Consider the following 230686-nt stretch of genomic DNA (forward strand, 5'->3'; position numbering starts at 1 on the left):
AGCAACGTCATGCCCACGAACAGAAAAAGATACTCATAGAGCATATTGAACGACAGACTCGACGAGCCCATATTCCAAAAATACAAGCGAAAACCTATCACCAAGAACATCGACATCAAGATCACCGGAAAAAACGACAGGCCCCCCAGACGAGGGATCGGCATCGTATGTACCTTACGGGAATCCGGGACATCGTATAACCGTTTCTTATGAGAAATCACCAATATCCTCGGGATAATAACCATGCCGAACAATATGGAAAAAATGAAACCCGACAGTAGTAATAATGTTATTTGCATGACTAGCGTATTAGTTATTTCTTTTTCTCCCTAGCCTCGAAACCATAGCCCTTCCCATAGCCGTATTTACGGCCGTAACCGTAGCCGTAGCTGTTCTTGCGCTTCGTCATGTCAAGGCCGTTGATCACCGTAGCGAGCTTCGGGAACTTACGCTCCCGCTGTAACACGTTGACGTAGCTGAAACCGGCCTTCGGCGTGACGTCAGCGCGGCAGACGCACACGCACATGTCCGCCACACGGCCGATGATAGCCGTGCCCGTCACCATCCCGATTGGGGCGGTGTCCAAGATGATATAGTCGTAACTCTCTTTCAATTGGGCGATAGCCTTCTCCAGCACGTCACGGGCAACCAGCTCCATCGGGTTCGGGGGGATGGGACCGCCCGGGAGGATGTCGAGGTTGGGGCTGATGTCGGACCGCTGGACCATGTCGGACAGGCTCACGTGGTCGGGGTCGCTCAGGTAGCTCGTGATGCCCTCCGCCTTGCGGGAGAGGTTGAACACCTTGTTCAGGCCGGGCTTGCGAATGTCCATACCCACCATCCTCTTGCCCAGATAGGTAAGGCAGATGGCCGGAGTGGTATATGTCAAAGCAGGGTCAGCCTATCGGCCAAAGCCAAGGGGTCTCCCAGCCGCTAGAGACGGCCATAGCCATCCGGAGGATACGGCCTTTATCCTAACAAGGGCAGGCCCTCCACCTCGCCGGCATGCCACGCCTGGTAGTCCGACAGGGGAAAAACGGGGACGGTCAGCGTCACGTGATCCCCCTCGTCCCGCCACGGGACATGCCTACGGGCGTACGAGCGCAGCGAGCGATCCGACACCGAGGCCATCACGATCGGGAACGGGTAGGCGTACAAACGCATCGGCGTGGTCTCGCTATCCGGGAAAACAAGGCGCAACTGGTAGGCGGAACGCTCGAACGCCACCCAGTAAGCCCCCGTACAATACAAATGGATGGAAGTGCGATTCGCACGCTCGCGATCCATGATCTCTTCCAAATGCCCGCGCAACAGGTTCATCAACCGGATGCCGGAAGGTACCTCGCATCTTTCTCCGTCCTTTCTCATACCCTTGATATTTCTCGCCGCACACAACAGTCAATCATCAATCGTCAGCCGGATCAATGCCCGAGCCAACGGTCGTAATCCCGTAAACGACGCAGCAACACGGACTTGCTCTTCTTGGGAGAAACCTCGTCCCGCCACGGGTCTACCACCTCGTGCGCCATGCGCTGGTAGAGGCTGCTGTCCGTGCAACCGTAAAGCGTGACCAGCAACAAGGCACGGGATTGTACCGCTTTTATCGCAGGGAGCATACCACGCAGCGTGGAGTGCAAACGCTCGAACTCGGCCTCCTCCCCCAACAGCCTATAGGCCGGAAGGAGCAACGAGTAAATCCTGCAACGGATCACGTCGGTCCCCCCATGGAGCGAGGCATAGCCGCGCAGGACCTCACGGGCCAGACGGGTATCCTCCTCGCTTACGCCGCCGGAGGCATGATAACGGCCCAGGGCCTCGTGCAAGCCCTCCGACAGGCGGTCGTTATCCAAATGGGTATAGACACGCTTCCCCTTGGTGTTCAGCTCGATCAACTCGTACTCCCCGGTCTTCACCTCGAGCAAGGGGACCCACATGCAATCGAGGATACGCACCATCACGTCCTTATGCCCACCGCCCGGCTGGATCACAACCTCGGCCTCCATGCCGGCAAACGGGCCGGAGGTGATACGCACACGGTCGCCTCTCAGCAGGCGACCGCTATCCGGCACGTACACCGGAAGCTCGTTGGAGTAGGACGCGGCGACCCAACGCAAGGTATCCATCTCACGATCCGACAGGTAGGGGAAATAAGACCGCCCACCCGAGGACACCCGGGGAAGGAAGTTGTATAGGGGAAGCGTACGTTTCAGGCAGAAGATCTCGTTCTCGGAGGCGTGGATAAACACGTAGTTGTAAAGCAGGGGCCGCCTCGTGTTGACCATCCTGCCGCCCACCTTCCTCGCCTCGACATACGAGGGGGCGAAATACTCGAACAAGGTCTCTCCACGACGCTCACGACGGGAGAGCTCAGCGTCCAGTCCCTTGGAGGGAGTGATCTTGTCACGCCCGCCACCGGCGGTAGGAAGCGTGAGCACGTACCAGCGGACGGCCTCCTGGGCACGCCTCTCGCGGACATGCGCCATGGCCCTATCCGGGCACTCGCCTGTCAATATATCCATTCTCATGACCATCTTTCCTATCGGTTGTCCCATGACCCGAAAACTGACTCAGAGGCAATTCAGAGCCCTACCAAGAATCATTTATATCTTCTTGATAAACAGAGTCTTATATTTTTGGATATGGTATTACTGAAAATTACCATCTCTCGAAATATTAGGCTACTTAGGGAGTAGCCTAAAAGTCGGGAGAACGGTTATCACCCGGTTGTAGAGACGGGGCGTGCCCCGTCTCATCCCCTCAAAATGGTAACTTAAAAATACTATCAGACGGTGGGAGACGAGGCACGCCCCGTCTCTACAAGGATATACGCGCAGGTTATGGGGCATGGTGGAATGATACCGGAAACAAGGGGTCGTCTCGCCCGCATCACCATGTCTGTACGTCTAGGATAAAACAGGAAAATCAAAGAATGGAGAGGATCAAACGCATACAATGAGTAAACAGGCCGATTGGTTTGCTTGTTTTTAATTATTTTTTACTACATTTGCGCCGTGAAAGAATACGCTACTCCCTAAGTAGCCTACTCCCTTACCCTACTTTTGGTACATGGTTGTACACGCTCTCAAAGCAAATTTTATTCACCGCGGACATCTTTTCCAACGAGAAGCTTTTCAGGTAGATTTGCGTGGTCTTGATCGATTTATGGCCCAACAGCTCGCTGATCATCTCGATCGGGACATCCTGCTCTTTCAGGATCGTCGCAAAAGAATGACGGATCGAGTATGAGGTGATCGGGATAGCCACACCGCAGGTTCTCGCCAACCTCTTCAGGTTCCGGTTAAAATGGGCCAACGCGGAAGTGTACTCTTTATAGGCCTCTTTCCCTACCTTCACCCCTTTCAAGAAAGGAAACAGATAAGGAGAGTCCTTCCCCACATCACTTGACAGTTCCCTCAGTAACTCCCATGCCGCGGATTGTACCTCTATAAGCATCGGAGTACCCGTTTTCTGGCGCTTATACTCCAAGACCCCATCCCGGACATTCCTCTTTTTCAGATGGGCGAAATCCACGAACGCCATACCGCAAAACTGGAACATCAGGCACAATGCCTGCCGTGTCTTTCTCAGTTCCGGATCGTCCAGCGGCGCCGTCATCAAGGAACGCAATAGATCCTGCGGTAACGCCTTTTTGCGTTTGTTCTCCACCCCCGTGAAAACCCCCTTAAACAAATAGGGAATATAGGGGGCCAGCCCTTCCTCCACCGCTATGTTGTACACGCAACGGACCCGACGCATATAGGTCGACACCGTGTTCCATGCGCATCCTCTGTTCAACAAAAAGGCCTGATAACGCCGGAGGTTCTCCTTATTGACATAGATATAAGGTATCACCTCCAACCCACAAAAACGCATGAATGAGTTCAACGCATCCTGATAGCTCTTCGCCGTGGAATAACGTCCGTCCATACGTAACTCATAGATATATAATCTCATTCCTTCTACTAAATCCTTTTTCTCCATACTATCGCTATTTTTACGTGATAAAACTTAGCAAATGTAATACGGACTTGGAAGAAGCATGTAGAATTTTCCAATGACTTTCGATTGGCCGGGGATACTTGTCTCAGTTTACAGCCAGATCGTCGGAGATCCACAGACACGGACTTGTCTACCGACATAGCCCCCGCTTCCTTGCCACGGAAACGGAGGTACCCCATGTAACGCTCTCCGGCGAAAGGTAGGTTGGCCTTGGCGAATAGCGGATCGTCGAGTTGTTTTGGGGGGGAGGTAAGGTCTCGGGGGAAGGTAAGGTTTCCAGGGGGGATAAGTCTTTGCAAAATTCGTGAATGGAGGCAAATAGCCCGGCGATAGCTCCGGTCCCGACGGCTCGCTCGCGAAACATATATTCCTCTCCGGCATTTGCCTCCAACTTCACGCAGGCCCCAAAAGCCCTTTTTTCATCAAAGAGAGCCTCTCAAAGATATCCATCCGGGAACCCGCACTATTTCCGCGACAGAAAGAAAAACACCAATATTCTTTCTGTCACAGAAACATTCTCGCATAAATTCTTTCTATCACAGAAATAATTCGGTAATTTTGTACGTGAATATAATTCCCATAGCATGAATACAAATATACTCCAAACACTGGTAGCGGCCATGCAACGCCGATTAGCGGCTCTCCCGCAGAGACTGCGACCATTCACCACGGAGTTCGACGAGCTCCCCAAAAACCTGATGCTAACCGGTGCCAGAGGATGTGGTAAATCCACATTTCTACTACATCATTCACAAGGCAAGCGCATATTATACTTTTCTGCCGATAATCCGAAGATTATTGGCGAACCACTCTACGACATAGTCAATAGCATATTCATGCTTGGCTATGAAGGTGTTATTATCGACGAGATTCACTACGCATCAAATTGGAGCATACATCTAAAGGCCTTGTATGATGACTATCCAGGGAAGATCATCTGGATCTCAGATTCCTCATCGTTAGTACTTCGTGATGGCAAGGCAGACTTGTCCAGACGTTATGTAGCGATACAGATGCCTTTAATGTCGTTCAGAGAATTTCTTTATCTCGAGACTGGCCGAGTATACCCCAAGTACAAACTAGGAGATACGATACTACCTACACAACCGGACGCAGAGCTACTGAATCATTTCCTCAATTATCGTAGTTACGGCACACGCCCTTTCTACCTAGAAAAAGATTTCGAGGCACGTTACATGGCTGTTATCGACAAGATTCTCAACAACGACATACCGTTCTTCCTGCCTAGCATCTCCGAGAACAACCTACGTGTGATGCGAGCCATTATCGGTACACTGGCAAACTCCTCAATACCTCGTGTACAAGTCACTTCCTTATGTTCCGATTGGGGAATAGGAGCGGAAAAACTCTATCAACTACTCTTTGTGATGGAAAGTGTGGATCTATTGAAAATAGTAAGGTACCCCAACGACACGAAAGCTCGTAGCATTGGCGCAAAAATGTTGTTCGCGGACCCATGCGCTTATAGGGTTTTGAACGCAGACCAAGGCACGGAACGCGAGGCCTACATTGTCCACTGCTTCTCCAGGGCCGGTTACGAGATAAACGCCATGAAAAACGAGAAGCAAGGCGATTACGTGATTACAAAAGACCATGTATCACAGACCTTAGAAGTCGGAGGGAAAAACAAAAATCCTAAAGAAGCGGACTACGTCTTGAGAGACAACACCGACTACCCCGTAGGCAACGCTATTCCATTCTGGCTCATGGGTATGATGTGGTAGTTTAGCTTCGTATGAATCGCTTATAAAGTAAAGAGCGAAAGTCATTGGGGAGAAGACGAGTTATCAAACGAATACAGATATTTCTTAGTAAGGAGAAAAGATTAATAAAGTTCATCCGGTAAAACAACATCTGTAATCTCACCTCCGTCAAGGCATATCTCCACCCTCCTCTCCGTTTAAACATATCCGGAGAGGAACGGAAGAAGAGCAAACTCTCTTGAATATTGTAGAATCGAGCACCATCCATCAACATCCGTACCCACAGATAATAATCCTCGAATAAAGGAAAATGTTTATATCCCCCTGCCTTTAGCACAGCCGATCTCCGGAACATCACCACCGGATGGTTCACCGGATTTCTTCTTTTGGCAAACAAGAAAATTTTTCCATGCCACTCGGGTACCTTCCGCACAGAAAGCACGTTCGACACCTCCCCCTCAAACTCGTCTATCCAAGCGCCTACCACATCTACCTCCGGATACTCCCGAAATATCGATAACTGTTTTTCAAAACGATCCGGCTTAGCGATATCATCCGTATCCATACGAGCCACTATATCATACGAACAATACTTTAGCCCTTCATTAAGAGCCTTACCGAGACCTTGGTTTGTCGGTAAAAGAATTACTTTTAGCTCAGGATGTAGGTCTTCAAAGTCTCTTACAACCGCATACAACTCATCCGTCAACGGGCCATCCTCTACTAAGATAACTTCTGCCGATGATAGTGTTTGCGTAAAGATACTCTCCAAACTTTGGCGCAAGAATAACGCGCTCTCCTTATGATACAAGGAAAGCAATACTGAAAATGATTGCATAAATATAATTGGGGTAGAGATTGATCAATCCATTAGTTCCGATTGGAACCAAAATTACCAGCTTGCCGGTAGCCTGTTAGTAGGTTAAAACCTATATTCCAACACAAGAGACAATAGTTCCGCTTTATATATACGTATTTCGATAGATACGAACTAAACAGTTTTAGACAAAACCGACTTATATATATCAAGGTATTTGCGATAGAACTTTTCCGGAGAAAAGAGTTCATTGTATCTTCGCATTAATCTATGTCCCATGGCTCTACTTTCTTTCGCCCTCTTTACAGCCTCAACAAAAGACCGGGTATTTCCAAGCTGGAAAAAAGCCGCCTCCCCATCAGTGTAAAGCTCACGAAAGACATCGATGTCAGATAAAACAACATTCTTCGCGTATTGAGCGGCTTCAAGGATAACCAGGGAAAAGCCTTCCGAGAGCGAGGATACTATAAAAACATCATAAAAAGGCAAATATCTATACGCCTCTTTATGATAACCCGCAAAATAAATCCTATCACTCACTTGCAAATCAATCGCCTGCCGACGAAGAGCACGCTCTTCTTTTCCAGATCCCACTATGAATAGCTTACAACCCTCCATAAAAGGCATAGCTTTAATAATCAAGTCTATACCCTTTATAGGAGTTAACAGGGCATTAACACCTAAAAGGGTATCATTCCCTTTAAAATCTAATAGTACCTCTCTCTCCTCATCGGAAAGAACATGGGTCTTGTCTACATCCGATGTATTATAAGCATAGTCTAATTTCTTCTTAGGAAACCACCTTGCGTAATACTCTACTCCGGTTTCACTCAGAGCCACTATCTTATCATGGCTTTTAGCCGCGTACAACCACAGCCTTCCCGCTATTATCGATATAAAACGATTATATTGGGAAGCCAAATCCGGAAATATAAAATTATGAAAAGTCGTAACCGCTTTTGCCTTATGCCGTTTACCTTGGAATATCGACATATATATATCCGGACGAATTCCATGAGAATGTATGATATCAAAACCATCAAAATCAATTGCTTTCGACATACTAATACGTTGATTACCGCACTTTAGCCAAGAAGCATCACTCTTGTCAAAATAGTAAACCACGCATTCATGACCATGTGCGGTCATGACATTCACAAGTTCTTTCACAACAATCACGGGACCTTTTAATACCAACGACGGTACGATATAAGCTATTCTCATCGTATATTATTTTATTATAGTATTATTCAAGAATATCATTGAAAGCAGAAGGTATAAGGAGTTACTCCAAGCCCCGATCCAAGAATACGCAAATTAGTGGCAATACCTTGTTCATAAATCAAAAGATATAATAAAACAAACATCAATTGAAATATCACACGATATCTTCTGGATAGCACTTGGAAGATATAGCATGGGAGCATGAATTGGACTATTAAAAAGCAAGCCACTAATCTGCTAAAAATAGCTACCTGCAATGCCAGAAGATAACTAAAGATATAAGCGACACAGATAAATCCCATCAAAGGCAACACTTCGAAACGCCTATAAATACGATTCAGAAGATAAAGAAAAAGGCATGGAAATATCAACCGAATAGCTACACCATATCCCGACCCTAACTCCGTCTCACTATTATATCTACTGATCGCATAATTCCCATAATCACTCTCCATGATCCACGGAATATTCCATATCATACCTACCACATCAAAAGTAAATACCACGAATATTAACAATCCGATAAGCACACCATAGAGCTTAGGAGAAGGCGTCAGTTTATAAATGCAAACAAGCGGAAGATATACAAACGCGGAAGTATGTATGGAAGAAGCCATTAATACAAGTATGCAATACTTCAACCTAGGATGCCTTTTTGATCGCAGTGAGGCCAAAGCCCAAATAATAAAACTCAATGACATTACCTGGCGGCTTCCGGAAAGCACGAGGAAATAGACAGTCACCACATAAAAGAACATAGAAACAGACAATTTCTTTTTCGGAAGAATCATACATACAGGAAGGAACGTAAGCAGGCCCATCATCCACAATACCGAACGTTCTCCTAATCCCCAATCCTTTAAAAGTTCACACAAAGCCAGGAAACCCCATTCAAAGTGCTCTAGAACATTTGAGCCAGACTGAAAAACAGATACATAAGTCAAGGTATCCGTTCCAACCCGGAAGTCTCTAAGCGCGACAGGCAAGATGAGAACGAGCGCCGATAAAATCCGAGCCAACATCTCCACCTTCACATCATACGAGCGTTCCGCTATATAAGCAAACAAAAAAGAAAACAAGAGAACCGAATTATAAACCAAATATGTTTCTACCATCAGAGTTCAAATGTAGATTTATCACCTAAAATTAAATCAAAAGCCTCAAGAGTTCTCTCTTTAACATCTTCGAAATCAGCTATATCATCATCATTTATACATATCATCCGCTTACTTTGCTTGCGTATGACATCCAAATAAGTGTTCAATGCCGTACCCGATATACCGGTGTTACAAAAAGAGGTCTTAAACGGATTAATGGGATCGAATGTCCCTTCCGCCAATTGAGTATACCGCATGATATACTGACTTACATTGGAGTCGTTTCTAAAACGGCATTTACAGGTATCTTCAAGCAACCGGCTGTTTTCCTCCCAAACCCGGACAAACGTAGACTTTAGATAAGCGTTAGGCATATGAGGATCCAAAATGCCCGTGAAATTCCTGTAAGGCAACAACCCCAATGTACGTAAAAGGCAAGTACCGTATCTAAGGTTAAACCACTTCAAGGGGTTCCGTTTCAGCACCTCCACCTTATCATAATGATCATTCACGAATTTCGTGTTGTTGCAATGTATATGCATAATCCCGCCTTGTGGCGATATAGCGTTAAGAATCGCCATATCCCTGGGAAGCCCGCCACGAAAGAATCTCGCAGGCTTCAAGGGAGCGATAATGAACGTATCGTCGTTAAAGTACACAAACTCCTCGCTCAATCCTTTTATACGATGCAAGTTTAACTCTATCGTATGAGAATTGAACGTGGGAAGGTATTCGGGAGGAATATAGTCTGAATGCCTCACAAAATTCAACTTCGGATGATCGAGATTCAACCACTCCGGATAATGCCCGCAAGTCACGAAATGCACCTTATCGACCCATGGCGCAAATTTCTCTACTCCCCTGAACCAATACTTTAAAGTACCCCAATCACGAAAACGGATGATCCGTTTATCCCCTTCCTCCTTTTCCGCGTACTTGAGGAAGTTCTTCTGCCATTCCGGATCGTTCCCATCGACCCATATCATTACAAAGTCCATATGTAAATATTTTTCAAGAATTGATGATATCCGGAAAGCCTCGCTTCCAGTTCATATCGGTTAAAACTATTTCCCAGATTCAGCCGGGGGCGAGTATACGGAGTCGGCGACTTCACGTCCTCATTCATGAACGCGTGGGTATACATCGACTTCTCGCACTCCGCTATCACTTCCGGGCTTACATCTCTAAAATGCCCAAAGGGGTAGGCATAAATCGCCGTGTTAACAACATCTCGCGTTACAAGGTCTGAGCTTCGGATAAAATCATCCCGCAGTTCGTCCCGGTCAAGCAACGATAATATATCATGATGAGATGAATGCCCGCCAAACTTATGGCCCCGTTCCTTCAATATCGAAATCTCACCCACGGACAGTCCCGTAAATCGTAAGGAATATAGCTCCATCGGTATATTGCCATATAAGAACCGGAAAGGATAAAACGCATCCAGCTCCTCTAGCCAAAGCAAAGGCGTATACAAACGATATTCCTCATACATCCGATTACAATAGTTCGTATATCCTATGGCCCTTTCTTCTCTCGAAGTCAACGAATAACGTGTTCCCCCTATCTCATATACATCATCAGGCACATACGAGAACCACAACATAATCTTATCGATCCAGAGAGGCCGCTCAGAGCCGATATTATCAACCGGCATAAAGAAAAGCCCTGTCGTAGAATATTCCTCCAAAACACCAGCCGCTATCCTCGCGCACCTATACCCATCGTCAAAAGTAAACATCACCGTACCCCGCTCGTCCAGCCGGCCGGAAAATCTAAAACGTTTAGAGATCAAAGCAAGATGTTTGCGGAAAGTGCTCTCGCGTATACTTGTCACTAGATGGAATGTATCATCCCACAACTGATCCGGAATCACATTATGATAAACCAGGACCCGTTGTTTCTTTCGGTTTATCCAATAAAAAAAAGCGATGATACCAAGATAATAAGATAAAGCGTAAAACATTGATAAGAGTCTCTTTCTCATACCTTTTTAAAGAATTTAGTTACTTTCCTTTTTATCATATAAAGCCAATAAGCGACAAAAGGCTTCATATCCGTAATATTCCAATACAACTTCGATTTACTTCCCAAATACTCTTGAATCGCTTGAATAAAGGAAACCGCCCCATCCTTTATATTGGCCCAATCATTTCCTTCAACATACAAGTGATATTCCCCGCGTATCCTCCGGGATTTGAAAGGTAATTGGTCCGACATAGCCTTATAATATAAATACGGGACGTTAACCCCTCCTGTCATGGGCGCGTATCCATTTCCATCATTACGCAAATTAATCTCCAAGAAATAGCACTCATTATCCTTTATGATAAATTCAATACTGAACAAACCCCGATAATCCAATACATCCAAGAATTCATTCACTTTATCAACATCGATATATTCTTCTATCCTAGGAGTCAAATAGGCATAACAAGTATTTCCCGTGTTCAATGGATATTGCCGGATCTTATCTAACACACAAGCTATTAAATTATGTCCTTTTCCAAAAGAGGCTCCTAATAACTGTATTTCCTTATCCTTTTCCACAAAACGCTGAATCTGTATTTGCGCGGAACACTTTGACATCTCCATTATCCCATTCAACAGAGTCTCACGATCCTGATATATCGTCAGATCTTTTCCTCCAATGACACTCTTCATATTTTTTATCATACAAGGAAACTCCAGGTCTTCCGGAAGATCAATTCCTCCGGAGCTATCTAGCTGATAAGTCCGAGGGGTCTTAAAACCTACGTCCTCCGCGGTCTTTCTCATAATCTCCTTATCAAGATAGAGAGAAAGCATCCCCCCTTTTCTTTGGCAAGAGGGCAAATGTAAATACCGGACCAGCTCGTCATAATACCGGTCTAAAATCTCGCATACACTATCATAAGTGGGGAAAACCACCCGGCGATAACCGCCAGAACCGGCGGTCAGGGCCCATTTCCTCAAGACACCCATCCCTTCTTGTTCGTCAGACACACACACCCAATTATCTATATAACGGCATCTTGCCACATAAGGATCGGAATCATCCGTTACAATCAATATCAGGTCACTTCTTATACCCGCCTCTCCCAAAGAGCGCAATATCCCCAATGTATTATGATGGTTCACACCGAACACGATAGCGTTAGGTGTTATCTTTCTATTGCTAAAACACATTACTCTTTTATTATTTACGTGATCTAAACAGCAGGAGATCCACCGCCAAGACTGCTTCTCAGAAAATCCAACCCCTCTTTCCTCAGTTTTTCCAGCGCTCCTTTTACCTCTATGAAAGAGATGTCCTCTAAAAGCCTATCGCAATCATTCGTGAACCGGCGTACTAAATCCGCGTGAGCTAACAACGTTCGCTGGCGGTCGTTCATTTTCCCCGCTTCCCCGGATAAAGGGACGGATATGAAATTACGCTCGAATATCAACGAAAAGACCGTCCCGTGAAAAGAATTCGTGACCACATACCTTGCGTTCGCCAAAAGCTCCAGCCATTGTGGTACCGTGGGATATGTTTTGGGGAAAGAATCCTGTTTTCCTTGAGAAACCACGTATACAACTTCCAGATTATGTCTTTTAGCGAAATCATACACCAGTCTCGTGTCAAAATCACATTTATGTCCCAAGAGATACAGAAAGAGATAAGGAGGCCGGTGGTTAGCGTTGCCCGTAAAGAAACTTTTATACCCCTTCTCTTCCAGCAACAAGGTAGGATCCGGCACAAGCCTAGGATTTAACACGCCTAACCGGTTACAAAGAATCAGCCCTTCTTTTTCACGAACCGAGATACTTGAGAAATCTTTTAGCCAGCTCTTAACGCATCCCGCATCTCGCCCCGTATAATTACGACCTCCGAAACTAGCGGCATAAGAGACCCGGGGGCTTCCGTTGTCAACAAAATCCAAGAAGTACGAGCCATCGAGCTTGTTCCAAACCTGGTCACTTCCTGTGATATAGAAATCTGCCTCTGGAGGAGATTTAAGGATCGAATAACGAGTATACAACTTATGGCTTACCGACAACCGGACGCGGATAAACTCTCGCATTCCCTTCTTTCTATCTTTATCGAACAACAATAGCGCCTGTTTTATCCAATACTTTACATAAGCCTTCAAACTATAAAAAGCGCACATTCCCCCGGAGCACTCCCGATGTCCGCCATCGGTAATGTACCTTATCAAGAAAGGATCATACCCAAGATCCCTTAACACGATTTGCAAGGCATACGCCTGCAACTTCTGTCCGTAATTATCCCCGGACCACCAATGAGTTATTACCCCTACTTTCTTACCCATCATAATTATATCCTATTAAACATTCCGTAACAACCAGATCCGCTTAATAAAGCGTCTCGCCCTTTTCCCTAGAATACCGCTTACCACTCTTTTCGATCGTTGCCCATAGCTCAAACGGCATAGCCTTTCGATCCTCTTACCCAGCGTTACCTCCGTATCCGAATAAAAGGATTCCCGTTTCCTCGTCGGCCGTACCGATCTCTCTATAGGCCCATTATACCGCAGCGCCTCCTCATAGCCCACGGAGCGGCTACTCAAGAGGATCTTCCGGTGGTAGGCCTCGCCTTTTATCGTATTTACCATCGCCAGGCTTACTCCTTTATCGTCGTCTATCTCCGGTATAATGTTCTGTATTCCCCAGAAATCGCCGATCGTGATGTCGCTTCCGCTCTTGAGGCTTTTGGCCGGGCAGGCGTAGCAACTGGGGCGCAGGTACAGGTTAGAGAGGAATCCGCGCATGAAAATATTCTTGTCCAGAGGCTCGGAAAGAGAGAGCGTATTCCTCGCTCCCCGCTTGCCGGGGACGGAAAGGGTGAGAGAGAAACTAAATCTCTTCCAGCCCAAGCGTTTGTCCCTAAACGAGATGCTTTCCACACGGGCATCCCTATCGTTTAAGTCCAGGAGAGACGAGAACGTGTTTTTCTCGCCGAGCAGACGTGCCGTCTCCTCCCTCAGATACTCCCGCCACACACCCGGGCTGGGTACGCCGTGGCAGATAATATCCACCGTCAGGAGATTGCCGTACTCTTTCCGCAAGAAACGCCCCAGGCCCGCTATCTGGCAAGGAGTACCGGAGAATAGCACCTTGCGCCCCGCCTTCAAGAAACGCTCCGTCTGCCGGAAGCTGCTTTCTATACGGCTCTGCACGTACTTGCTTCCCCGGAAAGCGGAGAGGCCCTCTACCGTCTCCGTATAATCATGCGTCACTTCCCAGCTCTCGTCGAAGCGGGCGCCGAACACGACACCTCCCTCCTTGATGACCTCCTCGGCCAAGGCCGTAAAGACACCGCCGGAGGAGCTTTGGAGACGGATCTCCTCGTTACCGCCCTTCGCCGCGTAAACGGCCATGGGCTTCCTCTCCGCCGATTGACGGACGACCGGGCATACCCTCTCGCACAACCCGCAATCCACGCAGGCGCTCTCGTCTACCTCCGGATACAGGAAACCCTCACCATCCTCGTACATCGTTATACACGACTCCGGACAACACTGCACGCAACCGTTACAACCGCAACAGTCGCTCTTATTCGTAATACGTATCATAATGATTAAAATCCTAAATATTGATTTAACGAACGGGGGAATACCCTCTTGAGCACCCAGACGCTCACGACAGAGGCCAGCAGCACCAACGCCCAGAGCAAGCCCCACGGCATCTCACGCAGCCCCACCGCCGACAGCGCATGGATAAAGAAACAATGTATCAGATAAACCCCAAACGAGATACGGCCAAGCCTCCGTATCCCGGTCACCAAACGGGAACCCTCCCTGTAACCGCCCGCTACCGACGGGTGGAAAAGTACCGACAACACCGCCGCCGAGAACACGAACGAGGAGAGCTTGATTCCGAGGCCCCCGCCATTGAGAGAATACAGGTAATAACTCTCCGCTACCTGCCACACCCAGGAGACAGCCACCAGGACAAGCGGCCAACGCAAGGAGTACCGCACATCAAAACGACGCATGGCTATACCGATCATGAAAAAAGCCAGCCACAGGTCGCAATGACCGGCGTAGACCACCAGCGGCAACGGCACGCCCCGGACTTGCATGATATAGGTTATTGACGTTATCGAAAGAATCGAGATGAATATACCTGCTTCTACCCCCCCCCCCGTTTAACATTTGTTAATAAAGGCGCCAGCAGGTAATATTGAACGATCACGGCTATGAAATAATAAACGCTATACCCGCATGCGAAATACAGCGCCAAGCCTTTCAGGGCGTCTTTCCCCGCGTGCATATGGAGGAACAGATAAGGGAGCGACCACACCAACACCGGGACATAGACCTTGGGGATCTGATGCCGCCAAAAGGCAAAGACCTCGCCTCTCGTATCCAACCGCTTCGCCGCCAGGAAATAGCCGGATATAGCGAAGAATATGGGAACCGCGCAATTCAAGAGCTGACGTACCGCCACGGACAATACCCCCTGCGCCGTATCGAAATGATGCGCCGGACCCGTATGGATCGCTACCACCATCAGGATAGCGATGCCTCGTAAAAAATCGTAATAACCCAACCTCATGTCTTTCTTTTCTTAATTTTCTTGAATGGAGATACAAACAGGTCACGCTCATATGCGTTCATGCTCACGAACCAGAACGACAGGGCGTAAAGGGCCGTAAAGACAAACGCCGAGCGGACGAACACCGCGGGGGCAGACAAGTCTATCCCCCAATGATCCATCCCCCACAGGCCGAGAGCCACCAGCAGCACCGGCATCGCCGACATACGGCCTATCTCACGCCAGAAACGGAAGATGTCCAGCCCCTGCCTGCTCCTGTAATAGAGATTCATCACCAGGCCCTGCCCCAGCAGCAACGCTCCCGCCGTGGCGTAGGCGCACCCCATCTCGCCCCATCTGCGGGCGCCATAGGCCGAGAAGGACAAGCTGCAAAGGGCGATGATCACGTAGCATACCGAGCGGAAACGCATCTGGTTACGGGCCTGGAGGATCGTGATCCCCAAGTTCTGTATCAAGGGGATCAGCAACGAGAAGAAGAACAGCAACGAGATGTAGTAGGTCCTCTCGTATCCATCGCCGGCCCACAGCCGGATGAACGGACGGCCGAACAACACGAAGGAGGAGAGGATAAACGACATCACGATATACTGTATCCGGCCCGTGCGGATAAACAGCTCCGATATCTCCCGGTCGCTTCCCCCGCGGGTCACCATGGCCGTGACCTTCGGGAGGAACACGCCGCTGATGGCCGTGGAGAAGAGCATGAACATCTGGGTCAACTGTACCGCCAGGGAGTAGACGGCCACCGCCGCCGTGCCCTTGTACATCCCCAGCACGAACTGGCCCGTGCTCCAGTAGATACGATCCATTATAGCGTTCAGGAATATCCAGAAGCTATAGGCCGAGACCTCCTTGAGAAACACCGGGTCGAAATGCCCGAAACGTATCTTGATACCTAGCTTGCGCCTGCAATAATAAGAGTTGACGAGCAGCGTCACTACGTTGAACAAGGTAGTGACCACCACCATCGCCACCGCCTTGTAGCCCACCACCAGCAGCAAGACCATCACCACGGGGTTCAACACCCCCCGGACGATGCTCACCAAGCGCTGGAACACGAAACGCTCATAGGCCGTCATGATGCTTCCCCAGATGCTCATCGGGAACGTGAAGGCCAGGTTGAACGTCATCAGCCACAACATGAGGCGGGTACGGTGTACCTCCAAGGCGGTCATGCTCACGGAGAAGATCCGGTCCGCGTTCAAGGCCAGCGAAGCCCCGGCGACCACGGCCACGAGCCCGATCGCCACGTAGAGCGAGAAGAACATCCCGAACATCTCCCGCTGCTCCCGCTCCTTCCCTTCCGCGCGGAACTTGGCCGTGTAGCGCACGATGGCGTTGCCAAAGCCCAGGTCCAGCACGGTCAGGTAGGCGATGACGGAAGCCGCCAGGGAATACAGCCCATACTCCGACCGCCCCAGCATCCGCAGCATGTAGGGGGTATACAAAAGCCCCACCATCATGTTCAAGCAGATGGAGACATAAGATAAGAAGGCTCCCGCCTTAAGTTGATTCATTGCCATAATCAGGTCGAACGTCTTGATCGTAAATCATTCCCCCAGCACGTATTTCCGTATCCCGTAGCGAAGGCTGGAGATATTCGCCCCCTCCGTGAAGGTGAGGTACGGCAATACCGAGCTGATGAAGGCCCGGCTCTTGACCAGCGTGCGGGGCGAGGAGTAATCGGCCAGAACATCGTTGAAGAGGTCTGTCAATACCGTCTGGCAGAGGATGGCCGTGCTTGGGCAAGCTTTCAGGCGGGCCTCGTAAACACGGAGCACCTTCTCATCGGGGATGAACAAGGCTAGCGAGGCCGGCCTCTCTTGGGCGGGGGCAGCCGGAGACTCGCGGAGCCCTGGCTCAGCGGGCGTGATACAGGGTTCCGTCCGCACGGCCGCCTCGTTGCCCTGCTGGACTATCTGGAACGCTATGGTGGCATTGGGCAATATCTGCACGCAACCTCCATTGATATTGTAGATGGAACATACCCGTTCCACCCGCTCTTGATTTTCTGTCATATCCATTTTCTTTTAAGTGTTAATATTGATCGCCCCTTTTACCGGGCGGTATGTATCTTTTTCTCGTTTTATCCATCATACGCGCGTTTTCGTACCTGTCTCATCGATCCCTGTTGCCCGTCCGGGCCGGAAAGCGTTCTTTTACCGGTAGCAACGTAATAATCAATTTATCTTCCGATCCATGAAAGAATCAGTCTTTTCCTTTTTCAACGCCCCTATCACCAACCAGGTTCCGAACGGGGTGGTCTGTGCCCATCAACTGCACGCCTATATCACCTCCAGCGAGTGGCTGCGCGAGCGTACCGGGCAGGTACGTGCGGCGGCGGGAGACGAGAAGCGGTTCAGGCGGATGAAGCAGGGCTTGTTGCCTTACGTCACCCCCGCCGGCGTCTTCTCCTACCGCAAGGAGGAACGTTTGTTATTGCCTTCGGGCGAGTTCGTCGTCGATATCGACCATCTCTCCTCGCCGGAGGAGGCTACTCGCTGGAGGGACACGCTCGCGGCCGATGGGCGGTTATGTCCGGATCTCTCGTTCGTAAGCCCTAGCGGTATGGGGGTAAAGCTTCTGATCCCTTATCGCTTGCCCGCGGGGAAAACCGTAAAAGGGGCTTTCGACGAGGCGGTACGATCTGCCTGGGAGTACCTGGAATGGCGTTACGGCCTGAAAGCGGATACCACGAATGCGGACCTTTCCAGGGCTTGCTTTCTTTGCTTTGACCCGGCGGCGAAGCTGGGGGGATGATGGGCGGTTATATGCCATTCATACGTCATTCAGACATCATTCATACGTCATTCAGACATCGCTAATTCATCGTTCATGCATCATTCATGCATCGCTCATTCACTATTTATTCATTTACTATTCACTATTTATTTATCATTCAATCATCATTCATCCATTATGAACTCATTATCTGATTTGGAGCGGCTTGTCACCGCCATCGAGAGGCAGGGGGCCAACATCGCTCCCACCTATCAAGAGTATATGCCGCTGGCCTTCGCTATCGCCAATGATTGCGGAGAGGCCGGACGGACGGCTTTTCATCGTATCTGCCGGTTGTCGGAGAAATATATATCGGCCGAGGCCGATAAGTTATACGACCATGCCCTTAAAGGGGGAAACGGACGGAACGGGCTGGGTTCCGTATTCCACCTGGCGGAAATGGCCGGCGTGAAGATGGACAAGCCTATGGCCGAGGCCGGGAAACTTGCGAACTTGCGAACTTCCGCTCCTTCCTCGCACACGCGCACGCATACGCATACGAGTACATATATGAACGAGGAAGAGGTGGTGAAGGACGCTCCACCGGCCTTCCCGGATTACCCTTGGCCCGTTTTCCTCAAGCGGATGACAGACCGGGGCGGTACTACCGCCCAGCGGGACATCCTCTTGCTGGGCGCTATCACCGTGCTGGGGGCTACGCTCAACAAGCTGGTCCGGATATCGTACGGGCGAAAATTCTACTATCCTTGCCTCCAGACTTTCATCGTGGCCCCGCCCGCCTCCGGAAAGGGGGCGCTCGCCTGGACACGCCGCCTGGCCGAGCCGATACACGAGGAGATGATGGCGGGCTACCGGGAGAGGCACAAGGCTTACCGGGAGGAGAAGAGCCGGTGGGACTCGCTGGGCAAGAAAAGGGCCGATACGCCGGAGCCTGAGATGCCGCCCCTGAAGATGTTTCTTATCGCTGGCAACAACTCGGGAACCGGCGTGCTGGAGAATCTTATCGAGGCCGATGGCATAGGCCTTATCTGCGAGACCGAGGCCGATACCGTGAGCGCCGCTATCGGGGCCGAGCATGGCCACTGGAGCGATACCTTGCGTAAATGCCACGACCACGAGCGGCTGGCCTTCAACCGGCGCACGAACCATGAGTACCGGGAGTGCCCGGCTTCTTTCCTCGGTGTCTTGTTGAGCGGTACTCCGGCGCAGGTACGGCCTCTTATTCCCTCGGCCGAGAACGGGTTGTTTTCCCGCCAGTTGTTCTACCAGATGCCGCCTATCGAAGAGTGGGCGGATCAGTTCGAGCAGGGCGACGAGGATATGGACCGCCTTTTCTCCGGCTGGGGCCGGCAGTGGAAGGCCTTGCTGGACCCGCTGCGGAAAGAGGTCAACTCTATCCAGTTTCATCTTTCCGACAGGCAGAAGGAACGTTTCAATACTTGTTTCGCCCGTATTTTCGGCCACGCCGGGCTTTCTCACGGCAATCCGATGCGAAGCTCTACGGCCCGGATCGCCATCAATATTTGCCGGATCGCCTCCGTGGTGGCTTTCTTGCGATCGACGGAGGGTCTCCTTGTCTCGGCTTCCGCTCCGGAGGCTCGCTTTTCCATCTTGGGTTGCCCGGGTATCTCGCCCGCTTCCGGGATACCGGAGGAGAACGTGCGGGATGGTATCGTGCCTTCGCTGGAGTTGCGCATCGACGACGATGATTTCTCGGCGGTTCTCTCGCTGGCCGAACCGCTTTACCGTCATTCGGCGGGTATCCTCGATTTGCTTCCGTCGGACGAGGCGCCTCGCTCTCGCCCGGCTACGCCGCGGGAGGCTCTCTTCGCCGCCTTGCCGCTCGCTTTCAGCCGGCAGAGGGCCTTGGAGGAGGCTGGGAGGAATAATATCTCTGCCGATACCTTGGATTCTTGCCTCAAGCGGATGCTGGAACGGGGCACGTTGGAGAGGAACGGACGGGGCGAGTATGCTTTCGCCGGGCGGGTTTCCGCTCATAGGTGATCTCTTTCTCTTTATAATGTACATGGCGCGTGTGTGTATGAGGGTGGCTCGAATGTCTGGAAGTTTGAAAGTTTCACGAATCATAATTTATAAATCATGGCTCAAATGTCTTTACCTTTACGAAAGTCGGACTTGGCGGTTCTTTATTTTCCGGAACTGGCTTCTCATCAGGCTTGTAATCGCCTACGTCGCTGGATCGTCCGGTGTACGGAGCTTCACGATCGCTTGCGGGAGGCGGGTTACCGGTCCGAGCAGCGTATATTCACGCCACGGCAGGTTGGCTTGATTGTCCGTTTCCTTGGGGAACCTTGAACGGGGGTTTTATCTTGAGTTGCTTCGGATAGGCGTTGCTGGGGGGGGGTTAGGGGGCTTGTTCAGGGATTTCAGGGATTTCCTAGAATCCCTGGATTCCTTGGATGCCTTTGATGCCCTGGATGCCCGTTCCTAGGCCTCTTGAATACCTGTCCTTAAGTTTCTTGAATGCTTGTGTTATAAGGCTCTCTGAACGCTTGTCATAAGGCTCCTTGAATACTTGTTATAAGGTTTCTTAAATGCCTGTTATAAGGTTTCTTGAATACCCGTTATAAGTTTTCTTAAATGCCTGTCATAAGGTTTCTTGAATGCCTGTTATAAGGTTTCTTAATACCTGTTATAAGGCTTCTTAATGCCTGTCATAAGGCTTTTTGAATGCCCGTTATAAGGCTTCTTGAATGCCCGTTCCTAGGGGTTTAGGATATGGGAAGCCAAGTATCGGTATCGCTTTTCTTGTTAATTATTCATTATTCCGGACTACGGGCATCGCCCGGCATCATTGCTCCTTGGCTTGGGGGCTATCTTTGTTTCGTTGGCCAACTGATTGTCTCTTTTCATTTTTTCGATTATCTGTTTTCTAGTATTAATTGTTCATTAAAAATTATCTTTATGCCACAAGCTTTTCATGTACGGAAGTATTTTATCCCTAAGACGAATCCTAGACAGGAGGTGTATAAACCGGCTCCTTTTTATTTCGGTACTCTCTCTACTCAGGATGCCGCCGATCAGATCGCCGAGGAGTCGTCGCTCACGAAGGGGGATGTGTTGAATGTCTTAGACCGCTATCAGAGGTATGTCATCAAGAACTTGCAGAAAGGTTACAAGGTGGAGATGATGGGGTTCGGTACTGTCTATAATCGCTTTGTCACGGAGAAGGGTATCTCTACGGCCGCAGACGTGAAGGCGACGCATATCAGGGCTATCGTGCCGGGATTCTCGCCTTCTTATACGATCTTGAATGGGGCAAGGCGCTACTCGCTGCTGGGCGAGAGGACTTTGTTCCAGAAGGTCACGGTTCACGGTACTCCTGTGGAGGAGGGAGGGGGATCGGAGTCGCCTGATGAGGTTTGATTATGTTACTTTTGGCTTGACCCAAAAGTAACCAAAAGGTCAAGGCTGACGCTGACGGGCTACTTCGAGACCTTCGCTCGCTGTCGCATCCCCAACTCGCTTCGCTCAGACAGGGATGCTCCTCACGCTCGCTACGGTCTCTCCGCTTTACGCCCGTCCGCTAAGGCCGATCCCTAGGAAAGCGTTGCTTTCCTCTTATATCATCCGTGGTATTCTTGGCTTGTATCATCCGTGATATCCTTGCTTTATATCATCCATGATATCCTGGCTTTATATCATCCATGATACTCTTGCCTTATATCATCCATGATATTCTTGCTTTATATCATCCATGATATCCTTGACCTATATCATCCATGATATCCTGGCTTATATCATCCATGATATTCTTGGCTTATATCATCCGTGATATCCTTGGCTTATATCATCCGTGATATCCTTGCTTTATATCATTTGGGGTATTTGTGTTGTTAATTGTTTGCTGGGTACTAATTGTTTGTTTAGTTATTAATGTAATTTATTCATCTTATTCATCATGAAGAAATCTGTTTGGAGTACTGTTCTTAAAGTGATTATCGCTGTTGCTACCGCTATTGCGGGGGCTTTTGGCATAACGGCTTGCGGATTATGAGCAAGGGTTATTGTTTTTATCAGAATTACAGGGAGGTTCGCCTCCTTGTGATTCATTGCTCGGCGACACGCTATGACAGGGATTTTCCTGTGGAGGCGCTCCGCTCATCGCATAGGGCACGGGGGTTCGCGGATATAGGGTATCATTTCTATATCACACGGGATGGTGAGCTGCATCGCTGCCGGCCGGTCAACCAGATCGGGGCGCATGCCGCCGGATGGAACGACCGGAGCGTAGGGATTTGCTACGAGGGTGGACTGGATGAGCTGGGCCGACCGGCTGATACCCGGACTTACGCGCAACGGTGTACTTTGATGGATCTCTTACGGCAACTCAGGAGGGATTACCCGGAGGCACGCATCCTTGGCCATTACCAGCTTAGCCCTTACGTTCGTAAGGCTTGCCCTTGTTTCGACGCTAAGGAGGAGTATGGGGAGATCTGATTCCGGAGTTTTCCTGTTCGTAGGGTTATTATCTAGAATTTCTTGCCGAACGTTATGCTCAGGAAGGTTTTCACCAGGATCTTGAAATCGAATAGCCAGGAGCGGTGTTCCAGGTAGAAGAGGTCGTAGCGGAGGCGACGGAGCATCTTCTCTACCGTGTCCGTATAGCCGTTGTAGAGCGTGGCGTAAGAGGTTACGCCCGGACGGATCTGGTAGAGGTAGCGGTAACGGGGGTCTCGCTCCATGATCTGGTCGATGTAGAACTTGCGCTCGGGACGGGGGCCGATGAAGGACATGTCGCCGATGAATACGTTCCATAGCTGGGGCAACTCGTCCAGGTGATGCTCGCGGAGGAATTTGCCGATATGGGTCATCCGGGGGTCTGCCCCGCCTTTGTAAAGGGCCGGACCGAGTTTCTCGGCGTCCAGGCGCATGCTACGGAACTTGTAGATGTTGAACGGACGGCCGAAACGACCGACACGCTCTTGCCTAAAGATAGCCGGGCCTCTGTCTTCTCGCTTTACGGCGATATAGCATAGCAGGAACAGGGGGGAGAAGGCGATCAAGGCCAAGAATGCCAACAGGCAGTCTCCTACCCTTTTTACATTGCGCTGGAACGTGTTCATCCCGTCCGGGATGAATCGTTCCGGCTCTTCTTTCTCTATTTTTCCTTTCTCTATATTTATCATGATCTACTTTTCTTTCCGGCTTTTCTTTCCGGCTTTTCTTTCCGGTATCAGGATCTTTCGTGTTTCCTGTCCTTAAAAAACATTCATATTCTTTCTCTCGATAAAGGCAACCCTTCTACCTCTCCGGCGTGCCACTCATGGTAGTCTGCCAAGGGAAGCCCGGGTACGGTGAGTAGCTTATAGTCGGTCTCGTCTTTCCTCAAGATGTGTTTACGGGCGTACGAGCGGAGCGAGCGATCTGTCACGGAGACCATCACGACCGGAAACGGGTAGGCGAACAGGCACATCGGCGTGGTCTCGCTATCCGGGAAGGCACGGTGCAATTGATAGGCCGAGTACTCGAACGCTACCCAGTAGGGGCCCGTGCAGTACAAATGGATGGAGGTATGGTTCGCGTGCTCTCGATCCATGATCTCTCGCAAATGCTCTCTCAGCAGCGTTATCAAACGGACGCCGGAGGGGATCGTATCTTCTTTCTCTTTATTGTTATCCATATTCAGCATGTTTATTATCCATTATTTCTTTTGTTGATATCTATCGTATTTATCCCTGATGCCCGAACCAGCGGTCGTAGTCGCATAGGCGTTGTATCAAGGCCGTCTTGCTTTTCTTGGGCGACGGATCGTCTTGCCAAGGGTCTACCAGCTCGTGCGCCAGGCGCTGGTAGAGGCTGCTGTCCGTACAGCCGTAGAGCGTGACCAGCAACAACGCCCGGGATTGCGTAGCGTTCACCAGCGGAAGCATGCCCCGTACCGTCGAGAGCAGACGCTCGAACTCGTCCTCCTCGCCCAGCAGCTTGTAGGCCGAGAGCAGCATGGAGTATACCTTGCAGCGCATCACGTCGGTCGTAGGGCACAGGGAGGCGTAGCCGGCCAATACCTCACGGGCCAGGAGGGTGTCTTCTTCGCGTATGTCGCCGGAGGTACGCTGGCGGCCCAGGGCCTCGTGAAGACCCGTGGAGATACGGTCGTTGTCGAGGTGGGTATAGACGTGCTTGCCCCTTGTGTTCAGCCCGATCAGCTCGTACTCGCCACGCCGGACCTCGAACAAGGGGACCCACATGCAATCCAGTATACGTACCATCACGTCTTTATGGCCGCCGCCCGGCTGGATCACCACCTCGGCTTCCATGCCTACCATCGGGCCGGAGGTGATACGGACACGGTCGCCTCTCAGCAGGCGACCGCTATCCGGCACGTATACCGGAAGCTCGTTGGAGTAAGAGGAGGCTACCCAGCGCAGGCTTTCCATCTCCTGATCGGAGAGGTAGGGGTAATGCGAGAACTCCCCGTCGGATATCCGGGGGAGGAAATTGTACAGGGGAAGCGTACGCTTCAAGCGGAAGATCTCGTCTTCCGAGGCGTGGACGAACACGTAGTTGTACAGCAGGGGACGTTTCGTGTTGACCATCTTGCCGCCTATCTTCCTGGCCTCGACGTAGGAGGGGGCGAAAAAGTCGAACAACGGTTCTCCCCGGCGCTCACGTCGCAGAATCTCCGCGCGCAACCCCTTGGAGGGGCTGATCTTGTCACGCCCGCCACCGGCGGTAGGAAGCGTGAGCACGTACCAGCGGACGGCCTCCTGGCCACGTCTCTTACGGACATGGGCCAGGACTTTCTCCGAGCATTTGCTTGTCAGTATATCTATCTCCATGATTCTTTTTTCTAAAGCTTATACCATCCTCCCAAATAACCTCCAGGTAATTCGGAGCCCTATCAAGACCTACCCATAATATCTTGATAAACAACACCTTATATTTCACGACATGGCATTACCGAAAATCACCATCCCCCGAAATCTTAGGCTACTTGGAGAGTAGCCCACATGATGCTACTTGGAGAGTAGCATAAAAGGTGGAAAAAAGGTTATCACCCAGTTGTAGAGACGGAGCGTGCTCCGTCTCCCACCGTCTGACAGTAATTTAAAATACCATTTTGAGGGGATGAGACGGGGCACGCCCCGTCTCTACAAAAATATACGCACGAGTTATGAGGCATGGTGAGATGGTCTCTGAAACAGGGAACGTTTCACCAATATCGTCATGTCTATACATTAGGGATAAAAAGAGGAAATTTAAGATAACAAAGAACCAAACACGAGAGAAATATAAACAAATCCTTTTATTTGTTAGTTTTTAGTGATTTTTTACTACATTTGCGCCATGAAAGATATGCTACTCTCCAAGTAGCCTATTTTATATCTACCCGACTTGTGGTATATAATTGTTATATACACTTTCAAAACAGATCTTATTCACTGCCGCCATTTTTTCCAATGAGAAACTCTTCAGGTAGATTTGCGTGGTCTTGATGGATTTATGACCCAATAGCTCGCTAATTACCTCGATTGGAATATCCAGATTTTTCAAGGTCGTGGCGAAAGAGTGACGGATCGTGTAAGATGTGACCGGGCTGGTCACGCCGCAAGCTTTTGCCAATTCCTTCAGATCCCGGTTGAAATGGGCCAAGGCGGAAATATATTCCTTATGGGCCTCTCTCCCGGTCTTCATCCCTCTCAGGTAGGGGAATAAATAAGGCGAGTCCTTACCTGTGCCACTCGACAGTTCCCTCAGCAGCTCCCATGCGGCGGATTGTATCTCGATCAGCATCGAAGTACCCGTCTTCTGGCGTTTATACCGCAAGACACCGTCTCGGATATTCTCCTTCCTCAGATGGGCGAAATCCACGAAGGCCATGCCGCAAAACTGAAACATCAGGCACAACGCCTGCCGTGTCTTCACCAGTCTCGGATCGCTGAGCGGAACGGTCATCAAAGAACGTAGCACATCCCTAGGCAACGCCTTTTTACGTTTGCTCTCTATCCCCGTGAAAATCCCCTTGAACAAATAAGGGACATAGGGGGCCAGGCCCTCCTCCACCGCTATGTTGTACACGCAACGGAGCCGACGCATATAGGTCGATACCGTGTTCCACGCACATCCCCTGTCCAACAAAAAACCTTGGTAACGCCGAAGGTTCTCCTTGTTAAGATAGATATAGGGAACCTCCTCCGATCCACAAAACCGCACGAACGAGTTCAACGCATCCTGGTAACTCTTCGCCGTAGAAAAACGTCCATCCGCACGTAGCTCGCGGATATATAACCTCATTCCTTCTACTAAATCCTTTTTCTCCATAACATCACTATTTTATAATCCATAAATCAACAAACACGACACGGACTTGGATGAAGGATACAATATTAAAAAATATGAAATCCTGATATAACGGCCGGCCTTTCACGGCTTGCCCGGTGGAGAACGACCATCCGGCGAACCGATATCCCCCGATAAAAAAAAAGTCTATGGCCACCGGAGCGACCATAGACTTTTCCTGTTCTTAAACCGAATCTTATTTCAATCCTCTATTCTTCAGCAACGGGTCCGTGCCCGGTTCCTTGCCTCGGAAGTTCTTGTACATATCCATAGCGTCGTCGATACCGCCCGGTGTCAAGACATATTTACGGAACTTATCGGCGCATTCCTGGTTGAAGATATCGCCGGTTTCCTTGAATGCCTCGAAAGCGTCGCAATCCAATACCTCGGCCCAGATGTAGCTATAGTAGCCGGCGGTGTAGCCGCCTCCCATCGTATGGTTGAAGTAAGTCGTGCGGTAACGGGAAGGGATTTGCCTGGGCAAGCCACGGCGGCCCAAGGTCTGTTGCTCGAAGTCCATCACGTTCAGGTTGGCCGGTACGTTATTCGCCTGGTCTACGAACTTGATCACCTTCTTGTCTGCCGCGTCACCGCCGATCGCATGGAAATCCATATCCAGGAAAGAAGCCGCCAGATACTCGGTCGTAGCGAAACCTTGCCCGTACTTGCCACTCTTGTCCAGCTTCTCGATCAACTCGGCGGGGATCACCTCTCCCGTCTGGTAATGCTTGGCGTATACCTTCAATACCTCCGGCTCGAATACCCAATGCTCCATGATCTGCGAAGGCAACTCCACGAAATCACGGGGAACGCCGGATACTCCGGAATAACGCACGTCGCGGAACAAACCATGCAGGCCATGACCGAACTCATGGAACAACGTAGTGGCCTCGTCCGCGCTCAACAACGCAGGTTGCCCCGGCGCCGGCTGGCTAAAGTTACAAACGATCGTCACGACCGGAGCCACACGCTTGCCATCCTTATAGGCTTGCGGGCGGTAAGAGCCGCACCACGCCCCTCCGCGCTTGCTGGCACGGGGGAAGAAGTCGAAGTAAATAACGCCCAAGTGGGAGCCGTCCTTGTCCTTGCACTCGAAGGCCTGCGCTTCCGGATAAGGCAACGGGATGTCGCGGATAGGGGTGAACGTGATGCCATACAGCTTATTAGCCACGTAGAAAGCGCCCTCTCGCACATTATCCAGCTTCAGGTAAGGACGAACCTCATTCTCGTCTAAGTTGAACTTCGCTTTCTTGGCCTTCTCGAAATAATAACGCCAGTCCCAGCCCTCGGCCTCGAAATCGCCGCCTTCCTTCTTGATCTCGGCGTTGATATCGGCCAACTCCTCTTTCGCTTTCGCCAAGGCAGGTTTCCATACCTCGTCTAGCAACTGATAGACCTTATCCGAGCTTTTCGCCATACGATCCTCCAGCACGAAAGAGGCGTAATCATCATAGCCCATCAATTTCGCTTTCGCCAAACGGGCGGCAACCAAATCGCGGACCACCTCCTTGTTATCGTTCTCGTTATTGTTATTACCCCGGTTGATATAAGCGTTGAACATCTTCTCGCGCAACTCCCGCTTATCGGAATATTGCAAGAACGGCATCACGCTAGGGTTCTGCAAGGTAAAGACCCATTTGCCTTCCATGCCGGCATCCTTGGCGGCCTGGGCAGCATTGGCGATCAAGGTCTGGGGCAGGCCGGAAAGGTCTTCCTCCTTATCGATCACCAGCTTGAAAGCGTTGGTCTCTTTCAGCATATTCTGCCCGAAGGTAAGCTGCAACATAGAGATCTTGCTATTCAACTCGCGCAACTTCGCCTGATCCTCCGCGGAAAGGTTGGCGCCTCCCCGGACGAAGTCCTTATAAGTCTCCTCCAACAGCTTCATTTGCTCCTTGTCGAGACCCAGCTCATCCTTCTTATCGTACACGGCCTTCACACGAGCGAATAACTTCGCGTTCAGGTTGATATCATCATTATACTTTGATAATAGCGGCGACATCTCACGGCTCAACGCCTGCATCTCATCGTTCGTATTGACACTGTTCTGCCCACCGAAAACGATCTGCACCTTCCGGAGCAACGCACCTTGCCCGTCCAAGGCGACAATCGTATTCTCGAATGTCGGGGCATCCGGGTTACTCACGATCGCCTCGATCTCCTTACGTCCCTCTTCCATGCCTCGCAATAGGGCCGGTTTGTAATGCTCGAACTTGATCTGATCAAAAGGTGGAACTCCAAACGGGGTCGTATATTCCGCGAAGAACGGATTCTCCCCCTCTACGGCCTTCTTCTCGGAAGTACCGCAGGCAGTAAGCATAACGGCTAATCCTGCTGCCATAATTAAATGTTTCATCTTGATGACTTATGATTATGATTTATAAATTGTCTTTCTCACTTCAAGCCCCGGTTCTCCAGCAACGGATCGATACCCGGTTGTTTGCCGCGGAAATTCACGTACATATCCATAGCGTCGTCGATGCCGCCCGGCGTCAGCACGTATTCGCGGAATCTGGAGGCGACCTCCGGGTTGAAGATATCCCCGGTCTCCTTATAAGCCTGGAAAGCATCGCAATCCAACACCTCGGCCCAGATATAGCTGTAATAACCGGCGGTGTACCCGCCTTCCATCGTATGCCCGAAATAAGTGGTGCGGTAGCGAGAGGGTATCTGACGGATCAAGCCGCGATCGCCCAATACCTTCGCCTCGAATTTCTCGATATCCAAACCGGCGGGGATTTCTTTCAGCACGTGATAGTCCATGTCCAGGTAAGAGGCCGCCAGATACTCGGTCGTAGCGAAACCTTGCCCGTACTTGCCGCTCTTGATCATCTTGTCTACAAGGGCTTGGGGGATGACCTCGCCGGTCTGGTAATGCTTGGCGTATACTTTCAGTACCTCCGGCTCCACGGCCCAATGCTCGTCCACTTGCGAGGGCAGCTCCACGAAGTCACGAGGCACGTCTGCCACTCCATAATAATGAACGTCGCAGAACAAGCCGTGCAAGGCATGTCCGAACTCGTGGAATACGGTCTCGGTCTCGTCTGCCGTCAGGAGCGCCGGTTGCCCATCCGCAGGTTTGCTGAAATTAAACACGGTGGTAACCACCGGGGCCACTCGCTTGCCGTCTTTATACGTTTGCGAGCGGTAGCCGCCGCACCACGCTCCTCCCCCTTTGCCCGGACGGGTAAAGAAGTCCATATACAAAACGCCCAGATGCGTGCCATCCTTATCCTTGCACTCGAAAGCGAGAGCGTCGGGGTCCGGCTTCGGGATGTCCTTGATCTCGGTAAAGGTGACACCGTATAGCTTATTGGCGACATAGAAGATACCCTCACGTACATGCCCCAGCTCGAAATACGGGCGCATCTCGTTCTCGTCCAGGTTATATTTCGCTTTCTTGGCTTTCTCGAAATAATAACGCCAGTCCCAGCCCTCGGCCTCGAAATCGCCGCCTTCCTTCTTGATCTCGGCGTTGATATCTGCCAATTCCTCTTTCGCTTTCGCCAAGGCCGACGGCCAGATCTTATCGAGCAGGTCGTACACGTTCTTCTCGTTCTTCGCCATATTCTCTTCCAATACGAAAGCGGCATAATCCTCATATCCCATCAACCGGGCCTTCTCCAGGCGGGCGGCGATCAGTTGCTTGACCACCTCTTTATTATCATTCTCGTTATTATTGTTGCCACGGCTCGTATACGCCTTGAAGATCTTCTCGCGCAAATCGCGCTTATCGGCGTATTGAAGGAAAGGCATCACACTCGGGTTATGAAGGGTAAAGACCCATTTACCGTCCAGGCCATTCTCCTTGGCCGTTTGCGCCGCCTTGACGATCACGTCTGCCGGCAGGCCGGACAAGTCTTCTTCCTTATCGATCACTAATTGGAAAGCGTTGGTCTCTTTCAAGGTATTCTGCCCGAAAGTAAGCTCGAGCATGGATATTTTCTCGTTCAGCTCACGCAGTGTCGCCTGCTTATCTTCCGGGAGGTTGGCCCCGCCTCGCACGAAACCTTTATAGGTCTCTTCCAGCAATTTCATCTGCTCCTTATCCAGGTTGAAGCCGGCCTTATTGTCGTAAACGGATTTTACCCGTGCGAAAAGCTTGGGGTTTAAGCTGATATCATCCGAGTGCTTGGATAAAAGGGGATAAAGCTCACGTTCGAGCTCTTGGATCTCGTCCGTGGTATTCACACTGGATTGACCGCCGAAAGCATACATTACCTTTGTAAGCAACTCGCCGCTTCGGTCCAAGGCCACGATCGTATTCTCGAATGTCGGGGCATCCGGGTTTGCCACGATCGCCTCGATCTCCTTCGATTGCTCTTCCATGCCTTTCAAAAGGGCGGGCTTGTAATGAGCCACCTCTATTTGGTCAAACGGAGGCACCCCGAACGGTGTCGTATACTCCGTGAAAAACGGATTGGGTGTAGCGCCTTCCGCTACATCGCTTTTCTTTGAGGAGGAACATGCTCCCAAAATAACCGCTAAACCTGCGGCCATAAGCGTTTTATTCATGCCATTGTTTTATTAGAATTACAATGGACAAAGATAACGAAGTTTTGCGTTACAATTCTATATTCAAATTGTTATTATTTAAAACCCGGAAAAAGATTTTCACAATTCATCCGTAAAGCGGTTCCCCGGAGGGGGATTTTCCCTTCGGGGAACCGGATATGTTCGCGCTCAATGCTCAATCGAGTCACTCTCTATACCGTCTTCTATGTTCTCGTTCTCTATGGTCTCTTGCAAATCTTGAATGTCATCGGATGTATAATCGTCCGACAGCACGGAATTGGTAGACATCGTCTCATCATGAAGCTCATCACTCTCGTCCCACAATGTTTTCATTATTTTCTCTGGCATATCTCTCTTACATTTTAAAGTTATATGCCTATTCAACAACGCTGGCAAGGAAATTGTTTACCAAAGCCGATATGCCGATACCAGCGCTTCCCCCACCATACACGTCATTTTCACCCCCATTCTTTGATTAGTCCGAATAAAAGAATAAATTTGCGCTATACGTCAATAATATACGACTTCCATGAAGGAGTCGCCACTTACAAGACGACTGCCGAGATGGATGAGAAGCCGGTAGAGAACCTATGCAACAGGAAAGAGGTTTTATTAGTAAAACAAAATAAACATGAATCGAATTTGTAGTCTTTTTGGTATTCAGTATCCCATTATACAAGGGGGGATGGTTTGGTGTAGCGGTTGGCGGCTGGCTTCCGCGGTTAGTAACGCGGGAGGGTTAGGGCTGATCGGGGCAGGTTCCATGCATCCGGAAGTGCTGCGGGAACATATCCGGAAATGCGAGGCGGCGACCGACAAGCCTTTCGGCGTGAACGTACCGCTGATGTATCCGGAAATCGATACCCTGATGCGGATATTGGTGGAGGAAAAGGTGAGGATCGTATTCACCTCCGCAGGCAACCCGAAAACATGGACAAAGTATTTGAAGGATCAAGGCATGACAGTGGCTCATGTGGTAAGCAGCTCCAAATTCGCCACCAAATGCGAGGAAGCCGGAGTGGATGCCATCGTTGCCGAAGGCTTCGAGGCCGGAGGACACAACGGACGGGAGGAGACAACCACGATGTGCCTGATCCCCGCCGTCCGGAAAGCGACCTCTCTCCCGCTTTTGGCAGCGGGAGGTATCGGAAACGGCCCCGCGATGCTGGCGGCATTCGCTCTAGGGGCCGACGGCGTGCAGATAGGCACTCGTTTCGCCTTGACCCAAGAAAGCTCGGCACACGAGAATTTCAAGAGATTATGCTTGAACCTGAAGGAAGGCGATACGAAGTTATTATTAAAGAAACTGTCTCCCACCCGTCTGGTGAAAGGCGATTTCGCTACGGCAGTGGAAGAAGCGGAAGCCCGGGGAGCGTCCGCGGAAGAACTACGCGAGCTATTAGGCAAGGGACGTGCCAAGAAAGGTATCTTTGAGGGCGACCTGAAGGAAGGCGAGCTGGAGATCGGACAAGTAGCGTCTTTATTCTGGGAGGAAACATCCGTAGAAGAGGTGATGAAAGAGTTGATCCGGGATTTCAACCTATCTCTCGAGAACATCAAATACAATCATTTCGAATAACCCGCGTATTATCCCTATATCGATAGAAAATCCGATAGGTCTCCGGCCGAGAGACCTATCGGATCTTATTTATAACCTATCGAACCTCATTTACAATTTGTACTTATACAATTGCGCCATCACCTTTTGGTATTGGTTTTGCAATTGCAGGTAGTTTTGCACGCTTTGGTAATACGTGGTCACATCCACGAAATACTCGATCATGGAGATTTGCCCGGCCTGTATAGCCTTGTTCAACAAAGCCAGGTTATTCTGTCTTTCCAGCACGTCCTTATACTCATCGATAGATCTTTTCAAGGAGACGGACTGGTCGTATAACTGCCGCAAACTATTCTCTACCGTGAAAGAGGCGCTCTCCAACTGCATCTCCGTGTAACGGGTCTGGGCTTTCGCCTGTTTCACGCTATTACGGTTCGAGAACAACGGGATGCTGATCCCTACCAAGAAACCATTGAAACGCTCTCCACCCGAGGAAGGATTCATACGATACCCCAACTCGAAACTAGGCAAGCCTTTCGCCTTGCTCACGCTCAATTGCCGGAGGGCTGTCGCCTGGTCGCCCCGCAAGGTCTGTAATTGCGGGTCGGCCTGCATCGCCTCCGTCCTCAGCTCGTCGAAGGAAAGCACCTCCTTCTCCGGTAAGGCATAGGCCGTATCGGTAAACTCGATAGCGATACCACCATTCAGTGTAGCCAGTTCCTTCAACTTAGCCAGACGAGCGGTCTCGTTCATCCGGGCCTCTGTCCGGGCGTTCAACAATTCCAGATCGATCTTGTTCGTCTCAAGGATGTTCGCGTTGCCCTTTTCCAGACGGGTCGCGTAAAAAGCGGAAAGCTGCTCGGCGTTCTTGAGACGGGTCTCCAAAAGGCCCTTTTGCTGGTTCAGCAGCACCAAATCCAAACAGATCTCTTTCACCTGCAACAAGATCTGCTGGCGAAAAGCCATTCCCTGACGGTCCAGACCCGCGAACTTCGCCTTTGTGAGCTTATGCTTCTGGACATATACGGACGGGAAGTCGAAGCTTTGGGAAGCGACAAACTCACCGGAGAAGCCCATCCCCTCTTTATTCCCCCAGAAATGTGAATAAGAGACCGACGGGTCCGGCAGGTTATTATCCAGCCTCGCCTCCAGTTTTTGCGATTGGATCAACTGGCTATTCGCCTGCAGATCCTTGTTGTTCGCCTCTACGCTTCGAAGCACGTCCTCTATGGAAGTCTGGGCGGAAAGGCCGCCTGCCAGTAAAGACAAGGCGGCGACTATAATATATGATTTCATAAAACTTACTCTTTATTCTTGTTCATTATCAGATAAACAATCGGGATGATGAACCCGTTTAAGAACGTAGACGTCAATAATCCCCCCAAGATCACCGTCGCCATCGGGCTTTGGATCTCGTTTCCGGGAAGATCGCCATTCAACGCCAAGGGGATCAACGCCAAGGCAGAACTCAACGCCGTCATCAAGATCGGGTTCAAACGGTCCAAGGAGCCTTGTATCACAGACTCGCGCAATCCCATCCCCTCCCCACGCAACTGCGTATAGTGGCTGATCAGCAACATACCGTTTCGGGTAGCGATACCGAACAAGGAGATAAAACCGATAATCGCCGGGATACTGATCTCGCCGGAAGTAAGCCACAGGATAAACACGCCGCCGATCAAGGCCAACGGCAGGTTCAACAAGATCACGCCGCTCTCCTTCACGTCCTTGAACTCATTATACAACAACATGAAGATCACCAGCAGCGACATAAGCGACGTAAGCAACAAGGTACGGCTTGCCGCCGCCTCGCTCTCGAACTGGCCACCGTACTCGATATGGTATCCCTCCGGCAAACGGATGCCGGCCTCTACCTTCTCCTGTATCTCATTGACCACGCCTCGCAAATCACGCTCCGACACATTGGCGCTGATCACGATCTTACGTTGCACGTTCTCGCGGTTGATCGTATTCGGGCCGGTTACCGAGCGGATATCGGCCACGTAGCTCAGCGGCACTTTCTGCCCGGCGGCATCGATCATCAGATTACTGATATCATCCATCGTGGCACGGCTGGAATCGGAGGTCTTCACGGTCAGGTCAAAGTTCTTGCCATCATCGTATACCTGGCTTACGGCCTCTCCTCCCAACATCACGTTGATATATTCCTCGAACTCAGGCAAGGAGATACCATATTTGGCCAACAGCTCACGTTTCGGGGTAATCGTCAATTGCGGACGCTCGATCTGCTGCTCCACCTTCAGGTCTACCAACCCCGGGATCGTCTGGATAGCGGCCTTGATCTGGTTTCCGATCGTAAACATCAAGTTCAAGTCCGTACCAAACAACTTGATAGCGATATTCGCCTCCGTTCCGGAAAGCATAGCGTCGATACGGTGGGAAATCGGTTGCCCGATCTCGATATTAGCGCCGCTAATCGTAGATAACTTCTCGCGGACATCATTCATCACCTCGTACCGGCTACGGTCTCGCAATTCGAAAGGAGCCTCGATCTCGGATACATTCACGCCCAAGGCATGCTCGTCCAATTCCGCACGGCCGGTCTTCCGGGCTACCGTCTTTATCTCGGGCACTTGCAACAGCAACGCCTCCGCACGGCGCCCGATCTGATCCGACTCGTCCAAGGAAATCCCCGGAAGCGAGCTTACGTTGATCGTGAAGGAGCCTTCGTTGAACGGAGGCAAGAAACTACGTCCTAAGTTGAAGAAAATCACCAAAGCTACCACGAACAAAGCGATCGTGGTTCCCACCACCCCTTTCCGGTACGTCAAGGCAAACTCCAAAGCACGCTTATACACCACCTTCAATTTCCTAGCGACCCAAGCCTCACGCAGCTCCTTCATTCCCGTAGCTTTCCGGTTCAGCAAATAACTGCAAAGTACCGGGGTCAGGGTAAGCGCTACCACCGTAGAGGCAAACAACGCCACGATAAAGGCGATACCCAGCGGAACCAACATACGGCCTTCCATGCCGCTCAGGAAGAACAAGGGCACGAAGCTCACCACGATAATCAAGGTAGAGTTCAGGATAGGCATACGCACCTCCCGGGAAGCGTCGTAGACCACCTCCAAGGTAGAGCGTTGCTGATCCGGAGGCAGGAGCCTGTTTTCCCGGATTCGTTTATACACGTTCTCCACGTCTACGATAGCGTCGTCTACCAAGGAACCGATAGCGATCGCCATACCGCCCAGGCTCATCGTGTTAATCGTCAATCCCATATAATGCAATACGATGATAGAGACCAGCAAAGACAATGGTAACGCCACGAGCGAGATCACCGTCGTACGGATATTCATCAAGAACAGGAACAAGACGATCACCACGAAGAAACTACCCTCGAACAAGCTCTTCTTTACATTATTGATAGAGTTGTCGATGAAATGGCTCTGACGGAATATATCGGTAGAGATCCGCACGTCTGCCGGCAGGTTCTTCCGCAAATCGACGACAATCTCGTCTAGCTTCTCCGTCAGTTTCTCCGTACTCGTATCCGGCTGTTTGGTCACGGTAATCAACACGGCAGGCTTCGTCCGCTCGGAAGCGGTTCCCAGCTTCGGGCTTTTACCGCCAATCTTGACCGTGGCGATATCGCCCAACGTAACCGGATACTCGTTCACGGTCTTCACCACGCCCTGGGCGATTTCCTCTACCTTCGGCGTAGATAAGATTCCCCGGATGATATACTCATTATCAAACTCGTACAATACACCGCCATTGGCATTCCGGTTCATATTCCGGCAGACGTTCAACACCTCGTTCAGCCCCACGCCATAATGCTTCATGCGGGCCGGGTCCAGCAATATCTGGTATTCCTTGATATCACCACCGATCACGGCAACCTGCGCCACGCCACCCGTAGATAACAAACGGGGACGGATCGTCCAGTCGGCGATCGTACGCAAATCCAGCAAAGAGGTAGAATCGGCGGTCAAACCGAGGATCATCATCTCCCCCAAGATAGACGATTGCGGGCCCAACGTCGGTTTACCCACGTTCTCGGGAAGACTCTCGCCCAAGACAGAGAGTTTCTCCGACACGATCTGGCGAGCCCGGTAGATATCCGTTCCCCAATCAAACTCCACCCAAACCACGGAGAATCCGGTGGTAGACGAGGAACGTACACGCCGTACATCCATCGCACCGTTCACGGCGGTCTCCACAGGGAATGTCACCAAGCGTTCCACCTCCTCGGGAGCCATACCATTCGCCTCGGTCATGATCACGACCGTAGGGGCGTTCAAGTCCGGAAACACATCCACGTCCGTGTTAAACGCCGTGTACGTACCCCAGATCATCAGCAATAGCGCACAAACCAAGATTACCAACCGGTTGTGCAACGAATAATAAATTATCTTATTCAGCATGAAACGTCCCTCCTATTAATGGTGGTGTGTATGAGCCGGTATCGCATTAGAGGCAGAAGACAGCTTGATCTGGTAAGCGCCACGGGTCACGACCTCATCGCCCGGTTTCAAGCCGGAAAGGATCTGCACCTCCGAGCCGTTATTCGCTCCCAACGTCACCCATTGCTTCTTATAGCCTTCCTCGTCCAAGCGGATAAACACCGAGTAAATACCCTGCTCCTCGATAAGAGCGGAGACAGGCACGCTCAGGACATTCTCCATCGGCTTCGTCAGTAAAAAGATCTCGACGAAAGAACCGGGGATGATGGCGCCCTTGTTATCGAACTCGAAAGTCACCGGCACATAGAAAGAATTCATGTCGGAAGCTTTGCCATAAGACAACAACCGCCCGCGCAAATCAGACAGTTTGTAAAGAGTGTTATCATACGGAGTCTTGAAATTAGCGGTCTGGATCATGGGGAGATCGTTGTAATACTTCTCGGACACGTCCGCACGCAACACCAACCGGTTATTCTGGGAGATCGTAGCCAAAGGCTGGCCTACAGAGACATAATCCCCTTCTTTCACTTGGATGTTCTTCAAATAACCGTTCAAGGGAGCGAGTACGGAGACACCTTTCGCCGTCTGTTTTCCCGCTACCGCCTCATAAGCGACCTTGGCGTTCTCGTAATTCAAGCGGGCCTGCTCGAAATCCTTGGCTGATACGATCTTATCGCCTACCAAGGCTTGCATACGCTCATATTCCTTTTTCGCTGTCTCATAAGCGAATCTCGCTCTTGCTGCCACGTCACCATCCGAGAGCGCGTTGGAGGCGATGCTCAACACGGCTTGCCCCTTACGTACCGCCGTACCATCCACGAACGGTAAGCTTCCGAACGAGATCACGCCGGGAATGGTAGCGACAATCACGGATTCCTCTCCTTGTGCCGCCACAATCCGTCCGCTCGTCTTAATCACGTCTGTAAAAGGAGCGGGATTGACCGTCATGGTCTGCAATCCTACCGCCTCGGCCATGGCCTTCTTGAAGACAATCTCGCCGGGATGGGTACCGCCGGCCTCATGTTCGTGATCGTGACCTTCGTGATCATGGCCTTCATGGTCGTGGCCTTCATGATCATGTCCTTCGTGGTCGTGATCGTGATCGTGCTCATGGTCGTGAGCCTCTAATTCATGATTATGCTCATCGTGTCCGGCATGCGACGCATTTCCCGCACAACCGGCAAACAAGTAAGCGCACATCGCACCTACTAAATATACTTTCTTCATTGTGTAAAAAATCTTGATATCGTTAATAATAAACAGATAGGGGGAGCAAACCTGTCCTCCACCCACTCTCACAAAATAAGATATCAAGACATAGGAGGCGCACGGAGTCCGGAGGCACTCACTATCCAAGTGTCGTGCAATGACTCTATGTATAGGGCGTTCTCACGCTCAAGAAGCTGTCCGCAAAACGCCGGTTCAGGAGGATAAATGTAATCGAAAAGAACAAGTAAGGGCATCAGGTGTATATCCGTATCCCCATCCGTGAAGTGAGAAACGGATGTGTTGAAATAGGCCAGGTTATGCCCGTCGCAGCCGCAATCATGCGTATCGGCACTTTTATCGCCGTTCGCTTGCTCCGCGGTCAAGGATTGATAGCAGGGCATCCCGTCCCGGTGGTGATGGTGAGGGATAACCACAGAAAGCAATGCCAAGATGCCGGCCATCAGCACCACGTACTGTATAATCCTCTGTTTCATTTTCTCACGCATGGGACAAAGATACGAAAGAAAATCCGGAAAATATCATACTGTCTCATATTTCAATACAAAACCTATGATTTTCCCGTATCGAGAAACGAGAGTCGAGGATCGAACCTAAAGGATACCGCTCCCTTATTCCCAATCCCCGACCCTTGATTTTTTACTTATTCAGTTTCTCGCAGATCAATTCCGCGGCTTTCTTTCCGCTCATCAGCATACCGCCAAAGATCGGTCCCATACGGAAACTACCGCTCACGCCATTGGCAGCCATACCGGAAACGAATAATCCGGGGTAGATCTCTTTCGTGTTCTCCACCGTTGTCTGCTCACCCAGCTCCACGTTCAAGGAACGCTCGCCGATCACGCCTCCTGTCGGCGTATTCAACCGGATATCATTCTTACGGGCTACCACACGGGCGATCTCGCAATCATGCCCCGTACCTTCCAAAACAGCTTTCGCCATGATCGTCAGCGGGTCTACGTGCATCCCCTCGCGGATCACCGGAGCCCAGTTCACTACCACACCGGCTACGGCATCGTTATGGAACACCACGTCTTCTACCGAATAGCAGTTGAAGATCGTAGCGCCTGCCTTCGTCGCCTGATAAATCAAAGCGGAAGTAGTATGTACCGAATCCATGATATACGTGCCATTAGCGCCTTCCTTATAGCTCACGCCCAATTCCTTGATGATCGGCATGGCCTCTTCCTGCACCACGATATCGTTGAACATCATGGCACCGCCCCACATACCTCCACCGGGAGCCAGCTTACGATCAAACAACGCCACTTTCTTACCGGCTTTCGCCAAGAAATAAGCGGCCACGATACCGGAAGGTCCTCCTCCCACGATCGCTACATCCACAGACAAATTACTCTTCAACTTCTCGAAGTAAGAGTCAATGATTCCACTTGAAACAATCTGTTCCATCTTGATAACTAATTAAAGTTTAAACATCAGGGAGCACATAGAGGTTACGCCCCCTTTATTTCCTAGTTCTACCTTATTTTCCCTTCGCCGGCATTATCCGGATCAGGTTCGATGGGTATAATCTCAGCCTGTACGATCCAGGCACCCCTATGTGAAAAGTCGGGGACAAATGTACAAAAAAAATCCAATCAGTCATCTTCCGACCAGTCATCAGACAAGCCAAACTCTTTATCCCGGAATAATTCCGCCAACCCCGAGATTTGCTTGAACCGGAGCAACTCATTCTTATCCATCCCGATATTACGCATGATCCACTGATCAGACATCCCGGATTTGACCAATTCCGCGACGATCTCCGTCATAAGCTCCAGGTTGTGCATCCCCCTAGCCCTGTTATGCCGGATGGTTGAAGCCATCCGGTTCGAGATGTCTTTCTCTATCACCGTCACCGGCAGCAACCCCTTCTCACGCTCATAAATCCTTTGAGATCGCTTCATGACCAGATAACGGTGGAATCCATCCACGATCTCATATAAATCATCTTCTTCCAGATAATAACAGACGCAAGGCATCGTATAGCCATCTTCCCAGATAGAAAGTTCCAATAATTGCATTTCCGGAGGAGCCATGATATTCGGGTTATAACTGTTGGCCACGATCTTTTCTATAGGTACGGCACGAACACCATATGCCGGACTAATAAAGTTCCCCATGCTTATAAAAATTATATTTGTCCATCACATCTTTTCTCATATCCCTCTCTCGTTTTGTCTGGGAAAAGCCCATGTACTTACACGTATGGTCGTTTTTCAGGATACAAACGCACATACGTTTGTAAGTGGGTATCTCCTTGAACTCCGGGATATCGATATCATCGATATATTCCATCCGTACAGGCTTCTTATCCGTACGGTAAGCGGAGCTCTCTTCCACGATGATAGGGATATTAGCCGCCCGCAACTTAGCGATCGTCTCCTCGCCCAGGCACCCCCCCTTCTCTCTCCAGAATTTACGGCTGACTTTTAGCTTATTCAAATAATTCTCACGAGTTTCCTTGGGCAATGTATCCAAGAGAAAATACATGTATTTCTCCCAAGAGAACCCGGACGGACACTTGACAGCCCTCCAGCCCATAGCGGAGGTATTCCCATATATACCGGCGAAACCGACACCGTTTACACGCCCAACCATCCGTCCCCACATATCGGGATCGATAACCTTGTAAATAGACAGGGTGGATATCGCCTGGGATATAAACGGGCTCGCCACACGTTGCTTCGACAAGGGAACCCCGGCTTGATAATACAAATCATATAAATGATTATATCGCCAGCCAAACTTTCCGTTAGCGACCCAGATATCCTGAGTTTTCCAATCGTAAATCGGATATGCGTTATATATAGAGTAATTGATCCGGCGAGTCCATTTATAACTAGCCAGTTTCCTGTAGTTCTTATCACTATGTATCGCCCGCCACCTATTAAAGCTCTCTTGGGTACGAATTCCCACGAGGCAACAGATACGCCGCCCTTTCTTGCGCCGGTACAACCAGAAAGGAAACATGTTCTGAAAATCATAATCCCACATGTCTTCCTTGAAAAATTCAAAGTCTTTCGCCCGGAGGCACGAATGAGGCATCTCCCGGACCCAGATATCCCGATACTCCTCGCTCCAAGGCCTCCAATACTGTTGAAACATAGATGTACACGTCGGAACCTTGAAAGGGATGCAGCAATGGTAAACATCAAGGATATCGGAGTTGGCGGCACAAATCTTTTCCACATACTCGGTCGTCTGACTGTATTGAACCTCATAATCCATATGAAACACCCCCAGCCTTCGTTCCGGGGCGTATCTCCGGATATAATCCATGCACAAATTCAGCAACACACCACTATCCTTACCGCCGGAAAAGGAGACGTATACATAATCGAAATAATCAAAAATAATCTTCAACCTCTTCACCGTCGCCTCGTACACATCCATTCTTCGTATCATGACTCTACCTCCGGCGAATAATGCATTTTATCATAGTTCTTCCACTCGACACATGTCTGGAACCTTTTTTGGGCAAATACCTTTACATGGCGTTTATGCACTACGGCCATAAGAGAAGACAGAGACGAAAAATCCTTAATGACTTCCTCCAGAAGCTCACCCAATACCAAAGGGTTGTCGCCGCTTACAAAATAATTATCTATAGAAGAATAAGAATATCCTTTTTTCACTGGCATAAAACCGACCACAGTCGTTTCATGAAGGGCTACATACCAAACGTGGCTACGGGATGTCTTAAAGGGATAATTGTTATTCTGTCGCAAAATGGCCGGATTCATGACCAAAGGCGCGACAAGCTCATACAACAATTTGTCCGTTCCCTGCAATGTCATAATTTTCATGGTCTGCACTCAATAATATTACCATGCAAATTTAGACATTAAATGTAGATACCGTAGCCACAAAAACACAAAAATATAATTTCCCTTGTTTATATTCCGCTATTCGCGGTATCCGTACCCCCACGGATACAGCCCGTAAATATCGAACAACAAAGCAGGAAGACAAGGGTTAGCGAGGCAAACGCTTGCTTAACCTACGCTCTATAAAGCCTTTCATAAATTCCACGGTCTCGTCGATCCCCAGCACAGATACATCAATCGAGAAATTATACGAGGAAGCCATCCCCCACGTCTTATTCGTATAATAATTATAATAGGCGGCACGAGATTTATCCGTTTTCTCCATCATGTTCCTCGCCTCTTCCACTGTCACGCCCTGCCTTTCCACGATCTTCTGTACCCGGCTCTCCACCGAGCTGTGGATAAAGAAACTCAAGCACGCCGGATCATCCCGGAGGATATAGTCGGCACAACGCCCTACCAACACGCACGACTCGGTCTCCGCCAGTTTGCGGATAGCGTCGCTCTGTATCTTGAAAAGACCGTCATTAGACAAGATATCGTGATAAGGCGTAAACATTCCTCCCATAAAAGAAGAGTATCCCATCGTAAAAGCATACGATAAACCACTGGAAGCACGCTCGTCCGCACGCTCGAAAACATCCTCGCATAACCCGCTTTCACGGGCCGCTACCGAAATCAGCTCCTTATCATAGTAACCGATACACAACTCCTTCGCCAGACGTTGGCCTATCTCGCGGCCGCCACTCCCGAACTGGCGGCCTATCGTCAATATAATTCTATTATCCATCGATCTCAAGTTTGATTCAACCATCCACAAACGTACAAAATTATTTTTAAAGCTACGGCAATAATATAATAAACACCCAAACAAAAAAATCAAAGTTTATACTTACATTTGTTTTCGAATAAAATCAGTACATTCAAATTATCATGAATAATACTCATTCCAATACAACATTGTTTGATGGAGCTATAAATAAAAAGAACGATACGGAAGACCCCAAGAACGACTTGATCTTGGCCAATATGATCGACCTGCGGAAAACAATGTCGGACGTATTGTCTCTTCTTCTAGGTTCCAGGGAGAACCCGGTTATCAATCAAGCCTTATTTCGCATCCTGCAATTTTTTGACGCAGACCGGGTATATATCGGAACATTCCACGAACAAACTCATACTGTTGATTTTACGAACGAAGTTACTTGCGACGGGATTATCTCTATGCGGGAGGATCTGCTACGTCAGCTTTCACAAGACGAGATCCCTTGGTGGTATGATAATATCAAGAAAGGCAAGGATATCGTCATTCATGATGTCTCTAAAATGCCGGAAGAGGCAAAAAGAGAACAGCATTTACTGGTTGTGCAAGAAGTCTTGTCGCTATTAGTCGTCCCGGTTATCAAACAGGGCAAGCCTTTCGGGTTTATTGGTTTCGACTCCGTGAAAAGAAAACGGGAATGGACCGGATTGGATATCGAGAACCTACGTATACTAAGCGATATTCTCTCCATAGCGATCGAAAGAAAGGAAGTACAGGGATTGGTAGAGCATTCGGCCATACAAATCATGAAAAGCGAGACGAAATTTAAGATCATCTTCGACAAGATGCCTTGGGGCGCCGAGCTTTATGACGAGAATGGAGTGCTGGTGGATATTAATCAAGCCGATCTTGATATATTCGGTGTTACCCGCGAACAAGCCGTAGGGCTCAACATGTTCGAGAACCCCAATATCCCGAAATATGTCAACCAAAAACTCAAAGAAGGAAAAGATATATTTTTCGCCCTCGATTACGATTTCAAGGTCGCTTCCAAAACGGGCTATTACGATAGCCGCCACAGCTTCAGAAAAAAGCATCTACTGGTAAAGGGAGTGACCTTAAAAGACGCTTCCGACCATATATTCGGTTACATTTATATCGTGTTCGACGATACCGAGAATTACATCAAACGGGAACAAATGGAAAATAACCTGGCCCGCCTTAAAGTATCGGTGGATACCGGAGATTCCATCCTCTGGGAATACGATGTAGAGAATGATGAACTGATCGTAGATTTCGGCCTTAATGAGGATATCGACAATAACGAAGGGTTGAAAGCGATCCACGATTACAATTTCAAAAACCAAGAAGACTACAAATCCTCGATCCACCCGGATGACTTCGACCGGGTATATAACAAACAGTTCAAGCCTCTCCTGCAGGGGAAGATCAATAATTTCGTGTCGGTCTACAGACGTATCCTCAACGGGAAAATATTCTGGTTCAACTCCAACGTACGTTCCTATAAATTCAACGATGACGGAACGCCCAACAGGATCGTAAGCTACACCTCCAACATAACCCAGCAACGAGAAAAAGAGATCGAGTTAATCAAGGTAAAGGAGGCCGATAAACTAAAATCCGCTTTCCTCGCGAATATGAGCCATGAGATACGTACACCGCTTAACGCCATTGTCGGGTTCTCGGACATAATCGCCGAGATAGACAATGAGGCCGAGCGTCAATCCTATCTAGATATCATCCATAAAAACAATGACTTGCTGCTGCAACTGATCGATGATATCCTTGATTTCTCCAAAATCGAGGCGGGAACGATGGATTACCATTTCGAGGAAGTAGACATCAAGGATATATGTGGAGAGATCGCGTTGGCAGACTCTATAAAGATGCCTCCGGGCGTAGATCTTATCTTTGATCTCAACTCCCCATCCGTAATCGTCAAGACCGACGAGCGAAGGGTTATGCAGGTAATAACCAATTTCGTGAATAATGCCATTAAATTCACTTCCGAAGGCAGTATCACGATTTACTATGAGATAGAAAAGGATTTCATCCGGGTCTGCGTAAAAGATACCGGCATCGGTATCTCCGAGGAAAACCAGAAACGCATATTCGAGCGTTTCTTCAAGGTAGATACTTTCCAGCAAGGCACAGGGTTGGGATTAACGATCTGCCGAACCATTATCGAGACATTAGGAGGCCGGATCGGTGTGGATTCCAAGGAAGGAATGGGCTCCACTTTCTGGTTCACCCTACCTTTGGATACAAAACAGACCGATAGCGAACTTTCATCGGATATCCCGGTCCAATCCGAAGAAATCCCCCACTCCGGCAAACTTCATTCTATCCTAATCGCAGAGGATGTCTATGAGAATTATTTCCTCTTGGAAACCTTGTTCGGTAAGCAATACCAACTTTACCATGCGTTAAACGGGCAAGAGGCCATTGAGATGTTCGAGGCATATCACCCGGATTTAATTTTGATGGATATAAAAATGCCGGTTATGGACGGATTCGAGGCAGCCCGCAGGATACGCTCTTTATCCAAGACCATTCCGATCATAGCACTCACGGCATTCGCGTTCGAAAGAGAAAAAGAGATAGCCAAACAATGCGAATTCACGGACTATGTGGTAAAACCCATCAATATTAAAGAGCTAAAGAAACTGATCGCAAAGATATTGGCATAAAAAAACGTGTCGCGGTTATCGCGACACGTTTCTTTATTCATTTAGGCATCGGAGCGGCAGAAGGAGGAGGTGTCTCCAGCCCCCATTCCTTATTCGCTTTCGGTCCCATCTCTAATTCCAGCAAACCGCCGGCGGCGATATCACTGTGATTAAACCAAGGCTGATTCAAGGTAACCCCGTTCAACTTGGCAGATTGTACGTACTTATTCTCATCGGACGCATTATTCGCACGAATCTCGAACGTATTGCCGTTACCCATATCCACCTTCACGTCGGTAAACATCGGGCTACCGATATTATATGTAGGAGAACCCGGAGTCACCGGATAGAATCCCATCTGGCTGAAGACAACGAAAGCAGACATACCGCCACCGTCCTCATCGCCCGGCACACCCATCAAATCATTGCGGAACCATTGATTCAACAAAGTCCGGATACGTTTCTGGGTCATCCAAGGTTTACCGGCGTAATTATACAGATACGGGATATGCAAGCTCGGCTCATTCGCCATAGAGAACATACCCACGTTGCCCGTATGATCCGGAAGCGTAGAATAGAACTGCCATTTAGACATACCCAGCGGCGTATTGAACATGGAATCCAAGGCAGAGGTAAATGCCTCATTGCCCCCGATCAAAGAGATCAAGTCGCCGATATTATGCTGCACGTCCCAACGATAGACATATCCGTTGTTCTCGTCATAATAATCACGAGCACCTAACCCGCCATCATAACGGTAATCCAGCGGATAGATAAACTTACCGTCTTTATCCTTCGGATGGAAGAAACCCGTCTCCGGATTAAACACGTTGCGGTAATTATAAGAGCGACGCAAATAGTAATCCGCCTCATCCTTCTTACCCAATTCCTGGGCGATCTGAGACAAGCACCACTCATCATAAGAAGTACCCAAGGTAACGGCGATAGGCTGGCGTTTCTCCCAAATAGATACGTTAGGAACCGTCTCTTTCTCTCCCGGCCTCAACGCAGGGATATAACCATGCTCCTTGTAGAAATCGTCTAACCAGCCGGCCGGGGCGGCAGACCAAGGGATCAAGGTCTTTTCCTCGATACCTTTCTTACAAGCGATATAAGCTTTTTCCAACTCAAAGCCACGCAAACCCTTGCGATAAGCATCGATCACGGTAGCGACAGCATGGTTCGAGTTCATACGACGCGTATCTCCCGTAACTTCCGGGAAAGTAGGCATCCAGTTGGTACCCATCTGCTCGGCCATCAAAAGATACGAGTTGATGATGTCATTCTCACGCTCATCATCGATCAAGACCCGCAAAGGATGCGTAGCGCGGTAAGTATCCCAAATCCAATCGTCCGTATAGAAAGGCCGTCCTCCATCCTCATGGATCTTTCCGTCGAAAGCGCTGTAATAGCGTCCGTCCTCGCTCAAGTTTATCGGACGCTCGTAGCAACGATATAAAGAGGTGTAGAAAACAGTCTTCTCATCATCAGTACCGCCTTGCACTTGTATCTTACCCAAAGCATCGTTCCAATCGTTGCGAGCGATCTTCGCCACCACATCCACGTCATAAGCGGCGATCTCACGCTCCAGGTTCTTCTTCGCCTGCTCTTCGCTGATAAAAGAGATACCGTAGCGAACGCCCAGTTTCTTCACGTCTTCCCCGAAAGAAAGAGCGATAGCGGCATCCGTACCTTCCACGGAAGTCTCATTATAATTAACACTTCCGCTTGACACGACACCCGCTTTCACAGGCTTTTGATTTGTCTCGGCATATAAAAAGACCTTCGTTTTCTTATCTATATATTGATAGCCGCTTACAGCGCTGCCATTTACTTGCAACCGCCCGTTACGGCTGTTAAATACTAAATAAGCCGGTCCTTGTTTCTCGAAAGAGAGCGAATACACGGCACTCTGGTGAGAAGGGGCAAAATCCACGTCGATCTCCTCGTTATCCAGATATACTTGATAACGATACGGCAAGATCTTCTCCCGGTCATAACTATAAGAGATCACAGGTCGCAAGCCGGACTCGTCGCCCTGATACGGACACAGGTTAAACGCGGAACGCTCGCGATGGTTCGTCACGATAATAGGCAATCCCCCCAGGCGGTCACCCGTGAAATCCGCACGCTCCGGGTATACACGCAGCATACTGTTCGGCAAATGCACGGTAGGGAATGTCGGCACCAGCAAATGGCTGATATTTCCCATATAAGGATTCACGTAATCCACCGGGTCCATCGCCGAAGGGGAAGAAGTTCCCCCTCCTCCACCGGCACACGACACCCATAAGAAGGCAGAAACCAGAAGGGCCATCGAAGTTTTAAGCTTTGTCTTCATTTAGTCGATTGTTTAGAATGATACATTTTTGTTTTCTCTCGCAAGATTCCATTATTCCGCTGTCTTCGGGCGGTTTTCCGGGGCAGCGCCAAACTCCTTATTCGGTGTGCTTCCCATCACAAAGGTAAGATTTCCTCCCTTCATGATATCATCATACAGGATATAAGAATTGTTGTAAGGTTTGCCATTCAACAACACGGATTGGATATAGATATTCTCCTTGCTGTTATTCTGGGCCACGACCTCAAAAGTCTTCCCTTCCGGTAAATTCACGGAAACCTTATCGAACAACGGGCTACCGAACACGAACACACCGTTGGAAGGATTCACCTGATAGAATCCTAAAGCCGACATAATATGCCAAGCCGACATCTGGCCACAATCCTCGTTTCCGATGATCCCTTCCGGTTGATCGGTATAGAATACGTCTTGAATATAACGAACTTTCTCGGCGGTCTTCCACTGTTCCCCGGCATACGGATAGAGATAAGCCACATGATGGCTCGGCTCATTTCCATGAGCGTACATACCGATCAAGCCGCTAATATCCGGAGAAGCGTTCTCTCCTAACTCACCTTCCACCAAGAACAAAGAATCCAGTTTCGAGATAAACGGAGCGTCGCCTCCCATCAACTCGATCAAGCCTTCCGGATGCTGAGGCACGAAAAATGTATAATGCCAACCATTTCCCTCGCAGAAATCGCCCACGCTATGTACGGACTGAATCGGATCGTACGGCGTGCGCCAGCTACCATCATCCATCTTCGGACGGATAAAATTAATATCCTTATCGAAATATTGCGTATAGTATTTACCTCGCTTCAGATAATTCCGGTAATCCTCCGTCTTTCCCATTTTTTTCGCCATCAAAGCGATACCCCAGTCATCAGCGGCATATTCCATAGCGATAGAAGTAGCCTCGCGTACCTTATCGCAAGGGATATACCCTTTTTCCAATACATACGGTACCCCGTTTTGTTTCTCATATACAGAGGAAGCGACCATATAGCGATACGCACGATCCGCATCGAAGCCGGTAAATCCTTTCAGATAAGCATCCGCGATAATAGGCACGGCGCTATATCCCGGCATCTGATTCGTCTCACCACCAATCAGCGGCCAGATCGGTAATTTCTCCTGCTGGTCGTAAATGCTCAACATAGAGTTTACCAAATCCGATACATATTGAGGTTTGATGATCGTGAACAACGGGTGCAGGGTACGATAGGTATCCCATAAAGAGAAAGTAGAATAGTTCTTCCACGTATTGTTCGTATATACCTTATCGTCGTGACCGCGGAAATCACCATTCACGTCACAATACAATGTCGGAGCGATAAACGCATGATACATGGCGGTATAGAAAATCTTCTTGGCACGCTCATCTTTCGTATCGATAGAGATACAAGATAATTGATCGTTCCATTTATCGGTAGCCTCGTTACGGACCTCATCGAAATCCCAGTGAGAAAGCTCCGCACGCAAGTTCGCCAAAGCGTTCTCGCAACTTACGGAAGAGATGGCTACCTTTACCAAAGCGGTCGGCGAATCTCCCTTAAAGGTAATCACACCCTTTACGGACTCACCCGTCAACTCGTCATTTCCCGCGGCCTCATCATCGTTGAATACAGCCAACGACTCGATCGGTTGATCGCATTTCAAGGTAAAGAACACCTTGTGGCGCGGGCTCCAGCCCTTGGAGAAACGATACCCCTCGACTGTATATTCATCAATCTTTTTCAAATAGGTATCATAAGCTTTATCACCGATACCCTCCTTCAAGTTGATCAAAAGACGATGCTCGCCTCCCGACGGATAGGTATAACGATGCAAGGCGACACGCTCGGTTGCCGTCAACTCCGCTTTCACGCCGTTATCCATCAGCAAGGAATAATATCCCGGGGCCACGGCCTCGTTCGCGTGTTTATAATAGGAAGACGCCGCCCCCTCTATATTATCTTGCTCACCACGGGCGGTACGTATCTCACCCGTATAAGGCATCAAAAGGATATCCCCAAGATCAGAGCATCCGGTCCCGCTCAAATGCGTATGGCTGAATCCGATAATGATACTATCCGAGTAATGGTAACCGGAACACCAGTCCCATCCCTTAAAAATATTCTGGGGACCTACCTGGACAGCTCCGAACGGAACGTTTGCCCCAACAAACACATGCCCATGCTCTCCCGATCCGATATAAGGATCTACATATGCGGTAAAGTCTGTCTTGTCTTCCGCTTTCTCCGGTGTGGCACAAGAGAATGCGAAAAATGTCAGGCATGGTATTATGCCTGACATTGATAGTTTATGGATGAAATTCATCTTTATTACTTTTTCTTCTTTTTACTCGGTTTTACAGAAATAGGAGAAAGTTTATTGATTCCTTCCTCGTTCACGGAGAATGAGTAAGGCATATCCTCCGGATTGACACCACGGTTCATATTCGGCTTGTCACCCATATTGAAATCGATCACGCCACCTTTAAACAAGTCGTTGTGATCTAAATAATTCTTGGTGTAATTCTTGCCGTTGAACGTCATGGATTCGATATAGATATTCTTATCGCTATTATTAGGAGCGTTGATCACCAAGTTGTTTCCATTCTCAAAATGAAGCGTAGCTTTCTTGAACAGCGGAGCTCCCAGCACATACTGGGTCGTACCCGGGGCAACCGGATAGAATCCTAACGCTGAGAATACATACCAAGCGGAAGTCTGGCCGTTATCCTCGTCACCACAATAACCGTCCGGTCCCGGGGTATACATCTTGTCCATTACCTGACGCAACCAATATTGAGCCTTCCACGGCTGACCCGCATAATCATATAAATAAATCATATGCTGGATCGGTTGGTTACCGTGAGCGTAGTTACCCATATTCATCACGGTCATCTCACGAATCTCGTGGATCACCTGTCCATAGTAGCTGTCATCGAACAATGGCGGAACAGCGAACACAGAGTCGAGCATCATCACGAATGAATCCTTACCTCCCATCAAATTTATCAATCCCTGAGGATCGTGGAATACAGACCATGAGTAATGCCAGCTATTACCTTCCGTAAACGCGTCACCCCATTTCAGCGGAGAGAACGGAGCCATAAACTCACCATTCTCATTCTTACCACGCATCAGTTTAGTTTCCTTGTCGTACAAGTTCTTATAGTTCAAGGCACGACGAGCATACAATTCAACCTCTTTCTTCGGACGGTTCAGTTCTTTCGCCATTTTCCAGATACACCAGTCGTTATAAGCGTATTCCAGCGTGCGGGCAGCGTTCTCGTTGACTTTCACATCGTAAGGCACGTATCCTAACTTATTATAATATTCGTGACCCAAACGTCCCGTAGAAGAAACCGTAGGATGTACGTTCTCCGTACCGTGGATCAAGCCTTTATAAAGAGTCTCCAAATCCTCAACCTTCACGCCCTTCATGTAAGCGTCTACCAAGACAGAAGCCGAGTTATTGCCGACCATACAACCCCGGTGACCCGGACTAGCCCATTCCGGGAAGAATCCGCTCTCCTTATATGTATTGATCAATCCCTCTTGCATTTCCTTGTTTACAGACGGGAACATCAAGTTCAAGAATGGGAACAGGCAACGGAACGTATCCCAAAAGCCGGTATCCGTAAACATATAACCCGGCAACACCTCTCCATTAAACGGGCTATAGTGAACAACCTCACCTTGTGCGTTGATCTCATAGAACTTGCGCGGGAACAGCAATGAGCGATAGAAGCAAGAATAGAACGTACGATATTGATCCAAGTTTCCACCTTCAACCTCGATCTTGCCCAGATGCTCATTCCAAACATCCTTGCCTTTCTGAACCAAGGTATCAAAGCTATCGTTACCTAATTCCTTCATATTGACAGCGGCCTGATCGAAGCTAATAAACGAGGAAGCCACCTTAGCGTGAACGATCTCACCTTTCTTCGTCTTAAAACCGATCACGGCTCCCACATGATCGCTTGTTTGTTCTTTCGCTCCTTCTTTCAAGGTAGCGTTGGCGAATGTAGCCTCATACGTGAAAGGTTTGTCAAACTCGATCACGAAATAATTCTTGAAATTATCGGGAACACCACCGCTATTCTTTGTCGAATATCCAATGATCTTATTCTCTTCCGGAATTACCTTGATATAAGATCCCTTATCCAAGGCATCTACCACGATATAAGAATGCTCGTTTTCCGGGAATGTGAAACGGAACATAGCGGCACGATCTGTCGGGGTTAACTCCGTCACCACATCATGCTCCGCTAAATACACCTTATAGTAATAAGCCTTCGCGATCTCTCCTTTGTGAGAGAACCAGCTGGCACGTTTATCTTGGTCAAACTCAGGTTTACCCACCACTGGCATGATAGCGAATTGTCCGTAATCATTGATCCAGGGACTTGGCTGGTGAGTTTGTTTGAAACCACGGATCTTGTTGGCCGTATATACATACTGCCATCCATCTCCCATCTTACCTGTTTGAGGAGTCCAGAAATTCATACCCCACGGACGAGCGATCGCCGGATAAGTATTTCCTGTAGACAACTCAAAAGAAGACTGCGTACCCATCAATGGATTCACATACTCTACTGGGTTGAAAACTTCATTAACAGATGCCGCCGCAGGTTTCCCCACCCACATCAGCGCTGCCGCTAAAGCTAAAGCCCAAATGCTTTTTTTCTTCATGATATAGCTATTTAATTAATAATATAATTTATCCGTTTTTGCGTTTTTATTCATAGTTTCCCCTTGAATATCCATTTAATTAACATGAATAGAAAGTGATTCTCGTGTTATTTATTTAGAAATATCCCTTTCTTTCTTATGAATTTCTGGCATTATACGAATATAGGTGCAAATCTAACAAAAAGAATTAGAAAAAAGAAATCCCAAGCGCCCGATGATGCCCAGTCCATCATTCTTTTAGCAATCTCAAAAAATATAAAATATCATATTCAAGTTCCGTACGAACTATGTCTATTCGAAAATATAAGTTACATATAAATGTAATCAATCTAAACTTAATTTAAAACAAGAGCAAAATGACAAAGAATGAATCTAAGCTATTATCCCTTCAAGGGATAGCTAAAGCCTCAGCGTTCTGTTTGCTGCTTTCCGCTTTTTCTGTAAACACCGCAATGGCCGTTCCCGCTTCCGCTAGCACGGTCGATGAAATCCAGGTAGTGCAGCAGGGCAAGAAGGTGACAGGTGTGGTGAAAGATGCCAATGGGGAGCCTATTATTGGAGCAAACGTGGTGGTAAAAGGTACTACAAATGGTACAGTTTCCGACTTTGACGGTAACTATACGATTGAGGGTGTATCTTCCAATGATGTGTTAGTTGTTTCTTATATTGGTTTTTTAACACAGGAGTTCCCTATCGGGAATCAATCATCCATCAATATCACATTAAGCGAGGATAGTCAAGCCTTGGATGAGGTAGTGGTAGTTGGTTATGGTACGATGCGTAAATCAGACGTGACAGGATCTATCGCAACCACTAAAGGAGCAGATATCTTGAAAGCTCAGTCATTTAGCGCATTGGATGGTTTAAAAGGTAAAGCTTCTGGTGTGAACATTTTCTCTAATTCAGGTCAGCCAGGTGCAGAGATTCGTGTGTTGATTCGTGGTGTAAGTACGATTAATGCTTCTACAAACCCATTGTACGTGGTCGATGGTGTCGTAATGGAAGACTTCCGTTTGTTAAATCCGAATGACATTGAGAGTATCGAGGTATTGAAGGATGCGTCTTCTGCAGCCATTTATGGTGCCCGAGGCGCTAACGGTGTCATCTTGGTAACCACAAAACGAGGCAAAAAAGATGGCGAGGGTACAACCGTTTCTTATCAAGGATCCGTGACATTGGGCACAATGGCTCGTAAAATGGATCTTTTGAGCGCTTCACAATGGCAAGAAGCGTTCATGCTCGGATTGGAAAACTCAAATACTTATCATGGTACTAATTATTCATTGAACCGTGCGGATCATTTCACTGATAGACGGTACTTTGATGAAAATGGTAATGCAATTTATGATACGGATTGGCAAGATGAGGCAACTCGTACGGCTGTTTCGCATAATCATCAGTTGAATATCCAGCAAGCAGGTAAGAATTCCACAATGGGTGCCTTTTTGAATTATACGGATCAACAAGGTATCATGTTGAATTCATACATGAAACGTTTGAACGCAAAAGTTGCATACGACGCAGATCCGACAAAATGGCTATCTACTTCCGTAAACTTATTAGTTAACCATTCTTGGGGAAATAACGTAGATCATGGTGATGGTTCTCAGAATGCGCTTCGTACAATGATTGAGATGCCGGCTTGGTATCCAGTTAGAAATACGGATGGAACATGGGCGGATGATAATACCGCAGTTTTCCAAGACGTGGTGAAATATGCGGCTACTGCCGATAGAGAGGCTCAGATGGTTCGTTTCTCGTCAGAGGATGGTGCGAATCCCGTACACTTCTTAAACAGTGTTAAGCGTATGCAATACCGTACACAAATCTTCGGAAATCTCGCCTTAACATTCCATTTAGCTGAAGGTTTAGATTTAAAAACTCAGTTCGGTATAGACCACCATAACAATACCAACCGTGAATATGGTCCACGTGATATACACGATTTCGGTAAAAGCGATCAAGGTAATGCTTACCAATCAAACTCTAGTACTCTTTATTGGCAAGAGGAAACTTATTTGAACTATAATAAAGTATTTGGCGAACATCGCATTAACGCAATGGCTGGTTTGTCTTGGCAGGAACGCAAATATGAATCATTTGACGCAACTGCGAAAACCTTTGCGGATGATTACTACGGTTATTATAATATGGCCGCTGGAACACAGCGTCCTTCCGTAAGCTCTGATCACGATCGTTGGGCAATGAACTCTTACTTCTTACGTTTCGCATATACTTGGAAAGATCGTTACTCTGCGACAGTAACTGGTCGTTACGATGGTTCTTCTAAGTTCGGTAAGAATAATAAGTACGCATTCTTCCCATCTGCGGGTTTAGCATGGAATATTTCTCAAGAAGATTTCATGAAAGACAATAATACGATCAGTAACTTAAAGTTACATACTAGTTATGGTTTAATGGGTAACTCTGAAATTGGAACGTACGCTTCTTTGGCAACGATTGGGCAGGGTACAACGGTTATTGGGGGCGAAACTGTAACTACTGCCTATCTCAGTAAAATGGCTAATAAAGATTTGAAATGGGAAAAGACCGCTCAATTTGATTTAGGCGTAAACTTGGGATTGTTTAGAGATCGTTTGTCATTTGATGTATCTTATTATCGTAAATATACAAGCGATTTGCTTTATAGCCGTCCATTACCTTACTCAACAGGTTTCTCTGATATCACTGCCAATATTGGTGAAGTATCTAACCAGGGTATGGATTTAATGATTAATGCTACTCCTGTATTAAATCCAGAGTTCACATGGTCTTCTACCTTGAATTTAAATTACAACAAAAACCGGGTAGAAAAATTAGGTGCTAACGATGAGACGATCTGGAGTGATTGGGGTACATTGAAAGTAGGTGAATCCTTATCTTCTTTTGGCGGTTATGAGTGGTTAGGTATTTATGACTCTGGAGATCAAATCGGACGTAGTAAGATCGCCACAGAGAAGACGATCTTAGGTAAAGGTTTGCCTGATTGGACTGGTAGTTTTATCAATAACTTCAGCTATAAGAATTTTGATTTAACGTTAGATATGCAGTTTGTATGGGGTGTAGAAGTACTACAAGATTTCTTGCATTCAACTCAGTCTCGTTTCTTGACATCTGGTTTGTCTACGATCTTGACTGACGCTTGGACTCCAACAAATACAGACACAAACGTTCAAATGATCTATAACCGTCCTTATGGTGATGGCTATAGTGATCAGAATTTCAATTCTTCTTGGTTAGCGAACGGTTCATTTTTACGCTTAAACTTAGTTCAATTAGGTTATACATTCGAACCATCTAGCTTGGAAAAAATAGGTCTGAAAGGTTTGCGTTTATACTTCAACGTAAATAATGCCTTTGTGATTTGTTCTAAGGACTTCAAGGGCTACGATCCTGAGGGTTCTTCTAAAGGTACCTCTACATGGGGACAAAATGTTATGTTCTTCGCCTATCCGAAGTCTCGTAACTTTACGTTTGGTGCAAATGTTACATTCTAATAGTCAATCAATCACATGAAAAAAGTAAAATATTTAGTATACGGTGCAGTGAGTCTTCTCACCTTAGTTACTCCGGCTTGTTCTGATTTCTTGGAGGAAGAGCCATTAGACTTGAAAACAGATGGTCAGTTTTGGACTTCTGACACTGATGCGGAGTCTGCGGTAAATATGGTTTATTATAGTGGTGTTCCTTATTTGTATGGGGGACGTAACACTGGTTGGCAACCTACTCGGTTAATGTATAATGGATTATTGTCTGGATTGTTCACAGACGATAAGAAGGATGGTGATTTTTCTGCAAATATGGAGACTATGAATGTCACTTTCCAGACCGTAGCAAATGAAGTAGGTGAGATTTGGCGTGAACCATATGTTAGCATTAACCGTTGTAACGTAATTGACAAGCGTTTACCAGAGATGGTAGCTTCAGGTATTATTTCTGAGGAACGTAAAAACGAGTTACTTTCTCAGGTTTATTTCTTCCGCGCTTGGTCTTATTTCTTCTTAGTGAAAGAGTTCGGTTGTAAAGATGGAGAGGCACAAGATGGTGGGAATGGAGGAGTACCCCTAGTGTTGGAACCTTATGAGACTACTGATCCGGATGTCATCAATCAACCTCGTGCTTCTATTACAGCTGTTTACCAACAAATTGAGAAAGACTTGCTTGCAGCTATTGATTATTTGCCTAACAAGACATTTGCTGATAATGGCTGTCGTGTGACAAAGCCTGCTGCACAAGCTTTGTTAGCTTCCGTCTATTTGCAATGGGCTGGTTATCCCCTGCAAAATACCGAGATGTATGAGAAAGCTGCAAAAATGGCAGAGGCCGTGATTAACGGTACAGCAGGTCATACATTGGAAACGAGTGATGATTCAGGAGAAAATCAAATGAGTGCATTCAATAAAGTCAAGAATGATAAGACCTCTAAAGAGATTATCTATGCGATTGAGTATGAGCAGTCTCTAAACCGTGACAATCCATATATCAATGCTTGCTTAACCAATCAGGCAACAGCATGGACAGAAGATGACGGATCGAAAGTTTTTGCAACCTCTGTATTAGCAAATATGTACCATGCCAGCGATTATATATTGGATAGTTATGTAGAGGGTGATGTTCGTATTAAGGAGAAGAACTTTTTCTTTACAACTTATACCTCTGCCACTGGTAAAGAATTCCATTGTAACCAATACGATAATTGGTTCTGGTATGAGGATTATGCTATGATTAATTCCAAAGGTAGTAGCTTAAATTTCCCTGTATTCCGTTTGTCTGAAATGTATCTGATCGCTGCAGAGGCTTTGTTGAAGCAATCTACTCCTAATGCGGCTAAGGCTAGATCTTATGTTGAGACAGTTCGTAAACGTGCCTTTACTGTGAATGGTGTGTTAAATGAAGGATATAGTCTACCTGCAACAATTACGATTGATGATGTATTGACGGAACGTTTGCATGAACTTCCATTGGAATTAAAGATTTGGGATGACATCCGTCGTAATCGCTTGTATCCGCAATTACAATCAGACAATAGTCTGAAATGGGTAGATATCACCACTGCTCAAACTTACAATAAGCGTGATAATAAGTCCTTCAAGGAAAATACGCACATGTTGCTTTGGCCGATACCACTAAGCGCTATGGAGCGTAATCCGAACTTGTCACAAAATCCAGGATATTAATAGAATCTTGATTAATGTTTAAGTAATTCAATACAAATAGAGAAGGTATGGCAATTGAGCTATACCTTCCCTTTTGTTATAAATCTTATAAATAATATAAATTAATAAAGACTTAATCGGACAGTTACCTATAAAAAGAATACATTTGTAACAATGTACAGATTAAGTTATGGCAACATCTGAAAATGTCATCAAGAATAAGTCTTATTATTACAAATAATCTATATATAATGAAACACATTCTTTTATCTTTATGCCTCATGTCAGGAATAGGGTTTGGGGTATCGGCCCAGAAAGCTGATCTTACCCAATACGTGAACACCTTACAAGGTACCAACTCTAAGTTTGAGTTGACTCGTGGAAACACCTATCCAACCACGGCTTTGCCTTGGGGAATGAACTTTTGGACACCACAAACCGGTCTTAATCGTGACGGATGGATTTATCAACATTTCAAGGATTCTATTCGAGGATTCCGCCAAACCCACCAATGTAGTTCTTGGACGAATGATTATGCGGCTTTTTCATTAATGCCTGTGACAGGAGAATTAGTAGTAGATCAATATAAGAGAGCTGCACGGTTCAATCATAAGAATGAAATAGCTCGTCCGGATTATTATAAAGTCACCTTGGACAACAAGATAACAACCGAAATGTCACCAACAGAGCGTGGAGTTCATTTCCGTTTCTCGTTCCCTGGTCGTGGCGATTCATACGTAGTAATCGATGCAAATAACGGAGGAAGTTACGTGAAGATACTTCCAGAAGAACGCAAGATCATCGGTTATGACCGTAATGCAAACCATAGTGTTCCAAAAAACTTTACAAATTATTTCGTGATAGAATTTGACAAACCATTTGTCTCTTATGGAACATGGACTGGACATGAAGGTACGTTAGCGACCGGAAACAAAGAAGTGACACATGACTATGCGGGAGCGTATATCCAATTCAAGAAAGGAACAAAAGTACAAGCCAAAGTAGCCTCTTCTTACATCAGTTTTGAACAAGCAGAATTTAATTTGCGCAAGGAACTTGGCGATTACTCAAAGATAGAACAGACACGTGCCGCCGCAAAAAAAGCATGGAACGAGGTCTTGGGTAAAGTTCAAGTAGAAGGAGGTTCCGAGGAATTGAAGGCTACGTTCTACTCTTGCTTCTTCCGCTCTATGTTATTCCCCCGTAAGTTCTATGAACATGATGAAGCCGGAAACCCAATCTATTATAGCCCTTACGATGGTAAGATACATGAAGGGGTAATGTATACAGATAATGGCTTCTGGGATACATTCCGTGCACAGTTCCCATTGAATGCTATCTTACATCCTGATTTTCACGGTAAATATATCAAAAGTTTATTTGATGCTTACGATCAAAGCGGTTGGTTGCCGTCTTGGTCTTTTCCCGGTCAATCTGGAGGTATGATTGGTAATCATGCTTTATCATTGATCGCAGATGCATGGGCAAAGGGATTTCGAGACTATGATCCTAAACATGCGATGAAAGCTATGGTACATGAAGTAACAGGTAAAGGTCCTGCAGGACCTGCTAATGGTAGAGACGGATGGAAAGATTATTTCTTCTATGGTTATGTTCCTTATCCAGATGTTCGTGAAGCTACTGCCAAGACATTGGAATATTGTTACGATGACTGGTGTGCAATGCAATTTGCGAAAATGACAGATCAACCTTTTTACGAGAAACTTTTCAAGAAACAAATCTACAATTATAAGAATGTATATGATTCTTCTTCTGGTTTCATGCGTGGTCGTCAGAATGATGGTAACTGGTGTCCTAACTTCGATCCGGCAGAGTGGGGTGGTCCTTTCACAGAAGGATGTGCATGGCATTACCAATGGTCAGTATTTCACGATATCCAAGGATTAATAAACTTAATGGGAGGAGATAAGCCTTTTATCGCCAAATTGGATTCTGTATTTACCGTATCCAATGATTTCAAAGTAGGTACTTATGGACGAGTAATCCATGAGATGGCAGAGATGAAAATGATTAATATGGGGCAATATGCGCATGGCAATCAACCTATCCAACATATGGTTTATTTATATAATTATGCAGGTGAACCTTGGAAAGCACAAAAATGGGCCCGTAAGATTATGAATGACCTATATGATGCAAGTCCAAATGGTTATCCAGGAGATGAGGATCAAGGACAAACATCTTCTTGGTACGTAATTAGTGCAATGGGATTATATTCAGTTTGCCCAGGTACAACTGAGTATGTAATCGGTAGCCCGATATTTCCGAAGATGACGATCCAATTAGAGAATGGTAAGAAATTGGTGATTGAAGCAGAAAACAATAGTCCAGAGAATGTTTATATCCAATCTGCCTCATTAAACGGTAAGCCTTTTAGTCGTAACTATCTAGAGTACGATGAATTGATGAATGGCGGCGTGATTCGCTATCAGATGGGAAATAAACCCGCGAAGAACAGAGGAACGGCACCTGCTGATCGTCCATTCTCTGTAAGCAAATAAGCTATTATTCTTTTTAGACGGGTAATAACTGATGGAATGAAAGGGAAGGATGAGCGATCATTCTTCCCTTTCTTTCTAACATATCATCACAAGAACAGTATTACTATAAAACCATTCCCAAACTCGAATTATGCTTGTTCCCAAAGCCAAATAATCTTTGCATTAAAAGGGATGAATATTAAATTGCTTTCTGCTATAAACAAAAAAACGCCAAAATTGCTTTCTGCTATAAACAATTCGTTATATTTGCGAATATAAAAAATATGGTTATGGAGCGTTTAATAGAAATGTACAGAAAGAAACTGCGTTTTTCCTCTACCGCATTTATCAGGAGCATAATGTACGAAATTAACTGGGATGCCCGGTTAATCGGTATAAAAGGTGCTCGAGGAGTAGGTAAAACCACCTTGTTGCTACAACATATCAAACTGAACTTTCCGCAAGATGATCGGGTATTATATGTCAGCTTAGATAATATCTATTTCTCGGACAATCGGTTATATGATTTTGCGGATCGCTTCGTTAAACGTGGAGGTACACGATTGTATTTAGATGAGGTACATAAATATCCTCATTGGAGCCAAGAGCTAAAAAATATATATGATGATATGCCGGAGTTACAAATCATTTTCACCGGTTCTTCTTTATTGGAGATCTTGAATTCGAGAGCTGATTTGAGCCGAAGAGCAATCGTATATGAAATGCAAGGTCTGTCGTTCAGGGAATACTTGAACTATAACCTTCAAACCTCATTCCCTGTCATGCGTTGGACCGATCTTCTCCAAGAGCATACATCGCTAGCGGAGAATGTGGTGGCTTCCATAAAAGTGCTCGAACACTTTCCTCGTTATTTACGGCATGGTTATTATCCTTATTACAATGAGTTGCCGGATTTATATCCGCAGCGTGTGGAAGAAGTTGTCAATATGACATTAGAGGTAGAATTACCACAATTAAGGGGGGTAGATATCTCTTATTTGCCTAAAATAAAACAGTTATTATTAATTATCTCTGAGTCGGCACCTTTTATACCAAATATCAGTAAGCTCAGCGAAAGAATCGGTATTACGAGAAATGCCTTATTGACTTATTTAAGTGTATTGGCAGAAAGTAAGTTGACTTATAATCTACTAAAATCATCTTTTGGCATCTCCCGCTTACAAAAACCAGACAAGATCTATTTGGAAAATACGAATCTGATGTATGTTCTTTCTCCCATGGAAGCGAATATTGGTAATGTAAGGGAAACCTTTTTCGCAAATCAATTAAAAAAATCACATCAGGTAACCATGAGTAAAGTCAGTGATTTCTTGGTAGACGGAACTTATACGTTCGAAATTGGTGGTAAACGAAAGGATGGCTCTCAGATAGAAGGAATACCCAATAGTTTCATCGTGGCAGACGACATAGAGATTGGATTTGGCAATAAGATCCCATTGTGGATGATGGGATTTTTATATTAGGGAAACTAAAAAGAAAGGGAAGAATGACCACTCATCCTTCCCTTTCACGTCATCAGCTATTAAAATAAAAAATATTATTTAGCGGAATATCCCTCATTTTGAGTTAAATTCGGGTTACGTTGTATTTCATTTACAGGGATCGGCCAGTGCAAGTCGGTTTCCTTAAATGTTGCACCGCTACCATTCGTCGCGCCAATTAAATCAACAAATTGAACCTCACCCTTATTTGTCTCAGAGATTTGAGGGAATTTGCCTGTACGAACACAATCGTCCCAAATCTTCATTTCCAATGGGAACTCACGCAAACGCTCTTTCCAGCACTCCTCGATAAAGGCTTGCTTGCCTAGTCTTTGAAGTTCAGAAGCGATAGTAGAAACATCTTTACCTTCCATGTTAGCACGAGCTTTAACCTGAGCTAAATAATTAGCGGCTTCCGCGTTTACACCGCTAGATTGAGCGATAGCTTCAGCGGCAGATAACAATGTTTCCGCATAACGATAGAAGTTCCAGTCTTTCGTACCCTTACCTGTCTCAAGAATAGCAGTCTCATCGTACCAATACCAGTTACAAAGCATCTTCATATCCAAAGTTGTTCCATCAATCGGATGCGTATATGTACGATGGAAGAACTGATTCATCTCTGCACGTAAGTCATTTTCTCCATATACATTTAAATAGCGCTCGCTAACACCGTACACATTTACCCACAAAGAATAGTTATTTCCTGTAGAAGAGTTTGCGAAAAATGTCGGTGAAATCAAGTTAAACGCATGAACGGGAGTATTTCCATTGGAAGAAATAGAAGCGTCATATTCACGAGCATAAATCACCTCTGGCAGATCATCAGTTGTACGCAACTTATTGTATGCGCTACCTTCCCCTAAATCATCGTTAGTCGCTAACTCAAATTTACCGCTATTGATCACATCTTTTAAGGGAGTAACAGCACTAGCATAATCACCTTGTCTCATATAAACATCAGCCAACAACATATCAGCTGCATATTTTGTTACTCGGTGGCTATTACCTGCGAAAGTCGCATCTGGCAAATTCTCTACGGCAAATTGTAAATCAGGAATAATAATATTGCTATAGACCTCAGCCTCAGCTGCACGAGTCGGATACTCAACCAAAGTCGCATCTTCTGTCGGTTCTGTCATCATAGGCACGTCACCGAACATCTTCACCAAATAGAAATAGTTCAATGCACGGAAGAATCGAGCTTCAGCTTCATATTGAGCTTTACTATCCATCTCTACACCACCAATGTACTTAATGACAGCGTTCGCAATATTAATAGACTTATAACAATCTTTCCATGCGTCGTTAGTCAAATAATTACAACATGACTGTGTAAAGTTTTGACGGGTCAACTGGCGGGCATACGAGCAATCCACTTCTTGGCCTTCATACTCATTCGTAAAATAACCAGTGACCATGTTCACTACAGATAGACTAGAACCTCTATAAGCACCTGTCATGTCGCCCATCTTGGAAGGAGCACCATCACGATACAAATAGTTGACGTTGTCAATAATATCTGCGCTTGTCTTATAATATGTATCCAAAGTCAACGCAGACTTAGGCTCTTCATCCAAAAAACTGTCACATGCGGTAAACCCTGTTAATCCCGCACATAATATAGCTGTTGTTAATATTTTTTTCATCGCAATTTTCTGAATAATTTAAATTAATTAAAATGTTACGTTTACACCCAAAGTGAATGTTCTCGCTCTCGGATAAGAGAAGAAGGCCATATTCTGACCGAACTGTTCCGGAGAAACCGCACCGTTGGTTGTAGATATTTGAGAAGTTGCCTCTGGATCATACCCGTTGAAATCCTTAGCAGTAATCAAAAACGCATTGTTCACGTTCAAGTATAAACGTAAGCTGCTAAATGGAGTCTTCTTCAACTGATTTGAGTCGAAAGTATAACCTAATTGAATCAAGTTCGCACGCAAATAAGAACCGTTAGCCACCCATTGAGAGTCGGTCAAAGTATCTTGTCCCGCATGTCCACCGTTAAACAACCAGATAGCTTGTTGCATAGAATTCGGGTTCGTACCATCGTATGCGTCATACAATATATTTGTCAAGCCGTTTGTTTGTCCAAAGCGGTCATATGTAGAGTGATAGAATTGTTGCAATGTTTGAACACCTGCGACAAACTGCAAATCCAAAGTGAAATCCCAATTCTTATAACGTAATGTATTGATCATAGATCCTGTCCAATCGGGTACACCTTTACCAATAATCTCGCGTTCGGAAGAACGTTTCGCACGACCGATCTGTTTCTTTTCGCAGTTACCCGCCTCATAATCTTCGATCGTATAAACACCTAAACGTTTGTAACCGTAGAAACTTCCAACACTTTCGCCTACACGCAAAATAGAAGCACCACTTACCCACTCGTTTTTCAAGATATCCTCATCATTCTCTCCTAACGCTAAGATCTTATTCTTATTGAAGTTAGCATTGATAGATGTCGTCCACGTGAAGTCTTTCGTATCAATATTACGAGTTGTCAACATCAAGTCCAAACCTTGGTTACGGATAGAACCGATATTCTTATAAACAGTCTCGAAACCTGTCGTATGAGGAACCGGAGCATCCAATAACAAGTCTGAAGTTTTCTTATTGTAATAAGAAGCATCTAACGTAACCCGATTATTGAACAATCCTAAATCAAAACCTATATCGAACTGAGCGGTTTTCTCCCATCTTAGATCTGAGTTGGGCAATCTGTTCAAGTAGGAATAGGAAGTACGGGCGCCATTCAATAACAAAGTATTATTGTAAACGGTCGCTAAAGACTTATAAACACCAATCTCAGAGTTACCAGTCAAACCGTAGCTAGTATGTAACTTCAAGTTGCTGATTGTATTTTGGTCAGCCATGAAGTCTTCTTGCGTAATGTTCCATGCCAAACCTGCGGATGGGAAGAACGCATACTTATTATTCTCTCCGAACTTAGAAGAACCATCATAACGACCTGTTACAGTAGCTGAGTAACGATCCTTATACGTATAAGCAAAACGCAAGAAATATGAGTTCATAGCCCAACGTTCCCAATAAGTCTGTGGAGAATCTGGTTTTGTTCCGGCTGCCATATTATTGTCTTGGAAAAAGTCACTGGTGAAATTTTCCGTATACATTCTATTGTAATCATACTTACGTTCTTGCCAAGACAAACCGACCATAGCATTAATACGATGATCGTTAATTGTCTTATTGTAAGTCAAGTAAGTTTCCTCTTGCCAATAAAGTGTATTTGCATGCCATCTCTCCGCACGTCCTTTCTGGTCATAAGCCAAGTTTACCAAATCGCTTGGCATATATTTGTGCAAAGTCTTGAAGTTAGCGTCAACACCAAACTGGGTCTTTAAATCCAAACCCTCGATGATATGGAATGTCAAGGCTGCGTTTCCGAACACTTTCGTGTTATAATTCATATTCTTATAAGTCTTCAAGATATGAACAGGATTAGACATTGCCTCAAAGTCCATAGGCATGCCCTGCGGGGTATTTGTAGATGTATATTTACCATCGTATTGAACAGGCATCCAAGGAACCATCTCGATCATTGTACGACGAGCATCTTGGCCACCACCATCTTCAGGAGTTGAATTACCCCAAGTGTGGTTAACAGATAAGTTTACGGAAGTAGATAACCATTTGGTCGGATTTGCGTCATAAGCGATCTTTGCGTTCAAACGCTTTGAATAGGTATTCAACATGATACCCTGGTTATCCGTATAGTTCAAGAATGCTCCCATTGAAGACTTCTCACCTCCTTGTTGAATGTTCAATTGGTGGTTATGAGAAATAGCTACACGAGTAGCCTCATCCTGCCAATCTGTATCATAAAGAGGATTACCATTAGAATCGAAGAAACGACGATCTGCAAACCAATAAGCAGGATCTTCAGACCAATTAAAACCACCCCATTGATTCTCATTCCTGATACCTGTCATAAACGCATCACACCATTCTTGAGAGCTCATTGCATCCATCTTACGAGCGCGATGTGCCAAACTTACAGATCCGGCATAGCTTACTTTTGTTCCGTCACCGTCCTTATTACCACGTTTAGTTGTAACCATGATAACACCATTTGCTCCACGAGCACCATAGATAGCGGTAGCGGAAGCATCTTTCAATACCTCCATAGACTCGATATCATTGGGGTTCATCAAATAGAAGTTCTCCATTACTACACCGTCCACAACATACAACGGATCAGAAGAAGCGTTGATTGTAGCTTGACCACGGATTACAACACGGCTACCATAAGCACCTGGCTGGCTGGAGTTTGAGAAGATGTTTACACCGGCAGCTTTACCACGTAAGTTATCCAACGCACTAAAGTTCTGGGCCTTTAGCATATCTTCACCCTTTGCCGTAGAGATAGAACCTGTTACGTCCGACTTACGCATTGTACCGTAACCTACTACCACAACCTCGTCCAACGTCTGCGTATCCTCTTTCAATGTTACATTAATCGTGGATTGGCTACCTACAGGGATGTCTTGTGACAAATAGCCGATATAAGAAATCGACAAAACTCCATCAGAAGGTACTCCTTCAATCGTGTAATTACCGTCAAAATCTGTAATCGTTCCATTTGTTGTACCTTTCACAACAACATTGGCGCCGATTATAGGCTCACCATTGGCGTCAACAACTACTCCTGTTACCTTCTTACCCTGCTGTACTGCCTGAATTTCATCGACCGTACCGACGGAAACGGGAGCGGCCATTGCGGCGTTTACAGAAAAAGCGGAAAGCAGCAAACAGAACGCTGAGGCTTTAGCTATCCCTTGAAGGGATAATAGCTTAGATTCATTCTTTGTCATTTTGCTCTTGTTTTTTTAATTAAGTTTAGATTGATTACATATATTCCATGTAATTTTTATCGTATAGATGGACATAGTTCGTACGGAACTAGTGTGCCATTCATGGTCTACATTCTTAAAAACAGGGCAAATGTATAACTTTTTTTGTAAACTAGACTTAATTCTTGTAGTATTTTTTCAATAAAAATGACACATTTATCACAAATACCCCCTTTGAACCAAGAAAATCGGCCTCTAAATGTATTAAAATTATATTGTTCCGTACGAACTTATAATAGCATTTGGATCCTTTATACTCCATAAACAGTTGACTATCACACTCTAACAAAAGAAAAAATCTCAATCCGATCACAATGAACAAATGTTAAATCTATTGATATTCAAAGCTGACACAAAATTACACTATCATGGTCCTTTTCAGATAAAAAGATAAGATACTCACAATCTGAATGATATAAAAAGTCACTACTTCCCTTACGATTAAAAAAGGTACCGCATTATCTACAACCTTTCTACCAAGAAAATTTTACAAATTTGTTCTCCCCTAACTTGAGATCTGAATAACGTATTTTAAACATTGCCCGAGAAGAAGCTTGCCGCAGAGTTATCCGTCTCGTGCTCGGACAAAAACTCATCGTCCGACAGAATAATTCCGGTTTATTTGGCGCAGATTACTATTTACTATACATTTGTATATTTATAAAATAACTCTCATTAATACCCATCCACCTAAACAATGCAAGAAGAACCATTTGATTATTCTGAAGTTCCTTTCCATTTCGGTATGTGCGCCGAAAGCCAGTGTACACGATCGGAGACCTGCTTGCGCCAGATTGCCTTGCGGCATACCCCTGCGAACGTACCTTTTATATTAACCTTAAACCCCACATGGATCAAGGGAAGAAAAGGGGAATGCAAGTATTACCGCTCCAACGAGAAAGTTCGCTATGCCAAGGGCTTTATATGCACGGTAAAAGCACTCACCCTACAAGTAGAGGAGACTTTCCGAACACAACTCATCTTATATTTCGGACGTAAAAATTATTATCTGAAACGTAAGGGAGAAGTATTATTATCTCCCGAAGAACAAACCTACATCATTAGTTTGGCGAAAAAACTGGGAGTCAAGCAAAATGAATATTTTGACGCATACGTGAAACGCTACAATTGGCAATAGGTATAGGCCTTTCCGTCACCTCTATCGTACAATGATTCTATGCTATAATATCAACAGTCTAATTTCCCCTAAAGGAAACTGTAATTTCTACGGCAAGAAACTACAGTTTCCTTTCGAAGGAATTACAGTTTCCCCCTTCTGATATTTTCAAGAAACGTAATTTAGCGAAATATACCATATAAAAGTATCCAAATAAATAGAAGCCTCTTGATACAAGACAAAAAATAAAGGCGGGTATCCCCGCCTTTACAAATTATACAAATAAAATTTCACCTTTCTTTACCAAGATAATTTTATAAATTTATTCTCCCACGGAGCAAAGTTCAACGGATTTCCCGAAACAGGATCTCCCACGACATCACAAACCGTAGTTTTTACAAAATTAACCTTATCCGAGGTTACCGAGAATGTAGCGGGTTTCCCCCCTATCTCACGTAGCTGAAGCATAACAGCGTTCTCTCCTTCCACAGGGCGCATATTCACCAACAACAGATTCTCCGGTACGATCTTAAAAATAGACGCCGACTGAAGGGGAGCTACTTTCTTATCTCCGGCCGGTAAGACACGAGTCAAGAACGGAATCCGGTTCTCCCAAGCGAACTTGGTCGCATACTCAATGGAATTGTCTTTAGAAGAGTTGATGAAATAACTCCATTGCATCTCTCCCATCTGGTCCGCGTTGAAATTGGTTACCCAGTAGTTATTCATCGGCCATGAATACATATTCGTAGACTGAGGTACGGCCCCGGCCTTATACCGCCCCGTATTGATCGCACCGAATTGCATCAGAGGAATCTCTTGGCTACCCATCACGACTTGCGACTCTCCATTACGAGCCGTAGCGAAGTTTTGCACCGTATACCAATCGTTCGAGGAACCCGGAATCTGGTCTACACCGGCCTCTATCGATCCTCCCGGAACATCTAAATGAATCTTTCCACCTTCAACCTCAAACGGGAAAGCGATATAAACCGCCTCCGGATCTGTCACCGCCTTTTTACGCAAGCGATAAACAACCTCGATTTTCTTTGTCACGTTAAATACACGGAACTCCACCATCAAGTTATTCGGCTCGCGTCCCGCTACCGTCTCTCCCCTGAAACGATACGTATCCCAGATCGGACCTTTCTCGTATTTCTCAAATTGCATCTTCTCAGGACGACGACGCAGGAATTGGGGAGCACGATATTGCTCCATCGGATGGCGGCTATCGATAATCTCATAAATAAACTCGCCCATCTCCCATTCTGCGTCCGGCGTAACCAGTTGTTTGTTCAAATCCTTATCATACAATTTACTAATTGTTCCTTTACGGATATTGAAATCTATGGAATACCAAGGATTCTCAACATGTGTCTCTTTCAATTCTGTAGCCTCCTGTATTTCCGGGCGTGGCGCATCCTTTACCTTTATATAATATTGAGCGTATCCCAAGGCCGGGACATCCTTCACATAAAAGTTCCAGTAAGTACCATCGGAACGGCTCTCGCCAGCCTGAGCGGGAATCACGTTACCTGCCGCGTCTACGATCTCGAACGCCTTGTCTTTCGGAAGGATCTGATGATCCACATAAGCTTTAGCGATACCGCTGTAACTCCAATTTAGCGTATTAAACACAGCGATAGACGGGACATCGCTTTTAGGCACGAACGATTGCAATATACCCATCGTAGCCTCTCCCAACAAACCGGAATGGCGATAGGCCTCCCACGCATACGATTGCTTCAAGGAACGTTGTTCCCAAGTTTCCAGCCCATAAGCGTTACGTACACTCTCACTATGGCCGAAAGTATGCTCATCATAGAACAAAAGAGCCTTGTTGATATCATAAATACGATCATTGATATCTGCCGGTAACTGAGCGCCTAGCATTTTAGCGAATGACAATCCGACTTGGTTCGCTATAATATCCGAATGAGTCACACGGGATATAGCGGCTTCGCGGGCTCCGGAGGCGAAACCGTCCGTCCACCAATCCGGCCAAGCGCCACGGATGGTCTGGATACGATCCGCATATTGGCTCTCTACCACCTTAAAGAACTCGCTGGCTACCGCCGTGCGTAACTTCGGCCACTCATATTTCTCATTCCATTTCCGCAACATCTCACAACTTTTCGTGGATGGGGGCGCATTGTCCGTAAAATACCCCGAATGTTGAGCGGCCAATATATCATACGGATAGTTTTTCGCTTCCATTTGATCCAGATACGCCAAGACTCGTTCCTCGAACTGCTCAAAATCATCGGTATGGATACCAAAGAAATTTCCTTGATTATAATGCTCGGCACGATAGGTCAGCACCTTCTTCCCGGAAGGAGACTCCCACCAGAATACGGTAGGCTTGTCGAAACAGATCAATGCCCGGTGACCGTGCGTTCCCATATTCACGTATTTCACTCCGGCATCCGCGAAATACTCGCTGAAACACCAACCGATACCATTCACGTCATCCTGCATAGCAACCTCGGCACGCATCCCGTTTTCCCGGAACTGCTTGATCGGGTAAAGGGAAGCGGCAAGTGTTTGCTCATCCGGCAGCTCGTCGAAATTCAAGTACATCGTAGCTAACTCGATACGGCCCTCCTTTACCCGCTGCTTCAGGCGAGCGACCTGTTCTGCCGGACGGCATTTCAAATATTCGCTAACCGCCCAAGCGATCTCGCAAGTCCAACGGAACTTGGCGAAATCGGGATAATGATCCGTTGCGTCGCAATAATCCAACGCATAATCAATATATCGCAGGTGTTCTGCCAAGATCTCCATCTGGGAACGAGTATAACCGATATCCGTATGCGTGTGTTGCACCATATTCATTTGCCAATGGCGAACCGGCTTTACGGTAACTGTTGTCTCCTCCTTCTCTTTCCCACTCGTCAACGTCAGCGGTAACTGGCGGGTAGCGCTAACCTCGGGTATCTCGATTAGAAATACATTATCGCCGGAGACCAGCTTCTCTTTACGGCTTTGCTCTCCTAAACGGATCGTTACCGCGGAAGGCTCTCCCTCATGCCTCACGGAAATCTCAACCTTTTGAGTCAGCCCATTTTTCGATTTATAAACCGCAGGCAATACACGACTCTTGATATCCGATAATCCCGGAGACGCATAGACCGACAATGTCCCGATCAACAAGGCCAGTCCTACTGATAAATAAGTTCTTTTTTTCATCTTATCGTGTTTTTAATGATATAAATCCTATGTACAACATACAAATTAATAATAGCATCAAGCCGGCTACCTGTCCGAACATATCGGCTATGCCCCCCATGCAAGGCGTGACCAAAGCGCCTCCCGATACCCCCATAATCATCAATGCGGAGACCTCGTTCGATTGGCCCGGTCGATGTTCCAAGGCAAAAGAGAACAGGATAGAAAACACGTTCGAGCAGGCTAAGCCTACAATTACGATCATAACGCCCATACTCCACAAGCTACCAGAGATAAGCAACCCTACGAAAGAGAGGATGCCGACGAGCATACTTCCTCTCAAGAAAGGCCGAGACGAGATCCTCGCCAGTAAAAGAGCCCCCAGGAAAGAGCCCCCGGTACGAGCGGCGAAATAAAGACTACTCCCCAGCCCGGCTTCTTGCAACGGCATAGACAACTTTTCCATCAATAACTTGGGTATCGTCGTATTCAGGCCGACATCGATCCCGACAATACACAGAATCCCCAAGAAAAGCATCCGTATCCTCGCATCTTTGCATAAGGCTAACGTAGAGGCGAACGAAGCTTCTTGCACCTCGCCTTCGTCTTTACCCGGAATGGTCGTTATCAACCAGATAATAGACAATAGGGTCGTCATCGAATAGACTATAAATATCAGCTTCCAATCTCCCCAGAAAGAGGAAGCGACTCCCGCTATAATCGGTCCCAAGAAAGAAGATACCGCCTTGATGAACTGTCCCAGCGTAAGCACACTCGTCACTTTATCCGGATTTACCACCCGTGCGACCATCGGGTTCAAGGATACTTGCAAGATCGTATTTCCAATTCCCAACAAGGCGAACGCAAACAAGATACAAGCAAAATCGTAGAAGAAAAGAGGAAGCAACATCGCCAAGGCGGTGATCACCAAAGCTACCACCACCGTATTCCTACGCCCATGCCGCCCCATCCAGATACCGGTCGGGACGGAGAACAGGGCGAACCAAAGGAAGACCATCATGGGCAACAAGTTCGCCAAGGTATCGGACAGGCCAAAATCCATCTTCACATAATTCGTGGCAATTCCCACGACATCCACGAATCCCATCACGAAAAAACCGAAAAGGATCGGGAATATAGCGGAGCTTGTTCTTTTAGTTTCCATATCGATCTTTTGGTTGGTTACTCATTTCTAATACCAAATGTCCACCCCGGGTAATCTCAGAGAAAGGAATGCGAGTATCCATCAATGGGTTCCCGTTTAAACGCATCGATCGCACATAATCATTTTGTTTACTATTATTACGGGTCTCGATCACGAATTCCTTTCCTTTATAATAACGATCATTCAGCCGGATCGTAATCTTATCGAACAAAGGGCTGCCCAAAGCGAAGGAAGGCTCTTGATCCGTCAAGCCTTTCATATCAAACAGGCCCAAGGAAGATATCACGTACCAGGCCCCAAGCTGACCTTGATCCTCATCCTGCCCGTAGCCATAACCGTGGATGCCATCCGTTCCATAAAACTCATTCAAGATCGCCCGCACCCATTTTTGCGTAAGGGAAGGACGACCGGCCTCGTTGAACATCCAAGAGATATGTAGGCAAGGTTGGTTTCCTTGGTTATACAAGGTTTGCAGGCCGGCGAAAGCCCCTACCTCCGTACCTCCGCTAAAGATTAATTTACGAGACACCGTGAAGATACTGTCCAGACGATGATTAAACACGTCCGCTCCAACCTTGGCGACCAGCCCTTTAGCGTCGTGAGGCACATAGAACGTATATTGCCAGGCGTTGCCTTCCTGGAATCCGCGCCATACTTGCATCGGATTGAAATCCTCGATAAACGTACCATCCTTCTTCTTAGGACGGACAAAATTACAGGATGGATCATAAATGCGTTCCCAGCCTTTCGACAAATCCATCAGGCGGTTATAATCGTCGGTCTTGCCAAGTTGTTTAGCCCATTGAGCTACGGCCCATGCGCTATACGAATACTCCAAGGTATGGGAAGCGGAGAACATAAAAGCCTCGTCCGGCCCATCCCCCTTATCTACATGAGGTACATAACCGTATTCCACGAAATATCGGGTATCGACCTTTCCCGCTCCCAAAGGACGATCTTTCCCGTCCAGCTCATTCTTCAAGCAAGCTTCATAGGCCGTATTCACATCGAAGTCTCGGATACCACATTGATAAGCGCCGGCGATAATCGCGCTCAACAAATTCGTACCTACCCCAGATACATAACGGCTATTGGCGATACCGTCTGCCAGCCATCCCGCATCCTTGTACACCAATAGATGACTGCTTATATAATCCGAATAATACTCCGGATAGGCTAAGGCCCAGACCTGCGTCAGATTCCATTGCGCTCCCCAAGCGGCATCGGTATTATATAAGTTATGTACCGGCTTTCCGTCTTTCAAGGGGATTTGCCCTACTGATCCGTCATTTCTCGGGTAAGCGCCATTCACGTCGCTAGCCAATCCCCGGCCCAGCAAAGCATGGTACAAACCGGTATAGAACTTCACCTTGTCTTCCCGGATCGGGGTCTCTACCCGGATACGCCCCAAATACTCTTCCCACGTCTGGCGGGAAATCGCTCTCGCTTCATCAAAGGTAAGGGTAGCGGCCTCTGTCTCCCGGTTCAAACGGGCATTCTCCACGGATGTATAGGAAAGCCCCACCTTAGCGGTTACCGATTCTTGATCTTGGGTATGGAATGTCAGGTAAAGACCGGCTCCTACCCCGGTCGCTCTCCGTTCATCCGGACGGATATCCTTTCCGTTGAAAGCACCATATCCTGCGGGAACCTTGTCCAACACAGCGGAGAAATACAAGGGGACTGATGCCCCGGGTTGGTACTTTCTCACGTATTCAGGCTCGGTAATCACCCAACCCTCGATACGTCCGTCTTCCGTAAGGCATACTTCCGCGTCTCGTATGGCTCCGCTTTCTCCCTGGCGGTTCCCTATATCGAACAAGATATGGCTATCCTCCCCGGCAGGAAATGTATACCGCTGGATAGCGACACGAGGAGTAGCGGTAAGCTCCGCACGGATCGAGTAATCTTTTAAAAGGACGGAATAATAACCGGCGGTAGCGATCTCATCCTCACGGTCAAAACGTGAGCGGTATCCTATACCGGTAGAATCGTCTACCGCTCCGGGTATCGTTTTCAAGGCCCCGGTCGTAGGCATCAGAACGATTCCTCCAATCTGGAATTCATGCAAACAAGGGAACCCTTCGATCGATTGATCCCGATAATCGTAACCGGTAGCCTCCCAACCGGATTTATTCCCGATATGCCCGTTGGTAGAAGGAGCCGGTTTAGCCATACCGAAGGGCATCGCTCCCGGAGTAAAATGAAACCATCGGCAATGTGCCGTGCCAATCCGGGGTTCTACGTATTGGCTAAGTTCTTCCTCCCGGTTTTTCTTGTCTTGTGCCACACACGATATGAAAAGACCGCAGGTAAGCATCAGGAACCAAGTATACTTTATAATATATTTCTGTCTCATGTCTATTTAGCTAGATGGTTCAACGCAAAAACATAAGCTCCCAGGGCAATCGAGCGATTAGCGCCTTGTTTGCTTACGGTCACTCCTATTCGTTTACAAGGATCATATACAACCTTGCGATCTGTTCCAGGGATAGATATCCCGACAGCCTCCCCTTTAGCGAACTTCTCGAAACTATCCGCGTCATCCAAAAGATAAGCTTTCATTTGCAACCGTCCGAAACGGGTTCCATCCATCATGCCGGTAGAAGAATTCAATTCTTTCAGCAAGGCCGGAAGGATATATTTGGAAGCTCCGGACAGCCCGCCGCCAATCACGATAATGCCATCGATCAAAGTAATAGCGGATGCCAACGCATCCCCCGCCATTTCCCCTAATTCCGAGAAAGCGGCGATAGCAGCCTCCCGGTTACCCGGACGAATACCTTCCGCGATCTCAAAGATCTCTTTCGGGGTATGCGCCCCCGTATCACCGGATCGTTCCGCATATACCCGCACGACCGCACGTATACTGACACTCTCCTCTACGATATATTCCGGATATTTCTTGTTACGAAGGCACCAGACATCTCCTCCCGCAGCGTTATCGCCAAGCAAAAGCTCTTGATTGATAACAACCCCGGCTCCAAAACCGGTACCCAAGGTGACACCCAGCAAATTCTTATATTGTTTCGTGCTTCCCGCTTCCCGTAAACGACGGTTGATCTCCGGAAGGACTCCGGTCAACGCTTCTCCATAAGCGAATAAATTCCCATCGTTATTGATAAATACCGGTATCCCGAATATAGCCTCCAAAAACGGGCCCAACGCTACTCCACCCCGAAAAGACGGGAAATTGGGTAAATCACCGATAATGCCGGCTTGATAATCCGCCGGACCGGGAAAAGCGAAACTAATAGCGACCGGCGCTTCCGGCAAGCATGCCTGAATTGCCTTAAACCCCTCTATCAAATTGCCTAAACACATATCTAAACAATCCGCACATGCCGGAAGAACTACCGGATCTACTATTTCCTTACCACCCTGAATGGCCGAGAAAACGAAATTTGTTCCTCCGGCATCCAGCGTCATTACGATTCGATCATCATTTGTGTACATATCTTATTTCTTCTTATTGCCTAAATCTTACATACGCTTTTATCGTACCACAATATTTACCTACGGACGATCCGTAAGGACGGATCGTATACTCACCCACGCTAGCCGGTACGATAAAGGTTTCCGCGTAATGAACGATGAATGGCTCGAACGTGTTTGTCGGGCTTTCTACGATCAACTCATCTCCTTTGATCACATTCAACACCTGTACTCCCCCGTTCGTGTTATGGGGCACGATATCCGTGAACCAATGACGACGGGTCTCGATAAACTCATTCTCGTGCAAACCGGTCCGCTCCTCCCGCCATCCGTCTCCCTCGGCGATCATCTCTACCTGGTTGATCAGGTTGTGGCGCACAAATTCGGTTTGCCGTTCCCATTGGATTACTTTTGAACCGTGACCGATATTGATCGGTCGAGGCAAGCCGTCTAATCCCAAGCGCCCCCAATCCCAAAGCTTAAACGTAAAGATACTTGGGGTGGCGCTAATCTCGAGTACCATGGAACCGGCCCCCGAGCAATGTATCGTCCCCGCCGGGATCAGATAATGGTCATGGCGTTTAGCCGGCCACTTATTAACGTATTTCTCGGTATCAAAAGGCTTTCCGGTCTGTTGGGACTCGTTTAGGGCGGCGATCATCTCGTCCGGAATTACGCCGGTTTTCAATCCCAGATAAACGGTAGCGTTCTCCTCGGCATCCAGCAAGTAGTAGCTCTCGTCTTGCGTATAATAGATTCCGAACGTATCCCGGATATATTGGGTGACGGGATGCACTTGCAAACTCAGGTTTCCTCCTCCCATCGTATCCAAGAAATCGAAACGGATCGGGAAATCTTGCCCGAAGCGAGCCTCGACCGGCCCTCCCAGCAAATCCCTTGTCTTATGGAATACCAAATCATTAGCAGGTATCTCGAATAATTCTCCCGCGACTTTCAGGTATAAGCTGTTTTCCTCGGGCACGCAATCAAAGCACCAGCCGAAGTTTGCCTGCTTCTTATCCAGATCACATACCTCTTTCATCCATTGCCCGCCCCAAGGAGCCGGATCAAAGAAAGGAACCACCCGGAATGGTGTATGCGCCGTTTTTTCCAATCCCTCTTTCAAGGTCTCTCCGGAAATCATCTTAGGCGTTCCCGCGATATGGGTATCCAACCAATAATCGACTTTCGGAAGTATCTTCTTCTTCAGATTGTCGCAAACAATCCAATCTACAAAATAGCCTCGTTTATAATGATACGACGGGGCCTCCTCCCGATTCCGTACGCCTAGCCCGTTCACCTCTTTTCTACGGGAGCGCATTTGGATTTCCCAACGAGCCATATCCACGTAGATCAATTTGTCCGGGGCAGGAACGACCTCGGCGGCGGCATGGCCGTAAACGATCGTCCAGCCTTTTCGCTCACACAAAGATTTCCTGCAAGCGGCGACCTTCTCCATATCCAAGAAATCCGTATAAGAGAAATGAGCCCGCCGGCCGAACAAGCGATCATCCGTTAGATAAGGGTGTGTCATCGCTTCTATCTCTTCTACCGGCTTAAAAAAGTCTTGTGTATCGATAAAGCAATCCGGTTGAAGCGCCTTCAACTCACGGGTCAGTTCCTCGTGATAAACACCTTGATAGCATTCTACCACCCAAGTCTGTGATCCACCTGTTTCCGCATAGATCTCTGTCAGTCGGTCTCGTATCGACTCCCAGCCTTTCCATAATATACCGTTCACAACGGTGGCCGGCATTTTATCATAATTACTTTTTCTCATCCCTTTCGATATTATTTAGATTACACACGCTCGTATTTAACTCTTATTCTTCTCTGCCCAATCCCTCAACAACTCGATGGCTTTGGATAGTACTCCGGCCGATCCCTTGAAATTACCAGACCCGCTAGGTACACCGCCCTTACCATACCATTCGTAAAAACCGTTATTCCGGATCACACGGTCGATCATCGGACGAATCTCCTCGTAAGCCTCCTCTATCATCCCGTTAATGGCTAGTTGCTGGATCATCCGGCCACCAAACCAAGTCCAGTCTCCTCCATTTTGATAAACATACGGTTTCGACATCCCGCCCCGGAAAAATCCATCCGGATATACAGGATACAAAGTCAAGCCTATACTCGGCATCCCCGATAAGCGCACGTTCTCTAGCATCTGCGCATTCACGGTACGGATTTCTTCTTCCGACAACAAGCCGGCTTCTATAGCGATAGCCGTCCCGCCATGATAATGGATGGTAAGCTCGTCAAAACCTTCCGGTATCGGGGATTCCTCCGGATAAATATGAGGAATAAATTTCTGCCGTTTCTCATCCCATAAATGAGTCCGTACATTTCTCTTGATTTCATCACGCAGGTTTCTCCAACGGGAGGCTTGCGGAGAATCAGGGGCCATTTCCAACAAATAATCCATGGCGATTATGAACATAGCGTTATCATATACATCGATAGCGGGGTCGGACAGGTCATTCATGTCACATCCGAAATCATCATTGGGTTGCACATCGCCCCAATCCGCTGTCATCGCTCCGTAAAGCAATCCATATTCCTTATTATATCGTTCTCGCATCAAATAATCCACCATAGCGTTCATTCGTTCAAGGACGGTCTTTCCGGCGACTTTCTCATTCAAGATTTCCCGGTCTCCCGTCTTACGAATGTATTTGCCTACGATTTGGATCAGTGAAGACTCTTGGTCTGTCTCTACCGTATTCTTAAAAGCGACATGTCTTGGAGCGGCATCCGAATAATAAGGTGTATCGTCGTACCACGTAAAATCTTCTTTCAGCACATAGCCGTCGATCATCTCGTCGTTCGGCTGCTGGAGGGCGAAAAACAACAGGATCGCTTCCCGTAATTCGCTAGGATTACTCTCCTCGCAAGCGATCTCTATAAATGTATTCATATCACGTGCCCAGATCTGCGAATAACCGCTTCCCGCATTGAAACCGTTACGGATGGTAGCGCGAGCCATACTATCGACCTTACACAAAGTCGTATCAGACAATATCCGGTTGGCTAATCGTTGTTTCTCGGTTAATTCCGTACAAGATAAAAAAGAAACGAAGATAATAGTAACTACAACTAGAATTTTATTCATGGCATTATGTTATGATTTACGTCGGCAAAATTATTTCAATAATCCAGAAAAGAATGCTACATTTGTTCCGATTCACTTGTACAATCTTACGATTCGCTCATCATGGTCAAGATAAAAGAAGGATTTAAGGGGGAACGACTTGTTTCTTTGCCCGAGGAACTACTGGCAAACTATCGAAGGGAACCGCTCATCAGTAATTTATACGTGCGCAAGATCGGTTTCTTTCCACGTGTGAAATATCATTTCCTCCAAAAAGAACAAGGCTGCGATTACGCCATGCTTATCTATTGTACGGAAGGAAAAGGTTGGTATCGTATACTCGGCAAACAATATACCGTAGAGAAATACCAATATATCATCATTCCTCCCGGTATCCCCTACTCATTCGGGGCAGACGAGGAAGATCCATGGACTATTTACTGGTTACACTTCCAAGGTAAACTTCGCGATCAATTCCTGCCGTCGCATCCGGTTCCGGTCACGATCTCGCCCAATGAATATTCCCGCCTGCAAGACCGTCTTCGGCTGTTTGAGGAGATATACAGCAGTTTCTCGATGGGATATATCAAGGAATATATGATTTATTCTTCCATGTGTCTTTATAATTTCCTGGCTTCTTTCGTTTATTTAGAGCAATTCCGCCATATCATGATTCCCTCGCAAAAGGAATATCCGTTCGTGGCACGGGTTATTCATTATATGCGTGAGAACATCCAGCAAAATCTTACCCTGAAAGAACTAGCGTCTTACTTTAAATATTCCCCTTCCCACTTCTCGGCTCTTTTTTTGGGTGATACCGGGGTATCGCCCATGAATTACTTCATACGCCTGAAAATACAAAAAGCTTGCGAATATATAGAGCTCACGAACATGAAGCTGAACGAGATCGCCACGAGCTTGGGATTCGAGGATGCCGCCTATTTCTCCCGCATGTTTACGAAAATAATGGGCTGTTCCCCTTCCGCTTACCGCAAAAAGGAGGCTGAGATATAGAAAACACTTGGATTGCTAGCATTTTTCAAGAGAATAAAATATATTTGTACATTAGATATTTAATTAAAAATAATACCGGTAGTTATTATGATAGACCTAACACAGTTTACTCCTTGGACTCTCTTTACGGATATTGGACTCATCTCAATACTTCTATTAGTTGGCAAACTAATACGGGTAAAAGTAAAATTAATACAGCAATTATTTATCCCACCCAGCCTGATCGCCGGTTTACTGGGATTGGCCTTCGGCCCTAACGGGTTGGGATGGATCCCTTTCTCCAATGACTTGGGTACCTATGCGGCAATCTTGATCGCCTTAGTATTCGGGGCCTTGCCGCTATCATCCCCCAATGTATCCATAAAAGAGGTAGCGCAACGGGTTGGACCAATGTGGGCATACGCGCAAGTAGGTATGTTATTGCAATGGGCATTAATGGGGCTGTTCGGGCTTTATGTAATCAAATGGATCTGGCCGGAACTGCACGACGCTTTCGGCATTATGCTCCCCACGGGATTCTATGGGGGGCATGGTACAGCCGCCGCTATCGGATCGGCATTCGAAGGCTTGGGCTGGGACGAGGCTCGCAGCCTAGGCATGACAACCGCCACGGTGGGTGTCGTTTGTGCCATTATCGGCGGTTTATTAATGGTGAAATGGGCCGCCAGACATAACCAAACCGCTTTTATCTCTGATTTCGATGATCTGCCGGATGAGTTGAGAAGCGGGCTGCTTCCGAAAAATAAAAGGGATTCTATCGGAGAGGCTACCACTTCTTCCATATCCATCGACACGCTTACGTTTCATGTGGCCCTGGTCTTTGTGGTCGCTTTTCTGGGATATATGGCCAGCCAAGGTGTGAAAGCCTATTATCCGGCGCTGGAGCTTCCGGTATTCAGTTGCGCTTTTATCATCGGATTGGCATTGAAGAAAGTTTTCGACATCACACAGATTTCCCGGTATATCTGCCCGCAAACAACCCAAAGGTTGAGTAGCTCTTTCACGGATATGCTAGTAGCTTGTGGGGTCGCATCGATCAAATTGGGGGTAATCGTCAAGTATGCGTTACCACTGCTCGTTTTACTCATCGCAGGTACGGTGATCGTTTGGTGCATCACGTTTTTCCTAGGAAGGAGATTATCCAAGACCTTTTGGTTCGAGCGTACGATCTTCGCCTGGGGTTGGTGGACCGGTACGATGGCCATGGGTATCGCTTTGCTAAGAATCGTAGACCCTAAACTCTCCAGCAAAGCGATGGATGATTACGCGATGGCTTATCTGCCTATCGCCCCGATAGAGATATTACTGATCACTTTCGTCCCGATCCTTTTCGTAAACGGACTGGGAGTCTGGTTGCTACTAGCTTGTTTAGTTCTTTCCTTGCTGATCTTGCTACTGGCATGGAAAATGGGATGGTGGATATCAAAACGGCCTATTTAATATCATACAGATAAGGGATAACATCCCAGAACTTCTGTGGTATTGCCAAAAAAAGTCTCGGCAACGCCACAGGAGATTCCAAGACGTTGTCGAGACTTACGGATAGCATCAAAATATATCTAAACTTATCAAGGGCCTTTCTACTCGCTCTTGATGCTATTTACCGGATTTGCGTTCGCCGCTTTCCAGTTTTGGAAATTCACGGTCAATAGCGTGATTACGGTCACGATCAACAACGCGAGTAAGAATACCCACCAATGAATCGGGGTTTTATAAGCGAAACCTTCAAGCCACATCTTGACACCCTGCCAAGCGATCGGCGCCGCTATCACGAAACAAATGCCTACGATCTTCAAATAGGTCTTATTAAACATCAACAGGATCTCTCCCACCGTAGCTCCATGTACTTTACGGATACCTATTTCCTTACGGCGGTATTGCGTCTCGAACACCACTAAACCAAATACCCCGACCAAAGAGATAATAATCGCCAGCAAACTAAAAACCGTAACCAGATTGCGCAGATTCTCCTCCTTCTGGTAAAGATGATTAAAGATCTCATCATAGAACTCGATATTAAACGGATAAGACGGATCTAATTCTCTCATCGTCTCCTGAATATGATGTACTACGGCATGAATGTCCGATCCGGCTCTCAAACGGATATAAGAGATTGGCAAAGAATAACCAAAGTTTCCGACCAAGAAAGCGATATTATCCTCCCCGCCACGAAGCGAGGTGAATTTCACATCGTCGGAGAAACCGATAAGATGACCGGAAGAATAGCTATCGAACGCGTCGCCGACTTCCATATCCAGCCCCTCCTTCGCCGTACGGTTGAATATATAAGACACATGATCCGAAAGCTCGTCTGCCTTCGAGAAGTCTCTCCCTTCTATGACAGGAATCCCCATCACCCGCAAGAAATTGGAAGATGCTATAATTATGAAATATTGAAAGTCCTTACCCTTATAACTACCGCCATTCGTGTTATACCCGTCCTTAGAACCTACTTTCTCCATAGCGAAAGCTACATCCTCGATACCCGGATTCTCTTTCAAGCGATTCACATACGTATCGTGATGCTTATCATACATCGTCTCGCTCAGCTCCACGATGGCTATCTGATCCTTATCGAAGCCCAAAGAGAAATTCCGCATATAACTATTCTGGATTTGTACAAAGGAGGCCCCGATAATCAATATGATCGAAACAACGAACTGGATACAAATCAACGTCGCACGTAGCTTACGCCCGGAAGGAGATAATCCGAAGCTGCCCTTCAGTACCAAGGCCGGAGGAAAAGAAGTGATATAATAAGCAGGATAAATACCCGCCAACCAACCGATAACCAATGCTACAATACCACATAAGAGAATGATCGGAAGATTTGAGACCAAGCTCAAATCGGCCTCGATAAAGGGTAACACTTCCGCCCAATCCAATCCCCAAACGATAACGAGACTTACCAGCCACGCTATAAAACTAATAAGGGCCGCCTCTATCAATAAAGATCTGCGCAACAAAGTATCCGAGCTACCTAATACCTTCTGCGTATTAATGCTTTTGATTCGCAACGGGGTTAAAGAAGTACTAAAGTTCGTGAAGTTAATGGCCGCGACAATGACGATCAAGAGAGCTATACCGAACAATAAGGCCGTGACCTCCTTGTTCCCGCTCCGGAATGTACCACCGTCTTGCGTCTCATTCATATAATAAATATCTGTCAGCGGAACGAGCCGGATCTGTTCTCCTTCATGGTAAATCTTCTTGAAATCAAAATGACGGTTGAAATTATCGGCAACCTCATCTGCCATGGCAGGATTATCAAGCAATAAATAACAGACAAAGTTACTCGACCCAAAGTTATTGATATTATAATCCGGATCGATTGCCGTATAGACCACGTTCCGAAGCTGCGTGTTCTCCGGGAAATCCTTATAAACCGCGCCTATCGTAAGGAGTCCAGCCGATTTAGTCCAGATATGTTCTTCCGCTCGCAACGTCTTACCCACCGCGGAGGTGCCTTCCCCAAACAACTTGTCAGCCAAGCTTCGGGGCACCATTACTTTCTCAGGATCTTTCAAGCAATCGATATCGCCTTCCACGATCGGGAACGCAAATATTTTCGGCAAACTAGCGTGGCAGGTTGTCACGATTTCCTTAAATCCAAACGGTTGCCCGTTTCTATCCACCGAGAGATAAATCCCATCCTGGCCAAAAGAAGGTGTCAACAAAGTACCCGCCTCGATATGCGGGGAAGATTGGATGACAGCCTCCACGAAGGCACGGGGTAATATGGTCCCGAAAGTACCCGGAATGGTCAAGTCTACCCTAAAAATCCGTTCGGAAGTAGGATGGCAACGGTCGAAAGTCCGCTCAAAATTAACCTGTATCAAGATCACGCTAAAGGCTGCGAAAGCAACCGCAAGACCGGCTACGTTCAACGCGGTCGCCATTTTAAACCGCCTCAACACACTTAGAAAGTTACGGATAATCGTCTTCATGTTAATATAGTTTCATTTATTACTCCGTTTTAATACTATCCACCGGGTTCGCGTTTGCCGCACGCCAGTTCTGGAAAGTTACCGTAATCATCGTTATCAAGGAGACTATTAATAGAGCGACCGCGAATATCCACCAATAAATAGGAGTCTTATAAGCAAAACCCTCTAACCATTTCCGCACGCCATAATAAGCCAAGGGAGCCGCTATGACAAAGCAGACGCAGACAATACGGAAATAAATCTTATTGAACATAACCAGTATCTCATTAACCGTGGCCCCAAATACCTTACGCAGGCCGATCTCTTTCCGGCGATATTGAGTCTCGAATATAACAAGGCCGAATATACCGACAATAGAGATAATCACGGCCAACAGGCTGAACAACAAAATCATCGTACTTAAATTCCGCTCCTGATGATACAAATGATCGAAAATCCCGTCATAAAACTCCACCTCACAAGGATACGTGGGGTCCAGAAGCGCCACCGTCTTACGGATATGGTCTACCACCCCCATGATATCGCTTCCAGCCTTCACCCGAATAAACGAATAAAACAACAGACGAGGCTCGTTGATCACAAAGCCTAATTCGGAAACGCTCCGCCGCAAGGAAGTAAATTTGACATCATCTACAAACCCGATAACGGAACCAACGGCCGATTCCTCCCCTAGCCACGGTATCCGCATGATACCGTTCGGCTCCATGTTCCATTTATCCCGCATTTGTTTATTGAATATATAACTATAGCTCTTACCTTTCTCGTCAGACTCGGTAGGCATTCGCCCTCCGATCAACGGAATCCCCATTACCTTGAAGAAATTCCAAGAAACGGACAGAGACGTGAAGCCCACGTTCTGCTCTTTATACATGCCTGCCCATGTACGGTAGCCATCTTCGGAACCGAACTTCTCGGAACAGAACGCGACATCCTCTATCCCTGGGTACTCTTTCAGCCCACTCACATAACTATCCTTATGGTCGAGCAAAATATTCCGGTTCAACTCCACGACCACGACCTGATCTTTGTCGAAACCCAAAGAATACCTTTGCATAAATCTATTTTGCTGCCGGACAAACATGGCCGATATAATCAATACGATAGAAACGACAAACTGAAAGCCGATCAACGCCGTACGCAATTTCTTCCCAGAGGAAGAAAGCCCGAAAGAACCCTTCAGCACCACTGCCGGAGGAAAAGATGTCATATACCAAGAAGGATAGATACCCGCAATAAAACCGATCACAACAGACAACGCAGCCAGACCTCCCACCAAACCGGGATAAGCGGTCAATGCCGTATCTGCCTGCACGAAATACAACCATTCCATATGTCCCAATCCCCAAACGATAAACAAGGAACAAAGGAAAGCCAGCAAACTGATCCCCACGGCCTCGAACAACAGGGAAGCACGCAATATGCCAACGGAGCTTCCCAGTACCTTTTGCGTATTGATGCTCTTGATACGCAAAGGAGCCAAAGAGGTACTGAAGTTCGTAAAATTGATACCCGCCACGATAATCACCAGCAAGGCGATCAAGGTCAGTAAACGAGTTTTCTCCGCGCTACCGCTTCTCACCAAGCTTCCGCTGGAATCCTCATTCATATAATAAATATCGGTCAACGGAACGAGTACGGCGTGTACACCCCTCGTCACATCGTCATATAGTTTCGAATAGTCGAAATGGGCATCAAAATTCTCCGCCACTTCCTCCGGAGAGGCCGAAGGGTCTAGCATCACATAACAGAAATAATTGTTATTCGTCCAATTCGTCAACGCATAATCCGGAGACATCTCCGTATAAATCACGTTCCTCAACTGTGTATTTTCCGGGAAATCCTCATAAACGCCCCCTACGACCAAATATTTCACGCCCGGCTTCGTCCAAATCTCACCATCGGGTACAATCTGTTTTCCTATAGCCGATTCCTCTCCAAATAACCGGCGGGCCATACTTTCCGGGAGCAAGGCTTTTTCCGGGTCCGACAGGCAGGAAGATTCCCCTTCACGCATCGTAAACTGAAACATCCGGGTGATCTCCGGATGACAGGTTACGATCATCTCCTTGAATCCTTGCTTCCCGTCTTTCCCCGTCACGGTCACATACATTTCCCCGACATAAGGATTCACCAAAGTACCGGCCTCGATATGCGGGGAGGAATGGATAAACGACTCTATTAACGGACGGCTATGGATCAGGCTCGTCCCATCCGGGAAAGCAAGTCCCATCCGGTAAATACGGGCCGAGTTCGGATGACAACGATCGAAGTTACGCTCAAAGCTCACTTGCATCATGATAATCAAAAACGCCGCGAAAGCGACCGCTAATCCCGCCACGTTCAAAAAGGTAGCGACCTTGAAACGTACCAACACATTGATAAAATTACGTATAATTGTCTTCATAATCTATTCATTTTTTATACTATGTACCGGATTCTCATTCGCCGCACGCCAATTCTGGAAAGTGACGGTAAATATCGTGATCAACGCGATGATCATAAAAGCGATCAAATACACCCACCAATACATAGGGGTCTTATAAGCGAAATTTTCAAGCCAGCGATATACCGCGTAACCGGCGACCGGCGCCCCCAAAACAAAACAAACACATAAGATCCGTATGTACGTCTTGTTGAACATCACGATAATCTCTCCGGTGGTAGATCCCAGTACCTTACGGATACCGATCTCTTTCTTCCGGTACTCACTGTCGAACACGACCAAACCGAACACTCCCACTACAGATATAAAAATCGCTACCAAGCTAAACAGGGTAATCAAGGAACTGAGGTTCCTCTCCTTCTCATAAAGCCCGTTCAATACCTCATCGAAGAAACGGACATCAAACGGATATTCCGGATCGAACGATTGAAGGGTAGCCCGGACGTGCCGCATAGCCTCATGTAAGTCTGATCCGTCCTTTACCTTTATATAAGCGTAATTAGGTTGGCTTCCCCAATAAACATCGGTACCCCATACGAAAAAGGCCATAGGCGTCACTTCCGTACGGAAAGAGGCAAATTTTATATCCGGCATGAAACCGACGATCTCCATGCTATCCACCAAAGCACCCAGTTCCAATCCGTATTCCGTACGGGCCCGCTCGTTAAAAATAAGCGAGCCATGACGTTTCGCCTTATCTTCTTCCCGGAAGCCACGCCCCTCGGTGATCTCCACGTTCATTACCCTCAGAAAAGAAGGATCGACGGGAAGGCATTGGAACTGTATATTCTTATCCCGGTAATCGCGCCCCCATCCCATATACTGATCCTGGCTGGAAAGAAGCGGCTCCGCGAAAGTGACCTCCTCTATGCCTGAAAACGATTTCACTTGGCTGGCGAAAGCATCCATGCTCTTCCAGATCTTACCGTTCATATTCGTAACAATCACCTCGTCCTTAGCATAGCCCAGGGGCGTGTTCTGCATATAATAATTCTGCAAGTACATGAAAATAGCGCCGATGATCAACCCGAAAGAAGCGACATACTGCACTCCTATCAATACATTACGCAATTGACGGCCCTTCGGAGACAAGCCAAAACTACCTTTCAAAACTAAGGCCGGCGAGAAAGAAGTCATATAATACGCCGGATATATCCCCGCGAGAAGCCCGGTCCCTATCGAGATAAGAGCCGTAATCAAAGCCAACCCGACATGCATCGACAACGAGATATCGGCATTTATCAATGAGGCGATCTCCGTTTTACCGGCGATATAAACCAATAGCAACCCTAACAAATAAGAGATTATACTTATTAGTATCGCTTCCGAAATCAAAGCGAGACGGATCACAGACTCTTCTCCTCCCAATACCTTTTGCGTATTGATGCTCTTGATACGCATCGGGGCAAGCGCCGTACTGAAATTCGTGAAATTAATCCCGGCGATTATCACGATCACGATCGCTATGCCAAACAACACCATCAAGGTTTGCTTGCTAGCTTTCGGGGTCTGGTCATATTTTACATCTGTCGTATAATGGACATCCGGCAACGGGTTGATACGAAAAACGATCTCCGATTCTCCCAAAGAAGAACCACTCTCCTTCAGGCTTGACTCAAAATGCTCCTTGAAATTCTCGAACAACCCCTCTGCATTCTCCGGATTGTCCAAACGGATATAACAAACATAATTCCAATTGTCCCAGATCTGAGCGTTTTCCTTCGGGTCCATCTTCCGGTAGATACAATTCCGCACGGACGAGTTCCGCGGATAATCCTTATACACCCCACCTACCGTCAGATGACCGCCGTTCTCGAATTGCAGCCGCTTACCTACAGCCGATTGATTTCCAAACAACTTACGGGCCATGCTCCGCGGCAATAAAACAACGTCCGGCTCTTGCAAAGCCTCCGGGTTTCCCTCCTGGAACTTGAAGTCAAACACCTTCGTAAATTCAGGATAAACACTTATACATTGTTCCTTGAAAGTTCTCCGTACACCATTCTCTTCTACCGAGAAAAACAAATCGCCTCCCCAAGGATTCACCAAGGTACCGGCTGTGATATGAGGTGAGGAACGGATAAAAGCATCGGCCAACGGGCGGCAGATAACCGCCAGCCTGCCATCCTCAAACATAGTTTCCACCCGAAATATAGATTCCGTATCCGTATATCCACGGTCAAAATTCCGGTCATAATCAACCTGCGTCATGATCAGGATAAAAGCGGCGAAGGCCACGGATAATCCTAATACATTCAGGAGCGTCGCCATTTTGAAACGGCGCAACACACTCAATAAGTTCCTCAAAATAGTTTTCATTCGTATATCTTATTTTATCTGTTACATCACTCGTTTTTGACACTACGGACAGGATTCTCGTTGGCTATATTCCACGATTTCAGAATCACGCATCCCCAGATGATCGCCAGTACCAGCAAGGCCGTAGCCACGAAAATAAGGACTGTCAACGGTATCTTATCCGCGAATTGCCTCAACCAGCTCTCTCCCACGACCCGCGAGGCGACCACCCCTAAAAGGATAGCCGGGAAAGCCGTAACCAGTACATCTTTAGATAAAAGGCGTAGAATACTCATGGCTGTCGCTCCATTTACCTTGCGAATGGCGATCTCTTTACTTCTACGGTGCATCTCGTCCGTAATATACCCCAGCAATCCCATCAAGGTGATCAGCAAGATAGCGATAGAGGCCACAAAGACACCGTCGCGGAAACGACGGGTTCCCTCATATTGAGACTCTATAACCGTTTTCAACACCGTGAAACCGACATCCTCGTTTGGAAACAGTTCCGCTATCTTATCATTCATCTCCCGCAAGCGTTCCGAGGTCAGCCCGGAGACACGAACCGTAAAGTCGCAATAGCTCATCCGGTCGCAACCAAACATGATTACCGGTAGCTGAGGCGTGAAGAAGGAAGTCACCATGAAATCGCCGGTGACACCCACGATCTTTCCTTTCAGGTTACCCTCGTCGTCATAAATATACTTGCCAATCGCGCCATCGGTCCACCCGCGTTTATCGACGAACGACTCATTCACCAAAATATCGCCCTCGCCTTTCAGAGGTTGCCCCTCGAGCAAACGGATCTTCATCAGAGAGATATAATCGGCGTTATAGTTTACCTGCCGGGCCGTGAACAACCAGTTTTTCTCATTATCCATAACCGGGAAACCACCATAACCGCTCACGATATCTGCCGATGAAAGCCCCGTGGCCGTAACATAAGATAGCTTCTTGAACTCGGAGGTAAGCTTGGCTATCTTCTGATCGTCCATATTCCCTAAAGAGGCATATACCACATTCTCCGGATCATATCCCAAATCCTTATTCATTAACCGGTTATATTGCAATAACACGATCACCAACAAGGTAATGACAAACGTGATTCCCCCGAACTGGATAAAGAGCAGCCCTCGCTTCCATCCCTGCTTGCCCGAGGTGGATACCCGGAATACCTGGGTAACCGGGATAACGCTCAGCAAACGGGCCGGCAACAAGGCAGACAAAATGAATATAACCAAGATCATGGACGCAGGAAGCCATATGGTCTGCGTGTTCAACAAAGTGCCCAAAGTAGTGACAGCCGCCATCTCCGCCACATGTTCACGGAACGCGAATAAAAGCAACGCCATGCACGCAAGAGCCACGATGAACAAAGCCGCCGTCTCAAACAAGAACATATTGAAAATGTCCTTGCCGGAAGCTCCGCTACATTTGTGTATCCCTACGGATTTCGCCCGGATCGGCAGAGAAGACACCGAGTTCAAGACGTAGTTCATCGCAGCCACGAACAACAACGCGAAAGCCAGTACGCTCATGATTACCACCATCCGCTTGACCTCGGAGCTTTGCGTATATACCTCCGAGACCGGCTTGATATAAAGCTCCATGTCGAACCCCTGTTTCCTCTCTCTTTCTACATCTATATATTTAGGCAATAAAGCCGGTATTTTCCGATTGACTTGTTCCGGAACCACACCCGGCTCAAGACGGATATAGCCCAGATAGCTATCGTCGGCCCCCCAACCGGCATAAGCGCCGAACTGGGTTTTCATATTGATGAAAGAGGCGACAGCGTCAAAACGCAAATGGCTGTTTTCCGGTATGTCACGGAATATCCCGGCTACCGTATAAGGATAATTCTTTCCGTACAACAATTGCTTCCCGATCGGATCTTCCTCGCCAAATATACGCTTGGCCATTTTTTCCGATAAGAAAACCTGATCCTCGATTCCCAGCAAACGATCATCCCCTCTTAAGACCTCGATTCCCATCGTACGGAAAAAAAGGGAATCCGCCATCATCAAGTTGGGTTTAAACCGATCTTCCCCATGATATAACACGGCGCCATACCTTCTCCGGCAAACCGTGGCGTAGCGTACCTCGGGAAACTCTTGCCGCAAAGCCTCGGGGATCGGGGCAAATATGATACGAGACCCATCTTCCTCTCCCGCCTTTTCATCGCTGTATCGCACATGCACGCTATACAGATCTTCCACCTGATCAAAGAACGTATCGAAACTTAATTCAAAAGCGACTCTGGCGAACAGGATCAACCCCACTCCAAGCCCAAGCGTGAGAGATAATATCTTGATCACGTTTCCTCCCCGGCCTCGAAGTAAATAACGAATTGTATAATATAGCTGTCTCATTGATTCCTATTTTATGTTGAGTAGAAAGCTAACCGACCTTCACAGGCCGATTAACTTTATAAAAACTTTGTGTGCATGTGTCTATATCATGTTGATTAAATAAATTCGCTTACGGAAGAAACGACACTACCGTCGAACAGGTTGATCACGCGGTGGGCGAAGCCCGCGTCGTGCTTGGAGTGCGTCACCATCACGATCGTTGTTCCTTCCTTATTCAACTCTGTCAACAACTGCATTACCTCGGCTCCGTTCTTGGAATCCAAGTTACCCGTCGGCTCATCGGCCAAGATGATCTTCGGGTTGGAGACTACCGCGCGGGCGATCGCCACACGTTGTTGCTGACCTCCGGAGAGCTGCTGGGGGAAGTGAGCCGCACGATGGCTGATATTCATTCGTTTCAAGATATCCGTGACCATCTGCTTACGCTCGGATGCCTTGATCTTTAAATAAGTCAACGGCAGCTCTACGTTCTCATAAACGTTCAGCTCGTCTATCAAATTGAAACTCTGGAACACGAAACCGATGTTTCCCTTGCGGACTTGCGTGCGCTCTTTCTCCTTCAAGTGCCCTACCTCTTGGCCGCCCAGGTAATAATTTCCCTCGGAAGGGTTATCCAGCAAACCCAGGATATTCAACAACGTAGACTTACCGCAGCCGGAAGGCCCCATGACCGCTACAAACTCACCGTCTTTTACCTCCAAGGAAACTTTGTTCAACGCAATTGTCTCAACCTCTTCCGTACGGAAAAACTTACTTAAACCTTCGATCTTAATCATGATTGTATTTGTTTTAATTGTTATCAGACTATCTTATTTGCCATATCTAGTTCAAATAGTATGCCAAACTTATTAAATACTTAATTATCAAGAAAGTACTATTCCAGTTTCCGAAACCGACTGTCCAATTATTTGACAGTAGTGTACAAAATTTAGACACTATCACCCTATATCCAGACAAAAGAAACACCTCTCGCCCCAAGGCCAAGAGGTGTTATCGTACCCTCCCAAAGGCACGGCTATGCCACTACGATGGCACAACTATGCCATTACGGTGGCACGCCTTTGCCACGGCGGTGGCATAGCTGTGCCACAATGATGGCACTAGATTGGCACTATAAGTCATTGTAAAATAACCTTATACATCGCATAGACGGATACACTTCTCCAACGAGGCGATCTTGTCCTCCTGGCGGGGCACAAACTCCTGACCGACAAATCCCTTATACCCCGTTTCCATAAGCGCCTTGATGATAGCCGGATAATAAAGTTCCTGTGTCTCGTCGATCTCCGCACGCCCCGGGCTACCTCCGGTATGGACATGAGAGAAATACTGATTATATTTCCGGATATTCTCGATGATATTCCCCTCCATGATCTGCATGTGGTAGATATCATACAGCAGCTTAAAATTCGGGGAACCGATACGGCGGCAAAGCTCCACGCCCCAAACCGTATGGTCGCACAGGTAATCCTTATGGCCGACACTGTTCAAAAGTTCCATCGTCAAGACAACCTTGTGTTTCTCCGCCAACGGAATAAGGCGCCTCAACCCCTTCTCGCAATTCTCCCAGCCTTGCAGGTCTGTTACGCCATTACGCCTGCCGGAGAAGCAGATCAGGTTCGTCAGCCCGGCATCTGCCACCATCGGGATCACCTTCTCATAACTGGCGACCAGCTCGTCATGCAAGTCCGGATCATTGAACCCCCGGTCTATCCCAAGCCCGGCTCCTTGCGCCATCGCCACGGTCAGGCCGTGTCTTTGCACGACCGGCCAGTCTGCCGGGTCTAGCAGCTCGACGGATTCAATCCCTATATGCTTGCAGATCTCACAGAACTCGTCCAGGTCATAATCGCCGAAACACCATTTACTCACGGAATGACGGACATTCCCTTTCAAAGGTTCCTTCGCGGCGGCAGCAGCCTCGAAACTGGTAGTAGCCAACGCTACGCCTCCCGCCAAAAAAGTCTTAATAGCTGTTCTTCTCGAAATGTTTTCCATGTATTCAAAATTGATCGTTAATAGAAGACAAATATAGCGAAAATCAGATATAATGTCTCGCGGAGGCGATAAAACCAGAACAATTACCGCCCGGGCCTATTAATCAAAAACAACCTATTCATAGGATAAAAGCACTTGTTTATTGATAAAATAGTCCGCACTAAGGAAAAACACTCTATTTTTGCTCTAGAAATCAAGCTCGAACAAGGTAATGAGAGCGACACATATCCGGGGAAAACTCGTATAAACACGAATGATTCATATGAAAAAGGATAAAAGGGAACGATACCTATATTTAATAGAAAACTTAATCTATCTAATTATCTGGATATTCATCCTGGGTACTCCTGTATGGGGAGAATACAAGTACGCGGAGAACGGCATAAATTGGTACAAGATCGCGCAGATATGGCTAACGACAAGTCCGATCCTTATCATTTTCATCATCAATAATTACTTGCTGCTTCCGTTCTTGCTGATCCGGAAAAAGGCCAAGGCTTATTTATTTTTCACTTGCTGCCTTATCCTCTCGCTCGTCTTATTGAACGTAGCCCAGCCCGTAAACCGAGGGCCCGGCCCCAAGGCCATGAACCGCCCGCCCATATCGTCGCAAGAACCTCGTGCCCCCAGGCCCGGGACTCATGCCCAAGACATGCCTCATCTACAAGAGAGGCCCCCGCATGTACCCGGAGAGTTTCCTCGCAAGCCTTCGCAGGAACCGCCCTTGATCTTCATCCCCATATTACCTATACCTATCTTCTTATCGCCTATGGTAATAGCCATCTTCGTGATCGGCCTAAACATCGGGATCAAGTTTCTATTCAAGTCGATCCGCGACGATCAACGCCTGAAGGAACTGGAAAAGCATAACCTGCAAACAGAATTGGAATATCTAAAGCATCAGATCAACCCGCATTTTTTCATGAATACGTTGAACAATATCCATGCCTTGATCGACCTCGACTCGGAGAAAGCGAAAGATACGGTATTGGAGCTTTCCAAGATGATGCGGTACATACTATACGAGGCCGCCAGCCCGTCCGTACCCTTATCCAAGGAAATACAATTCCTGAATAACTACATTGAATTGATGAAGTTAAGGTATACGAACCAAATCGAGATCCTTGTCTCTATACCTAAAGACATCCCGAACGTACTAATCCCCCCTCTCCTGTTCATATCGTTCGTAGAGAATGCCTTCAAGCACGGGGTCAGTTACCAGCACAGCTCCTTCATCCATATCTCCATGGATATAGAGGCTAATAAGCTCAGATACCTAGTAAGTAACAGCAATTTCGAGAATGCCGCCAAACAACGCCAAGGCATCGGCCTGGAGAACGTACGCAAACGGCTCGATTTATTGTACGAGCACAACTATACGCTCGATATACAATGTAAAGAAAATGAATATCATGTATTACTTCTAATCCCCTTGCAAATATGATACGATGTATAGCTATCGATGACGAACCTCTGGCTCTTGCCCAAATCGTAGGATATATCGGCAAAGTGGCCTTCCTGGAGTTGATAAAGGGATGTTCCAGCGCCATGGAAGCCCTGGAAATCGTCAACAAGGAAAAAACAGACTTGATATTCGTCGATATTAACATGCCGGATCTCAACGGCATGGATTTCGTGAAATCCTTAAGCCATAAGCCCATGATCATTTTCACCACCGCCTATTCCGAGTACGCGGTAGAAGGTTTCCGCGTGGAGGCCCTTGATTACTTGCTCAAGCCTTTCGGGTTTAACGATTTCCTGAGATCAGCGAATAAGGCGCTCCGGCAAAGTGAATTATTATCCCCGAAACCAGGGTCTAGCACGGAAATCGCGACCGGCGAGAACGAGCATCTATACGTAAAAGCCGACTACAAGATGATCCGCTTGGATATCGATAAGATTATCTACGCGGAAAGTAAAAGCGAGTATGTCCGCATCTATCTGGAGAACGAGAAACCGATCATGACACTACTCAGCATGAAGATATTGGAGGAACGACTGCCGATGGATAAATTCATGCGTGTACACCGTTCTTTTTTAGTCAACACCTCAAAGATAACAGCGATCGCCAATAACCGGATCATCATAGGCAAAGATGTTTACATTCCGATAGGAAACCAGTTCAAGGAGAAATTTAACAACTATATCGACAAACATTTCCTCGGGAAAATGTAAAACACTATTTTTGTATCCGCAATTCGCTTTACATGGAAAACACATCGAGTACAAGACGGTTTATTTATCTGATCTTATTCCTCATGCTAGGATGTACCCCGGCCATATATGGTATGGAGGGAGCGGGTGTGTATTTCAAGGCGAGCTTATGCGGAAAAATCTACAAACACTTATCTTTCCTCGTAGAAGAGGATATACGTCCGAGAGACGATTTCAAGGAAGCGGAATGGTTCCTTACCACCGTTGAGGTAAACTATAAGTTCAACAAATATCTGCTGGCGGGAAGCGGGTATATGTCTTTAGTGCGGTACAAGGCTTCCGACGAGCTACGAAACCGGTATTATTTCTACGCTACCGGGACCTACTCGACCGGACGTTTCACCTTCTCCGTGCGGGAACGTTTCCAAAGCACCTACAAGGCGCACGCGGAACATCCCAAGAGCTATCTACGCTCGATGCTGACCCTTTCCTACAAGATCGGAAAGAGCGGCTTCTCTCCTTTTGCCTATACCGAGGTTTTCAACGACACGAGAAATAAGATGCGATCCGATAAGATCCGTTTCTCCGCGGGGAGTAATTACCGGCTAAACCCGAATAACAGCCTACAGCTTTATTACCGCTATCATATATTTAATGTAGACGACCCCGTGAACTACCGCCACGCGATCGGTATCTGCTACACGCATCGTTTTTAACGGGAATTTTCGTATCTTCGCGCCCCGAGTGCTTGATAAACCTCGTTAAAAACAAGAAGACATGCAAAAAACAATCACAGTACCTTTCATGCTGCTAGGTATACTCTTTAATATATGCCTTGTAGCGTCTAATCTCTTAGAGACAAAAGTAGTGCAAGTAGGCGGCATAACGGCTACCGCAGGTCTGATCGTATTCCCGATCTCGTATATAATCAATGATTGCATAGCCGAGGTATGGGGATTCAAGAAGGCACGGCTAATTATCTGGAGTGGTTTCGCCTCTAATTTCCTGGTGATCGCCTTCGCGCAATTGGCGGTATTATTACCGGCAGCCCCGTTCTGGGAAGGCGAGGAAGGTTTCAACTTCGTATTCGGGATGGCCCCGCGCATAGCGGTCGCCAGTTTGATAGCCTTTCTAGCCGGCTCTTTCCTGAACGCCTATGTGATGAGCAAGATGAAAATCGCCTCCAACGGAAAGAATTTCTCGTTACGGGCGATCGTATCGACCCTTATCGGCGAGAGCGCGGACTCCATGCTCTTTTTCCCGATCGCTTTCGCGGGGCTGGTCCCTGTCGGGGAGTTATTTATCATGATCGGTACGCAGGCGATACTTAAATCCTTGTACGAGGTAATCATCCTTCCCGTCACCATCCGTGTCGTAAAATACATCAAGAAAGTAGACGGGAACGATGTATATGACCTTGAGACCTCGTATAATATCCTAAAGATAAAAGACATCTGACTCGCCACCTAGAAATCAATGTTCTCGGTCAGCTCCGTCCATCCGGTCACGTTAAAGCTTCCGGGATTCGTCTCCTCCAGCAAGACATCGCCGATCGTCGCTTTCAAGGTCAAGCGAGTACCCGGAGATAAAGTATTCTGCAGATTCTGCCGGTAGGTCTGCGTTCTCCCATTAGCCATTGTTATCACCAAGGTAACAGGAGGATTGGGAGCGGATGGGAATAACATCACCGTTGAATTGGTACTCAACGTATTCCCATCGGAGGATAAGGAAAGAGGGAAGCTTATCGTCTTCGAGAAATCGCTGGCCTCGCCCGTATAATAATTCAAGGCATAGGCGATATTACCGACCTGTACATCCACACTCGTGATATTCGGGTCGATACTTCCGTTCCTGCCGGACAATGTAACCTTCAACCCGGCGGTTACCCTATGCAGCAAGGTTCCCATCGTATCCACTCCGATACTGATCGATTGCTTCGCATAGACATAATCGTATACCGGGCCATACGTGGTATCCATCTGATTCGGATAGAGCTTGAAGTATTGGTCTTTCAGATCCTCGTCTAGGATATAGACAGGCCCGTCGACACGAGATCCCGGATAAGCAGGATCAGAGGTTTCATTTTGCACGACTCCCCAATAAATAAAATCATAAGTCCCGGAGGGTAAACGAACGGGGTTCGAGGCAGGCAAGACGTGTCCTTTACCTACCGTATACAAGGCATGGATAGAGGTACGCACGCCCGACGGGTTGTAATTCCCAAAGTAAATAGAAGAATTCTTCTCGCAAGGAGCCACCCCCAACGCTCCCGTAAAAGGTGTTTCCGACACAATGTTGGCCAACCGGAATTCCGGTGTGATAAGTTCTCTGGCCTCACGCTCGAGTTCCTCATCTTTAGAGCAACTCCCAAATAAACCGACTCCCAATAACACTATAAGTACAATCTTTTTCATAACTAAATCAATATTATATTCATTTGCCCTTATTAAACAAGACAGTATTGATTTAGTTCGATTCTGAAAAGTTAAAAAAATTCACTTAAATAGATACAGCGCCCTTCCATCCCCCCGACCGTGGCGTATAAAAAGATAGCGCCGGGAATCATCGCTTCCAGCATATTGGCGATAAGATATTTACGATTTAACCTTACTTCCACCAAACACCTCGCTCATCGGCATCTCGCTCAAAGCCTTGTCTATATACCCTAGTTCCTCCACGGAAAGACGGATATCCACCGCCCCCGCATTCTCCTTGAGCCTGCTGATCCGGCGTGTACCCGGAATAGGCACGATCCAGCTCTTTTTACAAAGCATCCACGCAAGGGAGATCTGTGAAGGAGTGGCATGATGCTTTTCGGCCAATCGATCGATAAGCTCAAAAAGCCTCTTATTCCTCTCAAAGCTATCCGCTTGGAATTGGGGCATAGAAGCACGATAATCAGTCTTGGCATCAAAGGTAGATGAAGCCGAATATTGGTTGGTAAGCAACCCGTTGGCCAATGGCGAGAAGGCCACCAAACCAATGCCAAGCTCCTCCAGAGCAGGAAACAGATTCTCGTTCCAACGGGCCATCATGGAATAACGGTTTTGTACGGCGGTGACCGGACATACCTTGTGCGCACGACGCAAATAATCCTCGGTCGTTTCCGAGATTCCCCAATGCAAGATCTTGCCTTCCTTGATCAACTCGCCCATCACCTCCGCCACAATCTCAGGTTCTATCTTCGGATCTATACGATGCTGGTAATAAAGGTCGATATAATCCGTTCTCAACCGGCGAAGCGAGCCCTCCACCGCTTCGCGGATAGCCCGGGGGCTGGAATCGGGAACCAGTACATGAGAGCCTGTCTCATTCTCGTTATCTATAGTAAGTCCGAATTTCGTGGCAAGTACTATCCGGCCACGATAAGGCTTGAGCGCCTCACCCAGCAGTTCCTCGTTGTCATGAGGATTATTGTCTGTTCCATATGCCTCAGCGGTATCAAACATGGTATATCCCATATCTACCGCGGCAGCAAGTAAATCGGTCATTTCCCGCCTATCACCGGGTTCGCCATACGCATGACTCATTCCCATACATCCCAAACCTATGGCAGAGCTGCGAAGCCCGCTTAATCCTAACATTCTCGATTCCATGATACTCTTGTTTTAATGGTTTTACAATCGCGAAGTTACAAGAGCGCCAAGAATGATCCCTTACAATAAATACGGATATAATTACCATTATTTCAGTTCTTACGGAAAGAGGCATTCGCACGGTCTTCATTCGGGTGATTTTGATTACTTTCGCGATCAGACAAATCGTACAGGAGAGATGGAAAATATCATCATAAAGAACACCTTACAGGAGCTTGGCGTGAATGAATACAGCGATTACCTTGCTCACGCGCTTTGTACGGAAGGCAAATGTACCTTCGTGTTTAACGGAAAGATATTCGATTTTGCCGCCGGTGATTCTATTATCATCCGCAAGGGGAAACTGGTTGAGAAGATTTCTCCATCCGTAGATTTCCGCGTCAAGGTGGTTTACGTCACACCCGCTTTCATCGAGGCTTGCACTCCCTTAAGCAACTATGGCATGAAAGGGCAACTCGCGTTATTCTTGAATCCTGTCATGCATCTTGATGGCGAGCAGGCGGCACGCCTGCTTCGTGATATGGAAAATATCGAGTTCCGGATGAGCGATAAGGAACACCATTTTTATCGAGATATCCTAATAAACGCAGTGCAAACCATGATACTCGACTTTTTCGATTTCCACTCTCATTTATATGGGGAAAAAACAATTACTACGGCCTATGCCTCCACGATGCTCCGTTTCATACAAATGCTTGAGCGGGGCGATTACCGATACAATCGCGAGGTAAGTTATTATGCATCGGAACTATGCGTCAGCCCTAAATATCTTACGGAGGTGTCGAACAAGACGAGCGGTTACTCTGCCAACTACTGGATAAACCGTTACACCATCCTTGAGATATCCCGTTTATTACGAGATAAAACCCTCACCTACGTGAATATATCCAATATGTTCGGCTTCTCCTCTCCCGCCTATTTCAGTCGTTACGTACAGACCTATCTTGGGATGAGGCCTTCGGAATATCGGGATTGACAACTTTCTGCCGGCATTTTTAAGCGAACAAATGCGACCAATCCTCCCGAGCCTGCGGCATATAGGATCTCATTCCCAATAATTCGGCCGCCCGGCAATTCACGGAGGCATCATCAATCAGCATCGTTTCTTCCGCTAAAATATTCGAATCTTTCAATACATATTCAAAAATATCCGGGTTCGGCTTCAGCATATGCAACTCGTAAGAAAGGTAAATCTTATTGAAGAAATCTTGGGCGCAAAGACCCTGGTAAGAGAAATAGGTATTTTCAGACCATTTCCAATGAAGCTCGTTCGTATTGCTCAGAAGCATCGTATTATAACGCTTACGAAGCTCCAACAGCAACCGCAACTTATTTTCCGGTACATCTCCCAGCATGGCGATCCACGCAGCGTCGATTTGATCATCGGACAAGGGCTTGCCCGACAAGGCACGAATATCATCGCGGAAACGCTCTACCGATATCATCCCTAATTCCAATCGCTCAAACAAATCCTTATGTTGGTAATTATTCGTGATCTGCTCACGGATATTCTCCACGCCCAGACTCTCGAAAGCCTCGATACAGCGGTTGCGAGTCAAGTTAATAAGCACACCGCCCAAGTCTATAATCAAATTCTTTATGCCTTCCATATCATTTCTTTTTATACCAGCTACGCCGTCTGCGATGCCGTCTTTTTTGTTGATAACGACTGATCCGCTTATAAACGACCCAGACAAACAACAGACCGAAAACAGCGAATATCAATATAACAATCCAAGAATTAAGATTGTCTCCCTTTACCCGGCTCCACATCTCCAAAACAACTTCCGTCTCGTTCCCGAAATCACGGATCATGGCACAACGCTCCACGACCTTCCGGTCCGGATATTGAGCCGGATCTATCCGGACTCGCTCCGCTCCCGGCCCGAAGAAATAACTGACATCCGAGAACTCGCTCCGTGTCGTATCGATTTTCTCCGCCAATATCTCCGGGGTAGCCACGGTACTGACATATCCGGTCACTTCCATATTACGGCAGACGATGTCCGGACGACAAAGATAATCCATAAAATAACTGGCCGCCTTTACGTTGCGAGCATATTTAGGGATCGCCCAGCCATCGTACCAGATATTACTGCCTTCTAAAGGAACCTCATATCCCAGATCCACACCTACGGCACTCGCCTCTTCCATGGCCCAGACCGCATCGCCACTCCAAGTGAAGTTCAACCACGCTTTTCCTTTCGTCATCATCTCCTTACCGAAATCGGCCTCCCAACCGGCGATATTCGGTTTCATCTCCTTCAAGTATTTCTCGGCGATAGCGATCATTTCCGGGGAGTTATCGTTCATCAATCGCTCCACCGTGATCGTACCATCTGCCAGTTCCTTCGCATGGGCGTATATGATAGCGGTCCCATAGGCGTCGCGATAACTATCCTTCATCAAGATCTTGTTCTTGAAACGAGGGTTCCATAGGCATTTCCACGACATTACCTCATCTTTCGATACATGAGCCTTATCGTATAACAAGCCGGCGGTTCCCCACATATAAGGAACTACGTAGTCGGTAGTCTTCCGCCCCGGCTGGCTTAACTTATTCAGCTCCCCTTGGATATAAGGAGAGACATTGTCGATATAATCCGGGGTCTTCCCGAAATCACGATCGATCGGCAATAGCAGGTTCTTCCTCAGCATACGCTCGATGATATACTCCGAAGGACAGATCAAGTCGAAATCCTCATGCCCCCGCTCGATCTTGGTCAACATGATCTCGTTGATATCAAAGACCTGATAGATAATTCGGACATCCTCGCCCGTTTGTTCCTTATACCATTCCGGGAAATCCGTCAAGACATCCTCATCGATATAATCTCCCCAGTTATAAATCTTTAAGATCTTGCTTCTCTCCTCGTCAGAACGCCCGCACGAAGCGAACAACCCCAGAAGCAGGGCCAAGACAGACAAGACCGATATAAACTTCTTCATTTCCATTTACGCTCGCTTCGCTTTCTCAGCACGTTTATTTATAACAATCAATAATACTAATACGGTTACGAAGATAATCGTAGAGAGGGGGCGTAACTCCGGGGTCAATCCTCCCTTCCGGGCATCTGCGTAGATAAAGGTAGAGAGAGTCTCCAAGCCTTCGTTACCAATCGTAAATATGGTCACGGCAAAATCGTCGATAGACAGCGTGAAGGCAAGGATAAAGCCACTGATCATACCCGGACGGATTTCCGGGAAGATCACTTTTCGCAAGGCCTGAAACGGGGTCGCTCCTAAATCCAACGCCGCCTCGTAAATATTTTGGTTCATCTGCTTCAAGCGGGGCATGACACTTAATACCACATAAGGCGTACAGAACGTGATATGCGCCAACACAACCGTCGTGAACCCTTGCGAGATCCCTAAACTGACAAATAACAGGAACAAGGATATACCGGTGATGATATCCGGGTTCAGCATCGGGATGTTATTGATAAAACTCACGGCGTTGCGGGCTCTTGCCTTCAGATTAAAGATCCCGATAGCGGCCACGCTCCCCAACAATGTAGACACCGTCGCGGCTATCATGGCGATAGCGAACGTATTCCAAAGGGCGCTGACCAACGAATGCTGTACGTTGCCGGCGAAAAGAGAGCTATACAATTTCGTGGAGAAACCTGTCCAGTTACCCAACACTTTTGCCTCCGTAAACGAGAAGATCATGATAATCAAGATCGGCGAGTAGAGCAATACGAGCAAAGCCCACAGATATCCTTTAGCCAAATACCTCACCATCAGATAAGCCCTCCCTCATTCGCGGAATCACTGCTCTCATTACTGAACAACCCCGTGATTCCGATTAATAATAGCATGATAAGAGAAAGCGCCGCCCCATAATTCCACATGCCGTTATTGATATTCTCCTGTATGGTCGTACCGAACAGTTTGATATTATTCATCGTTAATAACTCGGCAATGGCAAACGTAGAGATAGTCGGCATGAATACCATCATGATGCCACTTACCACTCCCGGCATGGATAGGGGGAACACAGCCTTGATAAACACCTGCAACGGGTTCGCCCCCAAATCTTGCGCCGCCTCGATCAAGCTGTGATCCATCTTCTGGAGTGTATTATAAATCGGATAGATCATGAAGGGCAGGAAGTTGTACACCATACCGAAAATCAAGGCCCCTTCCCCCAACGGGAAATTCAGGAAATCGAACAAGGCTACGGTAGCCAACGTACGGATCAAAATATTGACCCACATCGGAAGGATAAACAAGACAACCATCGTACGGGAGGTATTAAACCGGGCCTGACTCAGTATCCAAGCGGCCGGATATCCCAGCAACAGACAAAGAATAGTCGTTATCAAGGCGATCCCGACCGAATACACGAAGGTGTTTATCGCCTCGGGGTGGATCATAAACTTACGGAAATTAACGAGAGTAAACATCCCCTCGTCATTCGTAAAGGCGTAATACACGATCAAAATGAGCGGTATCACGACAAAAATGGCCAAGAACAGGACATAAGGAATAGTCCAGTTCCTCCGTCTCATGAAAAATGCAGAAAACGTATTGATCACTTCCTTCCCTTTTTAAACATGAATAACTCGAATTTTATCCGGGGCAATCGTTATGCCGACATGGTCTCCATCATCCCATACATCATTGGTATCGACAAAGATATCCTCGTCCCAGTCCGTAAACACGGTCAAATGATAATGGTTGCCTTTGTAAAGGATAAACTTCACCTCTCCGGTCAAGCGACCGTCTTCCTCGTTATCCTCCAAGATCACGTCCTTAAAATCAATCTCGACCTTAACCGGCGTATTCGGCTCTATGCCGGTTACTTCCTTACATTCGAAAGTACAACCCAGGAATTCCACGTGCGTAGCGTCGATCAGCTTTCCCTCGAAAGTATTGCAAATACGTTCCTTCCTCATCACATGGATATCGAAAGGTTTGATAAGAAGACCAACCTCACTGCCTGCCTCGAACGGATGGTAATCTTGTACCATGAACTCATATCCGTTCGGGGTTTGCACCATCATCTCATAATGTACGCCCTTGAAGATGGAGGAAGTCACCTTCCCGGTCAACATCGCCGCCTCAGACAACTCGAATATATAAATATCCTCGGGGCGCACCACAACATCTACCGGCGTCTGCTCTCCGAACCCCTCGTCCACGCATTCGAACTCATGGCCGGCGAAAGAGACTTGCTTATCCCTGATCATCGTTCCGTTCAAGATATTACTCTCACCGATAAAATCAGCGACAAATGAATTGACAGGCTCGTTATAAATATCGATCGGAGTACCGATCTGCTGGATCTTCCCCTCGCTCATGACAACGATGGTATCGCTCAATGTCAACGCCTCTTCCTGATCGTGCGTCACATACACGAAGGTAATGCCTAAAGACTTATGCATCTCTTTCAATTCCATCTGCATATCCTTACGCATCTTCAAGTCTAAGGCCGCCAACGGCTCATCCAGCAATAACACCTCCGGTTCATTCACGATGGCACGGGCTATCGCCACGCGTTGCTGCTGGCCGCCGGATAGAGAATCAACATCACGTTCCTCATAATCCGTCAATCCTACCATTTTCAGCGCTTGTTTCACTTTCTTCTCGATCGTGGCGGAAGGAAGCTTCTTTAATTTCAAGCCAAAGGCGATATTATTATACACATTCAAATGTGGAAATAAAGCATATTTCTGGAACACCGTATTTACGGGACGTTTATGCGGAGGAGTCTGCGTGATCTCTTTCCCGGCGATCGTGATAACACCTTCGGAGGCCGTCTGAAAACCAGCTATCAAACGCAATAATGTAGTCTTTCCGCAACCGGAAGGTCCCAAAATTGTTACAAACTCGCCCTTGCGGACATATAAATTTACATCATTCAGCACAGCCTTCTCCCCGAAATGTTTCGAGACATGCTCCACGCTGATAATGCAATCGGATTTTTGCATCGACATTATCCCCTAACCTATATTAGAATTAAACAAACATGAACAATGTTCTTATATTTGCGCGAATGTACAGATTTTAATAGGGTCGGGCACTATCGTTTTTACAAAATTTGACCTTACAGGCAGTGGGAAAGCTAATATTTCCCTCAGATACGGCCTTATACCGGGTGAGAAGCCTGTATTTCCCACATGCCCGGCTTCACATCGGTATAAGGCAGATATTTGGAAAACCTTCAGTTCACGCATATCCGGTAGCTACCCGATCTCAATCGGTATATAGCTTTACCGTCTTCCAATCCCACGAATGTAATACCCTCCTGTCCTTTTTCCAAACGAACGGACTTCTTGGATTCAGCGGGTAGATACAAGGTGGCTGTCGTATTCGCAGGAATAGTCGCCTCGTATGTATAACCTTTCTTTTGGACTTGCCACCCACTCTCGATACGGCCGTAAACGGAATCGTAATGCCCCCGGATAAACGAGAAGGTTCCGCCGATACGAGGCTGAAGGATGATATGCTTATAGGCGGGTTGTTCCTCGTCTCGCTGGATACCCAAGGTATAGGCCATCATCCACTCCTCGATAGCGCCATACGAATAATGGTTGAAAGAATTCATATCCACCGGACCGAAGCCATTTACCAACGTATAGGAATTCCAACGTTCCCAAATCGTGGTAGCGCCTTGCAGGACAGGATATAGCCATGAAGGGTAGGCGGTTTGCTCAAACAGCTTATAGGCGACATCATCATAGCCATTGTCGGACAATACCAAATTCAAGTAAGGTGTACCGATAAAGCCAGTCGTAAGCGTATAATTATGTTTCTCGATATTCTCCACCAGATGCCGGATCGCCAAAGGTTTGTTCTTCTCATTGAATAGGTCGAACTGGAGAGGAACCACGTAGGAGGTTTGCGTATCCACGATCTTCGCCCCGGTAGCCGCTGTACCGGGCCACATCTCCACTCGCGAACCCTGGCCAAAGATAGATTCTTCTGTGGGAGCGAACGTGCGTCCTTCCTCATTCACGAACAGGTCGTTAAAAGACCGCTTCACGTTCTCGTAGAAAGTACGGAAACGCTTTTGGTCCGCGTCCTTCCCCAAACGTTTCGCTACCTGCTCCATAATCAAGGCGTCGTAGGCAGAGTATGCGGTGTTCGTCAACATGGAATTTGTCGGTTCGATAGCCAGCCAGTCGCCGAAACCGCCGAAAGGTTGCACATAGCGTACGGCACGGCGCTCCAGGTAATCCATATAAGCGACCATGGAAGCGTAATGTTGCTCCAGAATACGCACGTCTCCGTATTGTTGATACATTTGCCACGGTACGATTATACCAGCTTCCATCCAGCCCATGGCACCTCCACCATCCTCCGCGCCATGAGGCGGGAAACCGACTACGGGTATATAGTTCGCATAACTACCGTCGTCTCCCTGATTATCCCGGACCGAGTAGAGCCAACGGGTATAGAACGGACCGACATTCATATTATAAGTAGCCGTACGAGCAAATACTTGCGCATCCCCCGTCCAGCCCATACGCTCATCCCGTTGCGGACAATCTGTCGGAACCGACAGGAAATTACCTCGTTGCCCCCAGATGATATTATTAAACAGACGGTTGACACGTTCGTCCGAGGTCTCATAACCGCTAGTCCGCGCACCGATAGATTCCAGCACTACCCCTTTCACCGCCTCCAATGGCAACGGTTTATCCAACCCGTGGATCTCCACATAACGGAAACCATGGAACGTAAAACGAGGCTCATAGGTTTCACCTGCCGCATCTCCTTTCAAGATATAACGATCCGTGGAAAGGGCGCTCCGGTAATTATCCGTATAGACTTGCCCTTTCTTCTCTTTATACATCGCGATCGTGTACGGGGCGACCGGATCGGTAGGGATCGTCTCCGGATAATTCATCTCACCGAAACGGATCGTGATTTCCTGTCCGGCCTTTCCACGGAAGGTCAGCCGGGGAACACCCACCATATTCTGTCCCATATCATAGACATAGACACCGGGGATAGGCTCTACCATAGACTGGGCGGTCAGGGTTACGTTATTCTGTATCGGGCTGCCTACATATCCTTGGATCTCCACGTTTACCGGAGGAGCGGCGAATAAGGTAGCCGGTTTCCAAGATGAATCATCAAATCCCGGCGCATCCCAACCTTTTACCTCTTTCCGGGCATCGTATTCCTCTCCATTCTGAAGGCCGTTGAAAGTGATCGGGCCCCGGTCATAACATTTCCAACTATCATCCGTAACGATTGTCTCACGAGTGCCATCGGTATATTCGATCAAGATCTTTCCTAATAAGGATTGACGGGTTCCGTATTGGTCTTGCCAACCGGTAAGGAAACCGCTATGCTCGCTCCACCATCCGGCACCCAGCATCGCCCCGATGCCATTATCACCCGGTTGTAGCATATTCGTTATATCATACGTATTATACATAATACGGTAACGATAATCCGTCCAACCCGGATTCAGATAATCTTTTCCTACTTTTTGCCCGTTAATCGAGAACTCATAGATCCCCCTGGCGGTTGCGTATAAACGGGCGCTCTTGACCGGCTTCTCTATTTTTATCGACTTCCGGAGCATGGGGGCAGATACGTTTTCGCCCGGATACCAGACATTGAGTTTTCCCTCTCCTTTCTCCACGTATGTCTCCGCGGGACTGTAAAGAAGCGTATTCCATGTATCCTCGCTGATACGCAAGTTAGAAAACGTGGCAGTCTGCCCTTTAGGTTGCCGGAAACCGATCGCATACAAACGGCAATGATAAACCAATTCTCCATTCGGATAAGGATATACGGTGAAGGCCCCTTCCTTGCCTCCCCAGAAATCACCCCGGCTTTTCCGCTCTCTCTCCTCGGGAGTCAATGAGGAATTTTCCAGAGTCTTCCCATCGATCTCTACATCTACAAAATATTTCAAGGCATATTGGGCCGTCGTCACCTTCAACCGGATATGATGTACCTTATGTTTATCCGAAGCCGGGATGATGGAGGCCAGATTCTCCTCCGCATCCCGCGTCGTTTTTCCGTCCGTGGTATGACGTAGAATGAAACGGGCATCCCCCGAACCATTTAAGTCGAGTTCGGCAGACACATAATTATTCGCGTCTCTCGACCCAAAAACAAATACGGCTTTGTCATCGCCCTCGGCTATTCGCACATCATAATCAATCACATAATGCGAGCGATATTTGGAGAGTTGTGCCTCCGACGAACCGATCCAACGGGCACCACTCCATCCGGACCCCAAAAGACCGGTCTCGAACCACGCAGGCTCGGTAGAGGTAACTTCCACTCCCGACTCATCCCATACGGAAACTTTCCAATAATAACGAGTAGAAGGTTGCAATACCTTCCCTCGATAGACAATGCCTACCGATTCTCCGGAAAGAACCTTTCCCGAGTCATAGATATAATGCCCGGTTGCCAATCGCTCTGGACTATCGGCTACCCATAACTGATAAGCCTGTTGTCCGGCCCCATAACGATCGGACTCCATTTGCCAGTTAAAACGCGGCTGGCCAACGTCAATTCCCAGTGGATTCGTTTGATACTCAACTTGCAGGTTCTTCAATACAGTGGCCGCACCCAAAGGTAACCATCCGGCCAGCAACCCTAAGATTATAGACAAAAGACATCGTGCGCTCTTCATAATACAAAGAATTAAAATGATAACGATACAAAAATATCCATTATCTTCTTAACTCCTTGTTTCATTTTTGGGAGAAGATGTAGCAGTTTTGACACTATTCAATTTTCCCCCACCCCACACCTCGCTTTCGGTATCGCGAGATACCCCGCTCATCATATTCCCCAAGACACATAAACTTTATTAATCCCTTCGTAATAAACTATCCGGATATCGAATTGTTTATGTTACATTCGCGAGTATATCATTAAAAAAGACATTTTATCATGAAGCAGGATTCAAATCATAGAGAAACAGCTTATTTCGCCTCCGGATGTTTCTGGGGAACTCAGTACCATATGGACAAAGCGAGCGGTGTGGAGGAAACCTATGTAGGTTATATGGGTGGAAAAATAGATAATCCGACTTATCCGGAAGTAAAAACAGGCATGACAGGCCATGTAGAGACCGTCAAGGTGGTATTCGATCCGTCGCGGACCAGCTATGAGGATTTACTTCGCCTTTATTTCGAGACTCATGATTTCACACAGGTGGGAGGACAAGGACCGGATATCGGCACACAATACCGCTCCGTGATTTTCTATTGTAACGAGCAGCAGAAAAAAACGGCCGAGAAATATATCGGGATATTGACAGATAAAGGATATAAAGTAGCCACAGCCTTAGAACCCGCTACCACATTCTGGGTTGGCGAGGATTATCACCAACATTATTATGATAAGAAAGGTGATACCCCCTATTGCCATATCTATCGGAAGATCTTTTAAAGCAGACTGTTGACAAGTGGCAGTTTAAATTCCAATAACAGATAATGGTCAATTGTCACTTGTCAACTACTCACTCATTCTCGTAGTTTCTCTTCTCGTCGATAATGTATTCGGGACGAGCCTTGATCTCGTCAAAAAGGATACCGACATATTGCCCTAACACGCCAACCGTCAATAACTGGACACCCCCAAAGAAAATAATAGAAGTCATGATAGAAGTCCAACCAACCTCAGCGTTACTGAAACCATAGATCTTACCCAACGTGAACCAAACAGCCAAGATGATACCGACCAATACAGATATAAATCCAAGGCTCGTCGCCAAACGCAACGGTTTCTTCGAGAAATAAAGCATCGCCGTCGACGCAAATTTCAGCATCTTACTAATCGGATATTTCGTCTCGCCGGCAATACGCGCCTCACGCTCATAATAATACGGTACCTGGTGGAAACCCACCCAGCTTATCAAGCCGCGGATATATTTTCCCCGTTCCTTAAAACGATTGAACTCATTCATCACTTTCCGGTCTACCAAACGGAAATCCCCCGTATCCAACGGGAAATGAACCTCGCTCATATAATTCATCACCCGGTAAAAAGCCTTGGAAGTGAACAGCTTGAAAAAGCTCTCTCCTTCCCGCGATTTACGGACGCAATAAACCACGTTGGCATTCTCCCTCTCCTGTATCTCCAGCAAATCCGGGATCAATTCCGGTGGATCCTGCATATCAGCGTCGATGATAACCGCCAAATCAGCGTCGCAATTATTGATACCCGCCGTTACCGCCGGCTGATGACCGAAATTACGTGAAAAATGAATCACCTTCACATGGGGATCGTTTGCGGCTATACTATTCAACAAAGACCGTGTCTTATCCTGACTACCATCATTAATATAGATAATTTCCGTAGGGTTCGGCAACTTTACCAAGACCTCTCTCGTACGCCGATAAGATTCCTCGATCACGGCCTCCTCGTTGTAGCACGGAACTATAACCGCTAACTTTTTCATGCTTCTTAAGCTCTAAAGGTATAAAACTTATTTACTAAAAAATTGATCACCGTATAGAAAACCATTCCTATCAAGTGGTTGTAGTAATGGTCGATCGTAAGCCGGGAATTCAAGATCAGTACCAATCCGTACTGTAAGGCATAACAAACAACGAAAGCGATCGTAAACCGAACCGCCCCTTTCATCCATCCGGTAGAACTTTCCTTGAAAGTCCATTGCTTGTTCCAAATGAAGCTGTTTAATATACCTGCCACATACCCCGTTAAGTTAGATAAACCTTCCCGGCATCCGAAGAGCTTCATCATCACCCAGATAACGATCATCGTTATCAAGGTATTACTCAACCCGACTACACCATACTTAATAGCTTGCTTAATCGTCTCCATTCTTATTTATAATCTCGGAAATCTCCTCCGGTGTCAATTCCTTGACATTCGTGATCGTGAAAACATTCGAGAGGAAATCGCCGTATTGGTTACATTCATTGATTACCCGGTCCAACGTAGCTTTTATATCCGTACGTACCGGGATCAAGAACACCAGTTCCACATACTGTTCACCGATCGTCAAACGTTCGATCTCGCAGTCCGCTTTCGGCATATAGTAAGCGAATTCTCGCTCAACCGTTTGTCGCTGATACTCTTGAAATGGCTTCTTGCCTTTAGACGTCATCAAAACATAGAAACGTAGCTTCTCCCCTTTTCCTCCCAAACCGGTCGAGATATAAATCTGTTTCTCATCGGAGAAATCGGATTCCAAGGAGATACGAGATTCCATCAAAGCCATATAAGCCCAATCCGTCACCTCCGGGTCCGGATGCTGGGCGTATTCTTCCAACAGGCGGTACGCACGGACGGATTTCGAGGTCGCCAATTGAGACAACAGATACCTCTTCTCGGTCTTGTCCTTGGTCTCCTCCATCAACAACGTATTGTACATGGTCTCGCACTCATCCTCCGATAAAGGGCGGGGAGGCCGGTTTTCCTTCCGTACGTTTTCCGAGTATTTGAAATACTCCATCTGAAGCTCAACCGGCACGCGCTGTTCTAGTATATGGAAATGTCCCTCCATCCTGCTGAAGGAATCACGGAACTTTTTGAATACATCACCTTCTTCTTTCATAGATCGTCTTTTTTCATTATTAAACTCCCATAAACAAGAAACAAGAACAAAGGTAATGTTTTTTCCCGAATAAATAAAAATAACGTTATTTAAGCTCCCGCATAAATCAAGAACCCAGGTCTGATCACGAGTAATACGAACATCCCGACATTCAGGCGATTGGAAATGGCAGAATCACAACGAAACAAATCACGGCGTATGTAAAACCCGGCTTTTCATAATGCCACTCATCTGCTGCAACGCCCAATCCACCAGCCCTTGGATATGGGGGATAAGGCTTGATCCTCTCTCCGTCAGGCAATATTCCACGCGGGGAGGAACTTCCGCATAGACTTTTCGTTCGATCAGGCCGTCCGATTCCAACGTGCGCAAGGTTACGGTCAGCATACGTTGCGATACATCCGCTATGGTTTTATGGATATCACTAAAACGCATGGTTCCATTGGCGCTTAAAGTGATAAGCACCAACATAGACCATTTATCTCCTAGCCGGCTCAATACGTCTCTCACGGGACAATTCCCTGTCGGATGAAAGTTTTTCATTTTTTAACCTTTTCTATTTACTTGAATATCAACGATAGTTACATCCATGTAAGTTCCTTATTTATAAGTGCCTTCTTGTTTTCTCTAAAAAAGGAACTTACTTTTACGCCACAAAAGTAATAAACTTACGAAAAATAACTATTGTCTCACTTAATAATTCATGACTATGGCAAAGAAAGTAGCAGTTTTAGCGGTAAATCCAGTAAACGGATCCGGTTTGTTCCAATATTTGGAATCATTTTTCGAGAATGGCATTACTTATAAAGTATATGCGGTAGCCGATTCAAAAGAGATCAAAACGAACTCCGGCATAGCATTGACGACAGACGACGTAATCGCTAATTTAAAAGGACGCGAAGATGAATACGACGCGATGGTATTCGCTTGCGGCGACGCAGTTCCCGTTTTCCAGCAGAACGCCAGCAAACAATACAATATTGACCTAATGGAAGTGATTAAGAATTTCGGGGAAAAGGGTAAGATTATGATCGGACATTGCGCTGCCGCCATGCTTTTCGACTTCACCGGAATCACGGAAGGAAAGAAGTTGGCGGTACATCCGTTGGCTAAACCTGCCATTAGCAAAGGACTAGCCACAGACGAGGATTCCGTAGTTGACGGCAACTTCTTCACAGCGAAAGAAGAACATTATATCTGTACTATGATGCCTCAAGTATTGGAAGTCTTGAAGAAATAAATTCGAGAACCGATAAAACCAACTATTCGGACAGGATACAAACGCAGGGGAAGGAGCATTCACATCGCTTCTTCCTTCGCGTATTTGGGGTTGATCCGGAAATCGGTTGGACACAAATATGCAAACAGCTTATTATTACCCCTTTATAAGCATGATTATATTTTCGAAAAAACATGTACGTGTTTTTCAAAAAGCTCGTACATGTTTTTCTATTAACACGTACGTGTTTTTACCCCATCATACGACAAAGGATCAGAATAGATAGAATATCCACAATAAACCTCCCTGCCGTTATGGGAATTTCCCTCATCAGACTCGCGAGGATACGAGGTTGTTTCAAAAACCAAGTCCCAACTCAAAGGCGAACCGGAAGCTCTCTGCCGAGCCAAACCAAGAATATTTAGTGGTGAACTTATTCAAGAAAGTAAGCCAGATCCCGCCACCATAAGAGGTATGCCAGCTATGGGAACGTTCGCCGGGAAACCAGACCCGTCCATAATCAAATCCCGCAAACAGGCCGTATTTTAAGGGAGTGAACGGATTCTTCAGTTTTCCCATGTCCAAACGTAAATCCGAGTATTGGTAAAAAGATTGCTTCCCGATAAAACGGTTATCACGGAATCCTCTCAAATCAATCGTGGCGGCTTGATAGAACTCGTAATCATTATCGAACAATACCGTTCCCTTCATCAAGGAGGCCCAAGTAAAACGATCCGAGAACCGAACGTTCCACGAAAGGCTTCCCTGTACATACGGGAAATTACGTTCCGGCTTTCTCAAATTCATTTTCCAACCGGCCGTCCATTCCGTTTCCAATACGGGAAGCCACGAACAGAGCCGTTTCGTTATCCGGTAAGTAGCGCCAAGACCTACGAAATAATTCGTGCGGAAAATAGGATGATCTTTTCCATAAACCGTGTAAATATACCGATCATCCGTACGTTTGGCTTTATACATATCCAAAGAACCGAAGAAAGTCAACACCTCTTCTTTCCTCAGATCCATCTCGAAGGATGGATTAAACAGATACGTCCGGAGCTTCACCCGGTTATAATTCTTTTTCTCCTCCTTATAACCCGCCGTATTATTTCCAAAACCGAAAAAGTTCTCGAAATTACGGGGTGAAGAGATCGAGGCATTCAAGTATAAACGTCTTCGACCGTCATAACCAGGGAAGATTCCCGCATACATGAACCCTTTTAAATAATTATATCCGATCCGATGCTGATAGGTAAACGGGGCCCGTTTAAAGCCATACATCGTATATGTAAAGAATGTACCCAAACTAATACCTTTATCGGAATCGTATATTCCCCACGGGGTAAAAGAGATCTTATGGTATTTTATTTTCCGGTAATCATATGTATAATCCTTATCATAGACATGTATTTTCCGGCTTCGATTCAATCGATACCGATTCTCCCCCTCTCCGGAGATCAAGTATATCGGGAAGCCTTTCCGCATATTGCCTCTCACTTCAAACGTATCGTTTCCCGCAAGCCCATATAGCCACAGTTCCTTGGTTTCCTTGCCGGAAAATTGTTGTTCCAACCTACAATCACCGGTCTCGGGATCATACATCCGTAAAACAGTCCGGTCGGGCGCCTGCCGTTCGATCAAGAAATAATCGGATCGATTGGTCCCGGCGACTACAGGTGTACGTCGCAATAAGCGATAATACCGGCCGGCAACCGCCTCCAACTCTTGCCTCCTTCGTTTCAGCTTTCGTTTGATCAGCTCTATCTCTTCATGTTTCACGCCTTCCGGCAAATAAGTGAAAGCGCTATCGATCAAAGAGTCGGTCATCTGTCTTCGGAGCTCTCGGGCCTGGCGTATCCAAACCGATTCATCGCTGCGACCCGCTACCGCCATATCCAACGCAAAAGCCAGCTTATTGATTCTCTTTATATCTTTTAAAATAAGACTATCATAATTACAAATAAAATCCAACGAGAGCATCTTCAACATTCGCTTGAACAATACTCCGTCTACCTTCGTAAAAGCATGATTCCTATCGATCACGACCGGGGTATAAATCACGCTATCATTTACGGCACGCGACTGCCATTTCCAGTTCTCGCCCGTCTTATTCCAATCCCCGATCCACATATCGAAAATACGTTCCCGAATATATAGATCTTGATCTGCCATATGGCTTTTACTCACTTGAAGGCTGTCCAGAAATTCCTCGGTGGTATACAAATCAGAACTCAAATTAACATCCGGTACATGTATCAGATTGACCAGTCTATCCAGCATATCATTATCGCCTGTCGCTGTGTCTCTCCGTGCGTGAGAAGAAACATAATAAATACGGGATGGAGAGAAACTCAATCCCGCGGATTTCGCTAAAAAATCAGCGACCACGAAGGTATAAGGATTGATTATCGTATAAGCATCTCCCAGAAACTCATCCAGATACGTGTTCTTGAAATCGGCTTTATTATATATTTCCCGGAAAAGCCTCGACTCCAAAAAACTTGTCGAGCCACCCAATGGTTTCAACAAAAACAATTGTTTACGCTTATTCTCCAGCAACCATCCATGAAAACCTTCCATCCACCCGATGACATCCATCCCGCCACCCAACGTTTCTATCGTAGCCGAAGGAACCCTAACCGGGATCGTATAGAGATGACGGTAATGCCGTCCCCACATCCAATTATATAGCTTGCTCTTGCCACTATCCGCTTGGGGATAGATAGACCTACGTACCCAATCCTGAGACTGGGAACAAAGCAAGCCGGGCATAAGCACAAAGAATATAAATATGATATATCTATAAGATGACCGCATGGGCAATTTCTTTCTGATTTTGTTTTGCTAATAACAGGGGTAAGACAAGAGTTGTTTTGTTTTTTAGCGCAAGAGAAGAATCAAGGACTCGACGTATCAACAGGCAATAATCATATATTTCGGGTAGGCAATTCTAAAATCATGCTATAAAACATTATTCAGAAAGGTTATAAATACAAAGAAGAAAGTTACTTTTACACGCAATTTCAATAATATTGATACGCATGAAGAACAAAAATACACTGTCGGGCTTGTCTGTAGCCAATTTCAGCAAGCAAATTGACGGGAAAGAAACAGCGCTTTATACCCTGTGTAACAAGGTTGGAGCAGAGCTAGCGATCACGAATTATGGAGCGAAAATCGTTTTGCTGATGGTTCCGGATAAGAATGGAAAAATGACCGATGTCGTTACCGGCCATAATTCGATTGAAGAGTACTTAACATCAGAGGAACCTTATTTCGGAGCTATTTGCGGTCGTTATGGAAATCGTATCGCCAAAGGAAAATTCATGATTGATGGAATTACTTATGACAAGTTAGCCATAAATAACGGCCCCAACAGTTTACATGGCGGTATCAAAGGATTCAACGCTGTCGTATGGGACGCCAAACAAATAGACGAACAAACCATTGAGTTGAAATATACCTCCGCTGACGGCGAGGAGGGATTCCCCGGAGAATTAAAAACAACCGTAACTTATCATCTGACCGATGAGAACGAGGTCGTTATCTCCTATCAGGCCACGACGGACAAACCTACGGTCTTAAACCTGACCAATCATTCTTACTTTAATCTATCCGGCGCTGGAGATCCTTATATAGGAGACCATATCCTCACGATCAACGCCGACTATTACCTGCCTACGGACAATACGGCGATCCCGTACGGACCCAAAGAAAAGGTAGAAGGTACACCGATGGATTTCCGGACGCCTCATGAGGTAGGTGAGCGAATCAACGACGATTTCGAGCAGCTTGTATTCGGTAAGGGATACGACCACACGTACGTATTGAACAAAGAAGGTAACGAACTTTCTTTCTGTGCCCGCTGCTCTTCCCCCAAGACCGGTATCGTAATGGAAACCTATACGACCCAACCGGGTGTGCAATTATACACAGGAAACTGGATGACCGGGAACTTCGAAGGCAAGAACGGACAACGTTACCCGGAACGGGCCGCTTTATGCCTGGAGACCCAACATTTCCCCGACAGCCCCAACAAACCGGAATATCCGACAACGGAACTCCGTCCTGGCGAGGCTTTCCAAAGTACTACTATTTATAAATTCAGTGTAGAATAAGAGAATAATCTAAGTAATCTAATAATCTAAAACAACAAAAAAGAAATGGAATCAACAGCAAAAAAGAATTACACATTGCCTATTATCATGATGGTGGCTCTCTTCTTCATGATATCTTTCGTGACGGGTCTGCAGAACCCATTCGGTATTATCGTTAAGAACCAATTCGCTGCCAGCAACTTTATGTCGCAACTGGGTAACGCGGCAAACTTTATCGCCTATGCCTTTATGGGTATCCCGGCCGGTATGTTATTGCAGAAGATCGGTTACAAGAAAACCGCTTTGTTAGCGATTATCGTAGGTTTCTGCGGCGTGGGAATCTCTTTCCTTTCCGGTGTGGTAAGCAGTTACGCGGTTTACCTGACAGGCGCATTCGTATCCGGCTTCTCCATGTGTATGTTGAATACCGTGGTAAACCCGATGCTTAACACGCTTGGCGGCGGTGGAAACAAAGGTAACCAATTGATTCAGGTAGCAGGTTCTGTAAACTCTATCGGAGCCACAATCGTTCCCGTATTGGTAGGTTATCTAATGGGTGATGTAGCCAAGGCACAGATCAGCGACGCAAATCCGGCATTGTTCTTGGCCATGGGTATTTTCGCGATCGTATTCGTGGTATTATTTATCATGGATATCCCTGAACCACACATGGTGAAAGAAGGAGACGCTCCTAAGACTCCAGACAAACACAGCGCTTTGTCTTTCCGTCATTTCATTTTAGGAACAATCGCGATTTTCCTCTATGTAGGTGTTGAGGTAGGTATCCCCAACTTCATGAATTTGTTCGCCACTTCTCCCGAGATCGGTATCGATCCTACCGTAGCCGGTTCTATCGTAGGTACATATTGGTTCTTGATGATGATCGGACGTTTGTTCGGCGCTTCTTTCGGAGCGAAGATCTCTAGTAAGACGATGTTGTCGTCGGCAGCTACAATCGGTATGATTTTCATCTTGATCGCTATTTTCGCCCCTGAGACTACGAAAGTCAGTATGCCCGTATTCTTGTCTGATATCTCCTTTGGTATGGTAGAGGTTCCGGTCGGAATCATGTTCATGGCTCTTTGCGGTCTGTGTACTTCCATCATGTGGGGCGGTATCTTTAACTTAGCGGTAGAAGGTTTGGGCAAATATACGGCAGCCGCTTCCGGAATCTTCATGGTAATGGTTTGCGGTGGTGGTATCCTTCCGTTGATCCAAGGTGCCGTAGCCGACGCAGGTGGCTTTGTCACTAGCTTCTGGGTAGTATTCTTAGGATTGGCTTATTTGCTATATTACGCTTTGATCGGTAGCAAGAACGTAAACAAAGATATTCCTGTTGAATAATAAGGACAGGACATAGTATGATAAAGAAGAAATTATCCGGCAGAGTTTTCTGAAGGGATAATTTCTTCTTGTTTATTCAATTATTTACCTTAATCAAATTAAATATCATGCAACAAGAAATCAGAACTAAATTCAAAGAGTTATTTAATACTGAAGGTAGCTTATACACATCTCCGGGACGTATTAACCTGATCGGTGAACATACCGATTACAACGGAGGATTCGTTTTTCCCGGCGCCGTAGATAAAGGGATGATCGCAGAGATCAAGCCGAATGGAACAGGTAAAGTCCGGGCTTTTTCTATCGACTTGAATGATTATACCGAATTCGGCTTGACCGAGGAGGATGCTCCTTCCGCAAGCTGGGCAAGATACATCTTCGGCGTATGCCGCGAGATAATCAAGCGCGGTGGCGCTATACAAGGTTTCGACACCGTATTCGCGGGTGATGTACCCTTGGGCGCGGGAATGTCTTCTTCCGCGGCATTGGAAAGCACGTATGCTTTTGCCTTGAACGACTTATTCTCATTGAATATCGATAAATTCGAGTTGGCTAAGATCGGTCAAGCCACGGAACATAATTATTGCGGCGTGAATTGCGGTATCATGGATCAATTCGCTTCCGTGTTCGGTAAGGCAGGAAGTTTGATTCGTCTGGATTGCCGTTCTTTGGAATATAAATATTATCCGTTTAACCCGGTTGGCTATAAACTCGTGTTATTGGATTCCGTCGTTAAGCACGAGTTGGCGTCTTCCGCCTATAATAAACGTCGCAAATCCTGCGAGAACGTGGTAGCCGCCATTCGCCGTAACCATCCGGAAGTAGAGTTCTTACGCGACGCTACGATGGAGATGCTGAACGAGGTAAAAGCGGATGTCAGCGCCGAGGATTATATGCGCGCCGAATATGTCATTGAGGAAATCCAACGTGTACTCGATGTATGTGCCGCGCTGGAGAAAGGAGACTACGAGACTGTCGGCGAAAAGATGTACGGCACTCACCACGGCATGAGCAAGCTCTATGAGGTTAGTTGCGAGGAACTGGATTTCTTGAACGATATCGCCAAGGAATGTGGCGTAACGGGTTCTCGTGTAATGGGCGGAGGATTCGGCGGTTGTACGATCAACTTGGTTAAGGATGAGCTATACGACCAATTCGTGAAGAAAGCTTTCTCCGCATACAAGGAGAAGTTTGGCCGCGAGCCCAAATTATATAATGTAGTAATCAGTGACGGAGCGCACAAACTCTGCTAATCTTTTAAATCCATAAAACGATGCCAACCGCTTTTTATCAAGATGAAGTGAAATTCTATGTTGCCGTAGATTGTATCATTCTCGGTTTTAACAATAAGGAACTAAACGTATTACTATACAAACGTTCGTTCGAGCCGATGAAAGGACAATGGTCCCTTATGGGAGGCTTCGTGAAATCCGGGGAAAGCGTGGATGAAGCGGCATCGCGGGTATTAACCGATTGTACGGGTATCGAGCGTCTTTTTATGGAACAAATAGGGGCTTACGGAGATGTATCGCGCGACCTGGGGGAGCGGGTTATCTCCGTAGCTTACTATTCTTTGGTGAACATGAATGATTTCAACCCCGAGATACTGGAAGCCCATAACGCTACCTGGACTAAGATATCCGAGCTTCCGGACCTGATCTTCGACCACAACCAGATGATAAAGGATACACTGTCTGTCCTAAAAAAGAAGGCGGCTAGCCGTCCTATCGGTTTCAATTTGCTACCCGAGCAATTCACCCTGCCTCAACTACAAACCTTGTATGAGGCGATCTACCAAACCTCCTTGGACAAACGAAATTTCCGCAAAAAGCTAAACGCCATGGCCATTCTGGAAAAGTTGGATATCAAAGACAAGAAAAGTTCTAAACGAGGGGCTTTCCTATACAAATTCAACGCAAAGAAATACAATAAACTGGTTGAGCAGGGTTTCGATTTCTCGCTCTAGCCCCCATAAATATACCTCAAATCCATTCACGCCGGACAAACCAATTACACGATAGGCTCCTATTTGTAATTCAACGCAGTTACCCCCTGTTTACCCCCCAAGATAAAAAAACAGGAACCTTTACCGAAAAGGAATTGTTTGATTGATATAACGGCTCTTACAAAGAGTTTGATTATCTTTGCAGTCAAATAATAATTCATCTGATAAAATGAACGATATTCAAGTAATGAACAAAGCAGCTGATAACATCCGTATACTGGCTGCGTCAATGGTGGAGAAGGCGAACTCCGGGCATCCGGGTGGTGCTATGGGTGGTGCAGACTTTGTTAACGTACTGTTCTCTGAGTTCTTAATATACGATCCCAAGAACCCGAAATGGGAAGGACGCGATCGTTTCTTCCTTGACCCGGGGCATATGTCTCCGATGCTTTATTCCGTACTGGCTTTAAGCGGCAAATTCACGTTGGATGAACTTCAACAGTTTCGTCAATGGGGAAGCGTTACTCCGGGGCATCCCGAGGTAGATGTAATGCGTGGTATCGAAAACACGTCCGGCCCATTGGGACAAGGACATACTTATGCGGTAGGTGCGGCTATCGCGGCTAAATTCTTGAAAGCACGTCTGGGAGAGGAAGTAATGAACCAGACTATTTACGCATATATTTCCGATGGTGGTATCCAAGAGGAAATCTCCCAAGGGGCCGGACGTATCGCCGGAACATTGGGATTAGACAACTTGATCATGTTCTACGACGCAAACAACGTACAGCTATCTACCAAGGTAGAGGAGGTCGACGCAGAGAACGTGGCTATGAAATATGAGGCTTGGGGCTGGAAAGTCATCCAAATAAACGGTAACGATGTCGATGAGATCCGTAAAGCCTTGAAAGAGGCTAAGGCCGAGATCTCCAAACCGACGTTGATTATCGGTAATACGATCATGGGAAAAGGTGCCGTCGGCGCGGATAATAGCTCCTACGAGGATAAGGTATCCACCCACGGACAACCTCTATCCGCGGCTGGAGCCTCTATCGCGGACACGATCAAGAACCTAGGAGGCGACCCAGAACATCCCTTCACGATTTTCCCCGAGGTAGCCGAATTATATGCCAAACGAGAGAAAGAGCTGGAAATAATCGTTGCCGAACGATACGCTGTAAAAGACGTATGGGCTAAAGCTCACCCGGATTTGGCGGTTAAAATGGAGCAATGGTTCTCCGGAAAGGTTCCCGAAATCGACTGGGACGCAATCGAACAGAAAGCGAACCAAGCGACCCGTGCCGCTTCCGCCACCGTATTGGGAGTACTTGCTACCCATGTGGAAAACATGATCGTCGCCTCTGCCGACCTTTCCAACTCTGATAAGACCGACGGATTCTTGAAGAAGACCCATGCTTTCGTGAAAGGTGATTTTAGCGGAGCGTTCCTTCAAGCCGGCGTAGCGGAGCTTTCCATGGCTTGTATCTGTATCGGTATGTCTCTGCACGGTGGAGTGATCGCCGCTTGCGGTACATTCTTCGTGTTCTCGGATTATATGAAGCCTGCGTTACGTATGGCCGCATTGATGGAGCAACCCGTAAAATTTATCTGGACACACGATGCTTTCCGCGTCGGAGAAGACGGACCTACGCACGAGCCGGTAGAACAAGAGGCCCAAGTACGTTTGTTAGAGAAATTGAAGAATCATAAAGGGCGCAACTCCATGTTGGTGCTTCGTCCGGCAGACGTAGAGGAAACTACGGTCGCTTGGAAACTAGCGATGGAAAATACCCATACTCCTACCGCCTTGATTCTTTCCCGTCAGAATATCACAGACCTTCCCGCTATAGAAAACCGCTATCAAGAGGCTTTGCAAGCGGAAAAGGGTGCCTATATCGTCAATGAGGACGCTAATGCGGATGTAATTCTTTTAGCTTCCGGTTCCGAGGTATCGACCTTGGTCGAGGGCGCGGCCTTACTTCGTGCCGAAGGTGTAAAGGTTCGTATCGTTTCTGTTCCTTCCGAAGGCTTATTCCGTTCACAAAGTAAGGAATATCAAGAATCCATCCTTCCCGCAGGAAGCAAGATCTTCGGTTTAACCGCAGGTCTTCCGGTCAATCTGGAAGGTTTGGTAGGTTCTAACGGTAAGGTCTGGGGACTTGATTCCTTCGGTTTCTCCGCTCCTTACAAAGTATTGGACGAGAAATTAGGCTTCACGGCTAAGAACGTTTATAACCAAGTAAAAGAATTATTAGCATAAAGATGGGTATAGTAGGTTTATGTAGCGATCACGCTGGTTTTGAGTTAAAAGAATATATAAAGACAATCCTCGATGAAAGAGGGTTGTCTTACAAAGATTTTGGGACTTATTCCTCCGATAGTTGCGATTATCCGGATTTCGCCCACCTGATGGGCAAGGCCATAGAGGATGGCGAGGTTTATCCGGGAATAGCAGTCTGTGGCACAGGCAATGGTATTAGCATGGCATTGAACAAGCATCGGGGTATCCGTGCCGCTTTATGTTGGCAAGAGGATATCGCGAAACTGGCACGCGAGCATAATGACGCGAACGTGTTATCAATGCCCGGCCGTTTTATCAGCCATGAAGAGGCTAAAAAAATCGTTGAAATATTCTTGGATACACCTTTCGAAGGTGGCCGTCACCAACGTCGCATAGACAAGATCCCTTTGTAAAGTCTGTAATAAAATCACTTTATAAATAAAGAAGGCTCTCCCATGGTTCGCTTACCATTCGGAGAGCCTTTTCGTATCACCGTTTAAACGGCAACGTACATATAATAGATGACGGATGCCAAATTTAATGACCTTCTATTACATTAAACATCTAACTTCGCTTTTTGTTCTTTCCATTTAGTTAAAAATGTACGGGCCACTGTCGGGAACAATTCCAACAACAGGATTTCTTTCTCATTATCAGCCAATAACACACCTAAATCCTCTAATACGGGATTTTCTTGCATCACATAATGCGAGCCATCGTAAGGAACCTCATTCCGTACGCCGGCGATTTCCAGCCGAAACGCCGGATCAACCGGAACCGGAGTCTTGCCATACTCTCCTTTTACCAAGGCAACGAACTGATTGGAAGGATTACTATACATCGGACGACCATCCAGCTCGTTTAACGCACAAGATACCGCCTGTGCCTCGATAATCTGGCTCGTAGGTGTTACCAACGGAGGCAAGCCGGCATCCATCCGTACTTGCGGAATCAAAGACATCGCCCTTTCCAACAAGCCGGTCTGTCCCAATTGCTTCAACCGGGTAACCATATTCGTATACATGCTTTCCGGGATCTGCGCTTTTCTCACGAGCTCATTCGGCTCCGGGAAATTAAAATACTCCTCGATCGCATGGCAATAAAGCAGCAGATCATCCTCTTTATCTTTTCTGGCAGCTTCTATGGCATCGTTAAAGAAACGATCGATCTCGGCAGGGAAACTATCCTCCAGGGGGTTAAAAGGCCTCGGGATTTTTTTCGCCGCATCGAATACAGAAAGTTCCTTACGAATCGTCAATAGCTCCTTATTGATCTTAGCGACCGCATCCATATCAATATCCAGCTCGATACCCAGTTTCTTGCAGAAAATATAGATTAGCTCTACGGCGGGAGCAGCCGATCCCCCCGCGAAATTCCAGATATTCGTATCAACGATATCCACCCCATTGATAATAGCAGATACAACCGAGGCCAATCCATAACCGGGTGTACAATGCGTATGAAAATCGACCGGGACTTTCAGTTTTTTCTTAAATAACCGTACTAACTCTGCCGCACGAGCCGGAGGAATCAGACCACTCATGTCTTTTATGGTTATCATATCAGCCCCCAGCGACTCCAGTTGGAGGGCCTTATTCAAGAAATACTCGTCCGTAAAAACAGGCTTGTGCAAAGGACGACCATGCAAGGCGGCCTTTATACGTTCCACCGGAGAATGATACGGATCTATCGTATAACAGATGGCACAATCGGCTTGTCCTCCGAATTTCTTCACATAACGAATCGTAGATCTCATGTTATCCACGTCGTTCAAAGCATCGAAAACACGCATGATATCAATGCCGGAACGAATCGAGTTACGGCAAAAACCTTCTATAATCTCATCAGGATAAGGATTATAACCGAATAAATTACGTCCGCGGGAAAGAGCGGACAACTTTGAGGAATCTCCTATTTTTTCTTTGACAATCTCTAAACGATCCCAAGGGTTCTCGCCTAAATAACGCATCACGGAATCGGGAACCGCCCCACCCCATACCTCCATGGCATAAAAGCCTGCGTCTTTATAGTAAGGAAGCACACGGTCTATTTGTGCTTGAGACATTCTTGTGGCGAATGCCGATTGCTGACCATCGCGAAGAGTTAAATCGCGAATCAATAATTTACGTATCATACCAAATTTGTTTAGATCGTTTTAGTTTATATTCTGATTATATAACAAGATCTAAACAAATTTGATAAAGATTATGTGGTTAAGAATAACCAATTTTTCTAAAACCCTCAGTCTTTCACCTCTACAACGATCATCACAGGGAAGTGATCGGAAGGAGTACGAGCCTCGTATTTACTCAAAGACACTTCCTTCGGAAAGTTACCGTTTTGCTCCTTTTGGGCACTTTCTTTCACCTCGGAACGATAGGTATCCGTTAAGATTCCATACTTCTTCACCTCAAACTCCTTGGTCAAGAAAAGATGGTCGATACGGCTCTCGGTCTTCCGGTCCGGATGGAAACCATTGAACGTGCCGTTCGGGGCATAACGGAAATCAGCGATCTCATAAGAGTCGCGCATGATACCGGAACCATCTAACAGCTTATACGACTCACTTGTTTGATCGACATTGAAATCTCCGGTCAAGATAGCGGGAAGTCTCTTTGGGAATTCCTTGATCTTCTTTAAGATCAACTTAGCGCTCTCCGCACGGGCTTGTACGCCGACATGATCCATGTGAAGGTTGAAAAACAAGAACGTAAAACCGGTTTGCTTATCCCGGAACTCACCCCACGTACAGATACGAGGCAATACGGCATCCCAGCCTTTATTCGGGCGATCGGTAACCTCGGACAGCCAAAAATCGCCATGCTCCAGTACCTCAAACTTATCCGTACGGTAAAATATAGCGGAATGCTCCCCCGCCAGCTTGCCGTCGTCACGTCCTACGCCAATATAATCGTAAGCGGGCATCGCCTGTTTCAAGTCCTGCAACTGATGATAGAAACACTCTTGGGTACCGAAGATATCGAACCCGTGGAACTGAACCATCTGAGCGATATAGGGATAACGTTGCCCCCATCCGTTTCCGTTCGTAGAATCACTGCCGTTGGCGTTTCGCAAGTTATAGGTGGCCACCACCATCGTCTCCGCCTGTAAGGTTAATACGGCACAAAAGAGAATAACAAAAGAATAAAAGAATTTCTTCATGGTTTATTTATTTAATAACAGAAAGCAAAGATAAGATTTACCGGGCAAAATCATTCCACTCCGGTCGCGCTAAATGAAGGAAGACCCCCTCACTTCTCGCACGAGGCAATCTCAAAAGCCGAAAGGATCGGACGGGCGATCCATACCTGCGGTTGCTGCACGTCTAATAAATAAGCTATCGTACCGGCGATATCGTATACCATCGTGCTCTCCGGAATCTTATAACCTTTCTTCACGTTTTTCCCGTAGAAAACGATCGGGGTTTGCATCTCGTTCATTGTCTTGCCACCATGACCGGTCTCGATCCCCCCGTGATCGGCAGATAATATAATCACGGTCTCGTCCATGATACCTGCCTCTTGTACGGCATTTACCACTTGAGCCAAGCAACTATCCAGATGATGAACCATAGAATAATATTCCGGAGAACTCCATCCCTTACTATGTCCTGTCCCATCCGGCTCGTCAAAGATAATGGCGCAAAGATTAGGTTTCTTTTCCTTGATATACTGTACGGCAACGGAAGTCAAGCCTCCCGGGTTCTCTGGAGTCATCGGTACGAGTCGACGGTAATTAATCGCCAAAGTATCCACTAAATAGTTCATGCCTTCCCAACCGAAAATATAGCCGATCTCGGCTTTGGGAGCCTTATCCCGGTACAAGCCGAAGATATTCGGAAAACGGTTATCGGCATTCACGATACGGGAAGGAAGTTCCGGCACCCGGGAACCCCATTCCGTATATCCGTGTAACTCCGGTCCCGCCCCCATAAACATAGAGGCCCAATTACAAGCACTTGACGAAGGCAATATCGAACGGTTCTCCAAGGTGGAAGCCCCTTCCGCCATCATCTTACGAAATGTAGGCATATCCGCACCATTATTCAAGCAATAAGCGCTCAGGCCATCAAAACCGACCAAGATTACATGTTTAGGAAGATCTTTCTCTTCTTCAGGAGCTTCCTGAGAGATTTGAACACAAACACCCAAACAACACGCGATTATCGCACAACAGATAAACAAGATTCCTTTTTTCATCTCACTGAGTCTTTTCTTTTTAAAATTATATAGATTGTATCTTAGATTCCCGTCAGACAAAGGTACAAAGTTTAAAGAAAGTTCAAAAAGATCGCTTATCTTTGTGGCTTAATCTAATCTTATATTTAATAAATACATATGTGTAAACACTTCTTGACAAGCCTATTGCTTGTACTTTTCATGGTATCTTGCGGCAGTCCCTCCCTTTTCGAGGACAAAATGCGCGAAAGTTTACAAACTTCTTTAAGCTGGAGAAATGACACGACCGGCATCTGGGAAACCGCCGGATGGTGGAATTCCGCGAATGTATTAACCGCCACGATCCGCTATGGGGCCGTAACCGGAGATCCCTGCGTTCTCCCCGTTATCGAGGATGTATATGAGAAAGCGCATCATTATCAAGTGGGCGTAGACTCTACAGGGGCTCCCCGTTATTGCGATAATTTCATCAATGATTATTACGATGACGAAGGCTGGTGGGCTCTCGCCTGGATCGAGTCTTTCAAACTGACCGGAGAGAAAAAATATCTGGATATGGCCGAGATCATATTCGATGATATGACAACCGGATGGAGCGATGCTTGCGGGGGCGGTATTTTCTGGAAGAAAAACCCGCTGCACTACAAAAATTCGATCGCAAACAATCTATTCTCCCTTACGGCGATCCGTTTATATAAAGCGACCCAGAAACCTGCATACCTAGACTGGTTCAAGAAAAACGTGGATTGGTATATGGGAACCGGTATGATCAATACGGACATTTATCAAATTGAAGACGGCACAAAAGAGGATTGTAGCCCTAACCGGGGGGCCCACTATACTTATAATCAAGGTGTAGCCATTGCCATCTTAGCCGAGATGTATCTCCAAACCAACGACAAATCTTACTTGGAATTGGCAGAAAAAATTGCCGATGCCACTATCAGCAAACAATTGGTAACCAACGAAGGTATTCTTTGCGAAATGAAGCCTGAAATTGAAGATAGCAACGATGGTGTACAGTTTAAAGGCATCTTCATCCGGCACTTAGCCTTTCTATATGACATAACCAAGAAACCCGCATACAGGGATTTCATCTTGAAGAACGCAGAATCCATTATCACGAAAGATTACGACCCTGCCTCGAAAAGCTTCGGCTGTTATTGGTATGGCCCCTTCCACAAACAAAGCTCCGCGGCAAATGCCTGCGCTTTGGAGTGCGTGATAGAAGCGTATAATTTAACGAAATGAACAATAACACAGGGAGCTGACCGAAAAACAACAGCTCCCTGTACTCTTCTTCTCTACTCATATATATAACATTATCTTACATTTAACTCCATAAATGTAGCAAATAGAAATGGAAACGTAATGGCAGGGTAACACAATATACATGCCAAACGTTCAAACACTATCATGATATAAATCATGATTCCTATTTTTTTTATCATAGATCAAGAAAACACAAGAATCCATTAAAAACATGCTATAAAACATACCAAGTATAGAATAACGCCGTATATTTGTGCCGTAAAACATAATTGTAAAGCAATATGGTAAAAAGATTGTTTAAACGTTACATCGATTTGCTAGGGTTTCAACCTTGGACAATTTGGGTTTACCGTGTGTGGTAAGCCTACGATGAAAAAAGATGGTGGTTTAGGTTATCTGAAGTCCGAGATTAGGTTAGTAATAGGTTAAAAGGTTAATGGTTTAGGTTTTCAATTCATGTATAACTCGGACTTCAAAGGTTATTTGAGATTTAGAACGTGCTAAAAGCACAGATTTATTAATTAAAAAGAAAATGGGCTATGAAAAGTTTTATTAGACATTTCTTGGATAGTTGCTTGAGATCACTCGCTACTATCGGTCAGTCAGAATTAACTAAATGGGGTTACAATAAATAAGTAACACCCCATTTTACCGGGAAGGTGAACATTTGATTTTTTCAAACTATACCGCGGTTGCTTGGTTTCTTGCCAGACAACCGCTTTTTGTTCCCATACCTTGAATAATATAAACAAAACCTATATCCTTATCAAGATTAACTATTTGATAGCTGTTTGACAATAACTTATTTTTGTGAGGAAGTTAAAAACAATTGTTGTTACTAAACAGTTTTATTTAAAGACTACTTTATCTAAAATTCTTTATTGCGACATAAAAAACTAAAGTTATGGAAGACAAAAAGCTAACTGCCGCTAACGGACGCCCTGTCGCGGACAATCAGAATGTACAAACAGTAGGCCCACGTGGTCCGATGGTATTGCAAGACCCTTGGTTTATCGAGAAACTTGCGCACTTCGACCGTGAGGTAATCCCTGAAAGACGTATGCATGCCAAAGGTTCCGGCGCATTCGGAACCTTTACCGTTACGCATGACATCACGAAATACACGAAAGCGGCCATTTTTAAAGAAGTTGGCAAGAAGACAGACTGTTTCGTGCGTTTCTCCACCGTAGCCGGAGAACGCGGAGCGGCCGACGCAGAACGTGATATTCGAGGATTCGCCATAAAATTCTATACAGAGGAAGGTAACTGGGACCTGGTTGGTAACAACACTCCGGTATTTTTCCTGCGTGATCCCTTAAAATTCCCGGATTTGAATCATGCGGTCAAACGCGATCCGAAAACAAATCTACGAAGTGAGGATAACAACTGGGATTTCTGGACCTTGCTTCCCGAGGCCTTACATCAAGTGACGATCACGATGAGTTCTCGCGGCATCCCTTATTCTTATCGCCATATGCATGGTTTCGGTAGCCATACTTACAGTTTCATCAACGACAAGAACGAACGTATCTGGGTGAAATTCCATCTTAGAACCCTACAAGGTATTAAAAATCTTAGCGATGAGGAAGCGGCGGCTATCATCGCTAAGGATCGTGAATCCCACCAGCGCGATTTATTCGATAGCATCGAGCGCAGGGACTTCCCGAAATGGAAATTCCAAATCCAATTGATGACCGAGGAACAAGCCGAAACCTATCCGGTCAATCCATTCGACCTCACGAAAGTATGGCCACATAAAGACTTCCCGTTGATGGATGTCGGTATCCTTGAGCTGAACCGTAATCCGGAGAATTACTTCCAAGACGTGGAGCAAGCCGCATTTAATCCGATGAATATAGTCGAAGGTATCGGCTTCTCCCCGGATAAGATGCTGCAAGGCCGCCTATTCTCGTATGGCGATGCCCAGCGTTATCGCCTTGGCGTGAACCTAGAGCAGATCCCGGTAAACAAGCCTCGCTGTCCGTTCCATGCCTATCACCGTGACGGGGCAATGCGTGTGGACGGGAACTACGGGGCCGCCAAGGGCTACGAACCCAATAGTTTCGGTGAGTGGAAAGACTCTCCCGAGAAGAAGGAACCGCCTTTGAAAGTACATGGGGATGTTTACAATTACAACGAGCGTGAGTATGATGATGATTACTACAGCCAACCGGGTGCCTTATTCCGCCTGATGCCGCCGGAAGAGCAGCAGTTGTTATTCGGCAATACCGCCCGTGCGATGGGCAACGCCCAATTGTTCATCAAGCAACGCCACGTACGTAACTGCTACAAGGCAGACCCGGCTTATGGCAAAGGGGTAGCGGAAGCTCTAGGCATCTGCTTGGAAGAGGCCTTGAAGGAAACCCGATAAAGCAATAAGGCCGCGATAGAATGTTCCGAGAGTTTTCATTATACGAAACTTTAGTTTCTTCCGCACAAAACTAAAGTTTCACCCTAATAAAACAACTCGAAACAAAACGATAAAGAGAGATAACCCCAGTAATCCCATGGATGAATAGGTTATCTCATTCTTTTTTAGTAGGATAAGAAAGAATATGCCATGATACTCCTATACTGATAAGCCCTAATAAGATTTTCACCCACCAGTAACCAACCAACAAAAGGGAAGTAATGATCGTAGACAGCCACATGATAGCGATCGTGATAATCTTGGAGCGCAAGGGGATAGCCTTATCTTCCACAAAGCTTTTGATATGCGGGCCAAAGTAACGATTACTCATTACCCGGTTATAAAGCCTCTCCGAACTACGGATATAAAACCAACAGGTCAGTAACCAAAAAGGGGTAGTCGGGAGCAAAGGGACAAAAATACCGATCGCTCCCAATAGGAGAAAAAACGTTCCTAACGTAATGTATATGATACGTCTTGTCCCGTTCATCAGTCAACCCTATATTCCGCAATTTGCTTGAAACCATTCAAGAAGTCCGTTATGTTCATCCGCTTCTTTCCGGCAAGCTGCAAAGAACGCAAACGAAGGAAGCCATCCTTCACAGCTACATCAATATACGATTTATGATCCGTATGGATAGAACCGATCGAGAGGTTATGCTCTGCCGGACGTTTTTCCGTCTGATAAATCTTCAAAACCAAGCGTTTGCCATCCGTTGAAACCAATTCCGTCCAAGCCGCCGGATAAGGGGAAAGTCCGCGAATGAAGTCATAGATATTTTTCATCGGCTGGTTCCAATCGATGCGGCAAGTATCCTTGAAGATTTTCGGGGCCGGACGAAGCTCGGAGGCATCCTTATAAAACTCCTCTTGGGAGATAGCATCCGCTTGCCCTGCCAGCAGTAAGTCCACGGTTTCCGTAACCAACTCCGCTCCCATCACCATCAAGGCATCGTGAACAACACCCACATCATCCGTATCGGCGATCGGCAGACGTCTCTGACGAATGATCTTACCCGTATCAATCTCATGGGTTAGGAAGAAAGTTGTCACACCGGTCTCCGTATCCCCGTTGATAACCGCCCAGTTGATCGGAGCCGCACCCCGGTATTGCGGAAGCAAGGAAGCATGCAGGTTGAATGTTCCCAAACGGGGCATGTTCCAAACTACCTCCGGCAACATACGGAAAGCCACCACGATCTGCAAATCAGCCTTCAACACACGCAACTCCTCCAGAAAGGCCTCATCCTTCAACTTCTCGGGCTGCAAAACCGGAAGGCCCACTGACACAGCATACTGCTTCACGGCACTCGGCTGTAACACGCTGCCATGACGACCCATCGGTTTATCCGGCATCGTAATGACACCTACCACATTATACCCGCCTTCAACCAAGGCACGCAGGCTCTCCACGGCAAAATCGGGAGTACCCATATATACGATTCGTAAATCCTCTTTTTCCATATATACTATATTGGATCTGTTTTTTTAACAAGTTAATCTCCGGAAAAGTTATCCACCAAGACTTCCCGGTAAGAATTAAATATCTTCGATTTCGACATAAAACCGATATAATGGCCATTCTCATCGACCACCGGAAGGTTCCACGCCTTCGTATCGTCAAAAGTCTGCATGATCTGGTCCATCGGCGTGTTGATCACGATCTTGGCAGGAGCGGAAACCATGAACTTCGATACATGGAAACGGTTATACAACTCCGGACGGAACATGATATTCCGGATATTATCCAACAAGACAATCCCCAACAACACACCTCGCTCATCTACGACCGGGAAAGAGTTGCGCCCACTTCGGGAAATCACCTTTACCATATCGCCCAATGTCATCTCCGGTGATACCATCTGGAAATCTTTCTCGATCACGCTATCCGCCCGCAACAATGTAAGCACCGCCCTGTCCTTATGATGCGTGAGCAACTCGCCTTTCTGCGCTAAACGCATGGAATAGATACTATGAGGCTCGAACATAAGGATCGTGATATAAGAACTGATCGAGACGATCATCAAAGGCAGGAACAAATCATAACCACCCGTCAGCTCGGCGATCAGGAAAACCCCGGTCAAGGGAGCGTGCATAACACCAGACATAATACCCGCCATACCCAATAAGGCGAAATTCTTCTCCGAGATATACATCGTAAACGGAAAGTAATTAGATGTATGCGCAAAGATAAAACCGGCAATACAACCCAGATACAAACTAGGAGCGAAAATACCACCGCAACCACCTCCGGCATTCGTGGCACTAGACGCAAACACTTTTGTAAGCAAGATCAAGGTCAAGAAGATCAAGACCCCAAAATACGTATCGTTCAGATCGTAAAACAAACTTTTATCCATGATATGAGAAAACTGCCCGTTCAGCAATGAACCGATCGTATCATAACCCTCACCGTATAATGGAGGAAACAAGAAAATCAAGACACTCAACATCACGCCACCTAACATAAACTTTTTCCAATACGTGCCCAACTTCCGGTACATCCCCTCCACCTTATTCATCACACGGGTGAAATAAAGGGAGACCAACCCGCAAAAAACACCCAGCAAGAGCACGTAAGGAATACGCCCGATCTCGAACGCCTCGGTTTGCGAGAACTTAAACATAGCCTCGGTCCCGGTAAAAATATAAGACATCGTAGCAGCCGTCACCGACGAGATCAGCAAAGGAAGCACCGAAGTCATCGTAAGATCTAGCATCAGCACCTCGATCACGAACACCAACCCGGCGATAGGTGCCTTAAAGATACCGGCGATAGCTCCGGCAGCGCCACATCCCACGAGCAACATCAAGGTCTTCTGCTCCATCTTGAACACCCGTCCCAGATTGGAACCGATAGCCGCCCCGGTCAATACGATAGGCGCCTCTGCCCCGACCGATCCACCGAAACCAATCGTCACGGAACTGGCTACGATAGAAGTCCACGTATTATGCGGCTTGATACGGCTCTTGCGTTGCGAGATGGCATACAATATCTTCGTCACACCGTGGCTGATGTCATCCCGCACGATGTATTTCACGAATAACCCGGCCAGCAATATACCGACCACCGGATAAAGCAGATAGAGATAATTCACGCCATCGGCATTGAAATTACCCGTCAATAAATGCTGTATGAAATGGATCAGTTGTTTTAAGATGATAGCGGCCGCAGCAGTACAAAGCCCCACTATAAAACTGATAATAAGGATGAAATGCTTCTCCTTGATGCGCTTTTCCCTCCACAACAAGAATTTATAGAATAAACCTTCGTTTGCCATTTTAAATACCTTTACCTAATTAAATACCTTTACCTGTAAACACTGTCTTAACCGTATAAATGAGAATCGTTATATCCAAGATCAGAGACATATTCTCATAATATAATATATCATATTTCAAGCGCTCTACCATCTCGTCTACACTGCCCGCGTATCCGTACTTCACCATTCCCAACGAGGTGATACCCGGCCGCACGTTATGAAGCAAATAATAGAAGGGAGCTTTCTTCACGATCCGATCGATGAAATATTTACGTTCCGGACGAGGACCAACCAACGACATATCCCCCTTCAGCACGTTCCAGAACTGCGGTAGCTCGTCCAAGCGGTATTTCCGCATCACCCGTCCGAAAGGAGTAATACGGCAGTCGTTCTCGGAAGAGAGCAACGGCCCTTCCACCTCGGCATCCGTATACATCGTACGAAACTTATAGATTATGAAAGGCTCACCCATATACCCAATCCGTTCCTGGCTGAAAAACACAGGACCGGGAGAATCCCTCTTCACCCGCCAAGCGATATATAGGAATAAGGGCGATAAGAGCACCAAGAAAACCAGAGACAATGTCTTATCCATAAAGAACTTGATATTCTGCTCGATGGGTAGGAAATGGTTAGCTGTCACATCCACCAGAGGAACCCCCTTTATCGCCTTGATCTTTACCTGCGACAGAGAGCTGGACTTATCCGCCAATATCTTGATCGGCCGTTTATAGCAATACAACGAATAAAGGATATCCATTAAACGGCTATTATCCACCGCCTCCAGAGCGACAACCAGCTCATCCACCTTTTTCTCCGCCACGATCGTAGGCAAAGATTCCAATTTGCCGATCACACGGTCTTCGGCGATCGTTCCTTTTTTCTCCGTACCATCGGAAATAAACCCAACGATGTTATAGCCCAGCCTATACAAATCGTCCGCGATACACGCCGCCTTCTTCCCCGCCCCTATCATCAATACGTTCAACGCCCATTCCCTGCATTTTATCTTTCGAAGCCCAGCTTGCGTAATCAATAACCGGGGGACATACGTTAAGACAAACTGCAATCCCCATAAAGAGAAAAACATATCATAATATACATGATAAGAACGGGGCAAGTCATTCAACACCAAAGCAAAAAACAAGATCACGACTCCAATCGAAACACTTCCAAGGGTAGAGAATAGCTCGGTAAGCCTCGATTTACCGAAGGGCTTATTATAATAACCGGAGAACCAAAATAAAACGAACCAAAAAAACGGGATCAATAGCTGCCCTCTCAACGAGGGGATATGCAGTAAAAAGGCCCCGATGGTATCAAACCCTTCATACACCGCCACCTCTTCATAGCGTATCAGGTTAAATAACAACCAGACAACCGATGACGCTATAAAATCCGAGACAATATATTTTCCGGCTTGTACGTTTTTCTTCATCCTTATCTAATTACCTGCACAAGGCCACCGGCTCCCAGCTTGATAATACCGGACGGAATAGCCCTGCTCATATCGTCCTGACGATAATTCACGATATAATCCACCCCCTTCTTGATCACTTCCGATACCTCGCGGAAATTAGCGGGAGAAGGCTCTCCGCTCACGTTGGCAGAAGTAGAGACCAAAGGTTTACGGAAACGCTCGCATAATTTCTTGGAGAACTCCTCGTTCGTGATACGAATACCTACACTTCCATCGGCTCCCAGTAAATTGGCCGCCAAATTCTTGGCGTTCGAATAGATTATAGTCAACGGCTTATCAGACACGCTAATCAAGTCCCAAGCAATATCGGGGATATCTGACACATACATATTTAATTTCGCGTCGCTGTCCATCAAAACCAGCATAGCCTTATTGTCTGCTCTTCGTTTCAGCTCGTATACTCTTTGTACGGCTTTTTCATTGGTGGCATCGCAACCAATTCCCCAGATAGTATCTGTAGGATAAAGTATTATACCGCCCGCAGCCATTACCTCGCAAGCTTTTTTAATATCTTCCGTCATTGTATTTTATAATATTTAGGCAAATGTACGAATCATTCTCCGACTTCAAAAAAATAACAACAAAAAAACTATTTTCTTTAAGCCATACCGAATATCCCATATTTAATTCCTAACTTTACGGGTTGAAATATATTGCGGTGGTTTTGCCTTCGTCAGGCGGTTGATAAAGAAAGACAAGGTATCCGTAGTATCAGGTAAGCAAAAAAGAAAAAAACAATATATAATGATTAACAAATGGAACTTTCAAACCCCATCAGAAGAAGAGTTACATAAGAGAGACCGGTTAGTGGCTGAGCTAGGGTTCAGCCCAGTGATCTGTCTTTTACTCGTTCAACGAGGTATCACTTCGATCGAAGAGGCGAAGAAATTCTTTAAACCCAGCTTGAACGATTTGCACGACCCATTCCTTATGCCGGATATGGATAAGGCGGTGAGACGTTTAAACAGAGCCTTGGGGAATAAAGAGAAAATTTTAATCTACGGCGATTACGACGTGGATGGGACAACAGCAGTATCGCTCGTCTTCAAGTATTTAAGGCCCTACTCGTCTAGTTTGGATTTCTACATCCCGGATCGGTATGATGAAGGGTACGGTATTTCTTACAAAGGGATCGATTATGCCGCCGAGAACGGGGTATCGCTGGTTATCTCGCTAGATTGCGGCATCAAGGCGATCGAGAAGATCGAGTACGCCAAGAAGAAGGGCATTGATTTTATTATTTGCGACCACCATATGCCGGACGCTACTTTGCCCGACGCTGTTGCCGTATTGGATGCCAAACGCTCGGACTCTATCTATCCGTATGAGCATTTGTCGGGTTGTGGAGTGGGATTCAAGTTCATGCAGGCATTCGCCAAGAGCAATAATTTCCCGTTCTCGGATTTGGAGAAGTTGCTGGAGCTGACAGCGGTCAGTATCGCCTCGGACATCGTACCGATTACGGGCGAGAACCGTATTCTCGCCTATTACGGGCTGAAGCAATTGAACAGTAACCCCAGCCTCGGACTGAAAGGTATCATCGATATTTGCGGATTGACCGGGAAGGAGATCACGATCAGCGATATCGTCTTCAAGATCGGCCCGCGTATCAATGCTTCCGGCCGGATGATGAACGGAAAAGAAGCGGTGGAACTGCTACTGTCCAAAGATAGCGCCAGTGCCCGGGAAAAGAGCGAGAGCATCAACCAATACAACGAGGAACGCCGGGAATTGGACAAGAAGATTACCGACGAGGCAAACGCCATCATCGACGAGGTCCAGAACATGGAAGACCGGAAGGCGATCGTGGTGTACAATCAAGGATGGCATAAGGGTGTGATCGGTATCGTAGCGTCCCGGTTGACCGAGAAATATTACCGTCCGGCGGTTGTCCTCACCAAATCGTCCGAGTTGATCACCGGATCGGCACGTTCCGTAACGGGCTTTGATATTTACAAGGCCATAGAAAGCTGCCGGGATTTATTGGAGAACTTCGGAGGGCATACCTACGCGGCCGGGCTTTCCTTACGGGAGGAAAACCTCGAGGCTTTCACCGAACGTTTCCTGAAGATCGCCGCCGAAGAGATCATACCGGAACAGATGATCCCGCAGATCGACATCGATGCCATCCTGGATTTGAAAGAGATCAACCAGAAGTTCGTGAACGACTTAAAGAAGATGAGCCCGTTCGGACCGGACAACCAGAAGCCCGTATTCTGCTCGCTTGGCGTAAAGGATTACGGAACCAGCAAGCTCGTGGGCAAGGAACTGGAGCATCTCAAGCTGGAACTAATCGATGGAAACTCAAGTACCCCCATGCACGCCATCGCTTTCGGCATGCATAGGTACAACAACCATATCAAGGGAATGAAGCCTTTCAACATCTGCTACACGGTGGAGGAAAACACCTACAACGGTAACACCTCTATCCAACTGATGATCAAGGATATCAAACCCGATGATATATGAGGAGGACAGGTGGACGTCTACCATAAGATATTAGAGAAGTATTGGGGATACCCTGCTTTCCGTCTTTTGCAGGAGGATATTATCCATTCCGTCTGCGCCGGAAAAGATACGCTTGGGCTGATGCCTACCGGCGGTGGTAAATCCATCACCTTCCAAGTGCCTGCTTTGGCAATGGAGGGGATCTGCGTTGTCGTCACCCCTTTGATCGCTTTGATGAAAGACCAAGTGGAGAACTTACGCCGGGTCGGTATCAAGGCTACGGCCATTTATTCGGGCATGAGCCGGCAAGAGATTATCACGCAACTGGAGAATTGCATCTTCGGGGGATATAAATTCTTGTATGTCTCCCCGGAACGGCTCAGTACGGATATTTTCCGGGCCAAGATGGAAGCCATGCAAGTTTGCCTGCTTGTGATCGACGAGAGTCATTGTATCTCGCAATGGGGATACGATTTCCGTCCTTCTTACCTCAACATCGCAGAGATCCGGGATTTATTGCCGGGTGTACCGGTACTGGCCCTGACCGCTACGGCTACACCGGAGGTAGTGAATGACATACAAGAGCGCCTGCGGTTCAAGGAGAAGAACGTATTCCAAAAGAGTTTCGCCCGTAAAAATCTGGTTTATATCGTCCGGAAGACGGACGATAAGTTAAACACGCTTGTATATATATTGGGAAAGGTTCCGGGTACGGCTATCGTATACGTCCGCAACCGGAAACGTACCAAGGAGATCGCCGTCATGCTGCAACAAGCAGGTATCTCCGCAGATTTCTTCCATGCCGGGCTAAACCGTGACGAGAAAGAATTACGTCAGGCCCGCTGGAAAAACAACGAGTGCCGGGTAATCGTATCGACCAACGCTTTTGGCATGGGTATCGATAAGCCGGACGTGCGGTTGGTCGTGCATATGGATATGCCGGGATCGTTGGAGGAGTATTATCAAGAGGCCGGACGCGGGGGACGTGATGAGAAGAAAGCGTTCGCCGTGGCTCTTTGTTCCTCCACGGATAACGCCAAGCTAAAGAAACGGCTGGCAGACGAGTTTCCGGACAAGGAATTTATCTACCGGGTCTATGAGGCGTTGGGTAATTATTTCCAGATTGCCGTAGGGTATGGGCTGGATACGGTACATGATTTCTCGTTGACGGATTTCTGTTCCGCTTATAAGTTCTCTCTATTGCAAGCGCATCACGCCTTGAAGATCCTTGGGTTATCAGGGTATATCGAATATACGGAGGAAGTAGATAACGCTTCCCGCCTGATGTTCACGGCCACCCGTGACGAGCTTTACAGGTACTTAAGCGAGAACAAGCGAACGGATGAGGTAATCCAAACGATCTTGCGCTCTTACACCGGGTTATTCGCTGATTATGTTTATATCGACGAGAGCGTAATCGCTACCCGTGCGAGAGTAACGCCTCACGAAGTTTATGAGATATTGGTAGGCTTATCCAAATACCGAATCGTAAATTACATCCCGCGCAAGAAAACACCGTTGATTATCTATACCCAGACCCGGGAGGAACAGCGATATCTTTCCATACCCCGCTCGGCATATGAGGAACGTAAAGAGCGCTTCGGGAAACGGATCGAGAAGGTATTGGAGTATATTAACGAGGAACGAGTATGCCGTAGCCGCATGCTCCTATCCTATTTCGGAGAGACGGATTCCACCCCTTGTGGCTGTTGCGATGTATGCCTATCGAAACATGAATCGCAGCTTATGAATTGGGAATTCAACGCTATCCGGGAAAGCCTCGTGAAAACACTGTCCGGACATCCCCCTATCCCCGTGAAAGAACTTATCAAGAGATCGTCTTTCTCCCAAGAGAAAAGCCTCACGACCATCCGCTTTCTGGCAGATCAAGATCCCCGATTCATCCTAAGCGACGGCTATCTATCGTACGAGGAATCGGTGAAATAGTATGATGCCTATCATAAGCTCTTTAGAATGCCCATTGTCAGCATATAAGAATGCCCATCATAAGGTACTTACAATGGGCATTCTTACAAATCAAGTATCACTACTTATAAGCATTTCGATTAGATACCTGCTTTTCCGTCGGGAAATCGGCGGGAACCTTTTGGGTTACCTTACCGGTAGCGGCCCATTCCGCACCTCTTAGCAAGGTGATCTGGAAACCGGCGCATTGCATGGCCGGGCAATTCTCTACCGTTTCCCCCGCATGTCCCAACATCGTATGGAATATACGGGCCTTTCCATAATCAACCGTGAAGATCAACGGCTCCTCACGACCGGAACCTCCGGTATCCTTATCCGAATAAGCGGTATACAAACAATCCTTTATATTTCCAGGGCCACGCATACGATCATACAGCTCATCCTGCGCATGTTTCCATTTATTCGGCAACCCTTTCATAATCGGATGATCATGATTCCGGGCATTCAGCACATACTCATGTTGCTTGCCATGAGAGCCACCCACACCTGCCGAACTATCCTTTATCAGCTTGCCATCGCTCCAATATACATAGGGTCCCGCTTTCTCATCCCGGTTCGCCCAACCGCCTAAAGCGCAAATCTTGTTGTACTCCAGCCAATCTACAAAAGCGTTATCGGCGGCATGATAAATCACGACACCACCTCCCCCTTGTACATACTCCAAGAAACGACGGTTCGTCTCCTCCGGCCAAGCATCCCCGTTATAATCCAGCACGACTAGCTCATAAGGGCTGAAATCCAAGACAAAGCCGGACATATCTTTCCCGGCCTCCGGAGAAATCGCGAAATCTACGGAAAAACGTCCCGAGTTCTCCAATATCTGTTTGAGCACCACATGGCTCACCTGCCAATTATGGTTATTCTGTCCCGTTATCAACAACGTCTTGATCGGCTTACGGGCCGACAGGCCACATACAACCAGCAAAGCGGCTAAAAGGAAAACGATCTTCCTACTCTTCCTACAAAATACATGTCTCATGGTATAAATCAGATTTAAGTAAACTATTGATTATCCGTCTTTATTTATCATAACAAAGAGAAGCGGCACCGAATAGGCCCGGGTTCTCCAGCTTAGAGAAACATATCTTCAGGTTCTTGATAGAGTTCGGATAAGCGAAATCTTTCAAGCCCTCATACATGCTCTCCTCAAACAACTCATGGGCGGCGGTCACCGAGCCTCCGAAGACGATCATCTCCGGATCTACCGTCAACACCACGATCTTGATAGCGGCGGCCACATGCAGGCCCAACTGCCGGTAAGCCTCCAGCGCCTGCTCGTCCTTCCGCATCGCACGGGTATACATCTCTTTCCCATCCACGCCCCATACGTTCATGAAATAGGAACCGCTACAGAAATATTCCAAGATCTGTCCTTGATAAGGGATCATACCAAACTCGCCCGAGCCACAATTAGCGTCGGCCAGCAGCTTGCCTTTCTGGATAATTCCACCACCCAGCCCCGTACCCAAGGTGAGGCCCACGAAATTATCAACCGTTTTCCCCTCACCAAAGATGCGCTCACCCAGAGCGAAGCAATTCGCGTCGTTATCCACATAAACCGATACGGAGAAGCGAGCCTCCAGGATCTCTTTCAAATGTACCTCCTCCCAATGCGGGATATTCACCACGTTATATACGATCCCTCTCTCACGATCTACCACGCTCGGCACACCGATACCGATAGCGACCACGCTCTCGTCCCACACGGAACGGATCACCTCTATCAAAGCCTCCAATGTCTCCTCACAATCCGCAGCGTCCTTGGGAGTCGGGGCACTCCCCTGAGCCACTAATCGATCCCCTACGATACGACCGGCACGCATATTCGTCCCCCCTAAATCCACTCCGATATAAGCGTTTTTCTTCTCTACACTCATTCTTTCCACGATATTAATTAGATTATACTCCCACAAAGCTAACAAAAAAAAGGCAATGCTACGAATAACATTGCTTTATAATCATTCTCCAAAAGAGGATAATCACGAGCAATCTCATCACGAAGCTCATGAATATAGTTCTATTCTTCAGCTCTCTCTATCAAATGATAGCGTTCAAATTTCCGGGCCTTCTTCTTCTATAAACGAGAAAAATGAGGTCTCACTATTTACTTCTTTTGTATCCATAAACACACTATATTGCTCAATAATAAAATCCCCCTTCGCTCAATCTCGAACAAGAGAAAGCGAAGAGGGATCTTCCTATTTTAACCTGATAAAAATCTACCGCATCAAGCGAAGAACAAGATCAATAATTGCGCCGTAAGTACTCGTAAGAACATGGTCAACGGATATACCGTAGCGTAACCCACGGAAGGAGCGTCGTTTCCTGCCGTAGCGTTCGAGTAAGCCAATGCGGGCGGGTCTGTCGTGCTTCCGGCGATCAATCCCATCAATGTGAAATAATTGATCTTATAGAAATAACGGCCTACGCAACCGATGATCAGCAAAGGAACCGTCGTGATGATAAAACCGTAACCGATCCAGGCAAGCCCCCCGTTATTCACGATCGTATCCACGAAACCATCGCCGGCGCTGATACCCACGCAAGCGAGGAACAAGGTGATACCGATCTCACGCAACATCAAGTTAGCACTCTGAGTCGTATAAGTGATCAACTTATAATGATAACCGAAACGGCTGATCAGGATCGCCACGATCAACGGACCTCCCGCCAATCCCAATTTAACCGGCTGCGGGATACCCGGGAATGTGATCGGAATACTGCCCAATATGATACCCAGAGCGATACCGATAAAGATCGTGATCAAATTCGGCTCGTTCAGGCGTTTCAAGGAGTTACCCAATACCTTCTCTACGTTAGACACGGCCGTCTCGGTACCTACCACATTCACACGGTCGCCCACCTGCAACGTCAAGCCCGGCGTAGCTACCAAATCCATACCCGCACGATTGATACGGGTGATATTGATACCGTATAACTTACGCAGTTTCAACTGCCCCAGCTTCTTACCGTTCAACTCCGGCTTCGTGATCAGGATACGGCGGTTGATAAACTGGCTCTCCATACGGATCCATTGTTTACGTTCCATATCAATCTCCTCACCGAGGAATGTCTTTACGGACTCGGCATCTTGATCGGTCGTGATCACGAAAATCTTATCATCCTCATTCAAGGTCGTGCCAGCGGAAGCGATCTCGATCTGCTTGTTATCATTACGCCATACCCGGGAGATCACGAAATCCAGATGCTCCATCAAGCCGGACAGTTCTCCTACCGTCTTTCCGAAAACCGCCGGATTCTTCACAATCAGCGAGATCGGTTTCGCCTCATTTGTATGCGAAGCATCCTCCTTGTTCAAGTCTTCATTCTCCTTATCGAAACTCACATGGAATACGTAGCGCACGAAAATAATCGAGAGAATGATACCGATCACGCCTAGCGGATAAGCCACGGCATAACCCAAGGCGATCGTATTATCAGAAACCCCGTACATATCGGAATAAGCTTGCTGAGCCGCACCCAATCCCGGGGTATTCGTCACCGCCCCCGATAAGATACCTACCATGGTAGGCATCGGGATACCTGTCACGAAATGCAATATCAAAGCCGTAGCCACGCCCAAGAAAACGATCCCGCAGGCGAGCATATTCAACGTGATTCCCCCTTGCTTAAAAGACGAGAAGAATCCCGGGCCGACTTGCATACCCACCGAATAAACAAACAAAATCAATCCGAACTCCTTGAAAAAGTGAATCACATTGTGATTAATCGTGAATCCGAAATGCCCTAAAATAATACCTACAAACAACACCAAGGTTATTCCGAGCGAAATCCCAAATACCTTTATCTTTCCTAGCTGAATACCGGCGGCAATCACGAAAGATAGTAAAAGGATGGAATGCCCGATACCTTCTCCCCATAATAAATCGTTTATCCAATCCATTCCAAAATCTTTAAAAATCTTATTACCTATTAATAAAGGCGCGAAGTTAGGTATTTACTTTGTGTTTTACAACATAACGCCTATATTTACCTTCCAAATAAAAATCACATGAAAAAGATATATTACATTCTATCAACGCTATTCCTTTGCGTCGTAGCTACCGCGGCGCAAGAAACAGGGAAAACGGTAGTCATAAAAACCAATGTGGGTACCATGAAGGCCATCTTATATGACGATGTGCCCAATCACACCCGTACATTCATCGAACGGGCGAGACGAGGGGATTTTAACGGGACCTTGTTTACCCGTGTCTTGCCGGAGTTTATGATCCAAGGAGGAGCCCCGGATTCCAGGAACGCTCCAGCCGGTGCCAAATGCGGTTTCGGCGATCCTTCTGCCGAGATCCCACCCGAGATCAACGAGAAATATTTTCATAAGAAAGGGGCCTTGGCCGCTCCCCGCCAACCGGACGAGATCAACCCACAAAAGAAATCGGACATGTCACAATTCTTCATCGTGCAAGGCAAGGTCTACAGGGAAACCGAGCTGGATACGTTAGAGCGCACCGCCAACTATCCGGCCCGGCAAAAAGCATTGAAAGAGTTTTACGCACCGGTCCGCGCGGAACTGAATATGATCAAGATTAGCAACAAACGGGAATACCAGAAACGGATGAGGGTAATTTACGCCAAGATAGATTCCGTTATCCGGGCAACTCCCGGTCATTTATTGTTTACGGATGAGCAACGGAAGGCCTATACTACCGTAGGCGGTTGCCATCATTTGGATGGCACTTATACAATCTTCGGTGAGTTGACGGAAGGTTTCGACATCTTAGACTTGATCGCCAACCAACCGAAAGACCAGAATGACCGGCCGAAAAAAGACATCCGTATCCAAAGTATAACGATCGAATAATCCGTCACTCCTATGCTAAAGAGAGATTTCATCATGGTACAGATCGAGGAACTGGGCAAAGTGATCGCCCAGATCATCCTCAATCGTAATTCCAACGACGGGGCACGCAAGAACCCCGAGTTAATACAATCCGTCTACACGTCCTTAAAACTGGATAACGATTTCTTGCAGAATGCGCCTATCGACGAGATCCGTACCTATTTGGATGGTGATGACTCTTGCGGCCTTCAACGCATGGAGCTAGCCGCCAAGACCTTGCTGGAGGAAAGTTATCTCTTGCCCGGCGCTCAAGGCGAAAAGTTCCGGACAAGAGCGAAAGAACTATTAGAATATATCCAACGCAACGACACTACGTTCTCGTTGGAACGAGTAGCGTTGCTGGAAGAGATCAATAACTATTGAATAGGCCGCGAATCGGTGGTGGGGCCTTCCACGACCAGAAGGCCATTCTCGTCGATTCGCATTTTATCGATGAATACGACCCGCTCGTCCCCGGTCTTCCGGGTACGTCCGTGGTAAACGCAATACATTTGTTTTCCGTCCTTAGACCATGTAACGCTATTATGCCCGGTACCCGTAACGATACCGCCTTTTTCCACGTTCTTTTCTAGTACCGGATTATTGGATGCCTTCTCGAACGGTCCTAGCGGATGTTTAGACACGGCGTACCCCACCGCATAATTTGCCCCGCCGAAATAATTAGCGGAATACATCATATAATACAAGCCGTTATGACGTAGCATGAAAGAGCCTTCCGTCCAACGACGTCCGACCTCCCCTTGGGTAACCGAGCGACTTTCCCATTCGCTCTGTGCATCATCCAGTTTCACGGGCGGACGCAGTAGAAGTACAGGTTCCCCAATCACGTGCGTAAGATCCGGAGCGACCTCCACCCCGTAGATCCAGCTTTCCTCAACGGAATCGAACATGCCTTTCCTCTTCGCCTCTTCAGCGATCTCGCTTTCCACCGGATGTTTATAGCAGCAACGGGAATAATAGAGATAGGTACGGCCTTCTTCATCCTCGATTAAGTTTCCGTCGATTACAGGATATCCCGGATCGAACAAAGGGGCGTCAGCCAATTCCTTAAAGGGGCCGGTCGGCTTATCCGACACGGCTACACCGATACGGAAATTCTCCTCCTCGTTGGTCGGGTTATTCCTCCAATCCGCACTGAAGAGCATATAAAACTTACCGTCTCGCTCGTACACCTCCGGCGCCCAGAAATTAGAGACCGCCCAAGAATCGGGCGTATTACCCCGATAGACCTGCCCTTCCGGTTTCCAATGGATCAAATCATCGGAAGAATAGGCACAATAACCATCTACAGCCCCGGCTCCGGTACCATACATATAATAACGCCCGTCCGAGGCCAACAATACGTATGGATCGCCAAACTGAACCGACAAAGGATTACTGTACGTCAATTCCGGCTTTTCCGCAGCAGACTTCTTTCCCGTACAGCCCGCATTCAAACCCATAAGAATTCCCAGACAAAGGGATATTCCTATTTTCATACCTCTTTTCATTTTACTTATTTATTGGATTCAAGATTATACACTCCTTCCGCACAACGCTCCCCATCGATAGCGGCAGATACGATACCTCCCGCATAACCGGCTCCTTCTCCGCAGGGGAAAAGACCTTTTACCGTAACGTGCTGATATGTCTCCCGGTCGCGGACGATACGAACCGGAGCGGATGTACGGGTCTCTACACCGATCATAGTAGCCTCGTTGGTCAAAAAACCTTTAGAAACCTTACCGAAATAGCGGAAACCTTCACGTAGGCGGCTGGTCACGAATTCCGGCATCCAGAAATGCAACGGAGAGGCCAGTAAGCCCGGCGTATATGAAGATACCGGTAAATCGAAAGAGTTCCTCTTGCGCATGAAATCGTCCATACGCTGGGCGGGGGCTGTTTGCTTCATACCTCCATTTAACCAGCAGACTTCTTCCAGACGTTCCTGAAAGGCCATCAATGCTAACGGGGAATCCGCTTCCACTTTCTCGCCATTCCGAAGATAAAGTTCTTCCTGCCCTACCAGCCCGGGATAATCCTCCGGCCGGATCTCTACCACCATCCCGGAGTTAGACCAACGGGAACCCCGATTAGAGGGCGACATTCCATTTACCACGACCTGCCTAGGTCCACTCGCCGCAGGAACCACGAAACCTCCCGGACACATACAGAAGGAATAAACGCCCCGGTTATTCGCTTGCGTCACAAAACTATACTCTGCCGCAGGAAGATATTTTCCACGGCCTTCTTTTCGGTGATACTGGATTTGGTCGATCAATTCCTGAGGATGCTCCAAACGAACACCGACCGCTATCCCTTTCGCCTCGATCTGGATCTGGCGTTCGTATAAGTAGTTATAGACATCACGGGCAGAATGACCGGTAGCCAGAATGACCGGGCCGTAAAAGGTCTTTCCCGTATTCGTCTCGATACCGATCACCTCATCCTTCTTCATGATAAAAGCGTCCATCCGGGTCTCGAAATGTACCTCGCCTCCGCATCGCTTGATTTGCTCCCGGATATTCTCGATCACACGGGGGAGCTTGTCTGTCCCGATATGCGGATGGGCATCAGCCAAGATAGAGGAACTGGCCCCAAACTGGCAAAAGATATTCAGTATCTTATCTACCGAACCCCTTTTCTTGCTACGGGTATACAGCTTACCATCGGAATAAGCGCCGGCCCCCCCTTCACCGAAACTATAATTCGATTCTCCGTTCACCTTATGCTCACGGCTAATCAAAGCGATGTCTTTCTTACGTTCCCGCACGTCCTTACCCCGCTCGACGATGATGGGACGCAAACCTAGCTCTATCAAACGCAAGGCGGCGAACAGACCTCCCGGGCCGGCTCCTACGACGATCACTGGTTTCCCATTCGAGACATCTTTATATTCTATCGATTGATATTCCGGCTCACCGGGTATCTCGTTAATGAAAACACGGAGTTTCACGTTGACAAATATCGTTCGCTGACGTGCGTCTATCGAACGTTTCAATACCCGCACGGCTTGGATGTTTTTCGGGGCCTCACCCGTCTCACGGGCTACTACTAGCCTCAACGATTGCTCATTGACAGCCTCTTCCGGCAATATCCGGAGTTGTAATTCTTTTATCATTGTTTATCACAATTACTTTATTTTATTCTCAATCAGCATCATCCAGTTGTAGAGACGCAGCGTGCTGCGTCTCGATCCCTCAAAATGGTAACCTAAAGATACTATCAGTCGATATTGAGACGCAGCACGCTGCGTCTCTACAACTAGGAAATTACTAATGCCATAGCTTGGGTTAACCGAAAAGCTGGCGGAAAGCTTCTTCCACTTTTTTCACTTGTACGATTTGGATCTTTGCCTTCACCGTATCAAAGCCCTTTAGATTGTTATAGGGAATGATAATCCGGGAAAAACCCAGTTTCTCCGCCTCCAAGATACGTTGCTCTATACGGTTGACCGGACGGATCTCTCCGGACAAACCCACCTCTCCGGCCATACAAACACCCGGCTCGATACTGATATCCAAACTAGAGGAAAGGATGGAGCTGATTACCGCCAAATCGATAGCCGGATCATTTACTTTCAAACCTCCGGCGATATTCAGGAAAACATCTTTCTGGATCAATTTAAAACCCGCCCGTTTCTCCAATACCGCCAGCAACATATTCATACGGCGTAAATCAAATCCGGTGGCACTACGCTGCGGCGTACCGTAAACCGCTGAACTGACCAAGGCCTGCGTCTCTATCAAGAAAGGGCGTACCCCCTCGATAGTGGCAGCGATGGCGACACCGCTCAACCCCTCATGATTCTGGGTTAATAACAATTCGGATGGATTGCTTACCTCGCGAAGCCCGTTCTGGCGCATCTCGTAAATCCCCAGCTCTGCCGTACTGCCGAAACGGTTCTTGATGCTCCGCAGGATACGATACATATAATGCTGATCGCCCTCAAACTGCAACACCGTGTCCACGATATGCTCCAGTACCTTCGGACCGGCGATACTGCCTTCCTTATTGATATGGCCAATCAATAAGACCGGAACACCGCTTTCCTTGGCGTATTTCAAGATAGCGGCGCTGCACTCGCGTACTTGGGAGACACTGCCGGGAGAAGATTCCGCGACTTCCGTAAAGATGGTTTGTATGGAATCTATGATCATCAAGTCCGGCTGGATATTGGCTGCTTGCGTAAAGATCTGTTCCAGATGGGTCTCGCATAGGATGAAACAGTTCGGATTATCATGCGACAACCGGTCCGCACGGAGTTTCAATTGGCGACCACTCTCCTCACCCGATACATAAAGGGTTTTCAATTCAGTCAAGCCCAATACGGTTTGCAAGACTAAAGTGGATTTTCCGATCCCCGGTTCTCCTCCGATCAATACCAAAGAGCCCTTCACCAAGCCTCCACCAAGCACCCTGTTTAACTCATCATCTTTTAAATCGATGCGGGCCTCCTCTTCCGTCGTTATATCACGCAATAACACCGGACGGGTCTTATTGCCCTCCATAATACCGGGAACCGGTCGTTTCACGGCAGGTTCCTTCGTTACAATCTCCTCCACATAAGTGTTCCATTCCCCGCAATTCGGGCATTTACCCAGCCATTTCGGGGAATCAGCGCCACAGTTAGAGCAGAGATATACTGTTTTTGTTTTCGCCATTCTATACTGAATTTGGCGTAAAGATACAAAAAACTACTTTTCCCCTACCACAACAATTTTCTTTCCGATACCGCACCCCTTCTTAATTTCCGGGCTACCTTTCTCTTTGTACAAGAATCCACGGAACATGCCACCACTGTTATAGGGCATGGCGATATTTCCTAATTTATCCACGGCGATCAAGCCTCCATTACCAGCGTTCGTATTCAATTCCGTACGGATGATATAATCCGCAGCTTGCTCTACGCTTTCCTTGAGGTATTTATAACGGGCACAAACGTTGAACGCTACCGCATGACGGATAAAGTACTCTCCATGCCCCGTACAAGAGACGGCGCAACTGTTATTATCCGCATAGGTCCCGGCGCCGATCACGGGCGAATCACCGACACGCCCCCAACGCTTCTTGAACATACCGCCGGTACTGGTCCCCGCCGTTAAGTTTCCCTGTTTATCCAAAACGACACAGCCTACCGTACCGTTCTTCTTACTCTCCCGCTTTAGCTTCTCGACCCACTCCATCGTCTTGGGGGTAGCGAAATACATATTATCCTCCACCATTTCCAAGCCTTGTTCCTTTGCGAACTCCTCGGCACCGGTTCCGCTCAACATGACGTGTGGAGATTTTGTCTTTACGGCATAGGCGGCATTGATCGGATGTTTCACGTGTTTCAGGCCGGATACGGCGCCTGCGCTCAAATCCTTACCTTCCATGATAGACGCATCCAGCTCGAAAGTTCCCTCTGCCGTACAGGTAGCGCCGATTCCGGCGTTAAACAACGGATTTCCCTCGAAGTAATTGATTACGGCCATAACAGCCTCCGGCCCTTCACCTCCCGTTGAAAGCACCTTATCACCAATCATCAAGGCAGAGTCGAGAGCGGCATAGTACTGGGCTGATCTAACGGGATCATCTTCTATCCCCGCCATGGCTCCCGCACCACCATGTACCACGATTACATACTCCCTGTCTTGAGCGAAGGCCATAGATGAAACCATCAACGCCGCCAAAGCTATTACTTGTTTTAACATACCCTTAGTTTTTAATCATTATCCGAAAATAGGACAAATATAGGAATATATTATAAAGAAAAGGGCTTATCTCCAGATTTTTATCCGTACATTTACTACGTGAGTAATCACACTAAACAAGAATATTATGGAAGAATACATCGACACCATCATAAGAATGGGATATATCTTGATCGGAAGCGTACTGGTCTTGTTCGTGCTTTGGTATATCGTAAAAGATATCCTTAAAGCCTATGAAAAGGATTCGGATGAACCTGATTAAAAAAAGAATGCCACGGCATCAACCGCGGCACCCCTTAATACAAACAATAAAAATAAGCCTATTTATTCGTATACCAAACCGGTCCCGGCTGGCTACCCATCACGAACTCTAGCGTAGCGCCACTCATGATTTGCTCGTGGGTAATATAGCTCTTATCATAAGGCTGGCCATTTAGTTTCACGGATTGGATATAAATATTCTCCGCGGAAACCTCTGGAGCCAAAACCGTAAAGGTCTTGCCCTCGCCCACATGCATCCTCACCTCCGGGAATAACGGGGAACCGATCTCGTACCGGCCACTAACCGGATCGACCGGATAAAATCCCATAGAGCTGAACACGAACCAAGCGGACATCTGTCCACAATCCTCGTTACCACAAATACCGTCCGGGGCATTCAGATACAATTCATGCAATACCTGAGCCACGTATTTCTGGGTCTTCCAAGGCTGACCTACCTTGTTATATAAGTAAATCACATGATGGCTCGGTTCATTGCCATGCGCATACTGACCGATCATACCCGTGCTAAAGATAGGCAATTCCTCATCCGACTTCGGGATATAGGTAAACATACTATCCAATTTCTCGGCGAAACGCTCCTTGCTTCCTACCAACCCGATCAAACCATCCAAATCTTGCGGTACATACCAGAAATACTGCCAGCCATTGCTCTCGCAAATATCCTCCGTATAATCATCGGGGCTGAAATTAGCGGCAAAGTTTCCTTTCTCATCACGAGGCTGCATAAAAGAGGTAGCCGGGTTGTATACGTTACGATAGTTTTGTGAACGCTTAAAGAACTCATCGGCAATCTCTTTCTTCCCCATCTTTTCGGCCATCTTAGCGATACAATAATCATCGTAGGCGTATTCCAAGGTCTTCGACAGAGACCAGTTCTCCCATTTCTTCGGGTCGCTATAAGCCGGAACATATCCTAACTTCTTATAATCGCCGATACCCCGGTAATCATCCCGGTTGGCTGTCGCTATACAAGCTTCCAGCGCCTTCTCGGCATCAAAATCGCCGACACCTTTCAGATAAGCGTCCACGATAACGGGAACCGCATGATAACCGATCATCATATTCGTTTCCCACCCATAAAGGTTCCATAAAGGTAAAGCCCCATTCTGCTCGTAGAACTTCAAGAAACCTTTGATCATATCATTCGTACGCTCCGGCTCCGTATATGTAAACAACGGGTGAGACGCACGATAGGTATCCCATAAAGAGAAGGTGGAGTAGTTCGTCCATCCGTCTGCCTTATGGATTTGCTGATCCGGACCGTAGTAAGAACCGTCTACGTCGCTATAGATCGTCGGGGCGATCATGGAATGATATAAGGCCGTATAGAACTTCACCATATCGTCTGTATTCCGGCTCTTCACCTCAATCTTGGAAAGCTGCTTGTTCCAATTCGCGCTAGCCTGGGCCTGATAATAATCGAAATCATCCTTCGGGGCTTCCGCACGCAAGTTCTTTCCCGCTCCCTCCATGCTGACCCCGGAAATTCCGGTCGTGACAAGGATTTCCTCATCCTTCTTCGTATTGAAGTCGAAACGGGCCACATATGCCGTACCGATCCAACCTTTCTCCTTGGTCACGATAGAAGTCGTGTCTATATGATAAGCCGCAAAAGGCTTGGAGAAACGGGTCTCGAAATAAACATGTTGCAAGGGAGACCATCCTTGGGACAGGCGGTATCCGCGGATTGTCGTAGAGTCTATCACCTCGATCTTGGAGTCTAAGGTAAAATCCCAGTTCATCGCCTTCTTTAAGTTCAGGAACACCGAAGCCTCAGCCTCTGGGAAGGTATACCGTTGGATACCGCAACGCTCGGTAGCCGTAAGCTCCACGTTAATGTTATAATCCTTCAGCAATACCCGGTAATATCCGGCAGAGGCCGCCTCATCATTATGCGAGAACGTGGAATAGATACCTAACGGTGCCGGAGCCTCTTTATAAGGACGGGTCACGGGCATAAAAGAGATATCGTATAAATCGCCTGCCCCCGTACCAGAAAGGTGCGTATGGCTGAAACCGGCGATAGTCGTATCCGGATAGAAATATCCAGAGATGCGGTCCCAACCCGGCAAACCGTTATCCGGGCTTAATTGTACCATACCAAAAGGAACTTGGGCTCCCGGATAGGTATTACCGGTAAAGTCCGTACCGATCATGGGATTCACATATTGCGAGTAATCTGCCTCCTGTTTCTTTTCAGGCGTGCAGGCCACGAGCGCCAGCAAGGAGACCGCCAATATAGACATGTGCTTCATGTTATTATACAATTCGTTTTGAGTTTGAGCAAACATACGTAAATTATTCCGAAAGAGAAATAGTTTCCTGAGAAAACTTTCTATTTTCATTGGGGTGAAAATCTTTTTCATTAAGACGTGAATTCGGTGAAATCCATTAACTTTGTATAAAAACTACGATAATATGGAAAATAAGACATCGACGCTTCGCCTGATTTATCCACAATGGCAAGGTGGGATCATCAATCATTGGATACCGGATATTCCTGCTGATGACGCTTCCAGAGGATATTACTTAGGCGCTCAATTACTCAATTTCCTAGCGCCCAAAAGTCCCCAGAAGACTGTGGAAGTTCCTGTTTCATTAGACATTAATGATAGGGAAACCGACTTGGGAGTCAGTGCCCGTAAGGTTATCTTGAAACAAACCAAGGCCGCTATCGGGCTACTTCAAGAGAATGCCCCGGAAAGGATCATTACCTTAGGGGGCGAATGCTCGGTAAGTGTCGTACCCTTCACCTATCTGGCCGCTAAATACCCGGATGATATCGCCGTTGTCTGGATAGATGCCCATCCGGATATAAACTTACCATATGACGAGTATAAGGGATATCACGCAATGGCTCTCACGGCTTGCCTAGGAATGGGTGACGAGGAAATTCTTCAATTATTACCGGGAAAATTCAAAGTCGCAAATACCTTAATCGTAGGTTTACGCTCATGGGACGAAGGGATGAAAGAACGGCAGAAAGAGCTAGGTATAAAAGGATTATCCCCAGAGGAGGTAGCGAAAGATAGTTCTCCCATCCTTGAATGGTTAAAAGGGACGGGCGTATCTAAAGTGGTTGTTCATTTCGATATGGATGTGATCGATCCCGCAGATATGATAGCGGGAGTCGGCGTAGAGCCTAACGGGATGAGAACAGACGAGGTCGTTCGTGTTATCAATGATATAGCATCCGAATATGACCTGGTAGGCCTTACGGTAGCCGAGCCGATGCCTCGTATTGCCATCAAACTTAGGAATATGCTAAGACAGTTACCTTTATTGAAATAATAAAAAAGACGTAACTCCATGTAGGGTTACGTCTTTTTTTCAATAACGTTTATAACTTTCGGGATCTATCCCTCATTATTATTTTCCTCATCCTCATTCCCCTCGTCTTCTTCCTTCGGGGCTTTCTTCACGAAGAACGCACTCAACTCATACAAACCATAGAGCGGCAAGAATACGATACTCAACGTAAACGGATCACTACTTGGAGTGATGAACGCCGCACCAACTAACAGGCCGACAACCGCATGCCGTCTGTATTTATGGAAGAAAGAGCGATTTAGCAACCCCATCTGAGATAATAGCCAAGAAACCAACGGCATCTCAAAAACAATTCCCATCACGAATATCAACATCAAGAAGTTATCCATGTAAGAATCAAGCGATACCTGTTCCGTAATGGCGGCACTCAACTCGTAAGTCGCCAAGAAACGTAGCGTCATCGGGAACACCAAGAAATAACCGACCGAGCATCCGATAAAGAACATAATCGTTCCGAACAAGAATACCCAACGCACATTTTTCTTCTCATTCTCATAGAGAGCCGGACTTACGAACTTCCAGATCTCCCACATCAAATAAGGGAAAGTCAATAATAACGCCAACCAGAAAGAACTTGTCATATGCGTAAAAAACTGGGAAGCCAGCTTGATATTGACAATGTTCACGTGGAACGTATCATTACAAAAGTCCGGGAGAAAAGAAAAATGAGAACTAATCTTACACATTTCCCGATAGACGATGAAATCGGAGCTACACGGGGCCATCACGACATTATCGAACAGCCACGGCATTACCGAGAACCCGGCTATAGCAAAAATAAAGAGCGCTAAAATAGAACGAAATAAAGTCCAACGAAGTTCTTCCAGGTGATCCCAGAATGACATTTCTTCTTGTTGCATCTTCCTTTACTTCTTTTCCGTATCGTCTAATTTGATATCGTCTTCCAAACCTTTTACACCGTCCTTGAAATTCTTCACTCCCTTACCGATACCTTTCATCAGCTCAGGAATTTTCTTACCGCCGAAAAGTAATAACACAACAATGGCGATGATCACGATCTCGCCTGTACCCAAGTTTCCTAAAAATAGTAATTCATTCATGATATTATAATATTAGTCATTAATATTCTCGTTTCTATGGGGGCAAAGATACAATTTGTAATGAATAGTAGCCTCATTATTCCAAATTTATTACCTTTGTACCGTCTTAAAAAACTGAAATTAGAAAAAAATTAGAAAGATGAAAGCGTATGTATTTCCCGGTCAGGGAGCACAGTTCGTAGGAATGGGCAAAGACCTCTACGATAATAATTCTCTTGCTAAAGAGATGTTTGAGAAGGCTAATGAGATCCTTGGTTTCCGTATCACGGATTTAATGTTTGCCGGAACGGACGAGGATCTGAGACAGACCAAGGTTACTCAACCCGCGATCTTCTTACACTCTGTCATTCTCGCGAAAACATTGGGCGACCAATTCCAACCGGACATGGTTGCCGGTCACTCATTAGGAGAATTCTCCGCCTTGGTAGCTGCCGGAGCACTGTCTTTCGAGGACGGTTTGGTATTAGTTTCCAAACGTGCCATGGCTATGCAAAAGGCTTGTGAGGCGACTCCTTCTACAATGGCTGCCGTTTTAGCTTTGCCGGACGCTACGGTTGAGGAAATTTGCGCAAGCATCAAGGACGAGGTAGTGGTTTGCGCCAACTATAATTGCCCGGGCCAGTTGGTAATCTCCGGTTCTATCCCCGGTATCGATCAGGCTTGCGAGAAGTTATTGGCTGCCGGCGCTAAGCGTGCCTTGAAGTTGAAGGTAGGAGGAGCGTTCCACTCTCCATTGATGGAACCGGCTCGTGCGGAGTTGGCTGCCGCTATCGAGACTACGACTGTTAATAAACCATCTTGCCCGGTTTACCAGAACGTAAGTACGAAGGCCGAGACTTGCCCGGAGACAATCAAGGCTAACTTGATCGCCCAGTTGACTGCCCCGGTACGTTGGACCCAAAGCGTACAGAACATGATCGCCGATGGAGCTACTCATTTCATCGAGTTAGGCCCGGGTGCCGTTCTTCAGGGATTGGTTAAAAAGATCAATAAGGCAATGACTACGGAAGGTATGCAATAATCTGCTTTTCAAGGGTAATAAAGATAAAAATCCGGAAAGGATGGAGAGTTCTCTCTCGCGTCTTTTCCGGATTTTCTTATATGATAATGGCTCGAAAAAACATGAACGTTAAACCAATCAAAGACCAACGTTGTTTTATACTGTAAACACAATTCAGAATATAGAAAATGGAGACAATACAACAGAAAAATAGAATCATCCTACTCTGGCCGGATGGCGCTCCCACCAGTAACGGGTTGGCCGGCGTAGAATTGGAAGATACCCCGAATGCCATATCCAATATATCGAACCCTTCTTTATTGGTTTATCCGGCAGGCAAGCCGAATGGCAAGGCGATCTTGATGTGTCCGGGTGGCGGGCTTTCCAAGATTTCGATCGGACATGAAGGACGCGATATGGCCGCATGGTTCAATGCGCAAGGTATCACTTATGCCGTATTGAAATACCGGATGCCGAACGGACATAGGGAAGTCCCGCTGGATGATGTTCGCCAAGGTCTACGCATCCTTCGGAATTACTCGGAAGAGTGGAAGATCACGAAAGTCGGTGTCATGGGTGCTTCCATTGGCGGCTATATCGCCGGGCATGCCGCAATATTCGGGGTAGATGACGCACGTCCGGATTTCCAAATACTTCTTTATCCGGTTATCAGTATGCTGCCTCATTTAACGCATCTTAAATCAAGGGAACGACTATTAGGAGCGAACCCCACGCATGAGGAAGAGGAAGCTTTCTCCCTGGAATTGCACGTAAACTCACAAACACCTCCCGCTTTTATAGCATTAGCTTCGGATGATGAGGCGGTTAGCCCGGAGAATAGCGTGCTTTATTATCTCGCTTTACTAAAAAACAAAGTGTCTGCCTCCTTACACATCTACCCGAAAGGCGGCCATAGTTTTGGATTCCGGGACAACTTCGTCTACAAACGTCAATGGACCGACGAGCTGGAGAAATGGTTAAGCATGATCGAATAAGAGACTCGGGGTAAAACTCGAAGTCTCCATGATCCTACTTCTGTTCACCATAAGGAGGAGACGGAGGCTCACAAATCCAATCCGTCCGGTTCTCAATCGTATAACGGAGTTTCTCCGGTGCTTGCCGGGTATAAAAAAGCAAGGCTATTTTTACCGCATTATCTTCTACCCAATAAATAATCTTTGTATTCGGATGCTGGGTGAAAGAACGGAAACATTGCGGATAATCAGATAATAAAGGTTCTATTTGCCCCATACCGGGAAATATACAGAAATCATTGAAAGTCCGTTTTATCAAAACATAAATAGTATCAGCTTTCTTACATCCATAAGAAATCGAGCAATACGCATAGAACTCATCTAGTTGTTGATTTGCCAAAGGAGAAATCTTTAGATCTAAGTTTTTCATCTATTCACATTTTATATGATGTCTTTTTTCAAATTCCCTAAAAAAATCCTCGCCATCAATCATACGCCCATTCCGGTCATCTTCCAAAACCTGCTCAATCAGACCATGAAGCTTTTCTTTTGATGGGAATTGAAGCAAATTCGGAATAGGTTCCATAGATACCTCCTTGTCCTCCTTATACTCAAAAATCTGATCCTCAATAGAGATCAATAAATCCTCATCTTCTATCTCTGTAATCAACTTAATTAAGTCGCTCCTACGTCTATTTAATGATTCCTTTGACATATACAAATTCTCCTTCTACTTTTATGTTCGCACCAAAGATAATGAAATATATCTATAAAAACGGTGCCACACAAATAAATGCGTGACACCGAAAAAGTATATGTAAAACAGACCAAGCAGATTCACTATTTAGCGTTCCACCACAGTGGAGTAGTCGTCAAATCCGGACCGCCCAAAAGCTGGAGAGCTTGCGCATATCCCGCTTGATTGTTCGTTTGGATATTCGCCGGATAACGGTAACGTTTCGGGTAAAAATCCCAACGGCATTCTTTAGAGGTAGCGACCGTCAGAGGTACTTGATTCAATGGGTTGTAATCTTTCTCTACCGCTTGGTTCTCAAAGAAAGGAAGACCTAAACGGCGATGATCGCTCCAAGCCTCTTCCGGTAGCCAAGGAACTTGCGCTATATATTTCTGGGTGATAATCTTCGTAAGGATATCATTATTATATGCGCCATTCCGGTAGATCGAGTTCTGAGGATATTCATATGTACGGCTCTTCATCTCTTTTGTATATGGGTCCGTATAACGGATCGTATACGCTTTCGCCTCCGTCGTATGGTCGAAAGCGACAGAAGTACCGATACGGTTGTATTCCCGAGATGATAAGTAATCACCGACCTGGCTCAACAACCCGTGATATTCAAAACTCGCTGTAATACCGGACTCATAATTGGATTTAGCCGTTCCCGGAACCTTCCAACCTTTCACAGCGGCTTCCGCCAATAAGAAGTAACTTTCCCATGGGCCGAAGAAGACACGCTTGTTGGTACTCATACGATATTGCTTAGACATAGAGGGATAATTGTAGTTCTTGCCTGTCAGCTCACTTACCAGACCGGCTTTCACATCCCATTCTCCCGCTACCCAAGTGTCCCACGTATATTTCGGGTCGATCGTCAACATATTCTGGGTATTGTCTGCCGGATTCTTCAAGTTAACCGGTTTCACCTCGCTAGCCGCACCGATATAATCGGAATAGACCACGCCATCATCCCACCCTACGACACTAAACAGTTTCGGGGCACGGGGATCTACGTATTGAGGAATACCGTCAAAATAGAAACCGGCGCACGGATCGTTCGTTGTCAGAGGGAAATGTTGGCTCAAATACAAACCCTGATACTCATACGGATTCTTCAAATGGCTTTTCAAAGAGTCCGGCAACGGAAATTCCTGTCCCCCCAAACCTACCACCAAGTTCTTAAACGTCACGGACATCGCCTGCCCGTTCCAAGGACGAGACATCACGCTCGTCAGCTCATCCCAACCCTCTTTCTCCTGTACGGAAGCGATATCGGCCAGCTCGGAGATAAATGTCTTAGAGGCGGCATCCTCAAATTCCGCTTTTGCCAAGGCTGGATCGACAGCCGAGATACGCATCGCCAAACGCATACGCAAAGAGTTGGCATATTTCTGCCATTTCGTTACATCTCCCGCATAGAAAGCATCCTCGTTAGCCATAGCGGACATGTCCAAGGAAGGGTCTAACGCAGACTCTGCCTCACGTAATTCTTTCAATATAAATTGATAGATCGCCTCCACGCTATCGTACTCAGCCGGTACACCGGAGAAAGCGGCCAACGCCGGGATCGGACCGAAGCCGTCCGCGACTTCCGAGTTCAAGTAAGCACGCCAGATACGGGCCATCTGGATCACATTCTTATAATAGGGATAGGTATTCGCCTCACCATTGGCCACCATCCGCTCTCCCAACTGGATCGCTTTGGTTGCTTGGTTCAGCCAACCTACGGCGTAATCGTTACTCAGGTAGGTAGTACTGTAATCGTTGTTGTCCGTACCGATCGTAAAACCACTCCCCCTATTGAAGCGGGAAGCACGATCCCAGTACAGGATAAAGATACGCTCGGCTATCTCCGGGTTCATCTGGTCTCCTATGATAGAGGCATTCAGGAACCATTGGGGCTTCACCTTATCCTCTCCTACAAGATTCGGGTCTTCATTGATCTCCTGAAAATCATTACAGGAGGAAAGAAGAGCGACCACCGATACCAATCCGGCAAAAAGTATATTTCTTGTTTTCATCTTCATCATTTTTATCGTAATTCAAATTATCATGTATTCCTTCAGAATCCCACGGTTACGTTAAACGTATAAGAACGGCTGGTCGGGGCGGCTCCGTTCTCGAATCCGGTGGCGTTGGTATTCGTGGCGGCAACGGATTCGGGGTCGATACCCGGCAAGTTATAATGGATCATCCAAACATTGTTGCAAGTAGCGGACAGACGTACACGCTGGAAAGGTGTTTTCTTCAGCATCTGCCGATTGAACTCGTAGCCAAGCGTAATATTACGCAAACGGACATTGGTGGCGCTATAGGTATAAACCTCCGGCAAACCATAGTTTCCGGTTGAACCGATACGCTCCCAATAGTTCTGAGGGGAGACTGCTACCGTATTCTCCGCATAACCATCACCTTGTTGTACCACGGTATTCGGAACCACGAACTCGGCACGATCACCATTCACGACTGTCCCGGCAGCGTTGCCCCGGGTATACAAGTTGGAGGCTGTCGCCGAATAGATACTACCACCGATACGGAAGTCGATCAGGAAACTCAGGTTAAAACCTTTGTAAGAAAAGTTATTGGTCCACCCCATCATCCAATCCGGGCTCTGGTTTCCTACTTTCGATTTCTCGGTAGAGATCAAAGGCAAGCCGTCATCGCCAACGATGATCTTTCCATAATGAGGACTATTCTCATCCGTCACACGCATAAAGGTCTGCCCGTAGATCTCACCATAATAACCACCCACCGGAGCTACGATCTGAATAGCGTCGAACGTCTTGATATCATACAGATTCACCCCTTCGTATAATTCCTTGATCTTATTCCGGTTCAAGGAGAATTGTACCGTAGAGTTCCAGCTCAATCCGGCGGGGTTATCTAAGATCGCACCGTTCAAAGAGATTTCTAAACCCTCGTTCTGGATATTACCCGCGTTAATCTTACGAGAGGCGTAACCCGAGAACGGGTCCATCGGTAAATTCAGCAACTGGCGGGTAGCGTTCGACTTATACCAAGCGGCATCCAGCCCCAACCGGTTATTAAAGAAACGAATGTCAAAACCGGCCTCCCAAGACTTGATCAACTCACTACGCACATTCGAGTCGTAAAGTACCTTACCCGGTTTCGCCGTCGTATTCCCGTTGGGATCTTTGCCTACGGAATAGAAGTTATACAATTGATATGGATCCAAGTCGTTACCTACCTCGGCGAAAGAGGCGCGTATCTTAGCGAAAGAAAACCAATCCGGCATGCTCCCGCCAATCTTCGGCAACATATCGGAGATCACCGCGGAAAAACTGACAGAAGGATAGAAATAAGAACGGTTGGCTTTCGACATCGTAGACGACCAATCGTTACGTGCCGTAACATCCAAGAACAGATAACCATCCCAGTTCAACTGCAATGACCCGTACAAAGAATTCATGCGGCGGCGGATCAACTCGGAAGTGACCGTCGGTTTATTCACCCCATTATTCAGCGAGAACAAGTTCGGCACCAGCAGCTCTCCGGCAGAAGCGTTCATCTTGCTACGTTGCTGAAGCATCAGGTTACCACCGAAAGTAACGAAACCTCCCAACCTATCGATCAAGTTATCCTTCCGGGCCGTAGCCAAGAAACTGAAGTTATTCTCATAGAATGTCTCCGAGCCCTCGGTATACAAACCTCTCGGACTGGTATTACCACCGGCATAGACTTTCTCGCTCTTCGTCGTGGTATAATAATCCGTACCGCCTCTCAACTCAATATCGAACCAATCGGTCGGGGCATATTTCAAGGAGATATTCCCTAACAAACGGTTACGGGTATCCTCGTTCTGGCGATAACGGGTCACCCAATAAGGGTTCTCCTGCGGGTTCTTGGAGGCATCATACCAAATCATATTGCCTTGCTCATCCACGTCATTCTCAAACTCACGGATATTCAAGGAACGAGGCAGGTTATAGATCGTATTGAAAGCGTTCGAAGGGTTCACGCCTTGAATCGGGCGGTTATGTGCGTTCTGATTGATATAATTCACCTTGGCATCGACCTTCCACTTTTCCGCCTCATCCAGAAAAGTCGTGGCACGCAGGGTTATATTCGTCTTGTTTAGTTTTGAGCGTGGAGTGATGCTAGCGTCGTCGGAACGGTTTACGGAGGCGAATACCGCCGTACCCTTTATATTCTGTTGGAAGCTGACACCTTCGTTAAAGGAGGTCCCTACACGGAAAAAAGCGTCAATATTATCATATGTATACAGGGGGATCCGGTTGCCCCTCCAATCAGTTACCATTTGTCCCGTGACTTTCGGTCCCCAGCTAACACGAGATTGGTTATCGTAAACACCCACGGAGCCTTGCCCGAAGTCGTTCTGTAAATCCGGTTTCAGGAAAATCGTCTCGGCGGTGATACCAGCGTTGACCGTGATACCGAGCCCCTCGTTCTTACGTCCGGACTTGGTAGTGATCAAGATCACGCCGTTACCGGCACGCGATCCGTAAAGGGCGGCGGCAGAAGCACCTTTCAATACCGTCATAGACTCGATATCTTCCGGGTTGATATCCGAAAGACCGTTACCCATATCCGCTCCGGAGTTACCCCATACATCATCCACGCCACCGGTGAAGTTATCCATCGGGGTACCGTCTACAACGATCAATGGCTGGTTACTACCCGTCAATGAGTTATTTCCGCGAAGTACGATCTTAGAGGAACCTCCCACTCCATTGCTTGAACGGACAATCTGCAAACCGGAAACCTTACCGGAAAGGGAGTTCGCCAAGTTCGATTCACGGGAGGCCAAGAGATCATCCCCTTTCAACTCCTGCATGGCATACCCCAAGGCTTTCTTATCTCGTTTCATCCCTAAGGCCGTTACTACCACCTCATCGAGTTTCTGGGTATCTTCCACGAGTTTGACCATAATCTCGGACTGGCCGGTATACGGGATGTCTCGCGAGGTATAACCGATAAACGATACTTGTATGATATCCCCTTTCTTTACGTTATCCAGGGTAAAACGCCCGTCTAAATCGGTCATGGTACCGTTGGTAGTTCCTTTCACGATCACGGATGCTCCGGTAACGGGTCCTAAGGCATCCTCTACTGTTCCCGACACCTTCGAGTTTTGCTGGGAAATGTCTGCTTTCGGAATCCTTGGCACGGCGTATAAGTTTCCCGAGAACCCAAGTGCCCCGACTAACAGGATTAAGCTGACTGGTCTGAATCTTTTCAACATAACAACTGTTTTTTGTTTATTTTCTAGACAATGTTTTAGCGTCAACGAATGTCATTTATCCCGTATAAACATGAAAACGGCTGATATGTTTTGAGTTTAACATATAAGGGAAACAATGTCGCATACCTCATTCAAACTGGATAAACACACTTTTTTTACCCTGATGGTAACTTTTTTCTAGGTAGAGAAGCCTACTTTTGTGCCGCAAAAACAAAAGGAAAAAAACAGATGATGCAAGACAGTATTGATTTTGGAACAATGAACATTCCGAAGTTGTTCCGTAAGATGTTTATCCCTACCTTATTAGGTATGGTTCTCTCTGCTACGATTAACATCGCCGATGGGATATTCGTAGGTAGGGGCGTAGGAAGTGATGCCCTGGCAGCGGTTAATATCGTAGCCCCCTTCTTCATGCTATCCACCGGAGTCGGACTTATGTTCGGGGTTGGAGCGTCTATCGTCGCCTCAATTCATTTATCGCACAAGAAAAACAAGGTAGCGAATATCAATATCACGCAGGCGCTCTCGGTATCGCTATGTATCATGTTGTTGCTCTCCCTGCTGGTGATGGCCTTTCGGACCGAGGTAGCTTTCCTGTTGGGATGTTCCGAGCACTTATTACCCTCCGTATTGGAATACATGAACTGGATCGTCCCGTTCTTAGCTTTTTACATGTTGCTGAATGTCGGGTTATTCATCATACGGCTAGACGGGTCACCAACATACGCCATGTTATGTAGCGCGGTCCCGGCCGTGATAAACTTAGTATTAGACTACATCCTCGTCTTCCCACTACAGTGTGGGTTGATGGGCGCAGCCCTGGCCTCCGCTATATCCGTAATCGTGGGGAGCATCATGATCGTGGTTTATATTGTCGCTTATCCTAAAACGTTACATCTTTACCGCCCTAAGTTCTCACCCAAAAGTATCCTGTTGACCATACGAAATATAGGATACATGCTAAAACTCGGCTCTTCCGCTTTCTTAAGCGAGGCAGCCATCGCATGTATGATGTTGGTGGGTAATTATATATTCATGAGATACCTAGGAGAAGACGGTGTTGCCGCCTATAGCGTAGCCTGTTATTGTTTTCCTATCGTATTCATGGTGAACAACGCGATCGCCCAGTCTACCCAACCGATCATAAGCTACAATTACGGCATACAGCAATGGAAAAGGGTACGGCAAGCTTTCAAGCTGGCCTTGCTATGCGCTATCGTATGTGGCGGCTTAGCTTGCGCCAGTACCATTCTATTCTGCCCGGAAGTCGCTTCCTTGTTTCTTGGCGACCAAGGCAACGCCTATGAGATCGCGGTTAGCGGCATCCCCTATTTTTCCCTGGGGTACGTCTTTTTCGCTCTTAATATCGTTTGTATCGGGTATTTCCAGAGCATAGAACGCTTTAGGCCTGCTACGCTATTCACCATCCTACGAGGAATCGTGATCATCACCTTAAGTTTCATGTTTCTCCCGGTTCTCCTAGGAATTAAGGGCATTTGGCTGGCCGTTCCCTTGTCGGAATTTATTACTTTCGCGATTATCGTGGTATACTATCTATCGAAACGTACAAGACAATGAAAGAGGAAGTCCGCCAGAAAATAATGGAACGATTCTCCATCCCCGAGCGCACCATGCAATTGCTGCTGGAAAACGCGGAGATCGTACCGTTCGTCCCCAAAGATATAATCGTACATGAAGGGGAGATAAACACGAATATGTATATCTTATCCGAGGGAATCTGGCGGGCTTATACATTTAAGGACGGGATGGAAGATACCTTCTGGTTCGCCGTGGAAAGTGAGATCGCTCTTCCTGTATGGGGATATACCTCCGGTTCCCCTTCTCTTTATACCATAGAAGCCGTTACGGAAGGCGAGGCTTTTTGCCTTCCCAAGCATAAGCTTGAGGTCTTATTTCAATCCTCCGCGGAATTAGCGAATATCGGGAGAAGGATATTAGAGAATTTTATGCTTGAGGTAGAGACCTCATGGCTGAGTTCTTACAAACGGACCGCCATTGAGCGTTACGCTACTTTATTGGATAAGCAACCCGAGATCATCCAATCCGTTCCCCTGAAATACATAGCGTCTTATCTAGGCATCACGGCCCAATCTTTAAGCAGAATCCGGGCGAAACTGGCCAATTCCGCAAGTTTTATCGTATAGATATCTTTTATTTAATGATTAAAATACGGAACTCAGGTTGTGTATTCGGTAATAACATGTTGCTCCCGTTCGTGTTCAACAATATATTGGATATTAGGATTGAAACGCTTTCTCCTTTGCCCGTTCAAGCATAGATAAAGTATAATCAACTCCCTTAATATTATATCCATCCTTTGCTATTGAAATCGTAAGCCTACACAGCAGAGTTCAAGTATTTTGGCCTCTTTATTTTGAGGTAGCCATTTTTTGTAAAACTCCAAATCGGACAGAGAATTATTTAACCCATCATAAATATCTGCATTATAAATAAAATCACCGACTTTTTGAAGAGTATTCATATTCTTTATTGATTATCGGCACATTACAATACTTATCTGTAAAGAGATTTTTCAACATTGTTTTTTGCTCGTTGCAAGAGTGTCTTGCAAATTAAATTGTGAAACGGTTTGATTATGGTAAAATAACATTTTCCCAAACCATTATGGAACCTGACTTTTGTGCCGACAGATATGCGTTGGCTATCACGTCCCATTCTCTCGGTTATAAACGCAAATTCCAAATCAAGATGCTTATCATTTTTGCATACCGTTGCCAGATTCTCGGATTCGATATGTACCAAATCCGATAAAATTCTTTCTTTTTTCAACCCCAAAGGTCTCATCATGACATTACGAGATTTCATCAAAATGGTTATCCACTTGGGGGCGGAAAAGAACAGTTCAGACAACTCTGCCGCATTTATAAATCTCGTAGTGTGGATTATATCGTTAAATTCATCCGTATAATCGTAACTCTTATTGTCTTTCATAACTCTTTATCTCAACATCTTACGATTTTGATTATCATCACAAAGGTCGCTATAATTCGCGAGATCGTATCCTTTTTAACGAACTATTTATAAAGATAGAATACTCCGTTAAATGTTTATTCCTCACACGGTTGTATCAAACCGTTGAAAATCTAAAATAAACCTTTCCCGATCCGTACTTGTTTTCCTGTCATATTTTAATCAATTCAAGATGAATAAGGAACAACAACAAAGAGTAGCCGCCATCCATGATCTATCGGGATTCGGTAAATGCTCATTGACAGTAGCTCTCCCGATCCTCTCGGCGGCAGGAATAGAGACAAGCGCTTTGCCCACGGCCATACTTTCTACACACACAGGAGGAATCCCCGGCTATACATATAGAGACCTGGCGGAAGACATGCGTCCGTTCATGGAGCATTGGAAAGATCTAGGCATCCGATTCAATGCCATCTACAGTGGCTTTCTCGGGTCTTTCGAGCAATTGGACATCGTAAAAGAATTTTTCATCCTTTTCAAGAAGGAAGATAACCTAATCTTAGTAGACCCCGTTATGGGCGACAACGGAGAACTATACAAGATACTCACTCCTAAATTCGCAAAAGGCATGAAAGCTCTTTGCGAGAGGGCAGACATTATCGTACCGAACCTGACAGAGGCTACCTTATTACTGGGTGAGCCATATCAAGCCGGACCTTATACCAAGGCGTATATCGACAGCATTTTACATAAATTAGGACAGCTCGGCCCTAAACAAATTGTCTTGACCGGCGTCTATTTCGACGAGAATGAGCTGGGAGCCGCTACCTTCGACGTAAGGCAAAACATTACAGCATATGTCTTAACAAAGAAGATACCCGGTTATTATCATGGAACGGGAGATGTTTTCGCTAGTGCCTTGCTCTCCGGTTTGTTAAATAAATTCAACTTGGAAAGATCAGCGGAAATAGCCGTTCGCTTCACGGCAGAAAGTATTCATCGGACATTCAAGGCGCGAACGGACTATCGCTTTGGCGTAAACTTCGAGCAATCCATCCCTGATTTACTAAAAGAACTGAAACTGGTATAAATGAGAGCCTTTTTTTCCCATATTTGCAGATAATAAGGAATAATAAATAGTATGGCTAAATTAAGAATAGCGTTTTCCGGTATCGGCGCTGTGGGTGGTTATTATGGAGGCATGATCGCCGCTCGTTATCAAGGGACAATAAAAGCGGACATCTTTTTTATCGCCCGCGGAGAAAATCTAAAGGCTATCCGTGAAAACGGTCTGCAAATACAACTGGGTATCCGGACGATCCATACGGCTCCAGCACTAGCTACCGATGATCCCGCCGAGATAGGACCGGTAGATTATCTTTTCTGTTGCACGAAAAGTTATGATCTGGAAGAAAATATCCGGCAGTTGAAACCTGTCATCGGGCCTCAGACCGTTATCATCCCCTTACTAAACGGATTGGATATCGAAGAACGAATCCACGATATATTACCCGGACAAGAGGTATGGAAAGGATGTGTCTATATCGGTTCCCGTTTAACGAGACCGGGAGTCGTCGAGAAATTCTCCTTGAAAGAGCGTATCTTTTTCGGCAATAAGAACGCAGACAAGAACCGGCAATCCGAGTTACTTAAGTTGCTTATGTATGCCCGGCTAAACGCTTTTAACCCCGCAGACATAGATCTCCGTATCTGGAAGAAATTCTTCATGATCTCTACCGCCGCTACAGCCACGAGCTTCTTCAACCAGCCGATTGATGAAGTGCTGGCCCAGCATATCGACCTGTTTATCGCCTTGGGTTCCGAGCTAAAAAGCGTAGCGGAGGCTATGGGTGTCAATTTGCCCGATGATATCGTTTACACTTCCATCGAGACGCAAAAGATGATGCCTGCCGGCTCCACGACCTCCATGCACAGTGATTTTATAGCCGGAAAAAAGACAGAACTGGAGACTTTGACCGGATATGTGATCCGTCAAGCGGAGAAACTCGGCGTGGATGTCCCGACTTACCGATTTATGTACAACGGATTGTCTTTCTATCCTTATCCGAAAAAAACTGAAATGCCATGATCTCGCAAGATATAATAAACGGGCGCTGTGGTTGGTGCGGAACCGATGAGCTATATGTGAGGTATCACGACCAAGAATGGGGAAAACCGGTGACTGACGATAAGACTCTGTTCGAGTTTCTCGTATTAGAGAGCGCCCAAGCCGGCTTGAATTGGATAACTATCCTCAAGAAACGTGAGGGGTATCGCAAGGCTTTTCATGATTTCGACATCAAGCGGGTGGCACAAATGACCGATGAAGATATCGAACGGTTGACACAGTTTAACGGTATCGTGAAGAACCGTTTGAAAATCAAGTCGACAATCACGAACGCAAGGTTATTCCTCGCCATACAGAAAGAGTTCGGTAGTTTTTATAACTATACATTATCGTTCTTTCCCGACAAAAAACCGATCGTTAACACTTTCCGGTCATTGAGCGAGATCCCGGTATCATCTCCGGAATCCGACGCGATGAGCAAGGATATGAAAAAACGAGGATTTAAATTCTTTGGGGCTACGATTTGCTACGCCTACTTGCAGGCCTCGGGATTTATCGACGATCATCTGGCAGACTGCGTTTGCCGAAAAAAGAAAATCAATTCCTAACGTTACACCTATATAAATAATTATCTTCGCGGGAGGTTAAAGAATAATTTATGAAGACGTTACTTGACGTGCATACCCACACGACAGCCAGTGGGCATGCGTTTAGCACCTTGCAAGAAATGGTATTGGCCGCTTCCGAGAAAGGACTTAAGCTACTGGGTATAACAGAGCATGCGCCCGGCATACCTGGAACATGCGCCCCGATTTACTTTCGTAACCTGCACGTGGTTCCCCGCCTGATGTATGGCATAGAATTATTGCTCGGGGCAGAATTAAATATCATCGACTATAAGGGTACGATCGATCTGGGTGAGGAATATTTCCCGATGCTGGATATCCGGATAGCGGGTATCCATTCGCTTTGTTATAAACCGGGAACTGTCGAACAAAATACGGATGCGATGATCGGGGCGATCCGCAATCCGTATATCCATATCATCAGCCACCCGGGAGACGGCACAGCCGAGGTAGATTTCGAGCCGATCGTATTAGCGTCCAAAGAATATCATACATTGCTGGAAATCAACAACAGCTCTCTCAACCCCGTCCGCAAGAAACTAGCCGCTAGAGACAATAACCTTACGATCTTACGTCTTTGCAAAAAATACGAGGTCCCTGTTATTTTAGGTAGCGATGCGCATATATCTTTCGATATAGCCAGGTACGATTATGTCTATGAGTTATTGCAGGAGACAAGATTCCCGGAGAAATTGATATTAAACGACAAGATAGAGGCATTCAAGAAATTTATAGGGATATAAGACTTTCTATAATACTTTTTTGAATCACTATAATACACGAGGAATCAACCAATTACAGTTTTCTTAAATTTCCCGCAAAAGAAACTTTAGTTTCTTCCTATAGAAACTAAGGTTTCTCCAGCAGGAAACTAAAGTTTTTCTTAGGAGAAACCAGAGTTTTCTCCTAAGAAAACCGGAGTTTCTTCCGAAGATGATTGCCCCTTCTTATACTACGTTATTTACAATGTTCCTTTATCAATTTATCCACGACCGGGTCACCCAGCTCTTTAGCCTTATTGAAAGCCTCACAAGCCTCTGCCTTCTTGCCCTGGCGGACATAGCAAATACCTCGCAGACGGTAACAGGAAGCGAAATCCGGAGCGATCTTCAGGGCATTCTCCAAGCTCTTCAATGCCTGATCGTAATTTTCCATACGGATATATACAGACGCTTCCTCCGCATGATAAGTCGGATCGCCCGGATTCAACCGGATAGCGTCTTGAATATCGGCCAAAGCACCGGGAAAATCGTTCATGCGGAACTTCGCCTGTTCCCGGTAATAGAAGAAACGATCATCGACCTGCCCTTTCAAGATATCGTAATATAAATTATAATCGTCTACGGCCTCCTTGTATTGCATCAGTTTTAAACGAATATCCACCCGTTCCAAAAGATAGGGAGCAGCCTCGTTCGTTGGCGGGTTCCCGCATTTAGCGATGGCACTATCCAGCAAGGCGATGATATCCCCGAAATTGGCTCCCCGGATATTCTCCTTCGCCTTGGCCGCCCAATACCAAGAGGTAGAAGATGCCATATCGCTATCGTTCACCTTCATATAATCATCGAATGCTCGCTCGAAATCGCCCTTATAAAAATGGATGTCTCCCTCCAACTGGCGATAGACAGGCAGATCCTCTTCCCCGATCGCCTTTTGTATCGCCTCGGTAGCGGCATCGATAGTCCACTGTTCCTTATTCAAGGTCGTATCTGTAGCGGCCACACCGTAGATCAGCTTGGCACGGTTGAACCAGACATCTCCTTTCCGCTCGCTGAAACGGGAAGCCGTGTTTATATCTTCCAACGCCTTATCCAGATAAGTGGCCTGCCCGGCCTCCGTAGGAGCTAGATCCGCACGGTGGTAAGCGTAATGATTGGCTCGATTCAAATATCCGTCGGGAGAATCCGGGAACGTAGCGATAAAATCATTCAAGGTAGCCAGATAGGTCTTCGGATCTTGCGAGCTCGCCATCAAATACAAAGAGACCTGCGCCTGATTCACGTCCGACGGCCACGCCTTCCGGATACCAATCCGGCTATACGTGGAATTAAAAGCGTCTGCCGAATGGATTGTCAGGCTATTCGCATATCCCGCCGAAACCGCATAGGAATCCTCTTTCTTCCCGGAAGCATCTTCCTGGGCCAAGCCGAACACCTCTCCATCTTCCGTCAATAAAGGAGAGTTTACCAGACCGCTCTCCAACGCCATCGATAACTTATAATAACTAAACGGGTCTTTCAACTTACTGACCTCCGAGACCGGCCCTACCCCGAACTTCGTGATCTTACCAGTCGAATAAGGCATCAGATAAGCGGTAGTTCCTTGCGCAATCGGCTCGCTGGCGATCGGCAAGAACACTACTTTCTTCGGAACCTCTACCTTAAATTTAATCACGTCATATAATTCATCGGCCCCTAAGATACGGCTTACCGGATACTCTTTTCCTCCGGCATCCGTCACGGTCGCCCTCTCCGCGTCCTTAAACAAGGAATAGCCGGACAACGCCTCACCGGTCTCGGTTACAAAGAATCCCGTACCGGATGCTTTCTTCAGGTTATCTTTCCCATAAGTCGTGATGGTAACCACCGCCTTCCGTTGTTTATCCATCCACTTAGGAGCCTTCTTTTGCGCCGCCCCCCAAAACACTTGGCAACAAACCGTAATCAACAGAACAATTCTTCTCATTTCGCTTTCATGTTATCAGAATATATACCGCAAATGTAAATATTTATACTGGATAGCCCAATAAAAAGAATCTTTCTATCTGCCAAACTTATGGAAAATAAAGGATATGATAAAGTTACCGCTTTAATATTCGTCAACCTTCTGGTCTACACGGAACTTATTCAAACGAGCTTGCAAGCGAGCTTGGATATCGGCGTACTCCGGATTGTCGTATAAATTATTCAACTCATTCGGATCATTTTGCAAGTCGTAAAGTTCGTTACAATTGATCGCATCACGCTTCTCATCTTTCTCTCCATAGAAATGTATTAGTTTATAACGGTTATCACGCACACCATCATGACGGCGTACCATATGGATCGCAGGATAATCATAGTAATGATAGTACAGATACTCACGCCAATCTTTTGGAGTCTCGCCTCCAAACAAAGGAACCAAAGAAGTCCCTACCATATAATCCGGTTTCTCGATACCGGCTATATCCAGATAAGTCGGGGCATAATCAATATTCTGCACCAAGGCCATACATTCACTTCCGGCCTTAATCTTAGCGGGATAACGGATAATCAACGGCGTACGGAAAGACTCCTCATACATGAAACGCTTGTCGAACCAACCATGCTCACCCATATAGAAACCCTGATCCGACGTGTAAACAATCACGGTATTATCCATGAGACCCTCCTTTTCCAAGTAGGCAATCAAACGCCCCACCTCATCATCTATAGATTTGATACAACGTACATAATCCTTGATATAACGTTGATATTTCCACTTAACCAAATCTTCTCCTTTCAGGTTCTCATTGATAAATTTCTCGTTACGAGGTTTGTAAGAAGCGACCCAAGCTTCCCGTTGTTCCGGAGTCATTCGATCCAAAGAGGCATTCCATCCTTTGATATTCCATTCATTTTTATAAGCCTCTTTTTCTTTCAGTTCATCTACCTTCAAGTCGTACACCATTGTCATACTGTTCTTGATATTCATCTCTTGTGTACTTGCGGCTGAACAACGAGTGGCATAATCATCGTTAAAAGTATCCGGATAAGGGAATTCCACCTCCTCATACAAATCCATATATTTCGTTGGCGGCATCCAGTTACGATGCGGAGCCTTATGATGAACCAACAAGCAGAAAGGCTTGTCTTTCTCCCTGCCTTCTAGGAATTCTATGGCATGATCAGTGATACACTCCGTCGCATACCCTTCCTCTTTCACATATTTACCATTCGATTCCGGGCTTTTGAACTCAGGATTATAATAATCGCCTTGATCCCATAATACTCGATAATAGTCGAACCCCTTAGGTTCACATTGCATATGCCATTTACCCACGACAGCGGTTTGATAACCATGTTCCCGCAAAATCTCCGAGAAAAACACCTTGGTCGTATCGATTCCCTTTCCTAACCGCCTTTGCCCGTTCTGGTGACTGTAAAGCCCAGTCATCAAGCAAGCACGGCTCGGCGTGGAAAGCGAGTTTTCGACAAACGCCTGCCGGAACAACATACCCTCAGAGGCCAAACGATCCAAGTTTGGCGTAGGAGCCAATTTTCCTAACGCATGTCCGTAGGCACTAATGGTTTGATACGAATGATCATCTGTCATAATATGGATGATATTCAGTGGTTTCTCTACCGCTTCTTTTTGTTCTGTTCCACAAGCGGAGAACAACAGGGCGGGAGTCAATAAAGCTCCCGCAATAGTCATATTTTTCATACTACATAATTTTTATCAATACTCATCAACATTCAAGTCCGAGCGAAATTTATCCAAACGTTTTTGCAAACGAATCTGTGTCTCTAAATATTCCGGATTATCATATAAGTTATTTAACTCGTTCGGATCATTCCGCAAATCGTAAAGCTCGCTGCAATTGATCGCATTACGTTTTTGATCCTTCTCCCCATAGAAATGAATCAACTTGTAGCGGTTATCCCGCACACCATCATGACGACGCACCATGTGAGTAGCCGGATAATCATAATAATGATAATACAAATACTCCCGCCAATCTTTCGGGGTCTCACCGCTCAATAACGGTACCAAAGAAGAACCTTCCATATAATCCGGCTTCTCTATGCCTGCTATATCCAGATAAGTCGGAGCATAATCCAAATTCTGTACAAGCGCAGAACATTCGCTTCCTCCTTTAATCTTTCCCGGATAACGGATAATCAATGGAGTATGGAAAGACTCCTCATACATGAAACGCTTGTCGAACCAACCATGTTCGCCCATATAGTAGCCTTGATCCGACGTGTATACAATTACCGTATTATCCATCAAGCCTTCTTTTTCCAGATAAGCGATCAAACGCCCCACCTCGTCATCAATGGCTTTAATACAACGCACGTAATCCTTGACATAGCGTTGGTATTTCCATTTCAACAATTCATCTCCTTTTAAGTTTTGCTTGATGAATTCCTCGTTACGAGGCTGGTAAGCGGCATTCCACGCCTCCTTTTGCTCCGGAGTCAACCGATCGAAAGCATTTCTCCACTTTTTCAAATCGGACTTCGCATCTATTTCCACATTTTGGTTGGCCCACTCCACCACCTTCATATCATAAGCCATAGTAATGCTATTTTTTATATTCATCTCTTGCGTACGAGCAGCATCGCAACGTGTGGCATAATCATCATAAAACGTCTCCGGATAAGGGAATTCCACGTCCTCATATAAATCCAAATACTTCACGGGTGGCATCCAATTGCGATGTGGAGCTTTATGATGTACTAACAAGCAGAAAGGTTTGTCTTTATCCCGGCCTTCTAAGAACTCCAAGGCATGATTGGTAATACATTCGGAAACATATCCTTCCTCCTTGATATATTGGCCGTTCGAATCCGAACCTTTAAATGTTGGATTATAATACTCCCCCTGTCCTTTCAGTATCCGATAAAAATCGAAGCCCTTTGGCTCGCATTGCATATGCCATTTACCCACGACAGCGGTTTGGTAACCATGTTCCCGCAATATCTCGGAGAAGAATACCTTTGTAGTATCAATCCCCTTACCCAATTGCCTCTGCCCATTTTGATGACTATACAAACCTGTCATCAAGCAAGCACGACTTGGAGTAGAGAGTGAGTTCTCGACAAATGCCTGCCGGAACAACATACCCTCAGATGCCAAACGATCCAAGTTTGGCGTAGGTGCCAACTTACCTAAGACATGGCCATAAGCACTAATGGTCTGATAAGAATGGTCATCCGACATAATGTGGATAATGTTCATGGGGTTCTTTCCCACCTCCTTCTGTCCGGTTCCACAAGCGCAGAACAACAAAGCGGGAGCCATCAATGCTCCTGTAACGATAGTTCGTTTCATATACAATTCTTTTATTAAAGTTCTTTACCCCAATTCTCATTCGGTTCCTTACCCATGAAAAGTTCCAATGTCGATCCGGCCTTTATATCGGAGAAATCCAAATAGCACCTCGTGTACTCTTTTCCATTTAATAATGCCTTTTGAATGTAAACATTTTCCGATGTATTATCATGGGCTATAACCGTAAACTTCTTTCCCGTAGCATAAGCCGGATCTAAATCAAACTCTATACGATCGAATACCGGGCTGGTAATCTCCATACGGGTATTACCCGGGCAAGATGGGTGTATACCTGAAGCAGACAACACATACCATGCGGACATCTGCCCGGCATCCTCATTACCGACAAGCCCTTCCAACGTAGCGTTCTTGTAGGCATTATCACAGATATGGCGTGTCTATTTCTGCGTATTCCAAGGAGTTCCCAGCCGGTTAAATAAGAATGGGACTAAATGAACCGGCTCATTGGCATGGTTATAATAATCATTCCATTTCAAGTTTTTAGGCGCTTTTTCAAAGAACTCGGTCAAGTCCGCTATCACGGCATCCCGACCTCCCATCAACTTAACCATTCCCGGTATATCATGAGGAACAAACCAACCTTGTTGATACGGATTACTCTCCGTACAACCCCACCCCTGTTGTAAACGTCCCTTGGGCTTCATGGGCGACCACTCACCATTCTCCAAACGCTGGCGAAACCACCCCATCTCCGGATCCCAGATATTATGATAAGCCTGACTTTTCTTTGCGTACACCTCGGCTTCCTCCTTCTTTCCCAAAGCTTTTGCCATCTCGGAGATACACCAATCAAAGTAGGCATACTCCAATGTAAGGGAAATACAACGATTACGATCGTCAAAACTATACCCATGTTTATCGTTACCAAATAAAGCAGACGTATTTTTAGCGTACGCATAAGCCTTCTCCACATCATAAGAGCGGATCCCTTTCACATAAGCGTCGGTCAAGACAGAAAGAGCTGGATTTCCAATCATACAGCCAGAATAGGCATTAAAAAGTTCCCAACGCTCATAATACTCCTTACCACTCTGATCGGCCAATGTGATCAAAGAGTTCAACAGATCGTTAACCACACCCGGATTGATGATAGACAACAACGGGGTCATACTACGGTACACGTCCCAGCCGCTGAAAACGGTGCGCTTAACGAACTTTCCATCCGTACGATATATCTGGTAATCTCCTCCTACGTAACGGCCATCCACATCGGTATAGATACGAGGATCAAGCATCGTGCGGTAAAGGGCTGTGTAAAATATTATCTTTTGATCCGATGTACCACCAGTTATCCTTATCCGTCTCAATTCCTTGTTCCAGCTATCATAAGCCTCTTTACGCACTTTATCAAAATCCTTATCGGCGATCTCTGCCTTGTAATTATTCTTTGCGCCTTGCAGATCTACATAAGAGATACCCACTTTAAGTGTCACCTGCTCACCTTCTCTCGAGGCAAACTCCGTGAAAAAACCGATGGATTTTCCTTCAAGTTCCGATTCCTCTCGAATCACTTCGGCTTCGGACAAACGTGTCTGATACTCGGTGCTCAATACATTATCGCGCTTTCTTTCCCAATTGTCAGGAATATCCGCACTCCAGAAACCATAGTTTTTCAAGGGCTTACTAAACTGACCATAAAAGTGAAGGGTATATTTCACTTGTCCCTTTCCATTTCCCCATCCCCCTTCATTGGGTGTACAACGAATCCACCCCTCAATAGTATTTTCATCTACCACACGGAGATACTGCCGTTCAGAAGCTCCCGCTACCCTTCGAGCCAAGTCCACTTGAATACGAGACCGGTCATTCTCGGGGAAAGTGAAACGCATAATACCACAGTGTGGAGAAGCCGAGGTCTCTGCCAAAATATCATAATCGATAAGTTGTACGGAATAATAACCAGCCTTAGCAGTCTCGGTCTCCTTATCAAAGTAAGATCTCCATCCTTTTAAGCTACCATCTTCTCTTCCCGGAATAGTCTTAAGCTCGCCAGTAGTAGGCATAACCAAAAAGTTACCCATCTCACCAAACCACCCCACCCCACTCATTTGGGTTAAGGTAAAGCCTTCAATTGTCTTGTTTTCCTCACTATATCCAGAGCTAAAATCCTTTCCGGTAGCGGTATTCGGGTTAGCCTGTACCATTCCATAAGGAACAAAAGCCCCTGGGATAGTCTTACCCAATCCATGTAAACTACCAGACGCATCCGGATTACAACTCGCCCCGATAAAGGGATTTACATAATCAGCCGGATTAAATGGCTCTATATCAATAGAGGCGTAAGAATTCAAACTATAAAAGGCGCTTAGAAATATTCCTAAGATATTTTTTATATTTCGTATCATATCGCACATAGCTTTATATATTTTACTCACTTATAGATGTGTTATTGCGGACGGCTATATCCTTGATTCATCAATTTATTTAATAAAGATGATAATTCCCGTACTTTCTCTTTCTCTCTCAAATAAAGATTATTACTTTCTAATGAGTCTGTACGCATATTATAAAGTTGTCCTACCGGCCCATTTTTTACCGGAGCTACACGGGCAGGAGCCGTAAAACCCGCAGATCCCAAGCAATCAATATATTTCCAATCGCCTTTCTTGATCGCCAATTCTCCAGAACCTGAATAATACATGATCTGATCACGAGTAGGAGTCTTCATATCTCCATCCAAGATACTTTTGAAGCTAAAACTATCCTCGGCCTGTCCTTTTGGTAACGACTGGCCTGTCAGATCAGCCAAGGTAGCTAAGATATCTACCAAACCGACTGTCTGATCACACACATTCGGATGTTTGATGTGATTCGGCCACTTTATAATCAAGGGGATATGATGACCTCCATCATAGGCATCACCTTTCTGGCCACGACGACTATAGTTAGCCTGATGAGCATATTGCTGGATATCCTCTTCTGCCCAAGGAGCCCCATTATCACTGGAAAAGATAACAATGGTGTTATCATCCAATCCAAGTTGCTTTAACTTATCGCAGACCTGAGCTACCGCATCATCAATGGTCGCTATGAAATCACCATAAGTACCTAGTTCTGAAGAGCCTTTATACTTTTCTGTAGGTAACCAAGGGGTATGCGGTCCAGTTAATGGCATATACAACATGAATGGCTTGTCTTTTTTTCCCTCACGTTCGATAAACGACACTCCTTCTTTGACAATCGTAGGAAGACACTCCTCAAACTTAAACGATTTCGACATCTCGCCATTACGCCACCAAGTACCGCGTTCCCAATAAATATCATCCTCTTTGGTATGTTTACGATCCCATGCATATTCAGTGTCTTCCAATTTTCTTGGATACTTATCTGCGGTCAACATTACATCCGGATCAACTACACGGTCATTTTTCACGAATGTATAAGGAGGCATATCCAAAGATGCCGGCAAAATGAAAGAATAATTGAACCCTCTTTCTGTCGGACCGTTTTTGACTGGAGCCGAGAAATCCGTATTGGTATATCTGTTTGATTTATCCTTTGGTACCAGAGGTTGTTTCTCTTCTTTAAGTTGCCAATCCAATCCCAAATGCCATTTGCCTATGCATCCTGTCGTGTATCCCGCATTCTGCATTAAGGAGCCAATAGTCAATCGATCTGGTTCGATGTAAGGAGCTAAATACCCCCAATATTCTTTTCTCTTTTCAACCCGGGAAAAGTAACGTCCTGTCACCAAACCATAACGTGAAGGACCACTCAGAGCTCCAGCAGAATGTGCATCTGTAAAGCGGATACCGCTTTGGGCTAATCGGTCAATAGCAGGAGTATTAACCCGAGCATAAGGATTATTGCAACCAACATCCCCATATCCCATATCATCAGCGAGGATAATAACCACATTTGGTTTCTTTTGGGCAAAAGCCGCCGCCCCGGACAGTAGTCCGATGGCTAAAACTGTTAATTCAAGTCTCATATTATAACTAAATTATTATTTACCAATAAAACTTTTGAGAGATTTCTTACATAACCGGAGATTTTCATTACTTTTTATATCTTTTGGTTACTTTCTGTTTGATCTTCTGTTGTTCTTTTTTCATGAAGGTTTTACGAATTTCCTCATTATCACGATGTTTGAACATCTCTAACGCTGGCGAACCAGTGCCATACATCCACTCCTGCAAATAATTGCGATAATGGTCTATGATTTTCAGTAAGAGGGTCATGAGAGTTGAACATGCAATAGAATGACTTATTTTTGCTTGGTTTCTTTCACAAATACCTTCCAAGGACAACCAATCTCTTTGTTATACACCAGAGTATATCACAAAGTGGCAGTAAATCAAATAATAAATCATTTACAACATTTGATCTCATGACCGTCTTTACTTACCCTATTAATAACCCGGATTCTGTGTTAATTCCGGATTCAAATCCAATTCTCTTTGAGGAATAGGCATCAAGACCATATAATCTTTGATATTTGCTGCTATATCTGTTTTATTAGCCTCTGCGACCTTGGCTTCATAAACGCTATGTTCCTTCATTCGTTGTACAAACTTACCTGTACGCACCAAATCAAACCAACGATGACCTTCCAATGGGAATTCTAAAAATCTCTCCTTTAAAATCGCATCACGGAAAGCATCTTGTGACAGACCTGAATAATTACCCGAAGTATTTCCATAAGCTCGTTCTCGTATCCTGTTAAGATTTTGAAGTGCCTTAGTAGACTCTCCTACCTCATTCAAGGCTTCCGCATACATTAATATTGCATCCGCATAGCGAATAATGTGCATATTGATATCACACTTATTACAATGAGATATTCCATCAATCCAATATTTACCAAACAAAGGAATACTGGTCTTGATCATTTCCCCCTTTGAGTTCATAAAATCATACTTGCAGTTCAAATCCTTTCTTTTATCACCCTCTCCATAAGAATCATGCAACTCCATCGTAGGTATATCGGCCTCATTAGAACCACCAATACCTATACTGCCACCAGGTGCGGAATATTTAGGCCCGGCTAATCCCATCTCACCATTATTTGGTAACGGGCTCTCCTTAAATTCAATATAAAACACAGCCTCGATACCAGCTTCCGTTTCCGTATCCCAGTTAGCCTTATATTCAGAATGCAAACCATAACCAAACTCTTTCTCATGCTCCACCACTTCAGCCAATTTGTCTTTCGCCTTGTTGAATTCCCCTTGAGTCAGATAAACCTTCCCCAAGAGGATTTTGGCAGCCCCTTTCGTGGCACGGGCTTCATCGGTCGCACCATATTCGGAACGTAAGGGTAATACATTTTCTGCCTCCGTCAGATCTGATAATATCAAGTCGTAAATCTGTTCTTTCGCAACACGCGGTCCCACCGCATCATTGATATCATCCAGCTTTGTAATTAGGGGAACATCTCCAAAAAAGCGAACCAAATTGAAATAATAAAGCGCACGAAGGAATTTTGCCTCAGCAATCAAACGAGCCTGAACAGAAGAAGACATAGTAGTAACTCTTGGAATATTATTGATCGCAGCATTGGCTTTCATGATCCCGGCATAATTATCACCCCACATATCTGCTATAAAAGTATTCTCCGGAGAATGGCGAAGGAACTCCAAATCTTGTAAGACAGCGTTGGGCATGCCCAAACCATTTTTATGAATATCTGTTGGCAAATCACAAACCAAATACATATTCCGATTATAAATAGGTATCAATTGCTGATAAGTAGCGTCCACAGCAGCTTGCGCATCCTTATCACTCGCATAGAAGTTATCCATAACCAAACGATCCACTGGAGATTCATCTAAAAATGTACAACTGCTCATAGAGAGAAATCCCCCTAAAAAACAAATATATATGATTTTCTTCATAATGAATTTCAAATTAAAAGTTTCCTAAATATTATTTAATATCCAACTTGATACCAAACAAGAAAGAGCGAGATTGTGGATAACCGCCAAAGTCCTCTCCTGCTTGAAGCGTAGAAGCACCGCGAAAACTAACCTCCGGATCATATCCACGATATTTCGTCCATGTCAACAGGTTCTGCCCAGTCACGTAGAGTCGTATTCCTTGAATATGCTTAATGCTCACTGTAGGAAAACCATAAGATAGAGAAACCGTCTTTAATTTCAAGTATGAACCATCCTCTACAAAACGGTCACTAACCAAAGCTGTTCTATTAGTCGTGGCTTTTTGGTAAACATTGCTTGGATTCTCTGGAGTCCAACGATTCACTAAGTCCGCATAAACATTATTTCCACCAGTTGGAGTTTCCATCTCGATCGCATTGTAATTGAATATTTTATTTCCGTAAGAATATTGCAAAAAGACATTTAATTCAAATCCTTTATAGCCAAAAGTATTCGTCAAACCACCAAAGAACTTCGGATTGGAATCCCCCAATATTTCACGGTCATTGTTTGCGTCAACCTTCCCATCGCCATTCAAGTCCTTATATCTACGCAAACCAACACCAATAGGTGGAGGAGATGCTGTTTGCTTGCTACATTCCTCCTCATTTTGGAAAATACCGTCAAAACGATAACCATAGAAAACACCAATAGGCTCACCTACGATCAAACGGCGGAATGCCCCTGTCTTCAAACTTCCATCCCCCGGATCCAAATCCTTATAGTTCTCACCACCTAATTCCAAGACCTTATTACGGTTAAATGCAATATTAAATGCAGTTGTCCAAGTGAACGGACCAGTCAAGTTATCACTTTCAATGGACAATTCATATCCATAGTTACGGACACTTCCGATATTCTTCAACATAGTACTATAACCGGAAGTCTCTGGGATAGCGACATCATACAGCAAATCTGTTGTTTTCTTGTTATAATAATCAGCGGTTATACGTAAACGATTATTAAACAATCCTAAATCCACTCCTACATCAAACTGTCCGGTACGTTCCCATTTTAGATCAGGATTAGGAATTCTATTAGGGAAGAATCCGGTTACCAACCCATTACCTATCACATAGTTTGAAGACCCTAACGTAGCTAAAGACTCATACAGGCCAATTTCTGTATTACCGGTAAAACCATAACTAGTTCTCAATTTCAGATTAGAGATAATTTCTCTGGTTGGTTCCATAAAACTCTCCTCGGAAATACGCCACCCCGCTGAAGCAGAAGGAAAAAATCCATATTTATGGTTAGCACCAAAACGAGAAGAACCATCCACACGAGCATTCACAGAAAATAAATATCGACTTTTAAACGAATAGTTAACACGCGCCAAATAAGACATCATCGTCCATTGTGTAGCGCTGGATTCCGGGGCATTATAAACCGCACCCGCACCCAAATTGTTATATAACATAGTATCGTTCACAAATTGAGCTGAGGATGCAGAAACAGATTCATAATTATTTTTTTGTATAGTAAAACCACCCAAAACACTCAATGAGTGAATATCATTGAACATTTTATTCCAACTCAAGGTATTCTCATTCAACCAATTTATAGTTTTATTGACAGAGATTGAAGCCGAGTTTTGTCCTTGTCCTTGATAAATATTAGAGGGGGTATATTCGTCAGCTTTACGATATGAAATATCTGTTCCCAAAGAGACCTTTAATTTCAAATCAGGGATAATCTCCCACTGAGCAAAAATATCACCCAAAAAATGAGTAGAGGTATTATGAAATTTCTGCTCCTTCGCAGTAGCTACCGGATTCCTTGCCAACATACCCGGAATATTCGATAACGTATAAGTTCCCAACTCCTCATCCTCATAAACAGGTAGGATAGGATTCATCTTCAAGGCTCCAGTAATTACACCATCCTCACCTCCAGAATCAGTGGGTACTACATTTGCAATGATATGGCTTCCGTTTAAATGTGTACCGATCGTAAAATTTTTAAATAATTCTCTATCTAAGTTCACACGTGCCGAATAACGCTTGAAATCGGAACCAAGAATAATACCTTTTTGATTCAAATAGTTTCCAGATATTGAATACCGGGTTTTCTCATCACCTCCAGAAAAATTAATTTGATAGTTCTGTGTACTACCGCTACGGAAAGTTTCATCTTGCCAATCCGTACCATCACCGATTTTTGCGATCTCTGCCAATTGTTCTTTGTCATAGAAAGGCTCCAAACCATCATTGACATAAGCTTCATTCACTAATTTGGCATAATCTTGTGCCTTCATCAAGTCGATTTTTTTAGCCACATTCGCAATTCCAAAACTGGCCTCAAATGTAATTTGATCATGACCTTTCTTTCCTGTCTTAGTCGTGATCAATACCACACCGTTTGCTGCACGGGCACCATAGATAGCAGTTGCAGCCGCATCCTTTAAAATCTCAATAGATTCAATATCAGCAGGATTTACCATCGCCAATCCACTCATAGAGACATTACCTCCTGTATTTCCAAATCCACTTCCACTATAAACAGGAAAACCATCAATCACATACAACGGCTCATTACCTCCCTGCAAAGAACTACTACCACGGACACGAATGGAAGCGGTAGCACCCGGCATACCGGAAGTCTGTGTGACTAATACTCCAGAAGCACGTCCTACCAGACCTTGATCTATTGAAGTCATCGGGGTTTGCTGCAACTCTGTTGTTTTTACAGATGTAACGGCACCAGTCAAATCACTCTTCTTTTGTGTACCATATCCCACTACTACAACTTCATCAATAGCTTGCGCATCCTCTTTCAATCGAATTTGTAAAGTTGAATTCTGCCCGACCTTAATCTCTTGTGTATTATATCCGATATAAGAAATTTCCAATACCATCCCCGGTTCTACCTCCAACACAAAATGACCATCCATGTCTGAGATAGTGCCAATTGTAGTCCCTTTTACTTTAATATTGGCACCTATCACTGGTATTCCAGTTGCATCCACAACGGTTCCTGTTATCGTTTTTCCCTTATTATCCTGCTGTTTCGAATCTCGATTCATCAACAAGATATTATTACCCTCCATCGCATAAACGATACTAGTCCCCGAAAACAATTGATTTAATACTTCCGCAACCGTGACATCCTCTGCCGTTATGGAAACAGTGTTATCTAGATTTACCTTTTTATTGTTATAAACAAAGAGATAGTCTGTCTGCGCTTCAATTTGCTTCAGGACTGTTTCTATCTGTTCCTGATTCGCTTCAATACGTACTCTCATTGTTTGGGAGTTCACATTGGTGGCAAAAGCTGATGACACACACACTACCCCGAAAAGAGTAGTTAGTTTCATAATCCTATAAATGTGTTTAAATTTGGTTAACATCAAGGCATTTGATACCCTGATAGACTTCTTTTTCATAACTTCGTCCATTCTTAAATGTTAGTATTCGATTTAAAATTCTCAATTGTCAGAATACTGACTGATCTCACAACCGGATCATGTGGCAGCATGATCCGGTTTTATCATTTTCTATATTTTCATATCACTTCATAGGCTATCTATTTTATAGTTATCTCATTCAAATCATTATCTTTCACATAAACAAACCGATGCTCTAATTGCAATACCTTCAACACCTGTTCAATACCATCGCTTACTCGAAACTTTCCAGTATAGTATTCATTTTTCAAAGTTGGTTTATTCATATTTATCTTTACTCCAAAATAAAGAGAGAGTTTATCTATTATTTTAGGGATTGGTTGGTTATAAAAACAAAGTAGCCCCTCCTTCCATTTGAAATAGTCCTCATCTGTTATCTCTGACGATGTATATTTTCCATCCTTAAATACTATTTGTTCCCCTGCTTTCATTCGATAAGCCTTCGAAAACTGGGGAGTCCACAGTTCAACACTACCTTTTAATAACGCAACATTAAAATCTATATCATTTGGATAATCTGAAACATTAAATTCCGTACCTAGAACTTTCACACTAGCTGTTGGAGTTTTCACTATGAAAGGAACAGCCTCATTTCTTTTCACCTCAAAGTACCCTTCTCCTTCCAACTCAACCGAACGGTTTTCTTTCAAAAAAGTAACAGGATAAACTAAACGAGACTGAGCATTTAACCACACCTTTGTACTATCAGGGAGTATTAACTCAGCACGTTGTCCAGCCGGAACATATAAAGTTTGATACAAAGGTATTTCTACTTCGCCGCTTCGATTTTCCAAAATTGATTTGCCACCTAAAACCAATAATATAACCGCCGCAATCTTTATTACCTCTTTAATTATACGGCGAAGAGAAATATTTTTTGGAAACTTTTCCTTCTTTTGTATGGGAACTTGGTTCAACACAGATATATTAAATACTTTATGTAAAGCCATAAATTCATTAATATGCTCTTCATCCGCATCCAACCAGTCTACAACTTGTCCAGCTTCCTCATCGGTCACATTTCCTTCTATATATTTTCGTAATAAATCCAAATTCATTGTCTATCTAATTTGTCTTTTCACTATATAGACAATCCATCTACGAAAACCCCTAGAACAAAAACACGATTATTTTATAAAATACTTTTTGAATATCTTTCTGTAGTCTAATTAAGAAACAATAATTGGAAGATAGGTAAATAATCTTTTAATGCATAGCGTAATACTCTCAAGGATTTGGTTATATGGTACTCTACACCTTTCGTACTAATATTCATACTTTCTGCGATTTCCTTGACCGACATTTGATCATAGCGGCTCATCTCAAAAATCTGACGTGTCTGCTCCGGCAAAGAGTTTAATGTTCTTTGTATAATGTTGACAATCTCCGAGGAAAATAGTTCTTCCGGATCGCACGCTCGCAAACTAGCAATCCGATAATCCATATCCCGTGATTGTCTTGAAGAAATAGATTCTATCGACTCCAATTTAATCCGCTCACGAGTCAAATAATTTAATGACTTATTTCTCAATATAGCAGTTAACAGGGCCAATGGATGTTCTATATCCTCATTCTTCGAAGTTTCCCATAGATGAATTAGTGCCTCAGACGTTATATCCTCAGCGATCATATCATCACGCACATATGATTTTACAAACAAAAACGCTCGTTTATAATATAATGTATATGTCTTTGCAAAACTTAGATTCTCCATCTCCTTTCACTTCTACAGCCGCCTATTCGCTACTCTTTCAATATCCAATTACTATCATGTAAATATACTAATATGACTGATTTTTCTTACAAACATACATAAAAAACATAAGATTTCACATTATCCTAATAAAAATCACAATTATATTTGTAAAACATAAAAATACAAGATTATGAGACTAAAATCATTTATGCTTATGTGTAGTTTATTTATGGCGAGCTTAGTTTCCGCTAGTGATTTCGCCTCGGATTCTTTTAAGACCAAGAGTGGAAAAGAACTGACCATCACGTTCATTAAGCATGGTAGCTTGATGCTTACGTATGATAATCACTCGATACAGGTAGATCCTGTCTCCGAATATGCCGACTATACGACTTTCCCGAAAGCCGATATCATCTTGATCACGCACGAGCATGGAGATCATCTGGATCCGAAAGCGATACAGGCTGTCGAGAAAAACGGTACGGATATCATCGCCAACGAGAATAGCCAAAAGAAACTGGAAAAAGGAAAGGTCATGAAAAACGGTGATACGGATACCTCCATCAGCTATATGAAGATAGAAGCCGTTCCCGCCTATAACACCACACCCGGGCGGGATAAGTATCATCCCCGGCATCGGGATAACGGTTATATCCTCACATTCGACGGATTAAGGGTTTATATAGCAGGTGATACGGAAGATATTCCGGAGATGAAAAACCTAAAAGACATCGACATCGCTTTCCTTCCCGTCAACCAGCCTTATACCATGACCGTCCCGCAAGCGGCAAAAGCGGCCAAGATGTTCTCGCCCAAAATCCTATACCCTTACCATTACGGGGACACGAAGATCGGCGAATTGAAAGACGCCTTGAAAGGTAGCGGCATCGATGTCAGGATACGGGAGTTACAATAACGACAAGGTACGGTTCGTCCGCAAGATATTTCTCCGATATACCCAGCAAGCCAGGAGGAAATATACAATACATTGTACCCACAATGTCACGTATTCCACACCGACTTGCTCAATCGACGCTCCCATCGAATTAAGCTGTACATAGGCTAACGTGACAGGGGCTGCCGGAATGATATAATGGGCTATTTGCCAATACCAAGGCATCAATTCCAAGGGATAAGAGACACCGGAAAGGAAGATCAGGCCTACCGAGAAGAAAGCGATCATCAATAACGGAGCCTCCGAGTCTGTAAAGAAATAAGAGGCCGACAGGCCAAAGAAACTGGTAGCCAACAGGAATGGTATCAGCAGGATCAAAGTGTTCAGATAATTACCTATATCCGGCAGGCCAAATAATAGCGGAATCAATCCCAACAAGAACAAAGCGAAAATCGTATATAATACGCAATACACAAAGGTCTTGCTGATTATCACCCTGGCGATCCGGCCAAAGGATAATCCCTTGGAGGCAAAACGGACGATAGTACCCGAATCCCGTTCTTCCCCGCTTATCATCCCGATCACCATCAACAACGTCTGAAATATAATGACGATTAATACCGCCGGGATCAAATAGGTACCATATCCTTCCGTAAAATTATACAACGCCGTCCCAACCACAGATATAGGTCGCGCCGAAGCGATCTTGGCTGCGTCTTGCTGGGGCAAAAATACCAACATCTCCGGACGATACCGATCGTTCAACGCTAACATAGCACCGCTGGAGGCCTCCTGCATCGCCATATAATAAAGGAAAGCACTCGTCGTCTGATACATAATAAACAGGGATTCATCTCCCCGTGCCACCCGAGTCTCGAAATCGTAGGGAAGATATAGGATCCCGACGGCTTCTCCTTCCTTCATCCATTCCTGCGCTTCGGCGTAATCCAAGCCATCGGTGATTACAGAGACTTGCGGAGTGGCATCCAGTAAACGGATGTACTCCCGGCTCAAATCGGTCTTTGAGTCATCAACGACTACTACCGGGGCGTTATATACCAGATCCGGGGCATACATATAATTATATAGTAGGCCATAGAGGAATATACCTCCTACCAAGACCAGCAGGATAGCATAGCTCGTGGTGATCGTCTTAAACTCGTCTTTGATCAAGGAAGCGATATCTACCAAGGTCCCTTTTATTTTATCGGATGTTCTCATACTTATGACTTAAAATAGCGGTTTTCAAATGTGGCAACAGTGCCAATGCCAATAATATAAACGCAAACAATGAACTTACGTTCATCCATGTATAAGGGAATCCGTAGTCACCGTACAATAGATTCTGGTTGATCTCCACGAAATGCCGTACAGGAAACAGATATGAGGCGTAGTGTACGGGAGCGTACATGGAATCGACCGGAAAAGTAACGCCGCATAAAGTAGCCCCCAGCGAACCAACCATCGACACCCCACTAATAGCGATCGCTATAGCTGGAAACAATGAGAACAGGAATACCGCCAACGCTTGCGTAGCGACCACAAACAAGATCGCCGTCAAGTTTAACGGCCAGAAACCGCAAGCGAAAGGGATATGCATAATCCCGAACATGATATAGTTAGCGAAGACGCTCATGATACAAAAGATAATCGTATAAGGGAGCAACTTTCCTACTACCGCCACGAACATATTCATCCGGGCCGCCTCCAGCCATTTATCGCCTGTCCGGAACTTGATCTCGCTACCGATAGCGTACACCGTAACCAGTAAAATGATAACTTGGAAAAAGACAAAGAAAAACGGATTACTCAGATAAACGGAATAATCCAGATCCGGATTGAACAGCGGGTGACTACTGGATCGTACCGGCAATAGGAAGGTGGTTATCTGATTCTCGCCCACTCCCATCGCCGTGGCTTGTACAACGACCGGGCCAAGGGAAAGTGTACGTAGCAGGGTCTCGAAGGCCCCACGTACCTCACCCCCCACACTCAACAAGGCATAGTGGTAATAATACGATAATGTAGCGGCACGCCCCGCCGTAGCATCAGCCTCAAACCGGTTGGGGATCACTAAATAGCCGTAGATCTCTTTCGCTTGGGTGGCACGGCGGGCGGTCTCTTGGTTCGTATAGTGCCGGGTTACCCGGAAAGTCGGTACCGCCTCTACCTGCCGGACGATCTCCCGGGACATGGAGGTATTGTCTTGATCTACTATCGCTATCGGTATATTCTCCATCTGCCCGCTTCCGAAAATCGTAGACATAAAGAATATACAGAACAGAGGCAACACGATGCACACCCCGAAGTACAACCTCCGGGAAACCATGCGATCCAGTTCCCGGCGTAAAACAATATAGAAAGGACTTTTCTTTAGCATAGCAACAATAAATTATTTAGTTGTAGAGACGGGGCGTGCCCCGTCTCATCCCCTCAAAATAGTATTTAAAATTACTGTCAGACGGTGGGAGACGGGGCACGCCCCGTCTCTACAACCGGATAGTATCAGGGGAGTTGATAGAGGACGGACATACCGGGACGTAATCCATCCACTTTCATCACCGGCAAGGCATGTATCTCGAAAGTCCGCAAGTCATAGCTACCGGTCTGCTTGGTAGATTTCCAGGTAGCGAAACTACCCAATGGGCTGATATAATTGATCTTAAACTCGATATCCTTCTTATCGATCGCCGGTACATCAGCGACAAACGTTCCTCCCATCTTAAATAAAGGCAAACGATCCTCACGTACGTTCAATACCACATGTACGTCATCCAGTACGACTAAATTCATGATTGGTATCCCGGCCCCAACCAACTCGCCCCGTTTTGGGAAAATAGCGGAGATTTGTCCGGACTCCGGAGCTGTCAACCGAGCGTCTTGTAAAAGAGCCGCGACTTCCTCTACGGTCCCTTGCGCCGCCGTCACCAACGAGCGGGCACTTTCTTTATCTTGTATCCGTGCCCCATCTACCGCCATCTGATATTGGCTATAAGCGGCACGTTCAGCGGCGACAGCCGCTTTATACGTTGCCTCCACCTCGTCCTTACGCTGTGAGGTAACCACACTATCTTTATACAAGGCATTGACCCGGTCGTAGGTAATCTTTGCCAATTGCAAATCCGATTTGGATTTATTCCACAACTGCCGCATGGAAGCGATGATTTGCTCCCGTGTACCCTCATCCACTTTCTGGTGTTGATACTTCGCGATATTCTCCATGGCGTTTACCTGCTGATATTTAGCCAACGCTTCCGGGCTGTTGATAACCACCAAGGTATCGCCTTGACGCACATTCTGTCCCTCTTTCACCAAAAAGGTATCGATACGTCCCGGCAACTTGCCGGAGATACGTATTTCCGTGGCCTCGATCTGTCCTTGCAAGATCACCGGCTTTTTCTTCAATAAGATCATCCCGATCAACGAGACAACTATAACAATCGCCAAAACCACAACAAAGGCCACGCTTAAATATCTCTTAGTACTATCCATAATCCCTAAATTCTCAATTTTCAATTCCTAAAACTCCTCTGTCTTCCCCTCTGCCTTGTATTGATGGAATTGCTCCGGCATCCCGCAAATAGAAAGCAAATTAATCAAGGCCACATCATATTGATAATAAGCCAAAAGAAAAGCGGTCTTCACCTTCGCCAGCATAACCTCGGCATCGACAACCTCCGTAGATGTAGCCATTCCTTCTTGGAAAGATTTTTTCCGGACCCGGACCAATTCCCGGCTCATCTCGACAGTCGTATTCAAGGCTTTTACATTATCCAAGGCATTTTGTAGCTGACTGTAGAATTTATCGATACCAACTTCCAGATCCGTAATCACCTTTTCCTTACCCAAACGAAGAGACTGGCTGGTGATCTTTGCTTGCCGGATGGTTTTCTCCCGGTTCAAGCCATCAAAAATATTCCATGTAAAACCAACTCCCACCATCGTACGAGGCAGTAAATATTTATCCAATCCGTCCGCATACAAAGTTTGCTTGCCGAATAAAGCGATATTCGGGATATAAGCGGACCGGCCGATCTTTAATTGATTATCGGCTACGACCTGTTGCAATTTCAATTGATTGACTATATAATTGTTTATCGGAACCAGCTCCTTGAAGTATTGGACCGGAGGAAGCGTCTCATTAATAAATAAAGGGGTCGTGGTACGTATATCGCTTTCCTCTTCCATATTAATCAGGCTTTTAAACGCTTGCTGGGCGACCGTTAAATCCTTTCGGGCCGATTCCAGTTCCCGCTTCGCCTCGTCCATACTCACTTGGGCGAAAAGGCACTCGGCCCGGTTGATCATCCCGTTTTGCTCAAGTTTAAGCGCTTGGTCATAATGGGTTTTCAAAGAGTTGTACACTTCCGTTTTCACGTCTACCACGCTTTGCCCCAAACGAAGGCCGAAATAAGCCTCGACCAATAAGGATTGTTGGTTGGCATCCACTTGGCTCTTGTTTACCTCCGCAATAGAGACCATCGTCTGTCCGATCTTATTTGCGTAGATACGTTTCCCGCCCGTAAAAACAGGCCATGTCACCGTAGCGTCTATCGAAGTGATGTTCCGGGCGATTAGCGGAAGCGAGAAAGTTCCTTGCCCGACCTTATCCAGCACCGACATGATCAACTCGTTGTCCGGAATATAATCATGGACAAACTCTTTCACCGGCTCTGTATATTTACCCAGGGATTGCCGTACCTCTATCGGATTCGACATATGCACGAAAGCGCCCGCGGCATTTACCGACGGATACCAAAAAGCATTTAACTTTTGATGCTCATTCCGAGCCCATTCCACTTCTTTCCCGGCTATTTTCAAGTTTTTATTTTCCTTATGAAGCAGGTCGAGAGATTGTTCAAGGCTTAAATCCACATCATTTCCTTGGCTCCAAGAAACACATGGGAGAAAAGACAGTAAAAGAATACTGCAAGATACTATATTACTCACCATAAACTCATTTAGTAATTGACGTTCAGTTGGAGTAATAACAGCGAAAAAGGGAGGATTGTTTTTACTTCCTCTTTAAGTTGGGAAGGAACCAAGTAACCAGCCCTAAAAGAGGCATGAAACCGCAAACGTTGTAGACAGCCTCTATCCCATAACGATCTGCCATATTTCCCAATACGGCTGAAGCTATGCCTGCCACGCCAAAAGCGAATCCAAAGAAAAGTCCCGAGATCAGGCCCAGTTTATATGGGAGAAGTTCCTGCGCATACAGCAAAATAGCCGGAAAAGCCGACGACAAGACCAGTCCCACGCAAAAGCTAAGCACAATTGTCCAAGCGAGCCCTACATGCGGCATCAACAAACTGAATGGAGCCGTTCCTAGAATCGACCCCCAAATCACATATTTCCGTCCTATCTTATCACCGATAGGCCCGCCCGCCAATGTACCTATGGCCGTAGCGACCAAGAAAACGAATAAACAGACCTGCGAAGCTTGCACACTCACCCCGAATTTATGAATCAAGTAAAAGGTATAGTAGCTATTCAAGCTAGCCATATAAATATACTTGGAGAAAATCAAGACCAACAATATCGAGATCGAGAAAATAGTCTTACCCAACGACAGGGGCATCTCCACATGTGCCTTACCCGACATCTTTTGCCATCTCACCTGGCTCAAATATGCCTTATACCAACGACAGACAGGAATCATCACCAAAATAGCGATGAACGCCAGTATGGAAAACAAGGCGATATGAGTACGCCCATAAGGGGCCACCAACAACGCGACCAAGAGCGGCCCTAGCGATCCACCCAAATTACCTCCTACCTGGAAAAGCGATTGCGCCAATCCCCTACGCCCACCCGACGCTAACGAGGTAATCCGGGAGGCTTCCGGATGTAAAACCGAAGATCCGATACCGATCAAGAACACGGAGAACAAAACCCAATGGAGCGTAGACGAGAATGCGAGATTCAGCAAACCGACCAGCGTAAAACTCATGCCGATAGGCAACGACCAAGCCACGGGACGCTTATCAAAAACCAAACCGGTTATAGGCTGGAAAACAGAAGCAGACAATTGATAAACAAACGTGATCAACCCGATCTGGGTAAAACTCAAGGCCAAATCATCTTTGAATAGCGGATAAACCGCCGAGATTACGGATTGCAGCGAATCATTCAAACAATGCGCAATACTTAATGCCACCAATATCCGGAAAGCCGTCTTATTTACCGGCTGTTGTTTTGAAACCCGCTCCATAACCGTCTATATTTTTATTTTACCTCGTGCTCATTAACATTTCAAAAAGCACGCAAAAAGTTAGCTAATTCTTAGAAAAACAAACCTTAAGGCCGTATTTTAGCCCTAATTGAGACAACGATTCTTTTAGTTCTTTTTATTTCTTTATGTTAATCAGCTTAATCCTAATATCTATTAGGCTTGTTTTCTCAGTGATACTTCAGAGCTGTATCCCGGAATGAGATATATCTTAACTCACTCCCAAAAACAAACGCCAAAATCCCTTATCTGCCATCATTCCGACCCGAAGTTAAAGATCGAGATCATAAACGGGAACAGCCTCTGAAGTTTTTTATATCTATTCCTCCTCTTCCCCCTCATTCGCAGAATGCAAGATAAAGGTAGTAGCGCCGATCGTTACGATCGCACCTTCCCCGATACGCACCTGCTCCTTTTTACCGACCAAGATATTTTTCACGAAAGTACCGGTCAAGCTGGGAAAATCACGTATCGTATAGACAAACCTGTCATTAGCGTCTTTCCTTACATGGATCACGCAATGCTTACGTCCCATGCTAGGATCGCTCGTGATAATAGGGACATCCACTCCTTCCGTATCCTTATTACGGCGACCGATCACATTATCGCCCATCACTAACGGGAGATCTTGCTTAAAGGCAAAGCCATTCTCGATGACAGTGATATAGCCGCACGAGAAATCCGGCTCCTTTACCTCTTTCTCCTCGCCGGTAGCCGTTTTCACCACCTTTCGGCCTAACTTAATCTTAAACTGAGCCCCACATTGCGGACAAACGAAAGCCAACACTTTCCCTTCCGGGTATTTGGTCTCATCAAAAGACAACTGATTATCACATTTTGGACAGAATACTCTTTTCATACACTTAAATACAGTATCTAGTATTACAAATGGAGCGCGAATTTACGAAAAAACCTTCAGCTACACTCCCAAAATCCCATAGTTCTGATTTTTTGAAACAAAAAAAGGCTATCCTCACGGACAGCCAATCTTAATTGTTAACCTTAAATCTAATACCATGAAAAACACAGTGCAAATATAGGGATTTTATGTTATGTAGCATAACATTATATTTGCAAATCTCATTTCCTTAACCAGATTTAACAAAATCATGCTTTAAAACATATTCGTAAAGCAGCATATGCGCTCTCAGAGCTTAAATTAATCCTCCTGAATCTCCATCAAAGGCAAAGTGAACCAAAAGGTAGATCCCTTCCCCAATGTAGATTCCACTCCGATTCGCCCTCCCAGCTTCTCCACGATATTCTTGCAAATCGCCAAGCCCAACCCGGTTCCTTGCCTACAAGCGTTCAATTTAACGAAGCGATCAAATATAGTCCTGCAATCTTCCTCCGAAATCCCCATTCCCGTATCTGAGACCGAGACCCTCAATTCATTCTCCAGAACCTCATAATCTAGCTTGATCTCTCCTTCCGAGGTAAACTTAATCGCGTTCGTCAAAAAATTAGAGATAACCTGCACCACCCGTTTCGGGTCCGAGTAGATAGTCACGTGCCGTAATTCCCGGTCGAAGACAAACCGGACATTCTCCGGAATCTTCAAGGCATGGACCGCATACGTTTCCTCACAAATCTCCTTGAAATCAAAATGTTTCTTTGTGATGTCAAACGTTCCCGCCTCAATCTTCGAGAAATCAAGGATATCTTCAATCAATTGCAGAAGCAGCTCACTATTCTTGTCTATGATATCTACATAAAACTCTCGTTCTTCCTGCTCCATCTCCTTGGTCTCTGCCAAAATATTCGCGAAACCCACGATAGCGTTCAAAGGCGTACGGATCTCATGGCTCATATTCGCCAGGAACATAGACTTCAGCCGATTCTCCTCCTTAGCCTTGGCCAGCTCGTACTCTTTCCGTTGATGCTCCCGTTCCGCCCAACGCAATTTATCCTGCATGGCGATCTCATCCGTTATGTCCGTCAGGTAATAAAGGATTTTCGCAGGCTTTCCGGCCTCGTCATATTTATAAGGATATGCATACGCCCTTACCCAAACATATCGCCCCTCGAAAAGACGCCGGTATTGAATGCTATATTCACCGATCTCACCCGTAATGATCTTTTCGAAACCTTGCGTAAGCACTCGTTCCCGGTCTTCCGGATGCACGATCTCATAAAAGTCATTTTTCGTTGTTAAATTGCTTACTATCAGCCTAGATTTATTTCCTAAAACACGTAAATCCAGATCAATGTGCATCTTATCGGCCTTAACGTCATACTCCCACAGCAAAGAATCGCTGCAACGCATAACCGTCTTCAGTTTCGTGAACAGCTCCTCGACTTTCTCCGACTTCTTATATTCTTCCGTCTCATCCGTAAACATCAACACATATCCGCAAATCTCCTCAGCCTCGTCTCTCAGCGGCACACATTTAATTGACAGGCGCAAGTTCGTACCTTCCGTCTTCGGGTTTATGTTATAATACTTGTTCGTTCGTATATTATCAAAGTCATAATTACAATCGAACACGACCATCTCGCCTTGTTTAAGACGAGCGATCTTATCCTCCGGGAAATTAGGATTCTCGAAAAGGTTTATCCCTACGATATCTTTCCGGCTTATGGCAAACAAGTTTTCGTCCACCCTATTCAGATCTACAAGTTGCCCCGCCTTGTCATAGACCTCTATTCCAATCGGCAATTTCTGGAAAATGTCATTAAATCCCATCTCCTCTATCATTTTATTACATTGTTCCATCGTCATTCAAATCACAACTTTTAATCAATTAAGCAATATTTTCTATGAATAACTTATAATACAACAGATGATCTTTTACGATTCCGACATGGGTCCCAAAGTTATTGAAAAAATCAAAGACCCAAAAAGACCAAATGTAAATTATGACGGAAATATATGTTTTCGGTATATTAAGAAAGAACATCCCCGTGGCACTGCTGTACCATCGGCATGGCACAACCTTGCCATAGCATTGGCACAGCTGTGCCACCAGGGAGGCACTGCCGTGCCACGATGAAAAAAATAATTGGCAAAGCATATCATTGATAAGCAATCACATAATGCCTCTATACAAAAAAAGGCCATCCATCACGGACAGCCAATCTCAATCGTTAACCTTAAATCTAATACCATGAAAAACACAGTGCAAATATAAGCACTTTTATGTTATGAAACATGCTTAATTATTTGCAAATATCATATACTTAACTCGATTTAACAAAGAAATCCTTCTAAGACATAGTTATTAACAAGAAAACGATCCGCTCAGATCTAATAACTTCCCAAAAAATCGTCCAGGGAGCGAGGATCATCATCCGGCATCAACTCTTTCTTCAAACGGAACTTGCGTTTATAGATAGCATCCTTCGTCACGTTCAAGACCGACATCAGTTCTGCCGAGGTCAACCGCAATTTAATCAAACAACAAAAACGGATGGCATCTTCCGTCAAATCAGGATAAGCGACACGCAAACGGCTGATAAAATCATCATAAAGAGTATTCACGATCTCGATCAAGTTCACCCAATCCGAAGCCGGCAATGCCGTTTTCGATTTAGAAAGAATCTTCAACCTCTTGAACGTATCCAACTGCTCCAGCAAACACTTCGCCAAACGTTCTTTTTCCTTGATCAGGGATTCCACGTCGTGATCCGCTTTCCATTGAGCCGCATGCTGATATTCTTTCAGACATTTCTCCTTCGCCTCCAATTGTTCCTTGATACGCGACATCTCACGGCTGTAACGTTGTATCAGAATCTCATTTTTATCCACAAGACTCGCTATTTCTCTCAGTTCTTTCTCCTTTTTTGTCTTATAGAGGTGATGGCGCAGAAAAGAGAATAAAAGCAGGGTAAAAGCAACAATAACCAGAAGGACCAGATAATAAATATCTACGTAAAAATGCTCCGGTTCCCCCAAAACCGGGCTTAGGGCAGTAGATGTACGCAACGTAAGCTTCATATAAATAGTATTCATTATCTTAATACCTCTGTCTTAAAATCCCCTCTCTCACAATCGCCTCTAAAAAGCCTGTTCCATATCCGATCAGTTGGACAAAAGCCGCCATGATAGATAATAACGCTACGATTCCATTCTTATTTCTCATCAAAGCGTCAAAAAAGATCAGTGAAACATAAAATAATAATAAAGCATATACCGTCGAAACGAAAAAAGCGGAGACACATATCCCAAGCAGGCCTATCACGAATAAGGCAGGCAAACAATGTACCCACCTCAAGGATTCCGGATATTTCCGGTACAAGATAATCCTAGCGTATCCCGAATGCCGTACTTGCCTGAAGAACTGCATGAAACTCGTCCTACGCTTATGATAGACCCAAGCGCCGGGGAAATAACGGCATTTATAACCTGCGGCAAAAATCCGGATACTAAAATCGATGTCCTCCCCATAGCGCATATCCGAAAAACCTCCCAAGGCTTCATAAACCTCTTTCCGCATTCCCATATTAAAGCTCCGGGGATAAAAAGTATCCAGGCGCCTCCGGCCTCCCCGGATCCCTCCCGTGGTAAAGAATGAGGTCATCGAGTAGCTGATCGCTTTCTGCACGGCAGAAAAAGAGGCGTGCGCCCTGTCAGCCCCACCAAAGGCATCCACTTTATAACGCGTCAAGGACTCATGTACCTGTTCCAGGTAGCAGGCCGGAACGATACAATCCGAATCCAAGATAATCACGGTCTTCCCTTCCGCATAACGTACCCCTTGATTACGGGCCAAGCCCGGACCTGAATTCTTTATGTAAAAATAGCGAATCCTCAACCGGTCATTATAGGCATTGACTATCGGCTCGCAAGGTATAGAAGAACCGTCATCTACCACGATAACCTCAAAATGGACATATGTCTGCCGAGTGAGGCTGTTTAATAAATCCTCTATCTCCTGCGGACGATTATAGACAGGAATAATAATTGAAAATACTTCCATTAAGCTAGATTTATATCTGCCAACAAAAGTAAAGAGTTAAAAAATGCGGGTCAAAAAAGGGTACTGGACAAATCGAGGACATGAAACCTCCTCTTACCCCTACAGCAACAAACTAATAAACAATTATTTAAATAAAAATTCGCTATCAGGCAAAGATTGGACATAAAGTCGAATCTCATGCGTTCCTCAAAAATAGCGACTGGACATCAAATACCTCCCTTTTTTCAATCCATAATAGAATAACTGGACAAAAGGCATAAGACTCATTTATCTCATTCACACGAAAGAATTTAGTTATCAACAACTTATAAAGCATATCACTATCCGCGAATATTTGGACAAAGACCGGACACGCGCAATATTATTTCATTCGCACATCTGCCCCCCACATCAATTTTTCCCGAAGCGTCTGGTAAAAAGTATGATTATAGCGTTTGATGACTTTCGTCGTATAATCGGCCTTGCTTATCTTTAATCCGATACCTGCCGGAAATATCTCAGAACGTCCATCCAAGGATATCAGAAAATACTTATTCCGGCTCTCTACCCGAAGAGTTATTATATCCGAATCCGGAATAACCAGCGGACGCACGTTCAAGGAGTGCGGGGCGACCGGGCTCAAAACGATATTATTACTTCGCGGGACGATAATCGGCCCGTTCACGCTCATCGAATAGGCCGTGGAACCGGTAGGCGTAGCCACTACCAAACCATCCGCTTGATAAGAAGTCAGATATTCCTCGTTTAAGAATGTATGAATCGTGATCATCGACGAACTGTCACGCTTAAGCACGGCGATCTCGTTCAATGCGTAATTATATCCTCTAAACGCACGGTCTTCCGTATACAAGCGCAAAAGGGTACGCTCCTCTACCCGATAGTAATTCTTAAAAATCTCATCCAAAGTATCCTCAATCTCATTACTGCCGACATCCGCAAGGAAACCCAACCGTCCCGTATTGATACCTAAAATAGGGATATCCTGCTTATTTACCCGGGCCGCCGTGCGAAGGAACGTGCCATCTCCTCCCACGCTAAGCGCTATATCCAGATCAAACCCGTCGCCTTCCAGCAACCCGCTTACCACAGGCTCAAAGCCAAAAGCATCGGTAAGGAACGTATAAAAAGGACTGTCTACATAGATATCGGCCTCTTGCTCCCGAAGCTTCTCGAACAAGCGTTTTATCAGATTCTGTCTCTCAACCTGGTATTCACTTCCAAATATTCCAACTTTCATTCTACGCTCCTTACTTTACATATTCATATAATGCAATAACTCATCCATCCGCTGCCGCAACATATCATCTACCATCCCCTTCTCCATAAAATGGTAAAGTACCGTATAATTAAAGCGCTCGAAACTACGGATCACGGGAGAGGCGTCTTCCAGGTCTATCTTCAGGGTTATCAGCAAACGACCCGTATCCTTATCTTGATGGGAAAGTAAATTAAGGACATGGGCATTATTCGCCTCCACCAAACGGGCGATATCCGTCAGGGAATAATCTTGCGGCATCATCTCCAATATGATCACGCTCCCAGCGGCCTCCGCATTGCATAACTCGGACAAGACATCGACCAAACGGTCTCGGGTAATCGCCCCCAAATAGGTTCCGTCAACAGAAACCACAGGCAATAGGCTCAACCCATACCGGGTTATCATTGCCAACGCCTCGTGCAAATGCCCGTTTTCAGAAATCACCGGAGCGAATAAAAACGGCTCGCCGATTGTGGCCGAAGGATCCGGCATCGCCAACAGGTCTTTCTCCGACACTAAACACTGGTATGCGCTATCACTCAATAACGGAAGATGCTTGAGTTTAAAGTCCTCCATCAACGCTAACGCATATTCCGCTGTGTCAAAACTTTTTAACACCGGAATTTCCTTTGTTATGAAATCTTTCACCAACATTATTCTGTTAATTCCCTAAATCCTGCTAAATTTGCCGATACTTTGTGCAAAAGTAATGAAAGAAAAAAGATATACGATATACAATGACAAATTTAAGTGTAAACATTAACAAGGTCGCTACCATTCGCAACGCGAGAGGTGGCAATATGCCAAACGTACTAAAAGTAGCACAAGACTGTGAATTATTCGGGGCACAAGGGATTACGGTCCATCCCCGTCCGGACGAACGACACATCCGTTACAACGATGTTTATGAACTAAAACCTCTTATCCGGACAGAATTTAACATAGAAGGTTATCCTTGCGATAAATTCATCGACTTGGTATTGAAGGTAAAACCAACCCAAGTCACATTAGTTCCGGATGCGCCAGACGCTATCACGTCGAACGCTGGCTGGAACATAAAAGATAATTTTGATTTCCTAAGCGATCTGGTGGATACCTTTACCTCGCAAGGAATCCGTACATCTATTTTCGTAGGGACAGACTTGGCGAATATCGAGCTCGCGGCAAAAACAGGTACAGACCGTATCGAGTTATACACGGAACCTTACGCGACCTATTATCCGGAAGATCGCGATAAGGCGATCGCCCCTTTTATTGAAGCCGCGCAATTAGCGAAAAACTTAGGGTTAGGCGTGAATGCCGGGCACGACTTGAATTTAGAGAACCTCGCTTTCTTCAACAAGAATATCCCTTGGCTGGAGGAAGTTTCTATCGGACACGCTTTGATTTGCGACGCGCTTTATCATGGCTTACAAGAGACAATCGCTTTATACAAGGCATGCTTGAATAATTGAGAATAAAGAATTGAGAATTGAAAATCATAAACTATAATTCAAAACGATGAGTATTTTACTTTCACTACAGGCCGTGGGTTCTCAGACGGCAGATCAAATGCCGGACTTAACGGCAGTTACCGTTCCCACAGAAGCGGAAATTAACGTGATAGACCTTGCCTTTAAGGGAGGTTGGATTATGGTGGTATTATTACTGCTTTCCTTGATGGCTATCTATATTTTCGTTCAACGTTTGATCGTCATCCACCGTGCGGGAAAAGAAGACGAGACGTTCATGAACCGTATCAAGGATTATATCCATGAGGGAAAAGTGGATTCGGCCCTTAATCTGTGCCGCAATACCAACACGCCTTCTGCCCGTATGATCGAAAAAGGTATTACCCGCTTAGGCCGTCCGATGAACGACGTACTTGTAGCTATCGAAAATGTCGGGAACTTGGAGATCGCTAAATTGGAAAAAGGGTTCCCTTTGATCGCGACAACAGCCGCCGGCGCTCCTATGCTTGGTTTCCTCGGAACGGTAACCGGTATGGTACGTGCCTTCTTCGATATGGCGAACGCAGGCACAAACGTCGATGTATCCCTATTATCCGGTGGTATCTACGAGGCCTTGGTAACAACCGTGGGCGGCTTGGTAGTTGGTATCATTACATTGTTCGCATACAACTATCTGGTTTCTCAGGTAGATAACGTGGTAAACAAGATGGAAGCCCGCACGATGGAATTTATGGATTTATTAAATGAACCGGCTAATTAATTGAAAATAGAGAATTAAAAATTGAAAATGAGCCAACTCTCCTCTATTTAATTTTCAATTCTCCATTTTCAATTTTCAATTATAAAAGATTATGGCTCTAAAAAGAAGAACAAAGGTTAACGAAGCGTTCAGCATGGCCTCTATGACAGATGTCATATTCCTCTTGCTGATATTCTTCATGGTTACCTCCACCGTAGTAATCCCGAACGCCATCAAGGTTACCTTGCCACAAGCGCAGAAGCAAACAGCGGCAAAACCTCTTACAAGGGTAACGATAGACGCAGACCTGAATTACTACGTGGCATTTGGAAAGCAGAAAGAGGTACAGGTCTCATTCGAAGAGATCACTCCTTTCTTGCAAGACAGCTACGCAAAGGAACCGGAGATGTTCGTCGCCTTATATGCCGACGAGACCGTACCTTATAAAGAAATTGTAAAGATACTGAATATAGCGAACGAAAATAAATTCAAGATGGTGCTTGCCACCCGTCCGCAGAAATAGTTGATAGCTGACACAGGACAGTTGACAGTTTTTCCAGACTGTGTTTCCAACTGTCAACAGTCAACCATCAATTGTCAACTAATAAATTATGAGACTGAATAAGGATGACATATACAGTTTAATGGGTACCGTAGCCTTTCACGGTATCATTCTGCTGGTACTTTGGTTCACCGTATTGAAAACCGAGGTTCCGGATGAAGACGGGGGTATACTCGTTAATTTCGGGAATGTAGATGCCGCCGCCGGAATGTTCGAGCCCCAATATACCGGGCAAGAAGCACTCCAGGAAACACCTCCCCCTCCTCCCCCCGTACCTGAGCCGCAAGTGGAAACGTCTAAGCCAGAGCTGATCACTCAGGATATCGAGGAAAGTGTAGCTCTAGAGGACGCAAAAAAGAAAAAAGAAAAAGAAGAAGAGGAGAAACGCAAGCAGCAGGAGGCCGAGAAGAAACGCCTGGCCGAGGAACGCCGCAAAAAGGAACAAGCCATCAGTAATAAAGTGGCGGGGGCTTTTGGCAAAGGGAGCTCGCAAGGAAGTAGCCAAGGTGACGCGGCAAGTGGAACCGGCAATCAAGGAAGTCCGTTCGGTAACTCCGATCATGGCGCAAACGAGGGCGTAGGCGGTTACGGGTCATTTAACTTGAATGGCCGCTCTATCGGCTCAGGAGGGCTCCCGCGTCCCGCTTACACGATTCAAGAGGAGGGCCGCATCGTCATTAATATAACCGTAGACCCGAAAGGTAATGTTATATTTGCCGAGGTAGGCCGGGGAACTAATATAGACAACGCTTCCATGCGTAAAAGCGCCTTGGAGGCCGCTCGAAAAGCGAAATTCAACAGTATCAGCGGGGCTAATAACCAAAGTGGTACTATTACTTACGTGTACAAATTTAAATAATTGAATCTTATGAAGAAAGCGATCGTATTCTTAGCGAATGGCTTCGAGGAAATGGAAGCCACGGGAACCGTAGACATTTTGCGTCGTGGGAATATAGACACGAAAACGGTCTCCATCACAGACAATCGTAAAGTGATTGGCGCTCATAATATGGAATACACGGCTGACGCTACATTGGGTGAAATTGATTTTTCAGACGCGGACGCCTTGATTTTGCCGGGAGGCATGCCCGGTAGCAGCAACCTAAACGATTGTGAACCGTTAAAAGAACTCCTAATCGAGCATTATAAGAAAGAGAAAACCGTAGCCGCTATCTGTGCCGCTCCGATGGTATTAGGCGGCCTTGGTTTATTAAAAGGCCGTAAAGCCACTTGTTATCCCGGATTCGAACCCAAATTGATCGGTGCCACCGTTACGGGCGAGGCCGTAGAAGTAGATGGCAATGTGGTAACAGGCAAAGGCCCCGGCTTGGTGTTCAACTTTGCCTTAGCCTTGGTATCCGTATTGAGGGGTGACGCTGTCGCGGAAGAAGTCGCAGCGGGACTATTACTATAATAAATAACCTCGCAGAGAGTAAATCGAAACAGAGCGTAGCGAACAGGATTGTAAAAGACTCGTTACGCTCTATTTTTTCCTTTCGCGAGAAAACGAATATTAAGGCTATCGATAACTATCGCACGAGTTTCACTTACCCGTATCGTTAATATTCAAGTTATAATGAAAAAAGAAATATATCAACTGCTAGAAAAACTAGGTATAAATTATACGTGTTTAGAACATCCTCCTATCATGACAACGAAAGAAGGTATGCCAATAGCTCAAACATTAAATGTCACACCTTGCAAAAATCTTTTCTTAGTGAACAAACAAAAAGAATACTTCTTAGTCATGATATTGGGAGATAAGAAAATTTCCATTAAAAACATTGCCCGGCAAATAGGAAGTTCTCGCCTTACTTTCGCCTCCAATGAGGATCTGGATAAATTTCTTTTCACTATGCCCGGAAGTGTAAGTATTCTCGGGCTGATATATGACAAAGAAAATAAAGTTAAACTATTAATAGACAAAGAGATTCTTAAAACTGATTACATAAGTTGCCATCCTTGTGAAAATACTTATAGCCTAAAACTAAAAACTAAGGATATAACAGATATTCTACTTCCCGCGATTAACCATACCGATTTTAAAGAAATATCTTTAGAAGACTTATAGGATAAAGGGGAAGTACTTCGAGAACATGCCTATATACAAACCCAAAACCGGCCCTGCCGCGGATGGTGGTTTTACGGTCATTTTATCAAAAAACATAAATATGAATAATAATCTAAAAGGTTTCGCTTATGGGATAGCGACCTCCGTCACGTTCGGCCTGATCCCTTTATTTACGTTGCCTCTCATGGAAAAAGGTATGCGGTTTGATTCGATTCTGTTCTATCGTTTCTTATTTGCGGCCATCGCCTTGTCCGGTATGCTTCTGGCGAAAAAGGAATCCTTCAGGACAGAGATGCGTAACCTGCCGGCATTGATCCTATTAGGCATTTTTTATACAGGCTCGGCGATGTTTCTATTTTGGGGATATAGTTTCATGGCCGCCGGAATCGCTACAACCCTGCATTTTACCTATCCAATATTCGTAACCCTTTTCATGTTGCTCGTATTTAAAGAAAAAGCATCATGGATCACGCTTTTGGCCATCGGACTCGCCATTTGCGGCGTAGCCCGCCTGTCTATCGACGGGGGTGAGATGCGATTAAACGGGCTAGGCGTAATGATCGTGCTACTTTCCGCGATCGCTTATGCCCTCTACATCGTGACCGTCAATAAATCAAGGATACACGATATGCCGGGGCAAAAACTCACGTTTTACGTATTTATCGTTAGCACATCGTTGTTTTTCATAAAAGCACAGACGGGGACAGGAATCCAACCCATCCCGGACGTACCTTCTTTTATCAATTTAGTCTTATTAGCCATCCTGCCAACCATAGTATCAAATATCACGTTGGTACAAGCCGTACATCATATCGGTTCCACCTTGACTTCCGTGCTGGGGGCGATGGAACCTGTAACAGCCGTTTGCGTAGGGGTATTGGTTTTCGGAGAGCTTTTCACCCCTCACCTAGCTTTGGGAATCCTACTGATTATCGTTGCCGTGACATTGATCATCCTGTCAAAATACATACAAAAAAGCCTTCATGAGGCCAAACGCTTGTTTAAGGCGCGACATATCCTAAGAGCCAAACAATAACGCGACGGAAAGTAATACGGCATAGACAAATACGTTCCGTGCCGTATGCCCCAAAGTTCTATTAAGCTCGCGCCCTTGATAATGCCTCATCTCCAACCATGTGGCAGCGAACAACACGCTGAAACCCGCAAACAAACAAATAAGCCAAGGCGAGGCATCCATCAATAAAGGAAGGGTAATCAAGATCGCCAATATACCATTCAGCAGATAAGCGACCAGCCCGAACGTACGCCCGAACAATACGATCGTAGTCCGTTTACGAGCCGCCCGGTCTTGCTCATAATCCCGGTAATTATTCACGATCAAAATATTAGCGGACAACAGACCCAATGACAACGATAGCAAGAAAGACAATAAAGAAAACGACAATGCTTGTACATAATACGTAAAGCAAACCGGAATAATCCCATAAAATAATACGACACACACATCCCCCAGCCCGTTATAAGCCAAAGGAAACGGCCCTGCGGAATAAGCCAAGACACAAATAGCGATAGCGATTCCTACACCGATCAACTCCCATCCGGCAAAGAACAACAAGAAACAACCACACAAACAAGAAAATCCCAGCGTGATGAAAGTACCCCATAACATATTCTTAGGGGTTATCCAACCAGAAGCCACGGCCCGCTCCGGCCCCAACCGGTCCTCTTTATCCGCACCCTTTTTAAAATCAAAATAGTCATTAGCGAAATTACTGGCTATCTGAGCGAGCAAAGCTACCAAGACACAAAGGATCGCCGGGACCCATTTAAATACTCCATCCCTGTAAGCCAGCGCACAACCCACCAATACCGGACTAAAAGATGCCGGCAATGTTTTCGGACGTGCCGCCTCCAACCAAACTTGAATTCTCGATTTGTTATTCTTCATTCTTTTGTTTTATTCTTAAAATATCCACAAAAATAAAAAACAAATAACATATACCGTTGCTATTATCTAAAGAAATACTTGTATATTTGCACCATGAGAAATTTTCTATTCATATTAGGTCTGTTGGTAAGTTTCATGCTATTTGCTCCCGAGGAAGGGACAAAGGGTATGGATGAGGTTATGCCTGCGGTAAAAGAGGCCGTTATGAAAGAAAAAAACACGGCAGATGCCCAACGTAGGTTCGAGGTATTAAGCAATGAATTGAAAAGTAGCAATTGCTTGACTCCCCGCAGGATCTCGCAAACAACAAACAACACGAGTGAAATACGGATATGGAAAAATATGGAGAAATCCCTTCAAGACATGCGTTTGAGAGGGATAAACCAGCTTCATAAAGTATCTCAACATATATCCACTCATCAGATCGTGAATTTATCTACCCTTCTATGCCGTATGGGAGAGCATGTCTTTACCTTGCGGAAACTCATTATTTAGTTTTTAATTGTTTCATACTCACATCTTTTTCGGTAAGTCATAAATATGTCTTACCAATAGGAATATTGTATTTATTAAATCAATATTCCCAGGGAATTCTTGCCCATTTACAACAAATTATAAACAATTAAAAATTACAATTATGGCAACTAATAAATCAGGAAAAATACGTATATATCTTTATGTTCTTCTAACAATCGCAGGTTGTGTATTTGCGTGTAGTTCTATTATACCCAACGATTATATCAAATTAGTCGTAGTTATGGGTACTCTATGTGTAGGTCTTTATGGCATAATGAAAGGGCTGAGTAATGCCGGGACGTCACCGGAAGAAGAAGCATTGGAGAAAAAGCAATAAATACAAGAACTTAAAAAAACAAAGAAGATCATGAAAATAAATAAAGACTTGGCTGATGCAGTCATGATGGTTTCATTTATTATATTGGTATTAGTCGGAACTACCACTTTTGACAATGAGGTTACCAAAAACGTAACCATGGGAGTCTTAGGCCTGATTACGGTAGCGATGTTAGTTTCTCGTATCACCGGGTCAAGCCGTAAGAACGAAAACGAAGAAGCCTTTTAGTAGTTAGTCCTTTGGTTTCCTGTTGTTATCCCGGGGTGATCCCGGGATTACTTGAGATACGTTTTTCTACCTATACTATAATAACTTGCTGTTTGACTTGGGTATAGCGTTCTTACGCTTGGCAACAGGAAACCGGACTTTAATGTGTCACGCTTTCCGATTGAACTTTTTCTCTTTCACAAGACTAACCGCCGCCGCTGCGAAAAACAAGAAAATACCTCCCGTCAATAAAGCGAACACGGCATGTCCATGATAAACATTACGAACGATCCATCCATGAATAATACCATTCATAATCTGAGGTATCGTTATAAAGAAATTGAATATTCCCATATAAGTACCCATCTTTTCCGCAGGAAGACTATCAGAAAGAATGGCGTAAGGCATCGCCAATATACTCGCCCACGCTATTCCGATACCGATCATGGAAAAGACCATCATACCCGTATTATCCAATAAATAGAGAGAAACCAGACCAGCCCCTCCCAGACATAAACAGAAAGCATGGGTCATTTTCCGGCCTAAACGACGAGCGATCGGGATCAATAATAAAGCGAACAACATCGCCACAAAGTTATAGATACTGAACAACTCACCTACCTTGTCACCGGCCATCGCATACTCGGCAGAAGTCGGGTCTGTTGCCCCGTATACATGTTCCGCAATAGCGGGAGTAGAGTAAACCCACATCGAATACAAGGCGAACCATGCGAAAAACTGGCATAAACCTAACTGTAACATCACCTTTGGCATATGAAAGATATCACGCATAATCTCCATAAAACCATTGCTATCTCGTCTTTTTTCAATTAGCTCGCCACCGGAAAGCCTAAATTCGGCCATCTCCTCCGGAGAATATTCCTTCGTCTTGAAAATCGTCCATAGCACACTCGCTAGCAAGATCGCCGCGCCGGTATAAAAAGCGAACTTGACATTATCGGCAACCTCACCGGCAACAGCCGTATTGGATAAACCAAATACCTTATTCATAATACTCGGTAACAAAGAACCAACGACGGCACCGATACCGATCAAGAAAGTCTGGATAGAGAACCCGGTCGTATGCTGCTCATCAGGTAGCATATCCCCAACCAAAGCCCGGAAAGGTTCCATCGTCACATTGATGGAGGCATCCATAATCATCAGCATGCCCGCCCCTATCAATACGGGAGATAAAATTGCCGTTTCCGCTCCGGGCGACAAGAACAATCCCGCATTCGGCATCAATATCAAGGCGATAGTCGTAAAGATAGCTCCCACCAGGAAAAAAGGTCGCCGACGCCCTAAGCGGCACCACGTCTGATCGGAATAATGACCAATGATAGGTTGTATGATCATACCTGTCAGCGGAGCTGCCAACCAAAACAAGGATAGTTGTTCCACATCCGCCCCATAGGTTTGAAGTATTCTACTTGAGTTCGCGTTCTGGAGGGCAAAACCGAACTGGATGCCCAAGAAACCGAAGGTTAGATTCCATATTTGCCAAAAGCTCAAAAATGGTTTTGTTTTCATGAGAATTATGTTTTTAAGGTATTTATTTGTTTGACGGCAAACATACGGAATTATTCCGAGACAGGATATCGCGGCGATTCAAATTCATTCAAAGAAGTAAAGCAAACGTTTTCGGAACCCGCTTTTTAACGGGTAGTCTGTCTCACCACCAGATTGGTCTTGATAATCTTGCTCACGATACGATCTCCATCACGCACGCCCTTCAAGCGTTCTATCAACAGACGCATGGCAGAGGCTCCCAACTCATAACCGTGCTGGTCTACGGAGGTAAGCAAGGGGTCGCTAACCTCGGCCAAACTATTATTCGTAAATCCACAGATCGAGACCTCGTCGGGTATCTTCAATCCTTTGGCCTTGACAACATTCAAGACCCCGATAGCGGTCTCGTCATTCACGGCGAAAAACGCGTCCGGACGATTTGGCAAGGAGAGTAATTCCGGGGTCAGCCGGAGTGCTTCGGTATAATTATCACAAATCTTGATCAACTCTTTTTCTACCGGCAAGCCATTTTTACGCAAAGCATCCTCATACCCCATCCTCCGGTTATTCGAGATCGCTAAATGAGCAGGAGAGCCGAAAAAGGCGACCCGCCGGCAACCGCTATGAATCAGGTATTCCACGGCAGAGCAAACCCCGGCGTAATCATCAACCACGACCCGGTCTGTCAGGATACCCGTACATATACGATCGAAAAAAACAACAGGGATATCACTATCGATAAGTTCTTGAAAATGATCGTAAGTCGTCGTCGTCTTGGCAACAGAAGCCAAGACCCCGCAAACACGTGCCTCCAATAAAGCCTGAGCGCCCTTAACCTCTTTCTCGTACGTTTCGTTACTCTGGCAAATAATCACACGATATCCCCCTTTTTCCGCCTCATCCTCTATGCCGGACAAAACGGAAGAAAAGAAATAATGCACGATCTGCGGTAAAATAACCCCGATTGTCTTCGTATTATTCGTCCGCAAACTCAAGGCTAAGGCATTGGGCTTATATTTATGCTCTCGGGCGTAAGCGTTCACAATATTCTTGGTCTCTTGGCTGATATCCGGGTGGTCGGCCAAGGAGCGAGAGACTGTCGAGGGGGAAATACATAAAGCTTTCGCTATGTCTTTTATCGTGATCTGACGCTTTTTCATGGCTGTTTATTTTACAAGATCAAAGATATGTATTTAGACCATACAATGCAAACGTTTGCAAGAGTGCCTGTTGATTCATTTCTATCGGCAATAGGTGATGCTTGTATTTATAAACCATGCCTTAAAAACATGTTCTATAGCACATTTTCGTTAAATCAAGTTAAGCAAATGAGATTTCCAAACAAATTATTATGCTACATAACATAAAAGCCATATATTTGCATTGTGTTTTTCATGGTATTAGATTTAAGGTTAACAATGAAGATTGGCTGTCCGTGAGGATAGCCTTTTTTATTTCTTTCATTCAATAATACATATTGGATTTAATACCATTGCTGACATATAACAGCCCCTTCTTTCTTGTGATATAAATATTGTTTTCCCTAGCCAACCAGCCAATAGCCAAGGCTAGGTCTTCAATGCTCAAAGATAATTTACGGCTCAATTCCTGCGTAGATATCTCATTCACCTCATTTAGTGTATGCCATACTTTTCCCGCATTTACCCCGATTCTTCCCTTTTCCATAATCAAAATATTTTTCTAATAAACAAACTGTATTCTTTTTGTTTCCTCTTTCCTACAATTAGTATTCATTTGTAAAGTTCGCCCTTAAATTTTACAGAATCAATATCCATTCTTTTGTTTCTATGTTCTATTTTTATTATCTTGAATAATAAGTATTTATTAATACGTATATTTGAAACGAATTACCGATTAGATATGGAAAAGGAAATGCTCACATTCGATATCACGAACGATTTTATCGTCGGAGATCGTATCACAAAAGAGACGCTAAACAAATATAGCAAGCAGCCTCATAAGATAAAGGCCGGTTTGTTTCTCCTTTGTGTGGAAGGTTCCGTACAGGTTTCTATCAATCTAGCGAAGTATACGATTAGCAAATATGATTTCGTCACCTTGGTGCCCAGTAACTTTATCCAGTTTCACGAAATATCGGACGACGCACGTTTCTACTTCGCCGGATTCTCTTCGGAATTTATGACAAACATCAATTTCATAAAATCCACCATGAGTTTCCTTCCCGTCATTACGGAACATCCGGTCATGCCTTTGGAGGAACCTGTGGCCCAGTTATATATTGATGGATACCGTCTATTGATACGTGCGCAATCCTTACCCCCGTCTTATTCCATGGTCAATAAAAACCTGATCATCGCCTATCTCACGATATTTATGCAAGGGACGGCCGAGTTATATAAGAACCATAGCCATTGGACAAACGGAATCCGTACGCGAACCAATGAGATCTACCGTAAGTTCATCCAACTTGTAGTAGAGCATTATACCTCCGAGCACAGCGTCTCTTTTTACGCCGCTCAGCTAAACCTGTCGTTGCCCCATTTTTGTACGACTATCAAGAAAGCGATCGGGCTTACTCCCTTGGAAATCATATCTTCCGTTATCACGATGGACGCCAAGGCACAATTAAGATCGACAGATCTGACGGTGAAGGAGATCGCTTTCTCCTTAGGTTTTAACAATTTGTCCTTTTTCAATAAATACTTCAGGCAACATACGGGAATGACACCTCAAGAATACAGGAGGATGAAAATCCCCTCGAATACACAGACGGACACGCCTAAACAAAAGTAACCTCCCATCCGGCAATATCGGTATAAACGAAAAAAGGAAGCATGCCTTTATATGACATACTCCCTCTTTTCACTTATATAGACTAAATATGAGTTACCAGATAACCACCCGATCAGCCGGAGCCATATACATCGGGTCTCCCTCCTTAATACCAAAAGCGGCATAGAACGGGGCGATATTACGCAAGGCCGCGTTCACGCGCCATTTCCCCAATGAGTGCGGATCGATCTTGGTACGACGGCGAATCTCCTCCGGACGGATATTCTGCCCCCACAACGTAGCGTATCCCAAGAAGAAACGTTGCTCATTCGTGAAGCCATCAATCGGAGCCGGAGTCTCCTTGCCTTTCAGGCTATTCAAGTAAGCTTGGTGAGCGACCAACAAACCTCCGTGATCGGCGATATTCTCACCCAACGTGAAACGTCCGTTGGCATGAAGCGTATCTATCACGATAATCCGGTCATATTGATCGGCCAATTTATCAGCGCGTTCCGTGAAACGAGCTGCATCCTCGGCGGTCCACCAATCAATTAAATTACCATCCTTGTCGTAGTTACGTCCCTGGTCATCGAACCCGTGCGTCATCTCATGACCGATCACCACGCCGATAGCGCCATAGTTCACCGCATCGTCGGCATCCGGGTTAAAGAAAGGAGGCTGAAGGATGGCAGCCGGGAAACAGATCTCATTAGTTGTCGGATTGTAATAAGCGTTCACGGTCTGCGGGCTCATATGCCAGCGAGACTTATCCACCGGCTTATCCACGTCTGCCAACCGATAGGCCATATCAAAGATATTAGAACGGCGAACATTCGCCCAATAAGAATCGTTCTTGATCTCCAAGCCGCTATAATCACGCCATTTGTCCGGATAGCCTATCTTCACCGTGAAGGCGGCCAGTTTCTCTTGAGCCTTCGCTTTTGTCGTATCGCTCATCCATTCCAAGCCGTTGATCCGCTCACTCAAGGCGGTCTGCAAGTTGCCTACCAGCGTCAACATCTTTTCCTTGGAAGAAGCCGGGAAATATCTCTCCACATACATCTTGCCTACAGCCTCGCCCAACACTCCGTTTACCGTATTCAACGAACGTTTCCAACGAGGTTGTTGCTCCAGTTTACCGGACATTGTCTTTCCGTAGAACTCAAACTCGGCGTCTACGAAATCATCACTCAGGAAAGGAGCGGCGGCGTTCAATAAATTAAACGCCAAATAATATTTCTGCTCATCGACCGTCGTGTTCTGCAAAGCCTCGTTCATGTTTTTATAATAGTTGATCTGCTTCGCATCTAATTCTTTCAGCCCAGCCAATCCCATGGATTCAAAATATACATCCCAATCCAGCGGAGACTCTATTTTCTTGAAATCCTCGTAAGCCAGTTTATTGTAGTTCTTCTGGGAATCACGCAAATCCTCACGCCCGTAAGAAATCCCCGCGATAGCTTTCTCTATTTTCATCACGGCCTCTACCGCCGCATCCGCTTGCTCCGGGCTTGAGCCAGACAAGGTAAATAATTTATCTATATAAGCCTCGTAAGCTTCACGCATCTTAACGGAGGCCTCATCTTCCAACAAATAATAATCCCGATCGCCCATTCCAATACCGCCTTGATACAACTGGACGATGTTCATGGCACTGTTCTTCTCGTCCGCGTCTACGTATAACGCAAAAAACGGATCCATACCTTCCTTATGAAGTGTAGCTACCATTTTTGAGACATCCGATTTCGTAGCCAACGCATTGATCGCTGCCAGTTCTTCTTTGATAGGAGCCACACCTTCGGTGTTCAACTTCGTGCTATCCAACCCCATCGCATATAAAGCGCCGATCTTTTGGGCGACACTGCCCGCCTCATGAGGCGTGGTGCTAAGTTCCTCGATCAATACCCGGAGTTGCTCTTGGTTATTCTCTAGCAATTGGTCGAAAATTCCGAAACGAGCGTATTCCGGTTTCAAGGGATTATTCTTAATCCATCCACCACAAGCATATTCGTAAAAATCCGTACCTGCGGCAACCGTGGTATCCATATTCTCAGGATTAATAGCCGCAATCTTCACTACCTCTTTTTGGGGAGCATTGCAACTCGCCAAAGCGACTACCCCAGCCGCTAAAAACGGAAACATTTTTCTCTTTCTCATTTTGTTTAATCTTTTGCCTTTTGCCTTAAAAACTTCGCAAAGATACGATAAATGCGCTAATATCGTCCTATTATAAAGGTTACCGTATCAAAATAATTTCGGGAAAAACATGTAAATTTACGTCAGGTGCCGACGGAATTCGCCTTTATCGACAGGACATTTTATGTATATAACGTTTATTTATGATTAGCAACCGCAGGCATTTACGCCCAGTAGCGTTATCTATTCGCATAGAGAGAAGGCATGCCCTGTCGTAAATTAAAGGAGAAACCGGTTCTATTTTCGAGAATAAGTGTATCTTTGCCAATAAATCAATTATATCATGAAGAAACTAATAATCAGCGTTTGGGCATTCATCGCCCTTCCTTTATTCGCGCAACGAGACGCGAATATCCGCATTTATCCGGAACAAGGCAACCAACAAATCAGCAAACATATCTACGGGCAATTCGCCGAGCATCTGGGGAGTTGCATCTACGGAGGCTTATGGGTGGGGCCGGAATCTGATATTCCCAATACTCAAGGATATCGCACAGACGTATTAAACGCATTGAAAAAACTACAGATCCCGAACTTGCGTTGGCCGGGCGGTTGCTTCGCCGACGAATATCACTGGATGGATGGAATAGGCCCCAAAGAGAATCGCCCGAAAATGGTGAACAACAACTGGGGAGGAACGATCGAGGATAATAGCTTTGGGACCCATGAGTTCTTGAACCTATGCGAGTTATTGGGATGCGAGCCTTACATCAGCGGGAACGTAGGAAGCGGCACGGTCGAGGAAATGGCCAAATGGGTGGAATACATGACATCGGAAGGAGACAGCCCCATGGCTAACCTACGCCGGAAAAATGGCCGGGACAAGGCGTGGAAAGTCAAGTTCTTCGGCGTGGGAAACGAGAGCTGGGGATGCGGAGGCAGCATGCGCCCGGAGTATTACTCCGATCTTTACCGCCGCTACTCTACCTATTGCCGTAATTACGACGGTAATGTCTTGTTTAAGATAGCCAGTGGCGCCAGCGATTATGATTACAACTGGACCGAGACGCTGATGAAGCAAATCGGCGGACGTATGGACGGTATTTCCCTACATTATTACACGGTAGCGGGATGGAACGGCAGTAAAGGCTCTGCCACCGATTTCAATACGGAAGATTATTACTGGACTCTCGGGAAATGCCTTGAGATAGAGGATGTCATGAAAAAACATATCGCAATCATGGATAAATACGACCCGAAGAAAAACATCGCTCTCATGGTAGACGAGTGGGGTACTTGGTGGGACGTGGAGCCCGGAACAATCCCCGGACACCTGCACCAGCAGAACACGATGCGCGACGCTTTCGTGGCCGCTCTCACCCTGCACGTTTTCCACAAATACACGGATCGGGTGAAAATGGCCAATATTGCGCAGATTGTCAATGTGCTACAATCCATGATCCTCACGAAAGGCAAGGATATGGTGCTTACGCCTACCTACCACGTATTCGAGATGTACAAGGTTCACCAAGACGCTACATTCCTGCCGATGGACTTGATCTGCGATAAGGAGAAGGTACGGGATAACCGGGAAGTACCGGTCGTGAGCGCATCTGCCTCACGGGACTCACAAGGTAAAATCCATATCTCGTTGGCAAACATTGACCTCCAGCGGAGTGAGAACGTACATATCGACCTGCAAAACATGACGGTCAAGGGCGTGAAAGGGCGTATCCTGACATCATCTTCCATAAACGATCATAACACGTTTGAATCGCCGGAGAAAGTCAAGCCGGCAGTCTTCGGGGGAGCGAAGGTGGAAAAAGGAAAGTTAAGCGTCAGTTTGCCTCCCATGTCGATCGTCGTATTAGAAGTTTTATAAAAAGCACGTGCAAGGGCATGGCAATGTTTCTATAATTATTAACTTTGCCCGAAGAATAAACACATAAAAGAAACGAATCATGAAACCTACATTATTTGTATTAGCAGCCGGAATGGGTAGTCGCTATGGAGGATTAAAACAATTAGACGGTCTAGGCCCAAATGGTGAGACGATCATGGACTATTCCATCTTCGACGCTATCCGCGGAGGGTTCGGCAAACTCGTATTCGTCATCCGTAAATCTTTCGAGAAAGACTTCCGCGAGAAAATCATCTCAAAATACGAGAACCATATCCCGGTCGAGCTTGTATTCCAAGACTTGAACGATCTTCCGGAGGGTTTCACCTGCCCGGAAGGACGTGAGAAACCGTGGGGAACAAACCACGCCGTATTGATGGGCAAGAAGGTCATCAACGAGCCTTTCGCCGTAATCAACGCCGACGATTTCTACGGACGTGACAGCTTCGCCGTGTTAGGCAAGCAATTGTCTGAGATGGACGGCAAGAAGAATGATTACTGCATGATAGGCTACCGTGTAGGTAACACGTTAAGCGAGAGCGGCTCCGTAGCACGCGGCGTTTGCGCGACCAACGAGGAAGGTTATCTGACAGGCGTTGTCGAGCGCACCGCTATCGAGCGGATCGACGGAGATATCCAATTCATAGACGAGAACGGGAAGAAGGTCGTGCTGGAAGAAAATACGCCGGTCTCCATGAACATGTGGGGCTTCACTCCCGATTACTTCGAATATTCCGAGGAATTTTTCAAGGAGTTCCTGAAAGCGAACATGGGTAACTTGAAGAGCGAGTATTTCATCCCGTTGATGGTAAATAAACTGATCACGGAAGGTACGGCCCGCGTGAAAGTACTGGATACGACTTCCAAATGGTTTGGGGTAACTTACGCCGCGGACCGTCAAGGCGTTGTCGATAAGATACAGGCCTTGGTAGACGCAGGTGAGTATCCTAGCAAGTTATTCGGATAATCCTTTTTATAAGCTAATAAAAGCCGGGTCTTGAAGCAGATCCGGCTTTTTATTTATCTCGCAAGAAAGCAAAAAGGCCATATTCCTGTCTATTTGCCCGAAACAAGATGACTTATTTGACACACCTGTTTTCCCAGAAGACTCAACCAGAGATAAACCAAGGGTAAAAAGACGCATTTTACCACCGGTTTTCATGTAAAAGGCCACATTTTGCCACACGAAAGGCCGCATTGCCCAACGCAAAAGGTTGCGTTTGCCCATACGATAGGTCGTATCGGACGGTACATCCGGTAGTATCGGACGATGCATCCGGATGAAATGCCCCTTTCTTCCGGATAAAAACAGGTTTTCTACCGTATAAATGCGAACTAGGATGAATTAATTCAGCTAGAATAAAAGGTCGTTTTTCGATAAAGAGCTACCAAACAATCAGTTGCCAATCTTTTTTCTCGTATTTAAGCACAAGTCGCACAACGGGCCGGAGAAATCCATTCTCCGAGGCATCCCTTTACAAATTGTCAAAAAGACACTACCCGCTGTTCTGGGACATCAATCATATTCCTCATCCGTTACAGCCCGGAGTTGCACGGCATGATTCTCGATGGCATGCTCCGTAACGGTCATACACACGATAGAACTATCCGGTGTCGCCCCATTCCAATGACGTACATTGGGAGGAGTAACGATCACATCGCCTTTCCGGATCACACGTTTCTCGCCTCCTTCCTCTTGATAATACCCTTCGCCGTCTAGTACCAACAAGGTTTGCTCGGCATCCGGATGATAATGCCAGAAATTACGGCTGTTTGGCTTAAATATAAAATGAGCGATCATCGTATTACCGGATTCCTTTAGCAAAGACACATAGACCTCCCCCGTGTTATATTCCGGCGAAGCCTTTGTATCGGCCGGGAAAATCAAGGTTCCGGCAGTATCCACGCCTTGCTCCTTTTTCCCTTCCAGACAAGAACCGAGCAATAATAACACGGCAGACATCATGACCATGAGCCTCAAGAACCGGCCATAGGACGTACCATTCATACCTTCCTTCAAATTTGTCTTCATCTTTCTTACTTTTTTATTTATACGGCAAAATTATCTTATAGATGCCACAGCCTCTGTATATATATTACAGATGTTTGTAACGCTATTACGGTTTCCTACCAAAGAAATCGCGTTTAGACCTATTTCTTTAATAATAGATATCGATATTTATTCGTATTTTTGTCCATCTAAAACTAATAGAAACAAATATGAGACGGATTCTTACGATGTTGTTTGTCTCGGTATTCATCCTTTCGCTATGCCCGTCGCGTGCGCAAGAAACCGAGACATTGGTGCTGATTGATACGGATATGGGTAAGATCAAGGTAAAACTGTTCAACGACACGCCGTTGCACAGGGATAATTTTATCAAGAACGTAAAAGAACACCGCTACGACGGATTGCTGTTCCACCGGGTTATCAAGCAATTCATGATACAAGGAGGCGATATCAACTCGAAAGACGCTCCTTTAGACGTACATCTGGGCGATGGTGATCTGGGCTACACCATTCCCGCCGAGTTTGTATACCCGAAATATTTCCATAAACGGGGAGCGCTCTGTGCCGCACGTACCCCGGATGAGGAGAATCCCGAGAAAGTCTCATCCGCGACCCAGTTCTATATCGTGACCGGGAAGTTCTTTACGGAGATGGAGCTAGATAAGATGACCAAGGAGAAAGGCATCAAGTTTACGCCGGAGCAAAAAGAAGCTTATATGCTGGAAGGTGGAACACCTCATCTGGACGGGAACTATACGGTATTCGGAGAGGTCATACACGGCATGAAGGTTGTAGACAAGATACAATTCGTCGAGACGAATGCCGATGACAGACCGGTGAAGAACATCAAGATCAAGTCAATGAAAATCATAGAAAAATAAATATAAGATGGAAAATCAAGCAACCGACACGATGGTGCTTATGCGCACCAATAAAGGAGACATAAAGTTGAGATTATATAACGACACGCCATTACATCGCGACAACTTCATCAAATTGGTAAAAGAAGGACAATATAACGGCTTGTTGTTCCACCGTGTAATCAAGGATTTCATGATACAGGGAGGCGACGTAACCTCCAAGGACGCACCGATGAACAAGCCCCTAGGCGCAGGAGACTTGGGCTATACCGTTCCCGCCGAGTTCCGTTACCCGAAATATTTCCATAAGAAAGGCGCTCTTTGCGCCGCACGCACCGGAGACGAGGTGAACCCGGAAAAGGCCTCTTCCGCTTCACAATTCTATATCGTAACGGGGAAGAAATATTCGGAACAAGAGCTGAACCAGATGGAAAAACAACTGGAAAGCCGCCTGCGACAAGAGATCTTCGCCCGCCTGCAAAACGAGAACAAACCCAAGATCATGGAACTATATCGCAGCGGTAACAAGGAAGAATTGGCGATCCTTCGCGATACCCTGATCGGAAAGACCGAGTTGGAGGCCGAGAAACGGAAAGACGAGGTGAAATTAAACCCGGAACTTCGCGAGGCATACAAGAACATCGGCGGCACGCCATTCCTCGATAACCAGTACACGGTCTACGGCGAGGTGGTAGAAGGCATGGATACCATAGACGCTATCCAGTCTGCCAAGACCAACAAACAGGATCGCCCGACCGAGAATATTGTCATTAACTCCGTAGAGATCTTATAATGCGGCTATCGGTCTACAAGGAACATTATAAAGAAATCATCAAATTAGGAATCCCCATCATGCTCGGGCAGTTGGGGATTATTATTGTGGGATTCGCCGACAATATCATGGTCGGGCACCATAGCTCCACCGAGTTGGCGGCGGCTTCCTTCGTGAACAACTTCTTCAACCTAGCCTTCATCTTCGGAATGGGGTTCTCCTATGGCCTCACTCCTATCATTGGCGGGTTATATGCGAAGAAAGACACGGATAAAGCGGGCGAGACTTTGAAGAACAGCCTGTGCATCAATTTTATCGTCGGGGTATTGCTTAGCCTGTGCATGCTGCTGTTGCTGCTGAACCTAGACCAGCTAGGCCAACCGGACGAGTTGATACCGTATATCATCCCCTATTATACCTTGCAACTTTTCTCGGTGATATTCGCGATGTTGTTCAATTCCTTCAAGCAATTCAGCGACGGAACTACCGATACGCTAACGCCCATGTGGATCATGCTGAGCGCGAACGTATTAAATATCATCGGAAACTATATCTTGATTTACGGGCATTTCGGTGCTCCGGAATTGGGATTAACCGGTGCCGGCATCTCCACCCTGACGAGCCGCATCGTGATGTTTCTCGCTTTTTGCGTACTGTTCGCCCGCCATTCCAAGCACAAGGCTTACCTAGAGGGGTTTAAGAGAGGTTCCATAAACCGGACAAGCTTACGGAACTTGATCCGTCTCGGCCTTCCGGTCGGCCTGCAGATGGGAGTAGAAAGCGGCTCGTTCAATCTAAGCGTCATCATGATGGGATGGATCGGAAGCGCGGCTTTAGCGGCGCATCAGGTTATCGGCGTAATCACGACCTTGGGGTTTATGGTTTACTATGGGATAGCGGCAGCCGTAACCATCCGTGTCAGCCAGTTCAAGCAGTGGAACGACCTTCTGAACGTGCGCCGGACATCTTTCGCCGGATTACATATTATCATGCTCGCTATAATGGTAGTCATGCTCTTGATCTTCACGTTCCGGGATTCCATGGGATACTTGTTCACGTCGGAACCGGAAATTGTCAGTCTGGTAGCCTTGCTCGGTTGGTCGGCGATGCTCTATCAACCGGGAGACGGGTTGCAGATTCTCTTCGCCAATGCGCTCCGGGGAATGGCCGACGTGAGATATACGGCATGGATAGCCCTCCTGTGTCATTTCGGGCTGGCTCTGCCGATCGGGTATTTCTGCGGGTTCGTCTTAGGATGGGGACCGATCGGAGTCTGGTTCGGATTCCCGATAAGTCTAACCACTTTGGGCTTGTCGCTAAGTTATCGGTTCAACAGACTAACGAAGTCACCGACCTAATAAACTAACGGAGATTTACCGCGACTAATATCGAAAGACTCGCGAACACCAATTAATAAAGGAGCTAGCTTGAGAAAGATAATACATATCGACATGGATGCCTTTTATGCCTCGGTGGAACAACGAGACAACCCGGAGTTGCGAGGTAAACCCCTAGCGGTCGGGCATGCGGAGCAGCGAGGCGTGGTAGCCGCCGCCAGCTACGAGGCCCGGAAATACGGGGTACGCTCTGCCATGTCCTCCCAGAAAGCCAAACGCCTATGCCCCAACCTGATCTTCGTACATGGAAGGATGGACGTATATAAATCCATCTCACGCCAGATCCACGAGATCTTCCATGATTATACGGACATCATAGAACCCCTCTCCTTGGACGAGGCCTTCCTGGATGTCACCGACAACAAACAGGGGATCTCTCTCGCCGTAGATATCGCGAAAGAGATCAAGAGACGGATCCGGGAAAACTTGAGCCTGATAGCTTCGGCCGGGGTATCCTACAATAAATTCTTGGCGAAAATAGCCTCGGACTACCGGAAACCCGATGGATTATGCACGATCCACCCAAGCCAGGCACTCGAATTCATATCACGCCTCCCTATCGAGTCTTTTTGGGGAGTAGGTCCCGTAACGGCCCAGAAAATGCATACGCTTGGCATCCATAACGGATCGCAATTGCGGGAATGTTCCCTAGAGATGCTTACCCGTCAGTTCGGAAAGACGGGAATACTATATTATGAGTTTGCCAGAGGCATCGACAATCGTCCTGTAGAAGCGGTACGAATCCGGAAATCCGTGGGTTGCGAGCATACGTTGGAAAAAGATATTTCTCGCACGTCTTCCGTAATCATCGAGCTTTATCACGTGGCTACCGAACTGATCGGCAGGCTGGAACGCTCCGGATTCAAGGGAAATACATTGACCCTAAAGATCAAGTTCCACGATTTCAACCAGATCACGAGAAGCCTCAGCCGTCCGGAAGAGCTAACAACCCTAGACAAGATACTTCCTTTGGCCAAGGAATTGCTGAAAGAGGTAGAATACGCCGAGCACCCCATCCGCTTAATCGGCCTGTCCGTATCGAACCCCGTAAAAGAGGAACCACATACGAAAGACCGCTGGGAACAATTAAGTTTTGAGTTCAGCGACTGGAAATGACCCTCATCCTAGAAGGATAGTTTCATCATGAAACGCACGCCTTTTGTCTGGATACCCGGATGATCCTTATAAGTCAGACGCCATACGTAATCCAAACGCAAGAACTTGAAAATATTCTCGATACCGACACCCACCTCCATATAAGGGGTAGACGGATCCATCAAGTAGGAACCTTCCGGGAATAAGAACAAGCCCTCGTTTTGCCCGCTGATATACGGGTTATTCTTATCCGTCAAATGCCCGAACATCCCCCGGAAAGAAAAGACCTCCCTCCATTTCAACTTCTTGATAAGCGGTATACGGTTCAATAAGGCCCCATTCATGAAATAAGTGACATCCCACGAAGCGTACTCGTCGTTGATAAACTCCATAGCGTTCATATTCGTATAGGATTCCGGTTGTACCAGATACGACAAGTTAGCGTTCGGCAAGATCAACAAAGGATAAGGGGCCTTCGTCCATACCTTACCCGCTTTCGCGAGAATATCTACATAACCGAAGGCCGAGAACCAGAAACGTTTCTGGATACCTAGCTCCGTTTTCTGATAATCATACGAGCTGCCTAATACATCTTGGAAAGCCATCGTATGGTTCAACGTAAACACAGGAGCGTCTAGCGTAATCGGATAACGATAATTGCGGGTCTGGTAAAATTTCTCATTCGGGGCGAAACGGAGTTTGAACTCCACCTCCGACATCCGGTACGAGTCTGTAGCCGTAACCTGCCCGTCCGGGCCGATACGATCGAACGCAGCATAACCGGTTGAGTACTCCTTAAAATTACGAAGTACCGCTCCGTAAGCCCAACCGTTATAATGCTCGCGGTAATACGTCAGCTCCATATTCCTTAAATACGTGGCCCGCGTATCCTTCTGCCGTTTCAAGGCCAAGAACATATTATCCTTGTTGGTATACATATACTGTTGCCCCAACTGGTTTATATCATATAAGTACTCGAAACGGATCGAGTGCACGGGAAATTCCTTCCGGTAATCCTTCTTGTCGATGAAAGAATATTCTACGATTCCATCATATTTCAACTCTCGGTCTTTCGAGCCATAAGCCAGATAACCATCCAAGAAAAGACGCTTGCTAAAGGCTGTAGTCGTGGTTCCACCGACACGGAAACGAGCTCCCTCAATAGCGTTGCCACTTATATAAGTATTCATCGGGCCAAACTCAAACTTGCTTTTCTCCGGGACCTTATTTGTGGCGATATAACCGGAGGTAAGGATCGATACGACCTTCTCCGTCACATAGAAAATAGGTACGGAGCGAAGTTTCGCCATCAACAATTCCACGTTATTCTGCTTACGGGTTCCCGCTTCGGCAGGACGATTCTCCTCCCAGAAATCAGCCGAACGGCGATAAGCCTCCACCGGTATGATAATAGGCGCGCTCTCCTCGAATACCTTGGGATCGTCCGGAGCCTCAAACGCCTGATTCGAATAGATATTCAAGCGGCGGGCATACATTCCTTTCGATTTCTCCGTCAACTTGAAATCCACGTTGATATCATCCTTCGTGATGATACGGGTCCCATCCGGAGCACGATCGAAGGTTTGTTCGATCGTCATCCCGCCGACAAAGTTCAAGTTGATCTTTTTCGGGACATTCAGTTTAACCCTCTGCACGAAATAGGTAGAATCCAACGTGATAAAAAGATGCCCCGTGAAACCGAAAGTCTCCGGGGTAAACGGGGCGAAGCCGAGATCCACGCATTTCTGTCCGGCTACCATCACGGTATCTAACAAATAATATTTGTAGAAATTAGGCCCCATCGTAGACATGGGACTTACAAACCGGTTCAAGAACAAAGGGATATCATTTTGGAAGATGTTCACTTCCCGGAAGACCTCATTCAAGAATTGTTGCATACCGTCTCGCGAGAAGACCTCATCCACACCTGCCGCTTTTGTTGCCTGGACGACTCTCTTTTCCGTCTTCGGGTCTTTACGATAGTAAACGGTCTGGATCTTCTCTCGCTCGGACACTGGCAAGATCGTTTTTCCAATCTCCAGCGTATCAATAAAATCAGTCAAGAAGTCAAACTTTCCAACCTTTCCATCCTTCCTCGGCTTCGGCTGATAATCGTTCATGGCGAAGACCATCTTCTCATACTGATCGTACCGGAAATAATCGTGGTTACGGGGATCGTTACTTTCTCGACGCTCAATAGCCTTTTTGATAAAGGCAACCGCAGGATTATCCTTCTTCCGGTATTTCTCCTTCCCCGGCTTGATAACCACCTCCGACAAATTAATACTTGTCGGAACTAGCTGAATCTTCAAATGCTCCGCTTTTCCCGGAACAAATCTCAACTCTTTCTCCGTATAGCCCAGATAAGAGACCTGCAACGTACGAACCTTAGATGAAGAGGATAGCGTGAAAGCCCCGTCTAGATCTGTCGTAGCACCAATCGTAGTCCCTTTCAATAATACAGCCACATAAGGTAATGGCTCCCCCGTGATAGAATCGGTCACGACTCCTTTTATCATGTAGTTCTGGCTCCTCGCTACCCAAGCGAACGCCAATAAAAGCAATATAAAAACAATTCTCTTCCCCATCAGATCTGACACCTCATTAAACTCCGCAAAAGTACAACAGGATCATTTATATAAATGTTCCAAAACACGTACAATATATTCCAATTAACAACAAATGGTCTAAAAAAGTCAATCGTTCTTTCAAGAACGACTAATCTGAAGCCCTTTATTCGATAAACTCATCTCCACAAACCGGGCATTCGGGTTTGGAGGAGAAACGGTCAATATTTTCCGGATTTGGAGCGCCGCATCCGGATCTTTTGCCACGATGTACAAGTAGCCACCACCACCAGCTCCCGGCAGTTTATACCCTAAGGCATAAGTCTGTATCTTGGAAATGATAGCTTCTACGGTCGGTGGGTTCGTCCCTGAATCGAGTGCCTTGTTTTGCTCCCAAGTCTTTCCCACCAGTTTGCCATAAGTGGCGAAATCTCCACATTGGATCGCCTCGTACATATCGAGCGCATGGGCCTTCATCTCGGCCAAAAGCCTTAAATGCGTCCCGTTATTCAAGAACATACCTCGCACGATCTCCGACAATATATCTTTCGCCGTACGGGTGATTCCCGTATAATAAAGAAGATGACAAGGTTGATAGCCCGGATCGGTAAACAGGTATTCCGGCAGCCAGCGGACCAAAGGGTTTTGATTAAACCCCTCATTCGTTTGCAACAGCTTCAAGCCATGCAATACACCCCCGTATTGATCTTGCCATCCCCCACCGGTAGTCAGCAACTGCTCCAAAATCAAGGTACGGTTTCCTATCTCGTTCTTATCCCAAGCCAAGCCACAAAAATCAGAGATAGCACCCAGCACGGTAGCCGCAAGGATCGAGCTGGTTCCTAAACCAGACCCTGCCGGTATCGCCGCCAATAAAGTAATCTCCAGCCCACTGCCGAAGGCTTCTAGCTGAGCCTCCAAGGAAGCGTAAGCCTCTGCCGAGAACTCCGGGATAAAACCAGCCAAAGCCAAGGCCGCTTTCGGGATGGAAAACGGAGATCCTACCTTGTTATAATCACGAAGCTCATCCCATGAGGATATAACTTCCATCGCCCCCAAATCAATCGATCGAAGAATGATCTTACGAAGACCGGAAGGCTTGATATATACTTGCAACGGAGGTTGCCCGTTTAACTCGATCGCCACATTCACCACATTGCCGCCAGCGTATAGGCAATAAGGCGGCGTGTCTGTCCAACCACCTGCCAGATCGATACGCACCGGACTACGCCCCCATACGATCTGATCCCGATAAACATTCAAACACGGCTGTTGCCTACATCCCCGTACAGAGCCGACCAACCCTTCCCGCAACAACGCAAAAGCCTTCTGCTCCTCCTCTTTATACGTTTCCCCCGAAAGCCTCATCACTTGGGAACGAAACATATGATTATGTATTCTTTTCATCAAAGGATTATCCTCGGAAAGGGCTTCCGGTAAGATAATCTTATCCTCGGCGAACGCTCGTGCCGCATCCGAAAGATCCAATTGGTAGAATACGCTTTTCTCGTGATTAACAGCCAGTAATGACCAGTCTTTTTTACGGAAGTTTTCCCGCTGGGCTACCAAACGGCGTAAATTCGCTTGATCGGACAAGCCATTCGCCGATACTTTCCGGGAGGAAAGCCAGATATGCTTACCTTCTTCCACATCGGGTTCCGAGATCATCCAACGCAATACTTTTCCTAACTCATCCACGGTCTGGCAAACAGGGAATAAAGGGGTGTCTTGTATATCCCCGTTCCCGTTCAAGGCAACGCCCCGCTCCAACGCCCAAGTCTGGACAGGTTTCCCCATGAATAAGGTACATGCGTCGGACAAGGCTCCTTTAAACAAGTCATTAAAGCCATAGGGTCTTGCCGCCCAGCTCGTCTCTCCTACCGGAACGACATCTACACAGACACCTTCCGGCAAGGATAAGTTCCAGTTATTCTCCGGAACACCTGTTATGATTTGCTGGCTACGCAGCGTCCAACGCTCACCGATATAACTGTTCTCTATCCATAATTCCGAATTCTCGGCGGTCAACTTCCGGAGCAACACCGCATTTTGCACGAACATGGCTGGATGCGGTTTCACCTTACGTTGCATGATCGCACGCTGGTCACGGACTAGGTTCTGTACCGCCAACGTAGAGGAGATCAACTCACGACTTGTCCCATAATGATAGAACTCCCCACCTGGAAGAGGCAAGATCGCCACAGAAAGTTGGTTCAGCTCCGTATCTGTGATACGTGGATTCTTCCCTAAAGCTAACCCAAACTCTGCATATAAATCATAGGCCTTCATTGTTTTGCCATCCTCGGTATAAGAATGTTTCATTAACAGCCGCACCGCTTTATCGCTCAGCAACCAGATACCGATATCCATCAAGAACAAATGGCTACCCGCCAATTCTCCCAAAACCTCTAGCGAAGGTTTCTGCAACATGAAATCCAGGACATCCGGAGATTTACGGCTCGACACAAAAACTCCGTGATTCTTAGCCAATGAAGGCTCGACCCACAAACCGTAGCAGACCACGTCTACCTCGGGGATTTCCTGTAAGGGCTGGTTAGCACGAATGTATACGTCGCCACTCGCGATCAAGGTATGAAGCGACTCGGGTGCCTTTTCCATGATCCGTTCGTAAAGAGGCAACTGCAAAGACAATAAATCCTGGGCCAGTCTCTGCCCCCGTGCCCAACGAAAAACAGGAATGGGAGTTAATATCTTCCCGGACGGCGCATATCCGGGTAAACGGCGGCTTTGCCCTCCGGCATGCAACAAGATTCGTTTTTCCAGTCTTAGCCACTCCTCCACCGGCATATCCGGGGCCTCATCCCGCCGGGAAGCTTCCAACAACCATGTCGTTCCTCCCCCCGAGCCCAAACGGGCACCGACCGGGTCTGAAGCGCAAAACCATTCCTCTGCGCTTACACGCTCTATCTCATGGAAACAATCTACTAAATTTGGAGGTAAAGACAATAACTTTTTCATACCAATGATCATTCTAAATGGCTTCATCTTACTTTTCGAAAACAAAAGTAACTTAAATTTTCTATACGGATATCCATTAACTCTTTTTATTACAATTCGTATGAAGCTCAAGCACGCTCAACATCTTTAACACACCCATAAAAAAGTTTGTTTTTACTAAAACACTCTATCAATCAATCTGTTTCCAGTATATTGGTTGTTGTTTAATTAAATATAGGATATATGGTATACGGTTATGTAAGAGTCAGTACAGACAAACAAACTACTGAAAACCAGCGATTCGAGATTGAGAAATTCACAAAATCGAGAAACATGAGAATCGACAGGTGGGTAGATGAAACGATCAGCGGGACAAAAGTAATCGCCGATCGCCAACTTGGTAAATTATTAAAGCAAATACGCAAAGGCGACATCTTGATCACGACAGAATTGTCACGTCTCGGACGTAATCTTATGCAAGTTATGAGTTTCCTTCATCAATGTATGGAAAGAGACATCATTGTATTTACGGTAAAGGAAGGTTATGAACTCGGTAATAATATTAATAGTAAAATCTTAGCGTTCGCATTCAGCCTAAGCGCCGAAATTGAACGTAACCTGATCTCGCAACGAACCAAAGAGGCATTGGCCCGGAAAAAAGTGGAAGGGGCCAAACTAGGACGACCGAAAGGGGAACGACCGGAAACTTGTAAACTGAAAGGTAAGGAAGAGATGATCTTGCGGTATATCAAAGAACATAAGACTAAAGTATATATTAGCAAGAAACTGGGGGTGAACCGCCAGACCTTGAGGGAATTCCTTAAGACTCATCCGGAAATCCCGCGGAAATGGAAAAGAATACAGAAGGATTAACAACTTAAACAACGATTAACGTATGTTAAATTAGCTTAGTTTAGCAGCCTTTTCATTCGTTTATTTGTTTATTCCCATTAACTTGCGGGAGAATAAGATAGAAATATACTTGAAATATCCTAAAAAACATTTTATCCGGTATTCATCTATCATTCATAAACGCCGCAAGGTTAACATGTATTCAAGACATCAAACGTTTGTTTAATCTTTTAATATAAATCTTATGGAAAAAACATTGGTTATTTTAAAGCCTTGTACCGTTCAGAGAGGACTGATCGGTGAAATCGTTACCCGTTTCGAGAAGAAGGGACTCCGTCTGGCCGGCATGAAAATGGTTTGGCTGACCGACGAGATATTGAGCGAGCATTACGCCCACCTAAAAGAAAAACCTTTCTTCCAACGGATCAAAGACGCGATGAGTGTATGCCCGGTAATCGTATGTTGCTGGGAAGGGGTAGATGCCATACATGTAGTAAGAACCTTGGCCGGCGCCACCAACGGTAGAAACGCCGCTCCCGGTACGATACGGGGAGATTACAGCATGAGCGTACAAGAGAATATCGTACACGCCTCTGACTCTCCGGAGACAGCCGAGGTCGAGTTGAAACGTTTCTTCAAGGATGAAGAGATATTCGATTACGAGTTGAAAAACCTATTGAGTCTTTACGCTAATGACGAGTTTTAAATAAAAAAGAATAGCCGGAAACGAGAGATATTATTCTCACCTTTCCGGCTCTCATATTTAGAAACCAACATCCTATTCTCCCGAACTGAATGAACAACCTAATTACTAATCTAAAAATCTAATACCATGAAAAACACACTACTGTATTTACAACAGGGTATCATGGCAAAATGTTTAAGAGATTTCATCCCCAAATTAGAAAGCTGATAAAAAACGTTTGTATGCCTCCAGCTGTCTTTCAAGGCTCTTCCTTAATCGGACGAACGCATAAAGCAAACTGCCGTGAGATACCATAGAATGGGTTTATACCGTCCTTATAAAGGAGAAAGTAGCCACCATGAGTATCATGTGTAGAATATGTACCCCAATAGCGTCCCTGATTTTGAGTACGATATAGAAAAGAATCTTGATGACGAGATCCTAGCATAGGAAAAAAAATTGTTTCTTGCGGCGATTTACAGAGGAATCGCCATCCCGAAGACCAGGTACCATATATGTTTTTAAGATCAATAGTTGCGGCTCCGTTTAGGGAAAAACAAGTAAAAGCATTACAAGAAGGGATTTGGAAACCTACGGGAGAAGGATCATAAATCGTTTTAACAGAAGAAAAACGCTCACGGCCACCGGTATGATCAATGTCCCATAAATTCAGAGCTCCAGTTGATCGTGTATTAAATGTACCGGGATTCTGGATACAAGCTGAGATTTCATTTGCATTGGAGAAGTCTTGTTTTAAAGGGTCGTCTGTTGAGCACACGTTTTTTGTGTTATACCATGTTTTGTTCGTATTAGTTTCAAATCCGTTACTCGGTAAAAATGGATCTTTCCGTCCCCACTGATAATAAGGGCTGTTTCCACGATAAGTAAAATCCGCTGCTTGTTGGATAATAGTAAACGTTTTATATGTACCGCCAGAAGGGGTGATTTTAACTAGGCATGTCCGTCTTGCATAACTTATAGTACCAGCATCACACCAGCCGAGATTAACCGGCATAAATTCATATTCGTTATTCCGTGAAGGTATCTTTGTTACCACTCTTTTGGTTTGCTCTATATCTGTATCTGTTACCCAGATATGCCAAGACCATAAGACAGTCCCCCCGGCATCCTTTACGGCAACCACAGCATTGCCCTGTTGGATGGTTGCCTCATTTACACAGAAGGAGACATAAGCGGATTCTCCACTACCTGTTAATTCGAGATCTGTTACCAAATTCAGCGCATCCTGCCAAACGAGCTCAACGCTTTTTGCCTCACATCCCGCATTATTGTTAATATAAGGATCGGTTATATTTCCTCTATGATTTAGGAAATTGTATAACACATCCATTCTCCCTTGAGCTATATTTGAAATATAAGCAGAAGTATTCGGCTTCTTATTCTTGATCGCATTACCATATACCAATGGAAAAGAGTATATACCCGGTGCACTAACAACGTAACAATTAGCGGTATTCTCTACAACTTCATCGCCATTGCTGTTCGACAAATTGTATGGTCGTTTGGCCGTACCTTTACTCATAGCGCTTCGCAAGGCCTGAACATGTATATTACTATTAACTGTCTGAGGACTAATCACCTGAGAACTAACAGAAGCCTCATAAGAGGTCATAGAAATGCTACCATCTCCACCCGTAGTAAAAGTGGTGAGCCATTCAGGTTTTGTCGAATTCCAAGTCTTCCCTTCATCTGTAGAAAACTCGGCAGCCCAAGCAACAGGTTCTTGAATGCCCCTTACCGTGTTGGTTCGATAGCTGGTAATACCGTAAGTATTAGTTCCTCCTACATGAGTAAAAGCTGATGGAGGTGTAACGCTCAACGTATATTCCCAATTAATAGAACTGGTAGAGATCTTATAAGTAACAGTCTTGCCTTTCGGCCATACACTATTCTTAATATCTGCTTTTAAAGTATGATCTTGTGTTCCATCATTGAAAATAATTTCTATAGCCGCACTATCGGAAAGGATCTGAGGGATCATCATAAAAGTTTGCGGTTCGATAGTAATCGTATCACCTGCCGTTCCATTTGTTTGTCTTTCAATATCCTGTGAAAAAGATGTTTTAGTTCCCACACTGCTCCATTCTCCGGTTTCCATATTGTAAATACCGTTGGAACAGATATTTTTCAAAGTTACACGTTTTACAGTTCCAGCCAGCATGTCATCACCGCAGACAAACCTGACAGCAGTAAGAGCATGTTGGAATGTGAGATTCACAACAGAATTCAAGTTTCCGTTCAATTCACCCGTACCCGCAACAAGCAAGTCCTTTTGTTCCGTAACCTCGGCAGGTATAGTACAGGTTATAGTCGGATCACCGGTTACTTGTCCTGAAAGTTGGTAAGCGGCATTCCCGTTCGGAGCATAGGCGAAGAATTTCATTTTATACGCTCCCCCGGGCCAATAATAATCGGAGGCAGGAGACCAAAAATTCCCGGATTTGGTTATAGGAATATTACACATAAAGTTAGGACCTTGGTTTTCATTCCAAGAACCAATATAAGAATAAGCGGAAACAGCAAAGGAAGGATACATGTTTTCACCATCTATGGGAAGGGCACGGGTTACGGGTGTACCATCAGTTTGTACAGTAGAGAGACGAGGTATGATGTTGTCCGTATAAAAGGTATGTAAATAAATACTATTTTCACCATCCATCAGTAAAGATGTAACAGTCTCTGAAGGGATATCCGTAGAACTACGTGTCATGGAAAGGCATGAGTGTTGAACAATTGGATTAAACGAGACACAAGAAGAATAGGAAGATCGCTCCATTTCATCAGAACAAGATGTCAAACAGAAATAAGCTAATACTAGTAAATGAAACAACCTTCTTCCGAAGCAATTGAAAAAAGACTTTTGATTTTCCATAATAAACGATACATTTAAAATTCAAACTTCTTATTGTTTTTATTTACAAGACATTTATACGTACTAAAAAGTCTTATAACTAAATTGATTACAATAATCATTATTATTGACAACTCTTACAGATCATTTCGTACAACAAAATGTGCCTTTCTCTCCCAAAGAGCATTTTGCTTTCGATTCTAATATGTTACCGCCAATTATCTATGTTATAGTTACAGATATATCCCGATTGTTGAGAACCTATACGATGAACGCTATTATTGAAAATTAAAGCACTAATAACCAAATCATAAAAGGGATTAACAGATAACCAATACCGTAGCAATGAGGAAACCAAACTTAAACCCCATTAATTCCAACCCAAAACAAAGACGCCCAATTAGGCATCTTGACCAATTATATCTTTTACGTCAAGTTGTTTTATTGGCGAATAGCCACTATATTTGTACGTTGTTTTAAACTGAGTACAGACAATATATAAAAAATAAAGAATATGCACAATTGGTTCGAATGTAAGGTCTCTTACGAGAAAATGCTGGAAAACGGCATGCAGAAAAAAGTAACCGAGCCTTACTTGGTAGATGCCCTGTCTTTTACAGAAGCGGAAGCTCGCATTATTGAGGAGA

General features: G+C 46.1%; 180 protein-coding genes, 4 pseudogenes and 1 riboswitch (2 of these 185 only partly in view). Of the genes and pseudogenes, 66 read left to right on the plus strand and 118 right to left on the minus strand.

Annotation, left to right across the window (positions count from 1 at the left end):
• The 6 genes and pseudogenes from Q0110_RS00480 to Q0110_RS00505 form a co-directional block, all read right to left on the minus strand.
• Window positions 1-299, minus strand: partial view of an MraY family glycosyltransferase gene (locus Q0110_RS00480; RefSeq protein ID WP_297900681.1) — the start only. It extends 838 nt beyond the left edge of the window; 299 of the gene's 1137 nt are visible here — the first part of the coding sequence; its start codon is at window positions 297-299; its stop codon lies off the left edge, out of view.
• 14 nt (window positions 300-313) lie between these two features.
• Window positions 314-871 (minus strand): annotated as a pseudogene (locus Q0110_RS00485) (CpsD/CapB family tyrosine-protein kinase); the annotation flags it as partial.
• A gap of 98 nt (window positions 872-969) precedes the next feature.
• Window positions 970-1368: a hypothetical protein gene (locus Q0110_RS00490; RefSeq protein WP_297901348.1), complete on the minus strand. Its 399-nt coding sequence runs from the start codon at window positions 1366-1368 to the stop codon at window positions 970-972.
• Window positions 1369-1421: 53 nt separating this feature from the next.
• The gene (locus tag Q0110_RS00495) at window positions 1422-2519 is read right to left on the minus strand and encodes a transcriptional regulator (RefSeq protein ID WP_297900684.1); all 1098 of its coding nucleotides are present in this window, start codon (window positions 2517-2519) and stop codon (window positions 1422-1424) included.
• A 529-nt stretch (window positions 2520-3048) separates the two neighbouring features.
• Window positions 3049-3981: a site-specific integrase gene (locus Q0110_RS00500; RefSeq protein ID WP_297900687.1), complete on the minus strand. Its 933-nt coding sequence runs from the start codon at window positions 3979-3981 to the stop codon at window positions 3049-3051.
• Window positions 3982-4160: 179 nt separating this feature from the next.
• Window positions 4161-4402, minus strand: a pseudogene (locus tag Q0110_RS00505) (hypothetical protein); the annotation flags it as partial.
• A gap of 181 nt (window positions 4403-4583) precedes the next feature.
• Here Q0110_RS00505 and Q0110_RS00510 point away from each other — a divergent pair.
• Entirely contained in the window at window positions 4584-5744 is a 1161-nt protein-coding gene (locus Q0110_RS00510) for an AAA family ATPase (RefSeq protein WP_297900690.1), read from the plus strand.
• 1 nt (window position 5745) lies between these two features.
• Here the strand turns inward: Q0110_RS00510 and Q0110_RS00515 are convergent, their stop codons facing one another.
• The 12 genes from Q0110_RS00515 to Q0110_RS00570 form a co-directional block, all read right to left on the minus strand.
• Window positions 5746-6561 carry a glycosyltransferase gene (locus Q0110_RS00515; RefSeq protein WP_297900693.1) on the minus strand — a complete coding sequence of 272 codons (816 nt, stop codon included), beginning with the start codon at window positions 6559-6561 and terminating at the stop codon, window positions 5746-5748.
• Window positions 6562-6714: 153 nt separating this feature from the next.
• Window positions 6715-7737, minus strand: a complete 1023-nt coding sequence (locus tag Q0110_RS00520) for a glycosyltransferase family 4 protein (protein WP_297900696.1) — start codon at window positions 7735-7737, stop codon at window positions 6715-6717.
• A 62-nt stretch (window positions 7738-7799) separates the two neighbouring features.
• The gene (locus Q0110_RS00525) at window positions 7800-8879 is read right to left on the minus strand and encodes an EpsG family protein (RefSeq protein WP_297900699.1); all 1080 of its coding nucleotides are present in this window, start codon (window positions 8877-8879) and stop codon (window positions 7800-7802) included.
• Window positions 8879-9859: a hypothetical protein gene (locus Q0110_RS00530; protein WP_297900702.1), complete on the minus strand. Its 981-nt coding sequence runs from the start codon at window positions 9857-9859 to the stop codon at window positions 8879-8881. Before Q0110_RS00530 ends, Q0110_RS00525 begins: the two co-directional genes overlap by 1 nt.
• On the minus strand, window positions 9847-10848 hold the full coding sequence (locus Q0110_RS00535) for a polysaccharide deacetylase family protein (protein WP_297900705.1): 1002 nt from the start codon (window positions 10846-10848) through the stop codon (window positions 9847-9849). The genes Q0110_RS00530 and Q0110_RS00535 overlap by 13 nt, the downstream gene beginning before the upstream one ends.
• Complete coding sequence (locus tag Q0110_RS00540; RefSeq protein WP_297900708.1) at window positions 10845-12029, minus strand: ATP-grasp domain-containing protein; 1185 nt, start codon at window positions 12027-12029, stop codon at window positions 10845-10847. The genes Q0110_RS00535 and Q0110_RS00540 overlap by 4 nt, the downstream gene beginning before the upstream one ends.
• 23 nt (window positions 12030-12052) lie before the next feature.
• Window positions 12053-13159 carry a polysaccharide pyruvyl transferase family protein gene (locus tag Q0110_RS00545; protein ID WP_297900711.1) on the minus strand — a complete coding sequence of 369 codons (1107 nt, stop codon included), beginning with the start codon at window positions 13157-13159 and terminating at the stop codon, window positions 12053-12055.
• A gap of 12 nt (window positions 13160-13171) precedes the next feature.
• Entirely contained in the window at window positions 13172-14419 is a 1248-nt protein-coding gene (locus tag Q0110_RS00550) for a Coenzyme F420 hydrogenase/dehydrogenase, beta subunit C-terminal domain (protein ID WP_297900714.1), read from the minus strand.
• Between the two features lie 5 nt (window positions 14420-14424).
• Entirely contained in the window at window positions 14425-14970 is a 546-nt protein-coding gene (locus tag Q0110_RS00555) for an acyltransferase family protein (protein ID WP_366139625.1), read from the minus strand.
• 8 nt (window positions 14971-14978) lie between these two features.
• Window positions 14979-15404 (minus strand): acyltransferase, encoded by a 426-nt coding sequence (locus tag Q0110_RS00560; protein ID WP_297900717.1) that lies wholly within the window; start codon window positions 15402-15404, stop codon window positions 14979-14981.
• A complete protein-coding gene (locus Q0110_RS00565) occupies window positions 15401-16927 on the minus strand; it encodes an oligosaccharide flippase family protein (protein WP_297900720.1) in 1527 nt (508 codons plus the stop codon). Before Q0110_RS00565 ends, Q0110_RS00560 begins: the two co-directional genes overlap by 4 nt.
• A 27-nt stretch (window positions 16928-16954) precedes the next feature.
• Window positions 16955-17422: a hypothetical protein gene (locus Q0110_RS00570; RefSeq protein WP_297900723.1), complete on the minus strand. Its 468-nt coding sequence runs from the start codon at window positions 17420-17422 to the stop codon at window positions 16955-16957.
• 181 nt (window positions 17423-17603) lie between these two features.
• Between Q0110_RS00570 and Q0110_RS00575 the strand changes: the two genes are divergently transcribed.
• The 6 genes from Q0110_RS00575 (at window position 17604) to Q0110_RS00600 (ending at window position 22607) form a co-directional block, all read left to right on the plus strand.
• Window positions 17604-18164: a BT4734/BF3469 family protein gene (locus Q0110_RS00575; RefSeq protein WP_297900726.1), complete on the plus strand. Its 561-nt coding sequence runs from the start codon at window positions 17604-17606 to the stop codon at window positions 18162-18164.
• Window positions 18165-18323: 159 nt separating this feature from the next.
• Window positions 18324-20150 carry a DUF3987 domain-containing protein gene (locus Q0110_RS00580; RefSeq protein ID WP_297900729.1) on the plus strand — a complete coding sequence of 609 codons (1827 nt, stop codon included), beginning with the start codon at window positions 18324-18326 and terminating at the stop codon, window positions 20148-20150.
• Window positions 20151-20255: 105 nt separating this feature from the next.
• A complete protein-coding gene (locus tag Q0110_RS00585; protein WP_297900731.1) occupies window positions 20256-20462 on the plus strand; it encodes a DUF4248 domain-containing protein in 207 nt (68 codons plus the stop codon).
• A 609-nt stretch (window positions 20463-21071) separates the two neighbouring features.
• Window positions 21072-21533 (plus strand): HU family DNA-binding protein, encoded by a 462-nt coding sequence (locus tag Q0110_RS00590; protein ID WP_297900734.1) that lies wholly within the window; start codon window positions 21072-21074, stop codon window positions 21531-21533.
• Between the two features lie 535 nt (window positions 21534-22068).
• Complete coding sequence (locus Q0110_RS00595; RefSeq protein WP_158593844.1) at window positions 22069-22164, plus strand: smalltalk protein; 96 nt, start codon at window positions 22069-22071, stop codon at window positions 22162-22164.
• Entirely contained in the window at window positions 22161-22607 is a 447-nt protein-coding gene (locus tag Q0110_RS00600) for an N-acetylmuramoyl-L-alanine amidase (protein ID WP_297900741.1), read from the plus strand. Before Q0110_RS00595 ends, Q0110_RS00600 begins: the two co-directional genes overlap by 4 nt.
• Before the next feature lie 32 nt (window positions 22608-22639).
• Here the strand turns inward: Q0110_RS00600 and Q0110_RS00605 are convergent, their stop codons facing one another.
• The 7 genes from Q0110_RS00605 to Q0110_RS00635 form a co-directional block, all read right to left on the minus strand.
• Window positions 22640-23296: a sugar transferase gene (locus Q0110_RS00605; protein ID WP_297900742.1), complete on the minus strand. Its 657-nt coding sequence runs from the start codon at window positions 23294-23296 to the stop codon at window positions 22640-22642.
• Window positions 23297-23379: 83 nt separating this feature from the next.
• Window positions 23380-23790: a hypothetical protein gene (locus Q0110_RS00610; RefSeq protein WP_297900745.1), complete on the minus strand. Its 411-nt coding sequence runs from the start codon at window positions 23788-23790 to the stop codon at window positions 23380-23382.
• A 49-nt stretch (window positions 23791-23839) separates the two neighbouring features.
• Window positions 23840-24943: a transcriptional regulator gene (locus Q0110_RS00615; RefSeq protein ID WP_297901354.1), complete on the minus strand. Its 1104-nt coding sequence runs from the start codon at window positions 24941-24943 to the stop codon at window positions 23840-23842.
• Window positions 24944-25496: 553 nt separating this feature from the next.
• Window positions 25497-26432 (minus strand): site-specific integrase, encoded by a 936-nt coding sequence (locus tag Q0110_RS00620; protein WP_297900748.1) that lies wholly within the window; start codon window positions 26430-26432, stop codon window positions 25497-25499.
• A gap of 214 nt (window positions 26433-26646) precedes the next feature.
• Window positions 26647-28806 carry a M3 family metallopeptidase gene (locus Q0110_RS00625; RefSeq protein ID WP_297900751.1) on the minus strand — a complete coding sequence of 720 codons (2160 nt, stop codon included), beginning with the start codon at window positions 28804-28806 and terminating at the stop codon, window positions 26647-26649.
• A 38-nt stretch (window positions 28807-28844) separates the two neighbouring features.
• Complete coding sequence (locus Q0110_RS00630) at window positions 28845-30965, minus strand: M3 family metallopeptidase (RefSeq protein WP_297900754.1); 2121 nt, start codon at window positions 30963-30965, stop codon at window positions 28845-28847.
• Between the two features lie 168 nt (window positions 30966-31133).
• Complete coding sequence (locus tag Q0110_RS00635; RefSeq protein WP_297900757.1) at window positions 31134-31313, minus strand: hypothetical protein; 180 nt, start codon at window positions 31311-31313, stop codon at window positions 31134-31136.
• Window positions 31314-31596: 283 nt separating this feature from the next.
• On the opposite strand from Q0110_RS00635, the gene Q0110_RS00640 reads away from it, so the two are divergent.
• Window positions 31597-32544, plus strand: a complete 948-nt coding sequence (locus Q0110_RS00640; RefSeq protein ID WP_297900760.1) for a nitronate monooxygenase — start codon at window positions 31597-31599, stop codon at window positions 32542-32544.
• 90 nt (window positions 32545-32634) lie between these two features.
• Here Q0110_RS00640 and Q0110_RS00645 read toward each other — a convergent pair whose 3' ends face one another.
• The 9 genes from Q0110_RS00645 to Q0110_RS00685 form a co-directional block, all read right to left on the minus strand.
• On the minus strand, window positions 32635-33819 hold the full coding sequence (locus Q0110_RS00645) for a TolC family protein (protein WP_297900762.1): 1185 nt from the start codon (window positions 33817-33819) through the stop codon (window positions 32635-32637).
• A 5-nt stretch (window positions 33820-33824) separates the two neighbouring features.
• Entirely contained in the window at window positions 33825-36908 is a 3084-nt protein-coding gene (locus Q0110_RS00650) for an efflux RND transporter permease subunit (protein ID WP_297900765.1), read from the minus strand.
• Window positions 36909-36923: 15 nt separating this feature from the next.
• Entirely contained in the window at window positions 36924-38174 is a 1251-nt protein-coding gene (locus tag Q0110_RS00655) for an efflux RND transporter periplasmic adaptor subunit (RefSeq protein WP_297900769.1), read from the minus strand.
• Window positions 38175-38257: 83 nt separating this feature from the next.
• Window positions 38258-38662: a DUF6769 family protein gene (locus Q0110_RS00660; RefSeq protein ID WP_366139619.1), complete on the minus strand. Its 405-nt coding sequence runs from the start codon at window positions 38660-38662 to the stop codon at window positions 38258-38260.
• Between the two features lie 151 nt (window positions 38663-38813).
• The gene (locus Q0110_RS00665; RefSeq protein ID WP_297900776.1) at window positions 38814-39584 is read right to left on the minus strand and encodes a sulfide-dependent adenosine diphosphate thiazole synthase; all 771 of its coding nucleotides are present in this window, start codon (window positions 39582-39584) and stop codon (window positions 38814-38816) included.
• A 62-nt stretch (window positions 39585-39646) separates the two neighbouring features.
• Window positions 39647-39743: riboswitch (TPP riboswitch) on the minus strand.
• Window positions 39744-39772: 29 nt separating this feature from the next.
• On the minus strand, window positions 39773-40297 hold the full coding sequence (locus tag Q0110_RS00670) for a ParB/RepB/Spo0J family partition protein (protein ID WP_297900779.1): 525 nt from the start codon (window positions 40295-40297) through the stop codon (window positions 39773-39775).
• Window positions 40281-41582 carry a DUF3440 domain-containing protein gene (locus Q0110_RS00675; RefSeq protein ID WP_297900782.1) on the minus strand — a complete coding sequence of 434 codons (1302 nt, stop codon included), beginning with the start codon at window positions 41580-41582 and terminating at the stop codon, window positions 40281-40283. The genes Q0110_RS00670 and Q0110_RS00675 overlap by 17 nt, the downstream gene beginning before the upstream one ends.
• A complete protein-coding gene (locus Q0110_RS00680) occupies window positions 41579-41983 on the minus strand; it encodes a hypothetical protein (RefSeq protein ID WP_297900785.1) in 405 nt (134 codons plus the stop codon). The genes Q0110_RS00675 and Q0110_RS00680 overlap by 4 nt, the downstream gene beginning before the upstream one ends.
• A 169-nt stretch (window positions 41984-42152) precedes the next feature.
• The gene (locus Q0110_RS00685; protein ID WP_297900788.1) at window positions 42153-42794 is read right to left on the minus strand and encodes a cytidylate kinase-like family protein; all 642 of its coding nucleotides are present in this window, start codon (window positions 42792-42794) and stop codon (window positions 42153-42155) included.
• Window positions 42795-42937: 143 nt separating this feature from the next.
• On the opposite strand from Q0110_RS00685, the gene Q0110_RS00690 reads away from it, so the two are divergent.
• Window positions 42938-45478: an ATP-binding protein gene (locus Q0110_RS00690; RefSeq protein ID WP_297900791.1), complete on the plus strand. Its 2541-nt coding sequence runs from the start codon at window positions 42938-42940 to the stop codon at window positions 45476-45478.
• Window positions 45479-45515: 37 nt separating this feature from the next.
• Here Q0110_RS00690 and Q0110_RS00695 read toward each other — a convergent pair whose 3' ends face one another.
• Genes Q0110_RS00695 through Q0110_RS00705 form a run of 3 tightly spaced genes read right to left on the minus strand, consistent with a single transcriptional unit; the run spans window position 45516 to window position 52483 of the window.
• Window positions 45516-47798 (minus strand): GH92 family glycosyl hydrolase, encoded by a 2283-nt coding sequence (locus Q0110_RS00695; protein ID WP_297900794.1) that lies wholly within the window; start codon window positions 47796-47798, stop codon window positions 45516-45518.
• Window positions 47799-47849: 51 nt separating this feature from the next.
• Window positions 47850-50120: a GH92 family glycosyl hydrolase gene (locus tag Q0110_RS00700; RefSeq protein ID WP_297900797.1), complete on the minus strand. Its 2271-nt coding sequence runs from the start codon at window positions 50118-50120 to the stop codon at window positions 47850-47852.
• A 5-nt stretch (window positions 50121-50125) separates the two neighbouring features.
• Window positions 50126-52483, minus strand: coding sequence for a GH92 family glycosyl hydrolase (locus Q0110_RS00705; RefSeq protein ID WP_297900799.1), 2358 nt, complete (start codon window positions 52481-52483; stop codon window positions 50126-50128).
• Between the two features lie 356 nt (window positions 52484-52839).
• Between Q0110_RS00705 and Q0110_RS00710 the strand changes: the two genes are divergently transcribed.
• The 4 genes from Q0110_RS00710 (at window position 52840) to Q0110_RS00725 (ending at window position 61624) form a co-directional block, all read left to right on the plus strand.
• Complete coding sequence (locus Q0110_RS00710) at window positions 52840-55980, plus strand: TonB-dependent receptor (protein WP_297900800.1); 3141 nt, start codon at window positions 52840-52842, stop codon at window positions 55978-55980.
• Between the two features lie 15 nt (window positions 55981-55995).
• Complete coding sequence (locus tag Q0110_RS00715) at window positions 55996-57660, plus strand: RagB/SusD family nutrient uptake outer membrane protein (RefSeq protein WP_297900802.1); 1665 nt, start codon at window positions 55996-55998, stop codon at window positions 57658-57660.
• 185 nt (window positions 57661-57845) lie between these two features.
• Window positions 57846-60161 (plus strand): GH92 family glycosyl hydrolase, encoded by a 2316-nt coding sequence (locus tag Q0110_RS00720; RefSeq protein WP_297900804.1) that lies wholly within the window; start codon window positions 57846-57848, stop codon window positions 60159-60161.
• Between the two features lie 269 nt (window positions 60162-60430).
• On the plus strand, window positions 60431-61624 hold the full coding sequence (locus tag Q0110_RS00725) for an AAA family ATPase (RefSeq protein ID WP_297900806.1): 1194 nt from the start codon (window positions 60431-60433) through the stop codon (window positions 61622-61624).
• A gap of 74 nt (window positions 61625-61698) precedes the next feature.
• On the opposite strand, the gene Q0110_RS00730 is transcribed toward Q0110_RS00725, so the two are convergent.
• Both Q0110_RS00730 and Q0110_RS00735 read right to left on the minus strand, forming a co-directional pair.
• Entirely contained in the window at window positions 61699-63291 is a 1593-nt protein-coding gene (locus Q0110_RS00730) for a RagB/SusD family nutrient uptake outer membrane protein (protein ID WP_297900809.1), read from the minus strand.
• 27 nt (window positions 63292-63318) lie between these two features.
• Window positions 63319-66480 carry a TonB-dependent receptor gene (locus tag Q0110_RS00735; RefSeq protein WP_297900811.1) on the minus strand — a complete coding sequence of 1054 codons (3162 nt, stop codon included), beginning with the start codon at window positions 66478-66480 and terminating at the stop codon, window positions 63319-63321.
• A gap of 736 nt (window positions 66481-67216) precedes the next feature.
• On the opposite strand from Q0110_RS00735, the gene Q0110_RS00740 reads away from it, so the two are divergent.
• Window positions 67217-67657 (plus strand): DUF6078 family protein, encoded by a 441-nt coding sequence (locus Q0110_RS00740; RefSeq protein WP_297900814.1) that lies wholly within the window; start codon window positions 67217-67219, stop codon window positions 67655-67657.
• A gap of 279 nt (window positions 67658-67936) precedes the next feature.
• Here Q0110_RS00740 and Q0110_RS00745 read toward each other — a convergent pair whose 3' ends face one another.
• Genes Q0110_RS00745 through Q0110_RS00770 form a run of 6 tightly spaced genes read right to left on the minus strand, consistent with a single transcriptional unit; the run spans window position 67937 to window position 78522 of the window.
• Window positions 67937-70825, minus strand: coding sequence for a glycoside hydrolase family 38 C-terminal domain-containing protein (locus tag Q0110_RS00745; RefSeq protein WP_297900818.1), 2889 nt, complete (start codon window positions 70823-70825; stop codon window positions 67937-67939).
• Window position 70826: 1 nt separating this feature from the next.
• On the minus strand, window positions 70827-71969 hold the full coding sequence (locus Q0110_RS00750; protein WP_297900821.1) for an MFS transporter: 1143 nt from the start codon (window positions 71967-71969) through the stop codon (window positions 70827-70829).
• Entirely contained in the window at window positions 71959-74328 is a 2370-nt protein-coding gene (locus Q0110_RS00755) for a GH92 family glycosyl hydrolase (protein WP_297900824.1), read from the minus strand. The genes Q0110_RS00750 and Q0110_RS00755 overlap by 11 nt, the downstream gene beginning before the upstream one ends.
• Window positions 74329-74330: 2 nt before the next feature.
• Window positions 74331-75425 carry an ROK family protein gene (locus Q0110_RS00760; protein ID WP_297900828.1) on the minus strand — a complete coding sequence of 365 codons (1095 nt, stop codon included), beginning with the start codon at window positions 75423-75425 and terminating at the stop codon, window positions 74331-74333.
• A gap of 13 nt (window positions 75426-75438) precedes the next feature.
• Window positions 75439-77184, minus strand: a complete 1746-nt coding sequence (locus tag Q0110_RS00765) for a class I mannose-6-phosphate isomerase (protein WP_297900831.1) — start codon at window positions 77182-77184, stop codon at window positions 75439-75441.
• A 36-nt stretch (window positions 77185-77220) separates the two neighbouring features.
• Window positions 77221-78522: a hypothetical protein gene (locus tag Q0110_RS00770; protein ID WP_297900834.1), complete on the minus strand. Its 1302-nt coding sequence runs from the start codon at window positions 78520-78522 to the stop codon at window positions 77221-77223.
• Window positions 78523-78624: 102 nt separating this feature from the next.
• On the opposite strand from Q0110_RS00770, the gene Q0110_RS00775 reads away from it, so the two are divergent.
• Together Q0110_RS00775 and Q0110_RS00780 are read left to right on the plus strand one after the other, a co-directional pair.
• Window positions 78625-79515, plus strand: coding sequence for an AraC family transcriptional regulator (locus Q0110_RS00775; protein ID WP_297900837.1), 891 nt, complete (start codon window positions 78625-78627; stop codon window positions 79513-79515).
• A gap of 87 nt (window positions 79516-79602) precedes the next feature.
• The gene (locus Q0110_RS00780) at window positions 79603-80955 is read left to right on the plus strand and encodes a sodium/glutamate symporter (RefSeq protein WP_297900840.1); all 1353 of its coding nucleotides are present in this window, start codon (window positions 79603-79605) and stop codon (window positions 80953-80955) included.
• 140 nt (window positions 80956-81095) lie between these two features.
• Here the strand turns inward: Q0110_RS00780 and Q0110_RS00785 are convergent, their stop codons facing one another.
• From Q0110_RS00785 to Q0110_RS00810, 6 genes are all read right to left on the minus strand, one after another.
• Window positions 81096-83462, minus strand: a complete 2367-nt coding sequence (locus tag Q0110_RS00785) for an ABC transporter permease (RefSeq protein ID WP_297900843.1) — start codon at window positions 83460-83462, stop codon at window positions 81096-81098.
• Between the two features lie 19 nt (window positions 83463-83481).
• Entirely contained in the window at window positions 83482-85866 is a 2385-nt protein-coding gene (locus Q0110_RS00790; RefSeq protein ID WP_297900847.1) for an ABC transporter permease, read from the minus strand.
• Window positions 85867-85869: 3 nt separating this feature from the next.
• Window positions 85870-88224 (minus strand): ABC transporter permease, encoded by a 2355-nt coding sequence (locus Q0110_RS00795; RefSeq protein WP_297900850.1) that lies wholly within the window; start codon window positions 88222-88224, stop codon window positions 85870-85872.
• A 26-nt stretch (window positions 88225-88250) separates the two neighbouring features.
• On the minus strand, window positions 88251-90575 hold the full coding sequence (locus Q0110_RS00800; RefSeq protein WP_297900853.1) for an FtsX-like permease family protein: 2325 nt from the start codon (window positions 90573-90575) through the stop codon (window positions 88251-88253).
• A gap of 95 nt (window positions 90576-90670) precedes the next feature.
• Window positions 90671-91351: an ABC transporter ATP-binding protein gene (locus tag Q0110_RS00805; RefSeq protein WP_297900856.1), complete on the minus strand. Its 681-nt coding sequence runs from the start codon at window positions 91349-91351 to the stop codon at window positions 90671-90673.
• A 358-nt stretch (window positions 91352-91709) separates the two neighbouring features.
• The gene (locus tag Q0110_RS00810; protein ID WP_297900859.1) at window positions 91710-92573 is read right to left on the minus strand and encodes a TIM barrel protein; all 864 of its coding nucleotides are present in this window, start codon (window positions 92571-92573) and stop codon (window positions 91710-91712) included.
• Between the two features lie 262 nt (window positions 92574-92835).
• On the opposite strand from Q0110_RS00810, the gene Q0110_RS00815 reads away from it, so the two are divergent.
• From Q0110_RS00815 to Q0110_RS00830, 4 genes are all read left to right on the plus strand, one after another.
• Entirely contained in the window at window positions 92836-94017 is a 1182-nt protein-coding gene (locus Q0110_RS00815; protein ID WP_297900862.1) for a histidine kinase, read from the plus strand.
• Complete coding sequence (locus Q0110_RS00820) at window positions 94014-94748, plus strand: LytTR family DNA-binding domain-containing protein (protein ID WP_297900866.1); 735 nt, start codon at window positions 94014-94016, stop codon at window positions 94746-94748. The genes Q0110_RS00815 and Q0110_RS00820 overlap by 4 nt, the downstream gene beginning before the upstream one ends.
• A gap of 32 nt (window positions 94749-94780) precedes the next feature.
• Entirely contained in the window at window positions 94781-95443 is a 663-nt protein-coding gene (locus Q0110_RS00825; RefSeq protein WP_297900869.1) for a DUF2490 domain-containing protein, read from the plus strand.
• 61 nt (window positions 95444-95504) lie between these two features.
• Window positions 95505-96185 carry a queuosine precursor transporter gene (locus tag Q0110_RS00830; protein ID WP_297900873.1) on the plus strand — a complete coding sequence of 227 codons (681 nt, stop codon included), beginning with the start codon at window positions 95505-95507 and terminating at the stop codon, window positions 96183-96185.
• Window positions 96186-96193: 8 nt separating this feature from the next.
• On the opposite strand, the gene Q0110_RS00835 is transcribed toward Q0110_RS00830, so the two are convergent.
• Both Q0110_RS00835 and Q0110_RS00840 read right to left on the minus strand, forming a co-directional pair.
• Window positions 96194-97141 (minus strand): FimB/Mfa2 family fimbrial subunit, encoded by a 948-nt coding sequence (locus Q0110_RS00835; RefSeq protein WP_297900876.1) that lies wholly within the window; start codon window positions 97139-97141, stop codon window positions 96194-96196.
• A gap of 180 nt (window positions 97142-97321) precedes the next feature.
• Window positions 97322-98323, minus strand: coding sequence for an aldo/keto reductase (locus tag Q0110_RS00840; protein WP_297900879.1), 1002 nt, complete (start codon window positions 98321-98323; stop codon window positions 97322-97324).
• A 52-nt stretch (window positions 98324-98375) separates the two neighbouring features.
• Here Q0110_RS00840 and Q0110_RS00845 point away from each other — a divergent pair, with 52 nt between their 5' ends.
• A complete protein-coding gene (locus Q0110_RS00845) occupies window positions 98376-99299 on the plus strand; it encodes a helix-turn-helix transcriptional regulator (protein WP_297900882.1) in 924 nt (307 codons plus the stop codon).
• A gap of 19 nt (window positions 99300-99318) precedes the next feature.
• On the opposite strand, the gene Q0110_RS00850 is transcribed toward Q0110_RS00845, so the two are convergent.
• From Q0110_RS00850 to Q0110_RS00875, 6 genes are all read right to left on the minus strand, one after another.
• Window positions 99319-99933, minus strand: coding sequence for an HAD family phosphatase (locus tag Q0110_RS00850; RefSeq protein ID WP_297900885.1), 615 nt, complete (start codon window positions 99931-99933; stop codon window positions 99319-99321).
• Window position 99934: 1 nt separating this feature from the next.
• Window positions 99935-101272, minus strand: coding sequence for an ABC transporter substrate-binding protein (locus Q0110_RS00855; RefSeq protein ID WP_297900888.1), 1338 nt, complete (start codon window positions 101270-101272; stop codon window positions 99935-99937).
• Window positions 101273-101278: 6 nt separating this feature from the next.
• The gene (locus Q0110_RS00860; RefSeq protein ID WP_297901357.1) at window positions 101279-102070 is read right to left on the minus strand and encodes an ABC transporter permease; all 792 of its coding nucleotides are present in this window, start codon (window positions 102068-102070) and stop codon (window positions 101279-101281) included.
• Window positions 102067-102837, minus strand: a complete 771-nt coding sequence (locus tag Q0110_RS00865; RefSeq protein WP_297901360.1) for an ABC transporter permease — start codon at window positions 102835-102837, stop codon at window positions 102067-102069. Before Q0110_RS00865 ends, Q0110_RS00860 begins: the two co-directional genes overlap by 4 nt.
• Window positions 102838-102876: 39 nt before the next feature.
• A complete protein-coding gene (gene potA, locus Q0110_RS00870; RefSeq protein WP_297900891.1) occupies window positions 102877-104259 on the minus strand; it encodes a polyamine ABC transporter ATP-binding protein in 1383 nt (460 codons plus the stop codon).
• 233 nt (window positions 104260-104492) lie between these two features.
• Window positions 104493-107936: an alpha-L-rhamnosidase gene (locus tag Q0110_RS00875; protein WP_297900893.1), complete on the minus strand. Its 3444-nt coding sequence runs from the start codon at window positions 107934-107936 to the stop codon at window positions 104493-104495.
• A 263-nt stretch (window positions 107937-108199) separates the two neighbouring features.
• Between Q0110_RS00875 and msrA the strand changes: the two genes are divergently transcribed.
• A complete protein-coding gene (gene msrA / locus Q0110_RS00880; RefSeq protein WP_297900896.1) occupies window positions 108200-108700 on the plus strand; it encodes a peptide-methionine (S)-S-oxide reductase MsrA in 501 nt (166 codons plus the stop codon).
• A gap of 70 nt (window positions 108701-108770) precedes the next feature.
• Here msrA and Q0110_RS00885 read toward each other — a convergent pair whose 3' ends face one another.
• From Q0110_RS00885 to Q0110_RS00900, 4 genes are all read right to left on the minus strand, one after another.
• Entirely contained in the window at window positions 108771-109712 is a 942-nt protein-coding gene (locus Q0110_RS00885; protein WP_297900899.1) for a glycosyltransferase family 2 protein, read from the minus strand.
• Between the two features lie 5 nt (window positions 109713-109717).
• Complete coding sequence (locus Q0110_RS00890) at window positions 109718-110098, minus strand: GtrA family protein (protein WP_297900901.1); 381 nt, start codon at window positions 110096-110098, stop codon at window positions 109718-109720.
• Window positions 110085-110834, minus strand: a complete 750-nt coding sequence (locus Q0110_RS00895) for a hypothetical protein (RefSeq protein ID WP_297900903.1) — start codon at window positions 110832-110834, stop codon at window positions 110085-110087. The genes Q0110_RS00890 and Q0110_RS00895 overlap by 14 nt, the downstream gene beginning before the upstream one ends.
• A 189-nt stretch (window positions 110835-111023) precedes the next feature.
• A complete protein-coding gene (locus tag Q0110_RS00900) occupies window positions 111024-111377 on the minus strand; it encodes a helix-turn-helix domain-containing protein (protein ID WP_297900906.1) in 354 nt (117 codons plus the stop codon).
• Between the two features lie 166 nt (window positions 111378-111543).
• Between Q0110_RS00900 and Q0110_RS00905 the strand changes: the two genes are divergently transcribed.
• Window positions 111544-112074, plus strand: a complete 531-nt coding sequence (locus Q0110_RS00905) for a DJ-1/PfpI family protein (protein ID WP_297900909.1) — start codon at window positions 111544-111546, stop codon at window positions 112072-112074.
• A 336-nt stretch (window positions 112075-112410) separates the two neighbouring features.
• Here the strand turns inward: Q0110_RS00905 and Q0110_RS00910 are convergent, their stop codons facing one another.
• Window positions 112411-114870, minus strand: a complete 2460-nt coding sequence (locus Q0110_RS00910) for a hypothetical protein (RefSeq protein ID WP_366139620.1) — start codon at window positions 114868-114870, stop codon at window positions 112411-112413.
• 224 nt (window positions 114871-115094) lie between these two features.
• Between Q0110_RS00910 and Q0110_RS00915 the strand changes: the two genes are divergently transcribed.
• From Q0110_RS00915 to rpiB, 6 genes are all read left to right on the plus strand, one after another.
• On the plus strand, window positions 115095-116171 hold the full coding sequence (locus Q0110_RS00915; RefSeq protein WP_297900914.1) for an aldose epimerase family protein: 1077 nt from the start codon (window positions 115095-115097) through the stop codon (window positions 116169-116171).
• 45 nt (window positions 116172-116216) lie between these two features.
• Window positions 116217-117494 (plus strand): MFS transporter, encoded by a 1278-nt coding sequence (locus Q0110_RS00920; protein ID WP_297900917.1) that lies wholly within the window; start codon window positions 116217-116219, stop codon window positions 117492-117494.
• Between the two features lie 107 nt (window positions 117495-117601).
• A complete protein-coding gene (gene galK, locus Q0110_RS00925) occupies window positions 117602-118747 on the plus strand; it encodes a galactokinase (protein ID WP_297900920.1) in 1146 nt (381 codons plus the stop codon).
• Between the two features lie 20 nt (window positions 118748-118767).
• Window positions 118768-119460 carry an NUDIX domain-containing protein gene (locus tag Q0110_RS00930; RefSeq protein WP_297900923.1) on the plus strand — a complete coding sequence of 231 codons (693 nt, stop codon included), beginning with the start codon at window positions 118768-118770 and terminating at the stop codon, window positions 119458-119460.
• 208 nt (window positions 119461-119668) lie between these two features.
• The gene (locus Q0110_RS00935) at window positions 119669-121699 is read left to right on the plus strand and encodes a transketolase (RefSeq protein WP_297900926.1); all 2031 of its coding nucleotides are present in this window, start codon (window positions 119669-119671) and stop codon (window positions 121697-121699) included.
• A gap of 2 nt (window positions 121700-121701) precedes the next feature.
• Window positions 121702-122133, plus strand: a complete 432-nt coding sequence (gene rpiB, locus Q0110_RS00940) for a ribose 5-phosphate isomerase B (protein ID WP_297900929.1) — start codon at window positions 121702-121704, stop codon at window positions 122131-122133.
• A 143-nt stretch (window positions 122134-122276) separates the two neighbouring features.
• Here the strand turns inward: rpiB and Q0110_RS00945 are convergent, their stop codons facing one another.
• From Q0110_RS00945 to Q0110_RS00955, 3 genes are all read right to left on the minus strand, one after another.
• Window positions 122277-123854, minus strand: a complete 1578-nt coding sequence (locus tag Q0110_RS00945; RefSeq protein ID WP_297900932.1) for a carboxylase — start codon at window positions 123852-123854, stop codon at window positions 122277-122279.
• A gap of 107 nt (window positions 123855-123961) precedes the next feature.
• Window positions 123962-124882, minus strand: a complete 921-nt coding sequence (locus Q0110_RS00950; RefSeq protein WP_297900935.1) for an endonuclease/exonuclease/phosphatase family protein — start codon at window positions 124880-124882, stop codon at window positions 123962-123964.
• Between the two features lie 89 nt (window positions 124883-124971).
• The gene (locus Q0110_RS00955) at window positions 124972-125919 is read right to left on the minus strand and encodes an alkaline phosphatase (protein ID WP_297900937.1); all 948 of its coding nucleotides are present in this window, start codon (window positions 125917-125919) and stop codon (window positions 124972-124974) included.
• Between the two features lie 138 nt (window positions 125920-126057).
• Here Q0110_RS00955 and Q0110_RS00960 point away from each other — a divergent pair, with 138 nt between their 5' ends.
• Together Q0110_RS00960 and Q0110_RS00965 are read left to right on the plus strand one after the other, a co-directional pair.
• The gene (locus tag Q0110_RS00960; protein WP_297900939.1) at window positions 126058-127149 is read left to right on the plus strand and encodes a glycoside hydrolase family 76 protein; all 1092 of its coding nucleotides are present in this window, start codon (window positions 126058-126060) and stop codon (window positions 127147-127149) included.
• A 925-nt stretch (window positions 127150-128074) separates the two neighbouring features.
• Window positions 128075-129541 carry a catalase gene (locus tag Q0110_RS00965; protein ID WP_297900941.1) on the plus strand — a complete coding sequence of 489 codons (1467 nt, stop codon included), beginning with the start codon at window positions 128075-128077 and terminating at the stop codon, window positions 129539-129541.
• Between the two features lie 154 nt (window positions 129542-129695).
• On the opposite strand, the gene Q0110_RS00970 is transcribed toward Q0110_RS00965, so the two are convergent.
• Genes Q0110_RS00970 through Q0110_RS00990 form a run of 5 tightly spaced genes read right to left on the minus strand, consistent with a single transcriptional unit; the run spans window position 129696 to window position 134844 of the window.
• Entirely contained in the window at window positions 129696-130070 is a 375-nt protein-coding gene (locus Q0110_RS00970) for a YbaN family protein (protein WP_297900943.1), read from the minus strand.
• Window positions 130070-131044: a methionyl-tRNA formyltransferase gene (gene fmt / locus Q0110_RS00975; RefSeq protein ID WP_297900946.1), complete on the minus strand. Its 975-nt coding sequence runs from the start codon at window positions 131042-131044 to the stop codon at window positions 130070-130072. Before fmt ends, Q0110_RS00970 begins: the two co-directional genes overlap by 1 nt.
• A 32-nt stretch (window positions 131045-131076) precedes the next feature.
• Window positions 131077-132861 carry a chloride channel protein gene (locus tag Q0110_RS00980; protein ID WP_297900949.1) on the minus strand — a complete coding sequence of 595 codons (1785 nt, stop codon included), beginning with the start codon at window positions 132859-132861 and terminating at the stop codon, window positions 131077-131079.
• Between the two features lie 19 nt (window positions 132862-132880).
• A complete protein-coding gene (locus Q0110_RS00985) occupies window positions 132881-134281 on the minus strand; it encodes a sugar transferase (RefSeq protein WP_297900952.1) in 1401 nt (466 codons plus the stop codon).
• Window positions 134282-134283: 2 nt separating this feature from the next.
• On the minus strand, window positions 134284-134844 hold the full coding sequence (locus Q0110_RS00990) for an L-threonylcarbamoyladenylate synthase (protein ID WP_297900955.1): 561 nt from the start codon (window positions 134842-134844) through the stop codon (window positions 134284-134286).
• 223 nt (window positions 134845-135067) lie between these two features.
• Between Q0110_RS00990 and recJ the strand changes: the two genes are divergently transcribed.
• On the plus strand, window positions 135068-136792 hold the full coding sequence (gene recJ, locus Q0110_RS00995) for a single-stranded-DNA-specific exonuclease RecJ (protein ID WP_297900958.1): 1725 nt from the start codon (window positions 135068-135070) through the stop codon (window positions 136790-136792).
• A gap of 9 nt (window positions 136793-136801) precedes the next feature.
• Window positions 136802-138718, plus strand: a complete 1917-nt coding sequence (locus Q0110_RS01000) for an ATP-dependent DNA helicase RecQ (RefSeq protein WP_297900961.1) — start codon at window positions 136802-136804, stop codon at window positions 138716-138718.
• A gap of 100 nt (window positions 138719-138818) precedes the next feature.
• Here the strand turns inward: Q0110_RS01000 and Q0110_RS01005 are convergent, their stop codons facing one another.
• The 3 genes from Q0110_RS01005 to Q0110_RS01015 all read right to left on the minus strand — a co-directional run bounded on the left by Q0110_RS01005 (window position 138819) and on the right by Q0110_RS01015 (window position 142661).
• Window positions 138819-139736, minus strand: coding sequence for a ThuA domain-containing protein (locus tag Q0110_RS01005; RefSeq protein WP_297900964.1), 918 nt, complete (start codon window positions 139734-139736; stop codon window positions 138819-138821).
• Window positions 139737-139776: 40 nt separating this feature from the next.
• A complete protein-coding gene (locus Q0110_RS01010; protein ID WP_297900967.1) occupies window positions 139777-140634 on the minus strand; it encodes an ROK family protein in 858 nt (285 codons plus the stop codon).
• 350 nt (window positions 140635-140984) lie between these two features.
• On the minus strand, window positions 140985-142661 hold the full coding sequence (locus Q0110_RS01015) for a putative transporter (protein ID WP_297900969.1): 1677 nt from the start codon (window positions 142659-142661) through the stop codon (window positions 140985-140987).
• 108 nt (window positions 142662-142769) lie between these two features.
• Between Q0110_RS01015 and Q0110_RS01020 the strand changes: the two genes are divergently transcribed.
• Both Q0110_RS01020 and Q0110_RS01025 read left to right on the plus strand, forming a co-directional pair.
• Entirely contained in the window at window positions 142770-143579 is an 810-nt protein-coding gene (locus tag Q0110_RS01020) for a peptidylprolyl isomerase (RefSeq protein WP_297900972.1), read from the plus strand.
• 12 nt (window positions 143580-143591) lie between these two features.
• Window positions 143592-143981, plus strand: coding sequence for a hypothetical protein (locus tag Q0110_RS01025; protein WP_297900975.1), 390 nt, complete (start codon window positions 143592-143594; stop codon window positions 143979-143981).
• Here Q0110_RS01025 and Q0110_RS01030 read toward each other — a convergent pair.
• From Q0110_RS01030 to Q0110_RS01045, 4 genes are all read right to left on the minus strand, one after another.
• Window positions 143975-145096, minus strand: coding sequence for a glycoside hydrolase family 43 protein (locus Q0110_RS01030; protein ID WP_297900979.1), 1122 nt, complete (start codon window positions 145094-145096; stop codon window positions 143975-143977). The genes Q0110_RS01025 and Q0110_RS01030 overlap by 7 nt on opposite strands.
• Window positions 145097-145113: 17 nt before the next feature.
• The gene (locus Q0110_RS01035) at window positions 145114-146718 is read right to left on the minus strand and encodes an FAD-dependent protein (protein ID WP_297900982.1); all 1605 of its coding nucleotides are present in this window, start codon (window positions 146716-146718) and stop codon (window positions 145114-145116) included.
• Window positions 146719-146890: 172 nt separating this feature from the next.
• Window positions 146891-148261, minus strand: a complete 1371-nt coding sequence (gene radA / locus Q0110_RS01040; protein WP_297900985.1) for a DNA repair protein RadA — start codon at window positions 148259-148261, stop codon at window positions 146891-146893.
• Window positions 148262-148294: 33 nt separating this feature from the next.
• Window positions 148295-149293 (minus strand): isoaspartyl peptidase/L-asparaginase, encoded by a 999-nt coding sequence (locus tag Q0110_RS01045; protein ID WP_297900988.1) that lies wholly within the window; start codon window positions 149291-149293, stop codon window positions 148295-148297.
• 127 nt (window positions 149294-149420) lie between these two features.
• On the opposite strand from Q0110_RS01045, the gene Q0110_RS01050 reads away from it, so the two are divergent.
• Window positions 149421-149555 (plus strand): hypothetical protein, encoded by a 135-nt coding sequence (locus Q0110_RS01050; protein ID WP_297900991.1) that lies wholly within the window; start codon window positions 149421-149423, stop codon window positions 149553-149555.
• Between the two features lie 58 nt (window positions 149556-149613).
• Here Q0110_RS01050 and Q0110_RS01055 read toward each other — a convergent pair whose 3' ends face one another.
• Window positions 149614-151869, minus strand: coding sequence for a GH92 family glycosyl hydrolase (locus Q0110_RS01055; protein WP_297901362.1), 2256 nt, complete (start codon window positions 151867-151869; stop codon window positions 149614-149616).
• Between the two features lie 127 nt (window positions 151870-151996).
• Between Q0110_RS01055 and Q0110_RS01060 the strand changes: the two genes are divergently transcribed.
• Complete coding sequence (locus Q0110_RS01060; RefSeq protein ID WP_297900994.1) at window positions 151997-152869, plus strand: arginase family protein; 873 nt, start codon at window positions 151997-151999, stop codon at window positions 152867-152869.
• 65 nt (window positions 152870-152934) lie between these two features.
• Here Q0110_RS01060 and tatC read toward each other — a convergent pair whose 3' ends face one another.
• Together tatC and tatA are read right to left on the minus strand one after the other, a co-directional pair.
• Entirely contained in the window at window positions 152935-153768 is an 834-nt protein-coding gene (tatC, locus tag Q0110_RS01065; protein ID WP_297900997.1) for a twin-arginine translocase subunit TatC, read from the minus strand.
• Between the two features lie 6 nt (window positions 153769-153774).
• Window positions 153775-153969 carry a twin-arginine translocase TatA/TatE family subunit gene (tatA, locus tag Q0110_RS01070; protein WP_005858259.1) on the minus strand — a complete coding sequence of 65 codons (195 nt, stop codon included), beginning with the start codon at window positions 153967-153969 and terminating at the stop codon, window positions 153775-153777.
• A gap of 139 nt (window positions 153970-154108) precedes the next feature.
• Here tatA and fabD point away from each other — a divergent pair, with 139 nt between their 5' ends.
• Together fabD and Q0110_RS01080 are read left to right on the plus strand one after the other, a co-directional pair.
• Window positions 154109-154990 carry an ACP S-malonyltransferase gene (fabD, locus tag Q0110_RS01075; protein WP_297901027.1) on the plus strand — a complete coding sequence of 294 codons (882 nt, stop codon included), beginning with the start codon at window positions 154109-154111 and terminating at the stop codon, window positions 154988-154990.
• A 167-nt stretch (window positions 154991-155157) separates the two neighbouring features.
• Window positions 155158-155964, plus strand: coding sequence for an alpha/beta hydrolase (locus Q0110_RS01080; RefSeq protein ID WP_297901030.1), 807 nt, complete (start codon window positions 155158-155160; stop codon window positions 155962-155964).
• A gap of 34 nt (window positions 155965-155998) precedes the next feature.
• Here the strand turns inward: Q0110_RS01080 and Q0110_RS01085 are convergent, their stop codons facing one another.
• From Q0110_RS01085 to Q0110_RS01100, 4 genes are all read right to left on the minus strand, one after another.
• A complete protein-coding gene (locus Q0110_RS01085) occupies window positions 155999-156373 on the minus strand; it encodes a hypothetical protein (protein WP_297901033.1) in 375 nt (124 codons plus the stop codon).
• Window positions 156374-156658, minus strand: a complete 285-nt coding sequence (locus tag Q0110_RS01090) for a hypothetical protein (protein ID WP_297901036.1) — start codon at window positions 156656-156658, stop codon at window positions 156374-156376.
• 125 nt (window positions 156659-156783) lie between these two features.
• Window positions 156784-158703: a SusD/RagB family nutrient-binding outer membrane lipoprotein gene (locus Q0110_RS01095; protein WP_297901038.1), complete on the minus strand. Its 1920-nt coding sequence runs from the start codon at window positions 158701-158703 to the stop codon at window positions 156784-156786.
• Window positions 158704-158744: 41 nt separating this feature from the next.
• Entirely contained in the window at window positions 158745-161906 is a 3162-nt protein-coding gene (locus Q0110_RS01100) for a SusC/RagA family TonB-linked outer membrane protein (RefSeq protein ID WP_297901041.1), read from the minus strand.
• A gap of 228 nt (window positions 161907-162134) precedes the next feature.
• Here Q0110_RS01100 and Q0110_RS01105 point away from each other — a divergent pair, with 228 nt between their 5' ends.
• A complete protein-coding gene (locus Q0110_RS01105) occupies window positions 162135-163484 on the plus strand; it encodes an MATE family efflux transporter (protein ID WP_297901044.1) in 1350 nt (449 codons plus the stop codon).
• Entirely contained in the window at window positions 163481-164071 is a 591-nt protein-coding gene (locus Q0110_RS01110; protein ID WP_297901047.1) for a Crp/Fnr family transcriptional regulator, read from the plus strand. Before Q0110_RS01105 ends, Q0110_RS01110 begins: the two co-directional genes overlap by 4 nt.
• A gap of 35 nt (window positions 164072-164106) precedes the next feature.
• Here Q0110_RS01110 and Q0110_RS01115 read toward each other — a convergent pair.
• Window positions 164107-164409: pseudogene (locus Q0110_RS01115) on the minus strand (hypothetical protein); the annotation flags it as partial.
• A 32-nt stretch (window positions 164410-164441) separates the two neighbouring features.
• A complete protein-coding gene (locus tag Q0110_RS01120; RefSeq protein ID WP_297901050.1) occupies window positions 164442-164879 on the minus strand; it encodes a DUF2867 domain-containing protein in 438 nt (145 codons plus the stop codon).
• A 211-nt stretch (window positions 164880-165090) separates the two neighbouring features.
• Here Q0110_RS01120 and Q0110_RS01125 point away from each other — a divergent pair, with 211 nt between their 5' ends.
• The 4 genes from Q0110_RS01125 to Q0110_RS01140 are packed head-to-tail and all read left to right on the plus strand — an operon-like array spanning window position 165091 to window position 168295.
• Window positions 165091-165948 carry a pyridoxamine kinase gene (locus Q0110_RS01125; protein WP_297901054.1) on the plus strand — a complete coding sequence of 286 codons (858 nt, stop codon included), beginning with the start codon at window positions 165091-165093 and terminating at the stop codon, window positions 165946-165948.
• Between the two features lie 51 nt (window positions 165949-165999).
• A complete protein-coding gene (locus Q0110_RS01130; RefSeq protein ID WP_297901057.1) occupies window positions 166000-166947 on the plus strand; it encodes a 2-dehydropantoate 2-reductase in 948 nt (315 codons plus the stop codon).
• Window positions 166944-167534 carry a DNA-3-methyladenine glycosylase I gene (locus Q0110_RS01135; protein WP_297901060.1) on the plus strand — a complete coding sequence of 197 codons (591 nt, stop codon included), beginning with the start codon at window positions 166944-166946 and terminating at the stop codon, window positions 167532-167534. Before Q0110_RS01130 ends, Q0110_RS01135 begins: the two co-directional genes overlap by 4 nt.
• A 50-nt stretch (window positions 167535-167584) precedes the next feature.
• On the plus strand, window positions 167585-168295 hold the full coding sequence (locus Q0110_RS01140) for a phosphatase (RefSeq protein WP_297901063.1): 711 nt from the start codon (window positions 167585-167587) through the stop codon (window positions 168293-168295).
• Between the two features lie 214 nt (window positions 168296-168509).
• Here the strand turns inward: Q0110_RS01140 and Q0110_RS01145 are convergent, their stop codons facing one another.
• The 9 genes and pseudogenes from Q0110_RS01145 to Q0110_RS01185 all read right to left on the minus strand — a co-directional run bounded on the left by Q0110_RS01145 (window position 168510) and on the right by Q0110_RS01185 (window position 184590).
• On the minus strand, window positions 168510-170237 hold the full coding sequence (locus Q0110_RS01145) for a tetratricopeptide repeat-containing serine protease family protein (protein WP_297901065.1): 1728 nt from the start codon (window positions 170235-170237) through the stop codon (window positions 168510-168512).
• 123 nt (window positions 170238-170360) lie between these two features.
• Entirely contained in the window at window positions 170361-171956 is a 1596-nt protein-coding gene (locus Q0110_RS01150) for a sulfatase (protein ID WP_297901068.1), read from the minus strand.
• 15 nt (window positions 171957-171971) lie between these two features.
• Window positions 171972-173570, minus strand: coding sequence for a sulfatase (locus Q0110_RS01155; protein WP_297901071.1), 1599 nt, complete (start codon window positions 173568-173570; stop codon window positions 171972-171974).
• Between the two features lie 14 nt (window positions 173571-173584).
• Window positions 173585-175945, minus strand: a pseudogene (locus tag Q0110_RS01160) (GH92 family glycosyl hydrolase).
• A gap of 32 nt (window positions 175946-175977) precedes the next feature.
• Complete coding sequence (locus tag Q0110_RS01165; protein WP_297901074.1) at window positions 175978-177522, minus strand: arylsulfatase; 1545 nt, start codon at window positions 177520-177522, stop codon at window positions 175978-175980.
• A 421-nt stretch (window positions 177523-177943) separates the two neighbouring features.
• Window positions 177944-179428, minus strand: a complete 1485-nt coding sequence (locus Q0110_RS01170; protein ID WP_297901077.1) for a RagB/SusD family nutrient uptake outer membrane protein — start codon at window positions 179426-179428, stop codon at window positions 177944-177946.
• Window positions 179429-179459: 31 nt separating this feature from the next.
• A complete protein-coding gene (locus Q0110_RS01175; RefSeq protein ID WP_366139626.1) occupies window positions 179460-182714 on the minus strand; it encodes a TonB-dependent receptor in 3255 nt (1084 codons plus the stop codon).
• A 281-nt stretch (window positions 182715-182995) separates the two neighbouring features.
• Window positions 182996-183934, minus strand: coding sequence for a FecR domain-containing protein (locus tag Q0110_RS01180; protein ID WP_297901082.1), 939 nt, complete (start codon window positions 183932-183934; stop codon window positions 182996-182998).
• Between the two features lie 107 nt (window positions 183935-184041).
• Window positions 184042-184590 (minus strand): RNA polymerase sigma-70 factor, encoded by a 549-nt coding sequence (locus Q0110_RS01185; protein ID WP_297901085.1) that lies wholly within the window; start codon window positions 184588-184590, stop codon window positions 184042-184044.
• Window positions 184591-184762: 172 nt separating this feature from the next.
• Here Q0110_RS01185 and Q0110_RS01190 point away from each other — a divergent pair, with 172 nt between their 5' ends.
• Window positions 184763-185488, plus strand: coding sequence for an MBL fold metallo-hydrolase (locus tag Q0110_RS01190; protein WP_297901088.1), 726 nt, complete (start codon window positions 184763-184765; stop codon window positions 185486-185488).
• On the opposite strand, the gene Q0110_RS01195 is transcribed toward Q0110_RS01190, so the two are convergent.
• The 11 genes from Q0110_RS01195 to Q0110_RS01245 form a co-directional block, all read right to left on the minus strand.
• Window positions 185480-186688 (minus strand): ABC transporter permease, encoded by a 1209-nt coding sequence (locus Q0110_RS01195; protein ID WP_297901091.1) that lies wholly within the window; start codon window positions 186686-186688, stop codon window positions 185480-185482. The genes Q0110_RS01190 and Q0110_RS01195 overlap by 9 nt on opposite strands.
• A complete protein-coding gene (locus Q0110_RS01200) occupies window positions 186672-187847 on the minus strand; it encodes an ABC transporter permease (RefSeq protein ID WP_297901094.1) in 1176 nt (391 codons plus the stop codon). Before Q0110_RS01200 ends, Q0110_RS01195 begins: the two co-directional genes overlap by 17 nt.
• A 125-nt stretch (window positions 187848-187972) precedes the next feature.
• Window positions 187973-188959, minus strand: coding sequence for an HlyD family efflux transporter periplasmic adaptor subunit (locus tag Q0110_RS01205; protein ID WP_297901097.1), 987 nt, complete (start codon window positions 188957-188959; stop codon window positions 187973-187975).
• Between the two features lie 27 nt (window positions 188960-188986).
• Entirely contained in the window at window positions 188987-190420 is a 1434-nt protein-coding gene (locus tag Q0110_RS01210; RefSeq protein WP_297901100.1) for a TolC family protein, read from the minus strand.
• Window positions 190421-190481: 61 nt separating this feature from the next.
• A complete protein-coding gene (locus tag Q0110_RS01215; RefSeq protein ID WP_297901103.1) occupies window positions 190482-191681 on the minus strand; it encodes an MFS transporter in 1200 nt (399 codons plus the stop codon).
• A 337-nt stretch (window positions 191682-192018) separates the two neighbouring features.
• Entirely contained in the window at window positions 192019-192558 is a 540-nt protein-coding gene (locus Q0110_RS01220; RefSeq protein WP_297901106.1) for an FHA domain-containing protein, read from the minus strand.
• A 300-nt stretch (window positions 192559-192858) separates the two neighbouring features.
• Entirely contained in the window at window positions 192859-194415 is a 1557-nt protein-coding gene (locus tag Q0110_RS01225) for an ATP-binding protein (protein ID WP_366139627.1), read from the minus strand.
• Window positions 194416-194946: 531 nt separating this feature from the next.
• On the minus strand, window positions 194947-195636 hold the full coding sequence (locus tag Q0110_RS01230) for a hypothetical protein (protein WP_297901112.1): 690 nt from the start codon (window positions 195634-195636) through the stop codon (window positions 194947-194949).
• Between the two features lie 19 nt (window positions 195637-195655).
• A complete protein-coding gene (locus Q0110_RS01235; RefSeq protein WP_297901115.1) occupies window positions 195656-196618 on the minus strand; it encodes a glycosyltransferase in 963 nt (320 codons plus the stop codon).
• 361 nt (window positions 196619-196979) lie between these two features.
• Entirely contained in the window at window positions 196980-197855 is an 876-nt protein-coding gene (locus Q0110_RS01240) for an NAD kinase (protein ID WP_297901117.1), read from the minus strand.
• 15 nt (window positions 197856-197870) lie between these two features.
• Window positions 197871-198530 carry a CBS domain-containing protein gene (locus Q0110_RS01245; RefSeq protein WP_297901119.1) on the minus strand — a complete coding sequence of 220 codons (660 nt, stop codon included), beginning with the start codon at window positions 198528-198530 and terminating at the stop codon, window positions 197871-197873.
• Between the two features lie 83 nt (window positions 198531-198613).
• On the opposite strand from Q0110_RS01245, the gene Q0110_RS01250 reads away from it, so the two are divergent.
• The 7 genes from Q0110_RS01250 (at window position 198614) to Q0110_RS01280 (ending at window position 203735) form a co-directional block, all read left to right on the plus strand.
• Window positions 198614-199330, plus strand: a complete 717-nt coding sequence (locus Q0110_RS01250; RefSeq protein WP_297901121.1) for a pyridoxine 5'-phosphate synthase — start codon at window positions 198614-198616, stop codon at window positions 199328-199330.
• 97 nt (window positions 199331-199427) lie between these two features.
• Entirely contained in the window at window positions 199428-200087 is a 660-nt protein-coding gene (locus Q0110_RS01255) for a MotA/TolQ/ExbB proton channel family protein (protein WP_297901365.1), read from the plus strand.
• A gap of 91 nt (window positions 200088-200178) precedes the next feature.
• Entirely contained in the window at window positions 200179-200589 is a 411-nt protein-coding gene (locus Q0110_RS01260; protein ID WP_297901123.1) for a biopolymer transporter ExbD, read from the plus strand.
• A gap of 88 nt (window positions 200590-200677) precedes the next feature.
• Window positions 200678-201487, plus strand: a complete 810-nt coding sequence (locus tag Q0110_RS01265; protein ID WP_297901125.1) for an energy transducer TonB — start codon at window positions 200678-200680, stop codon at window positions 201485-201487.
• A 9-nt stretch (window positions 201488-201496) separates the two neighbouring features.
• Entirely contained in the window at window positions 201497-202042 is a 546-nt protein-coding gene (locus Q0110_RS01270) for a DJ-1 family glyoxalase III (RefSeq protein WP_297901127.1), read from the plus strand.
• Window positions 202043-202204: 162 nt separating this feature from the next.
• Window positions 202205-202699 carry a prolyl-tRNA synthetase associated domain-containing protein gene (locus Q0110_RS01275; protein ID WP_297901129.1) on the plus strand — a complete coding sequence of 165 codons (495 nt, stop codon included), beginning with the start codon at window positions 202205-202207 and terminating at the stop codon, window positions 202697-202699.
• A gap of 100 nt (window positions 202700-202799) precedes the next feature.
• Window positions 202800-203735, plus strand: coding sequence for a DMT family transporter (locus tag Q0110_RS01280; RefSeq protein ID WP_297901131.1), 936 nt, complete (start codon window positions 202800-202802; stop codon window positions 203733-203735).
• On the opposite strand, the gene Q0110_RS01285 is transcribed toward Q0110_RS01280, so the two are convergent.
• Window positions 203718-204608, minus strand: a complete 891-nt coding sequence (locus tag Q0110_RS01285; RefSeq protein ID WP_297901133.1) for a 1,4-dihydroxy-2-naphthoate polyprenyltransferase — start codon at window positions 204606-204608, stop codon at window positions 203718-203720. The two genes, Q0110_RS01280 and Q0110_RS01285, sit on opposite strands and share 18 nt — an antisense overlap.
• A 93-nt stretch (window positions 204609-204701) precedes the next feature.
• Between Q0110_RS01285 and Q0110_RS01290 the strand changes: the two genes are divergently transcribed.
• The 3 genes from Q0110_RS01290 (at window position 204702) to Q0110_RS01300 (ending at window position 205689) form a co-directional block, all read left to right on the plus strand.
• Window positions 204702-205103 carry a hypothetical protein gene (locus tag Q0110_RS01290; protein ID WP_297901135.1) on the plus strand — a complete coding sequence of 134 codons (402 nt, stop codon included), beginning with the start codon at window positions 204702-204704 and terminating at the stop codon, window positions 205101-205103.
• A gap of 142 nt (window positions 205104-205245) precedes the next feature.
• The gene (locus Q0110_RS01295; RefSeq protein WP_297901137.1) at window positions 205246-205461 is read left to right on the plus strand and encodes a hypothetical protein; all 216 of its coding nucleotides are present in this window, start codon (window positions 205246-205248) and stop codon (window positions 205459-205461) included.
• Between the two features lie 30 nt (window positions 205462-205491).
• Entirely contained in the window at window positions 205492-205689 is a 198-nt protein-coding gene (locus tag Q0110_RS01300) for a hypothetical protein (protein WP_366139622.1), read from the plus strand.
• A gap of 147 nt (window positions 205690-205836) precedes the next feature.
• Here Q0110_RS01300 and Q0110_RS01305 read toward each other — a convergent pair whose 3' ends face one another.
• From Q0110_RS01305 to Q0110_RS01315, 3 genes are all read right to left on the minus strand, one after another.
• Window positions 205837-207201, minus strand: coding sequence for an MFS transporter (locus Q0110_RS01305; RefSeq protein WP_297901142.1), 1365 nt, complete (start codon window positions 207199-207201; stop codon window positions 205837-205839).
• Between the two features lie 125 nt (window positions 207202-207326).
• The gene (locus Q0110_RS01310; protein ID WP_297901145.1) at window positions 207327-208340 is read right to left on the minus strand and encodes a LacI family DNA-binding transcriptional regulator; all 1014 of its coding nucleotides are present in this window, start codon (window positions 208338-208340) and stop codon (window positions 207327-207329) included.
• Between the two features lie 304 nt (window positions 208341-208644).
• A complete protein-coding gene (locus Q0110_RS01315; protein ID WP_297901148.1) occupies window positions 208645-208866 on the minus strand; it encodes a winged helix-turn-helix domain-containing protein in 222 nt (73 codons plus the stop codon).
• 195 nt (window positions 208867-209061) lie between these two features.
• Between Q0110_RS01315 and Q0110_RS01320 the strand changes: the two genes are divergently transcribed.
• Window positions 209062-209955, plus strand: coding sequence for a helix-turn-helix domain-containing protein (locus tag Q0110_RS01320; protein ID WP_297901151.1), 894 nt, complete (start codon window positions 209062-209064; stop codon window positions 209953-209955).
• A 93-nt stretch (window positions 209956-210048) separates the two neighbouring features.
• Here Q0110_RS01320 and Q0110_RS01325 read toward each other — a convergent pair whose 3' ends face one another.
• Window positions 210049-212091, minus strand: a complete 2043-nt coding sequence (locus Q0110_RS01325; protein ID WP_297901154.1) for a M13 family metallopeptidase — start codon at window positions 212089-212091, stop codon at window positions 210049-210051.
• Between the two features lie 322 nt (window positions 212092-212413).
• On the opposite strand from Q0110_RS01325, the gene Q0110_RS01330 reads away from it, so the two are divergent.
• Both Q0110_RS01330 and Q0110_RS01335 read left to right on the plus strand, forming a co-directional pair.
• On the plus strand, window positions 212414-213952 hold the full coding sequence (locus Q0110_RS01330; protein WP_297901157.1) for an alpha-N-arabinofuranosidase: 1539 nt from the start codon (window positions 212414-212416) through the stop codon (window positions 213950-213952).
• Between the two features lie 79 nt (window positions 213953-214031).
• A complete protein-coding gene (locus Q0110_RS01335; RefSeq protein ID WP_297901159.1) occupies window positions 214032-214937 on the plus strand; it encodes a nucleotidyltransferase in 906 nt (301 codons plus the stop codon).
• 6 nt (window positions 214938-214943) lie between these two features.
• Here the strand turns inward: Q0110_RS01335 and Q0110_RS01340 are convergent, their stop codons facing one another.
• Entirely contained in the window at window positions 214944-215246 is a 303-nt protein-coding gene (locus tag Q0110_RS01340) for a hypothetical protein (RefSeq protein ID WP_297901162.1), read from the minus strand.
• A 240-nt stretch (window positions 215247-215486) separates the two neighbouring features.
• The gene (locus Q0110_RS01345; protein WP_297901165.1) at window positions 215487-216002 is read right to left on the minus strand and encodes a cupin domain-containing protein; all 516 of its coding nucleotides are present in this window, start codon (window positions 216000-216002) and stop codon (window positions 215487-215489) included.
• Window positions 216003-216190: 188 nt separating this feature from the next.
• Between Q0110_RS01345 and Q0110_RS01350 the strand changes: the two genes are divergently transcribed.
• The 4 genes from Q0110_RS01350 to dinB all read left to right on the plus strand — a co-directional run bounded on the left by Q0110_RS01350 (window position 216191) and on the right by dinB (window position 220126).
• Window positions 216191-216862 (plus strand): peptidylprolyl isomerase, encoded by a 672-nt coding sequence (locus Q0110_RS01350; RefSeq protein ID WP_297901168.1) that lies wholly within the window; start codon window positions 216191-216193, stop codon window positions 216860-216862.
• Between the two features lie 7 nt (window positions 216863-216869).
• On the plus strand, window positions 216870-217634 hold the full coding sequence (locus Q0110_RS01355; RefSeq protein ID WP_297901171.1) for a peptidylprolyl isomerase: 765 nt from the start codon (window positions 216870-216872) through the stop codon (window positions 217632-217634).
• On the plus strand, window positions 217634-218971 hold the full coding sequence (locus tag Q0110_RS01360; RefSeq protein WP_297901175.1) for an MATE family efflux transporter: 1338 nt from the start codon (window positions 217634-217636) through the stop codon (window positions 218969-218971). Before Q0110_RS01355 ends, Q0110_RS01360 begins: the two co-directional genes overlap by 1 nt.
• Before the next feature lie 69 nt (window positions 218972-219040).
• Complete coding sequence (gene dinB / locus Q0110_RS01365) at window positions 219041-220126, plus strand: DNA polymerase IV (protein WP_297901178.1); 1086 nt, start codon at window positions 219041-219043, stop codon at window positions 220124-220126.
• Window positions 220127-220134: 8 nt separating this feature from the next.
• Here the strand turns inward: dinB and Q0110_RS01370 are convergent, their stop codons facing one another.
• Both Q0110_RS01370 and Q0110_RS01375 read right to left on the minus strand, forming a co-directional pair.
• Window positions 220135-222693: a DUF5686 and carboxypeptidase-like regulatory domain-containing protein gene (locus Q0110_RS01370; protein WP_297901181.1), complete on the minus strand. Its 2559-nt coding sequence runs from the start codon at window positions 222691-222693 to the stop codon at window positions 220135-220137.
• A 120-nt stretch (window positions 222694-222813) separates the two neighbouring features.
• Complete coding sequence (locus Q0110_RS01375; protein ID WP_297901184.1) at window positions 222814-225651, minus strand: bifunctional fucokinase/fucose-1-phosphate guanylyltransferase; 2838 nt, start codon at window positions 225649-225651, stop codon at window positions 222814-222816.
• Window positions 225652-225873: 222 nt separating this feature from the next.
• Here Q0110_RS01375 and Q0110_RS01380 point away from each other — a divergent pair, with 222 nt between their 5' ends.
• The gene (locus tag Q0110_RS01380) at window positions 225874-226503 is read left to right on the plus strand and encodes a master DNA invertase Mpi family serine-type recombinase (protein ID WP_297901186.1); all 630 of its coding nucleotides are present in this window, start codon (window positions 225874-225876) and stop codon (window positions 226501-226503) included.
• 223 nt (window positions 226504-226726) lie between these two features.
• Window positions 226727-227188 (plus strand): nucleoside-diphosphate kinase, encoded by a 462-nt coding sequence (ndk, locus tag Q0110_RS01385; RefSeq protein WP_297901188.1) that lies wholly within the window; start codon window positions 226727-226729, stop codon window positions 227186-227188.
• Between the two features lie 238 nt (window positions 227189-227426).
• Here the strand turns inward: ndk and Q0110_RS01390 are convergent, their stop codons facing one another.
• Entirely contained in the window at window positions 227427-230060 is a 2634-nt protein-coding gene (locus Q0110_RS01390; protein ID WP_297901191.1) for a fimbrillin family protein, read from the minus strand.
• A gap of 493 nt (window positions 230061-230553) precedes the next feature.
• Here Q0110_RS01390 and Q0110_RS01395 point away from each other — a divergent pair, with 493 nt between their 5' ends.
• Window positions 230554-230686 carry the 5' portion of a DUF4494 domain-containing protein gene (locus Q0110_RS01395; RefSeq protein ID WP_297901195.1) on the plus strand. Its footprint extends 371 nt past the window's final position, so only the first 133 of its 504 coding nucleotides appear in the window; its start codon is at window positions 230554-230556; its stop codon lies beyond the right edge, outside the window.

Origin of the sequence: uncultured Parabacteroides sp. (assembly GCF_947855115.1) — a bacterium.
Lineage (GTDB): Bacteria > Bacteroidota > Bacteroidia > Bacteroidales > Tannerellaceae > Parabacteroides.

What these genes read in the sequence shown, in the direction of transcription:
- Q0110_RS00490 (WP_297901348.1), bottom strand. Translation starts at nt 1,368, where the DNA reads ATGAGAAAGGACGGAGAAAGATGCGAGGTACCTTCCGGCATCCGGTTG.
- Q0110_RS00495 (WP_297900684.1), bottom strand. Translation starts at nt 2,519, where the DNA reads ATGGATATATTGACAGGCGAGTGCCCGGATAGGGCCATGGCGCATGTC.
- Q0110_RS00500 (WP_297900687.1), bottom strand. Translation starts at nt 3,981, where the DNA reads ATGGAGAAAAAGGATTTAGTAGAAGGAATGAGATTATATATCTATGAG.
- Q0110_RS00510 (WP_297900690.1), top strand. Translation starts at nt 4,584, where the DNA reads ATGAATACAAATATACTCCAAACACTGGTAGCGGCCATGCAACGCCGA.
- Q0110_RS00515 (WP_297900693.1), bottom strand. Translation starts at nt 6,561, where the DNA reads ATGCAATCATTTTCAGTATTGCTTTCCTTGTATCATAAGGAGAGCGCG.
- Q0110_RS00525 (WP_297900699.1), bottom strand. Translation starts at nt 8,879, where the DNA reads ATGGTAGAAACATATTTGGTTTATAATTCGGTTCTCTTGTTTTCTTTT.
- Q0110_RS00530 (WP_297900702.1), bottom strand. Translation starts at nt 9,859, where the DNA reads ATGGACTTTGTAATGATATGGGTCGATGGGAACGATCCGGAATGGCAG.
- Q0110_RS00535 (WP_297900705.1), bottom strand. Translation starts at nt 10,848, where the DNA reads ATGAGAAAGAGACTCTTATCAATGTTTTACGCTTTATCTTATTATCTT.
- Q0110_RS00540 (WP_297900708.1), bottom strand. Translation starts at nt 12,029, where the DNA reads ATGTGTTTTAGCAATAGAAAGATAACACCTAACGCTATCGTGTTCGGT.
- Q0110_RS00545 (WP_297900711.1), bottom strand. Translation starts at nt 13,159, where the DNA reads ATGATGGGTAAGAAAGTAGGGGTAATAACTCATTGGTGGTCCGGGGAT.
- Q0110_RS00550 (WP_297900714.1), bottom strand. Translation starts at nt 14,419, where the DNA reads ATGATACGTATTACGAATAAGAGCGACTGTTGCGGTTGTAACGGTTGC.
- Q0110_RS00560 (WP_297900717.1), bottom strand. Translation starts at nt 15,404, where the DNA reads ATGAGGTTGGGTTATTACGATTTTTTACGAGGCATCGCTATCCTGATG.
- Q0110_RS00565 (WP_297900720.1), bottom strand. Translation starts at nt 16,927, where the DNA reads ATGGCAATGAATCAACTTAAGGCGGGAGCCTTCTTATCTTATGTCTCC.
- Q0110_RS00570 (WP_297900723.1), bottom strand. Translation starts at nt 17,422, where the DNA reads ATGACAGAAAATCAAGAGCGGGTGGAACGGGTATGTTCCATCTACAAT.
- Q0110_RS00575 (WP_297900726.1), top strand. Translation starts at nt 17,604, where the DNA reads ATGAAAGAATCAGTCTTTTCCTTTTTCAACGCCCCTATCACCAACCAG.
- Q0110_RS00580 (WP_297900729.1), top strand. Translation starts at nt 18,324, where the DNA reads ATGAACTCATTATCTGATTTGGAGCGGCTTGTCACCGCCATCGAGAGG.
- Q0110_RS00585 (WP_297900731.1), top strand. Translation starts at nt 20,256, where the DNA reads ATGTCTTTACCTTTACGAAAGTCGGACTTGGCGGTTCTTTATTTTCCG.
- Q0110_RS00590 (WP_297900734.1), top strand. Translation starts at nt 21,072, where the DNA reads ATGCCACAAGCTTTTCATGTACGGAAGTATTTTATCCCTAAGACGAAT.
- Q0110_RS00595 (WP_158593844.1), top strand. Translation starts at nt 22,069, where the DNA reads ATGAAGAAATCTGTTTGGAGTACTGTTCTTAAAGTGATTATCGCTGTT.
- Q0110_RS00600 (WP_297900741.1), top strand. Translation starts at nt 22,161, where the DNA reads ATGAGCAAGGGTTATTGTTTTTATCAGAATTACAGGGAGGTTCGCCTC.
- Q0110_RS00605 (WP_297900742.1), bottom strand. Translation starts at nt 23,296, where the DNA reads ATGATAAATATAGAGAAAGGAAAAATAGAGAAAGAAGAGCCGGAACGA.
- Q0110_RS00610 (WP_297900745.1), bottom strand. Translation starts at nt 23,790, where the DNA reads ATGGATAACAATAAAGAGAAAGAAGATACGATCCCCTCCGGCGTCCGT.
- Q0110_RS00620 (WP_297900748.1), bottom strand. Translation starts at nt 26,432, where the DNA reads ATGGAGAAAAAGGATTTAGTAGAAGGAATGAGGTTATATATCCGCGAG.
- Q0110_RS00625 (WP_297900751.1), bottom strand. Translation starts at nt 28,806, where the DNA reads ATGAAACATTTAATTATGGCAGCAGGATTAGCCGTTATGCTTACTGCC.
- Q0110_RS00630 (WP_297900754.1), bottom strand. Translation starts at nt 30,965, where the DNA reads ATGAATAAAACGCTTATGGCCGCAGGTTTAGCGGTTATTTTGGGAGCA.
- Q0110_RS00635 (WP_297900757.1), bottom strand. Translation starts at nt 31,313, where the DNA reads ATGCCAGAGAAAATAATGAAAACATTGTGGGACGAGAGTGATGAGCTT.
- Q0110_RS00640 (WP_297900760.1), top strand. Translation starts at nt 31,597, where the DNA reads ATGAATCGAATTTGTAGTCTTTTTGGTATTCAGTATCCCATTATACAA.
- Q0110_RS00645 (WP_297900762.1), bottom strand. Translation starts at nt 33,819, where the DNA reads ATGAAATCATATATTATAGTCGCCGCCTTGTCTTTACTGGCAGGCGGC.
- Q0110_RS00650 (WP_297900765.1), bottom strand. Translation starts at nt 36,908, where the DNA reads ATGCTGAATAAGATAATTTATTATTCGTTGCACAACCGGTTGGTAATC.
- Q0110_RS00655 (WP_297900769.1), bottom strand. Translation starts at nt 38,174, where the DNA reads ATGAAGAAAGTATATTTAGTAGGTGCGATGTGCGCTTACTTGTTTGCC.
- Q0110_RS00660 (WP_366139619.1), bottom strand. Translation starts at nt 38,662, where the DNA reads ATGCGTGAGAAAATGAAACAGAGGATTATACAGTACGTGGTGCTGATG.
- Q0110_RS00665 (WP_297900776.1), bottom strand. Translation starts at nt 39,584, where the DNA reads ATGGAACAGATTGTTTCAAGTGGAATCATTGACTCTTACTTCGAGAAG.
- Q0110_RS00670 (WP_297900779.1), bottom strand. Translation starts at nt 40,297, where the DNA reads ATGGGGAACTTTATTAGTCCGGCATATGGTGTTCGTGCCGTACCTATA.
- Q0110_RS00675 (WP_297900782.1), bottom strand. Translation starts at nt 41,582, where the DNA reads ATGATACGAAGAATGGATGTGTACGAGGCGACGGTGAAGAGGTTGAAG.
- Q0110_RS00680 (WP_297900785.1), bottom strand. Translation starts at nt 41,983, where the DNA reads ATGAAAATTATGACATTGCAGGGAACGGACAAATTGTTGTATGAGCTT.
- Q0110_RS00685 (WP_297900788.1), bottom strand. Translation starts at nt 42,794, where the DNA reads ATGGATAATAGAATTATATTGACGATAGGCCGCCAGTTCGGGAGTGGC.
- Q0110_RS00690 (WP_297900791.1), top strand. Translation starts at nt 42,938, where the DNA reads ATGAATAATACTCATTCCAATACAACATTGTTTGATGGAGCTATAAAT.
- Q0110_RS00695 (WP_297900794.1), bottom strand. Translation starts at nt 47,798, where the DNA reads ATGAAGACAAAGCTTAAAACTTCGATGGCCCTTCTGGTTTCTGCCTTC.
- Q0110_RS00700 (WP_297900797.1), bottom strand. Translation starts at nt 50,120, where the DNA reads ATGAATTTCATCCATAAACTATCAATGTCAGGCATAATACCATGCCTG.
- Q0110_RS00705 (WP_297900799.1), bottom strand. Translation starts at nt 52,483, where the DNA reads ATGAAGAAAAAAAGCATTTGGGCTTTAGCTTTAGCGGCAGCGCTGATG.
- Q0110_RS00710 (WP_297900800.1), top strand. Translation starts at nt 52,840, where the DNA reads ATGACAAAGAATGAATCTAAGCTATTATCCCTTCAAGGGATAGCTAAA.
- Q0110_RS00715 (WP_297900802.1), top strand. Translation starts at nt 55,996, where the DNA reads ATGAAAAAAGTAAAATATTTAGTATACGGTGCAGTGAGTCTTCTCACC.
- Q0110_RS00720 (WP_297900804.1), top strand. Translation starts at nt 57,846, where the DNA reads ATGTCATCAAGAATAAGTCTTATTATTACAAATAATCTATATATAATG.
- Q0110_RS00725 (WP_297900806.1), top strand. Translation starts at nt 60,431, where the DNA reads ATGGAGCGTTTAATAGAAATGTACAGAAAGAAACTGCGTTTTTCCTCT.
- Q0110_RS00730 (WP_297900809.1), bottom strand. Translation starts at nt 63,291, where the DNA reads ATGAAAAAAATATTAACAACAGCTATATTATGTGCGGGATTAACAGGG.
- Q0110_RS00735 (WP_297900811.1), bottom strand. Translation starts at nt 66,480, where the DNA reads ATGACAAAGAATGAATCTAAGCTATTATCCCTTCAAGGGATAGCTAAA.
- Q0110_RS00740 (WP_297900814.1), top strand. Translation starts at nt 67,217, where the DNA reads ATGCAAGAAGAACCATTTGATTATTCTGAAGTTCCTTTCCATTTCGGT.
- Q0110_RS00745 (WP_297900818.1), bottom strand. Translation starts at nt 70,825, where the DNA reads ATGAAAAAAAGAACTTATTTATCAGTAGGACTGGCCTTGTTGATCGGG.
- Q0110_RS00750 (WP_297900821.1), bottom strand. Translation starts at nt 71,969, where the DNA reads ATGGAAACTAAAAGAACAAGCTCCGCTATATTCCCGATCCTTTTCGGT.
- Q0110_RS00755 (WP_297900824.1), bottom strand. Translation starts at nt 74,328, where the DNA reads ATGAGACAGAAATATATTATAAAGTATACTTGGTTCCTGATGCTTACC.
- Q0110_RS00760 (WP_297900828.1), bottom strand. Translation starts at nt 75,425, where the DNA reads ATGTACACAAATGATGATCGAATCGTAATGACGCTGGATGCCGGAGGA.
- Q0110_RS00765 (WP_297900831.1), bottom strand. Translation starts at nt 77,184, where the DNA reads ATGAGAAAAAGTAATTATGATAAAATGCCGGCCACCGTTGTGAACGGT.
- Q0110_RS00770 (WP_297900834.1), bottom strand. Translation starts at nt 78,522, where the DNA reads ATGAATAAAATTCTAGTTGTAGTTACTATTATCTTCGTTTCTTTTTTA.
- Q0110_RS00775 (WP_297900837.1), top strand. Translation starts at nt 78,625, where the DNA reads ATGGTCAAGATAAAAGAAGGATTTAAGGGGGAACGACTTGTTTCTTTG.
- Q0110_RS00780 (WP_297900840.1), top strand. Translation starts at nt 79,603, where the DNA reads ATGATAGACCTAACACAGTTTACTCCTTGGACTCTCTTTACGGATATT.
- Q0110_RS00785 (WP_297900843.1), bottom strand. Translation starts at nt 83,462, where the DNA reads ATGAAGACGATTATCCGTAACTTTCTAAGTGTGTTGAGGCGGTTTAAA.
- Q0110_RS00790 (WP_297900847.1), bottom strand. Translation starts at nt 85,866, where the DNA reads ATGAAGACAATTATACGTAATTTTATCAATGTGTTGGTACGTTTCAAG.
- Q0110_RS00795 (WP_297900850.1), bottom strand. Translation starts at nt 88,224, where the DNA reads ATGAAAACTATTTTGAGGAACTTATTGAGTGTGTTGCGCCGTTTCAAA.
- Q0110_RS00800 (WP_297900853.1), bottom strand. Translation starts at nt 90,575, where the DNA reads ATGAGACAGCTATATTATACAATTCGTTATTTACTTCGAGGCCGGGGA.
- Q0110_RS00805 (WP_297900856.1), bottom strand. Translation starts at nt 91,351, where the DNA reads ATGATTAAGATCGAAGGTTTAAGTAAGTTTTTCCGTACGGAAGAGGTT.
- Q0110_RS00810 (WP_297900859.1), bottom strand. Translation starts at nt 92,573, where the DNA reads ATGGAAAACATTTCGAGAAGAACAGCTATTAAGACTTTTTTGGCGGGA.
- Q0110_RS00815 (WP_297900862.1), top strand. Translation starts at nt 92,836, where the DNA reads ATGAAAAAGGATAAAAGGGAACGATACCTATATTTAATAGAAAACTTA.
- Q0110_RS00820 (WP_297900866.1), top strand. Translation starts at nt 94,014, where the DNA reads ATGATACGATGTATAGCTATCGATGACGAACCTCTGGCTCTTGCCCAA.
- Q0110_RS00825 (WP_297900869.1), top strand. Translation starts at nt 94,781, where the DNA reads ATGGAAAACACATCGAGTACAAGACGGTTTATTTATCTGATCTTATTC.
- Q0110_RS00830 (WP_297900873.1), top strand. Translation starts at nt 95,505, where the DNA reads ATGCAAAAAACAATCACAGTACCTTTCATGCTGCTAGGTATACTCTTT.
- Q0110_RS00835 (WP_297900876.1), bottom strand. Translation starts at nt 97,141, where the DNA reads ATGAAAAAGATTGTACTTATAGTGTTATTGGGAGTCGGTTTATTTGGG.
- Q0110_RS00840 (WP_297900879.1), bottom strand. Translation starts at nt 98,323, where the DNA reads ATGGAATCGAGAATGTTAGGATTAAGCGGGCTTCGCAGCTCTGCCATA.
- Q0110_RS00845 (WP_297900882.1), top strand. Translation starts at nt 98,376, where the DNA reads ATGATCCCTTACAATAAATACGGATATAATTACCATTATTTCAGTTCT.
- Q0110_RS00850 (WP_297900885.1), bottom strand. Translation starts at nt 99,933, where the DNA reads ATGGAAGGCATAAAGAATTTGATTATAGACTTGGGCGGTGTGCTTATT.
- Q0110_RS00855 (WP_297900888.1), bottom strand. Translation starts at nt 101,272, where the DNA reads ATGAAGAAGTTTATATCGGTCTTGTCTGTCTTGGCCCTGCTTCTGGGG.
- Q0110_RS00865 (WP_297901360.1), bottom strand. Translation starts at nt 102,837, where the DNA reads ATGAGACGGAGGAACTGGACTATTCCTTATGTCCTGTTCTTGGCCATT.
- potA (WP_297900891.1), bottom strand. Translation starts at nt 104,259, where the DNA reads ATGCAAAAATCCGATTGCATTATCAGCGTGGAGCATGTCTCGAAACAT.
- Q0110_RS00875 (WP_297900893.1), bottom strand. Translation starts at nt 107,936, where the DNA reads ATGAAGAGCGCACGATGTCTTTTGTCTATAATCTTAGGGTTGCTGGCC.
- msrA (WP_297900896.1), top strand. Translation starts at nt 108,200, where the DNA reads ATGAAGCAGGATTCAAATCATAGAGAAACAGCTTATTTCGCCTCCGGA.
- Q0110_RS00885 (WP_297900899.1), bottom strand. Translation starts at nt 109,712, where the DNA reads ATGAAAAAGTTAGCGGTTATAGTTCCGTGCTACAACGAGGAGGCCGTG.
- Q0110_RS00890 (WP_297900901.1), bottom strand. Translation starts at nt 110,098, where the DNA reads ATGGAGACGATTAAGCAAGCTATTAAGTATGGTGTAGTCGGGTTGAGT.
- Q0110_RS00895 (WP_297900903.1), bottom strand. Translation starts at nt 110,834, where the DNA reads ATGAAAGAAGAAGGTGATGTATTCAAAAAGTTCCGTGATTCCTTCAGC.
- Q0110_RS00900 (WP_297900906.1), bottom strand. Translation starts at nt 111,377, where the DNA reads ATGAAAAACTTTCATCCGACAGGGAATTGTCCCGTGAGAGACGTATTG.
- Q0110_RS00905 (WP_297900909.1), top strand. Translation starts at nt 111,544, where the DNA reads ATGGCAAAGAAAGTAGCAGTTTTAGCGGTAAATCCAGTAAACGGATCC.
- Q0110_RS00910 (WP_366139620.1), bottom strand. Translation starts at nt 114,870, where the DNA reads ATGCGGTCATCTTATAGATATATCATATTTATATTCTTTGTGCTTATG.
- Q0110_RS00915 (WP_297900914.1), top strand. Translation starts at nt 115,095, where the DNA reads ATGAAGAACAAAAATACACTGTCGGGCTTGTCTGTAGCCAATTTCAGC.
- Q0110_RS00920 (WP_297900917.1), top strand. Translation starts at nt 116,217, where the DNA reads ATGGAATCAACAGCAAAAAAGAATTACACATTGCCTATTATCATGATG.
- galK (WP_297900920.1), top strand. Translation starts at nt 117,602, where the DNA reads ATGCAACAAGAAATCAGAACTAAATTCAAAGAGTTATTTAATACTGAA.
- Q0110_RS00930 (WP_297900923.1), top strand. Translation starts at nt 118,768, where the DNA reads ATGCCAACCGCTTTTTATCAAGATGAAGTGAAATTCTATGTTGCCGTA.
- Q0110_RS00935 (WP_297900926.1), top strand. Translation starts at nt 119,669, where the DNA reads ATGAACGATATTCAAGTAATGAACAAAGCAGCTGATAACATCCGTATA.
- rpiB (WP_297900929.1), top strand. Translation starts at nt 121,702, where the DNA reads ATGGGTATAGTAGGTTTATGTAGCGATCACGCTGGTTTTGAGTTAAAA.
- Q0110_RS00945 (WP_297900932.1), bottom strand. Translation starts at nt 123,854, where the DNA reads ATGATACGTAAATTATTGATTCGCGATTTAACTCTTCGCGATGGTCAG.
- Q0110_RS00950 (WP_297900935.1), bottom strand. Translation starts at nt 124,882, where the DNA reads ATGAAGAAATTCTTTTATTCTTTTGTTATTCTCTTTTGTGCCGTATTA.
- Q0110_RS00955 (WP_297900937.1), bottom strand. Translation starts at nt 125,919, where the DNA reads ATGAAAAAAGGAATCTTGTTTATCTGTTGTGCGATAATCGCGTGTTGT.
- Q0110_RS00960 (WP_297900939.1), top strand. Translation starts at nt 126,058, where the DNA reads ATGTGTAAACACTTCTTGACAAGCCTATTGCTTGTACTTTTCATGGTA.
- Q0110_RS00965 (WP_297900941.1), top strand. Translation starts at nt 128,075, where the DNA reads ATGGAAGACAAAAAGCTAACTGCCGCTAACGGACGCCCTGTCGCGGAC.
- Q0110_RS00970 (WP_297900943.1), bottom strand. Translation starts at nt 130,070, where the DNA reads ATGAACGGGACAAGACGTATCATATACATTACGTTAGGAACGTTTTTT.
- fmt (WP_297900946.1), bottom strand. Translation starts at nt 131,044, where the DNA reads ATGGAAAAAGAGGATTTACGAATCGTATATATGGGTACTCCCGATTTT.
- Q0110_RS00980 (WP_297900949.1), bottom strand. Translation starts at nt 132,861, where the DNA reads ATGGCAAACGAAGGTTTATTCTATAAATTCTTGTTGTGGAGGGAAAAG.
- Q0110_RS00985 (WP_297900952.1), bottom strand. Translation starts at nt 134,281, where the DNA reads ATGAAGAAAAACGTACAAGCCGGAAAATATATTGTCTCGGATTTTATA.
- Q0110_RS00990 (WP_297900955.1), bottom strand. Translation starts at nt 134,844, where the DNA reads ATGACGGAAGATATTAAAAAAGCTTGCGAGGTAATGGCTGCGGGCGGT.
- recJ (WP_297900958.1), top strand. Translation starts at nt 135,068, where the DNA reads ATGATTAACAAATGGAACTTTCAAACCCCATCAGAAGAAGAGTTACAT.
- Q0110_RS01005 (WP_297900964.1), bottom strand. Translation starts at nt 139,736, where the DNA reads ATGAGACATGTATTTTGTAGGAAGAGTAGGAAGATCGTTTTCCTTTTA.
- Q0110_RS01010 (WP_297900967.1), bottom strand. Translation starts at nt 140,634, where the DNA reads ATGAGTGTAGAGAAGAAAAACGCTTATATCGGAGTGGATTTAGGGGGG.
- Q0110_RS01015 (WP_297900969.1), bottom strand. Translation starts at nt 142,661, where the DNA reads ATGGATTGGATAAACGATTTATTATGGGGAGAAGGTATCGGGCATTCC.
- Q0110_RS01020 (WP_297900972.1), top strand. Translation starts at nt 142,770, where the DNA reads ATGAAAAAGATATATTACATTCTATCAACGCTATTCCTTTGCGTCGTA.
- Q0110_RS01025 (WP_297900975.1), top strand. Translation starts at nt 143,592, where the DNA reads ATGCTAAAGAGAGATTTCATCATGGTACAGATCGAGGAACTGGGCAAA.
- Q0110_RS01030 (WP_297900979.1), bottom strand. Translation starts at nt 145,096, where the DNA reads ATGAAAATAGGAATATCCCTTTGTCTGGGAATTCTTATGGGTTTGAAT.
- Q0110_RS01035 (WP_297900982.1), bottom strand. Translation starts at nt 146,718, where the DNA reads ATGATAAAAGAATTACAACTCCGGATATTGCCGGAAGAGGCTGTCAAT.
- radA (WP_297900985.1), bottom strand. Translation starts at nt 148,261, where the DNA reads ATGGCGAAAACAAAAACAGTATATCTCTGCTCTAACTGTGGCGCTGAT.
- Q0110_RS01045 (WP_297900988.1), bottom strand. Translation starts at nt 149,293, where the DNA reads ATGTTAAAACAAGTAATAGCTTTGGCGGCGTTGATGGTTTCATCTATG.
- Q0110_RS01050 (WP_297900991.1), top strand. Translation starts at nt 149,421, where the DNA reads ATGGAAGAATACATCGACACCATCATAAGAATGGGATATATCTTGATC.
- Q0110_RS01055 (WP_297901362.1), bottom strand. Translation starts at nt 151,869, where the DNA reads ATGTTTGCTCAAACTCAAAACGAATTGTATAATAACATGAAGCACATG.
- Q0110_RS01060 (WP_297900994.1), top strand. Translation starts at nt 151,997, where the DNA reads ATGGAAAATAAGACATCGACGCTTCGCCTGATTTATCCACAATGGCAA.
- tatC (WP_297900997.1), bottom strand. Translation starts at nt 153,768, where the DNA reads ATGCAACAAGAAGAAATGTCATTCTGGGATCACCTGGAAGAACTTCGT.
- tatA (WP_005858259.1), bottom strand. Translation starts at nt 153,969, where the DNA reads ATGAATGAATTACTATTTTTAGGAAACTTGGGTACAGGCGAGATCGTG.
- fabD (WP_297901027.1), top strand. Translation starts at nt 154,109, where the DNA reads ATGAAAGCGTATGTATTTCCCGGTCAGGGAGCACAGTTCGTAGGAATG.
- Q0110_RS01080 (WP_297901030.1), top strand. Translation starts at nt 155,158, where the DNA reads ATGGAGACAATACAACAGAAAAATAGAATCATCCTACTCTGGCCGGAT.
- Q0110_RS01085 (WP_297901033.1), bottom strand. Translation starts at nt 156,373, where the DNA reads ATGAAAAACTTAGATCTAAAGATTTCTCCTTTGGCAAATCAACAACTA.
- Q0110_RS01090 (WP_297901036.1), bottom strand. Translation starts at nt 156,658, where the DNA reads ATGTCAAAGGAATCATTAAATAGACGTAGGAGCGACTTAATTAAGTTG.
- Q0110_RS01095 (WP_297901038.1), bottom strand. Translation starts at nt 158,703, where the DNA reads ATGAAAACAAGAAATATACTTTTTGCCGGATTGGTATCGGTGGTCGCT.
- Q0110_RS01100 (WP_297901041.1), bottom strand. Translation starts at nt 161,906, where the DNA reads ATGTTGAAAAGATTCAGACCAGTCAGCTTAATCCTGTTAGTCGGGGCA.
- Q0110_RS01105 (WP_297901044.1), top strand. Translation starts at nt 162,135, where the DNA reads ATGATGCAAGACAGTATTGATTTTGGAACAATGAACATTCCGAAGTTG.
- Q0110_RS01110 (WP_297901047.1), top strand. Translation starts at nt 163,481, where the DNA reads ATGAAAGAGGAAGTCCGCCAGAAAATAATGGAACGATTCTCCATCCCC.
- Q0110_RS01120 (WP_297901050.1), bottom strand. Translation starts at nt 164,879, where the DNA reads ATGAAAGACAATAAGAGTTACGATTATACGGATGAATTTAACGATATA.
- Q0110_RS01125 (WP_297901054.1), top strand. Translation starts at nt 165,091, where the DNA reads ATGAATAAGGAACAACAACAAAGAGTAGCCGCCATCCATGATCTATCG.
- Q0110_RS01130 (WP_297901057.1), top strand. Translation starts at nt 166,000, where the DNA reads ATGGCTAAATTAAGAATAGCGTTTTCCGGTATCGGCGCTGTGGGTGGT.
- Q0110_RS01135 (WP_297901060.1), top strand. Translation starts at nt 166,944, where the DNA reads ATGATCTCGCAAGATATAATAAACGGGCGCTGTGGTTGGTGCGGAACC.
- Q0110_RS01140 (WP_297901063.1), top strand. Translation starts at nt 167,585, where the DNA reads ATGAAGACGTTACTTGACGTGCATACCCACACGACAGCCAGTGGGCAT.
- Q0110_RS01145 (WP_297901065.1), bottom strand. Translation starts at nt 170,237, where the DNA reads ATGAGAAGAATTGTTCTGTTGATTACGGTTTGTTGCCAAGTGTTTTGG.
- Q0110_RS01150 (WP_297901068.1), bottom strand. Translation starts at nt 171,956, where the DNA reads ATGAAAAATATGACTATTGCGGGAGCTTTATTGACTCCCGCCCTGTTG.
- Q0110_RS01155 (WP_297901071.1), bottom strand. Translation starts at nt 173,570, where the DNA reads ATGAAACGAACTATCGTTACAGGAGCATTGATGGCTCCCGCTTTGTTG.
- Q0110_RS01165 (WP_297901074.1), bottom strand. Translation starts at nt 177,522, where the DNA reads ATGAGACTTGAATTAACAGTTTTAGCCATCGGACTACTGTCCGGGGCG.
- Q0110_RS01170 (WP_297901077.1), bottom strand. Translation starts at nt 179,428, where the DNA reads ATGAAGAAAATCATATATATTTGTTTTTTAGGGGGATTTCTCTCTATG.
- Q0110_RS01175 (WP_366139626.1), bottom strand. Translation starts at nt 182,714, where the DNA reads ATGAGAGTACGTATTGAAGCGAATCAGGAACAGATAGAAACAGTCCTG.
- Q0110_RS01180 (WP_297901082.1), bottom strand. Translation starts at nt 183,934, where the DNA reads ATGAATTTGGATTTATTACGAAAATATATAGAAGGAAATGTGACCGAT.
- Q0110_RS01185 (WP_297901085.1), bottom strand. Translation starts at nt 184,590, where the DNA reads ATGGAGAATCTAAGTTTTGCAAAGACATATACATTATATTATAAACGA.
- Q0110_RS01190 (WP_297901088.1), top strand. Translation starts at nt 184,763, where the DNA reads ATGAGACTAAAATCATTTATGCTTATGTGTAGTTTATTTATGGCGAGC.
- Q0110_RS01195 (WP_297901091.1), bottom strand. Translation starts at nt 186,688, where the DNA reads ATGAGAACATCCGATAAAATAAAAGGGACCTTGGTAGATATCGCTTCC.
- Q0110_RS01200 (WP_297901094.1), bottom strand. Translation starts at nt 187,847, where the DNA reads ATGCTAAAGAAAAGTCCTTTCTATATTGTTTTACGCCGGGAACTGGAT.
- Q0110_RS01205 (WP_297901097.1), bottom strand. Translation starts at nt 188,959, where the DNA reads ATGGATAGTACTAAGAGATATTTAAGCGTGGCCTTTGTTGTGGTTTTG.
- Q0110_RS01210 (WP_297901100.1), bottom strand. Translation starts at nt 190,420, where the DNA reads ATGGTGAGTAATATAGTATCTTGCAGTATTCTTTTACTGTCTTTTCTC.
- Q0110_RS01215 (WP_297901103.1), bottom strand. Translation starts at nt 191,681, where the DNA reads ATGGAGCGGGTTTCAAAACAACAGCCGGTAAATAAGACGGCTTTCCGG.
- Q0110_RS01220 (WP_297901106.1), bottom strand. Translation starts at nt 192,558, where the DNA reads ATGAAAAGAGTATTCTGTCCAAAATGTGATAATCAGTTGTCTTTTGAT.
- Q0110_RS01225 (WP_366139627.1), bottom strand. Translation starts at nt 194,415, where the DNA reads ATGGAACAATGTAATAAAATGATAGAGGAGATGGGATTTAATGACATT.
- Q0110_RS01230 (WP_297901112.1), bottom strand. Translation starts at nt 195,636, where the DNA reads ATGAAGCTTACGTTGCGTACATCTACTGCCCTAAGCCCGGTTTTGGGG.
- Q0110_RS01235 (WP_297901115.1), bottom strand. Translation starts at nt 196,618, where the DNA reads ATGGAAGTATTTTCAATTATTATTCCTGTCTATAATCGTCCGCAGGAG.
- Q0110_RS01240 (WP_297901117.1), bottom strand. Translation starts at nt 197,855, where the DNA reads ATGAAAGTTGGAATATTTGGAAGTGAATACCAGGTTGAGAGACAGAAT.
- Q0110_RS01245 (WP_297901119.1), bottom strand. Translation starts at nt 198,530, where the DNA reads ATGTTGGTGAAAGATTTCATAACAAAGGAAATTCCGGTGTTAAAAAGT.
- Q0110_RS01250 (WP_297901121.1), top strand. Translation starts at nt 198,614, where the DNA reads ATGACAAATTTAAGTGTAAACATTAACAAGGTCGCTACCATTCGCAAC.
- Q0110_RS01255 (WP_297901365.1), top strand. Translation starts at nt 199,428, where the DNA reads ATGCCGGACTTAACGGCAGTTACCGTTCCCACAGAAGCGGAAATTAAC.
- Q0110_RS01260 (WP_297901123.1), top strand. Translation starts at nt 200,179, where the DNA reads ATGGCTCTAAAAAGAAGAACAAAGGTTAACGAAGCGTTCAGCATGGCC.
- Q0110_RS01265 (WP_297901125.1), top strand. Translation starts at nt 200,678, where the DNA reads ATGAGACTGAATAAGGATGACATATACAGTTTAATGGGTACCGTAGCC.
- Q0110_RS01270 (WP_297901127.1), top strand. Translation starts at nt 201,497, where the DNA reads ATGAAGAAAGCGATCGTATTCTTAGCGAATGGCTTCGAGGAAATGGAA.
- Q0110_RS01275 (WP_297901129.1), top strand. Translation starts at nt 202,205, where the DNA reads ATGAAAAAAGAAATATATCAACTGCTAGAAAAACTAGGTATAAATTAT.
- Q0110_RS01280 (WP_297901131.1), top strand. Translation starts at nt 202,800, where the DNA reads ATGAATAATAATCTAAAAGGTTTCGCTTATGGGATAGCGACCTCCGTC.
- Q0110_RS01285 (WP_297901133.1), bottom strand. Translation starts at nt 204,608, where the DNA reads ATGAAGAATAACAAATCGAGAATTCAAGTTTGGTTGGAGGCGGCACGT.
- Q0110_RS01290 (WP_297901135.1), top strand. Translation starts at nt 204,702, where the DNA reads ATGAGAAATTTTCTATTCATATTAGGTCTGTTGGTAAGTTTCATGCTA.
- Q0110_RS01295 (WP_297901137.1), top strand. Translation starts at nt 205,246, where the DNA reads ATGGCAACTAATAAATCAGGAAAAATACGTATATATCTTTATGTTCTT.
- Q0110_RS01300 (WP_366139622.1), top strand. Translation starts at nt 205,492, where the DNA reads ATGAAAATAAATAAAGACTTGGCTGATGCAGTCATGATGGTTTCATTT.
- Q0110_RS01305 (WP_297901142.1), bottom strand. Translation starts at nt 207,201, where the DNA reads ATGAAAACAAAACCATTTTTGAGCTTTTGGCAAATATGGAATCTAACC.
- Q0110_RS01310 (WP_297901145.1), bottom strand. Translation starts at nt 208,340, where the DNA reads ATGAAAAAGCGTCAGATCACGATAAAAGACATAGCGAAAGCTTTATGT.
- Q0110_RS01315 (WP_297901148.1), bottom strand. Translation starts at nt 208,866, where the DNA reads ATGGAAAAGGGAAGAATCGGGGTAAATGCGGGAAAAGTATGGCATACA.
- Q0110_RS01320 (WP_297901151.1), top strand. Translation starts at nt 209,062, where the DNA reads ATGGAAAAGGAAATGCTCACATTCGATATCACGAACGATTTTATCGTC.
- Q0110_RS01325 (WP_297901154.1), bottom strand. Translation starts at nt 212,091, where the DNA reads ATGAGAAAGAGAAAAATGTTTCCGTTTTTAGCGGCTGGGGTAGTCGCT.
- Q0110_RS01330 (WP_297901157.1), top strand. Translation starts at nt 212,414, where the DNA reads ATGAAGAAACTAATAATCAGCGTTTGGGCATTCATCGCCCTTCCTTTA.
- Q0110_RS01335 (WP_297901159.1), top strand. Translation starts at nt 214,032, where the DNA reads ATGAAACCTACATTATTTGTATTAGCAGCCGGAATGGGTAGTCGCTAT.
- Q0110_RS01340 (WP_297901162.1), bottom strand. Translation starts at nt 215,246, where the DNA reads ATGCATCGTCCGATACTACCGGATGTACCGTCCGATACGACCTATCGT.
- Q0110_RS01345 (WP_297901165.1), bottom strand. Translation starts at nt 216,002, where the DNA reads ATGAAGACAAATTTGAAGGAAGGTATGAATGGTACGTCCTATGGCCGG.
- Q0110_RS01350 (WP_297901168.1), top strand. Translation starts at nt 216,191, where the DNA reads ATGAGACGGATTCTTACGATGTTGTTTGTCTCGGTATTCATCCTTTCG.
- Q0110_RS01355 (WP_297901171.1), top strand. Translation starts at nt 216,870, where the DNA reads ATGGAAAATCAAGCAACCGACACGATGGTGCTTATGCGCACCAATAAA.
- Q0110_RS01360 (WP_297901175.1), top strand. Translation starts at nt 217,634, where the DNA reads ATGCGGCTATCGGTCTACAAGGAACATTATAAAGAAATCATCAAATTA.
- Q0110_RS01370 (WP_297901181.1), bottom strand. Translation starts at nt 222,693, where the DNA reads ATGGGGAAGAGAATTGTTTTTATATTGCTTTTATTGGCGTTCGCTTGG.
- Q0110_RS01375 (WP_297901184.1), bottom strand. Translation starts at nt 225,651, where the DNA reads ATGAAAAAGTTATTGTCTTTACCTCCAAATTTAGTAGATTGTTTCCAT.
- Q0110_RS01380 (WP_297901186.1), top strand. Translation starts at nt 225,874, where the DNA reads ATGGTATACGGTTATGTAAGAGTCAGTACAGACAAACAAACTACTGAA.
- ndk (WP_297901188.1), top strand. Translation starts at nt 226,727, where the DNA reads ATGGAAAAAACATTGGTTATTTTAAAGCCTTGTACCGTTCAGAGAGGA.
- Q0110_RS01390 (WP_297901191.1), bottom strand. Translation starts at nt 230,060, where the DNA reads ATGGAAAATCAAAAGTCTTTTTTCAATTGCTTCGGAAGAAGGTTGTTT.